This window comes from Aquabacter albus, assembly GCF_040049275.1.
GTDB lineage: Bacteria > Pseudomonadota > Alphaproteobacteria > Rhizobiales > Xanthobacteraceae > Aquabacter.
This window is the reverse complement of the sequence record NZ_JBDZDT010000004.1, coordinates 165,131-390,666: the sequence shown is the minus strand read 5'-3', so window position 1 is coordinate 390,666 and position 225,536 is coordinate 165,131. Positions and strand designations below refer to the sequence as shown.

Genomic DNA, 225,536 nt, shown 5'->3' with positions numbered 1-225,536 from the left:
ATGCGGCGCTGCTGAAGGAGTTCCCCCAGGCGAAGCCGTGGCTGGACAAGATCAAGGGCAGCCAGTGAGGCCCAATTGGAAAGACGTCATGCCAGGGCTCGACCCGGGCATCACGCGGGACGAAGAGAGATCCCCGGATCAAGTCCGGGGATGACGATCGTCGGGAAGACGTTTCCCGTTCCCCGCAAGACGGAACACTGTTGTATCCGGGTTCGAGCCTGGGTTGACGAAGCACTGGGAGGGAGCCTGTCGCGCCTGGCAAGGGCCCTGACATCCTTGCCAGTGCGACCTGCCCCCTCCCTCCCTTCCCCCGCAAGCGGGAGAGGGAATGGCGTGGCGCTCCCGCGCCTCACTCCGCCGTCCAGCCGCCGTCCACCACCAGGGACGAGCCCGTCATGAGCGCCGAGGCATCGCTCGCCAAAAAGACGACGGCGCCCATCAGATCCTCCACCTCGCCGATGCGCCCCAGCTTGATCATGTTGATCACGCTAGCGCGGAACTTCTCGTCCTCGAAGAAGGGCTTGGTCATGGGGGTCTGGATGAAGGTGGGCGCAAGCGTGTTCACCCGCACCTTGTGTGGCGCAAGCTCGATGGCCATGGCCTTCGAGAAGCCCTCCATGGCCCATTTGGACGCGCAATAGATGGAGCGGCGCGCGCTGCCCACATGGCCCATCTGGGACGAGATGTGGATGATGGAGCCGCCCTTCCCCGCCTTCACCATGCCCCGCGCGACCGTCTGGGCGACGAAATAGGCCGCGCGCACATTGATGCCCATGACGAGGTCGAAATCCTCGATCTTCACGTCGAGGAACGCGCTCGGCCGGTTGGTGCCGGCATTGTTGACGAGGATGTCGAAGGGCTCGACGGCGTCCAGCGCTGCCTGCATGCGCGGCAGGTCCGTGACGTCCAGTGAGAGCGCGCTTGCCTTGCCGCCTTCGGCGCGCAGCGCTGCGGCGGCGGCTTCCACCTCATCGAGGGTGCGGGCGGCGAGCGTCACGTCGGCGCCGGCCTGGGCGAGCGCCGCCGCCGCGCCAAGGCCGATGCCCCGGCCCGCGCCGGTGACGAGGGCGCGCTTTCCGGAAAGGTTGAAGCTTGGCGTCTTCGGCAGGTCCATGCCGCTCTCCTCTTCGCTCTTATGCGACTCGTTTTCGTTTAAGGCGCCTCCCCCTGAAAGGCCGTCATGGCCGGGCTTGTCCCGGCCATGACAGTGGCTCTCGTGGTTGCCGCCGACTGACTGCCCCGGCTCGGGCCGTGAAAAAGAAAAAGGGGCTCGCAGGCGCGAGCCCCAGGAGGTCACCCGTGATGCGAGGCCCGGCTCATTCGGCCGCGGTCGCGTAAGGGATGTTGCGCCCGCCATAGCGGCGCACGCGGATGTTGGCTTGCTCCGCATGGCCGGCGAAGCCTTCCAGCATGCACAGGCGCGAGCAATATTCCCCGATCATGGCCGAGGCCTCGTCGGTGAGCACCCGCTGGTAGGTGCAGGTCTTCAGGAATTTGCCCACCCACAGGCCGCCGGTATAGCGCGCCGACTTCAGGGTCGGGAGCGTGTGGTTGGTGCCGATCACCTTGTCGCCGAAGGAGACGTTGGTGCGCGGCCCCAGGAACAGGGCGCCGTAATTGGTCATGTTGTTGAGGAAATAGTCCGGGTCGCGGGTCATGACCTGGACATGCTCGGAGGCGATGCGGTCGGCCTCCTGCACCATCTCCTCATAGCTGTCGCAGACGATCACCTCGCCATAATCCTCCCACGCCTTGCGGGCGATCTCGGCGGTGGGAAGGATGGTGAGGAGGCGCTCCACCTCCGCCATGGTCTCCTTCGCCAGCTTCTCCGAATTGGTGAGGAGGATGGCGGGGGAGTTGGGGCCATGCTCGGCCTGGCCGAGGAGGTCGGTGGCGCAGAGCTCGCCGTCCACGCTGTCGTCGGCGATCACCAGGGTCTCGGTTGGACCGGCGAACAGGTCGATGCCCACGCGGCCGTAAAGCTGGCGCTTGGCCTCCGCCACGAAGGCGTTGCCGGGGCCCACCAGCATGTCCACCGGCTCGATGCTCTCAGTGCCGAGCGCCATGGCCCCCACCGCCTGGATGCCGCCGAGGCAGTAGATCACGTCGGCGCCGGCCAGATGCTGGGCGGCGACGATGGCGGGGGCCGGCTCGCCATGGAATGGCGGGGCGCAGGTGATGATGCGCTTTACCCCGGCCACCTTCGCCGTGATGACCGACATGTGGGCCGAGGCCAGCAACGGATACTTGCCGCCGGGCACGTAGCAGCCCACCGAGTTCACCGGGATGTTCTTGTGCCCGAGCACGATGCCGGGCAGCGTCTCCACCTCGATGTCCTTAAGGGCATTCTTCTGGTGCTGGGCGAAGTTACGAACCTGCTCCTGCGCAAAGCGGATGTCGTCCAGATCGCGCTTCTTGAGCTTGGACAGGCAGGACTCGATCTCCTGCTCGGAGAGGCGGTAATCCGCCCGGTCCCAGCCGTCGAACTTCACGGACAATTCGCGCACGGCGGCATCGCCCCGCGCCTCGATGTCGGCAAGGATGCCTTCCACCGTGGCGCGGACCTTCGCCTGGTCCTCGGCGCGCAAGGCGGCATCGCGGCCGCGCTTCAAAAACTTAGGCATCGGCGTGCCCTCCCGCTTACTTGATGGCCTGGGGATTGATGGGCGAACCCGCCGCCCCCGGCAGGTGCAAAGGCGGAGCGGTGAAGAAGAACTCATACACCTTGTCGGCGGCGCAGTCCTCCGCGAGCTCCTTCAGGTAGAAGATCTCGCCCATGGAGATGCCGATGGCGGGGATGACCACCCAGTGCCAGGGCTGGTTCGCCTCGTCGGTCTCGTTGGGGCGCACCTCGCAGCCCCAGGTGTCCGAGCAGATGGCCGCGATGTCGGTCTCGCGGATCCAGTAGGCGGTCTCGAAGGCGAAGCCGGGGGCGTTGCCGCCCGCATAGCCGCTCCAGTCCTTCTTCGCGAGGCAGCGCTCCTGGTGGCCGGTGCGCACAATGACGAAATCGCCCTTGCGGATCTCCACCTTCTGCGCGGCGGCAGTGTCCTTCAGGTCGGCAATGGTGATGGCATAGCCGTCGTCGAGGGAATCCACGCCCTTGAAGCGGGCGACATCCAGCAGCACGCCACGGCCCACCATCTTGTTGCGCACATGCTCGATGCCGAGCTTCTTCGCACCCTTCACGTCCACGAGCTTGGCGTCGTAGCCGTTGTACATCTTGTCATCGAGGAAGATGTGGCAGAGCGCATCCCACTGGGTGGAGGCCTGGCAGGGCATGTTGATGGCGTCGTCCGCATAGCGCAGATACGGCGCGGGGGTGTCCTGCACGCCGGCGGCGGCATCGGTGCCGGTGGCCAGCATGGTGTGGATGGGGTTCCAGCGGCCGCCGAACAGGCCGGACTGGATCGGCTCCTTCAGCGAGAGGCCCAGCGCGAAGGTCTTGCCCTTCTTGATGAGCTTGCCGGCATTGATCACGTCTTCCGGGGTGACGTTGTTGAGCGTGCCGATCTGGTCGTCGGCACCCCAGCGGCCCCAGTTGGAGAGCTTCTCCGCAGCTTCATAGATCGCGGCGCGGTTCACTTTCATTGGGCAGTCTCCCGGATTTTTATCGATCGATAAATACAGCATGGAGCAGGGCGCGCAAGAGGGCTTACGTGCGGTGCGCCATAGGTGCCGCTGTGCAGCATGGAAAGCTGATGGAGCGCAAACATTAGGGTCGCCGGGGGGCGTATGGTCGCTTATGAAGGAAGACTGACAGATGACATGAGGCAGGTATGACCCGCGCGGCGGAAAGCCGGAAAGCGGCGCCGGAGACCCCGGCGGAACGGACACCGCGCAAGACCGCAACGACCCAACCGGCCCACAAGCCGGCGCCCAAGCGGCGCCTTTCGGCGGCCGACCGGCGGCGCGAGATCCTTGCGAAGTCCATCGAATATTTCGCCCGCGTCGGCTTCGACGGCGGCACGCGGGAACTGGCGCGCCATCTCGGCACCACGCAGCCTTTGCTCTATCGCTACTTCCCCAACAAGGAAGCCCTGATCCAGGAGATCTACAAGGTCGTCTACCTGGACCAGTGGAAGCCGAGCTGGGACACGCTGCTCACCGACCGGACCCGGCCGCTGCGCGAGCGGCTGCAGACCTTCTACGAGGAATATACCGACGCCATCCTGAACCCCCAATGGATGCGCATCTATTTCTTCGCCGGCCTGAAGGGGGTCTCCATCAACGAGCGCTACCTGGCGCTGGTGGAGGAGCGCATCCTGTCGCGCATCGTGCGCGAGTTCCAGAGCGAATGCGGGATCGAGCCGCCGGAGGTGCTGGACCCGCACGATCTGGAAGTGGCGTGGGACCTTCAGGGCGGCATCTTCTATTACGGCGTGCGGCGCTACGTGTACCGAACCCCGGTCCATCTGGCGAAGAACGACATGATCACCCGGGTGCTCGATGTGTTCTTCGCCGGATACAAGGCGGTGCTGGAGAAGCGGCTCAGAGGTTAGACGCGGCGCTTATACACTGCCGCCTCAAGGAACAGCCGTCATGGCCGGGATTGTCCCGGCCATCCACGGGGTGCCGCTGGGTGTTGCTTAAGGGAGAGGCGTGGATGCCCGGGACAAGCCCGGGCATGACGGTGTGTAAGGCGGGCGCGGGCCTCTGAAACTGCCGCCTCCCATTCCTCACTTCTTCTGCGTCATTTCCTTCAGCACGGCATAGAGCGCCGCCGTGTCATCGGCGTCGCGGCCAGCGGCGAGCGCGGCCACATAGAAGGGCACGCTCGCGGCCATCAGCGGGGTCGGCGTGCGGATGTCTCGGGCGAACTCGGTGATGAGGGTGAGGTCCTTCATGTAGACGTCCATCTTCATGGTCGCCGGCTGGTAGCGCTCCTCGATCATCATGGGCCCGCGCACCTCGAACATACGGGAATTGCCCGCGCCGTCACGGATGGCATCGAACACCATGTTGAGGTCGAGGCCGGATTGCTCGGCCATGAGCAGCGCCTCGGCGGTGGCGAGGTTGTGGATGGTCACGAGGAGGTTCGCCACGAACTTCAGCTTGATGCCCGCGCCGAACGCGCCGACATAGCGGGTGTTGCGGGCAAAGCCGTCGAACACCGGGCGAATGCGGGTGGCGGCCGCCTCATCGCCCGAGGCATAGACCACGAGGTCGCGCACCGCCGCCTGGGCACCCGTGCCGGAAACCGGGCAGTCGAGCACCGGCACGCCCTTCGGCTCGAACAGCTTCAGTACATAGTCCTTGGCGTACATGGGCAGGGTGCCCATCTCGCACACCACCGTCCCGGAGCGGATGGAGTGGATCATCCCGCTCTCGCCGCCGCAGGCGGACTTCAGCGCATCCACGGAGGCGAGCGCGATGAGGATAACGTCGGCCTTGGCCGCCAGCTCCTTGGGCGAGGCCGCGATTTCGCCGCCCTGTTCCTTCAGCGCCTTCAGCGGCGCCTCCGCCACGTCGAAGCCGATGACCGGGAAGCCCGCCTCGCGCAGGTTGCGCGCATAGGACGAACCCATGATGCCGAGGCCGACAACGCCGACGGTGGGGCGTTCGGAAGTGCCGCTCATGATTGTCTCCTCCGCGCCCCGGGCCGTCGTGCGGCACCTTATGAAGGCGCACCTTGATTAGCTGTGGCGGGGGCTGAGCCCTCGTGAATGGGCCATAATTGACAAGCCGAGGCCGAGCAAGAATTATCGAGCGATAAACAGAAAAAATGCCGCCGTCCCACGGGGCAGTGATAAGGGTTTTGGCGCACACCGCACCCGCCCGCCGCCTGGCGGTTCACCCCCATGCCGACGACGCATCTTCGGGAAGGAATTCCGCGTGACCAAGCGCTTCAGGGAACTGGAACCGGCCGAACTCAGCCCGGCCCAGAAGGCGGTCTTCGATGCCATCGCCTCCGGCCCCCGCAAGACCGTGCCCTATATCTACCACCTGCTTCTTGGCAGCGCGGAGCTGGCGGAGAAATCGCAGGCGCTGGGCGTGTTCTGCCGCTATGGCACCGAATTCACGCCGCGCCTCTCCGAGCTTGCGATCCTGGTGGTGGCCCGGCACTGGGACGCCACCTATGAGTGGTCGGTGCATGTGCACGAAGCGCGCAGGGCCGGCCTGCCGGAGAGCGTGATCGCCGCGCTGGAGACGGACGAAGTGCCGGTGTTCGAGGATGCGGACGATGAACTCGTCTATGCCTTCGCCAGCACCTATTTCGCCAAGAACGACGTGCCCGACGACCTCTTCGCGGCGGCCGAGGCGCGCTTCGGCAAGAAGGCGGTGGTCGAGCTGGCAGGGCTGCTCGGCTATTATTCCATGCTGGCCATCTGCCTGCGCATCTACCGCGTCCCGCCGCAGGGCGAGGCGTGATCATTCACGACATCTTGCGGGGGTGCCGCCACCAGCCGTCATACCCGGGCTTGACCCGGGCATCTCTGTCCGTAAAGGCGGAGCAGGATCCCCGGTCAAGCCGGGGTGACGGCGATAGGGTCTAGGAGTTTCCATGGCGCTTGAGATCGCGTTACGCGTGAACGGCGAGGCGAGGTCGGTGACGGCGGACGAGGCCGCGCCGCTCATCCACGTGCTGCGCAATGTCCTCGGCATGAAGGCGACCCGCTTCGGCTGCGGCGCGGAGCAGTGCGGCGCCTGCATGGTGCTGATGGACGGCAAGCCCACCTATTCCTGCTCCCACCTCGCCATCGACACCGCCGGCAAGAATGTGGAGACGGCGGAATGCATCGGCACCCACCCGCTCTATGACGCGTTCCTCGCCGAGCAGGCGGGCCAGTGCGGCTATTGCCTCTCCGGCATCCTCATGTCCGCCAAGGCGCTGCTGGACAGGAGCACGTCGCCGTCGCGCGATGACATCGTCTCCGCCCTCGATCCCCATCTGTGCCGCTGCGGCGCCCATGAGCGCATCATCCGCGCCGTGGAGCGGGCCGCCGCCACCCTTCGGGGAGAGGCCGCATGATCCCCAATGCCCTTCCCCTCAGCCTCACGGACAATCCCCGGCTCAACCAGTGGGTCGCCTTCCCGGAAGTCGGGACGGTGGCGGTGCGCACCGGCAAGGTGGAGCTGGGCCAGGGCCTGCTCACGGCCCTGATGCAGATCGCCGCCGAAGAGCTGGACGTGGATATCTCCCGCATCCGCCTCACCTCCGGCGACACCGACGTCAGCCCCGACGAGGGCTACACCGCCGGCAGCCGCTCCGTGGAGCTGTCGGGCGGCGCGATCCGCCTCGTCTGCGCCGAGGTGCGCGCCCTGATCCTGGAGGCGGCGGCGGAGCAGCTCGGCTGCGACGTTGCCGACCTCGCCATGGAGGACGGCCGGGTGACGCGGGAGGGTGCACCCACCAATCTCGACTATTGGATGCTCGCTCCCCACGTGGATCTCGGCCGGCAGGCCACGGGCGCGGCGCCCGCCAAGGCCCCCACGCGCTTCCGCGTGGTGGGGTCCGACGTGCCGCGGCGCGACCTTCCGGAAAAGGTGGGTGGCGCGCCCTTCATCCAGGACCTCGCGCCGGCAGACCTGCTCCACGCCCGCGTGCTCCACCGGCCCCGCATCGGCGCGCGCCTCGTGGAGATCGATGAGGCGGCGGCGCTCAAGGCCGGCGGCGGCGTGGTGACGTTCCATCGCTCCGGCGACGTGGTGGCGGTGATCGGCGAGGACGAGGCGCAGGTTCTCGCCGCCTTCCAGCGCCTGCGTGAGCGCGCCCGCTGGGAAGGCGGCATCGACCTCGCGCCGGGTGATGCGGAGGCCATCTCGCTGCTGGACCGGCCGACCGCGCCGGACCGCGTGGTAGAGCGCGGCACCCTCGCCGGGACCGCCGCCGCGCGGCGCGTGGAGGCGACCTATTCCAAACCCTATATCGCCCACGGCTCCATCGCCCCCTCCTGCGGCCTCGCCCGCTTCGAGGATGGCCGGCTGACGGTGTGGACCCATTCCCAGGGCGTGTTCTTCCTGCGCGCCTCCATTTCCAAGGCGCTGTCCCTGGACATTCAGGCGGTGCACCTCCTCCACCACCAGGGCGCCGGCTGCTACGGCCATAACGGGGCGGACGATGCCGCCTTCGACGCGGCCTTCGTCGCCATGGCCCGGCCCGGCCGCACCGTGCGCGTGCTCTGGACCCGCGAGGACGAACTGGGCGTCGCGCCATTCGGCGCCGCCATGGTGGTGCGCGTCTCCGCCGGGCTCGATGCGGACGCGCGGCCGGTGGACTGGACCATCGACATCTGGAGCCCCACCCATGGCAGCCGCCCCGGCATGAACGGGGCGGTGCATCTGCTCACCGCCAATGCGCTGGAGCATCCGCCCGTCGATCCCCCGCCGGCCGACGTGCCGGACGGGGCCGGCGGCGGCGCCTCGCGCAACGCCTTCCTGCTCTACGACCTGCCGCACCAGAAGATGGTGCACCACTTCATCTCGGCACCACCGGTGCGAACCTCCTCCATGCGCGGCCTCGGGGCCATCACCAACGTGTTCGCGCTGGAGAGCTTCATGGACGAGCTGGCGGAGGAAGCGGGCATGGACCCGGTGGCCTACCGCCTCTCGCTCATGAGCGATCCCCGCGCCCGCGCGGTCATCGAGGCGGCGGCGGAGATGTCCGGCTGGAACGAGGAACCGCCGGAAGGCTTTGCACGCGGCTTCGCCTTCAGCCGCTACAAGAATATCGCCGCCTACATGGCCATGGTGGTGGAGCTGTCGGTGGAAGAGGAGGTTCGCGTCTCGCGCGTCTGGTGCGCGGTGGATGGCGGCCTCGTCATCAATCCGGACGGGGCGCGCAACCAGATCGAGGGCGGCGTCATCCAGGCCATCTCCTGGGCGCTCAAGGAGCAGGTGATGTTCGCGGACGGAGCGGTCTCCTCCAACACCTGGGAGACCTATCCGATCCTGCGCTTCTCCGAAGTGCCCCGCATCGAGACGCGGCTGATCGGCAATCCAAACCATCCCTCGCTCGGCATCGGCGAGGTCTCGCAGGGGCCGACGATCGCCGCCATCGGCAATGGCGTGGCCCGTGCCTTGGGAGCCCGCCTGCGCCACCTGCCGCTGACGCGCGAGCGCATCATGGCGGCGCTGCTGGAAGGCTGACGCAAAAAACCCCGCCGCCAATCAAGGCGGCGGGACTCATGCAACACGAGCCTGCTCTCAGGCGAGGCTCACTCTTCTTCCTCGAAGATCCAGAGCTCGCTCGAGGGCTGGCCCACCCCCGGCTTCTCCATCATGCCGAGGAAAGCCGGAATACGGCGCTTCTGCACCGGCGTGAGCGAGGCCACGAACGGCTTTGCGGCCGCAACGAACCGCTTCAGGTCCGCCGCGCGCGCCGCCTCGTCGTCGGCAACCACCTCGAGGATATCAAGGAAGTCCTTCGGATCGGCCTTTTCGCGATTCTGGCGGCGCCGGGCGGCATTCTTGGAGATGTCGCGGATGGCGGTCTCCAGTGCCGGCCACAGCTTCTCCTGGTCCGGGGTCAGCTCGATGACCGTCTTGAGCGCCGCGAGGCGGGCATTCAGCACGGCGCGCGCGTCGGTCTCGCTATAGTTCGAGGTCGCGGGGGCCGACGCGGCCGGCTGCGCCGGCGCGGGGGTCTGCTGGGCAAAGGTAGGCGAAGTCGCGCCAAGCATGGCGGCCACCGCCAAAGCGGGGATGAAAGGCTTCATGGGGCTACCGGATCTAGAGGAAAGCGCAATTGGTGAAACAGGCAGCTTCCTGCGCGGGATCACTGGTATCCGCCACCGGGAAGCCGGCCGTGATAGGGCGTATCCCGGCAATTCCCCCAGGGACCGCGCCAATAGCCGGCCGGGCAGCCGGTATCGTGGGTGGCGAACCCGCCGTTGGGCAGATGACCGTAATAAGGGGTATTGCGGCAGTGACCCCACGGCCCGGGCCAATAGCCGGCGGGGCAACCCTGGGCCACGGGCGTCACCAGCTCGGCAACCGGGGTCTGGGGCTGAAGCGGGAAAGCATTTGCAGAGGCAACGGAAATGGCCGCAAAGGCCACGCCTGCCACCATGGTCAAAAAGGGTCGCATGTGAAATCCCTCGATGCTGAGAGCGTGGCGACCGTAAAGCCTTCTCCTGACAGATAAAAGAACGAAAGTTCCAAAAGTGGAGGTAATATCCACCTCACCCTAGGGCGGCGGGGAAGGGCCGCCAGGGTGCGGACTTCCGCGCTGGGCCGGCGCGCCGCCTAATGCGGGGCGGCTCCTTCCTGCTTCAGGGCGTGGGCGTCGGCGAATTCCGGCAGGGAGAACAGGCGGCCCGACAGGGCCTTGAAATTGGGATACGCGGCAAGGTCCAGCCCGAACATCTGCGCGCTCATGGCATGGCCGGCGATGCAGATGTCGGCGATTCCAGGGGTCGCACCCAGCGCGAAGGGCGCGGGCGGGCGACGGGTGAAAAGGCGCTCATAGGTGCCGAGGCCCTTGCCGATCCAGTGGCCCACCCAGGTCTTGATGGCCTCCTCGTCCGCGCCGAAGGTCTCGGCGAGATGCTTGCGGATGCGCGGCACCATGAGCGGGTGTGTATCGGCCACCGTGGCCAGCGCCAGCGCCCGGGCATAGGCCCGCTCGTGGGGATCGCGCGGCATCAAAGCGGGCTCGGGATGGGTCTCCTCGAGATATTCGAGGATGGCGAGGGACTGGAACAGCACGTGCCCGTCATCCTCGATCAGCGCCGGCACGGCATGGGCGGCGTTGACCTTGTCGAAATCGGGCGTGAACTGGCGGCCCTGGAGGATGTCGATGGACATCTCCTCATAGGCCAGGCCCTTGAGGTTCAGCGCCACGCGCACCCGGAAGGACGCGATGGAGCGCCAGAAGCCGTACATGCGAAGCGTCATGTCACTCTTCCTCCCAGAAGGCCGTCATGCCCGGGCACAAAGCACCCTCCCCCGCGAGCGGGGGAGGGGCAAGAGAGCTCAGAGGCCCAGCAGCTTCTTGGCATTCCCGCCGCAGATGGCCGCCTTCGCGGCGTCGTCCAGCGCCGCGCCCATGACGTGGCCGACAGGGTCGCTGTCCGCCATGTCGTAGGGATAGTCGGTGCCCATCACCACATGATCGACACCGGCGAACTTCACGAGGGCCTCAAGCTGCTCGTTGGAGAACACCACCGTGTCGAAATACATGCGCTTCAGGTAGGTGGTCGGCGCGTGGGGGATCACCTTCACGTCCGAGCGCGCGCCCCAGGCATGGTCCATGCGGGCCCAATAGGAGCCAGCGAACCCGCCGCCGTGCACGAGCAGGATCTTCAGGTTCGGATGGCGCTCCATCACCCCGTCGAAGATCAGGTAATGAACGGCAATGGCGGTCTCGAGCGGATTGCCGATGACGTTGTTGAAGTAGAAGCGCGAGAGGCGCGAGGCTTCGGTGAAGCCGTTGGGATGCAGCAGCACCACGGCGCCCAGCTCTTCCGCCTTCGCCCAGAAGGGGGCGAATTCGGGATCGGACAATTCCTTGCCGTGCACGTTGGTGAGAACCTGCACGCCCTTGTGGCCGAGCTTCATCACATATTCCAGCTCCGCCGCAGCCATGTGGCCGTCCTGGAGCGGCACGGTGCCCAGCGCGACGAAGCGGTCGGGACGGCCGGCGACATATTCGGCGAGGCCGTCATTCACCACGCGCGCGGCCTTGCCGGCGATGTCCGCCTTGACCGTGGTGTAGCACTGGCCCGGCGTGGGCATGATGAGCTGCTTGTCGATGCCGGCGGCATCGAGGTCCGCAAGGCGCTCGTCATACTGCGTCATGCGCGAGGTGCGGTCCTTGTCCTGCTTCTGGTTCAGCGCCTTGGTCTCCGCCGTGCCGTACTTGGCGAGCGGGATGGTGGAGATGTCGAGATGGCCCTCGACCACCTTGGCCGCCGCCGGCACCGCGACATGGGAATGGATGTCGAAGGTGAGGCTCTGAGGGCGGGTCGTCTTGCCGTGACGGCGTCCGGCGGTGGGGCCGTAAGTGTTCCAAACATCAGTCATGTGAAGTGTCCTGAGGAGGTGAAAACTAAAACACGCCAAGGTGCTGGGAAATGAGGCGCTGGTCCGCGGCGGCGTCCGCGGCGGGGCCGGAGAACACCACCTGCCCGGTATTGATGATCACGATGTGATCCGCAAGATTGAGCGTCATCTTGATGTTCTGTTCGACAAGGACGATGGACAGCCCCTCCGCCTTCAGCATGGCGATGGTGCGGCCCACATCGGCGACGATCTGCGGGGCGAGGCCCTCGGAGGGCTCGTCCATCAGGAGCACGCGCGGATTGCCCATCAGCGCCCGCCCGATGGCCAGCATCTGCTGCTCGCCGCCGGAGAGGGAGCCGGCGAATTGTCCCTGCCGCTCCTTCAGCCGCGGGAAGATGTCGAACACGCGGGACAGCGACCAGGTGTTCGACTTCCCCTCGCCCCGCTGGGCCGCCACCTGAAGGTTCTCCTTCACGGTGAGCGAGCGGAAGATGCGCCGGCCCTGCGGCACCAGGCACACGCCCTTGCGGGCGATGGCCTCCGGGCTGCAATTGCTGATCTTCTCGCCATTGAGCGCGATGGAACCGCGCTTTGGCGAGAGAAAGCCCATGATGGTGCTCATGGAGGTGGTCTTGCCCGCGCCGTTGCGGCCGAGCAGTCCCAGAAGGCTTCCCTCCTTCAGCGAGAAGCTGATGCCGTGCAGGACGTGGCTGTCGCCGTAATAGGCATGCACGTCGGAGAGCTGGAGGATCTCATTCGCCAAGATAGATCTCCCTCGTGCGCGGATCGGCGACCACTTCGGCTCTGGTGCCCTCGACGATCACCTCGCCGAAATGCAGCACGGTGATCTGCTCGGCGAAAGCGAGCGCCACGTCCATGTCGTGCTCGATCATGACGATCGTCACATCCCGCGGAATGGTGGTGAGGAGCGTACTCACCGCATTGCGCTCGTCCTGCGAGAGGCCGGCGAGCGGCTCGTCCAGAAGCAGCACCTTGGGCTTCTGGGCGAGCGCCATGGCCAGCTCCAGCCGCCGCCGCTCGCCATAGGATGTCTCCGCCACGAGGCGGTTGCCGCTTTCCCCGAGGCCCACCTGGGTGAGGGCCTCCTGGGCGAGGTCGAACAGATCGGACCGGCCCTTCAGCATGCGCCAGAAGTCCCAGCGCTCCGGCCGCAGCCCGAGCAGCGACAGGACCACATTGTGCAGCAGCGTGTCCTGCGGGAAGAGCGTGAGGATCTGGTAGGTGCGCGCAAGGCCCTTGGCCACGCGGTCCTTGGTCCTCAGCTTCAGCAGTTCCTCGCCGAACAGGCGGATGGAGCCTGAGTCCGGCCGAAGGTCGCCGGTGATCTGGTTGAACAGCGTGGTCTTGCCCGCGCCGTTCGGCCCGATGATGAGGCGCCGCTCGCCGGGGGCGACGCGCATGGAGATGTCGCGGGTGACCACGAGGCCGCCGAACCGTTTCGCGAGGCCGGTGATTTCGAGAGCCGCCGTGCTCATGACGCATGCTCCGACGCGGGGGTGGCGGCGTGGCCGTGGCCATGGGCGGGAGGCGGCGCCTCCTCCGCCGGGGCGGAGGGCTTCTTCTTTCGGCTCAGGAGCTTCTGGAAGCCGGGCACGAGGCCGGTGGGCATGAACACCACGGACAGCACGAAGATGAGCCCGAGCAGCGCGTTCCAGCGCTCCACGTAAGTCGAGGCCAGGTTCTTCACCAGCGTGACGATGACGGCGCCCACCATGGGCCCGGTGAGCGTCGTGGCGCCGCCGAGGATGGTCATCAGCAGCACCTCGGCGGACTGCTGGAGCGACACCGCATAGGGGCTGACGAACTTCTGGTAGTAGACGAACAGCAGCCCGGCGATGGCGGCCCAGAAGCCGGACATCACGAACGCCGCCCACCGGATCATCCACACGTCGTGCCCCAGCATCCGCATGCGCCGGGGCTGGTCCCGGGCGCCGCGCAGCGAGGCGCCGAAGGGCGAATTCACCACCCGCCAGATGAAGTAGACCGAGACCGCGAACACGATGAGCGAGAAGTAATAGAAGCTCGTCGCGCTGTTGATGGAGATGCCGAACGGCTCCGGCCGCACCGGGAAGCGCATACCGTTGTCGCCCTGGGTGAGGCCCACCCAGCGATAGGCCATGCCCCACACGATCTGCCCCAGAGCCAGCGTGATCATGAGGAAGGACAGCCCGCTCGCCCGCAGCGCCAGCACGCCGAAGAAGGCGGCGGAGAGGGTGGCCACCGCCACGGCGCCGATGGCCGAAGTGAGCTGGTCCCAGCCGGCCACCGTGTGCAGCCAGGTGACGCCATAGGCGGCGATGCCGAAATAGGCCGCGTGGCCGAGCGAGGTCATGCCGCCATAGCCCACGAGGAGGTTGAGGCTCACCGCGAACAGGGCGTAGCAGAGGACCTGGCTCGACAGGTTGATGAAGAAGTCGCCCATCATGAAGGGGACGAACGCCAGCGCGATGAGCGCCAGGATGGAGGCGATGCCGGACCTGCTCATTGGCGCGCCCCTGCGAACAGGCCTTCGGGCATCAGAACCAGCACCGCGACCATGGGAAGGAAGAGGATGACGTAGGCGAAGTCGGGGAACAGCGCGGTGCCGAAATTGTAGATGAAGCCCACCGCGAAGCTGCCCACCAGCGCGCCCATGAGGCTGCCCACGCCGCCGAGGATGACCACCACGAGGGCAAGGGGCAGCATGTCCGCGTCGAGGCCCGGATAGGCCTGCATGATGGGCCCACCGATGGTGCCGCCGAGCCCGGCGAGGGCCGCGCCCAACATGAACACCATCATGAACAGCATGGAGACGCGGATGCCGACGCCGCGCGCCATCTCCATGTCATCCACGCCGGCGCGGATCATGGCACCGAGGCGGGTGCGCTCCATCAGCAGATAGAGCAGCACCGCCGCCACCACTGCGATGGCCAGCACCACGAGGCGATAGGTGGGGAAGGCATAGCCCATGAAGAAGATCGGCGGCCGCGCCCACTGCGGGGCCGGCACCGGCACGGGATCGCCGGTCCACACCATGAGGCAGACATCGGCGATGATGAAGGAGACGCCCAGAGTCACCAGGACCTGGCCTTGCGAGTTGCCCGCGAGCTTCCGCAGCAGGCCGCGCTCCAGGACGATGCCGAGCACACCCACGACGAGGCCGGAGAGGATCGCCGCGATCCAGAAATTCACGCCCCAGTTTATGAAGGTTGCGCCGAAATAGGCGCCCAGCATGAAGAAGGCGCCGTGGGCAAGGTTCGGCATCCGCATCAGGCCGAAGATCAGCGAGAAGCCGGAGGACAACAGGAACAGCAGGCCACCGAAGGCGACGCTGTTGAGGGTCTGGATCAGCCAGAACTGCATGGTTCAGCCCCGCTTGGCGTGGGTGGGCAGGGCGCCAGCGTCAGCCATTCCAGGCTCCGGCGCGGCAGGCTTGCGATCCAGTTTCATGTACTCTCCTTGTCGTTCCCTACCGGATCTTTTGATCTCGATTTTTATGACCTTCACATAAAGCATCTGAAAGCAGACTTCCAAATATTTCCCTTACGAGAAGTACTTATATACATTCTACATCATTTTCTGTGCGCTAACTGACAATAGGTCTACGCTCCAGAACCTTCAGGATCTGGTCCCGCGACTTACCCACGTGCCGGCGCACCACCCGCGCGGCAGCATTCCCGTTGCGCGCCTGGAGTGCATCGATGATCTCCACATGGTCCTTCAGAGGACCATCGAAGCCTCGATCCGCGATCACCGACAGGCTGACGAGGCAGAGCCTCGCATAATAATCCATGGCCCGGACCATCTCCTCCGCCATGCGCCTGTTTCCCGACAGCACCCCCAGATGGTGGTGGAAGTCGCGGTTGTAGGCGGCGAAAGCCTCCGCCGAGCTCTTGTCCGCCGTCCGGTAGCGATCGAGGCCTGCGAGTTCTTCCTCGCTCGCCACCAGCGCCACTTTTTTCACGCACGCGGCCTCCAGGACCTGCCGCAGTTCCAGAATATCCTCAGCGTCACGTACTGATATGGCACGAACTCGGTGGCCGCGCCGTGGCTCGATATCGACCAAGCCTTCCAATTCCAGCTTCTGAAGCGCGTCCCGCACCGGCGATTTGCTCACACCAAACCGTTGGGCGAGATCGGCTTCACGGATCTCCGCTCCTGGCATGATGATGCATTTGAGAATGTCGTGACGCATCATCTCGTAGATTTTGTTACGTGCCAGGGTCATTCAGATTCTGCTTTCCTGAGATATCAGGAACCGCAAACAGCAGCAGGTGTCAAGGCCGCATTCCCTTTCTGAAACTGTTGTCCGCGCGGGCTTCAGCGCCCTGCTTCGGCAACGTTCGCCGACGCCGCCAAGCGCGGCGGAACGGGCCGGAAAGCCCGATCGCCGGCTTCAAAATTGCGCCGCTCCCGCGTGCGGAAGACGGGGAAGTGGAGGAAGGCGACGCCTGCCTCCGCCTTGCGGCACCCCCGCCCCTCCGCCGCGAACGGGCCAGAGGGCGGGGATGTCATGGGTGAACGCGCCTCAGTTCTCCAGGTTCTTCGCCGGGGGATAATCGCGCGAATAGACCGGGCTCTTGAGGAACTCTTCTGGGTTGTACTTCCAGAACTGGCTGACATTGTCGTAGGTCTTGATGACCGCGTTCACGAGCCGCCCGTCCTGCTTCGCCACCTTGCGGATATAGATGTTGCCGACCGCGTTCCCGTACTTGTCGAAGGAGAGCGGGCCGCGGCAGGTGTCTTCCACCTTGTTGGTGCGCAGGGCGTTCATGAGCGCCTCCTTGTCGGCATTGCCGCCGACGCTCTTCAGTCCCGCTTCCAGCACCGCGCAGGCCACGTAGGAGGCGCCGGCATAATAGCCAGGGTCCACCTTGTAGTCGCGCCGCATGCCCTCGACGAGCCTCTTGTTGGAAGGGTTGTCGAGGGTCGCCGAATAGTAGTTCACCGACAGCAGGCCAATGGCATCATCGCCCATCTGCTGAAGCAGGCTCTCGTCGAATGCGGTCATGCCGCCCATCAGCGTGATCTTCCCCTTCAGCCCATACTCGTTGAACTGGCGGAAGAAGCGGAAGCCGTTCGACCCCGCGAAGGCCGCGAACATGCCGTCCACATTGGTTTTGATCTGGGCGATGTAGGTGCCGTAGTCGGGCACGGCCAAAGGCGGCCACAGCTTCTGGACGATCTTGCCGCCCTCCTCCTCGAACACCCGCTGGAAGCCGGCATTCTGCTCGTGGCCATAGGCGATGTCGTCGGCGATGGTGGAGCAGCGCTTGAACTTCAGGTCCTTCGCCGCATAGTCGCCCATGACATGGGCGCATTGCGAAGAGGTGGAGGCCACACGGACGAACCAGGGGTTCGTGCGGCGCTGGGTCATGTCGTCGGCCGCGGCGATGGAGATGGTGGGGGTCTTGGTCTCGCGGATATAGTCGTCGAGCGCCAGCGCCTCCTGGGTGGAGAGCGGGCCGATCATGGCGGAGATCTGGTTGCGCTCCACCAGCTCCTGCATCTTGGTGCGCGCCACCGACGGGGCGCCGCCCGTATCCACCGTGATGATCTCCACCGGCACGCCGGCGAGAATGTTGTTCCGCTCCTTCATATAGAGAGTGAGCGCCTGCTCCATCTGGATGCCGCCGGAGGCCAGAGGGCCGGTCTTCACGGTCATAAAGCCGATACGGACCGGCTTGGCTTGCGCGCGCACCACGGCAGGGGCGCCGAGCGCCGCCACGCCGACGCCGGCCCCTATACCTTTGATAACGTTTCTGCGATCCACGATCATTGCGATCTCCCTTGGTGTTTCCTCGACATACGGACGGACTTTTCCGTCTCTTCCGTCTTCCGGGCGGGGCTTCCCCGCCGGTTCCCCCACGGCTGCCGGCTGTACCGGTCAGGTCGGCCCCGCATTGGCGTTGGGGCCGGCCGCGAATGGTGCGAAGCGCCGCGCTGGCGCGGCGCCGTCCTCCCTTATTTGGAAGGGATGATGGGCAGCAGGACGTACGACTCGCGCTCCGGCGAGAAATGCAGCGTCGTGGTGCCCCCGAAGACTTCGGGCGGCCGGTCCAGCGGGTCGTTGTGCAGGAACGGCCCGCAGCCGGTCAGCTCGTTCTTGAAGTTGGAGAGCTTGCCGCCGGAACCGCCCGGCCACTCATAATCCTTGCCGCGCACCGTGAGGGCGAAGCGATAGCCCTTAGGGATGACGATGGAGGTCGGCCAGATCTCGATGTCCAGCTCCACCATCTCGCCCGGCTTCAGCGGCTGCTTCTCATCGTGCGTGTGATAGGGCCGGTAGGGCTCGGAGAGCTTGGGATCCAGCTTGCGGTGCGAGGCGCGCAGCCACCCCTGCGCCACCGGCGTATTCGGGTCGATGGCGCCCTGGAAGGTCACTTCCTTCAGGTCCGGCGTGAACACCCGCAGCACGAGGAAGAGGTCGGCATCCTTGGTGGAGGACGACACGAAGATCTTCGCGGCGATGGGGCCGGTGATCTCCGTCTCCTCGGCCACCGGCGCGGAGAGGAAGGTCAGCCCCTCGCCCATGGCGTCGAAGGACCGTTCGCTCACGTTCTTCACCGGCTCCGTATCCAGCCGGCCATTCTTGGGATGCAGCTGGAACTTGGTCCATTTGGTCCGGGCGAGCGGCCATTCATGCTCCTCCCGCTCCACGAACTTCTCGCCGGGATGGCGGACCTGCAGGAGGACGCGGGGCTGCTTGTCCCAGCCATTGTCCGCGCCTTTGAGGAAATGGTCGAAGAAGCGCAGCTGCAGCTCGCGGCCGTAGTCCGTGTAGAAATGCGTCCAGTGCTCGATGCCGTGGACTTCCAGCCACTTGTCCTTCGAGGCAGCCCGTACGAACGACTCGAAATTGCCGCGCGGATGCAGCCCCTGCCCGCCCCAGTTGGCAGCGGAGAGGAAGGGCACCTCGATATCGTCCCAGACCGGCGAGCGGTCCTTGTGATACTTGTCGTCGAGGGGATGGGAGCGGATCTCCGCGCCGAAATCGCAGCGGTTCGCCTCAAGCTCGGCCTCCGACAGCAGCTCGGGCCCGCACACGAGCTGGCCATGCGCCTTGCTGCGCCGCCCGGCCTCGCCGATGCCGTACTGCACGGTCTTCACCTGCATGTCGTACCAGTTGGCCCAGAAGGTGGACAGGATTCCACCGTGATGGGTCATGTCACGATACCAGTCGGCCGAGCCTTCCCAGATGCACATGGCCGCGAGGTGGGGCGGCTTGTGCTTGGCCACATGCCACTGGTTGGATCCAAAATAGGAAATGCCGTTGAGGCCGATCTTGCCGGTGCTCCAGGGCTGGGCGGCCGCCCACTCGATGCAGTCGTAGAAGTCCTTCTGCTCGCGCGGGCCGAAGGGATCCACATAGCCCGGCGAGGTGCCGCAGCCGCGGCTGTCCACACGCACGCAGGCATAGCCGTGGGGCACCCACTTCTCCGGGTCCACCACTTCCCACGCCTGGTAGAGATTGGAGGAGCCGGCGGTCACGTCCGGATGCTTCTGCGCCATCCGGTTCCAGGCGGAGGGATAGCCCTCCTGGAAGGACAGGCCCTTGGCATACGGCCCATAAGTGAGGAGGACGGGATAGCGGCCTTCCTCCATGGGCAGGAAAACGTCTGCCCGAATCACGAGGCCGTCGTCCATCTCGATGGGCACATCCCAGAGGACGCGCATGCCGGAGCGGGTCTCGGTGAACGCAGGGTAAGGCCGGCGGGACTTTGAGCCGGCTTCTTTCAGCCGTTCTTCCATCGTGCCCATTTTGTCTCCTCCAAGAGCTTTTGCTTCTTGTTCTTGGCGCTTGTTTATGCGCTTCTTTCCCAATCATGCTAGTGATCGGTTGATAATTAGCAAGCCAAAAACGCACGGTGCAGTGCGAAGGCAGCGAGGGAGGCGGTTCCATGAAGATCGGCTTTGCGGGAATGGGGCGCATGGGCGCGGCGATGGCGCTGCACCTTCTGGAGCTCGGGCACGACGTCACCGTCTGGAACCGCAGCACGGACAAGCTCAAGCCACTCGTGGATGCCGGCGCGAAGACCGCGCCGACCCCCGCGGCCCTCGTGCCCGGCAATGAAGTGATCATTTCCAGCCTGCTGGACGGCGACGCGCTCCACTCCGTCTATGAGGGCGATGGCGGCCTTCTCTCCACCGCGCTGAAGGGCCTGCTCGTCATCGAGATGAGCACGGTACTCTCCAAGGAAGAGGAGGCCCTGGCCGAGAAGGTGCGCGCCGCCGGCGCCGCCTTCATCGAATGCCCCGTGGGCGGCACGACAGGCCCTGCCCGCACCGGCAAGCTGCTGGGCCTCGTGGGCGGCGAGAAAGCCGATTTCGAGCGCGCCAAGCCGCTGCTCGACCAGCTGTGCCGCCGGGTGGAGCATGTGGGGCCGGTGGGTGCGGGCTCCAGCATGAAGCTCGCCATCAACCTGCCGCTGCTGGTCTATTATCAGGCCCTGGGCGAAGCCTACACGCTGTGCAGCAAGGTGGGCCTCGACACCAAGTGGCTGGTGGAATTCTTCTCCGACACCTCCGGCGGCATGAACGTGCTCAAAGCGCGCCCGGACCCCATCGCCGCCTCGCTGGCGGGTAAGGACACGGGGGCGGCCACCTTCTCCGTGGACGGCATCCGCAAGGACCTGCGCACCATGATCGCTGAGGCCCAGGAGCTGGGCGCGGAACTGCCCGTGACGGCCGCCACCCTCAAGGTCTATGACGAGGCGGCGGACAAGGGCCTGGGCAACAAGGACGGCTCCATGCTCGTGGGCTATTGGCCGAACAAGGCCAAGGGCTGAGGCTCAACCGGACCCGATGGAGAGACACGTGAGCGTATCGCTGGCGAAGGCCGATCAGATCGTCGATGCCGCCCTGGCAAAGGGGCGGGAGCTGAATTTCGAACCCCTGACCGTGGCCGTGCTGGATGCCGGCGGACACCTCGTGGCCCTGAAGCGCGAGGACCACTCCGGCATCCTCCGTCCGGACGTCGCCATCGGCAAGGCGTGGGGCGCGCTCGGCATGGGCTTCGGCTCGCGCGAACTGGGCGAGCGGGCGGTGAAGGTGCCGCATTTCATGAATGCGCTGATGGCCGCCAGCGGCGGGCGCGTCGTGCCGGTGCCAGGCGGCGTGCTCATCCTCGACGGCGGCAACGTGATCGGCTCCGTGGGCATTTCCGGCGATACGTCGGACAATGACGAGGTCTGCTGCCTCGCCGGCATCCAGGCGGCCGGCTATGTGGGCCAGACCGGCTTCCGCCCACCGCAGGGTTGATCGACCCGCGCAGAAACGAAAGCGCCCCGGAGAGCCAGGCTCTCCGGGGCGCTTTTTTGTCAGCCGGCGTCTGGAGCCGGGCTCACCAGCCGGCGCGGCAGACGCGCTCCACCCAATAGGGGCTCCACCAGCAGTTCAGGAACGTGCCGGTCGCCTCCAGGGGGCGATAGACGACGGGTGCAACCACAAGGTTCACCGGGCCGCCGCTGGAGGGGATGTCGCCATCCAGGAGCGAGGCGTTGTAGGTGAGCGTGGTGCCGTTCTGCGTCACGCTGCCCAATTCGATGATCACCTGGGTGGGCACCGGGCCGAGGATGGTGAGGGCGGCGTTCGGCGGGTCGTTCTTGAACACCTGAACCGTGGCGTTCCACAGCTTCACATACTGCTCGGTGGTCATGGTGCCGCCGATGCGCTCAGGCCGGTCCACCCGGAAGGTGGTGATGGGCGGCACGCCGGTCAGCGTCAGCGTCTTGCCGTCGAACGTCATGCCAGCCGCCTGCTGGCTGAGGATCATCTCGATGGGGCGGGAGATCTGAACCTCGGGGCGGGCGGGGGTGCCGGCCTGGGTCATGCGCGGCTGCGCGGGCGCGGAGGCGGAGGCGGCCGGAGGCGCCGCCGGGGCCGCGGGCGCCGGAGGGGTCTGCGCGAGCGCCGCGAAGCCGGAGGCGGCCAGAATGAGGCCCGCCAGAGGTGCAATCAATCTCATGGACCCGTCTTCCTTCGTGAAAAGCTTATCCAGCGGGGGCGAACCTATAGCTGATCCTGGCCACAAACCAACCGTGCCGTCGCGGCACGGCTAATATTGCCCCCCAGAGAAATTGCGGGGCGCGGGGCTCACCACCTGCGTCGCCCCGCCTCTGATCTCCATGACCGCGAGGCCACGTTCATTGGTACCATCGGCGCGGAAGCGGAATATGCCATCCACACCATTGAAGCCTGCGGGTTTTGTGAGCGAGGCGCTCGTGAGGCTGTCCGGCCCCTCGGTGAGCACCACCTTGGCCACCATCGACACCGCATCATAGGCGAGCGTCGCGGTGCGCACGGGGTCGGTGTTGTACCGGGCACGGTAGCGCTGGGAGAAGGCTTGCCAGCCAGCGGCGTCAGGCCCTGCGAACTGCGCTCCGTCCAACTGCGCGTCGGAGAACAGGCGCTGATCGTCCCACAGTCCCGTCCCCAGCGGGCGCACCCGCTTGAGATCGACGCCGGCGGCGGCGAGCGCCTGCACCACGGCGGGCACATTGTCCGCGGCATCGGGGATGAAGACGGCATCCGCCTGTGCGGCCACGCCCGCCACCCGCTGCACCGCATTCTGCAGGCGCGTCTTGTCCTGGGTGAAACGCTCGATGCCCATGACGCGCCCACCGGACGCGCTCACCGCCTGCTGGAACGCCCCCTCGGCCACCGAGCCGTAGGCATTCTCGGGGATCAGCGCCACGAAGGAGCGGCGCCCCTGGGCCGCGCTGAAGGAGACGACGCGCGAGACATCGCTCTGCGGCAGGAAGCTCAGGAGATAGACGCCCTCGGAGGCCACATTGGTGTCGGTGGAGAAGGCAATGACAGGGATGCCGCGTGCCCGCGCCACTTGCGCCACCGCGCCCACCGAATGGGAGAAGAGCGGGCCGAGGATGATGCGCGCGCCCTCCTTCACGGCCGCTTCCGCCGCCGCACGGGCGCCCTGGGAGGTGCCCCCGTCATCCTTCACGATCAGCGTGATGGCGGGCGAGCCAAGCTCCGAGAGCGCCAGCTCCGCCGCATTGCGCAGCGACTGGCCGACGGCGCCGGCATTGCCCTGCGCGCCCAAAGGCAGGATCAGCGCCACCACGGGCCCAGTTGCCAAAGGCTGCGCGGTGGGGGCGGGGGCCGCCTGGGGCGCCGGCTCGCGGCTATAGTCTCCGCCGGCGCAGGCCGCGAGGGTGGCGGTGACGGCTGACAGGCCGGCGAAGCGGAACGCACCGACCACGATCTCCCGGCGCGTCGTGACCTTCCGGGTCCTGTTCATGTCCGCCGGGAAAGGCGCGCCCTCGTCCACCCGATTCTCCTCGCCAAACGCGCAAAACTCGCCGGTTCAAGGCATATCGTCTCAAACGATGTTTGGCGAGGGCGCCGCGCAGGTGTCGCACAGGTGTGAGAGGCATTAAGGTGCGGGCATGACACGCGATCCCGACCGCCCCCGTTCCTATACCCTTGCCGGCAGCCGGCAGTTCGCCGCGCGGCCCGCGCCCGGCCTGCATGTGGTGGCAACCCCCATCGGCAACCTGTCCGACATCAGCGTGCGGGCGCTGGAGACGCTGGCGGGGGCTGACGTGATCGCGTGCGAGGACACGCGCATGACCCACCGCCTCACCGACCGCTACGGCATCGAGACCGCGCTGATCCCCTATCATGACCACAATGGCGCCAGCATGCGCCCGAAGATCCTCGCCCGCCTTGCCGCTGGGGAAGCGGTGGCCCTGGTCTCGGATGCTGGCACGCCCCTCATCTCAGACCCTGGCTACAAGCTGGTGGTGGAAGCGGCAGAGGCCGGGTTCAAGATCCACCCCATTCCCGGCCCCTCCGCCTTGCTGGCGGCCCTGGTGGCCGCGGGCCTGCCCACGGACCGCTTCCTGTTCGACGGCTTCCTGCCGCCGAAGGATGGGCAGCGCAGGAACCGCATCACCGAATTGAAGCCGTTCCCCGCGACCCTGGTGCTTTACGAGACCGGCCCGCGCCTGCCCGAAAGCCTCGCCGACCTTGCTGACATCCTCGGCCCCCGCCCCGCCGCCGTCTGCCGGGAACTCACCAAGGCATTCGAGGAGGTGCGGCGCGGCGATCTTTCCGCCCTCGCCGCGCATTATGCCGAGGCCGGCGCGCCCAAAGGCGAGATCGTACTTGTGATCGGCCCGCCCGCCGAGGAAGCCGCCGAAGACGACGACGTGGACGCCGCGCTTACCCGCGCGCTCGCCGACCATTCCCTGAAGGATGCGGTGGCCGCCGTCACCGCCCTCACCGGCCGCCCCAAGCGCGAAGTCTATGCCCGCGCCTTGGCTCTGACCCGGACCGACGCGGATGGATGAAGCCGCGGCCCGCCTCGTCCGGCAGGCGGCTCACGAGCGCGGGCTAAAGGCGGAGGCGCGGGCCGCACGTCTCCTGGAAGCGCTCGGCTTTTCCATCCTCGCCAGCCGCGTGCGCACCAAGGCGGGCGAGATCGACCTCGTGGCGCGTCTCGGCGATCTCCTCGTCTTCTGCGAGGTGAAGGTGCGCGCGGACCTCGACAGCGCCGCCTATTCCATCCTTCCCCGCCAGCAGCGGCGCATTGCGGCGGCGGCGGAAGCGTGGCTCGCGGAACATCCGGAGCTGGCAGACCTCAATGCCCGCTTCGACGCCATCCTCGTCTCCACGCGCGGTGCCGTGGAACACCTGCCCGGCGCGTTCGAGATGGAGACATAAAGCGCGATTATGCTACCTCCTTGCGCGACGGCCTCCACCCGCTACGAGCTGCCGGCACACCCCGCAAGAGAACCCTCCTCCCATGGCTGAGCAAGTGTCCTCGATAGAAGAGCGCGGCATCGGGAATGTCATAGCCCCGCCGAGATTCCTGCTGTTCGCATGCGTGCTTGTCGTCGCGAGCACGGTCGCCGTTTGGCTGTTTGGCTGGCGGCTCGGCATCATGATCGGGTTCGATATCGCGGCCTTTGTCTTCCTCGTCTCCTGCTGGGCGCTTCTCGGCAGAAAGCCCGACGACATGCGCGAGGCCGCCCGAAGGAACGACGCCAACCGGGTCTGGCTGCTGGCGCTCACCTTCCTTGTTTCGCTGGAAATCCTGGTGGTGATCGCCAATGAACTCCGGGAAACGGGAGGCGCCGACACCTCACTCATTCTCCTCATCATCCTCACGCTGGCCCTCACATGGGCATTCAGCAATGCAGTTTTCACGCTTCATTATGCTTACCTGTATTATTCCGAAGACGAAGAGGAAGACAACGATGATGTGGGCGGTCTCGATTTTCCGGAATGTGAAGAACCCGGATACTGGGATTTCATCTATTTCTCTTTTTGCCTCGGAATGACCTTCCAAACCTCGGATGTGAACGTCACAAACCCGCTCTTCCGCCGCGTGGTGACGCTGCACTGCCTGGCCGCGTTCGTGTTCAACATCGGCGTCCTCGCCTTCACCATCAATGTCCTGAGCGGATGATGGGTTCTGGGCAAGCCGCACCCGCCACTCTGGCGGGCGCCGCAGCGCGTCTATAGATAGGGGCTGATCCTCATCCAGCCGCCGCCCGGCGGTCTCCGGAGACTTTCATGGCCCTTCAGGTCGCGGTCCAGATGGACCACATCTCCCGCATCAACATTGCCGGGGATTCCACCTTCGCGCTCCTCTTGGAGGCGCAGCGGCGCGGGCACAGCCTGGTGCATTACGTGCCCGACCAGCTCGCCATGCGCGACGGCGAGATCTTCGCCACCGTGGAAGCGCTCACCGTGAAGGACGAAGCGGGCGCCCATTTTACCCTCGGCGAGAAGCGGCGGGTGCGGCTCGCCGACTATGACGTGGTGCTGCTCCGCCAGGACCCGCCCTTCGACATGGCCTATGTCACCTCGACGCACCTTCTGGAGCGCATCCATCCCAAGACTCTGGTGGTGAACGACCCCGGCCATGTGCGCAACGCGCCGGAGAAGATCTTCGTCACCCATTTCCCCGACCTGATGCCGCCGACCCTGATCTCCCGGGATCTCGGGGAGATCAAGGCCTTCCGTGCCGAGTATGGCGACGTGGTGATGAAGCCGCTCTACGGGCATGGGGGCGGCGCCGTGTTCCGCCTCACCGCCGACGACCTCAATTTCGGCTCGCTCTATGATTTCTTCGCCGCCACCTTCCGCGAGCCCTGGGTGATCCAGCGCTTCCTCCCCGAGGTGAAGCACGGCGACAAGCGCATCATTCTGGTGAATGGCGAAGCGGCCGGCGCGGTGAACCGGGTGCCCAGCGAGGGGGACCTGCGCTCCAACATGGTGCGCGGCGGGGCGGCAAAGCCCACCGACCTCACGGACCGGGAAAAGGAAATCTGCACCCGCATCGGCCCGGCTCTGCGCGAGCGGGGACTGCTCTTCGTGGGCATCGACGTGATCGACGGCAACCTCACCGAGATCAACGTCACCTCCCCCACGGGCCTGCGCGCCATCAAGCGGCTCGGCGGCCCTGATATCGCCGAACAGATCTGGGACCGGATCGAGGAGAAGCGCGGCTTTTGAACCTTAAGCGCCCAGCGCCGTTCCTGTCCGGCAGATAACGGGACCATTCATGCCGCAGCCCCTCGCCGTTTCCATCCCCCACCGCCTCGGCAAGGCGGAGGCCACGCGACGCCTCCAGACCGGCCTGTCCTCCGTGCGCTCCCGCTTCGGCGACAAGCTCTCGGTGATGGAGGAGACCTGGACCGGCGAGCACCTGGATTTCCGCGTGGCGGTCATGGGCCAGGAGGCCTCGGGCCAGATCGACGTGGCCGAGGACGCGGTCCACCTTCAGGTGGTCCTGCCCTGGCTGCTCCATGTGGTGGCGGAGAAGGCCAAGGCGCTCATCGACCGCCAGGGGCGGATCATGCTGGAGAAGAAATAGGCCTGGGGCCGCGCGACACCGCCGCCTTAATCCCCTCTCCCGCTTGCGGGGGAGGGTTAGGGAGGGGGAAAGGTGCCGGCCACAGATTCTGATACGATGTTCTGCTTGAAGGCCCCCTCCCCAGCCCTCCCTCGCAAGCGAGAGAGGGAGCCTGCCTGCGAATATCGGAGAGGCCTTCCGCTCACGCCGGCGCCAGCATGAGCGTCATGGTGTCGATGGTGAAGGTGCCGTCCTCTTCGATGTCGAAGTGCCGGCGCACCTCTTCGGACGCCTTCTCCTGCAGGGAGCGGATGGCGGCCACGTGCAGTTCCGGCGTCGCGATGCGCGTGACCCAGGACACGAATTCGAGCCGCAGCCTGCGCTCCACCACACTCTGCACTTGAAAGCCCTCCGCCTGCACCGCGCGTGTCCATTCAGCGACCGAATAATCGCGCACATGGGAGGGGTCGCGCAGCAGCTCGACGCTCTGCAGGAACGTGTCGAAGAGCGGATTGGCGGGCGCCACCACATCCATGAAGATGGCGCGCCCGCCGCGCTTCAGCACGCTGCGGGCATGGGCGAGGCCCGAGGGCAGATGGCGCCAGTGATGGGCGCTGTAGCGCGAGACCACGAAGTCGAAGCTCGCCTCCGGGAACGGCAGGTCTTCCGCGACGCCCTGCACGGGAATGATATTGCGCAGCCCCCGCCCGTCGGCCTCCTTCACCACCGCCTTCAGCATGTCGGGGGAGAGGTCATAGGCGACCACCTCCGCCACATGGGGCGCGACGGTGAAGCTCACATGCCCGCCGCCGCACCCGAGATCGAGCACACGGGCTGCGCCGCGCCCGGCGATCAGCTTCGCCAGATCCTCCAGGTCCTCGCCCTTCGCATGGACCGCGCTCGTGACATAAGCCTCGGCCTGGGGGCCGAACTGGCTCGCCACCAGATCCTGGATGGTGGCGGCGCGCGCCTGGGAACTCTGCATGGGGGCCTCCGGGGCAAAAACGCGGAACCGGTCCGCTGTCATGGATCCGGCCCCGCTCTAAGCTTACATCGCTGCGATGGCGTAGCGCAGCACAATCACGGCAAGAATAAGGGGAGAAAACCACAAAGCCTGGGTGGCGGCATACTTCAGGCTGTGCACCGGGTGGCGATGCCCTCCGTCTTTCGTTACGTCATGCGATGCTTCATTCCTGGCGAGCATGGGGTGTCTCCTTTCACCCCTTTCTTCCTCCCGCCCCGCATAATGGCGCCATCGGCATTCCGCCCGGCGTCCATAAAGGGGCCATAAGCCTCACGCGGTCTCCTTGTCCGCATCGGGGTGGTGAAACGCCAACACCAGCACCACGGATGAAAGGGCGAGAACCGCCATCAGAAGGAAGCAGTCGGCGAACGAACCGCGCAGGCCCAGCACCCAGCCCGTGAGCGCCGGCGCCAGGAAACCGGAAATGGCGAAGCCGAAATCCATGATGCCCAAAGCGGTTGCCGCCCGCGCCGGCACGATGTCCACGTTCACCGCATAATAAGCCGCATTCGCCCCCATGGAGGCGGCCACCGCCACCGTGATGCAGGCGATGGCGACACCGAGACTGGGGCCGAATGCCACCGGGATCACGGCGAGCGCGGCGATGAGCTGGGTGCCGGCGATGAGATAGGTGCGCGAGATCCGCAGCCGCCCCGTGGTCTTCAGCAGATGGTCAGACCAGCGCCCGAGCGCCCATAGCGCCACGGCGGCGGTGAGCCAGGGCAGCACGGTGAAGAGCCCCACGGTGGCGAGGTTCAGCTTGTAGACCTGCTCCAGATAGCTGGGCAGCCACGTCATGAAGAAGAACAGGAAATAGCCGAAGACGAAGAAAGCCCAATAGTTCACCACCAGCGTGCGGTTGGTGAGCAGCTTCCGGATGACCGCGCCCTCCGGCAGCTTCAGCAACGCATGGGACGGCGCCGCAGGCCCGCTTTCGCGGATATGGCTGAGCTCGGCGGCGTTCACGTGCGGCGACTGCGCCGGATCGTCCCGGAACAGGAGGAACCAGAGCGGCACCCAGACGATGGAGAGTGCGAACAGCACGCCGAAGGTCCAGCGCCAGTCCAGTGCGCCGAGAAGCTGGGTGACGATGGGCCCGCCGATGGCGAGCGCGATGGGCACCGCCACCAGCGCATTGCCGAGCGCGGTGGCCCGCTCTTCCGGGGCGAGCCAGCGACTCACCGCGCCGGTGAGGGCGGGAAAATTCGGTCCTTCCGAGACGCCCAGCAGTACCCGCGCTGCATAAAGTGCGAAAAAGCCGGTGGCCGCCGCGGTGAGGCCGATGGAGATGCTCCAGAGCACGGCGGCCAGGGTGAGGACGAGGCGGGCGCCATAGCGGTCCACCGCGAAGCCGCCCAGGAGCGTCGTCACCGCATAGCCGAGCCCGAAGGCGCCGAGGATTGTGCCGGCATCAGCCTTCGAGAGGCCGAGATCCCGCTCCATCAGCGGAATAGCGTAGGAGATGGCGGCGCGGTCCACATAGTTCACCACGGTTATGGCGAACAGCAGGAAGATCACCACCCAGCGGAACCGCGTCGCGCCCATCTGCCCCTCCCGGCTTTCCCGCCAGCCTAGAACGGCCGGACGCCGATGGGAATCACTGTTCGCCGCCTAATGTTCTTAATATGTTCTTGCTCCCCTTGCGGCACTCGGGTAGCCTTACATACTCAGGGTTGAGGGAGGCTGGCGTGATCCAGAGGGTGGCGACGGTCGCGTTCGAGGGGGTCGAGGCGCGCCCGGTGGACGTGCAGGTGCATGTCGCCCCGGGCTTGCCTGCCTTCACGATCGTCGGCCTGCCTGACAAGGCGGTGACCGAGGCGAAAGAACGGGTGCGGGCGGCGCTGATTGCCTCCGGGCTCGCGCTGCCGGCCCGGCGCATCACCATCAACCTCGCACCCGCCGATCTGCCCAAGGAAGGCTCCCATTACGATCTGCCCATCGCGCTCGGGCTCATGGCCGCCATCGGCGCCATTCCCGCCGACTGCCTCAACGGCTTCACCGTGGTGGGGGAATTGGGGCTCGACGGGTCCATCGCGGCGGTGGCGGGGGTACTGCCAGCGGCTATCGGCGCCAATGCGCGCGGCCACGGCCTCATCTGCCCCGCCGCCTGCGGGGCGGAAGCCGCCTGGGCGAGCCCGGACATGGACATCCTAGCCCCGCTCTCGCTGATCCAGCTGGCGAACCACGTCACCGGCCGGCAGGTGCTGGCGCGGCCCGACCCACGCATGCGCAAGGGGCCTGACATGCTGCCGGACCTGCGCGACGTGAAAGGCCAGGAGACCGCCAAGCGTGCATTGGAAGTCGCCGCCGCAGGAGGGCACAATCTCTTGTACGTGGGGCCTCCGGGCGCGGGAAAATCCATGCTGGCCCAGCGCCTGCCCTCCATCCTGCCGCCGCTCGCGCCGGCGGAAATGCTGGACGTCTCCATGATCGCCTCGGTGGCCGGGGCCATCGAGGACGGTGCGCTGGTGGACCGCCGCCCCTTTCGCGCGCCGCACCACTCCGCCTCCATGGCCGCCATGGTGGGCGGCGGCATGAAGGCGAAGCCGGGCGAGGTCTCCCTCGCCCATCACGGCGTGCTATTCTTGGATGAACTGCCGGAATTCTCGCCCCAGGTGCTGGATTCCCTGCGCCAGCCTTTGGAGACGGGCGAGGTGCTGATCGCCCGCGCCAACCACCGCGTCACCTATCCCGCCCGCTTCCAGCTCATCGCCGCCATGAATCCGTGCCGCTGCGGGAAGGCAGGGGAGCCGGGCTTCACCTGCAAGCGCGGGCCGCGCTGCGCCGAGGACTATCAGGCGCGCCTCTCCGGGCCCTTCCTCGACCGCATCGACATCCACCTGGAAGTGCCGGCGGTGACCGCCGCCGACCTCGTCCTTCCTGCGCCTGCGGAGGGCTCGCGGGACGTGGCGGCGCGCGTCGCCGCCGCCCGCACCCTCCAGGTGGAGCGCTATGCCGCTTTGGACCGGCCGGACGTGCGCACCAATTCCGTCGCCTCCGGCCCCTTGCTGGAAGCGGTTGCGAGCCCCGACGCCGCCGGCGCGGCCCTGCTGCGCGACGCGGCGGAGGCCATGCGCCTCTCGGCCCGCGGCTATCACCGGGTGCTGAAGGTGGCGCGCACGCTGGCGGACCTGGATGGGGCGGAGAGCGTGGGGCGCCGGCATCTGGCGGAGGCGCTGGCGTATCGGGCGTTGACGGATCGGACGCGGATGGCGGCTTGAGGGGCTGGGCTTTCGGCGCCGCGCCGGAGCGATCGAAAGGCTCCAGGCCGATGCGGTTGCCCGGCCGATGCTCCGGGCCGCATGACATTTGTGGTCCATCGATCCCAGGGACTGGGCGAACCGCGCTTTTCGGTCCAATGAAAGGCGATGCGCACCATCGGCCAACGAGTTGCCCCGTGATTCCCTGGATCCTGCTCGATACCGCGAAAGTGCCCGATGGGCTCGGCGAGCTCCGCTTGATGAAGCGGGGAGACGAATTCTCCATCATGTCCGGCGCCACGGAGCTGATGAACAGCCGCCTCAGCGGATCCGAGAAAGCGCTGGCCGCCCTCGTCTGCGAGCGGCTTGGACAGCGCCCGAAGCCGCGGCTGCTCATCGGCGGGCTTGGCATGGGCTTCACCCTGCGCGCGGCGCTCGCCGAACTCGGGGCCGATGCCGAGATCGTGGTCGCGGAACTGGTGCCGGCCGTCATCAGCTGGGCGCGCGGGCCCATGGCGGGGATTTTCGGGACCAGCCTGACCGATCCGCGCGTCAGCCTGTTCGAAGGCGATGTCGGCAGCCTGATACGCTCAGGGCAGACAGCCTATGACGCGATCCTTCTGGATGTGGACAATGGTCCCGGCGGGCTGACGCGCGCGGCCAATGACGGCCTCTACGACACGCGGGGCCTGGACGCCGCCCGCACGGCGCTGCGCCCCGGCGGCATGCTGGCCGTGTGGTCGTCGGCACCGGACCGGGATTTCACGCTCCGCCTTCGCAAAGCGGGGTTCGGCGTGGATGAGGTCAAGGTCCGCGCGAACGGAAAGGCGGGCGGGGCGCGGCATCTCATCTGGATCGCCACCAAGGCCGTCACCGGCGCCAAGGCCTCGCCGGTACGCGCCCCACGTTAGAGCGGTCACGAGGACGACCGTTAGATCAACGGTCCTGAACCATCGGCCAGCCCCGCTTTTCCCTCGGTAAAAGAAAAGCGAGCCCGCCGCACACCAGCGCCGTGAGCGCGAGATAGAGGCCGGGGGCCGCGGACCAGCCGGTGCCCTGCACCAGCAGCGTCGCCACCAGGGGCGCGGTGCCGCCGAAGATCGCCAGCGCCATGTTGTAGCCGAGCGACAAGGCGGTGCAGCGCATGGCGACGTCGTGCAGCGAGACGAACACCGCCGGCAACGTGCCGAGGAAGATCGCCACCAGGAGGGCGAGGCCGAACTGGGCGAGCGTGGCGGCGAGCAGCGTGCCGGTGGACGCCAGCGCCAGAAGGGGCACGGAGAGGGCAGCCGTCACCACCGACCCGTAAATGAGCATGGGCCTGGGGCCGACGCGGTCAGACAGATGGCCCATAACGAGCGTGGCAGTGAGGCCGGCGATGAGGCCGAGCGTGCCGATGGCGAGCGACGTGCTGTAGGCGATGCCATTCGCCGTCATGTCGCTCACGAACCAGACGAACACGATGTAATAGCCGGCCGAGGCCACCCAGTTGAGGCCGGCGGAGAGCGCCATGGGGCGCCACTGGGTGCGCAATGCGGCACGGATCGGCTGGCGCTCCAGGGCTTCGGCCGCCGCCAGTTCGGCGAAGGCCGGCGGCTCGGGCAGGCCCATGCGCATCCACAACCCGAAGAAGCCCACGAGGATCCCGCTGAGGAACGGGAGGCGCCAGCCCCACTCCTGCATCGCCTCCGGGGTGAGGGACGCCGCCACCAGCCAGCCGCAGCCGGCGCCCAGAAGCCCGCCCACCATGGCGCCGAAATTGGCGACGCTGCCATAGAGCCCGCGCCGGTGCGGCCGCGCATGCTCCACGAGGAAGATGATGGAGCCCGAAAACTCCCCTCCGGCGGAAATCCCCTGGATGAGGCGAAGGGCGGCAAGCAGGATGGGCGCGGCAATGCCGATGCTCTCATAGGTGGGCAGAAGGCCCATGAGGAAGGTGGGAAGCGCGATCAGCGCCACGGAAAGGGTCAGGAGATGGCGGCGCCCGAAGCGGTCGCCGATATGGCCGAAGATCAGGCCGCCCAGCGGCCGGGCCAAAAGGCCGAGGGCGAAGACCGCATAGCTCTCCACCAGCGAGGCCATGGGATCGCTGGAGGGGAAGAAATGGGCCGCGGTAATGGGCGCGAGATAGCCGTAGAGCGCGAAATCGTACCATTCCAGCACGTTGCCCGCGACGCCCGCCGCCAGCACGCGGCGGCGCGTCCTCGGGGCATCATTCACGGCCGTGTCCGCTTCCGCCCCGCTTACGTCCAACGCTCGCCTCCTCCGCCATCCGCCCGCGTGGGAAAGCGCGACGGGGCCTGAGGAACCAGTGCCTCAGTCCCGTCCCCGGATCCGGCAGAACGCGCCCCGATGATAGACCAAAGGCGGGTGCCCGCGATCCTGCAGCGCCACCACTTCGCCGAGATAGATTTCATGGTCGCCGCCGGGATAGCGGGCATAGACGCGGCATTCCAGATGGGCGGCCGTATCCTTCAGCAGCGGGGCGCCGGTGAGGCCGGTCTCGAAATCCACGCCCGCAAACTTGTCCAGGGAGGGCGTCGCAAAGCGCCGGCCGAGATCCTCCTGGTGCTCCGCCAGAATATTGATGACGAAGCTGTCCGCCGCCCGGAAGGCCGGAAGGCTCGGCGCCGTCAAGGCGAGGCTCCACAGGATCAAGGGCGGGTCGAGGGAGACCGAGTTGAAGGAATTGATGGTGAGCCCCATGGGCCGCCGCCCCGGACCAAGCGTCGTCACCACCACCACGCCCGTGGTGAACGAGCCCAGCACGTCGCGCAGGTGGCGCGGCAGGATGGGCGCGATGGTGTCGATGTCGGGCGGCGGGTGGCTCACGCGGAAAATCCTCGGTCAACCGGGCTTCCCGCAACATGGGGAGCGTGCCGCATAAACTCAAATTATGATGCCTAATCCACCCGATCATATCCACTAATTGCCTCTCGGTCCGGTGGTGCGGGCCCGCCTGGCGAAGCCGCCGAACGCGTCCAGCAGCCTCTCGCGCCAGGCATGGACCGCATCGGAGGGCTCCAGGGCTTCCACGGGGCTTATGCAGCGTATCCACATGAACATGCCGAAGGCGCAATAGTCCGCGTAGGCCGGGGCGTCGCCGCAGATGAAGGGCTGGTGCTGCAGCATGTGGCGCAGGGGGGTCAGCGCCTGGCACAGGTCCGCGAGCCGCTTCTCCCTATCCGCGACCACCTCTTCCAGCGCCATGCCGAAGCGCTTCTCGCGGGAGGCGCGGAAATAGTCCCGGTCCTTCTCATGCACCCGGTCGTGGATGTCGAGGACGATGATCCTGGCAATGGCCGGCATAACGGTGGTGTCGGCCCAGCCATTGATGAAGCGCGACATGGCGCGCCCCATCTCGCCGCCGAACAGCGAGGGCCGCTCGGGATAGTGCGCCTCCAGATATTCGGCGATGCGCCAGGAATCGAACACCACGTCGCCCCGGTCCACCATCACCGGAACAAGGCCCTGGCCGGAAAAGGCGATCTCCGCCTTCTCCGTGAAACGCCAGGGGATGCCCTCGGCCTCGAGCCCCTTATGGGCAAGCGCCATGCGGGCCTTCCAGCAATGGGGGCTGAAGCGCACCTCCGGGTCGGCGCCGGCGAGTTCATAGATGCGGATGGGGGCTTGAGCGGTCATGGCGGCGCCTCAGCCGAGCGAGGGGAGCTTGGCCGTCTGGCCGAACAGCAAGGCGCGGGAGTCCTCGCTCACGCTCGGCGCCGTGTTGAGGGCATCGGCGATCTCGTAAGCCTTCTTCACCGCGGGCCGCGCCCCGAGGCGCTCATACCAGCGCTTCACTGCCGGGAAGTCGTCGAGATTCTGCTTGTGCCGCTCGTGGCGGAAGATCCAGGGATAGATGGCGATGTCGGCGATGGAATAGTCGGCGCCCCCCACATGCTCGGAGACGGCGAGGCGCCGGTCGAGCACGCCGTAAAGGCGGTTCGCCTCGTTTACATAGCGCTCGGTGGCGTAGACGTGGCGCTCGGCGGCGTACTGGACAAAATGGTGCGCCTGCCCCGCCATGGGGCCAAGGCCCCCCATCTGCCAATAGAGCCATTGCAGCACCTCGAAGCGCGAGCGCGGTGCCTTGGGCAGGAGCTTGCCGGTCTTGTCGGCGAGATATTCCAGCACGGCGCCGGATTCGAACACGCCGAGCGGGCCGGCGCCATCCTCCGGGTCGTGGTCCACCATGGCGGGGATGCGGTTGTTGGGGCTCACCTTCAGGAAATCGGGCTTGAACTGCTCACCCTTGGAGATGTTCACCGGCGTGATGGTGTAGGGGAGGCCCAGCTCCTCCACGGCGATGAGGACCTTCTGGCCGTTGGGCGTCGTCCAGTAGAGCAGCTCGATCATGCCTCGCCTCCCGCAATGCGCCTCGTGCTGATGCCCTGGACAGGGCCGGCGCAGCTTGTATCCTTGACAAGGGTGTCAAATTTGACGCCGCTGTCAAGGATCAGATGGTCGATGGCCGGAGTGCGCAGGTTCGACGAGGAGGAGGTTCTGGCGAAGGCGGAAGCCGTCTTCCGGCAGAAGGGCTATGAGGCCACCTCCATGCTGGATCTCGCCTCCGCCACCGGGGTCCAGCGCGGCAGCCTCTATCACGCCTATGGCGACAAGGAAGAGCTGTTCCTGCGCACTTTCGGCCGCTACGAGGCCCGCTTCCTCACCGCCACGGCGCAGGTGCTGGAAGGGGCTGACATCCGCGCCGCGCTCACCGCTTTCTTCGACATTGCCATCGCCAACATGACCGCCGGGCCGGCACGGGGCTGCCTCACCACAAAGACCGCCGCCGAGGGCGAGCAGACCAGCGCGCGCATCCGGGCCGAGGTGCGCGGGCTGCTGGACGAGCTGGATGCGCTTTTGGCCGCCGCCTTCGCCCGTGCGGGGGCGCAGGGCGCGCTCGCCTTGCCGGCGGACGAGGCGAGCCGCATGGTCGTCACATTCACGCGAGGCCTCGCGGTGATGGAACGGGTCTATGGCGATGCCGGTGCTTTGCGCGATACTGCCCGCACCCTCATCGATCTTCTCGTTCCCACCCGCCCCTCCGTCTGAACCCCTTTCATCCGCGTTAAGAAGCAGCGCCCTCAGGGCGCCATTGGGAGGCCATATGCGTACGCAGCTCGTCACCATCCCCACCCCCACCACGCCCCTCGACGGGGCTTTCCACGAGCCGGATTCCGGCCCGGTGCGCGGCGGGGTGCTGCTGTTCCACGGCAACACCATGAACTTCTACACGGGCGCGTTGCGCTTCCTGCCCCCGGCGCTCACCGCCATGGGCTATGCCTGCTTCGCCTTCAACCGGCGCGGCCACGACATCCTCGCGCTGCGCAACAGCCGCGCCGCCGAGGGCGCCGCCTTCCAGACCACAGCCGAGGGCATCGAGGACAACACCATCGCCGCCGCCTGGATGGCGGAGCAGGGCTTCAAGGCGCCCATCATCATGGGCCATTCCAATGGCGGTTTCCTTGCCGTGAAGCATGTGCACGACCATCCCGACACGCCGGCCCTGGTGCTGCTCTCGGCCCATCGCGGCGGCTCGGGCCCGGCGGTGCTGGAGAGCCAGAAGACCGCCGGCCATCTCGCGAAGGAGCGCAGCGCCGAGGTGCTGGAAGAGGCGAAAGCCCTGGTGGCCGCCGGCAAGGGCGACCAGCTCATGCTGGTGCCCGGCTGGTGGTACGTGATCTCGGCGGCAAGCTTTGTGGACCGCATGACCACCATGCACGCCATCCTCGATCTCGCGCCCCTCATCAAGGTGCCGACGCTCTACATCAGGGGCGACGATGAATCCCCCGTGGGCTATCCGGCCGAGGTCTATGCCGAGAAGGCCGGCGGTCCCTGCGAGGCCCAGGTGCTGCCCGGCTGCGACCATTTCTACAACGGCGTCGAGGACATGGTCTGCGACCGCGTGACAGACTGGCTGAAGCGCACGCTGGGATGAGCGAGCTCTAGCTCACTCCCCCGGAACCATCCCCGGCGGGCGTGGCACGTAGCCGAAGCCACCGGTGGCCGGCGCCCTGTAGGGCGGCGGCTCGGAGTCCGGGCGCGCCGCGCGGGGGCGGACACTGGGAGCGATCTCCTGGGGCGGCGCCAGAGGCGGTGCCTGTCGCGCCTCCACAGGGCGCGTCTCCACCGGGCGTGGTTCGCTCTGGCGGGGCTCGCTCTGGCGCGGTTCGCTTTGGCGCGCGGGCGCGGAGGGTGTCGAGGCGCGGGCAGGTTCGGTGGGCGCGGGCGCTGCCGGGCGTACCGCTGCGGGTTGCACGGGGGCCGGCTGCACCGCCGGGGCGGCGGCCGTGCCGGCGGGCGGGGCTCCGGCGCCGCCAGTGTCCGTGCCGAAGCCTTGCCGCTCCTCCAGGCGCCGGGTCTCGCGCTCGATGGCCCGCATGGCGATCACCGAGGCCAAGGGCGCCGCCGTCACCCGGCGCTCGGGATTGGCGGCCGGGCCGCGCCAGGTAATGGTGCCGCCGGCCTCCGCCCCACTCGTCTCGGCGGCTTCCAGCTCGAGGCTCGTGTCCAGCAGCAGGCGCACGGGGTCGAAGCTGCCATTGAAGGTGGCCCGCACCGCCCCCGCCTGTCCCCGGGCCGGAGAAAGCCGCGCGACGCCGTTGATCATGCCGAAGGCGGTCTCCACCTGATCCAGCTTCAGCTGGCCGCGCAGCAAGGCGCGGTCGAACATCTCGGCGGTGCGCCGCTCGTCGGGCGGGGTACCGGCGGTGGTGTCCGCCAGCACAAGCTGGATGGCGCTGGGGTCGGCGCCGGGGATTTCCAGCCCCTGGACGCCGATGGTGCCCTGGCCGGACAGGCTCTGCGCCAGCAATTGCGGGCTTCGCCCGGCGCCCACGAGATCCAAGGAGAGACTGATGTGCCCGGCGGGCGGGGTGCGCGCGCCGAGCGGTGCCAGCAGCGCCGCGGCATCCACATTATCGAGGGCGATCCGGCCCTCCGCGGCTAGCGCATCCGGCCGCCGGCGCAGCGTCATGGCGCCGGTGAGGTGCCCACCCCCGATGGCGCCGGTAAGGTCGCGCACCTCGAGGCTTTGGGCCTCCGAGACCAGCCGCAGCCGGCCGTCGGTAAGCCCATAGGCGCCGGACAGCTCGATCCGCCGCGCGGTGAGGTCGAGCGCCACGCTCGCGGGGGGCGGCGCATTCAGGGCGAACCGGGCGGCGGACCAGGCGCCATTACCCACGTCCGGCCCCGTGCTGCGCGCACCCCACAGCCCCACGAGGCGGGGAAGGGACAGCGTCTCCACCCCGAGCGTGCCCGTGAGGCGCGGCTGGGGGCCTGGCTCCAGGGCAACCGAGCCCGTAACTGGCCCGCCCGCGAGAGATCCCTTCAGGTCATCGAGGCGCCAGCGGCTGTCCTCGCGCGAGAGATCGAAGGTGAGGGCGGCGGGCACCGCGCCCGCATCCATGGCCGCCACCGCCACCAGTACGCGAGAGAGGTCCGCGCTCTGCACCTCGCCCTTGATGCGCGGCGAAAGGCTGCCGTCCGCACCGAAGCGCACCGCGCCATTGCCGCTGGCAGCGCCATCCGCAAGGGCGAGCCGCCCTTCGAAGGCGGCACCGCCGCCCGGTGCCGGCTGGAGGGTCAGATCGAGCCGCCCCGCCCCCTGGCCCGGCTTGAAGCCGGGCAGGCCCACCGCTTCCAGGACGCGCGCGGCGTCGGTGGCGGAAACGGCGATCTGCACCTTCTCCGGCGTGCCCGCTTTGGTTCGGGCAACCGTAATACGGCCCGAGAGCAGGCCGAGCACGCCGTCGGCGGAAAAGCTGCCGCCGCCGCCTTCCGCCCAGGTGGCGGTGCTGGAGAGCTTGACCGGGGAGGCCACGGGCTGGAGGCGCAAAAGGGTGTCGGCGGCCTCGGCCCCCGCCACGAGGCGCGCGAGGGGAACAAGGCCATCGGCCTTCGCACCGGCAATGCTGAGGGCGAGCTGGCCCTGGATCGGATCCGACAGACGTTCGAAACGGCCGGTCCCGTCGAGCTTCAGGCCGGCAAGGTCGGTGACGGACAGGCGGGAGAGCGTCCACACGCCCGCGCTGCCCGTGGCCTGGAGGGAAAGGGTGCCCAGCGGCAGGCCGGAAAGGCGCAGGTTGCGCCCGTCCAGCGTCACGCCCCCCTCCACCACGCCCCCAGAGGCGGCAAGCGCCATGCGCGCCGCCGCGATCACCGGGTCGAGGTCGAAGCCCTCCGCATTCAGCGCAACATCGAGCCGCGCCGGCACGCCGGGGTGCAAGGCGGCGGAGCCGGTCGCCCGCGCGGCACCGAAGGAGGCCTTGATATTATCGGCGGCGAAGCGGTCGTCGCGGGTGCTGATCCGCGCCGAGAACCGCACCGGCCCATTCACCGCCGACGCATAGTCCGAGGGCGCCTTGGGGGCGGCCCAGCGCAGGAAGGTCGCCGGCTCCTCGGAGCTGAAGGCGATATCGCCCTCGAAGGCGGAACCGCCGTTCGCGCGGGCGGGCGCGCCGGAAAGGCGCACCGCGGACTGGCCCGGCAGCTTCGCCTCCGCCGTGTCGATGCGCCAGCCGGAAGGCCCGCCGGTGAAATCGAGCCGCGCGTCGCGCACCACGGTGCCGCCCACCGTGAGCTGATCGACCGCGACCCCGATGCGGGAGGCGATATCAGGCACAGGCAGGGAGGCGAAGACGCCCGCAAGCCCCGCCACGGCATCGGCCGGGGTGCGCGCGCCGGCGGTGGAGGAAAACAGCGTATCGGCATCGAGCGCCCGTGCATTCAGGACGGCATCGAGCCCGAGCGCGCGGCCGAGGGACAAACGGGCGGCGCCTCCCAGTTGGACCGGGCGCGCCTCATCGCCGATGGAGAGGTCGACGCCCTCCGCCACCAGGGCCTCGGGGCTGAGGCGGACCGTGGCGGAGAGGCGCCAGGCGGCGTCGGCCCCCTTCGTGGCGGCCGCCTGGCGCACGAGGCTGCCTTTGCCTTCAAAGCGGGGCGTCCCCCGGTCGGTGCGGTAGAGGCCGTCCAGATCCACCACGAGAGAGCGCCCGCGCGCTTCGGCGGTGAGACGCAGCCGCGCGCCCTCTTCGGCGATCTTGCCCAGGGACAAGCGCACATTGTAGCGCTGGCCGCCCGCCTCGCCCTCGCCTTCCAGGCGGAAAGGGCCGGTGAGCGAGCGCGCCTCGCCGCGCAGGTCCAGGCCCGAGACGCGCACGGTGCGGTCCGCGCCGCGGTCCACGAGGTCCAACTGCCCGCCCGCGATTGCGAGGCGCTCGACGGTGAGGCCGTAGCCGACGGCCGTGCCGGTGGGCGCGGCGACGCGCCCTGCGCTGTCCACCACCACCCGCAGATGCGGGCGTACCAGGGTGACGGCGTGGGCTTCAAGGTTGCCGCGCAGCAGAGCGCCGAGGGCGAACTCTGCCCTCAGTTCGTCCACGGTGCCGCCGGTGGACACGTTGTCCGCGCCGACCGTGACGGCACGCAGCGTCACGCGGGGCACGGGCAGCAGCTCGGCCTCGATGGGCCCCCGGATCAGCACCGGCACGCCGAGGGTGCGGCTCGCCTCGCTTTCGAAGGTCGAGCGCCACATGGTCCAGTCCACCACGAACGGCGCAGCGAATGCCGCGACGATCGCGACAATCACCGCCGTTGCGACCGTGATGAGGATGCCCTGCACCGATGGTCCTCGCTTGAGGTTGCGCGTACCGCCCCGGACCGCGTCCGGCGCGCCTGCTTCAGACGGCGACGATTTTGCCGGGATTCATGATGTTTTGAGGGTCAAACGCACGCTTCAGAGTGCGCATGGCTTCCAACGTGGCTTCGCCGTGCTCGGCGGCGAGATATTTCATCTTCCCCTGGCCGACGCCGTGCTCGCCGGTGCAGGTGCCGTCCATGGCGAGGGCCCGGTCCACCATGCGCGACATGAAGAGCTTGGCCTTCGCCATGTCGGCCGGGTCGTCCACATCCACCATCAAAGTGGTGTGGAAATTGCCGTCGCCCACATGGCCGACAATGGGGGCGAGAAGTCCCATCTCCTCGATGTCCCGCTTCGTCTCCATGACGCAGTCGGCGAGGCGGGAGAGGGGCACGCACACGTCGGTGGCCACCGCCTTCGCGCCGGGCTTCAGGGGCAGGACGGACCAATAGGCATCGTGCCGCGCCTGCCAGAGCCGGGTGCGGTCCTCGGGCTGCTCGGCCCAGGTGAAGGGGCCGCCGGAATTGTCGGCGGCGATCTCCGCGAACCGCTCCGCCTGCTCGCGGGCGCCCATGGCCGTGCCATGGAATTCCAGGAACAGATGCGGTGTCTCCGGAAGGCCGAGCTTGGCGTAGGCGTTGGAGGCGCGCACCTGCATCTCGTCCAGAAGCTCGATGCGCGCGACAGGAATGCCGGACTGGATGGTGGCGATCACCGCATTGCAGGCATCGCCAATGGTGGGAAAGGGGCAGACGCCGGCTGTGATGGCCTCGGGGATCCCGTAAAGCTTGAGCGTGATCTCGGTGATGACCCCGAGCGTGCCCTCCGCGCCGATGAACAGGCGGGTGAGGTCATAGCCGGCGGAGGTCTTGCGGGAGCGCCGGGAGGTGGTGATGAGCTCGCCATTGGGCAGCACCACCTTCAAGGCGAACACATTGTCTTTCATGGTGCCGTAGCGCACCGCATTGGTGCCCGAGGCCCTGGTGGAGACCATGCCGCCCAGTGAAGCGTCGGCGCCGGGATCGATGGGAAAGAACAACCCCTGGTCGCGCAAGTCTTCATTAAGTCTTTTACGGGTAACGCCGGGCTCGATGATGCAGTCCAGATCGTCGGCATGGATGGCGAGGATGCGGTTCATGCGGGACAGATCGAGGCAGACCCCGCCGCGCGGCGCATTCACGTGGCCTTCCAGCGATGTGCCCGTGCCATAGGGAATGACCGGCATGCCGTGGGCGCGGCAGACGGCGAGTGTCGCCTGCACGTCTTCTGTGCACTCCGCGAAAACCACCGCATCTGCCGGCTCATTGGGCAAATACGTTGTGATGTTGGCATGTTGCTCGCGCACAGCCCTGGACATCACGACCTTGTTACCCAACACCTCAAGCAGAGCGTCAAGCGCCGGCGAAAAATCGTTCGCCGGCTGGGGCTCTACCTTTGCACCCGCAACAACCATTTAAGAATCCTTTAAAAAGCCCGTGGCTCTCAGGTGCGCTCTCGGCAGCTTAATCGCTGAAGCGCCGGCCGCAAACCGCCTTACGCCCTGCCCCAATTACACCTTTTGTGCCTTATCCCTCCGCACGAGCGACATTTTTACGCCAAATGGTCAGTGACCAATGTCTTTCAGCGCGGCACACTGCGCTTTCATCGTGCATTTCTCTGAACGGCGAGGTTGCCATGTGGAACCGACCCGAGTTCGAACCCGTGTTCTTTGCGCCCTTCGTCTCATCCGCCATGGCGGTTGAACGGGAGTGGGTGGACTATAACGGCCATCTCAACATGGCCTACTACAATGTATTGTTCGACCGCGCCGTGGACGAGGCGCTGACCCTGCTCGGGCTCGGTCCGCATTATGCCGTCACGCAACGCGCCTCCTTCTTCACCGCCGAAACCCATGTCCGCTACCTGCAGGAACTCTCCCCCGGCTCGCCCGTGCGCGGAACCGTTCAGCTCGTGGACTATGACGAGAAGCGGCTGCACCTCTACCAGCACCTGCACCATGCCTCGGAAGGCTGGGTATCGGCCACTTGCGAGCAGGTGGCGCTCCATGTGGACCTCGACACCCGCCGGGTCGTGCCGTTTCCCGATGACGTGCTTGAGCGCGTGGCCGGCATGAAGTCGGTTCATGCCGCACTGCCCACGCCCGACGGGCTGGGGCGCAGCATCGGGCTCAGCGCCCGGAGCTGAGCCGCGCAAATCCAGCTGCCGGCTAAGGTGCCGTTGCCTTACGGACAAGCCTGCGCCTCATGCAGGTCAGCCATGCTGACCTACGCGTTCTGCCGCGACGCATCATGAATTATCTTGCGCTGCATCATGGATCGCATCATGCGACCCCGGATGCAGTGGAGGATGTCCTCATGAGCGCTGTAACGCTTTCTCCTTCCAAGGGTTATGCCGCCGAAGCGGCAGCGCCGAAGAAGGGTTTTCTCGGCCGTCTGTATGCCGCCATCCTCGCTGCCCAGGCGGCGCGCGCCGAGCGCGAGCTGGCTTTCTACATCCAGCGCACCGGTGACGATCCGCGCAAGTGACAGCCTGCGCAGCGTTTTCAGAAGAGCGGACGCGCGCTTGCGCCGCCGGCCGATAGGGTCAGCGTCGTCCAGCCCTCGATATTGCGCCGGCGCACCAGCTTGAGCCCCTGCGCGCGATAGGCCGCCAGCGCGGCGTTCGCGTGGGATTCCAAGAGGCCGGAGAGCACGACGCGCCCGCCGGGCGCCAGAAGCGGGCGCAACGGTTTGGCGAGCCGCTTCAAGGGCGGCAGCAGGATGTTGGCGAGGATCAGGTCGTAAGGACCTTCCCGCTGCAGGGCCGGGGCATCGACGCCGGGCGCCAGCACCATCCGCACGAAAGGCGCGCTGGCATTGGCGCGCGCATTCTCTTTCCCCGTGCGCACAGCCACCACATCGATATCACCGGCCATCACCAGGGTCCGGAAGCGCCGGGCGGCGGCGATGGCCAGAACCCCCGTGCCCGTGCCCACGTCCAGCACCCGCCGGGGCGTGCCGCGGCGGGCCTCATCCACGATGGCCGCGAGGCAGCCCTGGGTGGTGCCGTGATGCCCGGTACCGAAGGCGAGCGCCGCCTCGATCTCGATGCCGATGCCATTGGGCGGGACGCGCGCGCGGTCGTGGGAGCCGTGGACATGGAACGGCCCGACGCGCACCGGCGCCAGTCCTTCCAGCGAGGCGGCGATCCAGTCCTTCTCCTGCAGCTCCCCGAATTCCACGCGCGCGGCGAAGTCCTCGCCGGCGGCCACCACCACCAGATCGCGCAACATGTCGGGGTCGAACGCGCTGCCCGCATAGGCTTCCACCGCCCAGACGCCGTCCGGCTGCTCGAAGTTCGCCACTGCGACCTCTGCCGGATCGAAGGTCTCGGCGATCAGGTCCGCAATGCGCCGTGCGTCCCCCTCGGGCGCGGAGACGCGCATGTAGTGGGTGGCGTCATTGGGCAGCAGGCCTTCCAGCATCGCATCTAGGTCCATGGAACGGGGTGGCGGCCACGCCCGGGCGGTCCGCCCAGGCGAGGATCTCACGCCTCGAATGCGCCGACCACGCGGCCGCGCTCAAGGGTCTTGGCGGCATAGACCCTGTTGTCCGCCGCCGACAAGAGGCTGGCGACGCTTTCTCCATCCATGGGCGTGGTGGCGATGCCGATGGCCACGTCCGGCGGAGCGATGCCGTCGGGCAGTTCGCTGATGCCCTCGATCCTCTGCCGCATCATGGAGGCAACCTGGACAGCGGCCTGGTGCGGCAGGCCCGGTGCCAGCACCGCCAGGGCGTTGCCGTCGAACCGGACCACATAATCTCCGGCCCGCAGCCCTTCGCTGATGGCCTGAGCCACCAGACGAAGGACCTGCCCGGCCCGGTCCGCCTGGGACCCGCAGGCGGACGGTGGATCCACATCCACCAGCATCAGGGTCAAGGGCCGGCCCGTGGAGACGCTGACGCTCACGAGGTCCAGCGCCAGCTGGTCAAAGCGCGCCCTGTGGAACGCCCCCGTCACCGGATCGTGCCGCAGGCTCACCTCGGAGAAGCGCATGGCGGCGCGGCCGGGACGCATGGGCACGCCCTCCACATGGCGGAGATAGAAGACGAGGAGCGCCGCGTAGAAACCCGTGGCGAGCACCTTGCCGATCCAGCCGCCGAGGCCCACCGCGAGCGGCACGCCGAAAGCGAAATGCAAAGCCGGGAAGAAAAGGAGCTGGTCGAAGGTGCAGGTGATCGCCAGCGTCAGCCACGCGGACAGCCAGAGCCGGCGGCCGGACCGGCGCATGAACCATTCAAACAACCGGAAGATGAAGGCGCATTCGATGAAGAGCAGCAGCGTGCCCCACAGCATGAGCGCGCTCATCTGGTTGAGGAAGGAAATGTCTGCCGGCCGTTGGAACGGAAACCGCGCATGCTCGAAGCCGAGCAGCGCGGCGATGATGGTCAACAGGAAGCTGCCCAGCAGCAGGCCGTAGACGGGCTGGCGCGCCGCAAACAACCCTTCGCGGATGTAGACCAGCAGAAGCATGCTCATGCAGCCCGCATAGAGCACGAGCGAGCCGGGAGAGAGCCCGAGCCCGAAGGGCATGACGAAGAAGAAGGAAGAAGAAAGATAAACGGTGGTGAGATGCATCACCCCGAGGGCGCAGAACAGCCCGCCGATGCCGATGACCGTCCGGGCCCGGAACAGCGCCAGCATCAGGCCGAAATAAACCGCCATGTCGGCGAACAGCAGGAGAAAGTTGGACAAGTGCATGGGTGATGGCACAAAAATCGAGCGGCTGCGGTCCGGCAGCGGCTTTCCGCATTATAATACCGTTCTATAGCAGTTTTTTAAACGCGTCAGCCGCTGGGGAGGCTAAAGCCGCTAGGTGCCGTAGGGAAGCGGACATGACGCCCCGGCACCAAAAAATCCCCCCGGCGCCCAATCCTCACGCTTTGTCGAGGAAGCTTTCCAGTACCCGCTTCTCGCCGGCCTTCTCGAACTGGACGGTGAGCTTATTGCCGTCGATCCCGGCCACCTGTCCGTAGCCGAACTTCAGATGGAACACGCGCTGGCCCAGGGAAAAGGCCGAGGGCGCGCCGGTCGAGGCGGCGATGAGCGTTCCCTCGATGACCGGGGCGCTTCCCCCCCGGCTGAAGGACCGTCCCCGCTCCGCAAAGCCGCCGCCTGATGCCCCGCCCCGCGCGGCCTGCGCCCGCTGCCAGCCGGGCGTCGCATAGGTGGAGGAGAAGGGCTCGGCACGCGCGGCCTTGTCGAACCGGCTCTCGCCGTAGGAGCCCCCGCCATAGGAGGAGCCGCCCCAGCCGAAGCCGCCCTTCGATTCCTCCACCTGCACATGCGCATCGGGCAGTTCGTCGAGGAAGCGGCTCGGCACGGTGGAATTCCACAGGCCGTGGATTCGCCGGTTGGAGGCAAAATAGACCCGGGCGCTGAGACGAGCACGGGTGATGCCCACATAAGCGAGGCGCCGCTCCTCTTCGAGGCCGGCCTTACCCTGCTCGTCCAGGGCGCGCTGGTGGGGGAACAGGCCCTCCTCCCAGCCCGGCAGATAGACCGTGTCGAACTCCAGCCCCTTGGCGGAGTGCAGGGTCATGATCTGCACGGCGTCCTCGCCGGCGCCGTTGTCGGTGTCCATGACCAGGGAGATGTGCTCGAGAAACCCCTGCAGGTTCTCGAACTGCTCCATGGAGCGGACCAGCTCCTTGAGATTTTCAAGCCGGCCCGCCGCCTCCGCGGAGCGGTCCTTCTGCCACATCTCGGTATAGCCGCTCTCGTCCAGCACGATCTCGGCCAGCTCGGTATGGCTCATGTGGCGGGACTGCTCGCGCCAGCGGTCGAACGACTGGATGAGGCCGCGCATGGTGGCGCGCACCTTCGGCTTCAGCTCCTCGCTGTCGCCCAGGGCGCGGGCGGCCTCCTGGAGCGGAATGCCGGTGGCCCGGGCCACGTCGTGCACCTGCTTCACGGTCGCATCGCCGATGCCGCGCTTCGGCACGTTGACGATGCGCTCGAAGGCGAGATCATCCGCTGCCGAGTTGACGCACCGCAGATAGGCCAGCGCATCGCGGATTTCCGCCCGCTCATAAAACCGCGGCCCGCCGATGACCCTGTAGGGCATGCCCACCGTGACGAAGCGGTCCTCGAACTCGCGCATCTGGAACGAGGCCCGCACCAGGATGGCGATCTGCGACAAGGGATGGCCGGAGCGCTGGAACGCCTCGATCTCGTCGCCGATGGCCCGCGCCTCCTCGCCTGAATCCCAGGAGCCGGTGACGGAGACCTTCTCGCCCGCCTCGCCTTCGGAGAACAGGGTCTTACCGAGCCGGCCCTCATTGTTGGCGATAAGGTGGGAGGCAGCGGCAAGGATATGGCCCGTGGAGCGGTAATTGCGCTCCAGGCGGATCACCTTGGCGCCGGGAAAATCGCTCTCGAAGCGGAGGATGTTGTCCACTTCCGCGCCACGCCAGCCATAGATGGACTGGTCGTCGTCGCCGACGCAGCACACGTTCTTCGAGCCCTGCGCCAGGAGCCGCAACCAGAGATACTGGGCGACGTTGGTGTCCTGATACTCGTCCACCAGCAGGTATTTGAACCGGCGGTGATAATCCGCGAGCACTTCAGGATTTTCCCGGAACAGGCGGATGCCCTCCAGGAGGAGATCGCCGAAATCCACCGCGTTCAGCGCCTTCAGCCGCGCCTGATAGGCGGCATAGAGCATCTGCCCGCGCCCATTGGCGAAGGCCGAGCCCTCGCCGGGGGGCACGTTATCGGGCGAGAGGGCCCGGTTCTTCCAGCCGTCGATGGTGGAGGCCAGAAGCCGGGCGGGCCAGCGCTTGTCGTCGATATTTTCCGCCGCCAACAATTGCTTCAGCAGGCGGACCTGGTCGTCCGTGTCGAGGATGGTGAAGCCGCTTCTCAGCCCCACCAGCTCGTAATGCCGCCGCAGGATGCGCACGCCGATGGAGTGGAAGGTACCGAGCCAGGGCATGCCCTCCACGGCGTCGCCAACCATGGAATGGATGCGCTCCTTCATCTCCCGCGCGGCCTTGTTGGTGAAGGTCACCACCAGGATCTGCGAGGGGAAGGCACGGCCTTGTGAGAGGATATGGGCGACGCGGGCGGTGAGCACGCGGGTCTTGCCCGTGCCCGCCCCGGCCAGCACAAGGAGCGGCCCGTCCAGGGTCTCCACCGCCTCGCGCTGCTCGGGGTTGAGGCCGGAAAGATAGGAGCGGGAGGGCGCGCCGCCGGCGCGCGCACGCTCGGCGATGCCGCCCGGCTTGAGGGCCGGCGGGTTCGCCGCTTCGCTTGTCAGGTGTTTTCTCTGTTCCAGGGGACTAGCCAACCGCGCGTCTCGCCTCGCCGCTGATTCTCGTGCGAGAACAAAATGGCACCGGCAGGGCCGGATTGCGAGGGGCGGGAGCCCAGAAGCGGATTCTTGTGTGCAAAACGGCCCTTTGGCCTGTGCGCCTTTATGCGCTGACGGGCGGATATGTGCTGGCACGGCAGAGTTCCGATGCGTCAATCCGGCCCCACACAAGAGGGCCGGGTTGAGCCTGCCATGACGGCTTCGGGCGCCGAGAACACCCTTGGCAGGCGGCCGGCTCCGGCCTTACCAAGGCTATGAAGCGGGACGACGATCCCGCAGCCGCCCTGAAGGCGGCGGGGAGACACGGCCATGACATCATCAGACACTCTGAAAGCGGCGGTCTTCGGCCTTGGCTCCATGGGCGGCGGCATGGCCCGCTCGCTGCTGCGGGCCGGCCTCGATGTCACCGGCTTCGATCCCTCGGCGGACGCGGTCGGCCAGTTTGTGACGGACGGGGGCAAGGGCGCTCCGAGCGCGGCCAAGGCGGCGGAGGGCGCCGACATCGCCGTGAGCGTGGTGGTAAATGCCGCCCAGACGGAAAGCGTGCTGTTCGGGCCGGAAGGTGTGGCCGAGGCGCTGCCCGAGGGCGCGGTCTTCATCTCCTGCGCCACCATGGACCCGGAGAAAGCCCGTGCGCTCGCCGGCCGGCTGGAGGCCACCGGCCGGCTCTATCTCGACGCCCCCATTTCCGGCGGCGCGGCGCGGGCGGCCACCGGAGCCCTCACCGTGCTGGCCTCAGGGAGCCACGCCGCGTTCCAGAAGGCCCGGCCGGCGCTCGATGCCATGGCCGCCAAGGTCTATGAGTTGGGCGATGCGCCGGGCACGGGCGCGGCCTTCAAGATGATCAACCAGCTCCTCGCCGGCGTGCATATCGCCGCCGCCTGCGAGGCGTTCACCTTTGCGGCCAAGCAGGGGCTGGACCTTGCGAAGGTGTACGAGGTCATTACGGCCTCCGCCGGCAATTCCTGGATGTTCGAGAACCGCATGCCCCACGTGCTCGCGGGCGACTACAAGCCGCTCAGCGCCGTGGAGATCTTCGTGAAGGATCTCGGCATCATCCACGACATGGCGCGGGACGCGCGCTATCCCGTCCCGCTCGCCGCCGCCGCGCTCCAGATGTACCTCGCCGCTGCGGGGTCGGGCATGGGGCGGGACGATGATTCCTCGCTCGCGCGCATCTATGCCCAGCTCTCCGGTACATCCCTTCCGCCGCCGCAGGGATGAAATCGGCGGGCTTAGTGTCTAGATAACGCCCATGGCCTTCTCATCCGAAGAAATCGAACGCTATGCCCGGCACATCGTCCTGCGGGACGTGGGCGGACCGGGTCAGCAGAAGCTGAAAGCCGCCAGCGTGCTGGTGGTGGGCGCCGGCGGGCTCGGCGCGCCTGTGCTCCTCTACCTTGCGGCTGCGGGCGTGGGGCGGCTGGTACTGGTGGATGACGACGAGGTCTCCCTCTCCAATCTCCAGCGCCAGGTGATCCACCGCACGCCGGATATCGGCCGGCCCAAGGTGGAGAGCGCCCGCAACTTCGTTAAAGCCCTGAACCCGCACGTGGAGATGGAGCTTCACCGCACCCGCCTCGATGCCTCCAACGCCATGGCGCTGGTCTCCTCCGTGGACGTGGTGGTGGACGGCTCCGACAATTTCTCGACGCGCTATCTCGTCTCCGACGCCTGCGCCCTGGCGAAGCGCCCGCTCGTGACCGCCGCTCTGGGCACCTTCGACGCCACCCTCACCACCCTGCGCCCGCACGAAGTGGGGCCGGACGGCACGCCCAACCCCTCTTATCGCTGCCTGTTCCCCGAGCCGCCCCCGCCCGGCACCGTGGCGCCCTGCGCGGAAGCGGGCATTCTCGGCGCGCTCGCGGGCGTCGCCGGCTCGCTCGCCGCCCTGGAGGTCATCCGCGCCATTGTCGGGTTCGGCGAGGGGCTGGTGGGCAAGCTGCTGATGATCGACGCGCTCTCCATGCGCTTCGAGACGCTGAGCTATGCCTACGATCCGGAGAACCCGCTCACGGGCACGGTGCCGACCATCTCCGACCTTTCGGAGCACGCGCGGGATGCCGAGACGGCGCACTGAAGGCTACCCAGATCAAGCCGGCCATGGTGACATCTTCGTCCCCACCCCATCGCGACAAATCCCGCAGCGTGCCTTATCTAAGCCGTTCGCGTTCAAGGGTGTCCCAGATTCCATGACCTCCGCTCCGTCCTCCCTCACCGACAAGGTCCAGACGTTCGCCTTCGAGAGCGGGCTTGCCGCCGCGCGCTTCGTGGGCGGCATTTGCGCATTCGTGGAGGATGAGGGCCGCGCCACCCTGGTGGGCGAGACGTCGCAGGCGGTTACGCTGCATGACGGAGTGGTGCTGGAGACCGCGGGGGACGGAAAGCGGCTGCTCACCGCCGGCGATGACGGCACGGTGAAGCAGCTCCTCGCCACCGGCGAGGTGCGCACGCTCGCCGAGCACAAGGGCCGCTGGATCGACCATGTGGCCCTCGGCCCCGACGACAGCTTCGCCTATTCCACCGGCAAGACGGCCTATTTCATGCCGGCGAAAGGCAATGAGCGGCGCAGCCTCGATGCGCCCTCCACCGTGGGCGGGCTCGCCTTCGCGCCCAAGGGGCTGCGGCTCGGCATCGCCCATTATGGCGGCGTGACGCTGTGGTTCCCCAACGCCCTGGGCGTGAAGCCGGAGGGCTTCGCGTGGAAGGGCTCGCATCTCGGCGTCGTCTTCAGCCCGGACGCGCGCTTCGTCATCACCACCATGCAGGAGCCGGCGCTGCACGGCTGGCGGCTGGCGGACGGCAACCATATGCGCATGACCGGCTACCCCGCCCGCGTGAAGTCCTTCGCCTTCACCAGCGACGGAAAATGGCTCGCCTCCTCGGGGTCGAGCGAGGCGATCCTCTGGCCATTCCAGGCCAAGGACGGCCCCATGGGCAAGCAGCCGAGCATGATCGCTCCCTCCTCCACCGGCCGCGTGACCATGGTGGCCTGCCACCCCAAGGACCCGGTGGTGGCGGTGGGCTATGAGGACGGCATGGTGCTCATGGTGCGCATCCCCGACGCCGCCGAGATCCTGCTGCGCGCGCCGGACGGGGCGGCGGTCTCCTGCGGCGCATGGCGGGCCGATGGCGGGGCGGTGGCCTTCGGCACCGCGAAAGGCTCCGGCGGATTGTTGGCGTTCTAGGCTCCGGCCTGCGTCACACTTGGTGCGTCGCAGGGCTGTCACGGCGAAAAGCTATGGGCTAACCTGATCTTATCTCGCAGCCGCGAGAAGACCTGCCCGGCCGGATCAGGGGAGCATCCCATGAAGATCGAAGACGTGCGCCGCACAGCTTATTCCATGCCGCTGACCAACCCCGCTTATCCCCGCGGGCCGTACCGGTTCTTCGATCGCGAATTCATGATCATCACCTATCGCACCGACATCGAGGCCCTGCGCCGCGTGGTGCCGGAGCCGCTCGAAGTGTTCGAGCCGCTGGTGAAGTACGAATTCATCCGCATGCCCGACAGCACCGGCTTCGGCGACTATACCGAGACCGGACAGGTGATCCCGGTGAAGTATAACGGGGTCGAGGGCGGCTACGTCCACTCCATGTATCTCGACGACGAGGCGCCCATTGCCGGCGGCCGCGAGCTATGGGGCTTCCCGAAGAAGTATGCCCACCCGAAGATGGAAGTGGAGAAGGACGTTCTCGTCGGCCGCCTCCATTACGGCAAGACGCTCTGCGCCGAAGCCTCCATGGGCTACAAGCACATAGCGGCGGACAAGGACACGGTCATGAAGGCGCTCCTGGCACCCAACTTCATGATCAAGATCATCCCGCACGTGGACGCGACCCCGCGCATCTGCGAGCTGGTGCGCTATTATCTCGAGGACGTCCAGCTGAAGGAAGCCTGGGTCGGCCCGGGCGCGCTCGGCCTCTACCCCCACGTCATCTGCGACGTGGCCCGCCTGCCCGTGCTCGAAGTGGTCTCGGCCCTGCACCTGCGCGCCGACCTCACCCTGGGCATGGGCGAGGTGATGTTCGACTATCTCGCCGACGGCAAGTGATCCGGGATCGGCCACGAAACGAACCACCGCAGGGCGCGCCGCGTTCCGCGCATTGCATGACGCCGGCCGAGGCGCCATGCTTCGGCGGCAAACCGGTTGAGGGGAAATAATGAGCACGCTGCTAAGCGAGGTTCCCAGCGACATCCGCAATATCGTGTCCGACTATGACCGGGTTGCCCTCGTCTTCCAGGGCGGCGGGGCGCTCGGCGCGTATCAGGCGGGCGTCTACGAGGCGCTGTCCATTGCGGGCGCGGAGCCGAACTGGGTGTCCGGCGTCTCCATTGGCGCCATCAATTGCGCCATCATCGCCGGCAACACGCCGGAGAACCGGGTGCCGCGCCTGCGGGAATTCTGGAACACCATCTCGGGCCGCAAGATCTGGGCCTATACGCCCGACGGCGACCATTTCCGCACCATGCGCAACCAGATGAGCGCCTTCGCCACCATCAATCTTGGCCAGCCCGGCTTCTTCAAGCCGCGCTTCCCCAACCCCTGGCTTTTGCCCCGCGGCGCGGAGGGCGCGACCTCCTTCTACGACACCTCGCCCTTGCGCGACACGTTGCTGCGGCTCGTGGACTTCGACCTGATCAATAGCGGCCAGAAGCGCTTCTCCGTGGGCGCGGTGAACATCCGCACCGGCAATTTCGTCTATTTCGATAACACCACCCACCGCATCGGCCCCGAGCATGTGATGGCGTCGGGCGCCCTGCCGCCGGCCTTCCCCGGGGTGCGCATCGACGGCGAATATTACTGGGACGGCGGCGTGGTCTCGAACACCCCGCTCCAATGGCTGCTGGACCAGCCGGACCATCCGAGCGCGCTGGTGTTTCAGGTGGACCTGTTCTCCTCGCGCGGCGAGCTGCCGCGGGACATGCTGGACGTGGTCGAGCGGCAGAAGGACATCGGCTATTCCAGCCGCACAAGGTCCATCACCGACTTCTTCCGCCGGGTCCAGATGCTGCGCTCCAAGCACGCGGATGCGCTCCAGCGCATCCCCGAGCAGCTGCGTAGCGAGGAGGACAACCAGATCCTCTCCGAGTACGAGGCATCCGGGCCGGTGAACATCTGCCACCTGATCTATCAGGAGAAATCCTACGAGCGGGATTTCAAGGATTACGAATTCTCCGGCACCTCCATGCGGGACCATTGGCAGTCCGGCTACGAGGACACGTTGAAGACCTTGCGTCGGCCCGACTGGCTGAAGAAGCCCGCGAAGAACACCGCCATCGTGGTGCACGACATCCACCGCCTCGACGACTGACAGCTCTTAGAAACGGGTCCGGAAGGGGGCGGCGCCAGGGCTCTTGGCACCGCCCGCCTTCCGCCCTTTCCCCGTGGGGGGAAAGACGGGGCGCGCTTCAGATGACCGCGCGCAGCAGCGTGTTGGCGCCCAGCAGGGCCAGCCCCGCGAAGAAGCAGGTGCGAAAAGCCTTCTGCGAAATCTTCTGGCGCACCCGCCGGCCCAGCTCCATGCCGGCGAAGGCAGGGATGAGCGCCGCCAGCGTGCCGAGCGCCACGCTCCCCTCGGTCAAGGGCGCGCCCTTGGTGGAAAGTGCCGCCGCGAGCCCGAACGTGCCCAGCGAGAAGGCAAAGCCCATGGCCTGGACCAGATCCTCCCGCTCGAGGTGAAGGGATTGCAGATAGGGCGCCACCGGCATGACCGTGACGCCCGTGGTGCCGGTGAGGAGGCCCGATGCCACGCCCATGATCGGGGACAGATAGGGCTCCAAGGCCGGCGGCGTGCGGAAGTTCACCTGGCTGAGGCCCATTAGCCCGTAGAGAAGGAGCGTCCCGCCCAGGATGGCCGGCGCGAGATGGGAATCGAGCCCCTCGAACCACAGCCCGCCCGCCAGCGTGCCGGCGAACACCATGAGCCCCATCAGCCAGAAGCGCCGGAGAACCGGCCAAAGGCGCGGCCCGGTGACGAACTGCACCACATTGGTGACGATGGTGGGGGCAATCAGGATGGCCGCCGCGTCGGACGGCGCCATGAGGAGGCTCAGCAGCCCCATGCCGAGGGTCGGCAGGCCCATGGCCGTGACGCCCTTGACCAGCCCGGCCAGAACCAGGATCGCGGCGATGATGATGAGCGTGACAGTGTCCATGAGCGGCACGCTGGCCCACCGCCCCGCTTGCAGCAATGTGGATTATCCGGCTTCATCCTTCGTCTGAGACGAAGGATTGCCGGCCATGCGGTTCGATCTGGTGGATCTGAAGCTGTTCCTCGCCATTCTGGAGGCGGGCAGCATCACCGCGGGCGCGGCGCGGGTGAACCTGGCGCTCGCCTCGGCCAGCGCGCGGGTGCGCGGCATGGAGGAGACGGTGGGCACGCCGCTCTTGGTGCGCAGCCGCTCCGGCGCCGGCGCCACGCCGGCGGGGGAGGCGCTGGCGCACCATGCCCGCCTCGTGCTCCAGCAGACCGAGCGCATGCGCGGCGAGCTCTCCCGCTACGGCAAGGGGCTGAAGGGCCATGTGCGCATGTGGAGCAACACCGCCGCCCTCTCCACGCGCCTGCCGGGCGACCTCGCACGGTTCCTGGCGCAGCACCCCGACGTGGACGTGGACCTTGAGGAGCGGCCCAGCCGGGAGATCGCTCCCGCCTTGCGGCAGGGCCTGATCCATATGGGGGTGCTGTCCGACGTGGGCGACACGGCGGGGCTGGAGACCCGCCCCTATGGCGAGGATCGCCTCATGGCCATGACGCCGGCCGGCCACCCGCTGGCGCAGAAGGCTGGCGCCGATTTTGCTGATGTGGCCGCCTTGCCCTTCGTCGGCCTCACCTCCGGCAATGCCATCCAGCATTTGATCGAGCGGCAGGCGGCGCAGCTCGGGCTGCCGCTGAAATACCGTGTGCGGGTGAACCGGATCGAGGCGGTGGGGGAGATGGTTCAGGCCGGCGTCGGCGTCACCGTCCTGCCCGCCGCCGATGCGCACCGGGTGGCGGAGCGCATGGATGTGGCGACATTCCCGTTGCCCGATGCCTGGGCGCGGCGGACGCTGGTGGTGGCGGTGCGAAGCCGAGAGGCGCTGCCGGAATTCGCCCGGCAGGCGCTGGACGCCCTCTGCTGGGAATGGTGAGGGACGTCAGAACTCGACGTCCAGTTCCTCAAGCTCCTCCGGCTCCGCGAGCGCGCCGGCGATCCATTCCTGCATGAGCGGGTGCGACATGATGAGCGCCCGGTAGGCCTCGCAGGCAGGGTCCAGCGGCACGCTGTAGGTGGTGAAGCGCGAGCAGACCGGCGCGTACATGGCGTCCGCCAGAGTGAAGGTCTGCCCCATCAGATAGGGTCCGCCATGGGCCGCGAAGCTGCCGCGCCAGATGGCGACGATGCGGTCGATATCCGCCTGCGCGCCCGCCCACACCCGGAAGCCGGGATACTTCCCCTTGATGTTCATGGGGAGCGCCGAGCGCATGTTGGCAAAGCCGGAATGCATTTCGCCCGAGATGGAGCGGCAATGGGCGCGGGCGGCCCGATCCTGCGGGTGCAGCCCGGCGTCGGGGAACACTTCGTTGAGATAGGAGGCGATAGCCAGCGTGTCCCACACCGTCACGCCTTCATGCACGAGGCGCGGCACGAGGAAGGAAGGGGAGAGGAGCAGCAGCTCCGCCTTCGCCGCCGGATCGTCCACCGGCACCCGCTCCTCCTCGAACTCCAGGCCGACCATCTTGCACAGCAGCCAGCCGCGCAGGGACCAGGAGGAATAGTTCTTGCTGGAAATGGTCAGCGTGGTCATGGACATCACCGGTTTTTCGGAGCGGCGTCGGGCAATCTTAGCTGTTGCGTGTTGCAATGCACCACCCCCCGTTCCAATATCTCGCCAAGGGGCATGACCGAGCGGGCGCGGGAAACGGTGCAAAAACCTCGCAGCACCAAGACCTTAGCACGTTTGGGCCGGGGTTGCAGCCGGATCTCCTTTTTTAACGGGACGTCGCGGGAAGGGGCTAAAAAGGCCCCTGTGCGGACCAGCGGGCGCCTTTCGAGGGGGGAAGGATGCACGAACGACGCGGCCTCAGGACCCTAGCGATGACCATTCGGCGCTCTGCTGCCTTCAAGACCAGGCCCACCATCCGGCGCAGGACCTCATGATGTACCTCGCCTATCAGACCCAGGCCGACCTGATGGAGCCGATGCGCTTCGGTGCGCATCTGGCGCGGCGCATGCTGAACAGCCCGCTCATGGCGGCGTTCAACGGCACCGGCACGCGGCATCTCGCCGCCGCCTATGAGATGGTGGAGCGCGCCGGGCTGAGCCACGGCCGCCCGCCGTTCGAGATCAACACCACCACGGTCGGGAACCGGGAGGTGGAGGTGACCGAGGAGGCCGCCTACCGCCTGCCCTTTGGCACCCTGCTGCATTTCAAGAAGGACGTGGACGTGCCCCAGCCGCGCGTCCTCGTGGTGGCGCCCCTGTCCGGCCATTTCGCGACCCTGCTGGCGGGCACGGTGCGCACGCTGCTGCCGGACCACGATGTCTTCATCACCGACTGGCACAATGCCCGGAACGTGAGCCTGGAGCACGGTCCGTTCGCTTTCGACGATTATGTCGAGCACGTCATCAAGTTCCTGGAATGGCTGGGGCCGGGCGCGCACCTGATCGCCGTGTGCCAGCCCTGCGTCCAGGCGCTGGTGGCGGCCGCCGTCATGGCGCAGGAAGGCAACGTCGCCACGCCGCGCTCCATGACGCTGATGGCGGGGCCCATCGACTGCCGCATCAACCCCACCAAGGTGAACCAGCTCGCCCAGTCGAAGCCCATCGAATGGTTTGAGCGCAACCTCATCTCCACCGTGCCCATGGGGTTCGAGGGGAGCGGGCGGCGGGTCTATCCCGGCTTCATCCAGCTCTCGGCCTTCGTGAGCATGAATCTCAGCCGCCACATGAAGGCGCATTTCGAGCTCTACGAGAACCTCGCCAATGGCGAGGACGACAAGGCCAAGACCGCCAAGACCTTCTATGACGAGTATTTCGCGGTGCTCGACCTTGCGGCGGAATTCTACCTGGAGACCGTCCAGTACGTGTTCCAGGAATATCGCCTGCCCAAGGGTGAGCTGACCTATCGCGGCAATCCCATCGATTTCGGCGCCATCCGCCGCACCGCTTTGCTCACCGTGGAAGGCGAGCGCGACGACATCTGCTCGCTCGGCCAGACGGTGGCGGCGCAGGAGATCTGCTCCAGCCTGCGGCCGCACCGCAAGCGCCACCACATGCAGGCGGGCGTCGGCCATTACGGCGTGTTCAGCGGCAAGAAGTGGGCGGGACAAGTCTATCCGTTGGTGAAGAACCACATCCTCGCCAGCGATTGACGCCTGTCAGAGCTGAAGGGGTCGCCTCCTCAAGGCCCACCGGGACGCGATGCCAGGTCCCGCTTGATGTTGTAGAAGATGGCGGCATCCACCTTCAGCCAGCCGTTCTCGAACGGCGCATTGTTCGCCACCACGCCGCACAGAACGAGCGCAACCACCAGGGTCGCGCTGACGGTCATGACGCACAGCAGCCTCAGCTCCGCAGAGTGCATGACCGCCACGAGCAGGATCAGCATCAGCCCGAGGAAAAGGGGCAGATAGAGCTTGATAAAGCCCACATGGTTCATCGCGATGACCAGCCGGTGGGTGTGGTGGGAGAATGCCTGTCCCACCAGCTCTTCAATCCGCAAAGCGGCGCTGCCGGCAAAGGCGCCTTCGGCCCGAGGCCGGGTGGCCTGAAAGATGATGTCGTGAAGCATGCCGCGCGCTTGCTGGCTCACCGGATTGTAAGGGTCGCTCATCTGGCGCAGGAGCGGCCACTCCTTATTGACGATATGGTCCGCATAGGCTGAGACGCCTGCCTGCACCTTCCCTGCCGTGGCTGGATCCAGGGCTTCAGCGGCCGTCCAGATCCGGGACAGAACCTGTGCTTCATCGCTCACCGCCTGCAACGCGGCGGACTGGTTGCTCCACACATCCGCGCAAAGGAACGCGGCGGTCAGGCCGAAAATGGTGCCCAGAGGCCCGATGATGATGGGGGAAACACCGGCAAAGGCCGTGGGAAACCGCTTGCGGATGCTGCGGACGCCGATGATGACGAGGCAGGCATAGAAAGCCAGCATGCCTGCGAGCGCGAACACCTCCTGCAGTGGCGGAAGCGTGCGGACCCAGTTGACGAAAAGAAACATGGGATGTCACCACCATAATACCTCAATCCTCTAGGATCGGCAGGATGGATGACAAGGTTTTGTCAGTTACGTCCGCATGACAGATTGATGTCGCAAATGCCTTCTGCTGCTTTGCTTTTTGCAGCACTGCGCGGTTGACTGAGCCTGCTCTCATCCGCATGGTGCCCTCGCCCGCGCCAGCGGTGACTTTTTGTCGAGGAGCATCCCCAATCATGAGCGAATGGCCGGTTCACGCGACCATCGATGGCCCCATCGTTATGATCGGCTTCGGGTCGATCGGACGGGGCACCCTTCCCCTCATCGAGCGCCATTTCGACTTCGATCTCTCCCGCTTCGTGGTCATCGACCCCGTGGACGAGCACCGCAAGCTGCTGGACGCGCGCGGCATCCGCTACATCCAGTCCGATGTGACTGCGGAGAATTACCGCGACCTCCTCACGCCGCTGCTCACCAACGGCAAGGGCCAGGGCTTCTGCGTCAACCTCTCCGTGGACGTGTCCTCCGTGGCGGTGATGGAGCTGTGCCGCGAGCTCGGCTGCCTCTATATCGACACCGTCATCGAGCCCTGGAAGGGCTTCTATTTCGACGACAGCAAGGGCCCCGAGGCGCGCTCCAACTATGCGCTGCGCGAGGGCCTGCTGGATGCCCGCCGCCGTTCGCCGGGCGGCCCCACCGCCGTCTCCACCTGCGGCGCCAATCCGGGCATGGTGTCCTGGTTCGTGAAGCAGGCGCTGCTCAACATCGCCGCCGACACCGGCCTCGACCGGCCCGAGCCCAAGAGCCGCGAGGAATGGGCGCAGTTCGCCCGCGCCTTGGGCGTGAAGGGCATCCATATCGCCGAGCGCGACACCCAGCGTGCCCGCAACCCCAAGCCCCGCGACGTGTTCGTGAACACGTGGTCGGTGGAAGGCTTCGTCTCCGAAGGCCTCCAGCCGGCGGAACTGGGCTGGGGCACCCACGAGAAGCAGCTTCCCCCTGATGGCCGCACCCATGCCTCCGGCTGCGGCGCCGCCATCTATCTGATGCGCCCCGGCGCGGACACCCGCGTGCGGAGCTGGACGCCCACCCCCGGGCCGCAGTTCGGCTTCCTCGTGACCCATAACGAGGCCATCTCCATCTCCGACTACCTGACGGTGCGGGATGGCGACAAGGTGATCTACCGACCCACCTGCCACTACGCCTACCACCCGGCAGGCGACGCCGTGCTCTCGCTGCACGAGATGTTCGGCTCCGGCGGGCGCATGCAGAGCAGCTGGAAGATCCTGGACGAGCACGAGATCGTCGACGGCATCGACGAGCTGGGCGTGCTGATCTACGGCCACGCCAAGAATGCCTATTGGTTCGGCTCGCAGCTCTCCATCGAGGAGACTCGGGAGCTCGCGCCCTACCAGAACGCCACCGGCATGCAGGTGACCTCCGCGGTGCTCGCCGGCATGGTGTGGGCGCTGGAGAATCCGCAGGCGGGCATCGTCGAGGCGGACGAGATGGACTTCCACCGCTGCCTCCAGATCCAGACCCCCTATCTCGGCCCGGTGATCGGCACCTATACGGACTGGACGCCGCTGACCGAGCGGGTGCGGCTGTTCCCCGAGGATTTGGACCTGGAAGACCCCTGGCAGTTCAAGAACATCATCGTGCGGTGATCCACCGCCCCGAACAATTCCCTCTCCCGCTTGCGGGGGAGGGTTAGGGAGGGGGCCGAGGCCGATCCACACGGAGCAGTCCTCTCACCTCTCAGACAGCACCCTTTCCCCCTCCCCTGCCCTCCCCCGCAAGCGGGAGAGGGAGTCGCAGCGGGACGCCAAGCCCTACCCCACCCGGTCCAGCACCGTATCCAGCCAGTCGAACATCTCGCGGTTGAACAGCGAGCGGGCGCCGCCCTCGCAATGGCTGGCGGCGCCTTCGGTGGCGGTGAAGACGTGGAAGCGCTTCTCGCAGGTGAGCGCGTCGAACAGGTGCCGGGCCGTCTGGCCGACGCCATTGCCCTCCGTGGTGCAGATCATCGTGGGGCAGGCAATGTCCGGCGCGTGGCCCTCCATGGTGTAGGCCGCCGTCAGCTTCAGATACTCGAGAGGCGTCTTGCAGCCGTGGACCAGAAGGCCGCGCCGCAGCGCCCAGCCCTCTGAGACATCCGCCATGCGCTTGTTCAGCATCCGCCCCAGCCAGGCGAGGATGAGCCGGTTGCCGTTGGGAAGCTGCCGGCCGATCCAGGGCGGCAGGTGCACCCGGCCCTCGTCCAGGACCGAATACTGGCCGGGATCGGCCACGAGCGCCGCGAGGCGCGGCTCCCCGCTCGCCCCGCGCGGGGCGAGGAAACCGCCCAGGCTGACGCCCAGCATGGCGACGCGCTGCGGGTCCACCTCCGGCCGGGCGAGGATATAGTCCATCACGGGGCGCACCACCGCCTCCCAGTCCGGGCGCAGCCTCACCCCGTCCTTGATCAAAGCATGGCCCTGGCCCGGCCCGTCATAGACCAGCACGTTATAGTCCCGCGCGAGGGCTGCGGCGCCGCTATAGAAGAAGGTTTCTTCCGCTGTGCCGTCATAGCCGTTGGTGATGATGAGGGTGCGGCGCGGCCCGCCCGTGGCGTGGGGCTGGAAGAAATGGCCCCGCAGCGTCGTGCCCTCGAAGGGGATGCGCACGGTCTCGGCGGGCGTGTCCATGAGCGCCATGGCGCGGGCGAAGGCTTCCGCCTGCCGCTCATAGGCGCGCACCGCGCGGGGATCGAGTGGCGCCTCGAACAGGAAGGTGTAGGACGCGCGGAAATAATTGGAGGCGCGGAGGAAGGCGCCGCGGGCGCTCACCCGGTGGCCTGCAACCAGGCTCGCCTGCCCGCCGTCATAGATGCGCTCGGCGAGCGCGGTCCATTCCGCATACCAGCGCTCCGCATCCCGGTCCGGAATGCGGCTGGCGAGGGCAAGGCATTCGCCGATATCCGCCGCGCCATAATAGGTGAGGCCCAACGCCCGGAAGAACTGGGCGTCGAACATCTCGTCCTTGAAGAATTGGCCCACAGCCCGTCTCCTCAGCGCCACCGCGGCCATAGAAGCAGAAAGGCGGCCGGCGCGCACGCTGTCCATACGTGCATGGCAGCGCTGCATGCCGCGCACTTGCTGCAGCGCAACAAAGACTGCACTCTTCATCACCCCAGCCTATCCAAGGTCCACGATGCCGCTTTCGCTGCTTTCCCTCGCCGCTGCCGCCTTCGGCATCGGCACCACGGAATTCGTGGTGATGGGCCTGCTGCCCGACGTGGCGCGGGACCTCGGCGTGTCGATCCCATCGGCCGGGCTGCTGGTGACGGGCTACGCGCTCGGCGTGGTGGTGGGTGCGCCGCTGCTCGCCATCCTCACCGCTAAGCTGCCGCGCAAGGCGACGCTCGTGGGCCTCATGGCCCTGTTCATCGCCGGCAACATCCTGTGCGCCCTCTCGCCCTCCTATTGGCTGCTCATGGGCGCGCGCATCGTCACCGCCTTCTGCCACGCGGCCTTTTTCGGCATCGGCTCGGTGGTGGCGGCGGACCTCGTGCCGAAGAACCGGCGGGCACAGGCCATCGCCCTCATGTTCGCCGGGCTGACGCTCGCCAACGTGCTGGGCGTGCCGGCAGGCACCGCCTTCGGCCAGTGGCTTGGCTGGCGCGCCACCTTCTGGGGCGTGGCGGTCATCGGCCTCGGCGCCCTGGCGGCCCTCATCGTGCTCCTGCCCTCGCGCCTGCCCATGACGGGAAGCGGCATCCTGGCGGAGTTCAGGGTGATGGGCGATGTGCAGGTCCTGCTCGCCATGGTCATCAGCGTCCTGTGCTCGGCCAGCCTGTTCAGCGTCTTCACCTATATTTCCCCGCTGCTCGCGGCCTCGGCCGGCCTTTCGCCGGAGATCATCACCGGAGCGCTGCTTCTGTTCGGCGTCGGCCTCACCGCCGGCAACATGCTGGGCGGGCGGCTGGCGGACTGGAAGCTCATGCCCTCGCTGCTGGTGACCCTGGTGGTGCTCATCGCCGTGCTGCTCGTGTTCGTGCCGGCCAGCGGCGCCATGGTGCCGGCGCTGGCCACCCTCGGCGTCTGGGGCGTGCTCGCCTTCGCGCTGGTGCCGCTGCTGCAATTGCGCGTGGTGGACACGGCCGCTGCCGCGCCGAACCTCGCCTCCACCCTCAACCAGGGCGCCTTCAATCTCGGCAATGCGGCCGGCGCCTGGATCGGCGCCGTCGCCATCACCCACGGCATGGCCTACCAGCACCTACCGTTCGTGGGCGCGGCGCTGGCGGCCGCGGCGCTCGGCCTGAGCGCGCTCTCCGCCAGCCTCGACGGGACGGCCCGCCGCGCTGCCTTGCAGGCGGGCGAGTGAGCCGCCCGCGTTAACGTTTTGGGCACGCTGAATCGCGGCGCCCATCCTCCGCCCGCCAATCTTTACCAGTGCGCAAGGGGCTCGCCCCTAGCGTCTCCTCGTCCAAGGCCCGCGGGGGGCCGGACATGGCCGAAAGACAGCCACCCGGCCGAGGAATGGGCGATGAAGGTTCTGCTGACCCGCTTCGTGAAGGAAGAGCAAGGCTCCACCGCCTTGGAATACGGGCTTATTGCGGCGGGCCTGTCCATCGCTATCGTCACCGTGATCACCCAGATCGGCTTCACTTTGGCCCGGCTGAAGGCGGCCGGCGCCGTCGCCGGCAATTGAGCGGCGCCTGAGGCCGGCATGGGCACGATCCTCGGCGATATCCTGGTTCTGGGTCTCTTCCCCGCGGCGCTGTCCATCGCCATCGCCACGGACCTCACCCGCCGCATCATCCCCAATCTTGTCATCCTCATCCTCGTCGTGGGCTTCGGCCTCCTCGCGACGTTCGGCGCGGTGCCGGAGCTCGGTGCGCGGCTGGTGCTGGCGGGCGGCGCGCTCGCGGCCGGCTTCGCGCTGTTCGCCCATGACATCATCGGCGCCGGCGATGCCAAGCTCGCGGCAGCCTTGGCGCTGTGGCTCGATCCCGGCCAGCTTCCCTTGTTCGCCGTGGTCTGCGGGGCCCTCGGCGTCCTCCTCGTGCTCATCGCCACCTTGCGCGCCCGGCACGCCGCCGCCCTCCTGCCCAACCTGCCCTATGGCGTCGCGCTGGCGGGGGCGGGGCTCCTGCTGTTTCCCCAGTCCATGCTGATGTCGGCCCTCGCCTGAAGAGTTTCCGCTTCGCGGCGCGCGTGCTACCTCGCGACGCGAGGAGACCATGATGCCGGATAGCTTTGCCCCCGCCTCAGAGACCAGCCTGCCCATCTGGTGTGTCACGCCTTCCACCCTTGAGGGGCCTGATGTGCCCGACGCCGCCCGCGCCTTCGCCGCGGCCGCCGGCTTCAAGGGCGAGCCGGGCAAGCTCCTTCCCGTGCCGGGCGCGGGCGGCACACTGGCGGGCTTTCTGTTCGGCGTGCCGGCCAATGGCGGCGATGCCTTCGCCGCTGGCGTCCTGCCCGGCCTCCTTCCGGAAGGCACCTTCCACCTGGAAGGCAATTTCCATCCCCTCTCGGCCCTCGCCTTCGGCCTCGGCACCTACCGCTTCGACCGCTACCGCACCAAGAAGGCCAATGGCAGCGCGCAGCTCCAGCTCGGCCAAAGCGAGGACGCAGAGCATCTGGCCCGCACCGTCGCGGCCGTGACGCTGGTGCGCGACCTCGTCAACACTCCGGCCAACGACATGGGCCCGGCGGAGCTGGAAGAGGCCGCGCAGGCGCTGGCCGCCCACCATGGCGCCGCCTTCCGCACCGTGGAAGGCGAGGCGCTGATCGCGCAGAATTTCCCGCTCATCCACGCGGTGGGCCGCGCCGCCACGCGCGCGCCGCGGCTTCTCGACTTCACCTGGGGCGATCCCTCCCATCCCAAGGTGACGCTGGTGGGCAAGGGCGTGTGCTTCGATACCGGCGGGCTCGACATCAAGCCCTCCTCCGGCATGCTGCTGATGAAGAAGGACATGGGCGGCGCCGCCAATGCCCTGGGCCTCGCCCACATGGTCATGGCGCGAAAGCTGAAGGTGCGCCTGCGGGTGCTGATCCCGGCGGTGGAGAATGCCATTGCCGGCGATGCCTTCCGGCCCAGCGACATCCTCCAGAGCCGCAAGGGCGTCTCCGTGGAGATCGGCAATACGGACGCCGAGGGCCGCCTCGTGCTCGCCGACGCTTTGGCGCTGGCGGACGAGGAAGCGCCCGACCTCATGATCGACTTCGCGACGCTGACCGGCGCCGCCCGCGTGGCCCTCGGCCCGCAGCTCCCGCCCGCTTATACCGACGACGACGCCCTCGCCGCCGACCTCGCCCGCCACGCGCTGGAGCAAAACGACCCGCTCTGGCGCATGCCGCTCTGGAAGCCCTACGCCTCCATGCTGGAGTCCAAGATGGCGGACATCAACAATGCCGGCGCGGGCGGCTTCGCCGGCTCCATCACGGCGGCCCTGTTCCTCGCGCGCTTCGTGGAAGCGGCGAAATCCTGGCTGCATCTCGACATCTATGCCTGGAACCCCTCCTCCCGGCCCGGCCGTCCCGAGGGCGGCGAGGCGCAGACCATCCGCGCCCTCGACGCGCTGCTGGCGGAGCGCTACGGCGCATGACGCGAGACAAGCGCCTCACAGCCGCTCGCCCGGACCTCGCGGCCGAAAGCCTGCGCGGCATCATCGAGGCGCCGCGCTATGCACTGGGCGAGCGCCGCGTGGTGCGCGAGCCGGTGGCCCCCGTGCGCCGCGCCCCTTCGCCCGGCGCCAGCCTCGACACCGAGGCGCTGCTGGGCGAGACGGTCACCGTCTATGACGAGGACATGGAAGGCTGGGCCTGGGGCCAGCTCGATACGGACGGCTATGTGGGCTACCTGCCAGTCAACGCGCTGGCTTTGCCGGATGCGGCACCGACCCATCGCGTGAGCGTGCCGCGCACCTTCCTGTTCCCCCAGCTCGACATCAAGCTTCCGCCTCTGGCGACCTTGTCCTTCGGCGCCCGGGTCGCGGTGCGTTCCGAGCGCGACGGCTTCGCCATCACTGCCGGCGGAGCCATCTTCGCGCGGCATGTGGTGCCGCTGGAGATGAAAGAACCGGATTTCGTGACGGTGGCGGCACAGTTCCTCGGCACGCCCTACCTCTGGGGCGGGCGCTCCGCCTTCGGTTTCGACTGCTCCGGCCTTGTCCAGACGGCGCTTGCCGCGTGCGGCATCGCCGCGCCTCGGGACAGCGACATGCAGGAGGCGGCGCTGGGCGCGCCTCTCGATCCCTCGGGGCCGTTCCGGCGCGGGGATCTGCTGTTCTGGCCGGGGCATGTGGCCATCGTGGAAGCGCCGGACCTGCTGCTCCACGCCAACGCCTTCCACATGATGGTGGCGCGCGAGCCCCTGGAGCCAGCCTTGGCGCGCATCGCCGCCACAAGCCCGCTGCGGGCGGCCAAACGGCTCTGACATCAAAGCATAGACGGATCCCCAAAGAGCACGCGTCATGCCCGGGCTTGTCCCGGGCATCCACGTCCATCCCTCAAGTGCCGGCCAAGCGGAACCGCGTGGATGGCCGGGACAAGCCCGGCCACGACGGATGTGCCTGGGAGGGAAGGCGCCTCAGTTCACCCTTCCGCCAGCCGGAGCGCTTCCTCCGCCACTTCGTCCACGCACAGGCTGAGTTCGTTGCGCCGTGCGGCGATCTCCGCCATGGAGAACCACGCGGCCTCCAGCGCATCGTCCGCCGCAACGCCCTCCCCACTGACCCAGCGGCAGAGCACGGCCACGAGCACATAATGATGCAGCAGCGTGCCGTCCGCCGCCCGGTCGAGCGCATCCAGCGCCCGAAAGGCGGGGCCTGGCGCGGCGGAAACGCTCGTCTCTTCCATAAGCTCCCGTACCGCCGCCTCGGCGGCCGTCTCGCCCCATTCAATGCGCCCGCCGGGAAAGCCCCACAGGCCGGCATCGGGGGGATTGGCGCGGCGCACCAGGAGAACCCTCCCCTCCCGCACCACCACGGCGAGCGCCGCGCAGCCGGGCCGGCGGGGCGGATCTCCGCTCACGCGCTCCGCGCCTCGCCGTCACTGGCCCGGGCACCCACCACCCGGTTCCGGCCAAGGCGCTTGGCCTCATAGAGTGCGGCATCCGCGGAGGCGAGCAGCGCGTCGGGCGAATCGCCCGGCCCGGGAATGATGGAGGCGGCGCCGAAGCTCGCCGTGAGCCGCCCCATGGGCGCCTTGGGATGGTCGATGCCCAGCGCCGCCACAAGCCGGCGCACGTCCTCGGCGAACTCCACCGCGCCGGCCACATCCGTATTGGGCAGCAGGACCACGAACTCTTCCCCGCCATACCGCGCGGCGAGGTTCGGCGTTCCCGCCACCGAGGCGGCCAGCATGCGCGCGACGCTGCGCAGGGCCTCGTCGCCGGCCAGATGCCCCATGGTGTCGTTGAACAGCTTGAAGCTGTCCACGTCCGTCATCACGAGGGCGAGCGGGCGGCGCGCATCGGCGCTCTGCACCCATTCATCGGAGAATTGCACGTCGAAGGTGCGCCGGTTGGCGAGGCCCGTCAGCCCGTCCGTGCTGGCAAGCGCGGTCAAGCGGCCATTGAGATTGCGCAGCTCGGACGTGCGCTCATTGAGCCGGCGGTTCATCTCGTCGAACGCCTGCACCACCGGCTGGAATTCCTCCACATCCGCTTCGCCGATGTTCGGCGCCTCGTCGCGGCCCACCGCGAGGATGTCGCGCGCCAGCTGGTTGACCGGCCCCACGATCATCCGGTCCGCGGCATAGAGCGCAATGCAGGTGAGAAGGATGATCCCGACCAGGAGCCCGCCGAGGACGGTGAGGATCCTGCGATCGATGGCGGCCACCGCATCCGCCCGCTCGATGCCTACCAGGACGCGCACATCCGTGCCCGGCATGCGCACGAATGCGTAGTACCGTTCCACGCCGTCGAAGCCGGCCGTCTCCACGGATCCCTCGTCCGTGCCCATGATCTGGCGCACCAGCGGGTGCCCGGGATAGGAGCGACCGACCACATTGGCCAATGCGGGGTGGCGCGCCAGGATGGTACCGCCGCCATCCACCACCAGGACAGTCACCCCCGCCTGCATGCCCGCCTGTCCCGCCAGACGCGACATCCATTGCAGATCGAGCCCCACGGCGACCACGGCGACGGGATCGCCGGCCATGTTCCGCTCGGCCTCGGCGACCACCAGCACGCTCCGGGCGGTGTTCCGCGCGACGATGAAGTTGGATAAGATCGGCTGGGTGGAGCGTAGCGCATCGCGCACATAATCCCGGTCGGAGAGGTCCGCCTCCAGGAGCCCGCGCGTGCTCGCGCACCGCACCCGGCCCTGCACCGTGCCGATCCAGGCGCCCTGGATGCCGAGCACATCGCCGCTCAGGCGCCGCAGCAGCGCGTCGCAGGCGGTGGTGTCGGCCATGAGGGCGCTCGCCTGGCGGGCCAGCGTCTGGGTGATGGCGACGGCGGTGGCGATATTCTCCCGCTGCGCGAGACCCACCACCTGAGCCGTCTCATGGAGCTGGGCGATGGTTGCCTGGATCAGTTGCTCGCGCTCGGTGAAGAGGGCGATGACCCGCTCGATGAAGATCGGCACGGCGACGAGGATGATCAGCCAGGCGATGCGTCGGCGGATGCTCACCCGCCGTCGCCTGCCGCCGTCCGCGCCGGGGTGCAGCTGATCCGCCATTTCGCCCGAAGACATCCCTTGATGGCTCGCACCGGTCGGCACGCGCTCAGCTCTTCCTTCTTACGCGATCACAAGGCAAAAGGGAGCACCCTGGGCGGGAGCCGGACCCCATGGCCGGAAGCGCGGCATGAAGCTCGCCAAGCGGTAAACCGTCTCCGGTCAATATGTTAGAGGACGATTCCGTCTTGGATGGAGCCATGCATGTATCCATCCAAGACGATCGCGCAGCAAGTGGCAACCGTTTTGGAACGACGCGGAAGGAAGTGGCCGGCATGGCGCACGAAATGATGCCCGAGACGGCCGCCGGCCGTCTCCTCGAGGTGCGGCGCCTGCTCGCCGATGCCTGCCAGGACGCCGGGCGCCGGGCGGAGGAGGTGGAGCTGGTCTGCGTCTCCAAGACCTTCGGCATCGAAGACATCCGCCCGGTGATCGCCGCGGGCCAGCGGGTTTTCGGCGAAAACCGGGTGCAGGAGACGCAGCAGAAATGGCCGGTTCTGCGCGCCGAGACGGACGGCATCGCGCTCCACCTCATCGGCCCGCTCCAGTCCAACAAGGCACGCGAAGCCGTGGAGCTGTTCGACGTGATCCACACGGTGGACCGGCCGAAGATTGCCGGCGCTCTCGCCGATGAGATGGCCCGCCAGGGCCGCATGCTGCCGGTCTTCATCCAGGTCAATACCGGCGCGGAGCCGCAGAAGGCCGGCGTGCTGCCGGAGGCGGCGGACGATTTCGTCGCCGCGTGCCGCGGCACGTTCGGCCTCCACGTGGTCGGCCTCATGTGCATTCCCCCGGCCGAGGACGTGCCCGCGCCGCACTTCGCCCTTCTCGCCAAGATCGCGGCACGCAACGGATTGAAGGGCCTTTCCATGGGCATGAGCGCGGATTACGGCACCGCCATCAGTCAGGGCGCCACACATGTGCGGGTGGGCAGCGCCATCTTCGGCTCCCGCCCGCCAGCCGCGCCTTAAGACAAAGCCTTCAGAGAAGGGCTTGAAGCCGCCCCGGTTCGCGGATATACGGAGCCCCTTCCGCTTGAGGCTCCCATCGTCTAGCGGTCTAGGACGTCGCCCTCTCACGGCGAAAACAGGGGTTCGATTCCCCTTGGGAGCGCCAGCGGTTTCAATCACTTAGCTGAGATACATACAAACGCGCCACCCGAAATGGCGCGTTATCCTGGCGCGCGTCGGGTGATCTCGCCCGTCCGCCGGAGGTGCACAGTTACGCGTTGCCGCGCAGATCGGCCCCGAGGTCGGGCCAGCGGGCAGCCAGCCGCGCCTTCACGTCGGGCCGGGCGACGAATATGAAATTATTGATGTAGATGTGACCTTGCCGCACCCTGTTGTCAGCGGCGTTGATCGCATCCGGCTGCTGGTGCCGCGCCGGATCGAAAGAGGACAGGGGGCGGGCCTTGCCGTCCTCGATATACAAGCCGGTATAGCCGAGGGGCGCGAGGTAGGATTTCACCAGGGCCACCGCGCCCGGCCGGTGGCGCTCTTCGGCCTCCACCAGAAGGGTCGGATGGGACGCGCGCAGCAGCTGCTCGGCGCCCCGCAGCACCCGCGCCTCATGCCCCTCCACGTCCAGCTTGATGAACGACACCGTCTCGCGCACGGCGGCGTCGAGGCGGCGCACCGGCACCGCGATGTTCTCAGTCTCGCTGCCCCCCTCTCCCACAAGCGCACCGTCGAGGGTGCCGAGCGGGGAGAAGCCCTTGGGCACATGGAGGATCGACTGCCGCTCCTCGTCGCTGAGCGCGCAATCGAAGAGCTGCAGATCACCGCGGCCGATGGCGGCGGCAAAACGGTATTTCAGGATCCGCACCATGCGCGGATTGGGCTCGAAGGCGAGAACCCGAACATTCCGCCGCAGCAGGAAGAAGGTGAACAGGCCGTGGTTCGCGCCGATGTCGCAAGCGGTCTCGCCGGGCTGAACGAAAAGCGGCAACAGGTTGATCTCGCTGCCGGGATCTCGCGCCGCCTTGAGGTCGAACACGCGGCAGGCCAGCGCATAGAGATAGGGCAGGCGCGCCTCACCCATGGCTTTCAATGCTTCGAGCACGCCACCTCCCGATCACGCCGGTTTCACGAAAATCTGCATCGAAGCACCACCAACCGTACAGCACCCGCAAGCGGCATCTCAAGGGCGGCACACCACGCCGGGCCAGGTGGCATTCTTGTAAAATGGCTTCAATTCAAGGCGTTGGATGCCATTCCAAACTGTGCTATCCGCCTGCGGGCAGATCTGCATCAGCGCCGAGGTTGGGTTGCCGCGCCAGTTCACCGGAACATGGATCGTCACGGAAAACACCCCGAGTCCATATTCCGGCTCGTTCGCCCACCAGAGGCTCGGCAGATGGTTCCGCAGATAGGTGCGAATCTCCAGACGCGGATCATAGGGGAAGGGGTCGATCTCCGGATCGACAGTGCCCTGCCCCGGAACATTGCTGGAGGATTGCGCCCTTGCAACCTCAGGGCGCAGCGCCACCACGGCCAGTCCCAGCAGCGCCAGCAGTGCCGCAGACCGACACGCACGTCGCGCGGCTTTGGCGAGGGCATGGCATACCGCGATCATGGCCTGAATACGCTCCCTTTTTGCCGCCGCGCCCTTTGCCATCTCATCCCCGGCGGACGATCCGCATCTTGTCCCGGCCCGCGCCACATTGAGCCTCAAATCGCGGGCGCCACAAGAGCATGAAGTCCCTTAGCGCCCTTCTTCAGCCCAAGCTCATCGCGACCTATTGGGCCTATGCCGCAGGGCTGATGGTCCGCGGCATGGAGCTGGTGGGCAAGCTCGGCCTCTACATGATCTCGGCGCGCATCCTCGGGGCGCACGAGGCCGGCCTGTTCTTCCTGTGCATCACCTGGATCGGGCTCATTTCCACCGCGGCGCGGGCCGGGTTCGAGAAGGCCATCATCCGCCATATGGCGGCCGAGCTCGCGCTCGGCAAGGAAAAGCAGGCCAGGCTCGCTCTGCTCACGGGGGTCGGCTGGTCGAGCCTCGGCGGCGCGCTTGCCACCGCGGCGACGGTGCTGTTCGCGCAGGTCCTGTCCACCCATGTCTTCGGCGAGCCGGACCTCGGCGTGCCGCTAGCGGTCTCGGCGGCGGTCATCCTGCCGCAGACCCTGTGCATCGTCATCGGCCATGCCTTGTCCGGGCTTAACCGCGGCGTTGCCGCGCAATTCATCCAGAACGGGTTGTGGCCGGTGCTCACCCTCGCGGCGGTCGCCGCGGGCGTCACCTCGCTCAACGGCATGCTGCTCGCTTTGGGCGGGGCCAATCTCGCCGCCGCGCTCGCCGGGCTGTATTTGATCCTGCGCCACAAGGGGCCGCTCCATACCCCGCCGTCACGGGAGACGCTGGCAGAGGTGCTGCCGCCTTTGTGGCGCACCGCCTTCCCGCTGGGCGTGGTGGAAGTGGTGCAGGTGTCGCTCAATTCCATCCCCGTCCTCGTGCTCGGCGTGTTCGCCAGCGCGTCGGACGTGGGCGCGTTCAGCGTCGCCAGCCGGATTTCCATGCTGATCTGGGTGGTGATCATCTCCATCGGCACCATCGCCGCGCCGTCCTTTGCCGCCTTTCACCGGCGCATGGAATGGGACGCGCTGCGCGCGCTGAACCGGCGCGTGCGCGCGGTGGTTGCGCTGTGTGGTGTCCCGGTGATCGCGGCAATGATGATCTTTCCGGTGCAGCTGCTGCATCTCATCGGCCCCGGGTTCGAGGCCGCCTCCACCGCGCTCATCATCATGGGCATTGGGCAATTGGTGAACTGCCTGCTGCCCTGCCAGGACATCGTGCTCGCCATGACGGGCCACGGCAGCGTGCTGCGCTGGCTCAACACCGCCCAGCTTGTCACCTGCTGCCTGCTCGGGGCGGTGCTCATTCCGATGTTCGGCATGATGGGAGCGGCGGTGCTGACGGCCATCGTCATCGCTCAGGGCGCCATCGGCACCACATGGGCCCTGCGGCGCCTGTTGCCCCGGGCGTTCTAGCGGCGCCTGCCCCAGCTGCAAGCTGCAACACATACCGCCATGTTAAGCATTCTGTGGTTCTCTTCGGGCAGAGGTGGCAATAGACGGCTGGGCGGGCCGATGCGTGTGGACTTAACCCCGCCCGACGCTCGCCGTAAACGTCGCGAAGAACAACGTTGCGAAGAACAATGAGGTCGCGCGCCTCATTTGGCCCGGGGATGTCGATGAACGGTTCTCAAGCTGGCGAATTGGAGAGCACGGCGCCAATGGTCTGGGGTGAAAACAGGCCGACCGCCTTCACCATTCGCGACTTCCTCATCGCCACTTTCTTTCATGTCCGCGTGGTGATGCTGGCGGCATTGCTGCCGATCCTCATCGGCCTCGCCGCCGCCATGACCACCAAGACCGAGTACACCTCCAGCGGCCTGCTCATGGTGCTGGTGAACCGCGAGGTCTCGAACTCGCAGAACATCACCGATTCCGGGCCCGCCGTGCTCTCCATCGAGGGCCTGAAGACGGTGGAGTCCGAGGTCCAGATCATCGAGAGCGCGGATGTCATCCGCACCACCATTGAGGAGATCGGCCTCGAGCGCCTGTTCCCGCCGAGCCGGCTGTCGGCCATCACCGACATGCTGCGCTTCGGCCCCCCGGTCAACGCCATGGACAAGGCGATTGAGCGGTTCCGCAAGAATCTGCGGACCGCGGTTCAGGCCGGCTCCAACATCATTTTGGTGTCGTTCTCCAATGCGGACCGTGCCCTGTCCATCGAAGTGACCGACACGCTGATCAAGACCTATCTGGAGCGCCGCCGCAAAATCTTCGACAATCCCACCTCCGCCATCCTCTCGGTGGAAGTGGAGCGCTTCAAGCGCGACCTGCGCACCGTGGACCTGGAAATCCAGGCCCTGAAGGACAAGAGCGAAGTCATCGACTTTACCCAGGACGCGATCCTTGCCGCCAACCAGGTGGACAGCATCATCCAGCGCCGCCGGCAGGTGGCCGAGCGTCATGCGGCCGTGGGCGCTCAGCTCATCGAAGCCGAAAAGCAGATGCAGGCCTTGCCGCAGTCGGTGTTCGACTTCACCGAGAAAAGCGACGCCACGGCCAATGACGACACGCGCAACACCCTGACGCGCCTGCTGGTGGAGCGCGACCGCATCGCCCTGCAGTATCAGCCCAACAGCCCGCAGATGCGCGAGGTGGAGCGCAAGATCGCCACCGTCCGCCAGACCCTCTCCGAACCGGACCAGCGCCTCGCTTCCACCAATCGCAACGTGCGCAATCCCTCCATCAGCTACGTCAACAACATCATCCTCAGCCTGCGGGTGGAGGTGGACGCGCTCGCGCGCCAGACCGACGAGCTGGACCAGCAGCAGCGCGTCGCCGAAGAGCGGCTCAACGTGCTGCGCAACACCGAGACCCGCCTCGTCGAGCTGAACCGCCAGCGCGATTCCCTGAGCGACGGCTATCGCGAGTATCTGCGCCGCGCCGTCGCCGCCACCATCGAGGAGACCGCTGCCAAAGTCCGCGCCTCCAACGTGCGCGTTGTGCAGGATGCGGGCGCCGCCGTGACCAGCCGCTCCATGGCGCTGCCGTTCCTGGCGGCCGGGATTTTCGGCGGCCTGCTGTTCGGCGCCGCGGCCGGAGCCCTCGCCTCTGCGGTGCGCACCGTATTCATTCAACCGGGAGAAGGCGAACGGGCGCTGAACCTGCCCTGCCTCGCCGACTTCGCCGACGCCCCCAATCCCTTCGCCTCGCCGGCCGCAGAACAGGCCATCAGCGGCCTTGCGACCCTGCTGCTGGACACGGAACTGGACGGCAAGCCCTTGCGCACCATCCATTTCATCGCCCCGGAGCGGGAGGACGACACCGCCACGCTGTGTGCGCGTCTCGCCGAGGAGATGAGCAACCAGCGGGGCCGGCGCACCCTGCTGGTGGATCTGTGCTCCGTCACGCCAAGCCCGCTTGAGCCCGCCGACGCGGAGGTGAAGGGCGGGCTCATGATGGCACCCACGCCGGTTCCGGTCCTCTGGTCGGTGACCGATAGTGCAAAATCGCCGCTGCTGAGCGTTCGCCTGTCGCTCGCGGACAGCCGCAGGATGATGGAAGAGCTGGAAGGCATGTTCGATTCCATCATCGTGTGCTCCACGCCACAAGATGTCACGCCGGTCTTTCAGCGCCTCAACCTCTTGATGGATGCCAATATCCTGGTGATCCGCGCCGAGAACACCCGCAGCCTTTCGGCCCTCCGGCTGCGCTCGAATATTATAAAGAATGGCGGCTTCATCATTGGCTTCGTGTTCACCGGGCGCAAATATTATCTTCCTGGGTGGATTTACCGACAGATATGAACTGGAAATGATTCATTAACCATAGAGCTTTAGGTTCGCTTTACCACGTTGATTGGTTCAGCGATTCTATTTCGGCCTCCAGTTTCGACGGGCGCCCCTGCCTTTTGGCGCGCGCGGGACACGAGGCAGGGTCCTGGACCGGGTCGCCCACTAGGAGCCTGCCAGATGCCCTCCCTCGCATGCGAAGCGACATGTCACCGTCGCAGCTCGGTGCCGGGTGTGCCTTTCGGCCGAGCTTCTGGGCCGTGGGCGGCCCTTCGGCTGTCCCTGCTGCTCCTCCTCGGCGGCACCATGCTGGCCGGCTGCACGACCACGTCTTCGGGCCGCACGCCGCTGCTCACGGGGCAGGAGTTGAGCTTCACCCAGGTCAATCCCGAGGGCTTCCGCCCCTGGACCCCGAAGCCCCCGGTCTATCGGGTCGGCCCGGGCGACAAGCTGAAGGTGAAATTCTCCGTCACCCAGGAGATGGATGAGAACCTCGTGGTGTCTCCCGACGGCACCATCGGCGTGCGCGCCGTGGGCCAGATGAAGGTGGAGGGCATGACCCTCTCCGCCCTGCAGGAGACGATCCGCGCTTCCGCCCGCCGCGAGCTCACCGACCAGCGCGTGGTGGTCTCGCTGGAGGAATCCGCCTCCTCCAAGATCTATGTGGGCGGCATGGTGGCCCATCCGGGCCTGTACAAGATTTCGGAAATGCGCGTGTCCTCGCTGGAGGCGGTGATGCTTGCAGGCGGCTTCACGGACGAGGCCCGCATCGGCGAGGTGGCGCTCATCCGCCGCGATCCCTCGAACCGGCCCATGCTGAAAATCATCAACGTCCGCGACATGATCCAGACCGGCTCGGACGAAGCCGACGTGCCGCTGATGGCCGGCGACATCCTCTATATCCCGCGCAGCGATATCGCCGAGCTGAACCTGTGGATCGACCAGTTCATCAACAAGGTCGTGCCGTTCCAGCGCTCGTTCAACTACACGCTGGGTGCCTATTCCACCACATCCGCCGTGACCCCCTCCGCACTCCTTCCTTGATCGCCCTCCTCACCGGGGTGCTATATCCCAACGGGGCGGCAGCTTGCCGGACAGGTAATGGTGGAGACGATGCCAGCACAGGCGGACCCGCCGATCAGGGAAATCACCTATCTCGGCGTGCGGATCTCGTGCCTTGACGTTCCCGCGGCGGCAGCGCGCATCGCCGCGCGCGGGGCCACGGCACCCTTCGCCTATGTGGTGACACCCAATGCGCAGCATTTCGTGCGGCTCGGGCGGCTCAAGGATGCCCGCTTCGCCGATGCCTACGATCATGCCTGGCTTCGCCTGCTGGACGGCAAGACCCCGCGCGCGCTCGCCCGCCGGGTGTTCGGCCTCGACATTCCCCATGCCGCCGGCAGCGACCTGACCGCCCATCTGTTCGCGCACCACATGGCGCCGAGCGACGCCGTCACCGTGATCGGCGGCAGCGACGAGATGCGCCGGCGCCTGACGGACCAGTTCGGGCTCACGGCGGTGAAACTTTTCAACCCCTCCATGGGCTTCATCAACAAGCCGGACGAGGTGACCGCCTGCGTGGACTTCGTGCTCGCCCATCCCGCGCGCTACGTGTTCTTCGCCGTCGGGGCCCCGGCGTCGGAATATCTGGCGCGGCTGGTTGAGATGCGCGGCGGGGCGGTGGGCACCGGGCTGTGCGTCGGCTCCTCGCTGAACTTCGTCACCGGGATCGTGCAGCGCGCGCCTGAATTCTACCGCCGGCACGGGCTGGAATGGCTTCACCGCCTGCTGCTGAACCCGAAGGGGCACGGCCGGCGGGTGTTCGTGGACTCCATGCCGCTGCTGCTCATGGTGGCCGATGCCCGCCGCAACCCCGCGGCCTATGGCATGGCCGCCGCACAGCGCGGGCCGCTGGAAGGCAAGGCGGAGCCATGAGCGCGCCGGTGGCGCGCAGCTATCGCGGGGTGGTCATTTCGCGCGCCGGCCGTTTCGCCCCACCGCCCCAGACCGGCGAGAGCGAACGCCTGTCGCCGGCCATGACCTTCGTGGTGCTGCTCGGCGTGCTGCCGATGTTCGCGCAATGCTTCCACTATCTGAACGAGCTGCCGCCCCCCTATCTGCTCTCCAAGGCGTGGCCGATGCTGGCGCTGCCGCTGACGGTCTATGGCATGGCGCGCATGAAGCTGCCGGCCAAGGCCATCTACCTGGTGTTCCTTGCCTATGCGATCGGGTTCACGCCGCTGATCTCGATGATCCAGCTGGGCAACGGCTTCTTCGATGCGCTGACCACCACCATCAAGATCTGGCCGGTGACCTATTATTTCGCCCTGTCGGCGCTGCTGCTGTGGCTGTCGCCGGCGGTGCCGCGCCTCAAGGGCGCCATGCTCACGCTCGGCTACGCCACTTATGTGATCATGCTCCTGCTGTGGCTGGTGGCGCCCGCCTCCTGGTACAACAGCGACCCTTCAGGCGGAAAGCTCATGCTGTTCGAGCAGGAGCGCGGCTACCGCATCTACATGCCCATGTTCTTCGGCATGATCCTGATCTTCTACCTGACCCGCAGCTTCATGCAGAAACCGCACTGGCTGAAGGTCGCCGCGGTGGCGGTCGCGGTGGTGCTGATGCTGGTGATCTTCAAGCAGCGGGCCTCCATCGGCGCTGCGGTAGCGGTCGTGGGCTTCGGCGTCCTGGCCTCGGCGCCGCAGCGGTTGCGCCGCCTGTTCATCGGCGCCCTTTGCGTGCTGGCGCCGCTCGCCATCGGCGTGCTGGTGATGAGGGCTTCGGGCAATTTCGTGGAATCGCTGGGCGGCTCGCTGTCGGTGCGACAGCATTCCTTTGCCTTAGCCACCGATTTCCTCGGCGTGAACGTGTGGAACTGGCTGTTCGGGGTCGGTGCCACGACCCGCTTCAGCACCATCACGCTGGCGGAGATTTTCGGCAGCGCGCAGTTCTTCATCGCCGATCTCGGCTGGGTCGGCGTGGTGTTCGAATATGGCGCGGTGGGCGCGCTGCTGATCGCCGTGCTCTATGGCTGGGGCTATGTGGCGGTGAGCAAGGCCGCACAGCGCAGCCGCGACCCATTCGCGCAAGCCCTGGCCGACTATATTCTCTTCCTCATCGTGACATCCGCAGTGTATTCCCTGGTCCTGACCCCCGGCGAGCTCGGCGTCGTCATGGCGCTGGCCGTCTATCTCGACCAGAAGCGAGCGCGAGAACCGCTTTCGGACAGCAGAACGCCTACACCCGCAGGACCCATCATTTATAGACCCACCCGTAGACGGATGACGGTGACCTCCCATGCTGCGACGGCTAAAAAAACTGTTCGGTGAGCCCGCCTTCCAGGCTGCGCCCGTGACGGTCCTGATGCGCGCCTTGACCTGGGCGGTCAGCGTCCCGCTTGGGCGCCAGCCTGTGTTCGCTCTGGTAAGCGGCGGCGCGAAGCTGACGGTGCCGTCCGACTTTCGCTACACCTCGGTCTCCGCCTTCCTGCTGCGCGACGCAGTGGAGCCGGAACTGCGCTACCTTCAGAACTTCGTCCGCAAGGGCGACGTGTTCGTGGACGTGGGCGCGAATATCGGCCTGTTCACCCTCAAGGTCGCGCCTTATGCCGGCCGCGTGGTGGCGGTGGAGCCGGGCAAGGACGCCGGCGACCTCTTGGCCAAGAACATCGCCCTCAACGGCTTCGCCAATGTGAGCATCGTGCGCAAGGCGCTCTCCGATGCCCCGGGCGAGGCGGTGCTGCACCACAATCCGCTCGGCGACGACCCGCAGGCCTTCTCCCTCATCAGCGACGGCACTGATGTGGAGAGCGAGATGGTGGTGATCACCACCCTCGACCTGATGGTGCGCGACCTGAACCTGCCGCGCGTGGACTGCATCAAGATGGATGTGGAAGGCGCAGAGAGCATGGTGATCGCCGGCGGCGGCGAGACCCTGCGCACCTGGCGGCCGGACGTGATCTTCGAGATCAATTGCCCGACCCTGTACAAGTCCGGCGGCGATCCCGAAGCCTCCTGGAACGGCCTTGCCGCCCACGGCTATGCCTTCTTCCGCCTTCAGTCGGACGGCGCCCTGCGCCCGCTCGCCAGCCGGCCGACGGAATTCTGCAACGTCATCGCCCGCCACCCCCTGGGCCGGGCGCCTTAAGATCTGTTCTTCTGCGTGGGATCGCGGAGTGATCCCACGCAGAAGGGTTCCGGCTCTAAGGCACAGGCGCGGAACACTTGGCGAGGTTGAGGGCCATGCAGATGGCGGGGGCGAGATAGCGGTCGTCCGGATTGTCCGGGCCGATGTCGCCCGGCGGCTTCAGCCGGAGCGCGTAAAGCATCGCCCCTGCGCCCGGATCGCTGGTGACGGAATCCAGCATGCGCCGGGTATAATCCACCGTGAAGCGGGGGCCGCCCGAGGTTCCCGGCTCTACCTGCACCCCCAGCATCAGCGGCCCCTTCCACACCCTCCGATAGGCGCGGAACGCCTCCTGCGGGCGATAGTGCGGGCCGGCGTCATAGGACATGATCGAGACCAGATCGAGCTGCGCCGCCGTGGGCGAATTCAGCAGCGCGAGCATGACCCCCGTCCACGGGCTGCGGGGCGCGGCGGTGCGGAATTCGCCCGCGCCATAGGCCCCGACGCTCCAGCCCGCCACTCCCACCACGAACGGGCGCGGCAGCACCGCCCGCACCTGCTCCACCACCGAGATGGACATGGGATCGCCGGGGCAGCTCATGGTTTCGCCTTGCGGCGCGCATTGCCCGTCGGGGGTCTCGTAATCCACGTCCACCCCGTCCGCTCCGAGATCGCGCACGAGGCGCGCGACGGCCGGCGCGTCCAGCTTGTCCCAGGCGAAATACCCCCAGCCGCCCACGGAGATCAGCACCTTGATGTGCGGCTGGCGGGCTTTCAGCAGCGCGACCGCTTCCTTCAGGACCGTCCCGGGAAAGGGATAGAGCAGGCCCGTGCCCTTCAGGTCGAGATCACCGGCATAGGTCAGGTCCGGCTTCACGAAGCTGAGGACGATGTGGGTGAAATAGCCGGGCAGGCGGGCAAGGCTGGTGTCGGCTGCAACGGAGGTCTGCACCTCGTACCAGCTTGCATGATAGGCGAGGAACGGCCGGCCGGGCTCCGCCGCGCCTGCAGGCGTCACCCCGGCTGCGCCCGCGAGGATGGCGCACGCGGTGGCTGCGCGCGCCAGCCAGCCCCGCGCGCGCCTCAGAAGACGTCGCGCCCCGCCATGCCCTTGGTGATGGTGAGAAGCATGATCCTGATGTCGAACCATATTGACCAGTTTTCTATGTAGAAGAGATCGAGCTTAACGCCGCGCTCGGCCTTCTCCACGGTGTTGATGCCGCCGCGCATGCCGTTGATCTGCGCCCAGCCGGTGATGCCCGGCTTCATCCGATATCGTGACACATACTCGCGGATGGCCTCATAGCGGATGTCGTCGCCCACCTGCATGTTCGGCACGTGCGGGCGCGGCCCCACCACCGACATGTCGCCCTGGAGCACGTTCAGCAATTGCGGCAGCTCGTCGATGGACAGGCGCCGCAGCAGGTTGCCGACGCCGGTGATGCGCGGATTGAACTCGGTGGTGCCCAGGGAGCCGTCGTCGGTGGGATCCACCGTCATGGTGCGCAACTTGTAGACGGTGAACACCTTGTTGTTCAGCCCGACGCGCGGCTGGCGGAAGAAAATCGGCCCCGGCGAATCCAGCTTGATGGCGATGGCCGAGATCAGGAGGATGGGCGAGACCAGGATCAGGCCGATGATCGCCACCGAATAATCCTGCAGCGCCTTCATGAGGCCGAGCGAGCCCTTCAGCGGGCGCTGCTGCACCTGCAGGACCCGCTCACCGGCGATGCTGGTGACGCGGGCGAAGCGCAGGTTGAAGCCGTCCGGGTCCAATTCCACCAGCACGTCGGCGGCGACACGGTGCAATTGCTCGGCGATGGCGGTGATATTGAGCGGGTTCTCCCAGCTTTCCACGATGGTCACCACATCGACCTGATGGCTCTGGCAGAACGGCAGCAAGTCCGGCAGGCCGCCGAGCACCGGGATGCTGGCGGTGTCCGCCGCATCGGGCACGCAAGGCTTGTTGTCGAAGATGCCGAGGAAAACGAATAGGCCCTCGTCGTCATCCTCAGCGCAGCGCTGTGCAAACGCCCGGGCGCGCTCCACATCGCCCACCAGCACCACGTGGCGGCGCAGAACCTCGTGGCTGCGGACAAGCCTCATGCCGAAGCGCACGATCACCAGGCGTCCGAAGATCAAGGCGATGGCGGTCACCGCAGCCCAGCCGAGCAGACCCGGCAGGCTGGTGGTGCGGACTGGCTCTAGCGCGAAGTAGAACACCCCCACCAGTATGCCCGCCGGCACGCCGCCGACGATGAGATGGCCGATCTGGCGCAGCGAACGTCTATAGTGCTCGACCCGGTAGGCGCGCCCAAGCTGAAGTATTTGCGTGTAGACCGTCGCACCGAAGGCACACAATATGGCCACGCTGCTCCAACTTGCAAAATGCCATAATGAATATGATACCACTCCCGCGAGCAAGATCATGATGACATCGCAGAGTATAACCAGCCGATTAATCAGCCCGTGGGTCCAACGCGTCATCGCCCCCAACCCCAACACTTCAGCAAATAACGGTGCCCGTCGGGCCGCCGATGCTTCTGCGCAAGAAGGCCATCAGGGTCAAGCAGGACTTTCGATCCTGCAATTCTATTTGCTTAGCCGGCACGCGGGCTCCGGCGCGATGGCAGTTGGACCGAGGCCTGCCGCGCGTTGAGGGTTTCGTGCGCCTTGATCATGCCCGCCGCTTTCGATAGAGCATTTGTATTGAGTGCGACGGGGACCGTTAAGGGATGCTTGACTCGCTTCAGTATTTGCGAGCGATCGCAAGCATCATGGTTGTCTGCTATCACCTGAACGTTCAGCTGGAGCGAATGGGCTATAACGGGTGGTGGCCCGGCTCGCTCGCGAGCGGTGTTGATCTTTTCTTCATCATCAGCGGCTTCCTGATGCTGGTGACCACCGACCAGAAGGCTGGGTACACGCTCTCATTCTACAGAAAACGTCTTGTCCGCATTGTCCCGCTTTACTGGATCATCACCAGCCTATTTGTGTTCCTGATGATTTTTGCGCCCGCGACGGTGCAGAGCGGGCGACCGGAGACGTGGCACATCATCGCCTCCTACCTGTTCCTGCCGGCGCAGCACCCCGTTTTCCCCACCATCGAGCCGGTGGTGATTCCCGGATGGACGCTCAACTACGAAATGTTCTTCTATTTCGTATGGGGGTTCATTCTTCTCTTGCCGAACGGCCTGCGCGCTTCGGCCATCAGCGTGCTTTTTGCGGGCCTCGTCTTGCTGGGCGCGCTTTTCCCGCCATCGAACGTGATGATGACCTTCTATACGTCCACGATCATCATCGAATTCATCTTCGGCGTCATGGTGGGAGTCTGGTACATAAAGGGCCGCCCGGTCCCCACCTTCGCCGGCTGGGGCCTGCTGATCGCGGGCTTCGCGGCCATGCTCAGCCTCAATGAGGTGACGTCGCAGTCGCGGTTCCTGCTGTGGGGCATTCCCGCCGCGCTCATCGTGATCGGCGCGCTGATCCTCGAAAAGGCGGGCGCGGTGAGGAAATATCCGTTCTTCACCCTGCTCGGCGATGCATCCTATTCGATCTATATCGTCCACGGCATCGCGCTGTCGGCGGCCGGGCAGATCTGGCGCCGCCTCGGCCTCGTGGATCTCCCCGGCGGCCTTTTGCTGTTCGCCGTCTGTGCCACCGTTGCGTCAGTGGCGGCGGGCGTGGTGGTGCATTTCACCATCGAGCGCCCGCTTCTGCGCCTCATGACGCGCAAAACGCCGCGCGTCGCGGCAAGCCTCCCCTAGCCCACGGGCCAAGCACCCACATGCGAGGTGCAAACATCACCAATGCGCCTCTTGACTGCACAAGCTTAGCCAAGATCTCCTGATCCGGATCACAGCAGCTTGTCGAGCGTGATCGGCAGATCGCGCACCCGCTTTCCGGTCGCATGGTAGATCGCATTCGCTATGGCCGCCGGAACCCCGACGATGCCGATCTCGCCGAGCCCCTTGATGCCGAGCGGGTTCACCCTGTCGTCCTGCTCGTCCACGAAGATCACTTCGATGTCGTGCACGTCGGCGTTCACCGGGACATGATATTCCGCGATGTTCGCGTTCATGACGCGGCCGAACGTGTGATCGACAAGCGTCTCCTCGTGCAGCGCGGCACCGATGCCCCAGACGACGCCGCCAATCACCTGGTTGCGTCCGGTCTTGGGGTTGAGAATTCGCCCCGCGGCAACGGCGGACACGATGCGCGTGACACGGACCACGCCGAGTTGCTCATCCACCTTCACTTCAGCAAAGATCGCCGAATGCGTGTTGTGCGCATGTGAGCCGTCATTCTTGAAGCGGGTGGTCTTCTCCTGCTGGATCCGGTCCACGCCGCCGTGCCGCATGGCCTCCGCGATGGAGACCGCACGGGCCGCATCGTGCCGGCTGGCGATCGTGCCATTCGCAAGGACGACCTCCTCCGGGCCGGCGTCGGCGAGGGGCGAGTTGGGCACTGTCTTCGCTAGGCGCAGAAGCTCTTCGCGGATCGCATCGCAAGTGGTGACGATGCCGTTCGACACCGAGGCCGCGATCCAGGAGCCGCCCTCCACCGGCGACTGGGGCAGGGTCGAGTCCCCCAACTTGATGTCGATGCTTTCAAGCGGCAGGCCGAGCATGTCGGCCGCAACCTGCGTCATGATCGTGTAGGTGCCGGTGCCGATGTCCGACGTCGCGCAGGAGACCTGCGCGTGCCCGTTGGCAGTCAATGCGACGCGCACCGTGATCGGCACCTGCAGGGCTTCCCAGATGCCGGTCGCCATGCCCCATCCGACCAGCTCGCTGCCGTCGCGCATGGCGCGGGGCTCCGGGTTCCGCTTGCTCCAGCCGAACGCCTCCGCGCCCTGCCGGTAGCACTCCCGCAGGCTCTTGCTGCTGTAGGGCAGGCCGCTGTTCTGATCGTGCTCGGAATAGCTGCGCATCCGCAGCTCGAGCGGATCGATCTTGAGCGCGACCGCCAGCTCGTCCATGGCGGATTCCAGCGCATAGACCCCCGTGGTGGCGCTCGGCGCGCGCATATCGCACGAGGTGGGCAGATCGAGACGCACCAGCTTGTGTGCGTACTTCGCGCTGGCGCTCTTGTAGAGCAGGCCGGACCACGTGGTTTCGTGGCGATGGAAGTCCTCGTATTGCGACGTCACCGTGATCGCGTCGTGGGTCAGCGCCTCCAGCGTTCCATCGGCCTTCGCCCCCAGTTCGATCCGCTGGATCATGGCCGGCCGATAGCCGAGGCCATACATCTGCTGGCGGGTGAGCACGACCCGCACGGAGCGCTCCAGCGCGCGCGCCGCCAGCACGGCCAGCACCACCTGGTATTGCGGCCGCAGCCCCGAGCCGAAAGCGCCGCCGACGAACGGCGACATGACACGCACATCCGCCGGCTTCAGCCCGAAAATGCCGCACACATAGCGCTGCACGTTCTGAACGCCCTGGGTCTTGTCGTAGATGGTGAGCTTGCCGTCGCCCTCCCACATCACCGTCGAGGCGAACAGCTCCATGGGATTGTGGTGCTCCATGGGGACGGAATATTCGCCCTGGTGGCGCACCTCCGCTGCCGCGAGCGCGGCCGCCGCATCGCCTCTCGGCTTGGCCGGCTCGTCCAGGGCAAAGGCGTCGCCGCGCTTTGCATGGAAATCGGTGACGTGCGGTTCTGCCTCGTAGTCCACGCGCACGTGTGTCGCCGCAAAGCGTGCCGTCTCGGAATCCTCGGCCAGCACCAGTGCAATCGGCTGCCCGCTGAACAGGATCTTCCCGTCGTAGAGAGGGCGGAACGGCGAACCTTGCTCGGGCGCCACGTCGTCCTTGTAGGCGTCGTCGGTGTCGGCCATGGGCGGCCGGTTCTCATGGGTGAGCACGGCGATCACGCCGCCGATCTTCAGGGCTTCGCTGGCGTCGATGCGGGCGATGCGCCCCTTCGCTATGGTGGATCCGACGATGCTGGCATGGACGAGGCCGGGCGCATTGAACTCGCCGGCATATTTCGCCGCGCCCGTGACCTTGTCCCGGCCCTCGACGCGGGACGTGGGGCTGCCGATGTGCGCTGTCATGAGCTCACTCCCTTGAAACGTCAGCGGCAATTGCCGAGATGGCATAGAGCTTCGCCCGCGGCCGCCGAACACACGGCGACGCGGCCGTGTGGTCTCAGGCGACCTTCTTGTTCGACTGCGACTGCGGCGTTGCGCGTGCCGCCTGCGTCAGGGCGCGGACCATGGCGCGGCGGGCAAGCTCGATCTTGAAGGCGTTGTGCGCGAAGCCCTTGGCCTCGCGCAGCACGATGTCCGCGGCGCGCATGAAGGTGTCCGGCCTCGCGACCTGTCCGTTCAGAACCGCTTCTGCCTCCGGATTTCGCCACGGCTTGTGGGCGACGCCGCCCAGGGCGAACCGCGCCTTGCGGATGGTCTCACCGTCCATCTCAAGGCCCACCGCCACCGACACCAGCGCGAAGGCATAGGACAGACGGTCACGGATCTTCAGGTAGGTGTAGTTCTTGGAAAAGCCCTGGGCCGGCAGCTCCACTGCGGTGATGATCTCGTCCGCATTGAGGAGAGTGTCGCGCTGCGGCGTATCGCCGGGCAGGCGGTGAAAGTCCGCAAGCGGGATGACGCGCTCGCCCGCAGGGCCGGTCACATGAATCTTCGCCTCAAGCACGGCCAATGCCACGCACATGTCGGACGGGTGGGTGGCAATGCAGGCCTCGCTCGTGCCGAGGATGGCGCTGATGCGGTTGATGCCGTTGATCGCGGAGCAGCCGCTGCCGGGCGCGCGTTTGTTGCAGGGCGTCGTGGTGTCGTAGAAATAGAAGCACCGCGTGCGCTGCATGAGGTTGCCGCCGGTGGATGCCATGTTGCGCAACTGCGCCGAGGCGCCCGCCAGGATGGCGCTTCCGAGCATGGGATAGCGCTCAACCACCAGCGGATGCCAGGCGAGGTCGGAATTCGGCACCAGAGCGCCGATCCGCAGGCCGCCTTCCGCCGTCTCCTCGACCTTTGTCAGCGGCAGCCGCGTGATGTCGACCAGCCGGGTGGGGCGCTCCACATCCTCTTTCATGAGATCGAGGAGGTTGGTGCCGCCGGCGATGAATTTCGCCATGGGGTCGGACGCGATCAGCCTGATAGCGTCGGCCACATCGCTGGCCCGCGTGTATTGGAAGTTGATCATGATGCCCCCATCGCCTGCTGGATCGCCGCAACGATGTTGGGATAGGCCGCACAGCGACAGATGTTGCCGCTCATCAGCTCGCGGATTTCGTCGGGGCTTTTGGCCTTGCCTTCGGCGATCAGCCCCGCCGCCGAGAGAATCTGGCCGGGGGTACAGTAGCCGCACTGGAACGCGTCATGGTCGATGAAGGCCTGCTGCAACGGGTGCAATACGCCGTCCCTCGCGAGCCCCTCGATGGTGGTCACCACCGCGCCGTCCTTCATGACCGCGAGGGTGAGGCAGGAATTGACCCTGCGCCCATCAAGCAGAACGGTGCATGCCCCGCACTGCCCGTGGTCGCACCCTTTCTTTGTTCCGGTGAGGTCGAGGTGCTCGCGCAGCGCGTCGAGCAGGGTGGTCCACGGAGCGACGTCGAGCCGAACCTTCGTGCCGTTCACCAGCAGTTCGACTGAGAGCTTTATCGGGGGCGCAAGGGGATCGTGGGGCATGGTTGTCGTGGACGCCATTTGCATTCTCCGCAGCTCGAAGAAGGGGTGGCAGCGACACAAACTCACAGGGCTGGAAAACTGTCCGATATCCGCATTGGTATAATTCCATCCTACACGAGATTGCTCGCACTGGACAGGAACCGGCCACCCCATGCGGTGGCCACGGACCTCCTGCATAGGCCCCCTCAACCATCACGCAACGGAATGCCACGCGGCGGGCCCCGAAGCCTATGCCGTGAGATAACGCAGCAGCACCCCGGCTGCGGCGCACGCGCCCAAGGTCGGGACCATGCCCATTCTGAAGCGCAGCATGGCGATCATGGCGACGGCCGCGAGCACGGCTGCCCGCCAATCGACGGACGCGAGCACCGGCACGTCGGGACCGGCGCCGAAGAGATCGATGGTGCGAACCTCCCGGAACACCACGTGCAGCGCGAACCACACGGCGAGGTTCATGATCACGCCCACAACGGCGGCGGTGATGGCTGACAGCGCGGCCGAGATCGCCTGATTGCCGCGCAGCGCCTCCACATAGGGCGCGCCGAGAAAGATCCAGAGGAAGCACGGTGCGAACGTGACCCAGGTGGTGAGGAGCGCGCCAAGGCATCCGGCGAAAAGCGGATCGAGAATGCCGGGCGCGCGGTAGGCGGCGAGGAAGCCGACGAACTGGAGCACCATGATCAGCGGCCCGGGGGTGGTCTCGGCGAGGCCGAGCCCGTCCACCATTTCTCCCGGCGCAAGCCACCCGAAGGTGTCGACCGCAGCCTGCGCCACATAGGCGAGCACCGCATAGGCGCCGCCGAAGGTGACGACGGCCATGGTGCTGAAGAAGGCGCCCAACTGCGTCCACACGCTGGAAGAGCCGGTCAGGAGCCAGAGCAGCACCACCGGCCCGAGCCAGATGGGCAGCCACAGGGCGAGCACTCGGCCGGCCCGCGCCCAGGACGGGTCGGCATGGCCGAGTTCGCCGCGCTCGAACATCAGGTCGACCACGCCCTTGACGTCGGGCGCAGCGCCCTTTGCGGCGTGCCCGCCACTGATGAAGAGCCGGGGTGCATGGCGGCTGCCGACCCAGCCGACGAGGCCCGCCGCCAGGATGATGAGTGGGAACGGAATGCGGAAGACGTAGATGCCGATGAACGCCGCGCCGGCAATCGCCACCATGGCGCGGTTCTTCAGCGCCCGCTTTCCGATCCGCAGCACGGCTTCGACCACAACCGCCAGCACCGCCGCCTTCACGCCGAAGAACACCGCATCGATCAGCGGCACGTTCCGGTAGAGCACGTAGAGAATGCTGAGCCCCAGCATGACCACGGCGCCGGGCAGCACGAACAGCAGGCCGGCGACGAGGCCGCCCGCCGTGCGGTGCATCAGCCACCCGATATAGGTGGCAAGCTGCTGGGCCTCGGGGCCGGGCAGCAGCATGCAATAGTTCAGCGCATGCAGGAAACGCTGCTCGCCGATCCAGCGCCGCTCCTCCACCAATTCCCGGTGCATGAGCGCGATCTGGCCGGCCGGGCCGCCGAAGCTGAGCAGCCCGATCCGCGCCCAGACCTTAGTCGCCTCGGCGAAGGTGGGGGCGGCCGGGGTCTCGGTGGGAGCGTCTGTCGCCGCGGTGATGGTCATGACAGCTTCCCTCACGTCGGCTTCTGGCCGGACGGCCAGTTGTGCGTCTCCTCTGTGGCGTCCCGGCACCAGCGGTAGAAGGCGTCATAGAGCAGCATGCCCGCTTCAAGCTGTTCGAGATCATCCCGGAACATCCGGGAGAGGCCGAGCGAGGCGGCCAGGAAGCCGGAGGCCTGGGGAACGAGATCGAGCCGCGCGGTATCGGCCGCCCGGACGATGGTGGCGAGACGATCGAGCGGTTCGGACAGGAGGCCGAACTCCGCGATCATGGTGTCGAAGGTGCAGTGCGCGCCGCGATGGCTCCAGAAGACGTCATCGATGTCGAAGGCGGTCGCCTGGAAGCGCTCGGCAACCGCCGACACCTCGGCGGCAGCGACGAAGAGGAACACGGCGTCCGGATCGATGAAGCGGCGGATCAGCCAGGGACAGGCGATCCGGTCGACCTTGGGGCGGGCGCGCGTGACCCAGACGGTGCGACCGGCCTCATCCCGTGGCGGGAGCTCGCCGGTTTTGACCAAGAGCCCCCCGGCGCCGCGCCAGGCCTCGAAGCCTCCCTCGAGGGTCTCGGCCCTGATCCCTTCGTGGCGGAGCCAGGCGGCGGCGCCCTGGCTGAGCTTCAGGCCCTTCTGGCAGACCACGACCACGTCGCGCCCGGCGAACTCCGCCGCCCAGGCAGCGGCTGCCTGCGCATCGCGGCGCACCGCAGCCGGCAGAAGCCGGGGGTCGGCATCGAAATCCTCCGGCGTGCGCACATCGATAATCGCCGGCGCAGTGGGCAGGCCCACGAGGCGGGTCAGTTGAGATGTGGTGATTTCAGTGTTCGACGGCATGTGCGTCCATCCCTTTATGGGGGTTCATGGACGCGATCTTTAGGCTGCCGCCTCACGGGGTAATCGCGAATAACCCCTTAGCCTCAATTTACGCTCACCAGCTTGTGGCTTGCAAGGGTTGTAGATGCTGCTGCAGCGCAGCGCTGCTTTGCCGACTTGAGAACAACTGTCAATCAAATGTCGCCGAGGGGATGCACGCTGGAGGCGCATTAGGACGCGACAGGGGGCTGAAGCGATGTCCGATATCGACCAGATCAACACGCTTTTGGCCGCCGCCCAAAGCCTCGCGGCGCGTGCCGAGCAGGACCCGGCCCTGGCCGAGCGCCTGCTTGCGGCGCCGCATGATGTGATCTCCCAGGAGGCGGGCTGCCCCTTCCCCGATGGCATCGATATCCAGGCCGCCCGCGACGAGACCGGCGCGCTGCAGATCACGGCCTCCATCGACAGCAAGTTCGAGGGAGAACTCAACGACGCGCTTCTCGATCATGTCTCCGGTGGAAAATCCATGAATCCGGAACTCCTGAAGACCGGTGGCGACGAAAAGATGATGAAGGCGAAGATGCCGAACTATCTCGGATCCATAAAGAAGTGAAATACGGAAAGCAAAGTCGGTAAGGCTCTTCGCTTTCCTCAAGCACACTCATCTTCCCAGCGATTACCGACGACTGTATTCGCGCCCAGCGGATGCTGGACCTCGTAGACAGGCATGACAATGACGATGCTCAGTGGCATGCACGGCACCTTGGCGCGGCCTCCAAGCCACGACCGGCTCGACGAGATGCTCCGCGTCAGCAACCCGCTGAGCTGGGTCGCGCTTGTGGCATTGAGCACCGCCCTTGTGGCGGCGCTGGTGTGGAGCTGCCTCGGCACCGCGGCGGTGAAGGTCGAAGGACAGGGCATCCTGCTGTCGACCGCGGGTGTCGTCGACATCGGTGCGCCGGCGGATGGCCGGCTGGTCAACTGGCGGGTCGGGGTCGGCGATGTCGTGCGGGCCGGCGATACCATTGCCGAAGTCGCACAGCCCGAGCAATCCGAGCGGCTTCAGGCCAAGCTTCTCGAGCTCGACGGCCTGCGTGCGGAACGCCAGCAGCTGGCGAGCTTCCAGACCCACGTCACCGACATCCAGACGAAGCTGACCCTTGAGCGGAAGGAAGGATTGGAATCCCGCATCGCCAGCCTCAACAATCGCCTCGCATCGCTGCATCTCCTGCAGGACAACACCCAGATGCTGGTGGAGCGCGGCATCGCGACCCGCACGCGCATCCTGGAAGTGACGAACGAGCGCATCCGCACAGAGAACGATCTGGCCGAAGCCCGCAGCATGCTGGTGCAGCTCGCCGCAGAGACGGAAGGGCGCACGAGCCAGAACGCCCGCGAGCTTTTGAACATCGCCATGCGGATCGATGGCACCCAGCGTGAAATCGCCGTGCTGCGCAGCACCTTGACGCGCTCCACCTCCGTCGTGGCGGAGGTGGGGGGCCGGGTCATCGAAGTGATCGAGGCACCCGGCGAGATGGTCCGGGCGGGCGCCCCCCTGCTGCGGATGCTGCCGGCGCGCGACGGCGTGCAGGACAGCCTCTCGGCCCGCCTGTATGTGCCGGGCGGCGACGGCAAGCGCGTCAAGATCGGCATGGAGGTTCAATTGGTGCCGGCGACCGCGCGGCTGCAGCGCGACGGCTTCATCAATGGTCGGGTCATCCACGTGGCAGACTTGCCGACCACCCGCGAGAGCATGGTCAACACCCTCAAGAACAGCGCGCTGGTCGAAACCCTCACCAGCAAAGGCGCGCCGTATGAGATCCTGGTGGAGCTTGAGCGCGACCCGACCTCGCCGAGCGGCTTTCTGTGGTCCACCGGCCGCGGCATGTCCCTGCCGCCCGAGGGCGGGACCATCGCGGAGGCCAAGTTCGTCGTCGACCGAATCCCGCTCATCGCGCTTGTGATCCCCCGGGCGGAGACGGTTCTGGGCTGGATGCGGCTTTAGACGCCATGTCCGATTGGGCCATTCAGCCGAAAGCCGTCCCGCGCAAGCCGACACCGACGGTTCTACAGGTCGAGGCCGTCGAATGCGGCGCGGCGGCGCTGGCGATGGTGCTCGCGGCCTATGGGGCGTGGCTGCCGCTCATGGAGCTGCGGCGCCTGTGCGGCGTGACGCGCGACGGCAGCAAGGCGACGAGCATCCTGCGCGCGGCGCGCAGCCTCGGCCTTGAGGCGAAGGGGCTGCGCGTGAGCACCGACAGCCTGGCGCGCATCGCAGTGCCGGCGATCGTGTTCGTGAACATGAACCATTTCATGGTCCTAGAGGGCGTGGCCCAGGGGCGCGTGTATCTCAATGATCCGGCCGGCGGCAGGCAGTCCCTTTCGCGGGACGATTTCGACCGGATCTATTCCGGCATCGCGCTCGTCTTCCGCCCGACGCCGGACTTCCGCGCCACCGGCACGCCGCCCCGGCTGATCCAGCCGCTGCTCGAATGGCTCGCCGGCGCGCAGCCGGCCTTCGCCTTCATCATCCTGTGCGGCCTCACCCTTGTCATACCGGGGATCGTGCTGCCGAGCTTCAGCCGGATCTTCGTCGATCAATACATCGTCGAGCGGCAGGCCGACTGGTTCGAATGGCTGCTGGCCGCGCTGGTCGCCGTGGTGCTGGCGCAGACCATTCTTCAATGGGCCCGCGGCTGGTGCGAGCTTGCACTGAAGAACCGGATCTCGATCCGGGCGGCGACGGGCTTCTTCCGCCGGCTCCTGCGGGTGCCGCTGCCCTTCTTTGCCCAGCGCGCCGCCGGCAGCATCGCCAGCCGCGCCACCATCAGCGAATATCTCGCCGACAGCGCCAGCGTCGATCTCACCGGCGTCCTGATCGGTGCGGGCTCGCTGCTGTTCTTCGCCGCCATCATGATGATCTACAGCCCCGTGCTGACCTTCATCTCGGTCGGGATCGTCCTCGCCGTCACCGGCCTCAACATCCTGCTGCTCGGGCCCCTGCGCGAAGGCGAACGCCGCGCGGCGATGGAGAGCGTGAAGCTCAGCGAGCGGACCATTCAGGGCCTCGCGCAGATCGAAAGCCTGAAGGCAAGCGGAACAGAAGACGCTTTCTTCGAGCGCTGGTCGGGCCAGCAGGCGCGGGTCGCCAACCAGCAGCAGATGCTCGGCCGCGTGGAGGCGGTGCTGACCACGGTGCCGGACTTCCTGCGCATGATCGGGAGCGGGGGAACGCTGCTGGCCGGCGGCCTGCTGATCATGGAAGGGTCGGTGACCATCGGCATCCTCGTCGCCTTCCAGCAGCTCTATCTGAACTTCGAGATGATCTCCCGCGACCTGTTTGAATCCATCCTGGAGCTGCAGAAGGCGCGCGGCACCCTGGACCAGATCGAGGATGTCCTCGACCAGCCCGAGGCGAGCGAATTCTCCACGAAGGATGCCGTGTCTCCCGCGCCGCCCCAGGCCACCGCGCTGGGGCGGCTGTGGAAGCTGGAGGGGCGCATCGCCGTGCGCGACCTGACCTTCGGCTACAACATGCTCGAGCCGCCGCTGATCAAGGACTTCTCCTTCTCCGCGCCGCCCGGCAGCCGGATCGCCCTGGTGGGCGGCTCCGGCAGCGGCAAATCCACGGTCGGCAAGCTGCTGGCGGGATTGGCGGAGCCCTGGTCGGGCGACATCCTCATCGACGGGCGCCCTCTGCGCGACATTCCGCGCGAGCTGCTGCGCAACTCCATGGCCGCGGTCGATCAGGACGTCATCATCTTCGACGGCACCGTGCGCGAGAACATCGCTCTGTGGGATACGACGATGCCGGAGGAGCGCATCGCCCAGGCTGCCAAGGATGCGATGATCCACGACGACATCGTGCGCCGGCCCGGCGGCTATGGCGCACAGGTCGGCGAGCGCGGCCGCAATTTCAGCGGCGGCCAGCGCCAGCGCCTGGAGATCGCCCGCGCCTTGCTGGGAGAGCCGAGCCTCCTCATCCTCGACGAGGCCACCAGCGCGCTGGACCCGCTGGTGGAAAAGGAGGTGACGGACAATATCCGCCGCCGCGGCTGCACCTGCATCATCATCGCGCACCGGCTCAGCACCATCCGCGATTGCGACGAGATCATCGTGATGCATCGCGGCGCCATCCTGCAACGCGGCACCCACGACAGCATGATCGCCGTCGACGGCCCCTACCGGCGCCTGATCGAGAACTGAGATGGCGCTGTCGGCCGATATCATCCCCGATCAGGTGCCCGGGCACGCAGACGCGGCGGGGCCGTCCATCCTCCCTTCGGCGCTCGGCCTGGAGCGGCTCGGACACCCGCGAGGGGTCTCGGGCACGACGCCGTTCCTGCTGAACGATCCGGACCTTGCCACTTATATCGCAGTCGGCGAGGTCAATCTCTTCCTCGTCGAATTGCGCGACGGCGTTCCCGCTGGGGCACGAGCCTATCTGTGCACGCTCAAAGCCGGCCAGCTCGCATTCGGCTTCAACGCCCAGGACATGCTCGTACCCATCGGGGTGCTCGCCGTGGGCACCGTGGGCACGACCATCGTGGAGATCTCCATCGCCACCTTGCGGCGGCTGTCCGGCACGCCGGAGCAGCATGCCACGCTTGCCGGCAAGATCGATGCGTGGGTGGAGGCGGTTTCCAGCGCGAGCGCGCGTGCGCTGCGGCCCCATCCGCGCATGGATGCCATCTGCGTGCCGGGAGAGACCCTATCGGCCGGCGCGAACCAGCGCATCGGCGTCACGCGCGGGGTCGGCTGGGTGTCGGCGCAGCAGGGGCTGCCGCTCCTGCTCGACACCCAGGATCTGCCCGCTCTGGGGCGGGATCGCCCGTTCCCGCTCTGCGCCGCCACATGGGTGAGCTTCAGTGAGGATGCGCAGGTCACGTGCGAAGCAACCCGCTCCGCCCTGGAAGACGGCTCCGTCTGGTCCGGCCTCATCGTGCTGCACGACGCTTTGATCGAAGCCGTGCCGCTGACGCTCCGCCTTGCCGCCGTCGACGAGGTGAACAGGCTTCGGGCGCGCGCCGAGGCCGATGCGCAGACCGAAGAGGCCGGCACGGCCGCGCTCGCGGCCACCGCCCGTTCCAGCAATGACGATCCGTCGGGAGCGGCCAGCGCCCTGTTCAGCGCCTGCCAGGCGGTGGCGGGCGCTGCGGGGGTGCGCCTCCGTCCTCCGCCACGGCGGCCGTCCGACCAGGAGTCGTTGACCCTCGATGCGATCCTCCGCGCCAACCATCTGCGCAAGCGGCAGGTCGCGCTCGACGGCGACTGGTGGGAGTACGACGTCGGCGCCTTCCTGTTCCTGGACCCGCAGGGCAAGCCGTTCGCCATCCTGCGGCGCGGCCGGTCCTACTGGATCAAGGATCCGGCCGCGGGCTCGGCGACGCGCCTGAGCGCACAAGCCGCCCGGGGCCTGCGCGGGACGGGGTTCCTCCTCTATGAGCCTTTTCCCGACCAGCCCCTGTCACTGGGCGACATCCTGCGGCGCGCGGTGCGCAACGGGAGAGCCAACCTCCTCTCGGTCCTGGGCTTCGGGGTCGTCAGCGGCCTGCTGGCGATGATCCTTCCGGTCGCCTCCGGATACATGGTGGATACGGTCATCCCCGACAACGACGCCTTCGGGCTCGTCGAAATAAGCGTGGTGCTCGCGGCCGTTGCCGCCGTGCAGTTCGTGTCGGAACTCGCCATTCAGCGGTCCATGCTGCGGTTCATGGGCCTGTCCGGCACGCGGCTGCAGACCGCGCTGCTCGATCGTCTGCTCCGGCTGCCGGTGGGGTTCTTCCGCGATTTCACCACCGGCGATCTCATGACGCGCGTCCTGAGCGTGCAGACCATCGAGAACCAGCTCACCGGCGCGATGATCGGATCCATGCTGTCCGGCCTGTTCGCGTTCGTCTCGCTGGGACTGATGTTCTATTATTCGCCCTTGCTGGCCTTGGTCGCGCTCGGCCTGGTGCTCGCCCTCGCGGGGGCGGTCTTCATGCTCGGCCTGGTCCGGCTGCAGTATGAGCGGGACACGGTGCGCCTGCGCGGGCAGCTCTCGCACGTGCTGTACGAATCCGCGGGCGGGGTCGCGAAGATCCGCCTTGCCGCCGCCGAAGCGCGCGCCTTCAGCCGCTGGGCCTTCACCCAGGCGAACTTGGCCAAGGCCCTCAACAATTCCAGGCGGATCGACCTCATCAGCGAGACCCTGGCCGACGCCGCATCGCCCCTCATGCAGGGCATCGTGTTCGCGGTCATTGTCTATGCGGGCCTCGCCGACGAAGGCTTCGGCCTCGGATCTCTGGTGGCTTTCCTTGCGGCGTTCACCCAGGTCATGATCGGCATGATCGCGATCGCCGAAAGCGGCCAGGACATCATGGCGCTTGGGCCGGTCTTTGAATATTCCAAGCCGATCCTCACCGCGGTGCCGGAATCCCCCGTGGCTCAGATCGATCCGGGCGAGCTCAGCGGCGGCATCGAGATCAACCAGGTATCGTTCCGCTATGGCGCGGATTCCCCGCCTGTTCTGTCCGATTTTTCCTTGCAGATTGAACCGGGTGAATATGTTGCGGTGGTCGGGCCCTCGGGAAGCGGGAAGTCGACCATCCTGCGGCTCGTGCTGGGCTTCGAGAACCCGGCGAGCGGCGCCATCCTGTTCGACGGCAAGGACCAGCGCGGGCTCGATGTGCACGCCATCCGCCGCCAGATGGGCGTCGTGCTTCAGAACGAGCGCCTGTTCGCCGGTTCGCTGCTCGACAACATCCTTGGCGGCCACGTGTATCTCACCGAGGAGGATGCCTGGCGCGCGGCGGAGCAGGCCGGGCTGGCGGAGGATATCCGCGCCATGCCCATGGGCATGTACACGGTCTGCTCGGGCGGCGGCGGGCTCTCCGGCGGGCAAGTCCAGCGCACCATGATCGCGCGCGCCCTGGTCCACCGCCCGAGGATCGTGCTGTTCGATGAAGCGACCAGCGCATTGGACAACCAGACCCAGGCGATCGTGACGGAGAGCCTCGGCCGCATGCGCGCGACGCGGATCGTCATTGCCCATCGGCTCAGCACGGTCATGGGCGCGGACCGCATCGTCGTCGTCCGCGAGGGCCACGTCGTGGAAAGCGGGGCATATGACGACCTGCTCGCGCGCGGCGGCCTCTTCGCCGACCTTGCGGCGCGCCAGCTGAGCTGAAGCGGAGCGCTCGGCGGCGGGGCGGACATCAATCCCCTGACGGTCGGAACGGGAGACGGACGATGGCACTGAGAGACTTCGAGCCGTTGATCTTGGCGGCCAATCAGCTCCTGCAGGCCGCCAATGGCGACCCGGCCGTCGCGGAGCGTCTGCTGGAGGACGCGAAGGGGGAGATCGAAAGGGCCGCGGGGAAGCCGGTCCCCGAGGGGGTGGTTCTCAGCGTGCGGCAGGGCTCGGACCAGCGCTTTTATTTGTCGGTCGCGATCGATCCCGGCTTCGAAGGCGAGATCGACGACTGGGTCCTCGAAGCGGTCAGCGGCGGCACGGCCTAAGGCCGCTTGCGCGGGAGAGAGAGAGAAGAGCAAGGCATGATGCACGAGGACTGAAACGGCAGAGCCGGCCGGTCTCTACACCAGCGATTTTCTCGCCGCCGGCTGCAGGATGCGCCCGGTGGAGCCGCGCACCACCAGCTCCGGAGTGAGGACGATGCGGGTGCGGGTGTCCGCCCCGGTGGCGATCTCGTCCAGCAGCAGGCGCGCCGCTTTGCGGCCCATGTCGCGATGGCCGATGCGCACGGTGGTGAGGGCCGGCGAGACGAGGTCCACCATGGGCATGTCGTTATGGCCGATCACCGACACGTCCCTTGGGCAGGAGCGGCCGAGGCTCTGGAGCGCGTCGTAGACGCCCAGCGCCAAAAGATCGTTGGCGGCGATGATGGCGGTGAGGCCTGGCACTCGCTCCAGAAGGCGCAAGGCGGGCGCGACGCCGGCCTCGCGGATATAGGCCGCCGCCTCCTCGATATGGGGCGTGAGGCCGTGGCGGCGCATGGCGTCGGTGTAGCCGCGCTGGCGCAGATCGCCGGTGGAGAGGTGCCGGGGGCCGCCCACATGGCCGATGACCCGGTGGCCGAGGCCCACCATGTGGTCCACCGCAAGGCACATGCCCTGCGCATCGTCCGACACCACCGCCGACACCCGGCCGCGCTGCTCGAAGCGGTTCACCAGCACCACGGGAACGCCGCGCGCGAGGCAGTGGCTCACCACATTGTCCTGCCGCGTGACGGTGGCGAGGATCAGCCCGTCCACCCGGTGATTGGTGAGATTGTCCACGAACGAAGTCTGCACCGAGGAATCGTTCCCCGCGTCCGCCACCACGGGGGAATAGCCCTCCTCCGACAGCACCTCGGTGATGCCACTCAAGATGGGCGAGAAGACCGGGTTCGCGATGTCCGGCAGGATCACCCCGATCAGCCGCGACTGCCCGGTGCGCAGGCTCGCCGCCACCCGGTTCGGCCGATAGCCCATGGCGCCGGCGGCCGCGATGATCCGCTCGGCCACGTCGGAGGCCACCAGGTGCCGCGTCTTCTCGTTGAGCGCGCGCGAGACGGTGGAGGGGTGGACGCCGGTGGCGTCCGCAAGGCGCTTGAGCGTGACGGGCGGAGAAGGAGCCATTGCTGAAAGTCTGTCCCGTTCCGCCTCGCCATGTGCGCGTCGGCCGCGCCAGCCGTTGGGAACCCTGGGCCGCAATTTGGAGATTGACAAGATGCAATCGATTGTAGAGCCTGTCTGCAATCGATTGTAATAACCATATTCAGGGGAACGCTATCATGGACGCCGCCCGCCGCCCTGCGGTCGCCGCGCCGCGATCGAGCATTATCGAAACCGAGGAAGAGGTGACCGACATCGTGGTCGCCGCCATGTCGGACGCGGCCTCGCCGCGCCTGCGCACGGTCATGGAATCCCTGGTGCGCCACCTCCACGCCTTCGCCCGCGAGGTGAAGCTCACGGAGGAAGAGTACGACCTCGGCATCTCCATGCTGAACCGCATCGGCCAGGCGACGAACGACAGCCACAACGAGGGCATCCTGTTCGCCGACATCCTCGGCTTCTCCACCCTCGTCTGCCTGCTGAACAACGGCAATACGGGCGCCACCGAGACCTCCGCCGCTCTGCTTGGCCCGTTCTGGCGCATGCATTCGCCGGAGATGGCGAATGGCGGATCGCTGGTGCGCTCGCCCACCCCGGGGCCCGCGCTGTTCGTGAACTGCAAGATTGAGGACGCCGCCGGAGCGCCCATCTCAGGCGCCGAGGTGGACGTGTGGCACGCCTCCCCCGTGGGCTTCTACGAGAACCAGGACGAGAACCAAGCGGACATGAACTTGCGCGGCAAGTTCCACACGGACGCGGAAGGGCGCTTCTCCTTCCGCTCCGTGAAGCCCGCCGGCTATCCCGTGCCCACGGACGGACCTGCCGGCGACGTGCTGCGCGCGCAGAGCCGCCATCCCTACAGGCCCGCGCATCTGCACTTCCTGTGCTTCAAGGAGGGGTTCAAGACCCTCATCACCCAGGTGTTCGTGGACAATGACGAGCGGCTGGACAGCGACGTGGTGTTCGGCGTCACGCAGCACCTCGTGGGCGATTATCAGCGCCACGATGAGGGCGCGCCGCCGGCGCCTGATGTGACCGCGCCCTGGTACACGCTCGACTACACTTTCGTGATGGAGCCGGGCGTCGCCAAGCTCCCCATGCCGCCCATCAAGTGACGCGTAGAGGAACCACAGTGATGGCAGCGCTCTCAGCCGCCCCCGAGACCCTTGCGAGCGTGACGGCCCGTTGCCTGCGCCTCACCGCCAAGGCGACAGACCCGCAATCCATCGCACCCACCATCGAGCGCCAGACCCTGGCGCGGGGCGCGGCGGACGAGGTGCTTGTCGAAGTGAAGGCGGCGGCGGTGAACCCGTCGGACGTGAAGGCCGCTATCGGCATGATGCCCTATGCGGTGTTCCCCCGCACGCCGGGCCGGGACTATGCCGGCATCGTCATCGAGGGGCCGGCCGAATGGGTGGGGCGCGAGGTGTTCGGCTCCTCCGGCGACCTCGGCATCCGCCGCGACGGCACCCACGCCACGCACCTCGTGGTGGAGGCGGCAGCGCTGGTGGAGAAGCCCGCCAATATCTCCATGCAGGAGGCCGCCGGCATCGGCGTGCCCTTCATGACCGCCATCGAGGGCTTCCGCCGCGCCGGCCTGCCGAAGGCGGGTGACGTGGTGCTGATCATGGGCCTCAACGGCAAGGTGGGCCAGGCGGCGGCGCAGATCGCCACCTGGATGGGCGCCCGGGTCATCGGCGTGGTGCGGAAAGACGAGCCCTATGCGGGCTATGCCTCCGGCCCGGTGGAAGTGGTGAATGCGGGAGCCGTGGACGTCGCCCCCGAAGTGCGCCGCCTCACGGACGGCCATGGCGCGGACATCGTGTTCAACACGGTGGGCGATCCCTACTTCCAGCAGGCCCACAAGTCGCTCGCCTTGGCCGGGCGGCAGATCCTCATCGCCGCCATCGAGAAGGTGGTCGAGTTCAACATCTTCGAGTTCTATCGCGGCCGGCACACCTATGTGGGCGTGGACACTTTGGCCATGTCCTCCATCGCCGCCGGCACCGTGCTGCGCGATCTGGTGCCCGGCTTTGCCGGCGGGCACCTGCGCCCCTTCCCCATCGCCCCCCATGCGGTGTTCCCGCTGGAGGCGGCGAAGGAGGCCTATGTGGCGGTCATGGGCTCGGCCCGCGACCGCGTCATCCTGAGACCTGCGGAATAGCGCGGCCTTCAGGAGCCGCGTCACGAACGTTCGACGAAGACGAAGTGACACCAGAACCTTTCGGGAGAAACGCCAATGTTCAAACTCTTTAAGCGGGCCATTCCTGCCGCGCTCGTCCTTGCCATTGCGAGCCCCGCGCTCGCCCAGACGCCGACGCCGGTGAAGATCGGCATCGGCTTCGGCATCGGCTTCCTGCCCATGTTCGTCGCCGACGACCAGAAGCTGGTGGAGAAGCAGGCCAAGGCCGCGGGCCTCGATGTCACCGCCACCTATCAGCGCTTCTCCGGCTCCTCGGCCATGCAGGATGCGATCCTCTCCGGCTCGGTGGACATGGGCGTCTACGGCGTCGCCGCCATGCTGATTGCCTGGGACAAGGCGAAGAACACGCCCCAGCAGATCTTCGGCATTGCCGGCGTGAATTCGACCCCGCTGGTGCTGGTCACCAATAAGCCCGAAGTGAAGACGCTGGCCGACTTCGCCCCCACCGACAAGATCTCCATGCCGGCGCTGGTCTCGCCGCAGATGTATGCGCTGCAGATGATCTCGGAGAAGGTGTTCGGCCCCGGCCAGCAGGACAAGCTGAAGCCGCAGGTGGTGGCGCTGCCCCACCCTGAATCCATCAATGCCATCCTCTCCGGCTCCACCGAGGTCAAGGCCTATTTCTCCACCCCGCCCTTCACCCAGATCGCCCTCGACAGCGGCAAGGCGCACACCGTCATCACCTCTGAGGCGGCCTTCGGCGGGCGCTCCTCCTTCCTCGTGCTGGGCGCCACCAAGCGCTACATCGACGCCAACCCGAAGATGCCGGCCGTGATGGTGGCGGCGCTGAAGGAAGCTGCCGACTTCATCCGCGCCAATCCCCGCAAGGCGGCCGAGATCTACCTGAAGATCGAGCCCAACAAGGTGCTCGACGTGAACAAGGTGGAAGCCATGCTGAAGGCCATGCCGGATGATTTCGGCGTCGCGGTCTATGGCGTCAAAGCCACCGCCGACTTCATGAGCCGCATCGGCGTGCTGAAGACCGTGCCGGCGAGCTTCAAGGACGTGTTCCTGGAGCCGATCCAGCAGACCGCCAGCAACTGACCCCCGCGCGCCCCGCGCACAGGAGGACGATATGGCCATGGCCCAACGCGAGGCGCCTTTTCCCGCAAGCACCGACGCGGCCTCCGCGCCGGTGCTCACCGTCGATGGTGTGACGCTGCAGTACAAGACGCCGGACCATCTGGTGACCGCCACCTATCGGGTGGGCTTCGATATCCATCTGGGCGACCGGCTGGTGCTGCTCGGCCCGTCCGGCTGCGGCAAGTCCACCTTGCTGAAAGCCATCGCCGGCTTCCTGAAGCCGGTGGAAGGCGCGATCCATTTGAAAGGCAAGCCGGTCACCGGGCCGGGGCCGGACCGCATGATGGTGTTCCAGGAGTTCGACCAGCTCCTGCCCTGGAAGAGCGTGAAGGACAATGTGGCCTTCCCCATGCTGGAGAACGGCGTGGCGCGGAATGAGGCCAACCAGCGGGCGATGGAGGCCATCGACAAGGTGAACCTCACGAGGTTCGCCGACGTCTATCCCCACATGCTCTCCGGCGGCATGAAGCAGCGCGTCGCCATCGCCCGCGCCATGGCCATGCGCCCCGACGTGCTGCTGATGGACGAGCCCTATGCCGCGCTCGATGCCCTCACCCGCCGCAAGATGCAGGAAGAGCTGCTCCAGCTCTGGGACGATATCCGCTTCACCTTGATCTTCGTCACCCATTCCATCGAGGAGGCGGTGCTGATCGGCTCGCGCGTGGTGGTGCTCTCGCCTCATCCCGGGCAGGTGCGGGCGGAGCTGAACTGCCACCATCTCGACGTCACGCACCAGGACGGGCCTGAATTCCAGATGCTCACCCGCCGCATCTCCCGGATGCTGTTCGAAGACAAGTCCGTGGGCCATTGAGGGAGAGCTTGAGATGATCGACGCCACCATCACCAAGCTGACCGTGAAGCTCACCCCGCCCATCCGCGCGGAGGGCGAATACACGGTCACCGCGCCCGTGGGCCTCGGGGACGTGGCGAAGCCGCTCTCCGCCCTCGAACGGCTTGCCAATAACGGCGCGGTGCGGCGCGGGCTGATCCTGGTGGCGCTCGCCGTCATCTGGGAGCTCTATGCCCGCTGGCTGAACAACCCCCTCTCCTTTCCCACCTTCTCGGCCACCGTCGAGGCGCTGTGGAGCGGCATCGCCTCGGGCATCATCCCAACGCGCCTGTGGGTGACGCTCCAGACGCTGCTTATCGGCTATGCCATCGGCCTCGTGCTCGCCGCCGTCTTCACCAGCCTTGCGGTGACCACGCGGCTGGGCACGGACCTGCTCTCCACCCTCACGGCCATGTTCAATCCCCTGCCCGCCATCGCGCTGCTGCCGCTGGCGCTTCTGTGGTTCGGCCTCGGGCGGCCCTCGCTGGTGTTCGTCATCATCCATTCGGTGCTGTGGGCGGTGGCGCTCAACATGCACACGGGCTTCCTCTCGGTCTCCGAGACGCTGCGCATGGCGGGGCGCACCTTCGGGCTCGGCGGCTTCCGCTTCGTGCGCAAGATCCTGATCCCCGCGGCCTTCCCGGCCATCCTGGCGGGCCTGAAGATCGGCTGGGCGTTTGCGTGGCGCACCCTGATCGCGGCGGAGCTGGTGTTCGGTGTCTCCTCCGGCCAGGGCGGGCTTGGCTGGTACATCTTCGAGAACCGCAACACCCTCGACACCGCCAACGTGTTCGCCGGCCTGCTCACCGTGATGGCGGTGGGCCTGTTCGTGGAAGGCGTGATCTTCCGCGCCATCGAGGCGCGCACCGTGCGTCGCTGGGGCATGCAGCGCGGCTGACCGGCCGCGCCAATAACAAGATGGAGGAGAGGATGACGCTCGACATCGACCGCCGCAGCGTGCTTGCAGGGGCGGGCCTGACGCTGCTGGCCTCCGGCGCCATCGCCCAGACCCAGGCACCCGCGCCGGCACAGCAGAAGGGCCGGCCGCTGCTGATCCGCGGCGCCAGCCTCGTCACCATGGACCCGGCGCTGGGTGTCCTGAAGACCGGTGACGTGCTGGTGCGCGACGGCCGGATCGCGGATGTCGCCGCCAGGATCGAGGCGCCCGATGCGGAGGTGATCGAAGCGGCCGGCTGCATCGTCTCGCCGGGCTTCATCAACAGCCACATCCACCTCGCCCAGGCCATCCTGCGCGGGCTCGCGGGCGACGCCACGCTGGACGAATATTTCAAGACCATCGTCGCCCGCTACACCCGCCACATCCGCCCCGAGGACCTTGCCGCCAGCGACTATGCCGGCGCGCTGGAGCAGCTCTCCGGCGGCACCACCGCCCTCTTCGACTGGAGCCGCGAGGCGCTGACGCCCGCGCATGCGGACGCCATCATCGACGCGCACCAGCGCTCGGGCATCCGCTCCTTCTTCGGCTACGGCCTCACGGGCGCCGCCCAGGGCGGCACCGCCATCCGCGCGGATATCGAGCGCCTGCGCAAGGGCCCGCTCTCATCCGACGATGCCCGCGTGCGCCTCGCGGTGGCGACCCGGGGACCGGACACCTCCACCCCAGAGGAGAGCGAGGACGATTTCCGCTTCGTGCGTGCCCTCGGCCTCCTCAACCAGTTCCATGTGGGGGTGATGCTCTATTCCGCCCGCCGCCGCCGCGGCGTCGCGGACCTCGCTGCCAAGGGGCTGATCGATCCCACCACCATCCTCGTCCACGCCAACGATCTCGATCCCGACGAATACGGCATCGTCGCCACGAGCGGCGGCTCCATCGCCGTCACGCCCGAGGTGGAGATGATGATGGGCCACGGCCAGCCCGCCACCGGCCGCGCGCGCGGCGCCGGCGGCAGGCCCGGCCTCGGGGTGGATGTGGTGACGGGCGTCGGCGGCGACATGTTCAGCCAGATGCGCACCATGGTGAGCGCCCAGCGCCTCGCCGACAATCTCGCCGCCGCGCGCGACGGCAAGCCCCTCGCCAAGGTCACCCTCACGGCGCAGCAGGCGCTGGAGGCCGCGACCATAGACGGGGCGCGGCTCCTCGGCATCGAGAAGGAGGTGGGCTCGCTCACGCAGGGCAAGAAGGCCGACCTCATCATCGTGCGCGGCGACCGCCTCGCCACCGCTCCCCTCAATGATCCCATCGGCACGTTGGTGTTCCAGGCGAGCGCGGCGGATGTGGACACGGTGCTGGTGGAGGGCGAGGTGGTGAAGCGCCAGGGGCAATTGGTGGGCCGCGACCCAGCCCGCGCCGTCTCCGAGCTCCAGGCCCGCGCCAGGGATCTCTACGCCCGCGCGGCAAACCCGCCGGGCTGAGCGGAACGAGATTTTAAAGAGGCGTGGGCGGCACCCCGCCGACCCGCGCCCGCTACGGGAGGACCACATGATCAGCAGGCGCGACATGATCGGGTATCTGGCTTTAGGCGCAGGGCTCCTCGCTATGGGCGGCACGGCCCTGGCGCAGCAGCCGGCCACGCCTTTCAAGGTAGTGGCCTTCGCCGGCGCCTCCAACCTGCCCTTCTGGGTGGGACAGGAGAAGGGCTTCTTCGCCAAGGAGGGCATCGCCCCCACGCTCGAGATCACCCCCAATTCGGTGGAGATGGCGAAGAACCTGCACGGCGGGCGCTACGACATGGCGCTCACCTCGGTGGACAATATCGTCGCCTATGACGAGGGCCAGGGCGAAGCGGACCTGCCCAGCAAGGCGGACTTCGTCGCCCTGTTCGGCGTCGACAACGGCATGCTCAGCGTCATGTCCGTGCCGGAGATCAAGACCTTCGCCGAGCTGAAGGGCAAGACCCTCTCGGTGGACGCCATGACCACCGGTTTCGCATTCGTGCTGCGCGCCGTGCTCGCCAAGGAGGGCATCGGCCCCAATGATGTAACCTATGTGAAGGTGGGCGGCGGCGCCCAGCGGCTGGAAGCGCTTTTGAAGCAGGAGCAGGCGGGCACCCTGCTCAACACGCCGCTCGACCTCGTGGCCGAGGGCAAGGGCTTCAACCGCCTCGCCCGCGGCGCCGACGTGCTCGGCGCCTATCAGGGCATTGTCGGTGCCGCCCGCCGCGACACCGCCGCCAAGATGAAGACCGAGATGGAGGCCTTTATCAGGGGCTTCCACGCCTCTGTGACCTGGCTCGCCGATCCCGCCCATAAGGACGAAGCAGCCGGAATGCTGGTGGCGCGCATGAAGGGCATGGAGCGGCCCCAGGCCGAGAAGGCCTATGATCGCCTGCTGGACCCGAAGGAGGGCATCTATCGCGACCTGCGCATCAGCCGCGAGGGCCTTGAGACGGTGCTACGGCTTCGCTCCGAATACGGCCCCGGCCAGGTGAAGCTCACCGACCCGGACCGCTATGTGGACCTCAGCTATCTGAAGGCGGCCCTCGGCGGCCGCTGATCTTCTTCCCGCGTTCTGCGCCGCGGGCTCACGTCCGCGGCGTTTCACCCACGGTCTCTGTTGACAGGATCGCGCCCGCATCGGCATCACTGCCGCAGCCGCCGCCAGAGACCCGTGCGTGACGATCCGACCGATCCTCAAATTCCCCGATCCCGCCTTGCGCAGGCCTGCTGAGCCGGTGCTTGCCTTCGACCGGGCGCTGCGCGATCTGGCAGCGGACCTGCTGGAGACCATGCGCGCCGCGCCCGGCATCGGCATGACCGCACCCCATATGGGCGTTCCCGCACGGCTGGTGGTGCTGGAGCTTTCGCCGGGGGACGTGCGCCTCTACGCCAACCCGAAGATCGTCTGGGCCTCCGAAGAGACCATGCGGCACACCGAAGGCAGCGTCTCCATGCCCGGCGTGACCGAGGAGATCGAGCGCCCTGCGCGTGTCCGGGTGGCGTATCAGGATCTCGACGGCACGGCGCAGACGGAGGAGGCGGACGGCCTGCTCGCGGTGTGCCACCAGCACGAGATCGACCAGCTCGACGGCATCTTCTGGATCCAGAGATTGTCCCGCCTGAAGCGGGAGCGCGTGATCAAGCGCTACGAGAAACTTCGCACGCCATAAAGGCGTCGCCCGAACCCACAGGACCGAAACATGCGCATCGCGGTGATCGACGACTATCAGGACGCTTTCCGCACCCTCGACTGCGCGGCACGGCTGAAGGGGCAGGACGTGACGGTCTTCCAGGCGCCCGCGACCAGCGAGGCGGCCCTGGTGAAGATGCTCAAGGGTTTTGAGGCCGTGATCCTGCTGCAGCAGCGCACCGCCATGCCACGCCGCGTGCTAGAGGCTCTGCCCGATCTCAAGCTCATCAGCCAGACCGGCCGCAGCACGGGCCATATCGATGTCGCCGCATGCACGGAGGTGGGCATCGCCGTCTCTTCCGGCGGGGGCGGCGGCCCCACCGCTACGGCGGAGCTGGCCTGGGGGTTGATCCTGTCGGTGGCCCGCCACATCCCGGCCGAGGTGGCGGCCCTCAAAGCCGGGCGGTGGCAGACCACGCTGGGCACCGGCCTTTCGGGCAAGACCCTGGGCATCTACGCCTTCGGGCGCATTGGCAGCATCATGGCGAATGTTGGCAAGGCGTTCGGCATGAAGGTGGTGTGCTGGGGCCGCGCGGGCTCGCTCAGCCGGGCGAAGGAGGCGGGCTTCGACGCGGCCCACAGCCGCGAGGCCTTCTTCTCCTTGAGCGATGTCGTATCGCTCCATCTCCCGCTCAACACGGAGACGCGGGGCATCGTCACGGCGTCGGACCTCGCCTTGATGAAGCCGGACGCCATCCTCATCAATACCAGCCGGGCTCCGATCATTGAAGATGGCGCGCTGGTGGCCGCCCTGCGCCAGGGCCGGCCGGGCCGGGCGGGCATCGATGTCTATGAGGCCGAGCCGGTCCTCGGCGGGGACCATCCGCTTCTCAGCATGAGCAATGTGGTCTGCACCCCACACCTCGGCTATGTGGAGCGGGCGACCTATGAAGCCCTCTATTCCACGGCCATCGACCAGATCGAGGCCTTCGCGGCCGGCGCGCCCATCAACCTCGTCACCGCGTAAGCCCGGGCCGACAAATGGCGGCCACGCCCGCCACGCGCGAGAGAAGCGCGGCGCCAAAGCGCCCGCTTCGCCTACACCTTCTGGCCAGCCGCTAAATTGGTAATTACTACCTCCTTATTGATTTGACTCGAACCTTTGGCATCTCGCACGGAGATTTGTTTACATTTATCTTTGCCTTCCTATCCGAAGGCAGCATGCGGTGACGCCCATGGGCGAGATCCTGAACCAGCTTCTCAGCGGGAGCTTATCGTTCAAACAGCTTCTCGCGGCCACTTCGCCCGAAGCCTTGACGACATTGGCCATCGTGCTCTGCCTCATCCTTTTGGCCATTGTCGCAGCCCTCATGAGGCAGGCCACGCTGGGTGCGGCGGCTCTGCTTCTGGGCGCCGTCCTGCTGGGCCTCCAGGTGCTGGACGCCGAGGGGCGGTGGCGCGCCGTCGGCTTTGCCGGCGTCACGGCCCTCATGGTGCTGATGATCTTTCTCAGCGAGCGGAACCGGCTGATCCGGGAGATGCGGCGCGAATTCCTCGACATGGACGCGCGGTTCGACAGCTTCCTCACCGCCCTTGAGCGGCGGCATGCGCTGCTGGAGGAACGCCACCATCGGCCGCAGGAAATTTCCGCATCATCATCGGCTCCGCTGCCAATCGCCGAGCCGCCCGGATAGACGTCCGGTCCCAGGCTCTGAGAGTGGCTGTGGGCGCGGCCGAGCCGTTTACAGGCGTATCAAGCAGGCATGCCCGTAAGGGGCGGCCACGGGGACGAGGACGGCAGGGGTGCCAGCACCCCTGCCGTCTTTCGGGGCAGTCTCAGGCCGCCCGGACGGTGCCGAGGAAGCGCAGCATCTGGTCGTTGAGGCGCCGGGCCTGCTCCGTGAGGGCGCTGGAGGCGACGAGCACGAGGCCGGCGGCATCGCCGGTCTCGTCGGCGGTTCGCGCGACATCGCTGATGTTCCCGGTCACCGAATTGGTGCCCTGGGCCGCATGGTCCACATTGCGCACGATTTCGCGGGTGGCGATGCCCTGCTCCTCCACGGCGGCGGAGATGCCGGTGGCCACATCGCTCATCTTGCGGATGAGCGTGCTCACCCCTTCGATCACCCGCACCGCATGCTCGGTGGTGGACTGGATCGAGGAGATCTGGGCCTCGATCTCCTCGGTCGCCTTCGCGGTCTGGGTGGCCAGTTCCTTCACTTCGGAAGCGACCACCGCAAACCCCTTGCCGGAATCACCTGCGCGAGCCGCCTCGATGGTGGCATTGAGCGCCAGGAGGTTGGTCTGGGACGCGATGTTGGAGATGAGGCCGACGAAATCGCCGATGCGGGCCGCGGCGACCGAAAGCTCGCGGATGACCTCGCCGGTCTTGGTGGCTTCGGTGACGGCATCAGCGGACATCTGGGCCGACCGCTCCACCTGGCGGGCGATTTCGTCCACGGAGGACCCCAGTTCCTCCGCCGAGGAGGCGACCATCACCACATTGGTGGAGGCTTCATTTGCCGCCGAGGCCACGGCGGTGGACTGGGACGAAGTCCGCTCGGCGGCGGCGGCCATGCGGCTCGCCGTCTTGTGGAGCTCTTCGGAAGACGTGGAGACGCTTCCAATGATCCCGCCCACCTCGCGCTCGAAATTGTCGGCGAGTTCCCGGATGGAGCGCTTGCGCTCTTCGTCCGCCTTCAGGCGGGCTTCGGTGGCCGCATGTTCCAGCTCGGCGTTGCGCGACATCTCCTCTTTGAACACCAGCACAGCCTTGGCCATGGAGCCGATCTCGTCTGTGCGGCTCGCACCTGGCACCTCGACCGAAAGATCGCCGCCGGCAAGACCTTCCATGGCACCGGTCAGGCGGGAGATCGGGTTCGTGACCCGACGCACCACCACGCTAAGGCTGATGATGGCGACGACGATCGCGATCCCCAGCAGGACGCTATAGAACACCACCCCGTTGCGCGCCGTGGTGGCGGCTTCTGCCGCCGTGATCGCCAACGCGTCCATGGCTGAGAAAGCCACATCGCCGACGGTGTCGAGCGCGGGAATGACCTTGGCGCGCCAGTCTTCAGCGGAGACGGTGGGCGTGGCGCCGGAGGAGAGCGCGGCCACGACGCTGTCGCGCATGGTCTTGAACGGCCCGCCGAAATAGCTGTCCTGCCCCTTGGCAAACGCGGCCTTCAGGTCCGCGGGCATGTCTGTCGGCGCAACGGCTTCGCGCACCGCATTCCACGCGAACGCCCCCTTGGCGTCCTCGGTCAGGAGCGTGATTTTCTCCTCCGCCGTGAAGGGGCGGGCCTGTCGCAGGACGCCGCTCATCATGACCGCGGAATTGCCCGTGGCATTGCGGGTCGCAGCGGCCATGGAGCGAACCGCGATGAAGCGCAGAAGCGTCGGATCGAGCAGGCGGATCTGCCTGTCCACGTCCTGGGAGATCTCGTCGATGCTCGCCAGGACCTTGCCGCCATCGACCATGGCCCGCGGCGGGAAGGCGGGGTCGCGGCTGGCCATCGGCAGCTGTACGGCGGCATCGGTTTCCGCCCGCAGGCTCTTGATCGCCTGGTAGGTGCTGCGGACACGCGCGGCCAGCTCCTTCATCACGGGGGCGTCGGCTTCCGCCATGCCTTCGGTGGCTTCCTTGATGGCCTGATCGACCTTGGCTCGCCGCGCCGCCAGGCTGGCGACCAGAGCTTGCGCCTTGTCCGGTGCCGTCGCCAATACGGAGGCGCCGTCGGACCGTTCCAGGCGATAGGTGACGAGCGCATCGAACAGGTCGCGGTCGATGGCCACATAGCTGGCCGCCGCCTGCGCGTCGCGGTAGCGGCCGACGACGGACGTGAGGGAGGCGATGCACACGCCGGCAAGCATGAGCACGATCAAACTTATGAGTGAGATCAATGTTGTCTTGATAGAAAGGCGCATGATATCCCCCCGCTTAATTAGAGATGTCTAGCGTTATGTATCCAACCTTGCGTCTGCCTTGCGGCCGGGAGGTATTTTGCGCGCGCCCTCTGGACTGGCCGAAGGCGTCCCCCCGAAGGGCCGCCGAGGCCCGTTCGCGGCGCGTTCGGCCCGTATCGATCCGTGGGCTTTGATGCGCGGATGCGGATGCATACCGTAAGCGGCGCAAACGAGGCGGCCTCGGCTTGGATACACCGTGCAGGAACACCCCTTGCCGGCCGATGAGGGTTGAATCGGGCTATCCGATATAAATGGAGGGCGAGTACCGGCGTTCAGCCGCGCGTGCGCCAGTTGCTCGGCCGGAACATCAGGATGGTCGCCTTGCGCCGGGCCGTGCCGCGCGGCGCCTTGAGCGGCTTTGCGCCATCGACCTGATCCCAATCCTCGAAGGACCGCCTGGCCCTCCACACATCCAACCCGATGATGGCGTGGGCGTTACGCTCCAGGTCCCTTCCCGGTTCCCACATCCGGCGCAGGCTGTGGAAGAAGGGGGCGCGCAGATCGCTGCGGTTGTCGCCGTCTCCCTTGGCATTGGGGCGACGCTTGCCGGAGGGCCGGCCTCTTCCGCTCGGTTTCAGCGTGCTGGTGATGAGGGCGCCAGGCGGAAAGAATGTGCCGCCGCCCATGATGAAGGACAACGCATTCATGGCGACCTGAGGCGCGGTGGTTGTCGGCACGAAGCCCTGCGCCCCGAGCCTCAGCGCGCCGACCGCCTCCTCGGGCTCCGTGCGGTCCGACACGATCACCAGAGGCGTATCGGGAAAGCGCCCCGTCAGCCGGGCGATCCAATCGGAAGACTTTCGATCGGTGACCGACAGGCTGCCCAGGCCGAGGACACATAAGGCGTATCTGCGCGCCTGCGCATCATCATGGTCCAGCTCATCGGGATTGCATTGGTGCAGGGCGACGCTATGCATCTCTGCCCAACCACGAAGAAGCCTCGTGATGCCTGCGCGTCTTAAGCAAAGGGCATCGACCAAAAGCACTGAAGATAGCTCCTCGGCATTCGGTTCAGACAAGGCAACACCTGAGCGTATCAGATCCTCACCGCTCCGATGGATTGTGTCTTGCGATGCGGATTCTCTCCTGAACATCGCAAGATCACATCTGCATTCCGTACCGGAAGGAGAGTTAGTTGTAATATATGCCAACGAGAAACAATAACAATTTGACCTGACGAATGAGGGCCATAACGATTATATGTACAGTGTCAGGAATTGAGCATCGCTTTACTAATCATATAAGCGAAAGAACAGGCTCGTATGGGTGGAAAGGTGCGGAAATGCGGAAGCATTAGGCAGGCATGAAAATACCTACCCACCTTTTGAAGGGCCGAAGCCGGAGATCAAAGCCCGAGCGTTGAGGCGCCCGGCTCCGCCACCACACTGGAGGGGGAACGGCGCGTGGTTTCGGTCGGCTCGCCATGCTCGATACCGCAAAGAGCCGCCTGCGTGCGATTTGAGGCCCCGAGCTTCCGCATGATCTGGCGCACATGGACCTTCACCGTGGACTCGCACATGGAGAGCTCCCGGGCGATGTGCTTGTTGGAGTACCCCTTCTGCAGCAGCCGCAGCACCGAATTCTGCCGGACTGTCAGGCTCGCGCAATAACCACTGTCCTTGGCGGCGCGCGACTTTCGCCAATCCTCGCCCCGCGCCATGTCCTTGGCCTGCAGAAGTGCATTCGCCGGAAAATAGACCCCGCCCCCCATGATGAAGCGAAGCGCCTGGAACACTACGGATGGGGAGATCTGCGCGCAGATGAAGCCGCTGGCGCCGGCCTTCAGAACCTCGATCACCTCGCCGACATCGTCGCTGTCCGAGATGATGACCAGGGGGACACTCGGCAAAAAGTGCCGCGCCGTGTCCACCCGCTCCCGCATTTCCGGCGTACCCATCGAGGCCCCGCCGATATTGAACACAATGAGCTGCACGTCCGTGTCCGTCAGCTTATCTCCGATGCTCTCCGGCTCTATCGCCTCGAGGCGAAGATGATCTTCCCGAGCCCAATCATCCAGAAGGCTCTTAATGCTTGCACGTCTGAGCGGAAGATCGTCGATCAAGACTAAACGCAAGCAGCCATGGGACTTTTCAATGTCCGTGTCCATGATGTCCTCCGTCTCGCGACCCGTAGCCAAAGGCGGTTGTCCGACATTCGATTTTTCATCCCTGTTTCCGCTACAGAAATTTACTTGAACACCAATTTTCACATTTAAATACAGTGATAAAATGCAAGGCTAAAGCTCATCCCGCAACAAGGTATAGTGTGGTCATTTTTAATATGACAACGTAAATCTAAAGCTTCACATACACGTCACAGTTCAAAATCGTATAAATTAAAATAAAAAAGGAAAGCTCGAATTATGACAGTTCGATAATAAAATAAGCTGCTGAAATACGCCATACCCTTGAGCGAACTAAAACAACAAGCCTATCCGCTACCATTGCGCACATTTCTATCCGAATCACAACCTGAATCTGAGACCGTCATGCAGCCTTAGTTACTGACTTATAAGATATATGGGAATCTTTTCTCTTGAGATTTTCACCCCTCTATACCTCCCTGAAACTGCGGCGCAGCGCATCCTTGAAAGGTTCTATTAAATAGTCTACAAAAGTTCTTTCTTGAGTGACGATTAAGACCTCAGCCGGCATGCCCGGAAGAAGCTCGATTACACTTTTGAGCCGCTGAAGTTCAGCACGATCTACTTCGACACGTGCAAGAAAATAGGCCTGGCCTGTGCCCGGATCGACGATCCGATCGGCCGAGACCGAACTCACAACCCCGTCAATGCGCGGCAGCGCCCGCTTGGAAAATGCCGTAAGGTGCACCTGCGCCGAGAGCCCGGCATGGACCACGTCGATGTCCACCGGCGACACGCGGGCCTCGATCAGCAAGGCTTCGCCATCCGGAACGATGTCGAGGATCGCCTCGCCGGCGCGGATCACGCCGCCCAGGGTCTTGAACTTGAGATTGACGATGGTTCCACTGACCGGCGCGATCACCACCGTCCGCGCCAGGATGTCCCGGCTGGATTGCAGTTTCTCCATAACGCCCGCCAGTTCCACCCGCACCTTGTCCAGCTGCTCGGAAACCTGGTCGCCCTTCTCCGCGTCCAGCGACAGCAATTGCACTTGTGTCTCGCCGATCTGCTGCTGCGCCCGCGCGATCATGCCGAGATACTCCCCGCGACGCCCTTCGATTTCGGCTTGGGCGCGCTCGAGGGCCAGCACCTCCGATTTGCGGATGAGTTCCTTGCGCAGCAGGGTGCGCTTGCCGACAAGCTCTTCCTCGATCAGCGCCAGCTGCACCACGGAACTCGACGCCTGCGCCTCGAGCGCCTTGATCTGCTGCTGAGACTGTTCGATGCGCTGCTGGAGGATCTCGCGCCGCCGCTGCATCGAAAGGCGCCGGGATTCGAACATGGCGCGCTGGCCCTGCACGATGGACCCCAGGTCGCGATGGGTCTGAGAACCGGTGAGCTCGGACGGGAACCGGATCGACGTCGCGTCCGCCTGCTCGGCGCGCAGCCGGGCCTGCATGGCCAGCAGCGTATAATATTGGTTGAGCTGCGCGTTCAGCACGGACTCCGCCTGCAGGCTTTCCAGCACCACAAGCGGCTGTCCGGCCTCCACCTTGTCTCCGTCGCGCACCTGAAGGCCGGCGATGATGCCGCCTTCCAGGTGCTGGATGGTGCGGCGGCTGCCGTCGGGACTGATGACCCCGGGCGCGACCGCGCCCCCCGCCAGCGGCGCCGTCAGGCCCCATGCCAGGAACCCGCCGAGGAAGGTAATGATGAGGAGGAGGCCAACGGCCTTGGGGCCGCTCAGCGACGACTTCAGGGCACCGGCGTCGCTTGGGGGGAGGATACGCGGCTCGGAGGGAGGACGGTCGAGGACGGCAAGGGAGTTGGACATAGCAAGCTCCGTGATCCAGATGCGGATTGGGCGCCGGATATCAGGACGCTGCGCCGGGGGGCCGGCCGTCGCGTAGCGCAACGCGCTCCACGGCACCTGAAGCCGCGACGCGCAGCCGTTTCAGAACTTCATCCCGCGGGCCGAACACTTCCACGCGGCCTTCCTTCAGCAGCAGGATCTTGTCCGCCTGGGCGATGGTGGAGGGCCGGTGCCCGACAATGAGGAGGGTCGAACCCTTGCGCTTCATCTCTTCCAGCGCGGCCGAGAGGGCCGCCTCTCCCGCCTGGTCGAGATTTGCGTTCGGCTCGTCCAATATGATCAGCGCGGGAATGCCATAGACGGCGCGGGCAAGCCCGATGCGCTGCCGCTGCCCGCCGGACAGGCGCAGTCCCCCGTCACCCACCGCAGTGTCGTATCCGTTGGGCAGCCGCTGGATCATGTCATGGGCATGGGCGAGCTGGGCGGCCTCGACGACGGCGGCTTCGTCGCCACCATTCATGCGGGAGATGTTGTCCCGCACGGTGCCGGGAAACAGTTCGGTATCCTGCGGCAGATAGCCGAGATGCTTGCCCAGCTGATCGGGATTCCAGTGGGAGAGGTCGGACCCGTCAAGGCGCACCTCGCCGCTGGTGGGGCGCGAAACACCCACCAGGAGCCGGCACAGGGTGCTCTTGCCGCTGGCCGAGGGCCCGATGATGGCGATGGCCTCGCCCGGCTTCGCCTGGAACGACACCTGGTGGAGTACGCCCGCCCGCATGCCCGGCGGCGTGTAGCTCACCTGATCCACCGAGACGAAGCCGACGGGGGTGGGCAGGCGCAAGCGGCGGCGTTCCTCGGGTAGGGACTGGAGGCGCGCCTTGAGGCGGCTATAGGCGATGCGGGTGACGGAGAAGTTCCGCCACGTCCCCATGGCCATCTCCACCGGCGCGAGCGCGCGGCCGAGCAGGATGGAAGAGGCTATCATGGCGCCGCCGGACACCTCGCCCTTCAGCACAAGGTACGCACCAAGGCCGAGGACCGCGGACTGCATGAACAGGCGAGCGAACTTGGTCAGGCCGAGAAGGAGCCCGCTGCGCTCATTGGCCTCCTGGGCGGCCATCACGCTGACATCGTTCGCGGCGCGCCACCGTTCCGTGAGGGCCGGCAGCATCCCCATGGCCCGCACCACTTCGGCATTGCGGATGGTGGTCTCCGCCTGGAGCGTCGCGCTGATCTGGGCCTGGCTGGCCGCCGCCGTGGACGCCCGGGTGACGGCCTCGTTGGCTAGGCCGAGCACGAAGAGGATGAGCGCGGAGCACACCGCCAGCAGCCCAAGGGCCGGATGAAGGGTCCAGATCAGCACCAGAAACACGGGGGCCCAGGGCGCATCGAAGAAAACGCTGAGGGCGGGCGAGGCGATGAAGGCCTGAATCTGCGAGAGATCCCGCATGGACTGCGCACCGGACCCGTCGCCCATCAGCCGGGCACGCACAGAGTGCGCCAGGTAGACCGGCCCGAGCCTGTCCGAGAGCCATGAACTCATGCGCACCGTGATGGCGGACCGCAGGCTGTCCAGTATGCCCAGCAAAAGCAGCGCCACCGCAGCGATGATGGTCAGCATCACCAGGGTATTCACGCTCCCCGTCACCATCACCCGGTCATAGACCTGCAGCATGTATAACGGAGACGTCAACATCAGCAGATTGATCGCAAGGCTGAATAGAAAAAGCGTTCCAGCCGACTGCCGGCATTGCTCCATGGCAATGTCCAGGTCAGTGCCCCGGTTGCGATTACCGGGCCCTCTCCGATCGCGCCTCGACATGACGTGTTCCCTTCCCCATCAGCATGGATGACCCCTTGTCTTTCCTCATGCGATGAGCCCCGGATCCACGAACAGATCTTGCTGGATGAAGACATTGGCGGCAGCTGTTGCCCCCGCCACGTCGCTGGGGGTGCCCACCACCACATAGGTGGTGTGGGCTCCGCCGATGAGGCGCACCGCCAGATAGGCCGTTCCGCCGCTGGTGACGGACACCAGCGAAGGCCCCTGGGTGAGGCTGTTGATGAAGACATCCTCGCCTGTCTGGTAGCCGAGGATGAGATTGGTGCCGCCGAGCACCCGGAACGTGTCCACCCCTGCCGCTCCGCCGTCGGCCACGCCGTCGCCGTAGAACGTCTTGGAGCCGGCCCCGTTGGCCACCAGCAGATCGTCTCCGCTGCCGCCGCGGATCGTGTCGTTACCCGCGCCGCTGACGATCTTGTTGTTCGCCGTGCTGCCCTGGAGCGTGTCGCTGAAGGCGGAGCCGATGAGATTCTCGATGGTGTTGAGCTGGTCGCCCTGGGCGTCGCCGCCGGAGCCCACGCTCGCTGCCGTCGGGTTCGCGGTCAGTCCCACGCCCACCGCGCTCGCGGAGGTGGAGTAGTCAGCCGTGTCGATCCCGTCGCCGCCGACGAGCACGTCCGCACCCGCTCCGCCGCGCAGCAGGTCGTCTCCCGCCCCGCCTTCCAGGCGGTTTGCGCCGGTGCTGCCTACGAGCGTGTCGGCGAACGCCGAACCCGTCAGGCTTTCGATGCCGCTGAGCTGGTCGCCCTGGGCATCGCCGCCCACGCCGACCGTGGTGGCGGCCGCATCGATGGTCACCGAGACGCCGGAGGCCGAAGTGGAGTAGCTCGCCGTGTCGGTATCGGCGCCGCCGATGAGCACGTCCGCTCCCGCTCCGCCGCGCAGCAGGTCGTTGCCTGCCCCGCCCTCCAGCCGGTTCGCCACGGTGCTGCCCTGCAGCGTATCGCCGAAGGCGGTGCCGATAATGTTCTCGATCTGGCTGATCAGATCGCCTTGGGCATCGCCACCGGTTCCGGTGGTGGCGAGGCTGGGATCGTCACTGGCGAACAGGCCCACGGAGATCCCCGTTGCGGATGCCGAATAGTCGATCGTATCGATGCCGGCGCCGCCGATCAGGCGGTCCGCCCCGGCTCCGCCGATCAGCATGTCGTCGCCGCCTCCGCCATCAAGGCGGTTGGCGCCTGCCCCGCCGATCAGCGTGTCGGCGAAGGCCGATCCGATGACGTTCTCGATGTTGGTGAGCTGGTCGCCCGCCGCATCGCCACCCACGCCGACGGTCGTCGCCGCCGGATTGAGCGTCACCGAGACCCCGGCCGAGGAGGTCGAATACTCGGCGGTGTCGGCGCCGCCATTGCCGTTCAGGATATCGGCGCCCAGGCCGCCCATGAAGGTGTCCGCGAGCTCACCGCCCGTGAGCGTGTCGGCGAAGGCGCTGCCGATGATGCGCTCGATGAGAAGCAGCGTGTCACCTTCCGCATCGCCGCCAAGGCCGGTGCCGGCGATGGCGGGATCAGCGACGGTGGAATTGAACTGGACCGAGACGGCCGAAGCCGATGCGGAATAGTCCGCGGTGTCGAAGCCGCTCTGGCCGACCAGGACGTCCGCTCCTCCTCCGCCGGTCAGGCGGTTGTCGGCGTTGTCGCCCGCGAGCACATCATTGGCCGCCGAGCCGACGAGATTCTCGATGGAGACAAAGGTGTCGCCGGCGGCAGCGCCGGAGGCGACATTCGCCAGCAGATCTATGCCGACCGCGCCGCCGGCGGAATAATCCGCCGTGTCGTTGCCCGCGCCACCATCCATGACGTCGGCCCCGGAGTCTCCCATGAGGCGATCGTCACCATCGCCGCCGAAGACCTGGTCGTCGCCGGCTCCCGACATCAGGGTGTCGTTGCCCGCGTCACCGAACAGCTGGTCGGCGCCGTCGCCGGCATTGAGCTCGTCGTCACCGTCGCCGCCCGAGAGATAGTCGTCGCCGATCGACGCATTCAGATAGTCGGCGCCCGCTCCGCCGCGCAGCGTGTCCTCCCCGAAGCCCGCCATGAGGTCGTCGTCACCGTCGCCGCCATCGAGGACATCGTCGCCGTCGCTGCCGGTGAGCAGGTCATCGCCCATGCCGCCATAGAGCTGGTCGTTGCCGAAGCCGCCGATCATGGTGTCGTTGCCGCCGCCGCCGAAGAGCCGGTCGTTGCCGAAGCCGCCATCCATGGTGTCGTTGCCGCCCGCGACCGTGGTGTTCACGCCGTCGGGAATGCCATCGCCGTCATCGTCGTCCGGGATGCCGTTGCCGTCGACGTCGACGATGCGGTCGCCGATCAACAGGTCGTCGCCGTCATTGCCGCGCAGCACGTCGTTGCCGAGCAGGCCGATGAGCTGGTTGTTCTCCCCATTGCCCGAAAGCACGTCGTTGAAGGCGGAGCCGGTGAGGTTCTCGATGCCCGAGAGCACATCGCTCATGGCATCGCCGCCGGCGCCCCGCGTGGTCTTGGACGGGTCCAGGTTGAGGGTGATGGTGACAAGGGACGCGGACGTGGAATAGTCGGCCGTGTCGATGCCCGCTCCGCCATTCAGCGTGTCGCCGCCGGCGCCGCCACGGAGCACGTCGTTCCCGTCTCCGCCATTCAGCGTGTCGGTTCCTGCGCCGCCGTCGAGGATGTCGTCGGTCTGGGCGCCGGTCAGTATGTCGTTGCCCGCGCCGCCATCGAGATAATCGCCACCGGTCGTTCCCGCCTGCACGGAAATGGTGTCGTTCCCGTTGAGCCCCTGGATCTTGTAGCTGCCGGAGGAGGTGAGCTGGAACGAGTCCGCGTTATTGGTCAGGCTCATCACCTGGTAGGACACGGGCGTGGCGGCCAGCGCAGATGCCTGGCTCGTCGCCGCGAAGGCGCTGACCGCAGCGGTCGCCGAGCCCGAGGAAGTGCTGGTGAACGACGTCACGCTCGAGGATCCGGACACCACGCTCGATGACCCAGACACCGACGATTTGGTGATTTTGATAGATGTCGCCATTGCCCACACTCCCCTTCGCACGACCTGACGTAGCTGGCCGGTGGGCATAAGTTAGTGGGCATCGAACTCGCCAAACAACGGCACACACGGGTAGCCACCTTTTGGCTTAGGGGTAGTAAATATAAATAAACCTGACGTTCCGACCCGCCAACCATTCCGCAGAGTTCTATTTAAAAATTTTAAATTGACTTAGGCGGCTTCTTAAATCGCGCCGGGCCGAAAACAAAAAAGGAGTTCCGGCGGCCATGCCGCCGGAACTCCCGGGTTCGATCGATGCTTAAATCAGCAAGACGGATCTTGCCGATCCGCCTCAATCACGCAACCGCAGAATAACCCGTCAGGGTGATGCTGGAATAGTCGTCGGTGGTCAGCGCAACGAGGTTCACCTCGGTGGCGCCGTCATCACCAACAGCCTGCACGTCGACGTTGAAGCCAGCGAAGTTGCCCTCGATGTCCACGCAGACATCGATGTTCACTTCCGGGTCGAAATTGCTCTCGTAGGAAGTCTCGGTGTCGAAGCTGAGATCGATAGAGACCTCGAACTCCTTCACGACGTCGATTTCGAACTCGAAGCTGTCGCCGCCATGACCGCCGTGACCGTAATCGTTGGACATAACTGCCTCCATTGCATGGACATCGGCGTGTTGCCGATAATCTTAGGCTAATATCGGAGTTCCTCAGGGTCAAAGGAGCAACGGTATGACTGAACGAATGGAGTATTAGATGTTACGAAATAAATGCGACTACTCATCGTGGAAAATTCGGTATATAAGTACGTGTATACTATAGATTTGCGCGACCACGGGCGCTGCGCGGATTCGATCCGAGCCCGGACGTCGATCTCAACCGATGGCGCCTGTCGCCACCACGGTCACGGTGGAGAGCTGGTCTTCGACGGTCAGGGCCGCGACCTCCACTTCGACAAGGCTGTTATCTCCGACGGCCTCTGCGAAGACATCGAAGATGGCAACGTTCCCGTCGACCCCTCCGCCCCAGTCATCGATGGGGTCGCACCCGCACCCGGCCCAGTCCGGATCGAACCCGGAGGGCTCCGGCTGCGGATCTTCGGGGGGCGGTTGCTGAGCGGCCGAATCCGACGCGTCGGAGGATTGGGTCGGGACACCGTCGATATCCAGCGCGAAAACCTCCGTGATGGAGGTGGATTCCCATTCGATGGTATCGCCGTTCTGGCTGCTGGATTCGGACGTGTAATTGAGGCTGAAGCCGTAATCGGCGTCGCCATAGACTGCGCCATAGCTCACCGCCGTGGCAAAGACCCCGGCATCCGCCGGTCCCGAGCCCCAGGCCGAGAAGGCGGCGCTGCCATAAGCGGATTGCACGTCCTCGTTCCCCGAGACGGTGGCGGTCACATTGGCCGTGGCTAGCGTGTTCTCCCCCACCGCCGTGGCATCGCCGCCGAGCTGCAGCGCCATGCTCTCCTCTTCGGAGGATGTCGGGCCGGTCGAAACCGCCAGCGCCTGCGAAGCCGTGTCCACCGAGAGATTCTCGCCCTCAACCTGCGAGATTGAGAGACCCTGGGTGAATGTCGAGGTATGTGTCGCCGGCATAGCATTCCTCGCGATCTCGCACTGCGCTCACTGTAGCGGAGTTGGTCTAAATTTAATGCGGCATTACGCTCTATTAGACGCAGGAATACGTTTTTTACTCAAAGGTGATAGGAGGTAAGGACTTAGTTTATACTTTCAAGTGCGGTGCAAACCTCTCCTAAGGAGAGTACGGCTTTGGGATACGCGCGACCCTTCGGCGCGTATCCCACCGGGTCAGGCGAGGAAAGACATGATTTCCCCGATCGGCGGGACGTCGGACTGTGCCGCCTCCGGCGCCGCCTCTTCCCCACCCTGCAGGATCGCCCGAAGGATGGGGACCGCCTCATCATCCGAGAGCACGTCATCGGCCGACACATTGTCGAACACGGGATTGAGCAGGAAGAAATCGTCCAAGCGGAGGCTGTGCCATTCGCCATCCTTCAGGAAGGTCATGATCAGGTCCTGCGCATCGCAATCGGAGCGCTCGAGAAACAGCGTCTCTCCGTTTGCCGCCCGCAGCGCCGCCTCCGACGACCAGCCTTCCAGGCCAATCAGCCGGTCGCCTTCCCGCGTCTTGAACTGCTGCAGGGTCTGGCATCCCCCGCTCTCGGCGATATCGTAGATATCCGCCGTGCCTTCCTTTTCCTGGGGCAGGAGCGCGGTGCAGACATTGCAGGCACCCTCCCCACCGCCGCCGTCGAGGTCCATGGCTTCATCGACGCTGTAATCATCCGGCAAAGGGCCGCCCCCGACGAGGCCGGTCTGATTGCCGGAGAACATCTCATAAAGGGTTGCAGGTGACGGGCGCGGCGTTCCGCCGACATCCACCTCATGGAACATGTTCCCCGGGCTGGAGGTGAACTCGGTGCCGAGGGGGCCCGTCACCGCACCCGCATCACCCGAACGGCTAGTAGCGTTCAGCGGGGGCACATCCGCAATATCGAAGCCATCGGGCCAGTAGCCGTCATCCACGATGACCACTCCGAAATCGTCGTCATCATCGGAGCCACCCCATGGACCATCATCTCCGGGAGGGACAATGACGATGCCGCCGCCTCCCCCGCCAGGGCCCCCTGTGCCGGGGCCTCCCGTGCCGGGCTCATCTGGATCATCCGGCGTCGTTGGGTTCGGGTTGGAGAAGTTGGCGTGCTCCACCGCGGCCAACAGCATGGCGGATACGCTGGAGAGCTGATCCTGGACGGTCAGGGCCTGGATATCGGAAGTGGCAAGGGTGTCGTCCCCCTTCACCAGGTTCGAAAGGTCGAAGCTCGCGAGATTGCCGTCGACGAGAGCGGGCGCCCCGAGGATCGGCCCAAAGGCGGAGGCTTCGATCACCAACGGGCCGCAGCTCAAGGTGAAGCCCGCCACGTCCACGGCGATGAAGGTGCTGTTGCTGAAATTGGCGGCCCAGGCGGTGTCGCCATAGAAGCCCCCGCCCATCCCCGAGCTATTCACCACCACCACGAAGTCCGCCCCGGCGATATCCAATGCGGAGCCGGCATTCGCGCTCACCGCATCGCCGCAGGCCCCGAACGCCATGGCGCCGGTCTGCGCGGAGCCCGCCGCCACCGCGCCCCACGAGAAGGCCTGCATGTCGATGGAGACATCGGCAAATGCCAGGGTGTCCTTCCCGACCGCATCGGCCCATGCAGACACCCCGACGGAGAGGCCGGAATCGTGCGCTTCCTTGGCCCATGGCAAATCGGCCATCAGCCGTCCGAGGGATGCGATCGAGATCGAGCCCCCGCTAAGCTCTGCGCCGATGAGGTCCAAGCCTTTCGGCGATGTAAAAGCGAAGTCGTCAGGACCGCCTGACACGAGATTTGTTGTCATCCCGCTCCCCATTTGCATTAGCCGCTTGGATATTCTTACGGCCTCTGCCGCCTGCGCAGAACGCAGCAAAGGTCTCTCGATCTCCTGGGGAGGGACTAAGCCAAATGCGGCTCATGCAAAGGGATGGAGCCCCCGGTAGGATTACGCCACCCGCGCCGCGGGATTTCTCGCCGCCGGGCGCTGTGCCTCGCGCCGGCCGCCGATGCGCCATGTGGTTCACGGCGCCTAAGCTCTCGGATATGGTCGCGGCGCAAGAAGAAGAAGGCCGAAGACACGCCGAATGACAAGATCCGAGCCCTTCAGCAGATTTCAGCATGAAGTGTCGCCAGCTTCGAAGCCCAAGGCCTCACGGCGCGAGGCCCATTCCCTGGCTCGGGCGAAGGAACTCGTCCAGCGCGTCGTCGGCGAGCGGCACGACCGGCCGTCTTTGGTGTCGGACATTGCCTGCGCCATCGGCGCCGAGATCATCGAGGGCCTTCTCGCACCGGGTGCAGACCTCAATTCGGTCGAGTTGTCGAAGCGCTACCAGACCAGCCGCACACCGGTGCGCGAGGCCCTGATGCTGCTGGAGAAGGAGGGCATGGTGGACATCCCGCCGCGCCGCCGTCCGCGCGTGATGGCGCTGAGCCTTCCGGAGATCCGCGAAATCTACCGCGCCCGCGCCGCCCTGTTCGAATTGATCGCGGAGGACGTCGTCCGCCATGTGGATGAAGCCGGCCTGACGGGGCTCGCCGCAGCGCTGCAGGAGATGGAGGGCGCCTACCGAAAAGGGGATTCCTCCGCCTTCGTCTGGGCGAACCTCGACTTCTACGACCGCAGCTGCCAGCTCTCCCGCAACCGGACGGTCAAGCGCATGATGGATTCGCTGCTGCTGCGCACTGCATGTCTGCGCAAGCTCAGCCTGTCGCAGCCGGGCCGGATGGCGAGTTCGTTCGACGATCACACGCGGTTGCTCCGGGCCTATCGCGAGCGTGACGCGCTGCTCGCCGCCGCGCTGATCCGCTCCAACCACATGAACGCCCTGCGGGCCCTGGAGACCCACTATCGGCGCCAACAGGACATCTGAGCCGGGCGGTACACGGAATTCTTCACCCGATGCGCGCCCCGTGGAGGCCATGCCTTTCATCCTGCGGGGTTTTCCGGAAATTTTTATTGCGTGCATCCAAGCGCGTGCACCACTGGAACTCGTGGGGATCTGCATTATAGTGTCGACACTGAGGGTGTGTAGGCGAGGGAAAAGCCGCTTCTAGATATGAATATTGTATTTTTGTCGACATTATAAAATCCGCGAAATCGTCGCAAATTGGTCTGCGACCTCGCGCTATCCTTATCGCTGCCACTTAAGGTGCAGTCGAACCTGACAGTCCAACATGTAAATCCGGCTGGCGACGCCCAAGGCGCGCCTGGAGAACTGGGGATGGAACGGTGACTGAAGACCTGTTGCGGCTATCCGCCATCGATCTGGTGGAGGGCTTCCGGGAGAAGCGGTTCTCGCCGGTGGACGTCTGCCGCGCCACCTTTGCCCATATCGCCGCGGTGAACCCGACGCTCAACGCGTTCCAGCATCTGGACGAAGAGGGCGCCATGGCGCAGGCCCGCCAGTCCGAGGCGCGCTGGCAGCACGGCGCGCCGCTCGGTGTGGTGGACGGGGTGCCGACCACCATCAAGGACAATATCCTCGCCATGGGGTGGCCCACCCTTTCGGGCTCGCGCACGATCAACCCGGACCAGGAGTGGGCCGAGGACGGCCCTGGCACGGCGCGGCTGCGGGAGAGCGGCGCCGTGCTGGTGGGCAAGACCACCATGCCGGAATTCGCCTGGAAGGTGATGACCGACAGCCCCCTCTTCGGCATCACCCGCAATCCCTGGGACACCGCCGTCACCCCCGGCGGGTCGAGCGGGGGTGCGGCGGCGGCCACCGCGGGCGGCATGGGCGTGCTCGCGCTCGCCACCGATGGCGGCGGCTCCATCCGGGTGCCGGCGAGCCGCTGCGGCCTCGTGGGCTTCAAGCCGACCCATGGGCGCGTGCCGGACTACCCGCCCTCGCGCTTCGGCACCAATTCAAATGTCGGGCCCATCACCCGCACGGTGCGCGACTGCGCCGTGATGATGAACATCATCAGCCGCCCCGACGCCCGCGACTGGTACGGCCTGCCGCCGCACGAGGGCGATTACCTCGCCGAACTCGAAGGCGGGGTGAAGGGCCTGCGCATGGCCTATTCGCCCAATCTCGGTTCCGGCGTGGAGATTGACCCTGAGGTGGAGGCCGCCACCCGGCGGGCCGCCGACACGTTCCGCAGCCTCGGGGCGGTGGTGGAGGAGATCGATTTCGATCCCGCGCTCTATGCGCTCGGCAGCGGCGCCTACTTCGTCATGCGCTGCGTGATGCAGGCCACCCTCATGCGCCAGATCCCGACCCAGAGACAGGCGCTCATGGATCCGGCGCTGGTGACCACCTCCAAGGCCCATGCCTTCGGCGTGTTCGCCTATTCGGAGGCCGAGCAGCAGCGGCGCGTTTTCGGCTCGCGGCTCAACCAAATGCTCACCACCTATGACGTCCTCATCTGCCCGACCATGCAATCCCTGCCGGAGCGGGTGGAGATGGAGACGCCCAGCCCGCATCTGACCGCCGTGTTCAACGCCTCCCGCCACCCGGCGATCTCGATCCCCTGCGGCCTGTCGAAAGCCGGCCTGCCCATCGGCCTCCAGCTTATCGGGGGCCATTACCGGGACGGGCTTCTCATGCAGGCTGCCGCAGCATTCGAAGCGGAATGCGGCTTTCCCGCCCTGCCCGTCCACGGCGTTCCAACGGTCGCCGCGGCGGTCGCCTGACCCGCCGCGTCCTTCAACCCAGCGCGCGGGCATAAGGTCACCGGAAGGAAAACCAGGCGCTTATATTGCGCTCCGGCCGCGCGCCGGCCACTTTGACGCGCCGGCGCGATGCGGCTTCCAAGACGGTGTTCCATGCAACGGGATCTCGAAGGCATCATGGTCGTCTCCGTGGAACAGGCGGTAGCGGCGCCTTATGCCTCCTCGCGCCTCGCGGATGCGGGTGCGCGGGTCATCAAGGTGGAGCGGCCGGAAGGCGATTTCGCGCGCGGCTACGATTCCCTCGTGCACGGGGAAAGCGCCTATTTCGTCTGGCTGAACCGGGGCAAGGAATCCATCTGCCTCGACCTGAAGTCGGCCGGTGACATCGCCATTCTCCACGCCATGGTGGAGAAGGCCGACATCTTCATCCAGAACCTGGCGCCGGGCGCCATAGACCGCCTTGGCTTCGCCCCTGAGGCGCTGAGGGCGCAGAACCCGCGCCTCATCACCTGCTCCATCTCGGGCTATGGCGAAGAGGGGCCGTATCGCGATCTGAAGGCCTACGATCTCCTGGTCCAGGCGGAAACGGGGCTCTCCTCCATCACGGGCAATGCGGCGGGGCCGGCGCGGGTTGGCGTTTCGGTATGCGATATCTCCGCCGGCATGACGGCCTTCTCCGCCATCCTCCAGGCGCTCTACGCCCGCGAACGCACGGGTGTGGGGCGCAGCATCGCCGTGTCGCTCTATCACGCGCTGGCCGATTGGATGAACGTGCCCTACCTCCAATATGCCTATGGCGGAAAGGTGCCGCCCCGCGCCGGCCTCAGCCACCCCACCATTGCGCCCTACGGCGCCTATGCCTGCGGGGATGGAAAGGCGGTCCTCTTCTCCATCCAGAATGAGCGGGAATGGGCGGTGTTCTGCGCCGAGGTTCTGGGCGATGCGGCGCTCGCGGGCGATCCCCGCTTCTCGAGCAACAACCAGCGCGTCGCCAACCGGTCGGCGCTCGATGCCATCATCGAGCGCGTGTTCGCGGCGGCGGCGCGCGAGGCCATGGTGGAGCGGCTCGAGGCGGCGCGCATCGCCTATGGCCGGGTCAGTGGCATGGACGACCTCCTCGCCCATCCGCAGAACCGCCATGTGGAGGTGGACACGCCCACCGGCCCCGTGCGCTGCCTCGCCCCCGGCGCGCTCATGGACGGGACGGTGCCGGACTTCGGCCCCGTGCCGGCGCTGGGCGAACATACCGACCGGCTGCGCGCAGAATTTTCGCCCGCACGCGCGACGGCGTGAGGTCGCCCGGCATTCTGGCAGAGACGCACCCAGCATAACTTCGCCGCATCGTCCGGCGGACGAATATTATTGGACCGGCATCGTGAGCACGCTTGATCCTGCGCCCCGTTCGCGCCTCGGCACGGACGGTGAGTGAAGAGATCAGGGCGTTTGGTAATGCGTAATCCAGAAGCGGTGCCGACCTATGACTATATCATCGTAGGCGCCGGCTCGGCCGGATGCGTATTGGCGGACCGGCTCACCGAAAGCGGAAAGCGGCGCGTGCTGCTGCTGGAGGCGGGGGGCTCCGACGCCCGGCTCAACATCCGCATCCCGCTGTTCGTCGCGAAGATACTGAACGACCCACAAGTCACCTGGCCGTTCCGCAGCGTGCCGCAGGCGCATCTCGGCGGGCGCGACCAGCTCCTCGTGCGGGGCAAGGTGCTGGGCGGCTCGAGCTCGGTCAACGGCAACGTCTTCGTGCGCGGCGACCCGGCCGAGTATGACGACTGGGAAGCGGCCGGCTGCCAGGGCTGGGGCTATCGCGACCTCGTCCCCTATTTCAAGCGCAGCGAGCATTTCCCGGAAGGCGACCCCGACGCGCGCGGCCGCGAGGGGCCCGTCTCCGTCACCAAGCTGCGCAAGTTCGACGATCTGGCGGAAGCCTATTTGCGCTCCTGCGAGGAGATCGGCGTGCCGGGCGTGGAGGATTATAATGACGGCACCTATGCCGGCGCCTCCTACCTGCAATATTCCACCAGGCGCGGCTTCCGGTGCAGCACCGCCGTCGCCTATCTCGGCCGCGCCCGCAAGCGCCACAACCTGAAAATCGCCACCGGCGCGCGGGCGACGCGGGTGCTGATGGAGGACAAGCGGGCGGTGGGCGTCGAATATGTCCGCGACGGGATGCGCCAGACCGCCCGCGCCCGGGCGGAGGTGATCCTCTCCGCCGGCCCCATGCAGTCGCCGCAGATCCTCGAACTGTCGGGCATCGGCAATCCGGAGGTGCTGGCGCGCCACGGCATCCCGGTGGTGCACGCGCTCCCCGCCGTGGGCGAGAACCTCCACGACCACCCGAACACCCGCGTCGCCTTCGAGTGCGCAAGGCCCCTCACCATCAACGACATCCTGCGCAGCCCGGTGCGGCAGGTGCAGGAGGGGCTGAAATTCGCCGTGTTCGGCGGGGGCATGCTCTCCATCTGCTCGGCCACTGCGCAGGCCATCCTGAAGAGTGGCGTGCATCCCTCAAAGGCCGACCTCAAGCTTCAGCTTCATCCTCTCTCGGGCAAGGACCGCTATGCCCGCACGCCGGAAGCGGGCCTCGACCCCTTCTCCGGCTTCACCATCGGCATCACCGCGCTCCAGGCGCGCTCGCGCGGCGCCGTGCATATCGGCTCGCCGGACCCGCTGGCGGATCCGGAGATCGACCCGAACTATCTTTCCGACCCGGCGGACCTCGCAACGCTGCTGGCGGGCCTGCGCATCTCCCGCCGCCTCGCCGCGGCGCCCACCCTGGGCGCGCTGGTGGTGCGGGAGGTGCGGCCCGGCCCGGACCTTCAGGACGAAGCGGGGCTCGTGGACTATGTCCGCGCGACCACGCAGACCACCTGGCATTTCGTGGGCAGCTGCCGCATGGGCGCGGATCCCGACGCGGTGGTGGACAGCGAACTGCGCGTGCGCGGCGTCGAGGGGCTGCGGGTGATCGATTCCTCCATCTTCCCCACCATCCCCTCCTCCAATACCAACGCCCCCACCATCGCGACAGGCGAGAAGGGCGCCGATCTCCTCATGCGCGGCGACAACCAGCTGCGCCACTGACCCAGCCTCCCATTGCGCGGCGGCGCGCCGCAAATCTATAAAGCGAGCGCCCGTTCGAATAATCGGCCCGCAGAGGCGCGGTCTGGGAGGCCCATCCATGAGCTTTCACGCGTCCCTCGACGGGCGCACCGTGCTCGTCACCGGCGCCTCCAAGGGGCTCGGGGCCTTTTTCGCCGAGCGGCTCGCTGCGTCCGGCGGGCGGGTGGCGGTGGCGGCCCGGCACAGGGGCGACTGCGAAGAGGTCTGTGCCCGCATCCGCGCGGCGGGCGGCACCACGATGGCCATCTCCCTGGATGTCACCAGCGCCGCCTCGGTGGAGGCGGCGGTCGCCACTGTTAAGGGCGCATGGGGCCGGCTCGACGTGCTGGTCAACAATGCCGGCGTCACGGCCACGACGCCTCTCCTGGATCAGGACGAGGCCGAGTGGGACCGCATCCTCGACACCAATCTGAAGGGCGCCTTCCTCGTGGGCCAGGCGGCCGCCCGCGCCATGGCGGCGGACGGGGCGGGCGGCGCCATCGTGAACGTGGCCTCCATTCTCGGCCACCGGGTGGCCGGCCAGGTGGCCGCCTATTCAGCCTCCAAAGCAGCCTTGGTCCAGCTCACGAAATCCATGGCGCTGGAATGGGCGCGCCACAAAATCCGGGCGAATGCCCTGTGCCCCGGCTATGTGGAGACCGACCTCAACCGGGACTTCTTCGAGAGCGAGGCGGGAGCGGCCCTTGTCCGCCGCATCCCCTATCGCCGGCTCGGCCGGCTCGCCGACCTCGAAGGGCCGCTTTTGTTCCTCTGCTCCGATGCTTCCGCCTATGTCACCGGCACGTCGCTGGTGGTGGATGGCGGCCATCTCGTTTCCTCCCTCTGAGGGCAAGCCATGGACTTCTCCATCTCCCCGGCCCTCGAAGACCTCAGGGCGCGCATCGCCGCCTTCGTGGAGCGGAAGATCATCCCGCTGGAGGCCGATCCCGCTGCCTATGACGCCCATGAGAACATCCGCACTGATTTGCTGTCGCAGATGCGGGCGAAGGCCCGCGCGGAAGGCCTCTGGTGTCTCCAGCTCCGTCCCGAGACCGGCGGACTCGGCGTCGGCCGGGTGGGCATGGCGGTGTGCTACGAGGAGATGAACCGTTCCATCTTCGGGCCGGTGATCTTCAACTCCGCCGCCCCCGACGACGGCAACATGATGGTGCTGGAAAAGGTGGCGACGCCGGACCAGAAGGCGCGCTGGCTCGCCCCCATCGTGCGCGGCGAGGTGCGCTCCGCCTTCGTCATGACCGAGCCCCATCCCGGCAGTGGCTCTGACCCTTCCATGATGCTCACAAGGGCGGAGAAGCAGGCGGACGGCTCCTATAAGATCCATGGCCGCAAATGGTTCATCACTGGCGCCGAGGAGGCCGCCCATTTCATCCTCATGGCGCGCACCTCGGACGATGCCCGCAAGGGCCTCACCGCCTTCCTCTTCCATAAGGACCAGCCCGGCTGGCGCATCGTGCGGCGCATCCCCATCATGGGGCCGGAAGAGCATGGCGGGCATTGCGAGCTTGAGTTCGACGGCCTCACCATCGCGCCCGAGGACGTGCTCATGGGCGAGGGCCAGGGGCTGAAGATGACGCAGATCCGCCTCGGCCCGGCGCGCCTCACCCATTGCATGCGCTGGCTCGGCCTTGCCAAGCGCTGCGTGGAGATCGCCCGCGCGTATGCCGGCGAGCGGCACGGCTTCGGCGTCGCCCTCAGCGATCGCGAAAGCGTGCAGCTCAAGCTCGGCCAGACCGCCATGGGCATCGAGGTGGGCCGCCTCCTGGTCATGAAAGCGGCGTGGGAGCTGGATCGCGGCGGCTTTGCGCGAAAAGAAGTGTCCATGGCCAAGATCCAGGCCGCCAACACGCTCCATCAGGCGGCCGACATGGCGATCCAGATCAATGGCGCGCGCGGCTATTCCAAGGATACCGTGCTGGAATGGATCTACCGCTATGCCCGGCAGGCCCGGCTGGTGGACGGCGCGGACGAGGTGCACCAGATGGTGCTCAACCGCTTCCTCTCGGAAGAGGAGACCGCCTTCTGGCGCTGGCCGGTGGCGGCATCGTGAACGGTTTCGGCACGGCGGCACTGGACGCCTTCCTGCGCGGCGCCCTGCCGGGCCTTGAGGGCTCGGTGCGCCTGGAGGCGATCGCCGGCGGCCAGTCGAACCCCACCTTCTTCGTCACTTATGACAATCGCCGCCTTGTGCTGCGCAAGCAGCCGGCGGGGGAGCTTCTGCCCTCCGCCCATGCGGTGGACCGCGAGCACCGCATCATCAGCGCGCTGGCCGCCACCGATGTGCCGGTGCCGCCCGCTTTGCTCTTCTGCGACGACCGCAGCGTGGTGGGCACGCCCTTTTATGTGATGGAGCGGGTGGACGGGCGGGTGTTCCACGATTGCACCCTGCCCGGAGTCGCCCCCGCGGATCGCGCCGCCATGTATGCCGCCATGGCGCGGATTCTGGCGGCGCTGCACAATGTCGACGTCGCCGCGGTGGGGCTCGCCGACTACGGCCGCCCCGGCAATTATTTCGCCCGGCAGGTGAGCCGGTGGAGCCGGCAGTGGGAGCAGTCCCGCACCCGCGAGGATGCGAACATCGAGCGCCTCATCGCCTGGCTGCCGGCGAACATTCCGGCGGACGACACCACCAGCCTCGTGCATGGCGACTATCGCATCGGCAACCTCATGTTCCACCCCACCGAGCCGCGCGTGGTGGCGCTGCTGGATTGGGAACTGTCCACCCTCGGCCATCCGCTGGCGGACCTTGCCCACAGCGCCATGGCGTGGCTTTCGCAGCCGGATGAGTATGGCGGCCTGAAGGGTCTCGACATCGACACCCTGGGCATCCCCGCGCTCGAACCCTATCTCGCCATCTATGACACCGAGGCGCGCCACGGGGTGCGGATGACCAATTTCCACATGGCCTTCGCGCTGTTCCGCTGGTCCATGATCTTCGAGGGCATCGCCGCACGGGCGAAGGCCGGCACCGCCGCCTCGGACAATGCAGCGGAGACGGGCCGGCTGGCCGCCGCGTTCTCCAGACGAGCCGTGGATCTGACGTAAGACGGATTTCCGGACCGGGCTCTCCCGAGCCCGCCTGCCCATCTCATGGCTTAGCTTCCAGACAAAAGACCAAGCAGAGAGTGGGGCGATCAAACGCCTTGGAAACGTTGCGTCATCGGGACAGCTCGGCGCTGAATCCCGCTTGCTATTTATCAAGTGATCATTAAGATGCGCATTCGACAGGGCATGCGACGCACGTCAGAATGCCCGCCAATAATAAGCCGCCGTTGAGCGGCCTGAGGAGACGTCCGTGAAGCCAGCCACTTTCGCTTACGCGAAAGCGCAGTCGGTCGCGGAAGCCGTGGCGACGCTCGCCACGCACGGCGACGATGCGCGCATCATCGCAGGAGGCCAGAGCCTCGTCGCGATGCTCAATATGCGCCTTTCGGCGCCGAGCGTGTTGATCGACATCAATGACATTCCCGGTCTTTCCGACATCGCCATCGAGGGCGACAGCCTGAAGATCGGCGCGCTGGTGCGCTACACGCAGGCGCTGCGCTCGCCGCTGGTGGCCGAGCATGCGCCGCTGCTCGCGCGCGCCATCCCCCACATCGCCCATGCGGCGATCCGCAATCGCGGCACCTTGGGCGGCTCCGTCGCCTTCGCCGATCCCGCCGCCGAGATGCCCGCCTGCATCCTCGCCTTGGGCGGGAGCATCACATTGTCCGGGCCGGACGGGGACCGCGAGGTGAGCGCGGACGACCTCTTCCTCGGCCTTTATGAGACCGCGCTGGGCCCGAGCGACATGCTCACCGGCCTGCGCCTGCCGCTCCACACGAAGGAGAGCCGCGTGGGCTTCGCCGAATTCGCCCGGCGCCATGGCGACTATGCCATGGTGGGCCTCGCGGCCACCGCCAGGGCGCGGGGCGACGGGATCGCGGACGTGCGGCTCGCTTATTTCAGCGTCGGCCAGTGCGCGACGCGCGCCACCGGCGCCGAGCAGGCGCTTGCGGTCGGCGACATCGAGGGCGCCGTCGCGGCCCTTGAGACCGATCTCGACCCCACCGGCGACATCCATGCCAGCCGGGACACCAAAATGCATCTCGCCGGCGTCCTTCTCAGGCGCGTCGCGGCCCAATTGTCGGAGGCGCCGAAATGAACGGGGACTTGGAAACCGTCTTCGACGTCACCCTCACCGTGAACGGCGTCGAGCACAGCGAGAGCGTGGAAGCGCGCCGGCATCTGGCCGACTTCCTGCGGGAAGACCTGGGCCTGACGGGCACCCATATCGGCTGCGAGCACGGCGTCTGCGGCGCCTGCACCGTGCGCATGGAGGGGGAGATCGTCCGCGCCTGCCTCACCCTCACCGTCCAGTGCGACGGCAAGCGCATCGAGACCATCGAGGGCCTCTCGGACAGCGGCGAGATCGCGGATCTGCAGGAAGCGTTCCGCACCCGCAACGCGCTCCAATGCGGCTACTGTACTCCCGGCATGCTGATCGCCGCGTCCGCCCTCATGGCGGTGGAGCCGATGCCGAGCCGCGAGGAGATCCGCGACCACATCTCCGGCAATTACTGTCGCTGCACCGGCTATCAGGCCATCGTCGATGCGGTGGAGACCACCCTGCGCGCCCGCGCGGAGGCCGCCCGATGACCCGCGATGTGCCTTCTCCGCTGACCGCCCTCGACCGGCCGAATTCCTATATCGGCCGCTCCGTCCCGCGCCCCAACCTCGCGCGCCTCACCGAAGGGCGCGGGGAATATGTGAGCGACCTCGTCCTGCCGCGCATGGTCCATGTGGTCTATGTGCGCTCGCCCCATGCCCATGCGGAGATCCGCGCCATCGATGTGAGCGCGGCGAAGAAAGCCAAGGGCGTTGTGGCGGTCGTCACTGGCGCCGAGATGGCGGAGGTCTGCACCCCCTGGGTGGGCGTCCTCACCCATATGGTGGGTCTCAAGTCCGCGCCCCAGCACCCCATGGCGGTGACGCGCGCCTGCTGGCAGGGGGAGGCAGTGGTGGCGGTGATCGCCCGCACCCGCGCGCTGGCCGAGGACGCGGCGGAACTGGTGGAGATCGATTACGCGCCCCTGCCGCCCGTGACCGACATGAGCACCGCGCTCGATCCCGAGACGCCCGTAATCCATGAGAGCCTCGGCGACAATCTCGCTTTCGAGCGCAATTATACCGGCGGCGACCCGGCGGCCGCCTTTGCCGCCTCCGACCATGTGATCGAGACCGACTTCTCCTTCGGCCGCCACACCGGCGTGACGCTGGAGCCCCGCGCCATGGTGGCGGACTTCAATCCCGGCACCGGCCGCCTGACCGCCTATCTCGGCACCCAGGCGCCGCACATGATCCAGAACATCCTCTCCATCCATCTCGGCATGCCGGAGAGCGACATCCGGGTGGTGTGCAAGGATGTGGGCGGCTCCTTCGGCATCAAGGTCCACGTCTATGCCGACGAGATGGCCACCGCCACGCTGTCGAAGATGCTGAAGCGGCCCGTGAAGTTCGTCGCCGACCGGCTGGAGAGTTTTCTTACCGACATTCACGCCCGCGACCACCGGGTGAAGGGGAAGATCGGCGTCATGAAGGACGGCACGATCACCGCTTTCGAGATCGACGACCTCACCGGCATCGGCCCCTATTCGGTCTATCCCCGCACCAGCGCGGTGGAGGCGAACCAGGTGGTGAACCTCACCGGCGGCCCCTACATCTGCATGAATTACAAGGCGCGGGCGCGCGTGGTCTTCCAGAACAAGAACGTCACCTGCCAGTACCGCGCCGTCGGCCATCCCATCGCCACCGCCGTCACCGAGGGGCTGGTGGACCTCGCGGCCCAGCGCATCGGCATGGACCCGGTGGAGATCCGCCGGAAGAACCTCATCAAGGACGACGCCTATCCCTGCAATTCTGCAACGGGGCTGAAGTTCGAATCCCTCTCCCATCACGCGGCGCTCAACAAGCTGCTGGGCATGATGGATTACGAGAAGCTGCGGGCCGAGCAGGCGGAGCTGCGCAAGAAGGGGATCCATCGCGGCATCGGCTTTGCGAGCTTCATCGAGATCACCAATCCCGGCGCCGCTTTCTATGGCGTGGGCGGCGCGCGCATCTCCTCGCAGGACGGCGCCGTCGTGCGCCTCGACGCCACCGGCGCCGTGACCTGCCAAACCAGTGCCACCGAGCAGGGCCAGGGCACGGAAGCGGTCATCGCGCAGGTGGTGGCCACCTCCGTCGGCGTCAGTCTCGACCGGGTGCGCATCATCAGCGGCGACACGGACCAGACGCCCTATGGCGGCGGCACCTGGGCCTCGCGCGCGGCCGGCATCGGCGGAGAAGCCGCGTGGCAGGCGGGCAAGGCGCTGCGCGAGAACATCGTCGCGGTGGCCGCCGCCATCCTCCAGGCGGACCCCAAAAGCCTCGACGTTCGCGAGGGCGCGGTGGTGGATGCGGACACGGGCCGGGAGCGCATCGCGCTGCCGGAATTGGGCCGCATCGTCTATTTCCGACCCGACACGCTGCCCACCGGCTTCCAGGCCGAACTGATGGCGGTGCGCCATTATGTGCCGCGCGGCTATCCCTTCGCCTTCACCAACGGCATCCAGGCCTCCTACCTGGAAGTGGAGGACGGCTTCGTGAAGCTGCTCGGCCATTGGGTGGTGGAGGATTGCGGCACCATCCTCAACCCGCAGCTCGTGGACGAGCAGGTGCGCGGTGGCGTGGTGCAGGGGCTCGGCGGCGCACTGTTCGAGCATTGCGTTTACGACGCCGACGGCCAGATGCAGAACGCCAACATGGCGGACTATCTGGTGCCCATGGCCTGCGAGATGCCGGACATCCAGGTGGGCCATGTGGTCTCCCCCACCGCCGACAGCGAACTGGGCGCCAAGGGCGCGGGCGAGGCCGGCACCGCCGGCGCGCCGGGCGCTGTGATGAACGCCATCAACGATGCGCTCTCGCCCTTCGGCGTGACGCTCACCCACATGCCCTTCACGCCGGACCGCATCCTCACCGCCATGCGGGAGGCCGAGCGGCGGCAGAAACGGCAGGCCGCCGAATGATCGGCGCCTGACCAGTCGCGTACCAAAAAGCACAACAAGTACAACGGGAAGAAAGCCATGAACCCCAAGGATGTGATGACGGTTTCCCGCCGCACCCTGCTGAAGGGCGCCGCCCTCGGCACCGTTGCCGGCCTCGCCGCCCCTGCCTTCCTGCGCACCGCGCAGGCCCAGGAAGCGGCGATCAAGATCGGCTTCCCGGTGCCCATCAGCGGCCCCTATTCCACGGAGGCGCAGGACCAGGTGCGCTGCGCCGAGATCGCCATCGCCATGTTCAACGATGCCGGCGGCCTGAAGGGGCGCAAGGCTGAGCTGCTGGTGCGCGACGACAAGCTCAATCCCGGCGAGGCGGCGACCCGCGCGCTGGAGCTGATCGAGAAGGACAAGGTGAACTTCCTGTGCGGCTCGCTCTCCGCCGCGGTCCAGCTCTCGGTGAACCAGGTCGCGAAGCAGCGCGGCGTCATCTACAATTCCATCAGCCAGTCGGATTCCATCAACGAGATCTCCGACTTCTCCAAATACACCTTCCACGAGGCGCTGAACCCGCACATGACGGCGGGCGCGGTGGGCCGCTACGTGTTCCCGAAATTCGGCAAGCGCGTCGCCTACCTGATCGCCGACTACGCCTATGGCCACGAAATGGCGCGCGGCTTCCGCCGGGTGGGCAAGGAGTTCGGCGTCGAGGAAGTGCTGGAGATCAAGCACCCGCTCGGGCAGACGGATTTCTCGACCCTCTTCCCCCGCATCCAGGCCGCCAAGCCCGACGTGCTCGTCGTCTGCAATTTCGGCCGCGACCAGCTGAACACGGTGAAGCAGGCCACCGATTTCGGCCTGAAGCAGCAGATGCGGATCGCCTGCCCCGTTTTGCTGTTCTCGCAGCGGCTCGCGGGCGGCGCGGGACCGTTCGAGGGGGTCATCGGCGGCGCCAATTATTATTGGGGCCTGGAGGACAAATTCCCCTCCGCCAAGCGCCTCAACGATGCCTACCGCGCCAAGAACAAGAATGCGGTGCCCACCGATTATGGGGCGCTGGGCTTTGCGGGCATCTACGCGCTGCTGGAAGGGGTGAAGAAGGCCGGCGGCACCGATCCTGATGCGGTGATCGCGGCGCTCGAGACGCTGAAATACGACGCCTACAAAGGCGAGGAATATTTCCGCAAGTGCGACCACCAGGCGGTGCAATCGGTGCTGGTGGTGGAATCCAAGCCGCAGGCGCAGGTCAAGTCCGAGTACGACGTGTTCAACATCGTCGATACCCAGCCGGGCGAGGACAAGTTCCTGCGCAGCTGCCAGGAGCTGGGGCATAGCTGAGGCCCAAAAGCGGTGACGCGGCTCCCTCTCCCGCTTGCGGGGGAGGGGGCAGACCTCTCCTGACGCGCGGCGCTATCCGGCCTACGGCCGGCCCCCTCCCTAACCCTCCCCCGCAAGCGGGAGAGGGAATTGCGGCGGCCCCATGGGGTGGCTGGCCCACACAGAACACCGGACACGCGATCCATATGACGCTCGACCTCATCCTGCTCCAGCTCTTCACGGGCGTCGCGCTCGGCACCATCTTCATCCTGGTCGCGGTCGGCCTGTCGCTGATCTTCGGGCTGCTCACTATCGTCAACTTCGCCCACAGCCAGTTCTTCATGCTGGGCGCCTATGTGGGCGTCGCGGTGCTGGCCTATACGGGGAATTTCTGGATCGCTCTGCTGGTGGTGCCGATCGCGGTCGGGCTCATCGGCATGGTGTGCGAGCGCTTCCTGATCCGCCCGCTTTACGGGCGCGGCATCGACTATCCCCTGCTGCTGACCTTCGGGCTCGGCCTCATCATCCTGGAGCTGGTGCGCATCTTCGCCGGCACCGAAGGCATTCCCTTCAACACGCCCGAAACACTGACCGGAGCCGTGAATCTCGGCGTGTTCTTCTTCCCGAAATACCGCCTGTTCCTGATCGGCGTGACGGTCCTGATCCTCATCGCGCTCTGGTTCTTCCTGGAGAAGACGCCCTACGGCCTCATCATCCGCGCCGGCGCGCGGGACCAGGAGATCGTCCAGGTTCTGGGCGTCGATGTCTCCAAGGTCTGGCTCATCGTGTTCGGCATCGGCACTGGCCTTGCGGCGCTCGCCGGCGTGCTGGCCGCGCCCATCCGGGGCGTGTTCCCGGAGATGGGCGTGCCGGTGCTGGTGGAGGCGTTCGTGGTCACCGTGGTGGGCGGCATGGGCTCACTTTTGGGCGCCGTGATCGCGGGCCTTGCGGTGGGCATCACGGTCTCGATGACCTCGCTGTTCTATCCCGAGATGACGACGCTCTCCATGTTCCTGCTCATGGCCGTCGTCCTGGTGTTCCGCCCCCGCGGCCTGTTCGGCCGCGCCGGCGTGATGGATTGAGGACTTCCATGGCTTCCAATTCCGTTGCCGCCGCGCCCAAGGCGGGCGCTTCCCCCGGGGCCTTCCGCGCGATCGTCGAGTTCATCGCGCGCCACCGCGTCCTCGCCGCCATCGCCGTGCTCGCGGTGCTGCCCTTCCTCACGCCCTACGAGGCGCTGGCGGTCAACATCCTGGTGTTCGGCCTCTATGCCATGGGGTTCAACCTCATCTTCGGCTATGCGGGCATGCTCTCGTTCGGCCATGCGGCTCTGTTCGGGCTCGGCGCCTATGGCTGCGGCATTCCCATCGCCAAGTTCGGCATCCCCTGGTTCGCCGCTCTGCCCATGGGGATCGCTGTCGCCGGCATCGCCTCTGTCGTCATCGGCTGGTTCGCCATCCGCTCGCGCGGCATCTACTTCGCCATGATCACTCTCGCTTTGTCGCAGGTGGTCTATTACTCGACCTATCAATGGGTCTCGCTCACCGGCGGGGAGGATGGCCTGCGCGGCGTGAACGTGCCGGTGATCAACATCTTCGGCCTGCACCTCAATATGCTGAACCCGCTGGTGAAATATTATGTGCTGTTCGCCCTCGGGGCGGTGGCCATCGCCCTCTTCTCGCGCATTCTGAACTCGCCGTTCGGCGGGGTGCTCGAAGCCATCCGCGAAAACGAGAAGCGCGCCATGGCCTGCGGCTACGACGTCGCCCGCACGCGCTGGCTGGCCTTCATCCTGTCGGGCCTGTTCTCGGGCTTCGCGGGGGCGCTCTACGCCATCCATTTGTCCGTCGTACCCATCGAGACGCTGAACTATTTCAATTCCGCCGAGGTGCTGATGATCACCCTGCTGGGCGGCATGGGCACGTTCTTCGGCGCCTTCGTGGGCGCCTATGTCTACATCATGCTCCAGGACGTGGTGACGGTGGTGACGGTGCATTGGCAATTGGTCATCGGCACTCTCTTCGTGGTGCTGATCCTGTTCTTTCCGCGCGGCATCTGGGGCTCGCTGCTCAAGTGGGTGCGGCCATGAATCCGGCGGCGCATGCGGCGGCCCAGATGAAGCCCCCCACCACCCCCATCATGGCCGTGGACGGCGTGACGAAGCGCTTCGGCGGCTTCACGGCGCTCAACAATGTCACCACCAGCTTCCATGCCGGGAGCCTCACCTCCATCATCGGCCCGAACGGCGCCGGCAAGAGCACCTTCTTCAATGTGCTCTCCGGCCAGTTCCCGCCCACAATGGGCAAGGTGTTCCTCGACGGCGCGGATATCACCGGCACGCCCCAGCACCGTCTGGCGCACATGGGCATCGCCAAGTCGTTCCAGATCACCAACCTCTTCCCCAAGCTCTCGGTGCACGAGAATGTCCGCATCGCCGCCCAGGCGCTGCGCTCGCGCTTCGGCCTCTGGCAGCCGCGGGCGACCCTCAAGCTGGACGAGACCGTGGAGGCGCTGCTCCTGCGCGTCGGCCTCCAGGACCGCCGCCACGAGAGTGTGGACACTCTCGCCCACGGCCAGCAGCGGTGCCTCGAGATCGCGGTGGCGCTCGCCTGCGAACCGCGCGTGCTGCTTCTCGACGAGCCCACCGCCGGCATGAGCCCGGAAGAGGCCAAAGACATGATGGACCTCATCCTCAAGCTCAATGCGGAGCGCACGGTGATCCTGGTGGAGCACCGCATGAAGCTGGTCATGGGCATTTCCGACCGCATCGTCGTGCTGCATCACGGCACGCTCCTGGCCGAAGGCACGGCCGACGACATCCGCGGCCACGACGAGGTGCGGCGCGTCTATCTCGGACAATCGGTGTGAGCATGCTTGAGGTCGCAAATCTCAATGCCTGGTACGGGCGCAGCCACATCCTCCAGGGCATCGGCTTCTCGGTGGCCAAGGGCGAAGCCGTGTGCCTCATCGGCCGTAACGGCGCCGGCAAGACGACGACGTTGCGCTCCATCATGGGGCTGGTTCCCAAGCGCACCGGCACGGTGAAATTCAAGGGCGAGGACATCCTCCCTGCCCCCACCCACAGGCGCCTCGGCATGGGCCTCGCTTATGTGCCCGAGGACCGGCGCATCGTGCGCGGGCTCACCGTGCTCGAGAACCTGCGCCTCGGCCTCGTGGCCTCGCCCAACCGCCATAGGGAAGGCGAGATCATCGACCGCATCGCGGAAACCTTCCCGCGCCTGCGCGAGCGCCTCAACCAGGCCGGCGATACCCTCTCCGGTGGCGAGCAGCAGATGCTCGCCATCGCTCGGGCGCTTGCCGCCGACCCGCAGCTCATCATGCTGGACGAGCCTTCGGAAGGCATCATGCCGGTGCTCGTGGACGAGATGTTCGAGCTGTTCGCGCGGCTGAAGCGCGAGGGGCTCACCATCCTCATCGTCGAGCAGAATGTGGAGCGCGCGCTGGCGCTGGCGGACCGCGCCTATATCGTGGACCAGGGCGAGATCGTCCATTCCGGTGGCGCGGCCGAGCTGCTCGCGAACCCAGAGATCCAGGAGAAATACTGCGCGGTGTGAGGCGGCGCCTCCAATCATTGTCATGGCCGGGCTTGACCTGGCCATCTCCCCGGCTTCCAGGCGCGGATGGAGATGCCCGGGTTAAGCCCGGGCATGACGGCCTTATGGGAATATGCGAGCCTTACGGCGTCAGCGCCCGCCAGCCACGTCGATGAAGCTGCCGGTCACGTAGGAGGAGGCGTCGCTGAGCAGCCAGATGACGGCCTCCGCCACCTCCTCGGCGGTGCCGGCGCGGCCGAGCGGCATTTTCGAACCCAGGTCCAAGGCCCGCGTGGCGTAGCCGCCGCTGGCGTGGATCTCGGTGTCGATCAGGCCGGGCCGCACCGCATTCACCCGCACGCCGTCGGGACCCAGTTCCTTCGAGAGGCCGAGGGCCAGGGAATCGGTCGCGCCCTTCGAGCCGGCATAGTCCACATATTCCCCGGGCGAGCCGAGGCGGGCGGCGACGGAAGAGACGATGACGATGGAGCCGCCCTTCGCGTTCTTCGTGAGGTGGCGCGCCGCCTCGCGGGCGCAGAGATAGGCGCCCAGCACGTTCACCTCGAACATTCGGCGCAGGCGCTCGACGCTCATGTCCTGGAGCTTGGAGGCGGGCGCGACGATGCCGGCATTCACCACCACGCCGTCCAGCGGACCCAGCGCCTCGGTGGCCTGCGCGAACATGCGGATCACATCCGCCTCCACCGCCACGTCGCCCTGGATGGCGACGGCTTTGACGCCAGCGCGCTCGGCCTCCCTCACCACCTCGGCGGCGGCATCGGCATCGCGGACATAATTCACCGCCACCGACCAGCCGAGCCGTGCGGCCTTCAGCGCGGTGGCGCGGCCGATGCCCCGGCTGCCGCCGGTCACGAGAATCGTCTTGCCCATCTCCCAGTCCTCCATGGCGTCTTGTTTCAAGATCCATGAAGCAAGGAAGAGGCGGCGGCAATCCTCGACCGGACCGTCGCCGCCCCGATCACATCACTGCTTCTCGATGCCGGCCTTGTCGATCACCGCCGACCATTTGGCGATGTCGGACGTCAGGCGCTCCTGAAGCTCCTGGGGGGTCGACGCCTTGGCCTCGATGCCCAGCTCCAGCAGGCGCTTCTTCACCTCGGGCATGGCGACGACCTCGCGGATCGCCTTGTTGAGGATCTCGATGATCTCCTTCGACGTGCCGGCGGGGGCGAAGATGGCGTTCCAGGAGGTGACGTCGAAGCCCTTCACGCCGCTTTCGTCCACCGAGACGAGGTCGGGCAGCACTTCCGTGCGATGGTTGCCCGAGGTGGCGATGGCGCGGATCTTCTTGTCGCCCAGCATGGCCTTCGCGGAGGCATAGCTGTCGATCATCAGGTCCACGTCGTTGCGGGTCGTCGCAATGATGAGATCCGGCGTGTTCTTGTAGGGCACGATGGTGAAGTCGATGCCCGCCATGGACTTGAACAGCTCGGCGGAGAGGTTCTGGGTGGAGCCTACATTCACCGTGCCCACATTGAGCGCGCCCGCATTGGCCTTGGCGAAGGCGACCAGGTCCTGCACGGACTTGTACTTGGACGAGGCGTTGGTGAGGAACAGGAAGTCGAAATAGCCGAGCGTCGAGACGGGCTCGAAATCCTTCACCGGGTCGAAGGGCAGCTTCTTGAACAGCGGCACGGAGATGGCCGTGCCGTTGCTGAACAGCGCCAGGGTGTAGCCGTCCGTCCCGCCCTGGAGCGCGGCGCGGGCCGCGGTGATGCCGCCGGCGCCGGGCTGGTTGTCGATGATGAACTGCTGGCCGAGTTTTTCGGACAGCTTCTCGGCCACCACGCGCACGGTGATGTCGGCGATGCCGCCCGGGCCGAAGGGGATGACGATGCGCACGGTGCGCGTCGGGTAGGTGGCCTGCGCCATGGCGGGGGCCGCTGCGCCTATGGCCAGGGCGAGCGCGCAGCCTGCGAGGAACTTCTTGAAGATGGTCATTGCTTTCCTCTCTCGGATGAAGGGCGGCGCCGGTTGCGCCGGCGTCCGGGTCGGTTCAAAGGGGTACGGCTCAGGCATCTTCACCGGGCAGGTCGTCCACATAGACGAGGCCGGCGGCGGCCAGCGGCTCACGCATCTTGTACATGTCGAGGCCGAGAATGCCGGAGGCGAGCTTCGCCCGCTTCTCGCCCTCGTTCGCCTCGCGCGCGGCGGCTTTCTCCGCCACCTCGGCGGCGCGGGCGCGGGGAACGACGACCACGCCATCATCGTCCGCCACCACCACGTCGCCGGCATTCACCAGCGCGCCGGCGCAGATCACGGGCACGTTCACCGAGCCGAGCGTCGCCTTCACCGTGCCCTTGGCGGATACCGCGCGGGGCCACACGGGGAAGCCCATCTCGGTGAGGGTCTTCACGTCCCGGCAGCCGGCATCGATGACGAGGCCCACAGCGCCGCGCGCCTTGAAGGAGGTGGCGAGGAGATCGCCGAACATGCCGTCCGTATTGTCGGCGGTGCAGGCCACCACCACGATATCGCCGGGCTTGATCTGCTCGGCGGCCACATGGAGCATCCAGTTGTCGCCGGGCTGGGCGAGCACGGTGATGGCGCTGCCCGCCACCTGCGCGCCCGCATAGATGGGCCGCATATAGGTCTTCATCAGGCCGAGCCGGCCCATGGCCTCATGGACGGTGGCGACGCCGAAGGAGGCGAGCGCATCGATGATGGCCTGATCGGCCCGGCGGACGTTGCGGACGACGAGGCCGGTCATGCCAGCTCCTCCACGATCATGGGGAAGACCCGCTGATAGGCTTCGCCATAGGTCATGGCGCGCCCGGAATTGCGCCCACCCTGGACGCCGCGGTTGAGCGCGACGCGGGTGTAGTAGTCCCAGAGGTGCTTCTGCGCCGCGAGCACCTCGAACGCCTTGTGCTTGGTTTCCCACACATCGGTGATGTTGAGGATGACGTTGGGCTTGAAATCGCACTGTTCGGGCTGGTGGGGCTCGAACAGGAAGACGGGAGGCGCGGAATAAGCGCGGGTCGGGTCCGGCTTGTGGCCCGCTGCCTGGGCGATGATGCGGGCGTCCTGCGCGAAGCGGGTCGCCTCGGGGTGGTCCATATTGTAGGGGTCGGCCAGCGCGTGGGTCAGCACGAAGGCCGGCTTCTCCTCGCGATAGATGTCCACCATGCGGTCGAACATGGCGTCGGTGAGCTTCAGCGGGTAGTCGCCGGCATCGAAGAACTCGATCTCGGCGCCGAGGATGGATGCCGCCTCCTGCGCCTCCGCCTTGCGCTGCGCCTTCACCTCTTCGAGCTTCACACCCGCCGTCTTCCAGGCGAACTGGCTCTCGCCGCGCTCGCCATAGGACAGGCACACGATCTTCACCCGGTAGCCCTTCTTCGCGTGCAGCGCGATGGCACCACCGGCGCGCCAGACGAAGTCGCCGGGATGGGCGGTGACCACGAGGGCCGTCTTCTTCTCGGACATGGAAGCCTCTTTCCTGAAATGATTACTCGGCCGCCAGCGGGCGGGCAGCTGCGCTCATGGCTTTCGCCGGAATCAGCACGCTGCCGTCGAACAAAGCGCGCGCCGTGCGCAGCAGGCCGGCGCGCTCCACCACGGGCTTTTCCACCGTGCCGCCCAGCTCGATGCGCACGGTGAACTCGCCGGTGGGATGTTCCACGGAGAGCGTCTTCACCGCGCCCTCCGGCAAGACCGCCACCCTGTGCGCGGGTGAGCCGGGCAGGGTCGCCGCGGTCGCCACCGTCACCGCCGCGAACACGCCGATGGAGGCGTGGCATTCGTGGGGGATGAAGGAGCGGGTGGAGAGGTGCCCGCCCTTGGAAGGCGCGGACACCAGGATCATCTTCGGCACCACCTTGGAGGTGACGTCGCCGAGATTCATCAGCGGGCCGGCCGCGAGGCGGATCTCCTCCAGCCGCGCTTTCAGCTCGGTGTCCTTGTCCAGAGCATCGCGGCTCTCATAGCCGGTGCGGCCGACCGAGGAGGCCGCGAGCACCACGCAGGGCATGCCATTGTCGATGAGAGTCACGTCCACGCCCGCGACAGTGTCCACCACGTTGCCCGTGGGCAGGAGCGAACCGCAGACCGAGCCGGCCGCGTCGAGGAAGTCGATGGGGATGGGCGCGGAGGTGCCAGGCACGCCGTCGATGCGCGCATCGCCGTCATATTCCACGAAGCCGTCCGGGGTCTGCACGGTCAATTCGGCGATGGTGCCGGTATTGACCGTGCGCACCTTCACGCGGGTCTCGGGCCCCGCCGCCTTCACCAGTCCCCGCTCGATGGCGAAGGGTGCGACGCCGGCGAGGATGTTGCCGCAATTGGGCGTGGTATCCACCAGCGGCTTGTCCACCACCACCTGGCAGAACAGGAAGTCGATGTCGCAGCCCTCAAGCGTCGAGCGCGAGACGAGCGCCACCTTGCTGGTGAGCGGGTGGGCGCCGCCCACGCCGTCCACCTGGCGCGGGTCCGGAGAGCCCATGGCGGCGAGCAGCGCCGCGTCGCGCGCGGACGGCTCGGACGGCAGGTCCGACGCCAGGAAATAGGCGCCCTTGGACGTGCCGCCGCGCATGAGCATGCAGGGGATCGAGACCTGGCGGGCCATGGGCGCCTCCTCTCTCTTAGCTGTCGAAGCCGAACAGGCGGGCCGGATTGTCCACCAGGATCTTCCGCTGAAGCTCGGGCTCCGGCGCGAACAGCGGGACGATGTCCACGAGGTCGCCGTCGTTCGGCATCACTTTCACATTGGGGTGTGGCCAATCGGTGCCCCAGATGATGCGGTCGGGCGCGGTTTCCGCCAGTTTGCGGGCGAACGGCACCGCATCGTGGAACGGCGCGCCGGCGGAGGAGACGCGCTCCGAGCCGCACACCTTCACCCAGCATTTCTCGTCGGACGCCAGCAGGTCCACCAGGATGCGGAACGGCTCCTGGTCGAGCCCGTCGGACGCCTTCACCCGGCCCATATGGTCGATGGTGTAGGGCACCGGCAGGCGCGAGAGCATGGGGGCGTATTCGGGCAGGTCGATCGCGTCGAAATGCAGGTCGATGTGCCAGCCGAGCGGCGCCACCATGGAAACGAGGCGGTCGAACACCTTCATGTCCGGCACGCCGCCGAGATGGCGCACGAAGTTGAACCGGCAGCCGCGGAAGCCGCCTTTGTCCAGCGCCTCCAGCCCCTTCTCGTCGATGGAGCCGTCGAGGTTGGCTACAGCGCGATAGGCGCCGTTGCTCTGGGCGATGGCGTCCAGCGCCACGCGATTGTCGGTGCCGTGGACGCTGGCATTCACGATCACCGCCCGCTCCACGCCGATCTTGGCGTGCAGCGCGCGAAACATCTCCAAAGGCGCGTCGGGGGGCGTGTAGGAACGGTTCGGATCGTAGGGGTAGAGGTGCCCCGGCCCGAAGATGTGGCAATGGGTGTCGCAGGAGAGCGGCGGCAGCTTGAACTTCGGGGTACGCGTATCCGGGTCCGGCCCCGGAATGGACTTGATGGTCATGCGCGAACGGCTTTCTTTTCCGGTTCGGGAATGGGTTGGGTGGCGCCGCGCTCCTGCGCTTCGGCAACCGCACGCACGAGCGCGTCGTTGAGGCCGAGATCGGCCACCATGTCGGCGGCCTCGCGCATCTCGGCGGCGCGGCGCACGCCGTGCTGGCGCACGCGCCCCGCCATGGTCTCGGCGAGCCTGGCGAAATCGACGCCCGGGAACGTGTCTTCGAGGGAGGCGTAGACCTCAGCCTCCACATCCCACGCCTTGGCGGAGCGGGCGCAATCGATGATCAGCGCCTCGATGCCCTTGATCATGATGGAGCGGCAGAGCTTCATGGCCGAGGCGCGACCATGGGTGTCGGACACCGGGCACACATTCATGCCGAGGGCGTTCAGCATGAGCGCCGCAGCCTTCGCCCGCGGCCCGCCGGCAAGGATCGGCACATTGAGGCGCGGCGCCGGCACAGGCGCCATGACGGCGCCTTCCACATAATGCGCGCCGGAGGCTTCCACGGCCCGGGCGGCCATGCGCTTGGTCTCCGGAGAGGCTGAATTCACGTCGAAGAAGAACTGGGCGGGCTTCAGATGCGCGGCGGCCGCTTCGGCGACAGCCAGCACCGAAGACGCAGTGACGGCCGAGATGACAATGTCGGCGCCCGCGATGGCGTCGGCGGCGCTCTCCGCGATCCGGACGCCGGATGCGGCTGCCTTCTCACGCAGAGCGGGCGCGAGGCTCGGATCGTCCAGCTTGATGTCATAGGTGGCGACGGTGGGTGCACCGGCCTTCTTCAGGTCGGCGGCAAAGATGCCGCCTACCTCGCCGAAGCCGATGAGGGCGATGCTGACAGCCATGCGACGTCCTCCCGCGATCCAGGTTCTTCGTTGGACCGGACCTTGGGCGGAGTTGACTCATGAATCAAATGACATGATTTCAGAGTTTTATGAATAATATGCATATATGGGCCTGGCGTCCCCTCTCCCGCTTGCGGGGAGAGAGCCGATCCAGCTTCCCGAAAGATGCTACCCCCGTAGCCGCGCCTTGATGAGCCTGAGCATGAACTTCGCCGGGTCCGACAGCGAATGCCCGCGCCGCGTGATCACCCCCAGCGAGCGTGTGACGGACGGATTGCGCAATTGCAGCGCCACCAGCCCCGGCGTGCCGCCGATATGCATGGCGAGCTTCGGCACCACGGTGAGCCCGATGCCCTCCGCCACCATGCTGGCCGCCGTCTGCACATGCTGCACCTCGTAGCGCCAGTTCAGCGTCTCGCGCCGGCTGCCCAAGGCATCGTCGATCAGCGCACGGTTGCCGGCCTGGGGGCTGATGCGGATGAGCGGCGTGCCTTCGAGCTGCGACCAGTTCACCGAGCCGAGGCTGGCGAAAGGATGGCTCTCGCGGCAGAGCAGCACGAACGGCTCCTTGCGGATGGGCGCGATGTCGAGGTCCCAGGCATGGACGGAGACGATGCCGATGCCGAACTCCGCCTCCCCCTTCTGCACCAGGAGGGCGATCTCGGAGGCGGAATTGTCGTAGATCTTCACCGCCACGTCGGGATAGCGCTCGCGGAAGGCGGAGAGCGCCTGGGGCAGATGGTAGGCCGCGATGGTGGGCAGGCAGCCGAACGCCACCCGTTCCTGCCGCTCATGAGCCTGCCCGCGCAGGGATTGAATCTCGCTCTCCAGCTCCGCCATCAGCCGCCGCGCCTTGGGCAGGAGGTCCTGCCCGGCGGAGGTGAGCGTGATCTGCCGCGTGGTGCGCGCCAGGAGCTGGACGCCCAGATCCTCCTCCAGCTTGCGCATGCGGTGGCTGAGCGCGGTCTGGGAGAGATTGAGATGGGCCGCCGCGCGCAGGAACGAGCCGCGCTCGGCGATGGCGACGAAGGCCTCCAACCCTAGGAAATCAACCCGCATGGGGTGTCGTCGGCGCTTTGAGTGTCACGACGCGAAATAATCATCCGCCGTCCCCGCATGCAAGCTGCGGGGGGCGTGCTCATTGACATCGCCCGCCGCGCACGGCCCACTCCGGCCGAAGCAGCGATTTGGGGGACCGGATGTCGGGTGGGCGTGCAGCGGGAGTCCTCATCGGCATCATCGCGGCCATCGCCATCTGCGCCGCGCTGTCTTTGGCCGAAACGCTGCTCGTGCCCATCGCCTTCGCCTTCTTCATCATGGCCATCGTCTGGCCGCTGCAGAAGGCGCTCCAGGCCCGCCTGCCCAAGATGGTCGCGGTGCTCCTCACCCTCATCATCACCTTGGCGGTGGTGGGCTCGATCCTGTCCACCATCGTGTGGGGGCTCGGCCATGTGGGGCAGTGGATCTTCAACAATGTGGCGCGTTTCCAGGCCATCTACGTGGAGGCCGCGGACTGGCTGGAAAGCCACGGCTTCGTCATGGCCGGCCTGTTCACCGAGCATTTCGACGTGCGCTGGATGCTGCGGGCAGTGCAGGAGGTCTCCACCCGCCTGAACAGCCTCGTGGCCTTCCTCATCTTCACCTTCATCTATGTGCTGCTGGGCCTGCTGGAACTGGACGCGCTGCGCAGCCAGGTGGCCCGGCTGGAGCGGCGCGACACCAGCGCCTTCCTCCTCGCCGCCGGTGCGGATGTGGCCGCCAGGCTCCAGAAATACATGCTGGTGCGCACCCTCATGAGCGCCGCCACCGGGCTCGTCGTCTGGGCCTTCACGCTGGCTGCGGGGCTGGAGCTCGCCACCGCCTGGGGCGCCATCGCCTTCGCCATGAACTACATTCCCTTCATCGGCCCGTTCGTCGCCACCATGCTGCCCACCACCTTCGCCTTGGCGCAGTCGGGATGGGAGCTGGCGCTCGTGGTGTTCGTGTGCCTGAACGTGATCCAGTTCCTCTCGGGCAGTTATCTGGAGCCGCGCATCGCCGGCAAGGCGCTCTCCGTCTCACCTTTCATGGTGCTGTTCGCCATATTCTTCTGGAGCTTCCTGTGGGGCCTGCCGGGCGCCTTCATCGGCGTGCCCATCCTCATCGCCGCGCTGACGGTCTGCGCCCACAGCGCCTCGGCGAAATGGGTGGCGGACCTGCTCTCCGGCCGGGAAGCGCCGGAAGCGGCTGTATACTGACACGTCCACTGGAAGGAAGCAGAGCGTGCGCGTCCCTTCTTACGCCGAGCAGACCCCCACCTTCGCCTCAGGGCATTCCTCCCCGGACGACATGCTGAAGCGCAGCCTTGCGCGGATCGATGAGCGCGAACCGGAGGTGAAGGCCTTTGTCCATCTCGCGCGGGAGAGAGCTTTACGCGAGGCGGAAGAGGCGACGCGGCGCTGGCACGAAGGAAAGCCACGCTCCCCCATCGACGGCCTTGTGGTCGCCGTGAAGGACATCATCGAGACCGAGGACATGCCCACCGGCCAGGGCTCGCCCATCTGGACCGGCTTTGAGACGCGGCGCGACGCCGCCTCCGTCCAGGCGCTGCGCGAGGCGGGGGCGATCATCCTCGGCAAGACGGCCACCACCGAGTTCGCCGCCACCGAGCAGAACGCGCCGACCGCCAATCCGCATGATCCCAGGCGCACGCCGGGCGGCTCCAGCAGCGGGTCCGCGGCGGCCGTGGGCGCGGGCATGGTGCCGGTGGCGCTGGGCAGCCAGGTGGTGGGTTCCACGCTCCGCCCCGCCAGCTATTGCGGCTGCATCGGCTTCAAGCCCAGCTACGGCACGCTGAACCGCAGCGGCACCTACGACCATCTCAGCCAGAGCTGCGTCGGCCTGTTCGGCCAGACGCTGGAGGACATCTGGGCGGTGGCGCAGGCCATCGCCACACGGGTGGGCGGAGACCCCGGCGAGCGCCCGCTCACGGGACCCGAAACCCTTCCGGCGGCCCGGGCGCCGAAGCGCGTCGCAGTGCTTGAGACGGCCGGATGGGCGAAGGCGACGCCGGGCGCCGTGGAAGCCTTCGAGGCGGAACTGGCCCGCCTTGCCGCCCATGGCGTGGAAGTGGTCCACCGCACCATGGATGGCGCGGTGGAGCGCCTGGAAGAAGCTCTCTCCGGCGCCTTTCCCCTCACCACGCGGATCAATGCCTGGGAGATGCGCTGGCCTCTCGCGGGCTATGTCCGAAGCCATCCGGAGGGCGTCAGCGCCGCCATGCGCCGGCGCCTCGTCGAGGCCGAAGCCATGACACCAGCGGACTATGCCGCCGCGCTCGAAGACCGCACCCACGTCCGCGAGATTTTCGCCGACACCCTGTCGCGATTCGACGGAGCGGTGGCGCTTGCGGCCACCGGTGCCGCGCCTCTGGGGCTCGGCTATACCGGCGACCCCGTCATGAACGTGCCGGCCTCCCTTCTCGGTGTCCCAGCCATTTCGCTGCCGCTTCTTGAGGACCAGGGCCTGCCGCTCGGTCTGCAGGTGATGGGCCTTGCCGGAGAAGATGCAGCCTTGATGGGGCTCGCCGCCTGGCGCTGGACGCTGTGAGACTGACGATCGGGGGGAGAAACCCGCTCTGCAAACGACGAGTGTCGCCCCATTATACTACCTTTGATATTCATCGTCGGACAGCCGGCCTCCTTCGACCGTTCAATTGTCGACAAAGACGATCATTTATGGGCGTGCAGCACCTTGGAGGGCTTCTCCCACGCCCGGCGTCGTGTCACGCTCCAGCATGAGCTGGCACGGCTCGGGGCAGGGCGGACAATCGGACATGCGTCGCGCGGTGATCGAAAACGAGGAAGCGCGGCTGAACGCCCTGCGGGACCTCCATCTTCTCGATACGCCCCCCAGCGAGAGCTTCGACCGCATCACCCGGCTCGCCAGCCGCCTCTTCAACTCTACCGTCTCCGCCGTTTCGCTCACCGATAGCGACCGGCAATGGTTCAAGTCCCGGGTGGGGGTCGAACTTGCGGAAATCCCGCGCTCGGAGGCCCCCTGCGCCTATGCGTTGACGAGCGACGAAGTGTTCGTCGTGTCCGACATGCGCGAGGATCCTCGCTTCAAGGACGGAATCCTGGCCCAGGCGGGGATCCGCTTCTATGCCGGCGCGCCCTTGATCACGCGCGAAGGCTATGGGCTCGGCACCCTGTGCGTGATCGACGACAAGCCGCGCGATTTCACGCGGGAAGACCGCGAAGCGCTCGCCGACCTCGCGGCCATGGTGATGTCGCAGGTCGAACTCCAGAACGCCCTCGGCTGCATCGATTCCACCAGCGGACAGGCGAACGAGAACCAGCTGTTCCAGGACCTGGAGGACCTCGCCAAGCGCGCGCCCGGCGAGACGCGCACCGCCCTTCTGGTGGAGTTCGCCTCCCTTTCGCAGGTGAACCACGGCCAGCGCGTGCTGGGCGCCACCTACACGGCCTTCATCCGCCAGGGAACCGAACGCATTCGCTGCCTGCTGGGTGACTTGCGGGTCTACCATGTCGGCCCCGCACGCTGCGTGGTCGTGCTTGGCGAGGTCGGGCCGGAGGAGTGGCGCAAGATCGTGGACGACCTCGTCAAGGGATTGCGGATCACCATCACCTGCGCCGCCATCCCTTTGACGCCCCAGCCGGTGTTCGGCGTCTATGCCTTCCAGGTCGATGCCGTCGCCCCCCGCGACGTGCTGCGCCGGCTCTTCAATGCCGCGGACGATGCCCGCGGCAGCGGCGAGCAGGCCGCCACCTACAATGTGGGGCAGGACCTCGCGCACCAGCGCCGGTTCCAGCTGCTGAACGAGATCGGGCCGGCGCTGGAACACCCCGACGAACTCCGGCTGGTCTATCAGCCGCGCGTCGAGCTTCGCCAGGGCCGCTGCGTCGGGGCCGAGGCCCTGCTGCGCTGGCGCCACCCGACGCTGGGCGACGTGCCCCCGGCGGAATTCATCCCCCTGGTGGACGACACGGCCTTCACCGGGCCCGTGACCGACTGGGTGCTCGATAACGCCATCCGGCAGCGCGCGCTCTGGAGCAAAGCCGCCAACCTCCGCCGGGTCTCCATCAATGTCTCCGCGCGGAACCTGGAGGACGCGCACTTCACGGAGCGGCTCGCCGCGGTCCTGGAGCGCCACGGCGTGACGCCCGGCGCCATCGAGCTGGAATTCACCGAGAGCGTCATGCTGACACGCAGCACGCGCATCCTGAACGAGGTTGCGGCCCTGCGGGAGCTGGGGGTCGTCATGTCCATTGACGATTTCGGCACCGGCTATAGCTGCCTGTCCTATTTGCAGCGCCTGCCCATCGACCTCATCAAGATCGACCGCTCCTTCGTCTCGCAGCTCGTCACCAACACCTATGACCAGAAGCTGGTGCGCGCGCTCATCACCATGGCTCACGACCTCGGCTACGATGTGGTCGCGGAAGGGGTCGAGACCCGGGAAACCTACGACATCCTGGTCTATTGGGGCTGCGATGAGGCCCAGGGCTATTTCATCTCCCATCCCCTGCCGCCCGGCGAGATGCAGCCGTGGGTATACCCGCAAAAAGTCGCGCCCTCTCAGGCCTCATAGGCGCAGCGGAAACCGACATAGACCGCATAGAAGTCGGCGGCTTTCCACTACATGGAGGCGGCCCGCGTCTGGTCCGCCCCGTACCACCAGGAACCGCCCGCCGTCAGGGCTTCCCCGCCGCGCCGGTCGGCAAGCCATTCCCAGACATTCCCGCCCATGTCGTATAGGCCGTTGACGCCTTGCCGCGTCACGCCCGCCGGGGCGTGCCTGGGCCACGCATCGCCCGTGGACAAGTTCATGCCGGCGGGGTCGTCCCCCACGGGAAAGGCATAGGTGCGCCCGCGCTCATAGCCACTGGGCGGGGTCTCGCGCATCTCCGTATAGGCCGCCTGCCGCCACTCGGCGGCGGTGGGCAGACGCCCGCCCACGAAGGCGCAATAGTCCCGCGCTTCCACCCAGGTGACATGGACCGCCGGATCGCCCGGCGCGCCGGGCGTGCCCGAGGGTGCGAGATAGGTCCAACCGGGCTGACGGACCCAGCCGCCCTCGAACTCGAAGCCCCCGCCCGATTCCTCCGCCGTGGTGCGCTGGCCGCGCGCGGCAAGGAAGCGGCCGAAAGCGGCGATGGTCACCTCGGTCCGGTCGATGGCCAAGGGGCCGAGCACCACGCGGTCCTGCGCCTGCCCGAACGCGGTGGGAACGAAGCCCATCACCCCCGCCATTGCCAATGCCAAGCGCATGACCGCCTCCTCCCGATGCCGCCTTCAGCTCAGGCGCTGCCGGAGCTGCCCCTGGGAGCGGCGGATGAGCCCCTGATACATCTGCGCCTTGCCAGGATACCAGGGCACGCTGGCGATGCGGTCGAAGCCGGGAAGGCCCTCCATGTGCCGAACCATGCGCTGGCGCATCTGCGCATCCGGCAGGGGACCGCGCAGGGCGCCCACATTCTCCGCCGCGTGGGCCGGGTCCGAGGTGGCCGCCAGCGTGCAGGTGACGGCGGGGTGCGAGATCACCCATTTCAGGAAGAATTCCGCCCATGTCTGTGCGCCGAACTCCCTGGCGAAATCCGGCAGCGGCCGGCCTTGCACCACCTGGAACAGGCGCGCCTTCTCGAACGGCATGTTGGTGAACACCGCAATCCCCTTGTCCCGCGCAGTCGGCAGGATGCGCTGCTCGGCGGCGCGGTTGAAGATGGAATAGTTCACCTGGACGATGTCGAGATTCCCCGCCTCCACGAGCTGCGCCAGGGGCTCGTGATAGGGATTCTCGAAATGGGAAACGGCGGTGTAGCGGATGAGCCCTTCCTTCTTCCAGGCGCGCAGGTAAGGCAGCATCAGATCCACGTTCACGAGGCTGTGGACGTGCATGACGTCGATGGTCTCCTTCCAAATCGCCCGCTGGGAGAGTTCGAGGCTGCGCCGCGCATGGCTCTCATCGCCGAGATATTCGCCCGTCGCCCAGACCTTGTTGGCGATGAACATGCGCTCCGTGATGCCGAGCGCGGCGCCGAGCTGGCCGACGCTGTATTGCGCGGAACCATAGAGCGGGGACGTGTCCACCACCCGCGCGCCGGCATCGAAATAGGTCTTCATGACATCGCGCAGATTGTCCCGCTTCGCGCCCGGCAGCAGGTCGAAGACGATGAAGGTGCCGAGCCCCAGCGCCGGGATCGCCTCGTTGCTGGAGGGAATGGTGCGCGTGATGACCGGCTGGGACGAAGCGCCGCCGGACGGGGCTGCGGGCGCATTCGTCTGCGCCTGCGCAATGCCGGCGGCGAGCGGCGCCGCGGCCATGGCGGTGGCGAGCGCGCCGACCGCCGATGCCCCGAGGAAGCTGCGGCGGTCCGTGGTGAATTCGGGCTTTGGGGCGTCCATGGTTCATCTCCGCGTCTCGGCTGGATGCCGTGCCCTCTGAGATGCGCCCGGCGGCGGCAACCGTCGCGCCGGATCCTGCTCACGATGATCTGATCCTGACGTTACGACATGCACCTTGCCATTTGTCCGCCTGCCGGTAGGTGCAAGGGAGGGGCGCGAAAGGATGACGGCATGGCGCAGGCGCTCACCGAAGGGGCGATCGGCGGACGGCTCAGCACGCCGGCGGACGGCCGCAGGCGGCGCGACTGGACCGGCGGCAGCTTCGAGACCGCGCACCGTCCCCTGACGGCGCTGGTGGAAGGCGAGATCCAGTCCTCCCGCCACCTCGTCATGGTGACCCTGCGGGGCGGCGCCGATCGCCATGAGATCTGGGCCGATGGCGGGCACCATTATGACGGCCCCGACCGCCCGGGCTCCGCCTCCTTCCTCCCCGCCGGCGCCGAGCGGCGGCTGCGGCTGCACAATGTGGCGTGGCGCTGGGCGGCGCTTGCGCTCCTGCCGGATGAGACGGTGGCGCTTGAGACGATCCGGCCGGTGAGCGGCGTGGAGGACCGTTTCCTGTTCGGTCTTCTCTCCGAGCTGGAGCGGCTCGATGTGCTCGATGGCGGGCTCGACGCCACCTATTGCGACACAATGGGGCTCGCCGTGTCCCATTACGTCGCGCGCCGGTTCGGGGCGGCGCCGGCTGAGGCGGGTACGCCGCCGCCCTTGCCCGCATGGCGGCTGCGCCGTGTCACCGATTATGTGGATGCGCGGCTCGCAGATCCGATCCGCGTGGCCGAGCTGGCCCAGTGCGCGGACCTCTCCGCCGGCCATTTCCACCGCGCCTTCCGCGCCACCACGGGGCAGACGCCCCTCGCCTTCATCCAGCACCGGCGCGTGGACGCAGCCATGCAACTGCTGGCGAAAGGGGAAACCTCCATCATGGACATCGCCTTGGAGGTGGGTTTCATCAGCCCCGCCCATTTCGCGCGCGTGTTCCGCGCGCTCACGGGGCAGACGCCGTCGGAATTCCGCAGGCGCCACGCGGTCGACTAGGCTGGATCGACATTCAGAGCCGACCCCGCCGCTTTCTCCCTCCCCCCTTGCGGGGGAGGGGGTTACGGTGCTGCTGAATGTCGATCGGTCCTAGGCGCTGGCAAAGAAAAAGGGGCGGCCTTCCGGCCGCCCCCTTGTTGCTTCCCTGCACTCCCGCTCAGGCGGCCGCGCGGCTCGGCACCGTGGCCTCGATGAGGCCGCTGATGTTCGGCAGCTCCTCGACCTTCGCGATCAGCGCGATCAGCCGCGCCACACCGTCCTGGCCGATGACCGGATCGCCCAGCATGTGGACCTTCCGGTTCATCTCTTCCTCGGTCATGGGGTTGGCGATGGAGCCGCGCGGGTGGTCCACCTGAGAGGTCAGCACTGCACCGCCGGCCGTCTTGACCTCCAGCGCGCAGGACACGCCGCGCGGCAGGCTCTCGTCCGGCGTCACCACCAGCATCTCGGAGAGGCGCAGCACGTCCGGGTTCTTCAGCTTGTCGTTCTGGTACTGGGGCGGCAGCGCCCCGCCTTCCAGCAGCGCGATGGCCACCGAATAAGGCAGGCTCACCTGCGCCTCATGATAGGTCGCGGGATGGGTGTTGAGGTGATAGTGCGCCCAGGCCGGGTGCCGGCGCATGGACATCGAGGTGATGGCCGAGACCGGCTCCTTAAGCTGGGCGCGCACCGCCAGCGCCGTGTCGATGGCGTTGTGGATGGGCCGGGCGCAGCTATAGGGCTTGTACTCGATGTCGATGGGGAATTCGGTGCCGAGGCCCTTGGTCAGGGCGCCCACATCGAACTCGTCGGTGAAGACTTTGCAGAAGCCGCGCTCGCCCTCAAAGATGGTGGCAGCGCCGGTATAGCCGAGCTTGGCCATCTGCGCGGCGGTGACGCCGTTGCGGGCAGCGGGGCCGGGATTGAAGCGCTTCTGCATGGAGGGGCCGTACATCTCCATGAGGCCGGAGGCCTGCGCGCCGGCAAGGCCGAGGGCCGAGACGGTCTGTTCCTTGTTGAGCTTCATCAGCCGGGCGGCGGCGATGGTGGCGCCGAACACGCCGCAGGTGGGCGTGGTGTGGAAGCCGCGATTGCGCAGGGAAAAGTTCGTCGCATTGCTGGCGCGGGCCATCATCTCGCAGCCGGCGACCACAGCCGCGAGGAATTCCGCGCCGCTCGACTTCTCACGCTCGGCAGCGGCGAGAGCCGCAGAGACCACCGGCGGGGAGAAATGATAGAGCGCCAGGATGTCCACGTCGTCCAGCTCGATGGAGTGGGACGCGATGGCGTTGGCGAAAGCGCCGTGGACCGCCGGCACCTTGCCGCCATGACCGATAATGGTGTTCTCGGCCTTGCCGCCGATCTCTTCGGCAAAGCGCGCGGCGATCTTCGCGCTGTCGGTGCGGCTGCCGCCGAGGGCGACGCCGAGATAGTCGCGCACCAGGGTCTTCGCGTCGGCGAGAGCCTTGGCCGGAATATCGCTGACCTTCAGGTTGACGAAGTGATCCGCAAGGGTCTCGGCTGCTGTCTCAGTCATGGGGCGCTCCGTTTCTTGATTTCAGTAAATGGGTGGGCGGCGTCACGCGCGCTCAGTGGTCGTGGCCAGCGGCGCCGTTGCCCTCGGGCACGAAGACGTAGCCTTCCATGATGCGGCGGGCGGTGCGCCCGAGGGTGGCCCGGTGGACGATGTAGCCGTCGGGCGTCTTCTCGATCTGCGTCTCGGTCTCGATCACGCCGGCCGGGTGGCCGATGCGCACGGTGCCCGCATCGCGGGTCTGCATGCGGCTCGCCTCGTGCACCAGGGTTCCGGGCAGGCGGGCCGCAACGCCCGTGCACACCGTACTGGTGCCGGCATAGGTCTTGTGGGTCTGCTGCATGAACATGAGGCGGGAGACGAGGTCTACCTCGTCCTCGTGCACGTCCCCACCATTGATCTCGTTCCGGTAGGAGGCCGGCGGGGAGACGATGCCGAGGATGGGAACGGCGGGGGAATCCTCCCGCGAGCGGGCGGCGTCCTTGATCATGCCCATGCGCTGGGCCGCGACGCCGCGGATCTTCTCCAGGCGGTCGCGCAGGCCCTTGTCCGCGTCCAGCTCGGAAGGCGTCTCGGTGCCCGTGAGGCCAATGTCGCGCGCGCGGATGAAGACGTGGGCGTTGCCGATATCCACCAGCGAGGCGTCGATGGCGCCGACGCCGGGCACGTCCAGCCGGTCCACCGCATGGCCCGTGGGCAGGAGGCCGCCTGTGGCGCCGCCGGCGGTGTCGGAGAAGTTGATGAGGATCTTCGCGCCCGTGCCCGGCACGCCCGGAACCGTGTAGGAGCCCTGCTCCACCGGTCGGCCATTCTCCACCGGCACCTCGATGGTGAGCACCCGGTTGAGGTTGGTGTTGAACACGCGGACCTGGGTCATCGGCTCCTGCGGGATCACATAGCCCTCATAGATGCCGAAGGCGCCCACGGCGGAAGAGATGTTGCCGCACAGGCTGAGCCAGTCGATCTCGGGGTGGGTGATCTCCACCTGGCCGAACGTGTAGGTGAGGTGGGTGTTGGCGGCCCGGGGCTCGCCCATGCGGGGCGGGCCGATGATGGCGAGCTTGCTGGTGAGCGGGTCGGCCCCGCCGAGCCCGTCGATCTGGCGTTTGTCGGGCGAGCCGAAGACGGAGAGGATGGTGCGCGTGCGCTCGGCCTCGTCGGCGGGCAGGTCCCCTTCCTTCAGGAACACGGCCTTGCTGGTGCCGCCCCGCATGATCACGCATCTGAGCTGACGGGTCATTCTTGGTCCTCCCAAGGACTTCCGTATCTTGGTCTAACGTCGAATGTCAACAATTGGAGGCGAAGAAATGCACGCCGCCGGCCAGCGCCGGCGGGTGGCCGGGACTTACGCCTTCTGGAGCTTCGTGCGGCGCTTGGGGGCCGGTGCCTTGCTTGCGGCTACATCGGCCTGGACCGTGTCGGCCGGGGGCGCGTCGCCTTGGCTCGGATCACCCTGGATCGAGAGCAGAGCGTGCCGCAAATGGTTGCGCATGGCGCGCTCGGCGGCGTCAGGATCGCGCGCTTTCATGGCCGCGACCACCTCCTGGTGCTCCTTCAAAGCCTCCTGCGCCCGCCCCTTCCGCGAGGAGGAGCGGTAACGATAGACCCGGAGGAGGTAATAGAGATCGTCGCAGAGCATCTGGATCAGCTTGCCGCTGCGGCTGCCCTGGATGATGCGGAAGTGGAAGTCGTAGTCGCCCGGCCGCTGGTAATAGCTGTCGCCGGCCTTCAGGGCGCCGGTCTTGGCGTGACCCTCCAGCAGGCGCTCCAATTCCTCGATCTCGGCCGCGGTCATGCGCTCCGTGGCCAGCCGGCAGGCCATGCCTTCCAGGGCTTCGCGCACATACAGCAGGTCGGAAAGGTCGGACGGGTGCAGCGCGGCGACGCGGGCGCCCACATGCGGCACCCGCTCCACCAGCTTCTTGCCTTCGAGCCGGCGGATGGCCTCGCGCACCGGGCCGCGGCTGATGCCGAAGGACTTCGCCAGCGCCACCTCGTCGAGCTTGGTCTCGGGCGGGTAGTCGCCTTTGATGATGGCCTCTTCAAGCCACTCGAACGCACGATCTGCCAGGGTCCTGCCACCGAACAGCGGGGGTTCCACCAAGCTCCTCCAACCACAACGAGAATCTTTGTGCCCGAGCCCGAATCAACACAGCGAATCCGGGCCGACGGAAAGTTTCTCTAGGATAGCATGCGGGCGCCCCGGATGGCATTGGCTTCCGGAGCGCCGTTCCGGCTCAGTCGGATCGGGCGTTCGAGGCCTTGGCGATGGCGCCCCAGCGGTCCAGCTCCGAGACGAGGAAGGTCTGGAACGCGGCGGGCGAAGACATGAGCATGGGCTCCATCCCGGCGTTGAGGAGCTGCTCCTTCACCTTGGGTGTGTTCACCGCCTTGACCAGGCCTTCATAAAGCTTCTGCACGACGTCCGGCGGGGTCTTGGCGGGCGCCATGATGCCGAACCAGTTCACTGCGATCAGCTTGGGCAGGCCCGCATCCGCGGTGGTGGGCACATCGGGCAGGATGGGCGAGCGCTGGTCGGCGGTCACCGCGAGCGCGCGCAGCTTGCCTTCCTTCACCAGAGGAAGGAGGCCGGCAATGTCGACGATGATCGCATCCACATGGCCGCCCACGGTATCGACGATGGCCGGTCCCGCGCCCTTATAGGGCACGTGCAGGACATCGGCGCCCGAGGTGGTCTTGAACAGTTCGATGGCGAGGTGCGGAAGGCCGCCATTGCCCGAGGAGGACACGGTAAGCTGGCGCTTCTTGCCCAGCGCCACCAGTTCCTGGAGCGTCTTGGCCTCGACCTTGGGATTGATCGCCACCAGCTCCGGCGTCATGGCCACGGTGGTGATGCCGACGAAATCCTTGAGCGTGTCATAGGGGATGTTGGGGTAGGTGAAGGGGCTGATGGCGAGCGGGCTCGCGCTGCCCAAAGTGATCGTGTAGCCGTCCGGCGCGGACCGCGCGACGAATTCGGTGCCGATGGTGGCATTGGCGCCCGGGCGGTTGTCCACCACCACCGGCACGCCCATGACCTCGCTGAAGGCGGGTGCGATGATGCGCGCCACCACGTCGTTCGAGCCGCCCGGCGGGAAGCCGACCACCAGCTTGATGGGCTGCGAGGGGAATGGCGCGGCGTCCGCCTTGGTCGCAACAAGACCGAAACCGGCAAGCAATGCCGCCGCGCAGACAAAACCGCGGCGCGTCAATGGCCCAAGCATCGTTTCCTCCCCATGCCGTCGTTTGGCCCCGTGAAGGGGCTCCTTCCCCATACCATGGGGCATAGGTGTATAATGTCAACAGTAAGATGTGCGGCGCAATATCAGTCGAGCCGCACGGCGATGCCCTCAAGCTCCGGGGAGACGGCGGGGAAGCGCTCCATCACCTGGGGGTCGTGGCCGGGGATGATCTTGTCCTCGCTCCCGGCGAGGCGCCGCATGGCGCGGTAGCCGTCCAGCGTCTTGCCCACGTTGAACACGAGGCGGAAGGGGTTGTTGCGCTGGAAGTTCTCGTAATAGTGGCTGGCATCGGACGCGAGGATGAACCAGCCGCCCCGCGTGCGGACGCGCACGAACTGGAGACCCGCCGTATGGCCGCCGGCGGGATGGACGGTCACGCCATCCGCGATCTCGTCCATGCCCTCGTGAAATTCGATCCGCCCCGTATAATTGAGCCGCAGCGCGCCCACCATGTGGTCGAACTCATAGGCTCGGCCGCAGCAGGCATGGCGCATGTAGCGGCCGGTAGCGAAGGCCATCTCGGCATCCTGGAGGTGGAACTGGGCAGCGGGGAACTTGTCGAGATTGCCCGCATGGTCGTTGTGGAGATGGGTGAGGATCACGTCGCTCACCTCTTCCGGCTGGATGCCGATGTCCCGCAGCGTCTCCACCGGGCAGCGCAGGAAGGTGCGGCCGCGCCGCTCCCCCACCGCTTTGTCGAAGCCGGTATCCACGACGATGGTTCGGTTGCCCTTGCGCAAGGCCCAGATGAAATAGTCCATGCCCATGGGGCCGTCATGCGGGTCCGCGTCCAGGAAGGTGGCGGCGCGGGTGGAGGCCCGCGTGGCATAACGGATGGCGTAGACTTCGTAGATGTCGTCCATGCGGCTCCTCCCGAGGCCCCGGCGCCCTTGCCCGGCGCGGCGGTTTGCCTGTGAAGGACTGGAGATGACATTACACGCGTCTATCGTCAAATGTTGACATTTGGCTGCGACCTCTGCTTGTTTCAGGGCGAAGAGGGTGCACGGCGGATGCCGGAGCGCCGTGCGTGGAGACCCGACGATGCCGTATCTTGTCGCAACCGATTCCAGCCCCAAGGCACCGGGCCATCGGTTCCGCGACCTGCTCGCCCGGCCGGGCATCCTCCAGATGCCCGGGGCGCATAACGGCATGGCCGCGCTCCAGGCGCGGCAGGCCGGGTTCGAGGCGCTCTACCTCTCCGGCGCTGCCATGACCGCCTCCATGGGCCTGCCGGACCTCGGCATCATCACCGTGGACGAGGTGTCCTTCTTCATCCGCCAGCTGGTCCGCTCGGCGGACCTGCCGGTGCTGGTGGATGGGGACACGGGCTATGGCGAAGCGCTCAACGTGATGCACATGGTGCGCGTGTTCGAGGATGCGGGCGCCGCCGCCGTGCAGATCGAGGACCAGCTCCTGCCCAAGAAGTGCGGCCACCTCAACGACAAGAAGCTGGCCGACGCCCACGATTTCGCGGCCAAGGTCGCCGCCGCCGCCAAGGCCCGCCGCCACCTCTACATCATCGCCCGCACGGATGCGGCGGCGAGCGAGGGCATCGAGGGCGCGGTGGCACGGGCGAACCTCTATCTCCAGGCCGGTGCCGATGCCATCTTCCCCGAAGCGCTGACCGACGCGGGCATGTTCCGGGAATTCGCCCACCGCATGCCCGGGGTGCCGTTACTCGCCAACATGACCGAGTTCGGCCGCACGCCCTTCTTCACCGCGGAAGAATTCGAGGCCATGGGCTACAAGATGGTGATCTGGCCGGTCTCCTCGCTGCGCGTGGCGGCGAAGGCGCAGGAAGTGCTCTACGCCACTCTGAAGAAGGACGGCGGCACGCAGAACATGCTGGACCGCATGCAGACCCGCGCCGAGCTTTACCGCACCATCGGCTATGAGGATTACGAGGCGCTGGACGAGAGCATCGTGCGCACCATCGTTCCCGAGGGCATGCCGCAGAAGTCCCCGGAGCTCAGCCCTCACAAGTGAGGCGGGGGCCTTCGTCAGTCGAGCGCGAAGCGGCCGGTGGCGAAGTCGAGCTTCACCGTGAGCGTGCCTTCATTCACCAGCCAGGGACGCACGCGGTAGCTGCGAGCGCCGCTCTTGTGCATGGGGTCGGCTGCGGCGATGGCCTCGGCCTCCGCCATCGATGAGGCCCGCACAACCACCATGCCCTCACCGTCCCAGTGCTGCTCGTCGTCGGTCCAATGGGGGCCGGCGGCGAACATGGTGCCGTTCTTCTCCAGCGACTCCTGATAGTCGAGATGGCTCTTAAGGTTTGCCATCACCGGGCCCATGCCGTTCGTCGGCGTGGTGAAGACCACGTAGAGCTGCTTCGCCAGGAAGCCGCGCTCCCGGCTGATGTCCGCCACTTCCTTCGCCGTCACAACGGGCGTGCTCATGGTTTCCTCCTTGGTTTGGCCAAGCGGTGGAACGAGGAGGCGCCGGCCAACGCCGGCAAGGGAGAAGGGGTGAAGCCTCAGGCCGCTTCCAGGCCCATCATGGCGCGGCGCAGCTCTTCGGGGTCGATGCGCTCCACGCTGCGGTCGATGGTGCGGATGATGCGGCCGTGGGAGAGCACATAGGCGCGCGAGGCAAGGTCCACCGCCTGGAAGAAGCTCTGCTCCGCCATGAGGATGGTCAGGTTCTGCTTCTCCTGGAGCCCGCGCACCGCCTCGAACACCTGCGCCACCACGATGGGCGCCAAGCCCACCGACGGCTCGTCGATGATGACGAGGCGCGGCGAGGTCATGAGCGCGCGGGCGATGGCGAGGAGCTGCTGCTGGCCACCGCTCATGGTGGAGGCCCGCTGTGCGCGGCGCTCCAGCAGAAGCGGGAAGGTAGAATAGCAGAATTCGAGATTGCGCTTGAGATGCTCGCGCGCACGCGGGCAGCTTCCCGCCAGCGTCAGGTTCTCTTCCACCGTGAGGTTCGGCACGAGGCGCCGGCCTTCCGGCACCAAAGCGATGCCCTCATTGACGATGCGGTGCGGCGGCAGCTTCGCAAGGTCGATGGTGCGCCCGTCCCATTCCAGCAGGATGCGGCCGGAAGTGGGCTTCACGAAGCCGCAAATGGCGTTGAGCAGCGTGCTCTTGCCGTTACCGTTGGTGCCCAGCAGCGCGACGAACTCGCTCTCCTTCAGCTCCACCGACACGTCGTGGAGGACGGAGACGGCGCCATAGCCGGCATTGAGGTTTTCAATGACGAGCCTGTTCACCGAAATACACCTTCTGAACCAGGGGGTCGTTGGCCACCGTTTCGGGCAGGCCGTCGGCGATCAGCTTGCCCGTCTCCAGGCAGATGATGCGGTGGGAGAAGCGCATCACGGCATGCATGATGTGCTCGATCATGATCACCGCCACGCCGCTCTCATTGAGCCGCTCCAGGATGGTGAGCACGTCGTCGATTTCGCGGTCGGAGAGGCCGGCCATGGCCTCGTCGGCGATGAGCACCTTGGGCCGGCCCACCAGCGCCCGCGCCAGCTCCAGCTTGCGCAATTCGAGCTGGGTGAGCCCGCCGGCCTCGTGCTGGGCACGGCCCGCAAGCCCCACCGAGGCCAGCACCTCCATGGCGCGCCCATGGGGGTCGGCCACGTCGTGCAGGTGATCCAGCGGCACCAAAAGGTTTTCCAGCACCGTCATGCCCGTGAAGGGTTTTGGGATCTGGAAGCTGCGCGCAAGGCCCATGCGGGCGCGCTGGTGGGGCGCGAGGTTCGTCACCTTGCGGCCGAGGAACCAGACCTCGCCTGATGTGGGCGTCAGGGTGCCGGTCAGGCAATTGATGAGAGTGGTCTTGCCGGAGCCGTTGGGGCCGATAACGCCGAGCCGCTCGCCCGGCTGAAGCGAGACCGTCACAGGGCCGAGGGCCTTCAGCGAGCCGAAAACCTTCTCGACGCCTTCCACATGGAGGATGGGCTCGCTCATTTCCGCGCCCCTTTCCGGTCGAGAAGGCCGAGGATGCCGTCCGGTGCCACGGCGACGAAGCCGATCAGCACCACGCCCACCAGAAGGATGTTCAGCTCGGAGGAAATGGTGATGGTGGCCGCCTGCTGCACCGAGCCCAGGAGGATGGCGCCGATGATGGGGCCGGGCCAGGATTTCTTGCCGCCGATGAGCGGCATGGCGATGGCGTTCAGCGCCAAGGCAAGGCCGAACACCGTCTCCGGCTCGATGAAGGAGGCGTAGAACACCAAAGGCGCGCCGGTCATGGCGAGGATCGCCCCCGAAATGGCGCAGGCGGAGAGCTTCAGCTTGAAGGTGGGAACGCCCGCGCACTCCGCCGCATCCTCGGAGGCGCGCAGCGCCCGGAAGCCGCGGCCCACCCAGGAAATCTCGATCCAGCGCGCCACCACCACCGAGAGGATGGCAACGCCCAGCATCACCAGGAACATGAACTGGATCTGTCCCCCGGACCAGGACGGCGCCTCGGGCGCCATGAGCGCCATGCCGCTGGCGCCGCCGAGATATTCGAGATTGAGCACGAGGGTGTGCGCCATCACCACGAGGGCGATGGTGGCGATGGCGAAATAGACGCCCTGCACCCGCAGCGTCATGTAGCCCATGAGCAGGCCGAGCACCGCGCCCACCGCCGCCGCCGCCGGCAGGCAGAGGAAGACGGAAGCGTCGAAAGCCTTCAGCAGCACGGCGCCCGTATAGGCCCCCGCACCATAGAAGGCGGTGGCGCCGAAATTGATGTAGCCGGCATAGCCGCCGAGCACGTTCCACCCCGTGGACAGCGCCACATACTGGATGATGATGTAGGCGGCGAAGAAGACGTAAGGGTTCTCCACCGTCTGCGTCAGTGCATAGCCGCCCGCCATCACGGCGATGGCGCCCAGCGCGAACGCGATGTTGCGCAGGCCGGTGGCGCGCGACCGGGCGCGCGAGGCAGGCGCCACGGCGGGCATGAGGGAGGTGTCGGGGGTCATCGGCGGGCTCCGAACAGCCCTTCGGGCCTCAGCGCCAGGGTGGCGAGCAGGATGGAGAAGGCGACGGCGGGGGCCCAGGAGGGGCTCGCGAACGCCGAGACGAGGGATTCCGACACGCCGATGAGGATGCCCGCGGCGATGGTGCCGGGAAGCGAGCCCATGCCGGCCAGCACCACCACGGCGAAGGCGCGGCCGATCATGAGGCGCCCGCCGAACGGGTCCACGGGGCCGATGATGATGAGGGCGGCGCCCGCCACCACGGCGGTTGCGGCGGCGATGCCGAAGGCGTGGCGCTTGATCCAGCGGGGATCGATGCCGCTCACCGACAGCGCCCGCTCGTCATGGGCCACGGCGCGGATGGCGATGCCCGAATGGGTGTAGCGCAGATAGAGCCAGAGGATGAGCACCATGACCGGCGCGAGCATGGCCGGCACCAGCAGGCGATAGGGCAGCGAGAGCAGACCGATATTCAGGCTCTGGCCCACATAGGCCACGGAGACCGATTGCTGGTTGGTGCCGAACTTGATCAGCAGCGCCGTCTCCACCACCAGCGACACGCCGAAGAACAAGGTCAGCGCGTTCATCGTGTCGGCCGAGCCGCGCCGCTCGAACAGGCGGGCATAGAATTCGTAGAAGGCGAGGCCCGCCACATAGAAGGGCACGAGGGCGATCACCGCCACGAGCAGCGGGTCGAGGCCATAGGCATTGCCCACCGCCACCACATAGGCGCCTGCGATGACAAAGGCCGGGTGGGCGATGTTCGGGATGTGCAGCAACCCGAACGTCACCGCGAGCCCGAGCGCCAGCGCGGCATAGATGCTGCCGAGCATGACGCCGGTGCCGATGGCGTTCACGAACTGGTCAAGAAACACAGTCGGCGCTCCTAAGGAGGGTGAAGCGCCGGCCTGTCAGGCCGGCGCGCATGTGTCAGGCGGAACGATCAGGCGCCGCGAGCCTTCATGAAGGGCTGGATGAGATCGCCCGACTTGAGCGCCGGCGGATTGAGGATCACCTGCCGACCGGCCTGAAGGAACTGGTCCACATCATTGCCCTTCACGCCCTGGAACTGGGTCATGAGCACGCGCCGCTCGGTCCAGTCGCCCAGATCGTTGAAGGTGGCGGTGCCCACGCGGGTGCGGACCGGGTTGGCGTGGAGCCAGGTGGCCATGGCCGCGCTCTCGGTGGAGCCGGAACCGTCCACGGCGGCGGCGATCATCTCGCCGGCCACGTAATAGGAGGGCGGAATGTAGAAGCCCAGCGCGTCCAGCTTCTCCGGCACCGCGATGGCGCGGTAGCGGGTGAGGAAGCTGTTCACCGCCGCATTGGTCATGGTGGGCTCGGGCACGAACAGGTTGAAGTTCACGATGCCGTTGAGCGCGGCGCCGAGCGCCTGGAGGTTGGCCGCATATTGCGGGCCCACCATGCCGCCGCCGAACAGCTTCACGCTGTCCCCGATGCCCACTTCCGACAGGCCGCGGATGAGCGCGGTGGAGTCCGGCGGATAGGAGCAGATGAACACCGCGTCCGGCGTGGTGGCGCGCAGGTTACGCAGGATGGCGGAGAAGTCGCTGTTGTTGGGCGGGTAGCTCTGCTCGAACACCAGCTCCAGGCCCATCTCCTGGATGGCCGCCTTGCCGCCGGCGGCGGAGACCTTGGCAAATTCCACATCGGCGTTGAGGACGGCGATGCGCTTGCAGCCGGAGGCCTTGGCGATGTCGAAGAAGCCGCGCGCCCAGTTCACCTTTCCGTCCGGCCCCCAGGGGCAGGCCTGGAAGAAGCGCTCGCTCTTCACGCCGTCATTGCTCGCCAGCGTGAACATGCCCGCCATGAAGCGGTTGCGCTGCTTGATGAAGGGCATGACCGGCGCCGAGAGCACCGCGCCATAGGGCGAAAGGAGGATGTCGACCTTGTCGATGTCCACGAGCTTGGAGTAGATGCTCGGGATCTGCGCCACGGAGCTCTGGTCGTCATAGGTGACGAGCTCCACCTGGCGACCCAGCAGGCCGCCCTTGGCGTTGACGTCGTCGCGCCAGATCTGGAGGCCGACGAGGCCGGCCTTGGTGGCCGAAAGCGGCCCCGTCATGGAGAAGCTGCCGCCGATGCGGATCGGGCGGCTTTGCGCGCGCCCGGAGGTCCAGATCGCCGGAGCGGCGACGGCGAGGCTGGCGAGACCGGCAAGCTTGCCGAACTTTCTGCGAGAAACGTCCATTGTTTCCTCCCCAATTGGCCTGATCGAGGCGCTCTCTTTCGCGCCGTTTTTGTCTCTTGAGCGTGCGCTCAGAGCGCTACGGTCGGATAGTCGCGCCCGTTCCAGTGCTGGAGCTTTGCGGCGAACTCCCGCTGAAACGCCAGCGGGCCACTTCTCTGCATATATTCCTCGTCATACAGAGCGATGAAGATGGTGAGCGACAGGAAAAAGTGCGCCCCCATCTCGAACAGGGCGACGTAATCGTGGTTGATCAGCGCCTCACGCTCGGCGTCCGTGAGGCCGGTCACCGTGGTCCGCTCGACATCATTGAGCTTGGGGCCGATGGACTGCTCCCAGGTCGCCACGAACGAGCGCGGGTCTTCCTTGTAGCGGGCGAGGTATTCGGGATTCCCATCGACCGTGTAGAGGAATTTGTTCACATAATACTTGCTCATGCGTTTCCCCCCTCCGGATACCAGGTCATGTACATCTCGCGCGTGTGGAACAGGTCGAGGCTGTCCACATAGTCGGCGGTGCCGCCGCCGGCGATACCCATCATCAGGATCAGGTCCATGAAGCCGGCGGTGGCGTTTCCGCTCTTGGCCATGCTCTCATGGGTGACGTTCTCGAGGATGGCGTCGATATTGCCCGTGGACAGCCATTCGATGGCATTCGCATCGAACTCCGGATCCGGGCCGTGCTCGCCGAACTGGCGCGGTCCGCCCAGCTCCAGGGAGAGATGGCCCGAGCCGATGGCAGCGATGCGCTTGTCGCTCGGATATGCGTCGATCACCTCGCGGATGGCCCGGCCGAGGTCCCAGAACCGCTTCGGCGAGGGCAGCGGGGGGGCGAAGATGTTGGTGTAGATGGGCACCACCGGCAGATCGGCCTGGGGCCGGGTGGTGATGATGGGGCAGATGATGGAATGGTCGATCTTCAGCTCGTGGCTGAAGGAGAAGTCGAAGCCCCGGTCCATCAGGCCCTCATGCATGAAGCGCGAAAGCTCCTCGTGGCCTTCCAGCACATACTTGGGAATGCCGAACTCGCGCTCCTCATTATAGAAGGTCGCGTCGTAGCGGGGCGCCTTGCCAATGAGGAAGGTCGGATAATTGTCCAGGAAGAACTGGTGGAAGTGGTCAGCACCCACCATCACCAGGATATCCGGATTGGCCTTCGTCAGAGTCTCGCGATAGGCCTCCACCTTGCGCTTCCACTCCGCTGCCTGGGGCATCTGCTGCTCCGGCGGCATGGTGGTGGCCTTCAGGTAGAAAGGATGGTGGGTGGTGGCCAGAACCGCCGCCAGTTTCGCCATAAATGCCTCCCCAATCTGCTCGTGCCGTTCAGGCGGTCTTTTCGAGCGCGCCCGCCGCGCTCTTCTCGGGCCAGCTTTCCTTATCCCGCGCCAGCGCCCGCCGGATCATCGCGCCGTCCTCGTCCACCGTGGGCGCAGCCTTCACGGCCGCCGCCCGCTGGCGGTCGAAGCTGAAGGCCGGCCGCACGGAGAAGGCGGCGCCCTCGGACCGCTCCTCCACCGGCACGATCATGCCGAGATGGGCAACCTGCGGGTCGTCCACCACCTCCGGAATGGAGTTGATGGGCGCGTAGGGCACGTCGAACGCGGCGAAGCGCTCCACCCAGTCCTTCCGGTCGTGCTGGCCGAACACGGCGTTTAGCTCGTCGGAGAGTTCCAGATAATTGTCAATGCGCTTCTGGCGGATCGCGAAGCGCGGGTCGCTGGCAAGGTGGGTTGCACCCGTGGCTTCCACCAGCGCGTCCCAGAACTTGTCGAGCGAGGAGAGGTGGAAGGCGAACAGCTTCTCGTCCTTGCAGCGCACGATGTAGGCCTGGGCGAGGCGCGGCCGGTCGACGCCGGTGGGCAGCTCGCCAAGGGCGAAGTAGCCCATGAAGGGCTCGACGGCGAAGTGCATCATGGCCTCCAGCATGGAGACCTCGATGAGCTTGCCCTTGCCCGTCCGCCCGCGCTCCACCAGGGCACCGGTGATGCCCAGCGAGGCATAGATGCCGGTGATGGCGTCCGCCAGCGCGGGGCCGATGAAGCGCGGCTGCTCGGGGTCGATGGCGACGCCGAGGAAGCCGCTCACCGCCTGGGCGACGGAATCATAGACAGGCCGCTTGGCATAGGGCCCGTCCTGGCCGAAGCCGGAGATGGAGCAATAGACGAGGCCCGGATTGATGGCCTTGAGCGTCTCATAGTCCGCGCCGAAGCGCGCGGCGGCGCCGGGACGGAAATTCTGGATATAGACGTCGGCCTGCCGGATGAGGTCGTAGAAGACCTGCTTGTCCTCATCGCCTTTCAGGTCGAGGCAGATGGAGCGCTTGTTGCGGTTGTAGGCCTGGAAATGGGCGCTGTAGAAGCCGGACTTGAAGCTCCTGTAGGGATCGCCGTTTCCGGTGCTCTCCACCTTGATGACATCAGCCCCGAGGTCGGCCAGCATCATGCCGGCGCAGGGGCCGGTGATGAAGGTGCCCTGCTCGACGATGCGGACGCCGTTCAAAACCCCGAACATGCGCTGATCCTCAATTCTCGTTGGCCACGAAGCCCTCGGGGGCCGGGCCGTCATAGGAGATGGCCGACGCGGCGGCGTGGGACATCAGGAAGCCGATGGGGTGCGTCTGCTCTTCCAGCAGGTGGCCGATGAGCCCGGCGGTGCGGGCCAGCAGTGGCACGCCGCGCAGCGCCAGGAGCGGGTAGCCGGCATCCAGCAGCACGCAGGGGATGGCGCTGGAAATGTTCATCACCAGCGGCCGGTTGATCAGCTCCGGCAGCAGCCGCTCGACAGCGAGGGCTACCTCGCAATGCCGGCCGAACAGGCCGAGCTCCCGGGCAATATCCAGCAGCCGCACCGCGCGCGGGTCGAAGCCCTTGTGCAGCGGGTGGCCATAGCCGGGAATGGCGCGCTTGGCGGCGCGATACTCGCGCACGATCTTGCTGACCGCCTCATCAAGGCTGCTGCCCGACTTTTCCTGCTCGGCCAGGATCTCGGCGAAGAGGGTGCCTGCGGTCGCGGCGGCGCCCAGGATGACCGAGCCGCAGCCGAGAAGGCCGGCGGCGACGGCCCCCTGCAAGGCTTCCGGCGCGGAGGCGAGCGTCATGCGCGCCGCCTGGACGCTCGGCACGAGCCCGTGCTCGGCGATGGCCACCAAAGTCGCGTCCAGCATGCGGCGCTGCGCCTCGGAGGGGAGCGTGCCGGTGATGAGGAGCCAAGTGTGATCGGTGAAGGAGATGCGGCCGATGAGATCGTTCACGAGGTTGTGGCCGCGAACGACGATGGTCTCGGGATTGGAGCCCGAAATGCCGGTGGTCGGGGAGGTATCGGCGCCGATCTTCAAGTCAGTTCTCCCGGCGGCCGGAACGAAGGCCGCGCCATCCATTTCCGAGGATCGCCGGGGGAGATGCCTCCTCAGATGATCACAGAAATTTCGTACAGCGAATTTTTGTTCGCATAGGCTGCGGTTTCGGCTCGCCCTTGTCAAGCCGCCACGCATCTTGTCGTTTGTTGCATTGCAATATCCTGCCGCTATCGAGGAGAGGCTCGGCCGGCACGTCCCCTTGAGAATTGGGCTTTTATCGAAACAAAATTCGCTGTACGAATATTTTATGATGGCGCGCGGCGGCGGCGATCATCCCCTGGGCGATGATGGGGCAAAGGCCGTGGACTTTGGCAGAAGAAACAGGAATGGCGGCGGGGCCCATGGTTGAAAGCGTGTCCCCCTCCGATGCGGAGGAAAAGAGCACCCGCGGTCAGGCGGAATTCGTGGAAGCGCTGGCGCGCGGCCTCGCGGTGCTGGAGACCTTCGACGAGGTGCATTCCGAGATGTCCCTCACCGACGTGGCCCGGCGCGCGGGGCTGCGGCCCGCCACCGCCCGGCGCAGCCTGCACACGCTCGAAGCGCTCGGCTATGTGCGCCACGTCAACAAGCGCTATGTGCTGGCCGCCCGCGTGCTGACCCTCGGGGCCTCCTATCTACGCGCGTCACATGTGGACGAAGCGCTCATGCCCGAGTTGCGGCGTCTCGTGGCCGAATTCGGCGACGCCTCCTCCGTGGCGGTGCTGGACGGGCCCAACATCCTCTACGTGGCCCATTGCTCCGAGCAGCGCTCATCACGCCCTGTGGCGGCCATCGGCGCCACCTATCCCGGCTATGCCACCTCCATGGGCCGCCTGCTGCTCTCCCGCATGCCGCAGGAGGCCATCGACATGTATCTGGCCCAGCTCAAGCCGGTGAAGCTCACCGAGCACACGGAGACCGACATCGGCAGGCTGCGCCAGATCCTCTCAGAGGTGCGCCAGCTCGGCTATTCGGTGGTGGTGGACCAGCTCGATTACGGCGTCACCGCTCTGGCCGTCCCCATCAAGGATCAGTCGGGCCGCGTGGTGGCCGCCATCAACAGCTCCGGCTATTCCGGCAAGCTCACCGCCGAGCGGCTGGTGGACGAGCGGCTGGCGGAACTGCAGCTCTCGGCGGCGCGCATCACCCAGGTCTTCACGCGCTATCCCGCCTTGCTCCACTCCATCCGGCCGGCAGGCTGAACGCCTACTGGTCCGAATCCAGCGTGTCGTGCACCGGCGCCCAGAACAGCATCCGCGAGCGAGCGAAGGCGACGCTGCGCTGGAGCGCGATGCCCATGACCGCCAGGATCACCAGGGCTGCCAGCGAGCCGGCAATGTCGAGCGCCGCATTGCGGCTGAGGATGAGCACGCCGAGGCCGGAATTGCCCCCCACGAACTCGCCCACCACCGCGCCGAGAATGGAATAGACCGCCGCCATCTCGAGCCCCGCGAAAATGTAGGGCAGCGCGCTCGGGAACTTCACGAGGCGGAAGGTGGTCCAGCGCTTCGCCTTCAGGCTCGACATGAGCTCGATGCGGTCCCGCTCCACGCTGGACAGGCCGGCGGCGGTGTTGATGAGCAGTGGGAAGAAGGTGAGCAGCACGCCCAGCAGGATCTTGCTCTCGATGCCGAAGCCGAACCACACCACGAACAAGGGCGCGAGCGCCACCTTCGGCACGCTCTGCAGGCCGATGACATAGGGCAGCGCAAGGCGCCGCACGCCCTTGAACTCCACCACCAGCGTGCCGGCCAGGATGCCGAAGGCGCTGCCGAGGACGAACGAGGCCAGCGCCTCGGTCAGGGTGGTGGCGATGTTGATGTAATATTGTGAGGGCGACAGGAAGGGCGGCGCGAAGCCCCGCACCAGGGACATGAAGATCTGCGAGGGCCGCGGCAGCACATAGTCCGGCACCGCGAAATAGGTGAGCCCGCCTTCCAGCGCCAGCACCAGCACAATGAAGGACAGGATGCCCAGATGGCGGTCGATGAGCCGGCCGATGGAGAAGGCCCGTGCCTCGTGCGGCTCGGCTGAAGCGTCCGTTTCAATCGACATGGGGGCGGTCCTTTGCGCCGATGCCGAACAGCCCGCGAATGTGCCGCACCGTGTCGGCGAAGACGGGGTCGGACATGGTGTCGAGGTCGCGCGGGCGGGGCAGGTCCACGCTGATCTCCTCGACGATCTTGCCCGGGCGCGGGCTCATGACAAGCACGCGGTCGGCGAGAAAGACCGCCTCGGGGATGGAATGGGTGATGAGGAAGATGGTCTTCCCGCTCTCCCGCCAGATGCGCTGGAGTTCGAGATTCATGGTGTCGCGCGTCATGGCGTCGAGCGCGCCGAACGGCTCGTCCATGAGCAGGATGGAGGGGTCGTGCAGCAGCGCGCGGGTGATGGAGCAGCGCTGCTGCATGCCGCCGGAAAGCTCCCCCGGATAGGAGCCCGCAAACTGTTCGAGCCCCACCATGCGCAGCAGTTCGTGGGCGCGGGCAGTTGCCGCCCCGCGATCGAGGCCGAGCACCTGGGCGGGAAGAAGAGTGTTCTGCAGCACCGTGCGCCAGGGCAGAAGCACGGGAGCCTGAAACACCAAACCCAGGCGATTGGCCGCGTCGCGAGGCGGCTTACCGCGCACGGCGACCGTTCCCACAGAGTGGGAAACGATGCCGGCGAGGATCTTCAGCAACGTGGACTTGCCGCAACCGGAGGGCCCCACGATGCAGACGAACTCGCCGTCCCGCACCGTGAAGCTGATGTCGTCCAGCGCCAGGACCGAACCCTCGCGCTTGGATTTGTAGGTCTTGGTGAGGCCCTTGACCTCGATGGTGGGGGCAGCGCCACCGGCGGATGCCGGAGGCACCGGAGAGACATGAGCCTGCCGAGCGACCGGCCCGCCGCCGCTTCCGAAGTCTTCAGCGACGCGCGCGGATGCGTCTCGTGCGTTCATGTGTCCGGTTCCCCTTCTTCTTGGCACCGTTACTCAGAAGCAGACGTTCGGCGACATGCACGAATGCTGCCAGCCGAGAGACCGTGTTCAGGCGACGGCGCGGACCGTGTTGCGCAGGATACCCACGCCCTCCACTTCCGCCTCGACCACATCGCCGTCCACCAGCCAAAGCTGCGGCGTCATGCCGAGCGCGACGCCGGCCGGCGTGCCCGTGGCGACGATATCGCCGGCCTCCAGGGTCAGCCCCTGCGACAGCACCGAGACGATGGTGGCGCAGTTGAACAGGAGGTCGGACGTGCTGGAATCCTGCCGCGTCACGCCATTGACCCGGAGCGTCACGCGCCGGCCGGACGGGTCGCCGAAATCATCCGCCGTGACGATCCAGGGGCCGATGGGGCAATAGGTGTCGAGCCCCTTGCCCTTGAACCACTGATGGTGGCGCTTCTGGAGGTCGCGCGCGGTCACGTCGTTGAGAACGGTGTAGCCGAACACCGCGGACATGGCCTCGTCCACCGAGATGTCGCGGCACGTCTTCCCGATCACCAGCGCCAGCTCCACCTCATAGTCGAGCTGCTCGGTGAGCTTCGTGTCGAGGCGGATGTCCGCCTCGTGGCCGATGACGGATGTGGGCGGCTTGGAGAAGAATTCCGGCACGGTCGGGAAGACCAGCGGCACGCCGCGGGCGCGGGCGCCCTCCTCGATATGGGCCTTGTAGTTGCGGCCCACGCAGAAGACGTTCTTGTTCGGCCGCGGAATGGGCGAGAGCAAGGTGGCGGCGGAGAGCGGAGACCAGAGGTCCGCTTCCCCCGCCGCCTTCTTCGCCAGTTCCCCCAGGGCGGCGAGCGCCGCCGCCCCGCCGGCGATGACCCCTTCCATGGAGGCCGGGATACGGCTTGCGCCGAACTTTCCGGCCGCCGCTTCCACGTTCAGCACGCGGTCGCCTTCGACAACACCCAGCGAAGGTACGCCCGACTGGGCAAAGGTGACGAGACGCATCAGATCACTCCTTCACCGTCGTGAAGGCGGCGGGGATGTGGAATTCCAGGAAGCCGGCGGAGGTGATGCCGTCCGCGCAGCGCAGGCTGTGGATGTCGCCGGCCCGGAACACGGTGGCGTCGCCCGGCTTCACGACCACTTCCTTGCCGTCCACCACGAACTTGATGGCGCCTTCCAGCAGCACGAACATGCTCTCGGCGTCGGGGTGGTGGTGCAAAGCGGTGACGGTGTCGCGCTCATACTCCACGATCATGGCGTGGCCGCGCTGCGACTTGGAGGCTTCCTTGCTGACGATGTAGAAGCGCTTCTTCTTCTGCTCTGGCACCTCGACCAAGGGCAGTTCCTTGCGCGGCCGGACGGCGACGCCGCCGGTGAAGCCGGCAAGTTCCGTGGTCGCGCCCTTCGGCGGCGCCAGCACGCGCAGCACTTGGCTCTCGCCATCGAATACGTTGGCGACCGCGAACGCGGTCTTCTCCTCGATCACCGCCGCCGTCTGGAGCGCGAGATCATGGGCCGTGCCGTCCACGGTGAGGCGCGCAGCGCCGCGCACCACGAACAGATAGCAGTCCGATCCTGCCGGAGCGGTCTCCTCAAACGACGCGCCGGCCGCTAAAGTCAGGATCTCCGCTTCCATCCAGCGGGTTTGTCCCCCGGTCACAGAGGCGCGAACCACCCCAGGAACCACGCTCTCTCCCGGCAATTCGGTCAGCGTAACCACCCGTGCCATGCCAATCTCCCTTGCCAGCCAGAAAACACTGCCTGAACCACAAGCCGGCCTTCAAATTGTGCATGCCTTGAGTTAGATGTCAAAACGGACGTTTGAATTAGCAGTGGACATGAATCCTCCAGCTCCCGCCCCCACCCAGAGCCAGGTGCACGATCCCAACGAGACGCGCCTGCGATTGCTGGACACCGCCGAACAGCTGTTCGCGGAGCATGGCTTCAATGGCGTCTCCATGCGCACCATCACCGGCAATGCGGGGGTCAACCTCGCTGCCGCGCACTATCATTTCCGCAGCAAGGAGGGGCTCTACCGGGCCGTCTTCGAGCGGCGCGTCCACCCCATGAACGAGGAGCGCGAGCAGCTTCTCCAGGCGTGCCTCGATGAGGAGGCGCGCACCGGCGCCCTCGATCCCGCCGCCGTTCTCGACGCCTTCATCGGGCCGGCCATAAGGGTGAGCACCTCGCCGGGCGCGGAGAATTTCCGCCGCCTGTCGGGCCGCGCCTCGGCGGATCCCTCGCCCGAGGTCCGGCGGGTGGTCTATGAGCTGTACGACGTGGTGGCCGCCCGCTTCGTGGATCTTCTGGCGCGCGCCTGCCCCCACCTCACCCGCGAGGACCTGTTCTGGCGGCTCGCCTGCGCCTATGGGGCCATGATGTATGTGCGCGCCGACAGCGGGCGCCTGCAGCAGCTCCTGGGCGATGAGTTCACCATGTCGGACAGTGCCGCCGCCATGCAGCATCTCATTCCCGTGCTCAGCGCCGGGTTTGCGCTCCCATCCCTCTCGAAGCCTTCGGGCAAGAAGAGAAAGAAATGAAATTCCGCGACCTTTTCGGCCCCGGCCGTTCCACCGTCCATTCCACCGGGGTCATGGCCGCGACCTCCCACCCGCTTGCCACCGCCACCGCGCTCGACGTGCTGCGTGAGGGTGGAAATGCGGTGGATGCGGGCATCGCGGCCTGCGCCGTGCTGGCGGTGGTGGAGCCGCAGATGACCGGCATCGGCGGGGACTGCTTCTGCCTTCTGGCGAAGAACGGCACGGCGCCGGTGCTCGCCTATAACGGCTCGGGCCGCGCGCCGGCCGGCGCCACGCTCGCCCGCTATCGCGAGGCGGGCATCTCCGCCATCGACCCCATGGGGCCGCATGCGGTGACCATTCCCGGCGCCATCGAAGCCTGGCACCGGCTCGTCACCGACCACGGCACCATCCCCTTCGGCACGCTTCTGGAGCCCGCCGCGCGGTTCGCTTCCGAAGGCCATCCGCTGCACGAGCGCATCATCTTCGACATCAAATCCTTCATGCCGAAGGTCAAGCGCGCGGAGGGCTTCGCCGCCCTCATCCTCGATGATGGGAAGCTGCCGCAACCGGGACGGCTCTACACGAACCGCGCCTTGGGCCAGACCCTGCGCGAGATCGCGAAGGGCGGTCCGGACGCCTTCTATCGCGGCGCCATCGCCGAGCATCTCGCGGCCTTCCTCTCGGCCAAGGGCGGCTTCCAGACGCCGGCCGACTTCGCCGCCCACAAGGGCAACTACGTCGAGCCGGTCGCCGCCGACTATCGCGGCTTGACGGTCTATCAGTGCCCGCCCAACGGCCAGGGCATCATCACCCTCCTGCTGCTGCGCATCCTCTCCCATCTTGATGTGGCGGCGGACGCGCCCGACAGCCCGGAGCGTTTCCACAAGCTCATGGAGGCCGCACGCATCGCCTTTTCCGTGCGCGATTGCTGGCTGGCCGACCCCGAGCATTATCCCGTGCCGTGGGAGCACTTCCTGGATGACGCCTTCACCAAGGCGGCGGCGGAGAGCATCCGCCCGGACAGCGTGGTCGACGTGAGCGAGCCGGTGGACCTGCCGGAGCACAAGGACACGGTCTATCTCACCGTGGTGGACCGCGACCGCACCGCCTTCTCGCTGATCAACTCCATCTTCGAGCCTTTCGGCAGCGCGCTCTACGAGCCGGAAACCGGCATCCTGCTCCAGAACCGGGGGCGCTCCTTCACGCTGAAGGACGGCCACCCCAATTCCATCGCGCCGGGCAAAAGGCCCATGCACACCATCATCCCCGGCATGGTGCTGAAGGGCGACAAGGTGCTCTATTCCTACGGCGTCATGGGCGGCCATTTCCAGCCTGTGGGGCACGCCACGCTGCTCTCCAACCTCATCGATTACGGCATGGACATGCAGCAGGCGGCGGATGCCCCACGCTGCTTCCCGCAGGACGGCAAGGTGATGGTGGAGCACACCGTTCCGGAGGCGACCCGCGCCCGCCTCGCCGAGATCGGCCACCCGGTGGAATTGCGCGCCGACCCCATCGGCGGCGCCCAGGCCATCCGCATCGATCCCGAGACCAATGTGCTCTCGGGCTGCTCAGACCCCCGCAAGGACGGCTGCGCGCTCGGCTTCTAAGCCTGTTTTTTGAAGGAAATCATCATGTCCCGGCTGACGGTCAATGTATTCCCCGCGGGTTTCATCTGGCCGCTCTGGGCGGGGCGCGCGAAGGGCTTCTTCGCCGCCCAGGGGGTGGAGCTGGAGCTCATCTTCACCCCCAATTCCATTCAGCAGATGGTGGGACTGATCGACGGCGCGTTCGACATCGCCATGACCGCCATCGACAATGTCATCGCCTATATGGAAGGCCAGGGCGAGGTCGAGACGAAGGCGGTGCCCGACATCGTCTCGGTGATGGGATCGAGCAGCGGTTTCCTGTCCCTCATGGCTGCGCCCCACATCAAGACCATGGCGGACTTCAAGGGGAAGACGCTGGCGGTGGACGCCATGACCACCGGCTATTCCTTCACGCTCCGCCGCATGCTGGAGGTGAGCGGCCTGAAGCGGAACGAGTACACCCTGGTGGCCGTGGGCGGCATGAGGGAACGCTACGAGGCGCTGCTGCGCGGCGAGCAGGCGGGCACGCTCTCCGTGCCGCCCTTCACGGTGATGGCGAAGGCCAAGGGCTATAACGAGGTGGCAACGCCCCTCTCCCTCTTCTCCCATTTCCAGGGCGGCGTCGCCGCCGTGCGCCGGGAGTGGGCAGCGGCCCATGGAGATGAGATCGTCGGCTTCATCCGGGGCAACATCGCCTCGCTCGCCTGGCTCTACGACCCGGCGAACAAGCAGGAGGCGCTGGATCTCTTCCAGGCCAACATGCCGGGCGCCTCGCGGGACGCGGCCGAGCAATCCTATGCGGTGCTGCTCCACCCGGTGACGGGCTTCCCAAGGGATGCACGGATCGACATGGAAGGTGTCAGGACGGTGATGGAGATCCGCAGCGAATTCGGCGCGCCGCGCAGGACCTTCACCGACGCCGAGCTTTATTACGACCCGACCTATTACGACCGGGCCATTGCCGGAGTTTGAGACTGCGCTCGGTTGGTTTCAGTTCCACCCGCGGTCATGGCCGGGACAAGCCCGGCCATGACGGTGGTTCATGTGAGCGTGACAGCTCTCACAGCGGCGGCTTCAGGGTCTTCAGCCACGCCGCGATCTCGGTGTCGCCGTCAGGAACCTTCAGGCTCCGCGCCCATTCGCGCAGCTCCGGCTCGCGGATCTGGTTGACGCTCTCGATCAGCTCATTGGTGTAGAACTTCATCGGGTCGACCTTGCCCTTGATGCCGAGGATGTCGACGAGGTTCTCCCAGGCGGACTGCGGGAACTCGCACCATTTGTCGCTTACCGTGCTCTTGCGCTCGATGAGCGGGATGCGGACCTTGATGACCTCTACCGCATCCTGGATCGCCTTTTCGCGCGAGACGCCGGCAGGGACGGCCTCCGGGTGCATGTAATAGCTCACCTTCACCGCCGCCTCGGGGTTCTCCGTCATCACGATGACCGAGCGGATCAGCCCCTTCACGATCTCCTTCGCCGTGTCCTTATGCGTGTCGTACCAGGCGGTGGGGAACACGTAGGCATAAGCGGTGGCGGCGTCCTTGATGCTGTCAGGCACGCCCAGGATGCGCAGCTTCACACCGAGGCGCTGGAGCTGCGCCACGTCCACATCCGCATTGGTGAGCGCATCGATGCGGCCCGAAGAGAGTGCGATGGCGGCCTGCTGCCCGTCGCCCACAGCGACGAACTGCACCTCGTCGGGCGAGACCCCGGCGTGGCGGAGCGCGAACTTCATGAAGCCGATGCCGCCATAGGACAAGGTGGGCACGCCGATCTTCTTGCCCTTCAGGTCCGCATAGCTCTTGATGGCGCTGTCGGGCAGCACCGAGGTGCGGTGGAGGATGCCGCGCAGGTAGACGCAGGGAATGATGGCCGGGAGGACGCGCCCCTCGGCAGCGGAATTCAGCAGGATGTCCTGCGTGCCGGTGGAGAGGTTGAGCTTACCGGCCAGCATGAGCTGGAGGTTTTCGGACGCGCCCTGTGTGCCCACCGCCTCGATGCTGAGGTTTCCATAGAGGCCCAGCGGCCCACCGATCCAGGCGTTGGAGAAGCCGGGATTAAAGCTGCGGGAGGAGAGTCCGGAGACGATTTCTGCGGCCTCCGCGGTGAGGCCGGATGCGAGCATCGCAACGGCGGCGATGAGAAGGGTGAAAGTCTTCAGGCTTGCGGCAAGGATCGATCGCATGTTCGCGCTCCAGGGCTACGCCATCAGCGCACCCTTCAAGTTCTGCCTCTGGTCTTGGACGGATTCACGATCGGATCTGGATGCGATCGGACCCAGCCTCACGGCGCTCTGCGGCCCCGTTGAACCGAGGCTCGCCGAAATGAAATTGGAAGTCAAACGTCCGTTTGACTTTTCTCGGAACGTGCCCCAGCCTGCTCTCAAGGCCCCGGAGCCGTGAGGGAAAGTCGCAGAGGGCTGGCAACCAGAGCTGGGAGCATTGCATGCCGCTGTTTCGACCTGTCCTCGCCCGTTTCGCTGGCCTTCTCGCCATCGCGCTGACGTCAGGAGTCCCCGCATTTGCGCAGACCGCCGATCCGGTCATCGGCGTCTCTTCGCGCAGCTTCAATCCCGGCTTTTCCAACATGTGGATCGGCACGACGATGGGGCTGTTCGGGAAGGACCTGACGCCGAAATCCATCGGCACGCAGGGCGCGGCGGAAAACCTCCAACTGATGCTCTCCGGCCAGATCACCATCAGCACGGGCACACAGGACATCATCCTCGCCTCCGCTGCCGAGGGCCGGAAGCTTCCCGCCATCATCCCGTGCGTCTACCTGCGCGGCGTGCTCCACCGCATCTCCGTGACGCCCGACAGCCCCATCAAGAGCTATGCCGAGCTGAAGGGGAAGAAGATTGGCGTGCCGACCCTCGCTTATGGCGGCGTCGGCTATCTGAAGTTCGCCTTGAAGCACGCCGGCATCAGCGCCGGCGATGTCACGCTGCTGCCGGTTGGGGACGGTCAGCAGGCGGCGGCCGCGCTCACCTCGGGGCGCATCGATGCCCTGCTCAATGCGGACGTGGACGTGGTGCGGCTGAAGACGCTGGGCATCAATGTGCGCGTGCTGGAGCCGCCCGCAAACATGAAGAATGCGGCCACCGCCTATGTCTTCGCCTTCGCCAAGCCCTGGTATGAGGGACACAAGAAGGAGGTGGCCGAGCTGCTGAAGGGCATGATCCGCTCCATCATCGTGATGACGGAGAATCCCGAGGCGGCGGTGAAGGTGAGCTACTACATGCACCCGGAGGCCATTCCCTCCGGCATCTCGCGCGAGCAGGCGATCTCGGACGCCGTCACCATCATCAACACCCGCGCGCCGCTCATCGCCCGCGACGCTGCCGCCAACGACAAATGGTGCTCCTTCTCGAAGGAGAACTGGACCGATTTCGTGGAAATCCTCGGCCTCGAAGGCAAGGTCGACCCCATGGACTTCTACACCGGCGAGATGATCGATGCGGTCAACACCATCGACGAGCCGGCCCTGCGCAAATGGGCCAAAGCCCTGAAGGTGCCGGAGGGCGATGCCGAGATCGCCAAGTGGCTCGCGGCCCTGCAGCCGCCGCTGTGATGCGGCAGGGGCGCCGCCCCGGCGGCGCCCTACCCCGCCTTGATACGCTCTTTCACGATCACTGCCGGCGGCTGGCGGACCAGTTCCACGAAGGCGTCCTCGGCCTGGGAGCGGTAGCGGTCCGCATGGCGCAGGATGAAGAAGGGCCGCGATGAGAAATCGAGGGGGATGAGGGAGAGCGTGCCCGCCTCGATGCCGGCCTGCGCCACCAGCTCCGAGATGACCGTCGCCCCCGCGCCCGCCGCCACCGCGCTGAGCACCGCCTCGTTGGAGGGGAATTCCAGCGCCACTTCGAGCCGGACAGGATCGACCCCATAGGCGCGGCAACGGTCCTCGAAGATCTGGCGCGTGCCCGAGCCCCGCTCGCGCAGCACCCAGGGCGTCTCGCCGAGTTCGGCCGCGGCGATCCCCGCGCGGCCCGCCCAGGGATGGCCCGCACCCACCACCAGCACCAGCCGGTCGCCGGGCACCGCGATCTTCACCAGCAGCGCCTCGCCCACATCGCCCTCCACGCAGGCGATGTCCGCCTGACCTTCCAGCACGGCGGCGACGCATTGCGTGGTGTTGGCGATGGTGACCGAGAGCGCGATGGTCGGGTAGCGCGCGCGATAGCCCGCCAGGCGCGGGCCGAGCCAGTAATTGGCGATGGTCTGGCTGGCATGGATGGCGAGGCTGCCCCGCTTCAGGCCCGAAATGTCATTCAGCACCGCCTCGGCGCGGGAAACCCGCTCGACGATGGCCTGCGCCTCCGCCAGGAACACCCGCCCCGCCTCGGTCAGCTCGATGCGGCGGCCAATGCGGTTGAACAGATGCGTGCCGCAGCTCGCCTCCAGCGCGGCGACGGAAGCGCTCACCGCAGGCTGGGTCATGTTCAGCCGCTCCGCCGCCCGGGTCATGTGAAGCTGGGCAGCGACTTCGATGAAGACGCGCAATTGCTCGAAGGTCATCTCATCCCCTGCCGGCCCGCGGCTACGGGTGGTCCGCCTCCGTTCTACAGGCAACCGGCGTGCAATTGAAGGGATTAGAGCAGCGCGATCAGCACCAGGGCGATGCCGGAGGCGAAGATTGTCGCCACGCCGCCCAGCGCCAGCGGCTTGAGGCCCTTCGCGCGAAGCTTGCGCAGGTCGCTGTCGAGGCCGATGGCCGAGAGCGCCACCGCGAGCAGGAAAGTGGTGACCGGGGCGGCGATATCCTTCGTTCCCGCGGGAAGCACACCGAGGCTGTTCACCGCGATCACCGCGATGAAGGCGAAGACGAACCAGGGCACCGGCGCCGAGGCCCTGGACGCCGCGTCCGCGCGCCGGCGCGTCGCGAACCAGGCCAGCGTCAGGACGAGGGGCGCCAGCAGCATGACGCGGGTGAGCTTGGCGATGGTGCCCACCTCGCCTGCCAGTTGCCCACCCTGGAACGAGGCTGCCACCACCTGCGCCACCTCATGGATGGAGGCGCCGGTCCACAGGCCGTAGTCGTGCGCGTCCAGGCCGGTGAGCGGCAGCAGCAGCGGATAGACGAACATGGCGATGGAGCCGAACAGGGTCACGCAGGCCATGGCATAGGCCACGTCCTCGTCCGACCCACGCGTCACCGTATTGGTGGCGACGATGGCCGAGGCCCCGCAAATGGCCGTACCCGCGGCGATCAGTTCGGACAGCTCCCGCCCGACCCCCATGAGCACGCCCAGCCAGCGCGTGACGAGGAAGGTGGCCACAAGGGTCACCGCGACGGCGGCGAAACCCTCGGCCCCCACTCCCGCCACCTGGCCGAACGTGACCTGGAGGCCCAGCAATATGATGGCGAAGCGCAGGATCGGGCGCGCGGCGAATTTAAAGCCCGCCTTTGTCGCATTCGGCAGGGGGACCACCGCCCGAAGGGCCATGCCCATGAACACGCCGAGCACCAGCGGGCTCACCATGGTGAGGCCCGTGGCGGCGCGCAGGAGATAGGCAAGCACCGTGACGCCCGCCGCAAGGGCCAGCCCTGGAATGAGCGCCCATAGCGTCCGCAGGCCGGATGCCTGTTCCGGCGCATCAATCCTTGGCTTCTGGACCACATCCATGTCGGGGAGAAAACCTTCAGCGCACGAGTCGCATCGAGGAAAGCAGCCGACTATGCAGAAGCCCATCAAATTCTAATTATGACTTTGATCTGCCAATCTTATTGAAGAATTTCGATGTCGTTTGTCGGATTACCGCCGGCCCCCACGCGCCGCGGCTGTGTCCTCGGGCGACGGAAAAGCACGGACCAACTGTCCACGGCCCGGACAGATGTATTTGCCGCCGACAGCATGCTGTCCTCGCCAGGCAGCGCCACGGCGCGCGCAATGACCGGCATAGTTCTTGCGACCTCACAGCAACCGCCGCACGCACCTAAGACCGGCGGACCTGAGAGTGAAACGCCCATAAGGAGTTGACTGTGCCGATCATCGATTTTCGCATTCGGCCGCCCTTCAAGACGTTCCGCAACATGGTGATGTATGCGAGCGGCGACCGGCGCGACCGTTTCACCCGGCAGCTCGGCTTTGAGCCCGCGCCTTCCGCGAGCGCGGAATCCGTCGAGCTGATGATCGGCGAGATGGACGCCGCCGGCGTCGACATGGGCGTCATCGTGGGCCGCAATTCCGGGCCGCTCGGCTCGGTGGAGAACGACGTGGTGCTGGAATTCACCGGCGCCCATCCCGGCCGCTTCATCCCCGTCGCGTCCATCGATGTCACGAACCGCAAGACCGCCATCGCGCAGATCGATGCCGCAGTGAAGGCGGGCTTCAAGGCCATCAACATCGAGCCCGGCGCCTATGCCAACCCGCTCCACACCGACGACCGGCGGCTCTATCCCATCTACGCCTATTGCGAGGACCACAACCTGCCGGTCATCATGATGACCGGCGGCAATGCGGGCCCCGACATCAGCTACACCATGCCCGCGACCCTCGACCGGGTGCTGACCGACTTCCCGACGCTGCGCATCGTCTCCTCCCACGGCAACTGGCCCTGGGTGGCGGAGATCCTCCACGTCGCCTTCCGTCGGCCGAACCTCTATCTGTCGCCGGACATGTATCTCGTGAACATGCCGGGCATGGACGACTATGTGAAAGCCGCAAACGGCTTCCTGTCGGACCGCTTCATCTACGCTTCTTCTTATCCGTATTGCCCCATCAAGGACTACAAGGAATGGTTCATGACGCTGAACATCAGCGACGCGAACCGGGAAAAGGTGATGTACCGCAACGCCGCCCGCTTCCTCGGCCTGGACGGCCAATAGGCAGCGGCTCAGCAAAAACAAAACGAGAGGGAGGAACACAACCATGAGCATCAGCAAGCGCGCCTTCCTGGCCCTGGCCCTGGGCACTGCCCTGGCGGCCCCGGCCATGGCGCAGGACGCGAAGTTTCCCAGCAAGGCCATCGAGATCATCGTGCCCTTCGCGGCCGGCGGCTCCACCGATCTCGGCATGCGCGTGATCGCCCCGGCGCTGGAAGCCAAATGGGGCGTGCCGGTGCGCATCGTGAACAAGCCGGGCGGCAACACCGTGCCGGCGGTGAACGACGTGATGAACGCGCCCCCGGACGGCTACACCATGCTGGCGGACGGCCCGCCCCAGAGCTCCATGCTGGATACGGCGGTGAAGAACCTGCCGTTCAAGGTCACGGACCGCACCTTCGTCGCCATCACCGCCTACACGCCCATGAAGTTCGTGGTGCCGGTGGATTCGCCCTACAAGACCCTGGCGGACGCCGCGGCCGCCGCGAAGGCCGATCCCGGCACGTTCACCTGGACCTCGCTCGGCGGCGCCGGTGCGCAGGACATGGCCAACCGCCAGTTCTTCAAGGCCATCGGCGTGGACGTCACGAAGACCCGCCCGCTGCAGCTGAAGGGCGGCTCCGAGGCCATCACCATGACCGCCGGCGGCCACGTGAAGATGGGCGTGGGCTCCTATTCCTCCATTGCCGCGCCGCTCCAGTCCAACAAGCTGCGCGTGCTCGCGGTGGCCGCGCCGGAGCGCTGGCCGAACCTGCCCGACACGCCGACCACCAAGGAAGCGGGCTATCCCTCCATCGAGACGCTGTACTGGATCGGCCTCTCCGGCCCGCCCAAGCTGCCGGCCAGCATCGTCACGGCCTATGACAAGGCGCTTCAGGAGATCTGCGCGGACCCGAAGGTGGCCGAGGGGCTACTGCGCGTAGGCCTGCTGCCGCTCTATGCCAATGCCGAGGGCATGATCAAGCGGGTCGAGAAGGAGCGGGCGGAGACCCAGGAGCTCTGGTCGAAGTGAAAAATCGGGGAGCGGTCCACACCGCTCCCCTGCCTCTCTCGGGAGAGACGCACCCCGCGTGGGCGGGGCGCGGCGCGTCTCAATCCTCCCGGCGCCAGTAGCGCGTGTAGAGGTTCGCCATGTCTACGGCGCCGGATGGCAGCTTCAGGCGCTCCCAATCGAGGCTGTCCAGGGTCACCGGCCGGGAGAATTCCACCACGGCGTAGATATCGCCCGCAATGCCGCCTCCCACGGACTTGAGCAGGCGGAACTGCAGCACGCCCTTCACGTCATGCAGGAAGGCGCCGACCATGTCGGCCAGCTTGTCCACGTGCTTGGCCTCGACACCCCGCATCCGGATCACCGCCAGCCGCAAAGGCGTGCCCTTTGCGCCCGTGCGCACGCCGCCGGGATAGATCTGGTCTCCATCGATGCGCAGCCAGCCGCGCACGAGCTGGACGATGCGCTTCGACCAGGGGGAGAAGTTCGCCCCTGCAATGGCGCGATACGCCTCGCTCTGCATCACGTCCCTGGAGGCGAGGTCGTAAAAGGCCATGTAGCGCGGCCAGCCCTCCAGGCACACATAGCGTTCGGCGGTGTGGAAGCCTTCGATGGCGGCCCGCTCGGGCACATGCTCGAGGTCGTACCAGGCGTGAAGCTCGTCCTCCTCATTGGCCGGCGGATCGAGGAAAGCCATCAGAAACCCGTTGGAGGATGGCTGGCCCTTGGGCACTCCCGACTTCTTGCTCATCTTCGACACTCTCGCGTTGTCTGGGCTGCATGCGCAGTTCCCCATTTCCGCAAGCGCCATGCCAGAAGGCAATGCCCCCGCAGAAACATCGCTCTGTCCACCATGAACACACGCGACGTCTCGACGTGTGCGCCGGGAGGACATGTAGGGCGCTCAAAGCCTCCCTTCGCGTCTGGTGCGGCCATTGCACCGGGCAAGCGGCCAGAACCAAGATTGAGGAAGGAAACGCCATGACCGAGCTGTCCGAGGGCATGCGCCCCATCCCGCCCGACACGCGCGCCGGCTTCGCACTGGTGGCCTGGGCCGATATGGCGCCGGAGGAGGAGCCGCGCTTCAACGAATGGTACAATCGCGAGCACATGCGCGACCGCGTGCTGCGCTTCCCCTCGGTCCTGCGCGGGCGGCGCTACGGCGCAGTGGAAGGCGGCCCGAAATACCTCGCCATCTACGACGCCGCCGATGCCGGGGTCTTCTCGCACCCGGACTATGTCTCGCTGGTCACCGCGCCGGACCCGCTGAGCCATCACTTCATCATGCGGTTCAAGAACGCCCATCGCACCATTTCGCGCATCGCGTTCGCCTTCGGCGAAGGCGAGGGGGCGGCGCTCGCCCTGTGGGCCTTGCCGCCCGAAGGCGAGGGGCCGGACGGCGCCGCCTTGCGCGCAGTGGCGGAGAAGGCGCTGGGAGCAGCGGGCGTCGTCGGCGCGCGGCTGCTCGTGCACGATGAGGATGCCACCGCCGCCTCCACCCGCGATCACGTGCGCCAGGGCAACAAGGTGCTCCATCGCACGCTGATTCTGGAAGCCATGGACCTCGACCACCTTCATGCGGCGGCTTCCCGTCTCGATGTGACAGTGGGTGCCGCGCACCACGTGTCCTTCCGCCTCCTTTATCGCGTCTCAAAATGAGCGGAGGCTTTGCCGAGGCGCCGAAGGGACTCCGCGTCCGCCGATTGTTGCCTTAAGCTCTCCTGTGCGGAGCATGGCGCATGAACGACAAGCAACTCGAATACTTTGTGCGCATCGCCGAGCTGGGCAGCTTCCGCAAGGCGTCCGAGGCCCTGTGCATCGCCCAGCCTGCCCTCACCCGGCAGATCCAGAAGCTGGAGGAGGAACTGGGCGTCGCGCTGTTCACGCGCGGCAGCCGGGGCATCGCCACCACCTCCCCCGGCACGCTGCTTCTGGAACGGGCGCGCTTCATCCGCCGCCAGACCGAGCAGGCGGTGGCGGACGTGATGGCGGAAGGGACGGTGCCGAGCGGCGTGGTGGGCTTCGGCGCGCCGCCCTCCATCGCCGAAATCCTGTTCTGCGGCCTCTCCAAGACCTATCTCGACCTCTACCCGCAGGTGAGGCTCGCTTTCTTCGAGGGGGTGGGGCACCTGCGCTCCTGGCTGCTCTCCGGCGACATCGACATCGCCATTCTGCCCAATACGCGCGGCATAGCGGACCGGCATGTGGGCCTCGACAATCTGGTGCGCGAGCCGGTCTATCTGGTGGGGCAGGCGGGCGAGTTCGCGCCGGGCTCCACCTGCACCTGGCGCGACCTCGTCCCGCTGCCGCTGATCCTCGCCGCGCCGCCCAGCACGGTGCGCGGCTGGCTCGATGCGAACCTCGCCCATAGCGGCGAGAAGATCCGCGTGGGCGTGGAGACGGAAAGCCTCCAGGTGCAGAAGAAGCTGGTCAAAGCGGGGCTCGGCTATGCGGTCTTGCCCCACAGCGCGGTGCACCGCGACTTCGAGGCCGGCACGCTTACGCTCTGCCAGGTGGAAGGCTGGCTCATGGACCGGGTGCTCGCCTGGCGCACGGACCGTCCGCTGACGCCGGCAGTGCAGAAGATGATCGACGCCACCCGTGCGGAGATGGCCCGGCTCCAGAAGGAAGGCATGTTCGGCGGGGTGCCTTCCCCGGCCTCGGCCAAACCCCGCCGGGCGCGGCGCTAGAGTCAAATCCACCTGCAGCGTCATGGCCAGACTTGATCCGGCCATCTCTTGCAGGACCAGGCGTGCCAGGACCCCCGGGAGATCCCCGGATCAAGCCCGAGGATGACGGCCACATAAGCGTGATGCCACACCGGCATCACGCACATAGCACTAAAGTATTGGATGGCATCGCATCCATCCCATACGCTTTCTCTGTCGCCACGGGCTTAAAGCCCAAACAAAAAGAACGGCGCCAGGGAGAAAACGCATGGCTCTGGAGACGGCACGTCTCGCGGAACCCCTTGCTATACCCAAAGGTAAGAGCAAGGATATGGGCAGCAACGCTGCCATCCAGATATCGCATCTGGACAAGATCTTCCTCACCGTGCGCAACGAGCGCGTGCATGCGCTCTCCGATATCTCGCTCTCCGTGGCGGAGAAGGAGTTCGTCACCATCGTCGGCCCCTCAGGCTGCGGGAAGTCGACGCTGCTGAAGATCATGGCGGGCCTGATCCCCGCTTCCTCAGGCACGCTGCGCGTGGTGGGTCAGCCCGTGCTGAAGCCGCGCCGGGACATCGGCATCGTGTTCCAGAACCCCATCCTCCTGCCCTGGCGCACGGTGCTGGAAAACGTCCTCCTGCCCGCCGAGGTGCAAGGGCTGCCGGCCGCCGCCACCAAGGCGCGGGCGCGCGATCTCCTCAAGATGGTCGGCCTCGCCGACTTCGAGAACAAATATCCCGGCGAGCTGTCCGGCGGCATGCAGCAGCGCGCCGCCATAAGCCGGGCTTTGGTGTGCGACCCCGCCATCCTGCTCATGGACGAGCCGTTCGGCGCGCTCGACGCCATGACCCGCGAGCAGATGAACCTCGACCTCCAGCGCATCTGGCGCGAGAGCGGCAAGACCATCGTGCTCATCACCCATTCCATTCCCGAGGCGGTGTTCCTGGGCGACCGCGTGGTGGTGATGACCCCGCGCCCCGGCCGCATCGCGTGCGTCATCGACGTGCCACTGAAGCGCCCGCGCTCGCTGGAAGCTATGGGCGACCCGGCCTTCGGCCGCACGTCCAGCGACATCCGCCGGCTGCTCTACAGCCTGAACGACGCCACGCTTGTCGCCGAAGGCGGAGGACTGGGATGACCATCGAGGCTCACACCGGCCCGCTCGACATCGACGCGCCCCGTCCCATCTCCGGCTTCCATCTTCTGCTGCGCACCCGGCCCGAGCTGGTTCTGGCGCCCACCATCCTCGTGGTGCTGCTGCTCGCCTGGCAATACGGCGTGGTGTGGCTGGACGTGCCCACCTACATCCTGCCCCCACCCAGCGACGTGGTGGCCGCGCTCTGGAAGGGGCTCGATGCCGGCATCTTCGCCCGCGGCGGCTACTGGCTGCACACCGGCGTCACCCTGTGGGAGGTGCTGCTGGGCTTCGTGATCGGCAGCGCGGCGGGGCTCATCCTCGGCACCATCATCTCGCAGGTCCGCATCATCGAGGCGACCTTCAGCCTTTATCTCGTCGCCATCCAGAGCCTGCCCAAGATCGCGCTCGCGCCCATCATCGTGCTATGGTTCGGCTTCGGGCTCACCTCCAAGGTGGTGATCATCTGCCTGCTCACCTTCTTCCCGCTGCTGGTAAATTCCATGGCGGGCTTCCGGGCGGTGGAGCCGGAGCGCATCGAGCTGATGCGCGCCATCGGCGCCAATCCCTGGCAGATGTTCTGGAAAGTGCGACTGCCGAGCGCCCTGCCCTACATCTTCGCCGGCCTCGACATGGCCGCCGTGTTCGCCGTGGTCGGCGCGGTGGTGGGCGAGTTCGTGGGCGCCCAGCGCGGCCTCGGCGTGCTGATCCTCTCCATGAACGCCTCCATGGACACGGCCGGCACCTTCTCGGTCTTCATCATCCTGTCCCTCATCGGAATCCTGCTCCACGGCATCCTGCGCATGGTGGAGCGGCGCGTCCTGTTCTGGTCCGGGCCGGGGCAAGGCGCGCACGGCTCCGGAAGCTGAAAGCACACAAGAAGAAGGGGAGAAACGCATGCTGTCCCGCCGCACCTTCAACACGCTGCTCGGCGCCGCCGGCGCGGGCCTTTTGTGCCCCACCATCTCCTTTGCCCAGAACAAGGCGGTGGTGCGCCTTGGCAATGCCTCCGGCATCATCGACCCGCAGCTGGTGTTCATGACCGTGGGCCAGAACCCCAAGGTGAATTACTACGCCAAGGAAGGGGTGGAGATGGACATCATGAACATGTCCGGCGCCGGCCAGACCCTGCAGGCGGTGGCCAGCGGCAATTGCGAGACCTCCGCGGTCTCGCCCGTGGCCTTCCTCAACGCCTATGCCAAGAACCCGCGCCTCGACGTGATCTTCACCTATTGCTGGCTGCGCGAGCCCCACTGGTCGGTGGCGGTGAAGCCGGACAGCCCGATCAAGAGCCTGGCCGAGCTGAAGGGCAAGAAGGTGGGCATCCGCAACCAGGGCGACACCGGCTATTTCGGCGCCCGCGCCATGTTCCAGGAACTGAAGATCGACCCGGACAGCGACATCGAATGGGTGTCCGTGGGCGAAGGCGGGCCGGCGGGGGATGCGGTCTATCGCGGGCGTGTGGATGCCATGGCCTTCTGGGACGGCTCGTTCGCCCGCATCGCGCTCGCCGGCTTCCCGCTGCGCCAATTGCCCAATACCGAGGGCATGAAGAAGCTGTTCGGCAATTCCTACGGCGTGCAGAAATCCACGCTGCAGAAGAACCGCGACACGACCGTGCGCTTCTTCCGCGCCATGGCGAAATCCACCGTGTTCGCCTACGCGAACCTCGACAATGCCATCCTGCTCCATTGGGAAGTCTATCCCGAGAGCAAGCCCAAGGGCCGCACCGACGAGCAGGCCATGGAGGAGGCGCGCGCCATCGTGCGCTCGCGCGCCGACAAATGGATGCCCCAGCCCTGGCAGGCGGACCAGCGCTTCGGCGCGGAATCCCTGGAGCAATGGAAGGCGCAGGTCGCCTTCGCTGGCCTTGAGGACCAGGTGAAGGACGTCTCCGGCGTCTCCACCAACGATCTGCTGGATGAGATCAACGCCTTCGACAAGGCCGCGGTGATCGCCGAGGCGAAGGCGCTGAAGCTGTGACCTTCGGTGGCGGCGGCTCCGTCCATCCCCTCCCCCCTTGCGGGGGAGGGCTAGGGAGGGGGGTGACACCCTCTCCGCTCGGCCGCCGCGCGGTGGTCCAGGCGGCACCCTTATCACCCCCCTCCCCGACCCTCCCCCGCAAGGGGGGAGGGGGAGATAGCGGCAGAGGTGCCTCGCGGCACGACGGCGCAGGCTAAGCTGCCGCCGGACGCCGGTTATTTGCCGCGCGCAAGATGACGGACCGATTATGACCCGCACTCCTCTCTTCCTCTCCGAAACCGATGTCCGCGACCTCGTCACCGTCGAGGACGCCATCGACGCGCTCGACGGCTGCTTCGGCGCTCCGGCGGCCGAGATCAACATCGTGCCGCGCCAGCGCGCCCCGCTGCCGGGCGGCATGTTCCAGATCATGGCGGCGACCTATGCGCCCAAAGGCGTGTTCGGGCTGAAGGCCTATTGCGGCTCGCCGCAGGGCACCTTCTACAACGTCCTGCTCTATTCCTACGAGGACAGGCGCCTCCTCGCGCTCATCGAAGCGAACCTGCTCAGCCAGCTGCGCACGGGCGCCGCGAGTGGCCTCGCCACCCGCCTCATGGCGCGGGAGGATGCCCATGTGCTGGGCGTCGTCGGCACCGGCAAGCAGGCCTTCTGGCAGGTCGCCGCCATCGCCGCCGTGCGCCCCTTAAGCGAGATCCGCGTCTTCGGCCGCGACCAGCACCGGCGCGATGCCTTCGCCCGGATTGTGGGGGAGCGCTTCGGCGTTTCCACCCTCTCCTGCGAAAGCGCGGAGAGCTGCATTCGGGGGGCGGATCTCATCGCCACCATCACCAAGGCGAAGGAGCCGGTATGCTTCTCCGAATGGGTGGCGGACGGCGCCCATGTGAACGTGGCCGGCGCCAATGCGGCGGACCGGCGGGAGGTGGACGGCGCCCTCGTCACCCGCGCCGCTTTGCTCGCCACCGACGACATCCCCCAGGCCCACATGGAGGCAGCCGAGTTCCGCGACCTCGCGCAGGCCGGAAAGCTCGACTGGTCGCAGGTGCGCACCTTGTCGGACCTCATGCAGGCGCGCCCAAGCCGCGCGCCGCAGGACGTCACCCTGTTCAAATCCCTCGGCGTCGCCATCGAGGACGTGGCGCTCGCGGAGGTCGTCTATGCCCGCGCTTTGGCCAAAGGCCGGGGCGGCGCCATCGAAAGCGGCATGGCCGCGGAACTCTCGGGAGGAGCACCATGAGCAATAAGAGCGAAGTACGCGACGGCATGCGCATCGACTGGGACGTGCCGATTACCATGGATGACGGCGTGGTGCTGCGCGCCGACATCTTCCGCCCCTTGGGCGAGGCGAAGGTGCCCGCCATCCTCACCTACGGCCCCTATGGCAAGGGCCTCGCCTTCCAGGATGGATACAAGACGGCCTGGGAGATCATGGCGCGGGACTATCCCGACGCGCTGGAAGGCTCGTCCAATAAGTACCAGTCCTGGGAAGTGCCGGACCCGGAGAAATGGGTGCCCGATGGATACGCCTGCGTGCGCATCGACAGCCGCGGCGCGGGGCGCTCGGAAGGCTTCCTCTCGGTGCACAGCCCGCGCGAGACCAAGGACCTCTACGACTGCATCGAATGGCTGGCGGAGCAGCCCTGGTGCACCGGCAAGGTGGGGATGAACGGCATCTCCTATTTCGCCGCCAACCAATGGCGCATCGCCGCCAAGCAGCCGCCGCACCTCGCCGCCATCTGCGTGTGGGAAGGCTTCGCCGACAATTACCGCGACGCCACCCACCATGGCGGCATCCTCTCCGTGTTCCGCAGGAACTGGCAGGACATGCAGGTGAAGACCGTGCAGCACGGCCTGGGCGAGCGCGGGCCGAAGAGCCGGGTGACGGGCGAACTGGTCTGCGGGCCGGAGACCATCCCCGAGGAAGTGCTGGCGAAGACCCGCGCCGACATGCCCGGCGACCTGCTGCGCAACCATCTGGATGGTGAGTATTATCACGCCCTCGGCGGCGACCTCACCAAGATCAATATTCCTCTGCTCTCCGCCGGCAATTGGGGCGGCCAGGGGCTGCATCTGCGCGGCAATGTGGAGGGCTTCCTCCAGGCCGCCTCCGAGCACAAATGGCTGGAAATCCACGGCGGCGCCCACTGGGCCGAGTTCTACACGGACTATGGCGTGGACATCCAGAAGCGCTTCCTCGGCCACTTCCTGAAAGGCGAGGAGACCGGCTGGGAGAAGCAGCCGAAGGTGCAGATCCAGATCCGCCGGCCGGGCCAGATCAAGTTCCCAGTGCGCTATGAGCATGAATGGCCGCTGGCCCGCACCCAGTGGACCAAATTCTACCTCGACGCCGCGTCCAAATCCCTCGACACGAAGAAGCCCCGGGCGCTCGCCGCGCTCGACTATGAGGCCATGGGCGAGGGCGTCACGTTCCTGACCCCACCGCTCGAACAGGACATGGAGATCACCGGCCCCTCGGCCGCCAAGCTGTTCCTCTCCTCCAAGACCCGGGACGCCGACGTTTTCCTGGTGCTGCGCGTGTTCGACCCCGAGGGTGAGGAAGTGGTGTTCTACGGCGCGCTCGATCCGCACACGCCGGTGGGCCAGGGCTGGCTGCGCGCGTCGCACCGCAAGCTGGACGCGAACAAGAGCCACCCCTACCGGCCCTACCATCCCCATGACGAGGTCTGGCCGCTCACCCCCGGCGAGAAGGTTGAGCTGGACGTGGAGATCTGGCCCACCTGCATCGTGGTGCCAAAGGGCTACCGCATCGGCCTCACCGTGCGGGGCCGGGATTATGAATGGGACGGCGTCGCGGCGACCCTCTCCAACATGAAGAACCCCATGAAGGGCTGCGGCCCCTTCGTCCATGACGACCCGCAGGACCGCCCCATGGAGGTGTTCGGCGGCACCAACACGCTCCATTTCGCCCCGAGCGAGGAGCCCTATCTGCTGCTCCCGGTCATTCCGGGCTGAGGACAGCCGCCGCGCCATTCCCTCTCCCGCTTGCGGGGGGGGTCAAGGAGGGGGCACGGCGCAGCCAGACGCGTTAGCCAAGCACGGCACCCGGCCTTCCCCCTCCCCCGCAAGCGGGAGAGGGGGCGCAGCGCGCCTTCTGAGCGAAGGAACGACCCGAACCACGATCAGCACACCAACAAGAACATCAGAGGGAGGAACATCGCGTGCCCATCTCCAATGCCTTCAAGGCCCTCGCGCTGCTGGCGCTGGGCTTCGCCTGCGGCCCCGCCGTCGCGGCCGATTTCCCGACCCGCGCCATCACCGTCATCAACCCCTATGCGCCGGGCGGCCCCAGCGACCTCGCCATCCGCACCATCTCCGACCGCTTCTCCCAAGCGCTCGGCCAGCCCATCGTCGTGGAGAACGTGCCGGGCGCCGGCGGCATGATCGGAGCGGCCAAGGCGGCCCGCGCGGCGCCGGACGGCTATACGCTGCTCATCCACCAGAACGGGCTCGTGATCGCCCCCGTGCTCTATCCGAAGCAGGCCATCGACGTTGAGAAGGAGCTCACGGCGGTGGGGATGGTGAACACCTCCTATTCCTTCCTGGTGGGCAACACCAAGATCCCCGCGAAAACCCTGCCCGAGCTGATCGCGTGGATGAAGGGGCCCGGCAAGCCGGCGAAGTTCGCCCATCCCGGCATCGGCACGCTGGCCCATCTCCAGGCCATCCTGTTCGCCCGCGAGATCGGCGCCGAGGTGACCCTGATCGGCTATAAGGGCGGCGGCCAGGCCATGAGCGACATCGTGGGCGGGCATGCGGATCTCGTCTGGGCCGCGCCCACCACTTCAGCGGAATTGATCTTGACGGGGAAGATCCAGGGCTACGGCTTTGGCGCGCCCCAGCGCTATCCCCGCCTGCCGAACATCCCCACCATGGGCCAGGAGGGCTATCCGAGCCTCGACATCGCCTTCTGGCAGGCACTGCTCGCCCCCGCCGGCACACCCCAGCCCATCATCGACAAGCTCAACGCAGCTTTGCGGGAGACCCTGGCCGACGAGAAGGTGAAGGCCGCCTACGTGGAGCGCGGCGTGGAAGCCTTCCCGCCGGACCAGCTCTCGCCCCAGGCCGCAAATGCCTTCATCGCCAAGGAGGCGAAGAAATGGAGCGCCTTCGTCAAGGAGGCCAACATCCAGCCCGAGGCCAACTGACATCCGCTATCGCATTGGGAGGAGGACGCCCCATGGACGAGGACAATATCCGCATCGAGGGCACGTGCAGCCCCGATTTCGCCGGCGTGAAGGCCGCCTTCGAGCAGAATTTCCGCCGCCGGGGGGAATTGGGCGCCGCCGTGTGCGTCTACAAGGACGGGCACAAGGTGGTGGACCTGTGGGGCGGCTACAAGGATGCCGAGAAGACCGATCCCTGGCGCTCGGACACCATCGTCATCATGAACTCGGTGGCGAAAAGCATGAGCGCCATCTGCACCCACATGCTCATCGACCGGGGGCTCGTGGATTTCGATGCGCCGGTGGCCACCTACTGGCCGGAGTTCGCGCAAGCCGGCAAGGAGAAGGTGCTGGTGCGCCATGTGCTCTCGCACACGGACGGCGTGATCTTCTGCGACGCCGCCCCGCCCGGCTCGTGGTTCGACTGGAAGACCCATATCCATGCTTTGGAGGTGCAGGAGCCGGCCTGGGAGCCGGGCACGAACGGCGCCTACAATTCCATCAATATCGGCTTCCTCCTGGGCGAGATCGTCCGCCGGGTGACGGGCAAGAGCGTCGGCACCTTCCTGCGTGAGGAACTCTCCGGCCCGCTGAAGGCGGACTATCAGATCGGCCTCAGGCCCAACGAGATCGCCCGCGTCTCGGACATGCACAAGAACCCGAAGAACGGCTTCTTCAAGATTTCCTCGGACCCCACCACCCCGCTCGGCCGCGCCTTCAGGTCCGCGCCGCAAATGGGCTATTTCCAGAACTGCCGGGAGATCCGCGAGATCGAGGTGCCCTCCTTCGGCGGCCACGGCAATGCGCGCGCCGTGGCGCGCATCTATGCCGCGCTCGCCGGCAATGGCGAGGTGGACGGCGTGCGCATCCTCTCGCCCGAGGCCGTGGAGCGGGCGTCGCAGCTCGTCTGGGAGGGCGACTGCATCATGACCCAGCGCCGGCTGCGCATGGGCTACGGCTTCATGCACAACGAGCCGGAGACGGCGCCCATGGGCGTCAACATGAAGGCGTTCGGCCATACGGGGACGGGCGGCGCGTTCGCATGGTGCGACCGCGAGCGGAACATGGCCTTCGCCTATTGCCCGAACTTCCAGCGCGAGGGACCGGGCATCGGCCCGCGCGGTGCGTCCGTGGCGGTGGCGGCCGGCGGCGGCAGGCCACCGAGCTGGCTGGACTGACCGGCGTCCCCAGAACCACCGTCATGGCCGGGCTTGTCCCGGCCATCCACGTGGCTCCGCTAGGCGCCACTTAAGGGAGAGGCGTGGATACCCGGGACAAGCCCGGGCATGACGGAGTCACGGGATGGAGACCCAGTACAAGTCTTCCCGATACCCCCAGCCCCGCCTTCCACGTCGCTTTCATGACGTGATCCATCGCAAGGACGTCCTCCCCCATCCGCATCAGGATGCGCGCCGGTCAGGACGGAGTGTCCGGCGATGTCCATGCATGTGGGAACCGGAGCGGATGGGGCGCATCTTCCGATGCCCGTCTTCGCCGGGACATCGTCCCGGAACGACCCCGGGCCGGCGGAGAAGCTGCGGGTCAGCCACGTCAGCTATCATTACGGCAAGGTGCGCGCGCTCGAAGACGTGAGCCTGCCCATCTACCGCAACAGGACCACCGCGCTCATCGGCCCTTCGGGCTGCGGAAAATCCACGCTGCTGCGCGTCCTGAACCGGATGTACGAGCTTTATCCGGATCAGCGGGTCGAAGGCGAAGTCCTCATGGATGGCGAGAACATCCTGGCGCGGTCGGTGGACCCCATCACGGTGCGCGCGCGTATCGGCATGGTCACCCAGAAGCCGACTCCCTTTCCCATGTCCATCTTCGATAATGTCGCCCTCGGCATGCGGCTCAATGAGGAGCTCAAGCCCGCCGACCTGAAGATCCGCGTGGAGGACACCCTGCGCCGGGCCACGCTGTGGGACGAGGTGAAGGACATCCTCTCCCAGAGCGGCCTCAGCCTCTCGGGCGGCCAGCAGCAGCGCCTGTGCATCGCCCGCACCATCGCGGTGAGGCCGGAGGTCATTCTCCTGGACGAACCCTGCTCCGCCCTCGATCCGCTCTCCACCGCCAGGATCGAGGAAACCATGGAAACGCTCAAGGCGGAGCAAACACTGGTGATCGTCACGCACAATCTTCAGCAGGCCGCGCGGGTCTCCGACTTCACCGGCTTCATGTATCTTGGTCGGCTGGTGGAGTTCGGCCCCCACCGAGACGCTGTTCAACCGCCCGCAGGACGAGCGGACATTGCGCTACATAACGGGCCGGTTCGGATAGGCGGAGTTCGCTTTGGTCACAACGAACCCCCTCCCTAGCCCTCCCCCGCAAGCGGGAGAGGGAATCGTGCAGCAGCAGCCGCTCACTCCGGCCGGAATTTGGTCTCCGGCTTCAGCCCTTCCTTCTGCTGGGCGAGGCTGATGCGGCCGTTCTCCAGATAGTCGCCGGCCACCGCGCGGGCGGCCGCTTGGTCCCAGTACGGCAGCCAGTCGCCCAGCGTGTAGCCGAACCAAGGCGCCTGCGGACGGAGCGCGGGCAGGCCCAGCTCCTCCCAGATCCCCTTTGCCCGCTCCATGAATTCCTTCTTCGGCAGGGCCAGAGGCGGCATGGGCGACTTCATGGTGGCGTCGATAAGGAGGGTGGAATCCTCCTCCCCATTACTCTCGCGCTTGGGGCCGTGGCCCTGGCCGCGATGGGCCAGCGTCTGCACGTCGTCTATGGGGTTCGCGCGGTAGGCCATGGCCCAGAGGAGGGCGTCGGCATTGTCCGCCTCGATGTCGTCATTCACCGCGATGCAGATCTTCCCGCAATCGCCCTTGAAGTAGGCCGCGCCATAGAGCGCGCGCCACACCTCGGTGCGCGGCGCGTCCCGCTCCATGGTGATGATGGTCACGCGCAGGAGGCCGGTCAGCGGCTCGTGCAGCGCCACCTTCTTCACCGTGCGGATGGAGAGGGTGTCGCGCAGATGGGTGAGGAACAGAGGCTCGTAGGCGACGCGCTTGATCACGCTGGATTCGGAGGGCGCCACCTGGCTGATGTAAGACGGGATCACCGCCGACTTGCGGTGCGTGATCGCCGTGATGCGCATCGGCATGTTGTATTCTTCGAGCGCCACGTGCCCGTGGGATTCGCCGAAGGGCGCCTCCGGCTCCACCCGCGTCGTGTCGATATAGCCCTCGATCACCACCTCGGCTTCCGCCGGCACGAGGAGGTCCACGGTGCGGGCGCGCACAACATTGATGGGCGCCCCGGCGAGGCCGCCCGCCACCGTGAATTCATCGACGCCGATGGGCAGCTTCTGCGGGCCCATGAAGGCCACGTAAGGCGGGCAGCCCAGCACGATGGCGCAAGGCATCTCCTTGTCGCCGCGCTTCTGGTGGGCCTGATAGTGCTGGTAGCCGCCGGCCCCGCCCACGCGGGTCGCCATGCGCACCACGAGCCGGTCCGGCGCCTTCAGCGCGGCCCGGTAGGTGCCCATGTTCTGGATCCCCGTGATGGGATCTTTGGTGATGACGTTGGTGGCGGAGAGCGTCGGCGTGGAATCGAAGCCGGGGGTGGAGACCGGGATGGGCAGGCGGTCGAGGCCGTTGCCCTCGCCCTTCACCGCATCACCCTCGTGGATCACCTCATGGCAGGGCGCGTCATTGACGAGGCGCGGCTCGATGGGGTTGGCGATGGCGTGGTCCCACTTCGCCTGGATCTCCTCCACCGGGCAGCCCATGCCGACGGAATAGACCGCGCGGTTCGCCGCCATGCCACCCACGAGCACGGGAATGTCGTAGGCGCGGCCCTTGCCGTCGACGATATTGGTGAAGAGGAACGCCTTGCGGTCCTTCTCGTCCATGCCGCCCACGAACTGCCATCGCACCAGCGGGTGCATCTCGCTGTCCTTGTCGATCTTCCGGTCGACGGTGACGAGCAGGTCCTGGGCACGCAGGGCGTCGAGATGGTCGTGCAGATCGTTATAGGGACGCGCGGACGCAGTCATGGAAACCTCTCCCATGGGAAGCAAAGCGATGAGAGAGCCGCCCGCCGGGGGCGGCTCCAGGGGCTGGCTCAGGTGGCGAGGCCGCCGAGCTTGGCGTCGAGGATGAACTTGGCCGGGGCAGGCGCGGTCTTGAACGCCTGACCGTCCTCGGCCATGTCGTCGAGCACGGTCTTGAAGCCGGCGAGATCGATCTTTCCGGTCTTGGAATAGAACTGCTGCTTCACGAAGTAATCGTCATAGACGGGCTCGAGGATCGCCGTGTCGCGCTTGGTGTAGACGCCGAGGATGCGGATGGCTTCCGCCCGGTTCGCGGGGTCCCAGAGCCAGGAATACGCCTTCTGGAGGGCGCGGGACGAACGCATGCCGTTCTCGTCCGCGCCGGCCCAGCTCTTCTTCACGATATAGAAGACCGTGGGATAGGCGCGCATGTCCTCGAACGAGGCGAGCGGGGTGAGGCCCTGCTTGATGGCGAACTCGGCGCTCGGCTGGAACAGCACGGCGGCGCCGATGCCGCCCTTCTCCAGCGCCGCGGCCTTTGCCGGCGAGGTGCCGGCGATGATGAAGCTGTAGTCGCCCTTCTTGAGGCCCTTCGCCTCCAGAAGGCGGGTGGTGAGCCAGCTCTCGCTGTTCCGGAGGCCCGACAGGCCGATCTGCCGGCCCTTGAGCTGCTCGATGCTGGTGACACCGCGCGAGCCCACCAGAACCCAGTCGGCCTTGTTGGCGGGAGCGCTCATGGCGGCGATCTCGCTCGCCCCCTGCTCCACCGCCGAGACGAAAGTCTCCGGCTGCGTGGTGGCGAGCTGGTACTCGCCCGAGATCGCCATCTGCACGGAGGAGGCCGAGCCCTGCATCACGAGCAGCTTCGCGTCGAAGCCCTCATCCTTGTACATGCCCTTCTCGGCGGCGATGAACTGGACCCAGTGCATGGCGTTGCCCAGCACCACGCTCACATTGAGCGGCTGGGCGGCGCGAACCAGGCCCGGCTTTGCCACGGCGGCGGCCGCGGCCGTGAGCGCCAAGAATGTCCGGCGTGTCAGCTTGGTCATTGATGTTTCCTCCCGATCGAAGCGTGGCACTTGTGGTCGTGGCACTTATTCAGCGAGGACGGCCTGGATCTTGGACCGGACCTCTTCCTGGACGGCCTTCTCCGCGTTGCGCGGCAGCTTGACGTCGTAGGCGATCTTGGCGGGGCGCCGCAGCACGACGATGCGGTCGCCGATCTGCAGGGCCTCGTTGATGGAATGGGTGATGAACACCGCCGTCTTGCCGTTCTCGCGCACGAGGCGGGCGAACTCCTCGCGCAGCCGGTTTCCGGTCATCTCGTCGAGCGCGGAGAAGGGCTCGTCGCAGAGCAGGATGCCGGCATTGGTGGCAAAGGCGCGGGCGATGGACACGCGCTGGCGCATGCCGCCCGAGAGCGCGTGAGGATAGTCGTGCTCATGCCCGGCGAGGCCGAGCTGGGTGAGCCACCGCTGGGCGGTGGCGTGCCGCTCCGCTTTTGGGATGTCCAGCATTTCGAGGCCGAGCTCGACATTCTGGATCGCCGTGCGCCAGGGCAGGAGGCGGTCGTTCTGGAACACGATGGCGATCTTGCCGCGGAACCAGCCGAACTCGGTGAAGGGATTGTGGCCCGACACCTCCACCTTGCCCTCGCTCGGCTCCAGGAGGCCGGCGATCATGTTGAACATGGTGGACTTGCCGCAGCCGGTCTTGCCGAGGATGGCGACGAGCTCGCCGGGGCGGATCTCCAGATTGAGGTCGTCCACCGCCTTGAAGACGTCGCTGCCACCCTGGCGGCCGAAGATCTTCGAGACATGCTCGAAGCGGATTTCGGCGTTCTTCTGCGCGGCGGGCGAAAGGGTTGCGTCCATGGCGTTCATAGCGAGCGCTCCGAAATGGCGCGGTAGCGGAAGGCGAAGGTTTCGATGAGGGTCAGCACGTGCTGGACGATGAGCACGAAGAAGACGAGCTGTAGCGTCCAGGCCAGCGCGCCGGCCATGTCGAAGATCTGCTGCTGCTGGAGCAGCTGGTAGCCGACGCCGCCGGTGGCGCCCACCAGCTCGGCCACCACGACGACACGCGAGGCGTTGCCGAGATTGACCTTCCAGGCGGTCAGGATCTCCGGGAGGATGGCGGGCATGATCATCACCCGGAACAGCTTCGCCCGCGAGGGACGGAAGCTCATCACCATCTCGGTCAGGTCCTTGGACATGGCCCGCAGCGCGCCCAGCACCTGGAAGGTGAAGGCCGGCAGCGTGGTGAGCACCATGATGAAGAAGATGCGGAATTCGACGCCGTGGAACCAGATGATGGCGAACACCACCCAGGACAAAGCGGGGATGCCCTGGAAGAAGGTGAGGATGGGCGAGAGGAAGCCGTCCACCGCCTTCGAGCGCGCCATCGCCAGCGCCATGGCGCAGCCGATGATGAAGGCGCCGGCGAGGCCCGCCAGGATGCGCAGCACGGTGGCGAGCACGTCGACGAGCTGCGACCAGTGGATCAGGATGTCCAGGCAGCGCCAGAACACGTCCACCAGCGAGGGGAACAGGTAGGGCGGGAAGAACAGCGACGCGATCTGCCAAAGCGCCGCCATCAGGACGAAGGGCGCCGCCGTCCGCGCGAAGCCGCCCACGAAGGCCGCTCCCGGAATGGACGGGGGCCCCCCCGCGATGGTTCGGTCGGTCACTGCTTTGCTCCCTCGTAAATGGTGGCGTTCGACGGATAGTCGGGCAGGAAGCCGATGCTGCGGCCCGCCTCGTACACCGCCTTGATCTCCCGCTTGCTGCTCGAGGCCCAGCGGACATTGAGGCCGAGGCGGTCATTGGCCTTCACGAGATCGGAGATGGCCTTCTGGTCATCCGGCGTGCCCTTGGGCGCGATCAGCTTCGCGGCCTCCTCGGGATGGGCGACGATCCAGTCGGCGGCTTCCTTGTAGGCGGCATAGAGCTTGGGGATGAGCGGCTTGTTCTTCTCGGCCCAGTCGGTGTGCGCGGCGACCCCGAGATAGGGGATGTCGTCGGTGCCGGTGAACTTCTGCCAGCTCTCCTTGATCTTGAGATCAAGCGACCGCATGGAGGGCTTCTTCGCCATCAGCGACGTATAGGCCGGCTCCCAGAGCTGGACGCCGCTCGCGCGGTCCGCCAGCGCATAGCCCACGAGGCCGGGCGTCGCGGTGTTCACCACCGCGATCTTGGAGGTGTCCACCCCCTGCTGGCGGGCGAACCAGTCGAACATCACCCAGTTGGTGGTGCCCTTGGCCGCCGCGAGATCCTTGCCCTCCAGGTCCTTCAGGGTCTTGATCTCGGGGCGGGAGGTGACCACCGCGCCCCAGAAGTCGAACAGGTTGAACAGGTAGGTCACCTTCACGCCGCGCAGGTCGGCAAGGCCCACCGTGAGGAGCGCGGCGCTGCCGCCCACCTGGTATTCGCCGGAATTGAACTGCGCCGTGTAGGCGTCGGGCGTGCGCTCATCGAAGGTGATGGCGAGGCCGTTCTTCTCGTCCAGCTTCTGCGCCTTGATGATGGGCGGCAGGAAGGCGCCGAGAGAAGGCGCGCCGAACACGACGATGGAGATCTTGTCGAGGGTCTGGGCGAACGATGACGTAACGGCAGTCGCCGCGAACAACGTGGCAAGGCCGAACGTGGAAAGCTTGTTCATCTTCTTCCTCCGGACTTTTGTTGTTGGCTCAGGCGAATTTCACGCGGGACAGGAACGCGATCAACGCATCGGCGAAGGCGTCCTTCGCTTCCACGGCACTGAGGTGGGCGGCATCGAGGGTGACGAGGTCGGCACCGGCGATGGCATCCACGATCTCCGCGCCGCGGGCCGGCGGGGTCGAGGGATCATGGGCGCCGACAATGACGCGGACCGGGCACGTGATGGTCCCGAGATCGGGAAGAAGATCGGTGGCGGCGAGCAGTTCGCAGCTCGCGGCGTATCCGGCCGGCGCGGTCGCGCCGATGACGCAGCCCACCTCCGCCACCCGCTCGGGCTGCGCATCGCGGAAGCTCTGCGTGAACCAGCGCTGCAAGGTCGGCTCGATGAACTGGCCGAGGCCGCCCTCCCGCGCGCTCGCGGCGCGGTCGAGCCACATCTGGGCCGGCGGGAAGCTCGCCGCCGTGTTGGCCAGCACGAGGCCGGCAATGCGCTCGCTTGCATGGGCGCCGAGCCACATGCCGGTGAGGCCACCCAGGGACAGGCCGCAGAGCACCGCCCGCTGGACGCCGAGGGCATCCATCACCGCCAGCGCGTCCTGCCCCAGCTGCGCCAGGGAATAGGGTCCGGCGGGGGTGTCCGAGCGGCCGTGGCCGCGCGTGTCGTAGCGCACGATGTGGGCGTGGGGCGCGAGGCGCTCGGCCACCTCGTCCCAGGTGGAGAGGTCCGCCGCCAGGGAATTGCTGAAGACGAGCGCGGGCTTGCCTTCGGTGCCCGAGACCTTCACCGCGAGCCGCACCCCGGGGGCGACCTCGATGTGCCGGATGTCGTTTGTGGCGGCGTCCATGAGATTACTCCGCTGCCCCGAGGGCCTGGCCGGTCTCGAATTCCTTCCGCAGCGCCGTGAAGAAGCGCCCGATCAGGTGCTTCGACACGCTGCCGAGGATGCGCTGGCCGACGCCGGCCACGAGGCCGCCCACTTCGCCCACGCCCTCATAGGCGAGCAGGCATCCGCCGGCCTCCTGCGGGATGATCTCGAACTTCGCCGAGCCATTGCCGTGGCCCAGCGAACCCGCGCCCGACACGCTGATGTGGCAGGTGCGCGGGGGCTGCTTGTCGGAGAGCGCGATCTCGCCTTCGAACGAGCCGCCCACCGCCGCGACGCGCAGCTGCATGTCGACCTTGTAGGCGTCGGGGCCGGTCTCGGTCATGGCCTTGCAGCCGGGGATGCAGCGGGTGAGCACGGCGGGATCGTTGAGCGCCGTCCACAGGCTCTCCACGTCGGTCTGGATGGTCTCGCTTCCGGCGATATCGAGCTTCATGGGGTCAGCTCCTCACAGGTCCAGAAGGCGCTGGGCGAGCCCGCCATTGATGGAGGCGCGCTCTGCGTCGGTGAAATTCGTCTCGGCGACGATCTTGGCGGGCACGAGATCGCCGATGGGGAACGGCATGTCCGAGCCCATCATGATGCGGTCCGCGCCGACGATGTCGGCGAGATAGCGCAGCGTGCGGGTGTCCTGGACGATGGTGTCGTAATAGAGCGTGGCGAGCGCCGCGTCGGGGTCGCCCAGCTTCTTGTCGAGGCCGTAATTCGTCCGCAGGCGGCCGATCACGTAAGGCAGCGCGGCGCCGCCGATGCCCGCCACAATCTTCGCGCGGGAGAAACGGGTGACGTGGCCGGAATAGATCAGGCGCGCGAAGGCGATCATCATGTCGGTGACGCGGCCCACCGCATTCGCCATGCCGTAATCGTGCACGCGGTCATCGCCGCTCTCGAACACGGGGTGGATGGCGACGCTCATGCCGAGCTCGTCCGCCGCCTCCCAGAAGGGGATCAGGCTCGGATCGTCGAGGACGCCGCCCTTGCCGTTGGGCTGGGTGCCGATCATGGTGCCCTTGAAGCCCTGGCCATGAGCCTCACGCAGCACTTCCGCCGCGCGGGCGCCGTCCTGCAGCGGCACGAGGCAGAGCGGGATGAGACGCGGCTCGGCCTTGGACGTGGCGAGCATGTGCTCGTTATAGAGCCGCGCCCAGGCAATGCCCTCTTCCACCGGCAGATCGTTGCCGAAAATGTCCAGCCAGCCGCCGACGATCTGCCGGTCGATCTTGTTCTCGTCCATCCATTTCAGGCGCGCAGGCAGATCGCTGAGGCCCTTCGACACCGGACGGGTCGGCTTGCCGCCGGAGAAGGCGAAGCCACCTTCTTCCGTGATGCGCACGGACGGGAACTTGCCGGCCTGCGACTTGATCGCATCGACCAGGGTCGGCGGAACGAGATGGGCGTGGGCGTCGATGATCATGCGCTTTGCTTCTCTTGGTTCAACTTGGCGCGCGCGGCCGCGACCGCGTCGCTGATGGCGTAGATGCGGATGGGGAGCTTGTCGAAGGTGATGCCGAGATCGGCCACCGCATCGTTGATGGCGCCGGAGACGGCCGCCGGCGCGCCGAGATAGCCGCTCTCGCCGGAGCCCTTCTGACCGAAGACCGTGAAGGGCGAGGGCGTCACGTGATGGACGATCTCCACCTCCGGCACCTCGTGGGAAGATGGCAGGAGATAGTCCATGAAGCTCTGGGTGAGCATCTGGCCTTCGTCGTCATAGACGAACTCTTCCAGCAGCGTCGCGCCGATGCCGTGGGCGATGCCGCCCAGCGTCATGCCCTTCACGATGTGCGGGTTGATCACCGTGCCGCAATCGTGGCCGATCACGTAGCGGCGGATCTCCGGCTTGCCGATGTCCGGGTCGAGCGCCACCAGCACGCAATGGAACTCGAACGAGTGGCAGGGATACATCTGCACCCGGCCGTTCTCGGGCAGCTTGGTGCCGGTGGGCACCTGCATCACGTGGGTGACTTCCAGCCCCGGCTCGGTGTCGGGGGGCAGGAGGTGGAACTGGCGGTGGGCGAGATTGACGAGGTCCGCCCACTCGATGCGCTTGCCGCCCGCCACATCGATCACCGCGCCGGTGTCGTAGGTGGCATCCTCAGGGGCGACGCCAAGTTGGTGGGCGCCAATCTTGATGAACTTCGCCTTCAGCTTCTCCGCCGCGTGGAAGCACGCGCCGCCGAGCATGATGGCCATGCGGCTGCCCACGGGCGAGTTGGAGGGCAGGCTCGCCAGCGTGTCCGGGCGCACCACGCGGATGCGGTCCGGATCGATCTGGAGCACTTCCGCCACCACCGTCGCGGCGAGGGTCTCGTGGCCCTGGCCGGAGGAGGTGGTGTGGATGGTCACCGTGACGAAGCCCGGCCCATCCACATTGATGCGGGCGGAATCCATCCAGGTAGTGGTGGTGTTCTTCTCGTTGAGCAGGGGCTCGAACGAGGAATTGCCGCCCGACGGCTCCAGGCAGGCGGCGATGCCGATGCCCGCCAGCATTCCGGAGGCACGCAGCCGGTCCCGCTCCGCCTTCAGGGCGTCGTAGTCCACATGGGCCATCACCTTGTCGGCCACGGTGTGGTAGTCGCCGCTGTCGTAATGGGTGCCCGAGGGGATGAGGTAGGGGAACTCCTCCTTGCGGATGAAGTTGCGCCGACGCACTTCCACCGGGTCGAGCCCGCAGGCCTGCGCCACCTTGTTGATGGCGGTCTCGATGGCATAATTGGTCGGCGACTGGCCGAAGCCCCGCACCGCCTCCTGCACCGCCTTGTTGGTGGTCACCGACTGGGCGCGGTAGGCGACGCTCTCGATCTTGTACGGCCCGACAATGGCGCCGATGGGCTTGCCGAGCTGGAACGGCGCGCGGCCCGCATAGGCGCCCGCATTGTCCAGCGCCCGCATCTTCATGGACTTGACGATGCCTTCATCATTGAAGGCGATGTCCACGTCGAAGATGCGCTCCGGCCCATGGGCATCGCCCGAGCGCATGTTCTCCAGCCGGTCCTCCAGCAACCTGACGGGCCGGTTGAGGCGGCGGGAGAGGTAGGAGACGAGCACGGTGTGCTTGATGCCGCGCTTCACGCCATAGGAGCCGCCCACATCCACATCCTGGTGGACGCGCACCGAATTGGTGGGGATGCGCAGGGCCCGGGAGATCTGGTCGGAATATTTGGGCATCTGGATGGACGCCCAGACATCCAGCATTTCGCGCCACGGGTCCCAGGAGGCCGTCACGCCGAACGTCTCGATGGGCACCGTGGAATTGCGGCCCCAGGTGACGCGGAAGGAGAGATGACGCGGGCTCTCGGCGAAGTGCTTGTCCACCTCGCCCCACACGAACTGCTTGTCCAGCAGCACGTTGGAGCCATGCGCGGGATGCACCGGCGGGCTCGACGGGTCGAGCGCTTCCTCCGCCTTGGTCAGGTAAGGAAGGACCTCGTACTCCACGCGCACCTTCTCGGCGGCGTCCTCGGCCAAAGCGCGGGTGTCGGCCACCACGGCGGCGATCCATTCGCCGGCATAGCGGGTGTGGCCCACCGCCAGCGGATAGCGCTTCACGTTCGGCGTCTCGAGGCCGTTCATGAGCTGGTCGACGCCGCCGGCAAGCTCCTCGCCGGTGAGCACATAGTGCACGCCGGGCATGGCGAGCGCGGCCGCGCCGTCGATGGAGATGATGCGCGCGGCGGGGTAGCGCGAGGGCACCAGCGCTACGTGCAGCATGCCTTCCACCACCACATCCGCCACATAGCGGCCATGGCCGGCGACGAAGCGGCGGTCCTCACGGACCCGGCGGTTGGAGGAGACGAAGCGGAATTGTGACGGCTTGGCGCTCATGGCTTGCCCCCGTGCGGCATGTCGGCGGCGGCAGCTTCGAGGATGCCTTCCTCGGGCGCATCATGGCCGGCTTCGGGATCGATGCGGGGTGCGCCGATGTGCGGCGCCGGGATGCCGCGCGGCGTGTTGGCCTTGCGCAGGCGATCGGCGGCGAACTCCACGGCCTCGATAATCTGGCCGTAGCCGGTACAGCGGCAGATATTGCCGGAGATGGCCTCGACGATGTCCTCGCGGGTCGGGCTGTCCTCGCGTTCCAGCAGGGCGTGAGCCGAGAGGATCATGCCCGGCGTGCAGAAGCCGCACTGCATGCCGTGGGTCTCGCAGAACGCGTCCTGGATGACCGACAATTCACCGGGCGCAGGCGCGAGGCCCTCAATGGTGGTGATCTCGTAGCCGTCCGCCTGGCAGGCGAACATCAGGCAGGAGCGCACCGGCGCGCCGTCCACCAGCACGGTGCAGGCGCCGCACACGCCGTGCTCGCAGCCGGCATGGGCGCCGGTGAGCTTGAAGTCTTCGCGCAGGGTGTCGAGCAGCGTCTTGCGCTCCTCCACATCCGCCACGCGCAGCGTCTGGTTGACGCGAAGTTCGACCTTCATCGGCCGCTTCCCTTCACTTGAGCATCGGCCAGCGCATCACTCACCGCCCGCGCGCCGAGCACGGAGGCGACGCGGCGGCGATAATCGGCGCTGGCATGGAGGTCGCTGGTGGCCTCCAGGACCGAGGTGGCCTCGCGGACGGCATCCGCGACCGCGGCGGCATCGAGCTGTGTGCCGACAAGCCGGGAGACATCGAGCTTCACGGGCCGGTCGCCCACGCCGCCGATGCCGAGGGCCAGCTTCACGCAGCGCCCCTCTTCATCGATCGCCACCTGGGCGGCGGCGGAGACGAAGGCGAAGTCGGACTTGCGGGCGCTGATCTCGTGGAAGGCGACGCCCACCCGCGCATCGTCCCACACTGGGAAGCGCACAGCGGTAAGAATGCCGGTGGGTGGCACGGAGGTGAGCATAGGGCCGATGAAGAAATCGTCCGCCGGCATGGGCATGGGGCCACCCTCGTCCTCGATCACCATCTCCGCCTCCAGGGTGACGGCGACGAGCGGGATCTCGGCGGAGGGGTCCGCATTGGCGCACGAGCCGCCCACGGTGCCGCGATTGCGAGTCGGGGGATGGCCCACCCACGGAAGCGCGGCGGCGAGCAGCGGCAGGTCGCTGGCCACGAGGGCCGAGCGCTCCGCCAGCACCTGGCGGGTGGTGGCGCCGATCACCAACGCATCCTCCTCGCGGGCGATGCCGGAGAGGCCGGGAAGGCGGGAAATGTCCACCAATGTCGTCGGCCGCGCGAGGCGCATGGCCAGCATGGGCACGAGGGTCTGCCCGCCGGCGATGATGCGCGCATCCTCGTCCGCCGCGAGGGCGGCGCACGCTTCGCTCAGCGTCGCTGGCCGGACATAACGAAAGGGGGCCGGTTTCATCGCGAGTTCCTGAAGGGGAGCGGCGGCCCCTGCACGGGCCGCCGCGCGGTCAGCCGAGCAGGAGGCCGGCGGCCGCGGGAGAGAGGACCGAGACGGTCTGGGAGGCGAGGAGGGGGCCGTTCACCTCGGAGGCGGTCTTCACGGTCTTCCAGTCGGGATCGGCGCCGAACGCGGCCCATCCCGCCGCGCGGGAGGTCTCGTCCTTGAAGCGGGTGATGTAGGTCATCTTGCCGTCTTCCTCGGGGGCCGTGAAGACGCCGACGAGCTCGATTCCATGCTTGGGCAGGCGGGGCACCACTTCCTTCAGGAAGCGCTGGCGCATGGCGTCCGCGCGCCCCTCCGCCGCCTGATAGATCCGGATCTCATACAGCATGGAACGCTCCCGGTTGGGCGACGTCGAGCGCCGCCATCATTGATTAGGACGATACAAGTTCAAAACGCGCCGAGTCAATCATTGAGATAAAGCAATTCTGTAATTTGACTTATATATTATGATGCAATGCAAAGGATTCATGCTGCATCGCACCTAAAATGAGCCATTATTGAGCGATTTTTGCCTCTCAACTGACGCCTTCGGTGAACAAACCACGCCATTTCGCCGAGCCATATTGCATCAATTTGCAGATTGAACTATTCGCTTAGTCATTAGCCAGGTGAATCAATGACCGACTGGGTCCCATCGCTCTCTACCCAACGCGGGCCGCGCTACGTGGCCATCGTCGACCAGCTCGAGGAGGACATCGCCTCCGGGCGGGTGAAGCCGGGCACGCGCCTTCTCCCCCAGCGCGACATGGCCGAGCGGCTGGGCATTAGTGTCGGCACGGTCTCCAAGGCCTATGCGGAGGCCGAGCAGCGCGGGCTCATCTCGGGCGAGGTCGGGCGCGGCACCTTCGTCCTGCGCCGTAAGGCGGCATCGCGCGGCGATGAGCGCAATGGCGGCCATTCCATCAATCTCGCCTTGAACGTCCCGCCCTCCACCGGCGAGGCGGACGTGATCGCGGCGACCCTGGCGGAGATCGTCGCGGACGGGGAGATGGAGGGCCTGCTCGGCTACCTGCCGCACCAGGGCCGGCGCGACCATCGCGAGGCCATCGCCTCCTGGCTCGCCATCCACGGCATGGCGGCGGACCCGGACCGCCTGTTCATCACCCACGGCGCCCAGCACGCCTTGTCCATCGCGCTCGGCATGGTGGCCGCGCCGGGCGATCCCGTACTGACCGAGACATTGACCTATTCGGGCATGCTCGCCCTCTCCGCCCAGCACGGCTACCGCCTGCATGGCGTCGCCATGGATGCGGAAGGGCTGCGGCCCGAGGCGCTCGACCGCGCCTTCCGCGAGACCGGCGCGCGAGTGCTCTATTGCATGCCGACGCTCCAGACGCCCACCGGCGCCCTGATGCCCCAGGAGCGCCGGCTCGCCATCGCCGACATCCTGCGCGAGCACAATGCGTATCTGCTTGAGGACGACGCCTACGCCTTCCTCCTCCCCGTGCCGCTGCGCCCCCTCTCCGCCCTCGTGCCTGAGCGCTCCTTCTATGCGGTGAGCCTCGCGAAATGCCTCGCGCCGGGCCTGCGCATCGGCGCCATGATCGCGCCGGACAGTTTCCGCGACCGCTGCATCAACGGCCTGCGCGCCACCGGCTGGATGGCAGTGCCCACCATGGCGGAGACGGTCTCGCGGCTGATCCAGAATGGCGGGCTCGCGCGGCAAGTCATGCTGAAGCGCGAGAAGGCCGCCCAGCGCGACGAGGTGGTGCGGCGCGTGCTGAAGGACTGGCTGCCCGTGCGCAACGGCCCGCCCTGCTTCCATGTGTGGCTGGCTCTGCCCATGGGCCGGACGCTCACCGCGCTCATAGCCCAGGCGGCGCAGGCCGGCATCACCCTCGCCCCGCCCGGCGCGCTGCATCCCCACGACCCGACGAGCCGTGGCGTGCGCCTGTGCCTCGGCGCGGCGGCGAGCGAAGCCGAGCTGGAGCGGGCCCTGGTGGAATTGCGCTCCATCCTGGAGCGCGCCGAAGCCATCTCGTTCGTCTGATGCACACCGACACGCTGAAAGACTACGCCCTGGCGCTCTATGGCGGCGAGGGCGTCTCCGCCGCCTGCCTTACGCTCCAGGAGCGCACCGGGCTCGACGTGAACATTCTCCTCTTCGCCGCCTGGATGGGCGCCGCTCGCGGGCGTGCCCTCGGTGCGGAGGAGGTGGCGCAGGCCCAATCCCTTATCTCCGACTGGCACAAGGAGATCGTGCGCCCGCTGCGCGCCGTGCGCCGCCGCCTGAAGACCGGCCCCCTCCCCGCCCCTTCCGAGGCCACCGGGATGTTGCGTGTCAGGCTCCAGGCCCTGGAGATCTCCGCGGAGATCATCGAACTGGAGGAACTGGGCGCCCTTGGCCTGCACCTCGGATCACAATCCGGCACGGGGACGCCGCAGGACATGGCGGCCCTCGGCATGCTAGCCGTTGTGGAAGCGGCCGCCGGCCGCGCGCCTGAGACCGAAGAGAAAGACGCCGTGGAGATAATCGCCCGCGCCGCCGCCGAGACCGCCTTATGAGGCGCCTCATCATCGCCATCACCGGTGCGTCCGGCGCCATCTACGGCATCCGCGCCCTCCAGCTCCTGAAGGACGTGGAGGATGTGGAGACCCATCTCATCCTCACCCCCTCGGGCCTTCGGACCATCACCGAGGAGACCGACCACAGGCCGGAAGAGGTGCGCGCGCTCGCGGACGAGGTCTATAACCCCAAGGATATCGGCGCGGCGCTTTCCTCCGGCTCCTTCATCACCGCCGGCATGCTGGTGGCGCCCTGCTCCATCAAGACGCTGAGCGGCATCGCCCATTGCTACAATGACGAGCTGACCGTGCGCGCCGCCGACGTGTGCCTGAAGGAGCGGCGCCGCGTGGTGCTGCTGCTGCGCGAGACGCCGTTCCATGCCGGCCATATCGCGCTGATGGCGCAGGCGACGCAGAACGGCGCCATCATCATGCCGCCCGTGCCGGCCTTCTATCACCGCCCGGAGACCCTGGACGACGTGGTCAACCAGACGGTGGCCCGTGCGCTCGACCTGTTCGACATCCGCCTCAAGATGACCAAGCGCTGGAAGGACGAGACGGGGGCCGACTGAAGGGCCGTGCTCCCCGGGCTTGGGCGCGAGGCCTCCCTCTCCCGATCGCGGGGAAAGGGTTAGGCTGCATCGACATTCAATAATGATGGGCGCTTTCCGCCCTTGGCACCCGTCATGCCCGGGCTTGGCCCGGGCATCCACACCTCTCCTTTGAGTGCGCACCTGGCGGAGCCCCGTGGATGGCCGGGACAAGCCCGGCCATGACGCTCACTGATCAGGCCAAAGGCACCATCAGATGGCGACGATGGTGCGCCCGCGCACCTGACCTTTGAGGATGTCGTCCGCCAGCGCCGGCAGGTCCTCCAGCTTCACCTCATTGGTGACACGGTCGAAATCCTGCGGCTTGAGGAGCTGCGCGACACGCGCCCATGCTTCCGTGCGGGTCGCCGTGGGGCAGTTCACCGAATCCACCCCCAGCAGCGCGACATTCCGCAGGATGAAGGGGAAGACGGTGGCCGGAAGCTCCGTGCTGCCCGCAAGTCCGCAGGCCGCGACCGCACCACCATAGACCGTGGAGGCGATGACATTGGCGAGGATGGGCCCGCCCACCGTGTCCACGGCGCCGCTCCAGCGCTCGCTCTGCAGCGGCTTTCCGGGTGCCTCGTAGGTTTGCCGGTCGATGATCTCTGCGGCGCCCAGGGACCGCAGATAATCCTCTTCGCTCCGCCGCCCGGTGAGAGCGCTGACCTTGTAGCCGAGACGGGCAAGCAGCGTCACGGCCACGCTGCCGACGCCGCCGGCCGCACCCGTCACCAGCACCTCGCCGCCGGCCTTGATGCCGTAGCGCTCCAGCGCGTTCACGCAGAGCATGGCGGTGAGGCCCGCCGTGCCCAGCGTCATGGCGTGGCGCGCGGAGAGGCCCTCCGGCAGCTTCACAAGCCATTCGCTCTTCACCCGCGCCCGCTCGGCGAACCCGCCCGACCAGTTCTCGCCCACGCCCCAGCCGGTGAGCACCACCTTGTCGCCGGGCTTGAAGGCGGGGTTGGCGCTCGTCCGCACCGTGCCGGCGAAGTCGATGCCGGGCACCATGGGGAGCGCGCGCAGGATGCGGCCGAGCCCCTTCAGCGCCAGCCCGTCCTTATAATTGAAGGAGGAATATTCCACGTCGACGGTCACGTCGGCCTCCGGCAGGTCGGCCTGCGTGATGGTCTCCAGGGCGATGGACTGCCCGCCATCCGTCTTCCTGGCCATGATGGCGCGAAACGTTTCGCTGCTCATGTTTTGTTCCTCGTTCGAGTGGACACAGGCGTCCCTCCCCGATCCTTCGTCTCAGAAGCCCAATCTCAAAGCAACCTATTTGTTTTACAAATCGCTCAATGTCGCTGCGACGGGTTATCGAGGGACAAAGTTCCCGCGCGGCCAGCAGGAACCCAGCGCAACCTTTGCCGTTCTCTGCTAGGATCATGCGAGGGAGGCGATCATGGGCATTATCTGGACCATCATCATCGGGTTCCTGGCTGGCATCGTGGCCAAGTTCCTCTATTCCGGCCCCAATGAGCCGAAAGGTTTCGTGCTCACCACCGTGCTCGGCATCGTGGGCGCACTGGTTGCGACCTATCTCGGCCAGGCCATCGGCTGGTACCAGGCCGGCCAGGGGGCGGGCTTCATCGGCGCCATCGTCGGTGCCATCATCATCCTGATCGCCTGGGGCCAGCTCGCACGCCGCGCGTAAGCCCCGCCTGACGTCACGGCCGGGGCTCGTCCCGGCCGTTTTGCCGTTTGTGGCAAGGCCGGCGGCGGGGAAGACCGCCCGGGGCACGCATATGTGCCCTTGCCTGGCGGATGAGCCACGCGCCATCCTGGCAGCCGCCCATTCCGCCGGGAGCGGTCTTCATGACAGTCTTGTTCGATGCCGACGCGGTTGAGGCCGCCCTCGACTATCCGCGTCTCGTGGAAGCGCTGCGCGCCGCATTCCGTGACGAAGGCGAGCCGATGCCGGTGCGGCAATCCTACGAGGTGGGTACGCAGGCGGCACCGGGGCATCTGCTCACCATGCCGGCCTGGAAGCGGGGCGAGGCGGTGGGCACCAAGCTCGTCACCATCTTCCCGGCCAATGCGGCGCGGGGCCTCGGCTCGGTCTCCTCGCTCTACGTGCTGTTCGACGGCGAGACCGGCACGGCCCGGGCCATCCTGCCGGGGGACGCCCTCACCAACAGGCGCACCGGCGCCGCCTCGGCGCTCGCCTCCACCTACCTGTCGCGGCCGGAGAGCCGGACGCTGCTGGTCATCGGCAACGGCCATGTGGCCTTCCACGCAGCGCAGGCCCATTGCACCGTGCGGCCCATAACCCGCGTGCTGGTTCATGGGCGATCCCCCGAGAAGGCCGAGGCCTTTGCCGTGAAGCTGCGCAGCGGGAGTGTCGAGGCGCTGCCCGTCACCGACATCGCTGCGGCAGCCGCGGAGGCGGACATCATCACCTGCGGCACCACCTCCACCGTCCCGCTCATCACGGGCGCGCACGTGCGGCCCGGCACCCATGTGGACCTCATCGGCGCCTTCACGCCCGACATGCGCGAGAGCGACGATGCGCTGGTGGCGAAAAGCGCGGTCTATGTGGACACGCGGGCCGGCGCGCTGGCGGAAGCGGGAGACCTCACCCAGGCCACCCACGCGGGCGCCTGGTCGGCCAATCTCCTGCGCGGCGACCTCCACGATCTTTGCTCCGGCCGCGTGCCGGGGCGCACCTCGCCGGAGGAGATCACCCTGTTCAAGTCGGTGGGCGCCGCCATCGAGGACCTGACGGCGGCCATGATGGTGATGAAAGCGGGGCCGGCTTAGAGGCCCCGGGAGAGCATCTCCCGCGCCCGCTCCAGATCCTCCGGCGTGTCCACGCCGAGGGGCACCTCGGCTACCTCCATGGCGTCGATGCGCATGCCCGCCTCCAGCGCGCGAAGCTGCTCCAGCTTCTCGCGCCGTTCCAGCGGCGAAGGCGGCAGGGCGACGAAGCGCTCCAGCGCCGCGCGGCGCCAGGCGTACAGGCCAATATGGTGGTACAGCGGCCCCTCGCCCCAGGGCGCGGTGGCGCGGGTGAAATAGAGCGCCCGGAACCGCCCACCGCCGAGGGGCGTGCCCACCATTTTCACCACGCTGGAGGAGGTCTTCTCCTCCTCCCGTGTGATCACCGCCACGGGCGTTCCGATGGCGACGTCCGGGTCCTGAAGCGGGATGCAGGTGGCGCGGATGGTGTCGGGCGCCACGGTGGGCAGGTCGCCCTGCACGTTGATCACCGCATCGAAGTGTCGGTCGGGGTCGAGCGTCGTCAGCGCCTCGAAGATGCGGTCGGAGCCGGAGGGATGGTCCGGCCGGGTCATCACCGCCTCGCCGCCCGCCGCACGCACCGCCTCCGCGATGGCCGGCGTGTCGGTAGCCACGAACACCGGCGCCACGTCCGCCTCCATGGCGCGGCGCCAGACTGCGACGATCATGGGCTCGCCATGGATGTCGAGCAGCGGCTTGTCCGGTAGGCGGGTCGCCGCCATGCGGGCGGGAATGAGGATGACGGGCTTCATGCTGCGCCCGAAAGCTGCGCCTTGCTGAGCTTATCCAGCGCGACGAGGTCGCGCATCATGGGCTCGAATTCCTTCAGGGGCACCATGTTCGGCCCGTCGGAGGGGGCATGGTCCGGGTCCGGATGGGTCTCGATGAACAGGCCCGCGACCCCCACCGCCACCGCCGCGCGCGACAGCACCGGCACGAACTCCCGCTGGCCGCCGGAGGACGCGCCCTGCCCGCCCGGCTGCTGCACCGAATGGGTGGCATCGAAGATGATCGGCGCCCCGGTGCGCGCCATGATGGGCAGGCCCCGGAAATCGGTGACGAGGGTGTTATAGCCGAACGAGGTTCCCCGGTCCGTGAGCAGCACGTTGGGGTTTCCCGCCCCCACGAGCTTCGCCACCACATTCTCCATGTCCCAGGGGGCGAGGAACTGGCCCTTCTTCACGTTCACCACGCGCCCGGTGGCGGCGGCGGCGAGCAGCAGGTCCGTCTGGCGGCAGAGGAAAGCCGGGATCTGGAGGATGTCCACCACCTCGCCCACGGGCGCGCACTGGGCGATGTCGTGCACATCGGTGAGCACGGGCAGGCCCAGCGTCTCGCGGATCTCCGCGAAGATGGGCAGCGACTTCTCCAGCCCCAGCCCCCGATGCGCCGAGGCGCTGGTGCGGTTCGCCTTGTCGAAGGAGGTCTTGTAGATCAGCCCGAACCCGAGCCGCCCGGCGATCTCCTTCAGCGCGGAGGCCACCTCCAGCGCATGGGCCCGGCTCTCGAGCTGGCACGGGCCGGCGATGACGGCGATAGGCAAATCGTTGCCGAAGCGGACGGGGCCGACGGAGACGGTCGGATTGGGGGAAAGGGTCACGGTTTGGGCCTTTGTTGCGCCCGAGGCGTCATATGGGAGCATGCGATTTTCGCATATTTCACGCACCCGTACGCGCCGCCCGCCACAAGGGCAAGTCCCACCCGCGTCACTCTCAGGACCGGGCTCCGCCCGGACCTGAGAGGTGTTCGGACGGTGAAATCCCTGGCTACTTCACCGCCTCCAGCACCGCCACCACATCCCCCGTCCGCACGGTCCGGCCCGGCAGGATGCGCAATTCGCGCACCCGGCCCGCCGCGTGGGCGGTGATGGAAATCTCCATCTTCATGGATTCGATGATGGCGATGGTGTCGCCAGGCGCTACCATCGCATCCTCCGCCACCATCACCTTCCACACATTGCCCGGCACATTGGCCGAGACCCCAAAGCAGCCATCCGGGATCTCCCCATCGGCGCCGGCGAACACGCCTTCATCCACGGTGAAGCTGTCCAGCCCTTCCGCCTTCCAGCGCGCCCGCTCCGCCTCGAAGGCAGCCTGCTGGCTTCTCTTGAAGGCGGAAATGTCCGCTGCATCACGGGCAAGGCCGGACGCATAGTCGGCATAGGAGAAGCGCGTCTCCTCGATGCGCACGGGATAGGCGCCGTGCGGGAAGGCGGCGCGGGCCTCGGTCAGTTCCTTGTGGTCGACGGGGAAGAAGCGCACCTGATCGAAGAAGCGCAGGAGCCAGGGCGTGCTGGGCCTGAAGACGGGCGTGGTCCGCCACGTGTTCCAGACCTGGATGGTGCGCCCGAACAGCTGATAGCCGCCCGGCCCTTCCATGCCGTAGATGCACATATAGGCGCCGCCGATGCCGACCGCGTTCTCCGGCGTCCAGGTGCGGGCGGGATTGTACTTGGTGGTGACGAGGCGGTGGCGCGGGTCCACCGGGGTCGCCACCGGCGCGCCGAGATAGACATCGCCGAGACCGAGCACGAGATAGCTCGCGTCAAACACCACATCGCGCACCGCCTGCTCGTCCGCCAAGCCGTTGATGCGGCGGATGAACTCGATATTGGACGGGCACCAGGGCGCGTTGGGACGCACCAGCTCCTGATATTTGCGCATGGCAAGCTGCGCATCTTCGTCGTTCCAGGAGAGCGGCAGGTGCACGATGCGGCTCGGTACCACCACGTCCTCGGCAGCGGGGAGCGACCGCTCGATCTCGTCCAGAAGGCCCAGCAGCCGGGCGCGGGGAAGCTGCTCCCCATCATAATGGAGCTGGAGCGAGCGGATGCCGGGGGTTAGGTCGATGAGGCCAGGCAGCTTCGCCTGCGCTACCGCCTCGGCGAGGAGATGGGCGCGCAGGCGCAGCGCGATGTCCAGCTTCATGTCGCCGAACTCCACCAGGAGATTGTCGTCCCCCTGGCGGCGATAGACCACCTCCACCGGCCCGTCCGACCTTCGGGAGAGGATGGGGGAGGCGGCGTCCGGCACCGTCTTCACGGACGGCCCGGCCACGGCGTCGCCCGGCCGCGCCACCGGGTGGAAGCGGACCTTATCGCCGGGCTTCAGCTGGCCCATCTTCCATTGCTCGTCCCGAACGATCACCGCCGGGCAGACGAAGCCGCCCAGGCTCGGACCATCCGGGCCGAGGATGATGGGCATGTCGCCGGTAAAATCGATGGCGCCCACCGCATAGGCATTGTCGTGGAGGTTGGAGGGGTGGAGCCCCGCCTCCCCGCCATCCGTGCGCGCCCAGCGGGGCGTCGGGCCCATGAGGCGCACGCCGGTTCGGGCGCTGTTGAAATGGACTTCATAGGTGGCGGAGAACAGGTCCGCGATGTCGGCGTCCTGGAAGAAGTCCGGCGCGCCATGGGGGCCGTAGAGGACGCCGATCTCCCAGTCCCGCGTCAGATCGGCGGCAGGCGCCCCCACCTGTCGCGGCAAAGGCGGGCGCTTTTCCGGCGGCGTGAGATGGAGCGTGTCGCCGCCTTTCAGCGTACCGGTGGCATGGCCGCCGAACAGGCCGAGCGCGAACGTGGCGCGTGAACCCAGCACCACGGGCGCTTCGAACCCGCCGCCCACCGCCAGATAGGTGCGCTGGCCGGGGCCGGAAATGGCACCGATGCTCAGCACCTGCCCCGCTTTCACCTCAAAGCCCGCATCGTGCGGCGCCGGCGCGCCGTCGAGGGTCGCTGGCATATGGGCACCGGCCAGCGCCACTGTCGCGTCCGCATGGAAGCGCAGGGTCGGGCCGTTGACGGTCAGCTCCAGGGCTGGGATCGTCTCTTTATTGCCCACCAGCGCATTGGCGCGGGCGAAGGAGCGGGCATCCATGGGGCCGGACGGCGGCACGCCCACGTGCCAGAGGTTCAGCCGGCCCGGCAGTTCCTGGAGGCTCGACTGGGCACCAGGGCTCAGCACTTCCACGCTCTGCGGGTGGAAGGCGAAATCCTTCAGCGCCGTGGTCGCGACCTTGCCGGAGGCGAGCAGGTCCGAGCCCGCAATGGCGTTGAGATAGGCAAGGTTCGTCTCGATGCCGCAGATGGAGGTCTCCGCCAGCGCGGCCTTCAGCGCCGCGATGGCAGCGGGGCGGTCGGCGCCGGAGACGATCACCTTAGCGATCATGGGGTCATAATAGGGGGTGACCTCGGTACCGGTCTCCACCCAGGTGTCCACGCGGGCGTCCGGGGCGAAGCGGACCTGGGTGAGGAGGCCGGCGCTCGGCTGGAAATTGGCGTGGGGGATTTCCGCATAGACCCGCGCCTCCATGGCGGCGCCCTTGGGGACCAGCGGGGTTTCGGGGATCACGTCCTCGCCCGCCGCCTGGCGGATCATCCATTCCACGAGGTCGATGCCGAACACCGCCTCGGTCACGGGGTGCTCCACCTGGAGGCGGGTATTGACCTCCAGGAAATAGAAATCCTCCCGCGCCGGGTCGTAGATGAACTCCACCGTGCCGGCGGAGGCGTAGGAGACGCTCTCTCCCAGCCGCACCGCCGCCGCATGAAGCCGGCTACGGGTGGTTTCCGAGAGGAGCGGCGCGGGGGTTTCCTCGATGACCTTCTGATTGCGCCGCTGGAGCGAGCAGTCGCGTTCACCGAGCGCCACCACCCTCCCCTTGCCGTCACCGAAGATCTGCACCTCCACGTGCCGGGCGTCGGCCACGAAGCGCTCCAGATAGACGCGCGCATCGCCGAACGAGGCGCGGGCGGTGCGCTGGACACGCTCGAATGTGTCCTGAAGCTCAGCCGGCGAAGCACATAGCTGCATGCCGATGCCGCCGCCCCCCGCCGTGCTCTTGAGCATGACGGGATAGGACACCGCCTCGGCCGCTTCCAATGCCGCCTCGGCGCTGGAAAGAAGGCCCGTGCCGGGCAGCAGCGGCACGCCACTCGCTTCAGCAATCTCGCGCGCAGTGTGCTTCAGGCCGAAGGCGGTGAGGTGCTCCGGACGCGGGCCGATAAAGACGATACCCGCTTCCGCCAAAGCAGCGGCGAACTTCACATTCTCCGACAGGAAGCCGTAGCCGGGATGCACCGCCTCGGCTCCGGTCGCGATGCAGGCGGCGACCACCGCCTCCACGTTCAGATAGCTCTCCGCTGCCGGCGCGGGGCCAAGGCGCACCGCCTCGTCGGCCTCGAGGACTGGCAAGGTGAAGCGGTCGGCGTCGGAATAGACGGCGACGGATGAGATATTAAGCCGACGAAGTGTACGCGTGACACGGCGCGCGATCTCGCCGCGATTGGCGATCAGGACCTTCTTGAACATGGCTCAGCCCTCGCTGCTTGCGGGGGCGTCGGCCGCGAAGATGAGGACGCGGATGGGGGTGGGATTGAACCCGTTGCAGGGATTGTTGATCTGCGGGCAGTTGGAGATGACGCACAGCACGTCCATCTCCGCCCGCAATTCCACATAGTCCCCCGGCTTCGACACGCCATCGACGATGGCGAGCGCGCCCGAGGGCTCTACCGGCACGTTCATGAAGAAGTTGATGTTGGGCACCACGTCCCGCTTCGACATGCCGTGCTTTGCCACCTCGATGACGAAATTCTCCCGGCAGGCGTGCTGGTACTTCACATGGTGGCCGAACCGCGCCGTATTGCTCTCGCAGGAACAAGCGCCCGCCGACGTGTCGTGCCGGCCGCAGCTATCGGCGGTCACCGTCGCCATCAGCCGGCCCTCGCTGGAGATGAGCCGGGTGCCGGATGTCACATAGGCCGAGCCCTGGACGCGCAGCGTGTCCTGGGAGGAATAGCGCTCGGAGAAGTCGGCGGCATTGTAGAACAGGGTGTCCACCGCCTGCTGGCCTTCCAGGTCGATGATGCGGATGGACTGGCCGCGCTTGACGATGCCGGACCAGGGCGCCTCGGCCGGGATGTCGTGCACCTGAAGGGCGGAAGCGGCGTCGCGCACACGCGTGGCGGAGAAGGCTTTGGTCATGGTGTCCTCCCCTCAGCGCGCGAGATTGTCGAAGCCGCGGGCGGCCTCGCGGGTGGCGGTGCGGCAGAAATCGTCGAAGGCCGGCTCAGGCGCCCAGAAGCGGATCGCCTCCACATTGCCCGCAGCGTAGGCCGGGCTCGGATCAAGCGGGTGGGGGCAGTTTGAGAGCACGACCAGCATGTCCATCTCGGCCCGCAGGTCCACGAAGTCCCCGGCGGCGCGCGGCGTGTCCCGCCACACGAAGCCGCCCTTTGCGGCGGTCCGCACCGGGGCGAAGAAGGTGATGGCCGGCGGGATGTCCCTTTTGTCGAGGCCGAGCTTTGAGACCGCGAGCACGAAATTGTCCCGCGTGTTGCGCAGGGGCGCTTCGCCATAGCGCTTGCGGTTGGAGGCAGCGGTGGAGCCGCCCACGAGCGCATCATGCATGCCGATCGTGTCCTCGATGAGGGAGAACATGACGCGGCCCATGTCGGAGAAGATCACCCGGCCTTTGGCGAGCGCGGCGGTCCACTGGATCTTCACCGTGTCCGCATAGTTCAGCCGCTCGGACGTGTCGGCGGCGTTCCAGGCGATCAGGGAGACGGCGGCGGGCGCATCCATCAGCGCGATGCGCAGCGCCTCGCCGGCCAGAAGCCGCGTGGACCAGTACCAGCCGGCCGGGATCACCTCCCGCTTCAGCGGGCCGGGGGGCAGCAGCACGCTGCCGCGCGCGGTGGGCGCCGGCATCACGCGGGGCGCCTGTCCCTGGCCGGCGGCCTTCAACTCCTCATAGCGGCGCTTGTTTTCCTTAATGCGCGCCAGCTTTTCACTGTCCACGGTCATGGAGGTCTCTCCTCAAGCGGGGAGGTGCGCCAGGTCGTCCTGGCCGGTGTCCACGGGAGAGATCGGGTCGTCCCGATCGGGAATGGGCTGAGGCGTCTGGCCGGCAATGCGGCGCGGCCAGACCTCGATGTCATGGGCGATGGTGGCGCCGTATCGCGTGCGGTCATCGCCGTTGCGCCGGCGCTCGAAGGCGATGACGCGGGTCGCCAGAGTGAAGGCCTCGCGCAGATCATGGGTGACCATGACCACGCTCATCTCGCAGCTGTTCCACAGCGTCTTCATAAGCACGTGGATGTCGGCCCGGATGCCGGGATCGAGCGCGCCGAACGGCTCGTCCAGCAACAGGATCTTCGGCTTGCGCATGATGGCCTGGGCCAGCGCAAGGCGCTGCTGCATGCCGCCGGAGAGGGCGGCGGGATATTTGTCCTCCGCGCCCGCCAGCCCCACCTCGGCGATCAGCGCCCGCGCCTCCTCCTCCGCCTGCCGCCGGGCGGCGCCGAACAGGCGGCCAAGGAAGGGCGCCTTGGGCAATTCGGCGGCGAGCAGCACGTTGCCCAGCACGGTGAGGTGCGGGAACACGGAATAGCGCTGGAACACCACGCCCCGGTCCGCGCCGGGCTCGGGGGCGAGCGGCTTGCCGTCCACGAGGATCTGCCCGCGCGTCGGCTTCTCCTCGGAGAGCAGCATGCGCAGGAAGGTGGTCTTGCCGCAGCCGGAGGGACCCACCAGAGCGACGAAGGAGCGGGGCGCGAAATCGAGGGAGATGTTCTCCAGCACGATCTGCTCGTCATATTCCTTCCAGAGGTGCTCGACGCGGATGCTCGTCATCGCGCGCCCCCGAACCAGGGGAAGGCCTTATCCCGCAGCCTGGCGAGGCCGAAATCCATGGCCACCGAGAGCAGAGTGATCCAGGCGACGTAAGGCAGGATCACGTCCATGGCGAGATAGCGGCGCACCAGGAAGATGCGATAGCCGAGCCCGGAATCCGAGGCGATGGCCTCCGCCGCGATGAGGAACAGGAAGGCCGGCCCCAGAGACAGACGCAGCGCATCGATGAGGCGCGGCAGGATCTGCGGCAGCACCACGCGCAGCGCGATCTGCCAGGTGGAGGCGCCCAGCGTCTCCGCCTTGATGATCTGCTCTTTTGGCAGTTCCTGCACCCGCATCGCGAGGTCGCGGGTGAGGAAGGGCGAGACGCCGATGACGATGAGGGCGATCTTCGATGCCTCGCCCAATCCCATGACGATGAAGAGGATGGGCAGCAGCGCCAAAGGCGGCACCATGGAGATGATGGCGACGAACGGCGCCAGGAAGGAATTGAGGAGCGGGAGCAGCCCGATGAGCATGCCCAGCACCAGCGCGATGGCCGTGGAGAGGGCGAGCGCGATGATCAGGCGTTCCAGGCTCGCCAGGGTGTCGGCCCACAGCATGTAATTGCCGGTGCGCTCGTCGGCGACGAAGGCGACCCGGCCGATGGTCTCGGCCAGGGTCGAGAGGCTGGGCAGCAGCTTGTCCGCCGGGTTCTCGGCCAGGCGTTCCGCCGAGCCGAGAACATAGGCGATCACCACGAGGACGAACGGAAGCATCGCGAGCAGAAGGCTCGTGCCCCGGTCCGGCCGACGGTTGATGAGGCGCATGGCGGCTTCCCCGAACTGCTTGCTTTAAGCCGTCAGAGCTTGCCGTCGGCGGCGGCGGACATGAAGGTGCCGGTGAAGCGGAACTTCACGTTCTTCGCATCCCCCAGCACCTTGCCGTCCGCCAATTCGATGCCCACCGCGTCGGCGGACTTGGCGTTGTCGCCCAGCAGCTTCTTGGCGAACAGGAACTTGCGCACCCGGTCCATGGTGGTGCCCACTTCCGGCGAGGTCACGAAGGCCACCGCGTCGGGGGCTTTGGCGAACAGCTTGGTGGCGGCGAGCTGGCTATCGAAGCCGGCAAGGTCGGTGCCGGAAGCCTTGCCCATGGCGGCGCGGGCGGCGGCGCCCTTCTCGCCGGGGTCGGTCATGATGGCCATGGTCTCGTACCAGATGCCCGCCAGTGCCTTGCCGAAATCGGGATTGTCCTTGAGCGTCCCGGTGTTGGCGACCATGAGATCCATGATCTCGCCGGGGATCTTGGAGCTGTCGAAGACGTTCTTCGCGCTCTTCTCCTGGAGGATTTCCGAGACCAGCGGGTTCCAGGTGACCACCGCCGTGACCGCCTTGGTCTTGTAGGCCGCCACCATGTCGGCGTCCGAGGTGTTCACCACCTTCACGTCCCGCTCGGAGAGCTTGATGCTCTCAAGGGCGCGGGCGAGGAGATAGTGGGAGACCGAGAACTCCACCAGATTGACCTTCTGGCCCTTGATGGCCGAAAGCTCGGTCTTGTTCTTCAGGATCACGGCGTCATTGCCGTTGGAGAAGTCGCCGACGATGACGGCGGTGGTGTCCACGCCGCCCGCGGCGGGCACGGAGAGGGCATCCATATTGGTCACGGTCAGGGCATCGAAAGCGCCGGCCGTGTACTGGTTGATGCTCTCCACATAGTCGTTGAACTGGGTGACCTCGATCTTCAGGCCATACTTGTCGGCCCACTTCTTCACGATGCCGGTATCGTTGGCATAGCCCCACGGCATCCAGCCCACATAGATGGACCAGGCGACCTTGAAGTCCTTCTTCGGCGCCGCCAGCGCCGGAGAGATGCCGGCCATGAGGGCTGCGGCGCAGGCGATGCCCAGAAATTTCGAGAAACGAGAGCGCATATTCTGAATTCCCCTTCGTTGTTGCGTCACAGGTGTCGCGTCAAAACGATGAGGAATTGGCGAGACTCCAGTGCCGCCAATTCCTTGGCCACCGAGGTCTCCCGGGCTTTTGTCCCGCCGTGCGCCCGGCCGGATGTCTCCCGGACCGGCGGCAGCTCTCGGACCAGCGCATCGCAAGGATGCCGGAACCCTAGCCACCAACTCTGATCAGGATTTTGCAAAGCCCGTGCCAGACGAGAATCGTTGAAAGGCAACGATGTCCGGATTGTGCGGTGCCGCACGAATGGGCGAAAAGCGGGTGTTGAGATGTAATTTTAGGCAGATTTTGGCGATGATGTGCGCAATGCATACATGGCGCTTTGCCCGCCCCCGCGTCACCCCAAGCACCACGTCCTGAGGGAGATGGCCGGGTCAAGCCCGGCCATGACGATGAAAGGAAAGCGCGTCATCCTCGGACTTGATCCGGGGATCTCCCGTCATCCTTGGTGCACCAGCCTAGGCCGCCGCCTTGAGCCCGACGTCCGGGAGCGCGGGCCGGGTCTTCAGCGCGGCGGCCATGAGTGCCTCCACCTCGGCCTTCTCGGCCTCTGGCAAAGCGAGGCGCGGGGGACGGGTGCGCCAGGTGCCGCGGCCCATGATGTGCTCGCACAACTTGATGCACTGGACGAGGTCCGGGCGTGCATCGAGATGGAGCAAAGGCATGAACCATTCATAGAGCTTCATCGCCTCGGCATAGCGGCCCTGGCGGGCGAGGCGGAACAGGGTCTCGCCCTCGCGAGGGAAGGCGTTGGACATGCCGGAGACCCAGCCCACCGCCCCCATGGCGATGCTCTCCACCACCACGTCGTCGAGGCCCGCGAACATCACGAAGCGGTCGCCCACCTTGTTGCGCAGGTCCACGAAGCGGCGGGTGTCGCCCGAGCTTTCCTTGAAGCAGACGATGGTGTCGCAATCGGTCAGCGTCGCGAGGATGTCGGGGGTGACGTCGTTCTTGTAGATGGGCGGGTTGTTGTAGACCATCACCGGCAGGTCGGTGGCCTTGGCCACGTCGCGGAAGTGCTGCGCGGTCTCATGCGGCTTGGAGGAATAGACCAAAGCCGGCATGACCATGACGCCGTCCACGCCCACGCGCGCGGCTTCCTTGGCGGTCTCGGCGGCGAAGGCCGTGGTGAATTCGGCGATGCCGCAGATGACCGGCACGCGTCCGGCGGCCGCCGACTTCGCGGCCTCCATGAGCGAGATCTTCTCGGGCGTGGAGAGCGAGCAGTTCTCGCCCACCGTGCCGCAGATGATGAGGCCGGAGACGCCGTCGCGGATCAGGGCTTCCATGACGGAGGCGGTCGCTTCCACATCCACCGAATAGTCCTCGCGGAACTGGGTGGTGACGGCCGGGAACACGCCTTCCCAGGAAATCTTCGGCTGCATTTTGGCTTTGTCCTTTGAGAAAAGCCGGCGGGGATCGCCCGCCGGCGCGGGGGATCAGAGCGTGGCGCCGACCTTGCGCAGCTCGGTGAGGATGGGGGCCTTGGGCACCCAGATCTTGTCGTACTCGGCGATGATGGTCTTGGTCTCCGCGTCGCCGACCTTCGCCTCCTTCATGGCGATGCCCGTGCCCTTGAACTTCTCGATGAGGACCGGCTCGTTCACCACCGTCTCCTCGATCTGGGCGTCGAGGGCGGCCTTGGTGGCCTTGGTGATGAGCGCCTTGTCCTCGGCGGACAGGCCCTGCCACACGCGGCCCGAGACCAGGGCGACGCAGGGCATGAAGATGGCGTTCATCCTGAGGAGCGTCTTCGAGACCTTGTCGAAACGCTGGTTCCAGGAGAAGTCGAGGTCCGCCTCCAGCCCATCCACCTGGCCGTTGCTCATGGCGTCGAACACCTGGGGGGTGGGGATGGGCGTCGGGGCGGCGCCGAGCAGCTGGTAGAAGTCGCGATAGGCCGGCGTCGTGTTGATGCGCAGCTTCATGCCCTTCAGATCGCCAATGCCCTCGATGGGCTTGGCCGTGAAGACCACGCGCATGGTGGTGATGCCCCAGGCGAGGCCCACCGTGCCGGTCTCGCGCGGCAACAGGTCGAACAGGCTCATGGCCACGGGGGTCTTCACGAGCTTCGCCACTTTGGCGGTGGAATCCACGATCCAGGGCGCGTTGATGGCGGCGATGGCGGGCACGCGCGAGCCGAGCTCGGCGGTCATGATCCAGCCCATGTCCAGCGCGCCGGTCTGCATCTGCTGGAGCATGGCCGCCTCGTTGCCGAGCTGGCCCGAGGGGAAGACGGTGACGGAGAGCCGGCCATTGGTCTCCTTCTTCAGCGTCTCGCCCATCTTGATGGCCGCCTCGTTCCAGGGATGGCCGGGCGGGGTGATGATGCCGAGGCGGAAATCCTTCGCCGCCTGGGCGCGCGCGATGGTGGGGGCGGCGAGCGGCAAGGTCGCGCCTGCCGCCGCGGC

Annotated in this window: 207 protein-coding genes, 1 tRNA gene, 1 pseudogene and 1 riboswitch (2 of these 210 running past the window's edge); of the genes and pseudogenes, 99 read left to right on the top strand and 110 right to left on the bottom strand. The window is 66.8% G+C overall.

Translation table 11 applies throughout. From position 1 onward, the window contains the following. Window positions 1-68, top strand: partial view of a TRAP transporter substrate-binding protein gene (locus ABLE91_RS11540; RefSeq protein ID WP_348930961.1) — the 3' end only. The gene continues 925 nt to the left of window position 1, outside the view; 68 of the gene's 993 nt are visible here — the last part of the coding sequence; its start codon lies off the left edge, out of view; its stop codon occupies window positions 66-68. Between the two features lie 281 nt (window positions 69-349). On the opposite strand, the gene ABLE91_RS11535 is transcribed toward ABLE91_RS11540, so the two are convergent. The 3 genes from ABLE91_RS11535 to ABLE91_RS11525 all read right to left on the bottom strand — a co-directional run bounded on the left by ABLE91_RS11535 (window position 350) and on the right by ABLE91_RS11525 (window position 3,591). Further along, window positions 350-1,114 (bottom strand): SDR family NAD(P)-dependent oxidoreductase, encoded by a 765-nt coding sequence (locus ABLE91_RS11535; protein WP_348930960.1) that lies wholly within the window; start codon window positions 1,112-1,114, stop codon window positions 350-352. 202 nt (window positions 1,115-1,316) lie between these two features. Further along, window positions 1,317-2,624: a histidinol dehydrogenase gene (gene hisD / locus ABLE91_RS11530; RefSeq protein ID WP_348930959.1), complete on the bottom strand. Its 1,308-nt coding sequence runs from the start codon at window positions 2,622-2,624 to the stop codon at window positions 1,317-1,319. A gap of 16 nt (window positions 2,625-2,640) precedes the next feature. Beyond that, window positions 2,641-3,591, bottom strand: coding sequence for a cyclase family protein (locus ABLE91_RS11525; protein WP_348930958.1), 951 nt, complete (start codon window positions 3,589-3,591; stop codon window positions 2,641-2,643). A 188-nt stretch (window positions 3,592-3,779) separates the two neighbouring features. Here ABLE91_RS11525 and ABLE91_RS11520 point away from each other — a divergent pair, with 188 nt between their 5' ends. Further along, window positions 3,780-4,502: a TetR/AcrR family transcriptional regulator gene (locus ABLE91_RS11520; RefSeq protein ID WP_348930957.1), complete on the top strand. Its 723-nt coding sequence runs from the start codon at window positions 3,780-3,782 to the stop codon at window positions 4,500-4,502. 177 nt (window positions 4,503-4,679) lie between these two features. On the opposite strand, the gene ABLE91_RS11515 is transcribed toward ABLE91_RS11520, so the two are convergent. Next, entirely contained in the window at window positions 4,680-5,579 is a 900-nt protein-coding gene (locus ABLE91_RS11515; protein WP_348930956.1) for an NAD(P)-dependent oxidoreductase, read from the bottom strand. 256 nt (window positions 5,580-5,835) lie between these two features. Here ABLE91_RS11515 and ABLE91_RS11510 point away from each other — a divergent pair, with 256 nt between their 5' ends. The 3 genes from ABLE91_RS11510 (at window position 5,836) to ABLE91_RS11500 (ending at window position 9,090) form a co-directional block, all read left to right on the top strand. Beyond that, window positions 5,836-6,372 (top strand): carboxymuconolactone decarboxylase family protein, encoded by a 537-nt coding sequence (locus tag ABLE91_RS11510; protein ID WP_348930955.1) that lies wholly within the window; start codon window positions 5,836-5,838, stop codon window positions 6,370-6,372. A gap of 133 nt (window positions 6,373-6,505) precedes the next feature. Further along, entirely contained in the window at window positions 6,506-6,973 is a 468-nt protein-coding gene (locus tag ABLE91_RS11505) for a (2Fe-2S)-binding protein (protein WP_348930954.1), read from the top strand. Beyond that, the gene (locus tag ABLE91_RS11500) at window positions 6,970-9,090 is read left to right on the top strand and encodes a xanthine dehydrogenase family protein molybdopterin-binding subunit (protein WP_348930953.1); all 2,121 of its coding nucleotides are present in this window, start codon (window positions 6,970-6,972) and stop codon (window positions 9,088-9,090) included. The genes ABLE91_RS11505 and ABLE91_RS11500 overlap by 4 nt, the downstream gene beginning before the upstream one ends. 68 nt (window positions 9,091-9,158) lie before the next feature. Here the strand turns inward: ABLE91_RS11500 and ABLE91_RS11495 are convergent, their stop codons facing one another. The 11 genes from ABLE91_RS11495 to ABLE91_RS11445 all read right to left on the bottom strand — a co-directional run bounded on the left by ABLE91_RS11495 (window position 9,159) and on the right by ABLE91_RS11445 (window position 19,707). Then, the gene (locus ABLE91_RS11495) at window positions 9,159-9,659 is read right to left on the bottom strand and encodes a Spy/CpxP family protein refolding chaperone (RefSeq protein ID WP_348930952.1); all 501 of its coding nucleotides are present in this window, start codon (window positions 9,657-9,659) and stop codon (window positions 9,159-9,161) included. A 59-nt stretch (window positions 9,660-9,718) separates the two neighbouring features. Continuing rightward, on the bottom strand, window positions 9,719-10,030 hold the full coding sequence (locus tag ABLE91_RS11490; RefSeq protein WP_348930951.1) for a GCG_CRPN prefix-to-repeats domain-containing protein: 312 nt from the start codon (window positions 10,028-10,030) through the stop codon (window positions 9,719-9,721). A gap of 158 nt (window positions 10,031-10,188) precedes the next feature. Next, window positions 10,189-10,839, bottom strand: coding sequence for a maleylacetoacetate isomerase (gene maiA, locus ABLE91_RS11485; RefSeq protein ID WP_348930950.1), 651 nt, complete (start codon window positions 10,837-10,839; stop codon window positions 10,189-10,191). A gap of 78 nt (window positions 10,840-10,917) precedes the next feature. Continuing rightward, window positions 10,918-11,967, bottom strand: coding sequence for an amidohydrolase family protein (locus tag ABLE91_RS11480; protein WP_348930949.1), 1,050 nt, complete (start codon window positions 11,965-11,967; stop codon window positions 10,918-10,920). A 25-nt stretch (window positions 11,968-11,992) separates the two neighbouring features. Next, window positions 11,993-12,709 (bottom strand): ABC transporter ATP-binding protein, encoded by a 717-nt coding sequence (locus tag ABLE91_RS11475; protein WP_348930948.1) that lies wholly within the window; start codon window positions 12,707-12,709, stop codon window positions 11,993-11,995. Then, complete coding sequence (locus ABLE91_RS11470; RefSeq protein WP_348930947.1) at window positions 12,699-13,442, bottom strand: ABC transporter ATP-binding protein; 744 nt, start codon at window positions 13,440-13,442, stop codon at window positions 12,699-12,701. Before ABLE91_RS11470 ends, ABLE91_RS11475 begins: the two co-directional genes overlap by 11 nt. Next, window positions 13,439-14,452, bottom strand: a complete 1,014-nt coding sequence (locus ABLE91_RS11465) for a branched-chain amino acid ABC transporter permease (RefSeq protein WP_348930946.1) — start codon at window positions 14,450-14,452, stop codon at window positions 13,439-13,441. Before ABLE91_RS11465 ends, ABLE91_RS11470 begins: the two co-directional genes overlap by 4 nt. Continuing rightward, window positions 14,449-15,309: a branched-chain amino acid ABC transporter permease gene (locus ABLE91_RS11460; RefSeq protein ID WP_348930945.1), complete on the bottom strand. Its 861-nt coding sequence runs from the start codon at window positions 15,307-15,309 to the stop codon at window positions 14,449-14,451. Before ABLE91_RS11460 ends, ABLE91_RS11465 begins: the two co-directional genes overlap by 4 nt. A 223-nt stretch (window positions 15,310-15,532) precedes the next feature. Then, window positions 15,533-16,174 (bottom strand): GntR family transcriptional regulator, encoded by a 642-nt coding sequence (locus ABLE91_RS11455; RefSeq protein ID WP_348930944.1) that lies wholly within the window; start codon window positions 16,172-16,174, stop codon window positions 15,533-15,535. Window positions 16,175-16,474: 300 nt separating this feature from the next. Beyond that, window positions 16,475-17,725, bottom strand: coding sequence for an ABC transporter substrate-binding protein (locus ABLE91_RS11450; protein ID WP_348930943.1), 1,251 nt, complete (start codon window positions 17,723-17,725; stop codon window positions 16,475-16,477). A 185-nt stretch (window positions 17,726-17,910) separates the two neighbouring features. Then, entirely contained in the window at window positions 17,911-19,707 is a 1,797-nt protein-coding gene (locus tag ABLE91_RS11445) for a CocE/NonD family hydrolase (RefSeq protein WP_348930942.1), read from the bottom strand. Window positions 19,708-19,847: 140 nt separating this feature from the next. On the opposite strand from ABLE91_RS11445, the gene ABLE91_RS11440 reads away from it, so the two are divergent. Both ABLE91_RS11440 and ABLE91_RS11435 read left to right on the top strand, forming a co-directional pair. Next, window positions 19,848-20,735, top strand: coding sequence for an NAD(P)-dependent oxidoreductase (locus tag ABLE91_RS11440; RefSeq protein WP_348930941.1), 888 nt, complete (start codon window positions 19,848-19,850; stop codon window positions 20,733-20,735). Window positions 20,736-20,763: 28 nt separating this feature from the next. Continuing rightward, a complete protein-coding gene (locus tag ABLE91_RS11435) occupies window positions 20,764-21,207 on the top strand; it encodes a GlcG/HbpS family heme-binding protein (RefSeq protein ID WP_348930940.1) in 444 nt (147 codons plus the stop codon). An 82-nt stretch (window positions 21,208-21,289) separates the two neighbouring features. Here ABLE91_RS11435 and ABLE91_RS11430 read toward each other — a convergent pair whose 3' ends face one another. Both ABLE91_RS11430 and ABLE91_RS11425 read right to left on the bottom strand, forming a co-directional pair. Then, complete coding sequence (locus ABLE91_RS11430) at window positions 21,290-21,913, bottom strand: hypothetical protein (RefSeq protein WP_348930939.1); 624 nt, start codon at window positions 21,911-21,913, stop codon at window positions 21,290-21,292. 90 nt (window positions 21,914-22,003) lie between these two features. Further along, on the bottom strand, window positions 22,004-23,236 hold the full coding sequence (locus tag ABLE91_RS11425) for a penicillin-binding protein activator (protein WP_348930938.1): 1,233 nt from the start codon (window positions 23,234-23,236) through the stop codon (window positions 22,004-22,006). A 118-nt stretch (window positions 23,237-23,354) separates the two neighbouring features. Here ABLE91_RS11425 and rsmI point away from each other — a divergent pair, with 118 nt between their 5' ends. The 5 genes from rsmI (at window position 23,355) to ABLE91_RS11400 (ending at window position 26,794) form a co-directional block, all read left to right on the top strand. Then, the gene (rsmI, locus tag ABLE91_RS11420; protein WP_348930937.1) at window positions 23,355-24,260 is read left to right on the top strand and encodes a 16S rRNA (cytidine(1402)-2'-O)-methyltransferase; all 906 of its coding nucleotides are present in this window, start codon (window positions 23,355-23,357) and stop codon (window positions 24,258-24,260) included. Next, the gene (locus tag ABLE91_RS11415) at window positions 24,253-24,633 is read left to right on the top strand and encodes a YraN family protein (RefSeq protein WP_348930936.1); all 381 of its coding nucleotides are present in this window, start codon (window positions 24,253-24,255) and stop codon (window positions 24,631-24,633) included. Before rsmI ends, ABLE91_RS11415 begins: the two co-directional genes overlap by 8 nt. Window positions 24,634-24,715: 82 nt before the next feature. Further along, window positions 24,716-25,381, top strand: coding sequence for a DUF1345 domain-containing protein (locus ABLE91_RS11410; protein ID WP_348930935.1), 666 nt, complete (start codon window positions 24,716-24,718; stop codon window positions 25,379-25,381). 107 nt (window positions 25,382-25,488) lie between these two features. Beyond that, the gene (gene gshB, locus ABLE91_RS11405; RefSeq protein ID WP_348930934.1) at window positions 25,489-26,433 is read left to right on the top strand and encodes a glutathione synthase; all 945 of its coding nucleotides are present in this window, start codon (window positions 25,489-25,491) and stop codon (window positions 26,431-26,433) included. 49 nt (window positions 26,434-26,482) lie between these two features. After that, window positions 26,483-26,794: a polyhydroxyalkanoic acid system family protein gene (locus ABLE91_RS11400; RefSeq protein WP_348930933.1), complete on the top strand. Its 312-nt coding sequence runs from the start codon at window positions 26,483-26,485 to the stop codon at window positions 26,792-26,794. 181 nt (window positions 26,795-26,975) lie between these two features. Here the strand turns inward: ABLE91_RS11400 and ABLE91_RS11395 are convergent, their stop codons facing one another. The 3 genes from ABLE91_RS11395 to ABLE91_RS11385 all read right to left on the bottom strand — a co-directional run bounded on the left by ABLE91_RS11395 (window position 26,976) and on the right by ABLE91_RS11385 (window position 29,342). Next, window positions 26,976-27,758, bottom strand: a complete 783-nt coding sequence (locus ABLE91_RS11395; RefSeq protein WP_348930932.1) for a class I SAM-dependent methyltransferase — start codon at window positions 27,756-27,758, stop codon at window positions 26,976-26,978. A 63-nt stretch (window positions 27,759-27,821) separates the two neighbouring features. After that, window positions 27,822-27,977 carry a hypothetical protein gene (locus tag ABLE91_RS11390; RefSeq protein WP_348930931.1) on the bottom strand — a complete coding sequence of 52 codons (156 nt, stop codon included), beginning with the start codon at window positions 27,975-27,977 and terminating at the stop codon, window positions 27,822-27,824. A 90-nt stretch (window positions 27,978-28,067) separates the two neighbouring features. Then, the gene (locus ABLE91_RS11385; protein ID WP_348930930.1) at window positions 28,068-29,342 is read right to left on the bottom strand and encodes an MFS transporter; all 1,275 of its coding nucleotides are present in this window, start codon (window positions 29,340-29,342) and stop codon (window positions 28,068-28,070) included. Window positions 29,343-29,485: 143 nt separating this feature from the next. On the opposite strand from ABLE91_RS11385, the gene ABLE91_RS11380 reads away from it, so the two are divergent. Next, on the top strand, window positions 29,486-31,018 hold the full coding sequence (locus ABLE91_RS11380) for a YifB family Mg chelatase-like AAA ATPase (RefSeq protein WP_348930929.1): 1,533 nt from the start codon (window positions 29,486-29,488) through the stop codon (window positions 31,016-31,018). Between the two features lie 176 nt (window positions 31,019-31,194). Next, window positions 31,195-31,908 carry a polyamine aminopropyltransferase gene (locus ABLE91_RS11375; RefSeq protein ID WP_348930928.1) on the top strand — a complete coding sequence of 238 codons (714 nt, stop codon included), beginning with the start codon at window positions 31,195-31,197 and terminating at the stop codon, window positions 31,906-31,908. Between the two features lie 25 nt (window positions 31,909-31,933). Here the strand turns inward: ABLE91_RS11375 and ABLE91_RS11370 are convergent, their stop codons facing one another. From ABLE91_RS11370 to ABLE91_RS11355, 4 genes are all read right to left on the bottom strand, one after another. Next, window positions 31,934-33,217 carry an MFS transporter gene (locus tag ABLE91_RS11370; RefSeq protein WP_348930927.1) on the bottom strand — a complete coding sequence of 428 codons (1,284 nt, stop codon included), beginning with the start codon at window positions 33,215-33,217 and terminating at the stop codon, window positions 31,934-31,936. A 96-nt stretch (window positions 33,218-33,313) separates the two neighbouring features. Further along, window positions 33,314-33,829 (bottom strand): flavin reductase family protein, encoded by a 516-nt coding sequence (locus tag ABLE91_RS11365; protein ID WP_348930926.1) that lies wholly within the window; start codon window positions 33,827-33,829, stop codon window positions 33,314-33,316. 93 nt (window positions 33,830-33,922) lie between these two features. Then, on the bottom strand, window positions 33,923-34,639 hold the full coding sequence (locus ABLE91_RS11360) for a glutathione S-transferase family protein (protein WP_348930925.1): 717 nt from the start codon (window positions 34,637-34,639) through the stop codon (window positions 33,923-33,925). 9 nt (window positions 34,640-34,648) lie between these two features. Further along, on the bottom strand, window positions 34,649-35,353 hold the full coding sequence (locus tag ABLE91_RS11355) for a glutathione S-transferase N-terminal domain-containing protein (RefSeq protein WP_348930924.1): 705 nt from the start codon (window positions 35,351-35,353) through the stop codon (window positions 34,649-34,651). 111 nt (window positions 35,354-35,464) lie between these two features. Between ABLE91_RS11355 and ABLE91_RS11350 the strand changes: the two genes are divergently transcribed. Together ABLE91_RS11350 and ABLE91_RS11345 are read left to right on the top strand one after the other, a co-directional pair. Further along, window positions 35,465-36,052, top strand: coding sequence for a TetR/AcrR family transcriptional regulator (locus ABLE91_RS11350; RefSeq protein ID WP_348930923.1), 588 nt, complete (start codon window positions 35,465-35,467; stop codon window positions 36,050-36,052). A gap of 55 nt (window positions 36,053-36,107) precedes the next feature. Beyond that, window positions 36,108-36,938 carry an alpha/beta hydrolase gene (locus ABLE91_RS11345; RefSeq protein ID WP_348930922.1) on the top strand — a complete coding sequence of 277 codons (831 nt, stop codon included), beginning with the start codon at window positions 36,108-36,110 and terminating at the stop codon, window positions 36,936-36,938. 12 nt (window positions 36,939-36,950) lie between these two features. On the opposite strand, the gene ABLE91_RS11340 is transcribed toward ABLE91_RS11345, so the two are convergent. After that, the gene (locus tag ABLE91_RS11340) at window positions 36,951-40,625 is read right to left on the bottom strand and encodes an AsmA family protein (RefSeq protein WP_348930921.1); all 3,675 of its coding nucleotides are present in this window, start codon (window positions 40,623-40,625) and stop codon (window positions 36,951-36,953) included. A 58-nt stretch (window positions 40,626-40,683) separates the two neighbouring features. After that, window positions 40,684-42,096, bottom strand: a complete 1,413-nt coding sequence (locus ABLE91_RS11335) for an FAD-binding oxidoreductase (protein ID WP_348930920.1) — start codon at window positions 42,094-42,096, stop codon at window positions 40,684-40,686. Between the two features lie 221 nt (window positions 42,097-42,317). On the opposite strand from ABLE91_RS11335, the gene ABLE91_RS11330 reads away from it, so the two are divergent. Together ABLE91_RS11330 and ABLE91_RS11325 are read left to right on the top strand one after the other, a co-directional pair. Beyond that, window positions 42,318-42,827 (top strand): thioesterase family protein, encoded by a 510-nt coding sequence (locus tag ABLE91_RS11330; protein WP_348930919.1) that lies wholly within the window; start codon window positions 42,318-42,320, stop codon window positions 42,825-42,827. A 59-nt stretch (window positions 42,828-42,886) separates the two neighbouring features. Next, a complete protein-coding gene (locus ABLE91_RS11325) occupies window positions 42,887-43,168 on the top strand; it encodes a hypothetical protein (protein ID WP_348930918.1) in 282 nt (93 codons plus the stop codon). A gap of 17 nt (window positions 43,169-43,185) precedes the next feature. Here the strand turns inward: ABLE91_RS11325 and ABLE91_RS11320 are convergent, their stop codons facing one another. The 3 genes from ABLE91_RS11320 to ABLE91_RS11310 all read right to left on the bottom strand — a co-directional run bounded on the left by ABLE91_RS11320 (window position 43,186) and on the right by ABLE91_RS11310 (window position 47,961). Next, window positions 43,186-44,106: a 50S ribosomal protein L11 methyltransferase gene (locus tag ABLE91_RS11320; protein ID WP_348931205.1), complete on the bottom strand. Its 921-nt coding sequence runs from the start codon at window positions 44,104-44,106 to the stop codon at window positions 43,186-43,188. 62 nt (window positions 44,107-44,168) lie between these two features. Next, window positions 44,169-45,377, bottom strand: coding sequence for a GGDEF domain-containing protein (locus tag ABLE91_RS11315; RefSeq protein ID WP_348930917.1), 1,209 nt, complete (start codon window positions 45,375-45,377; stop codon window positions 44,169-44,171). Window positions 45,378-45,558: 181 nt separating this feature from the next. Beyond that, window positions 45,559-47,961: an ATP-dependent helicase gene (locus tag ABLE91_RS11310; RefSeq protein WP_348931204.1), complete on the bottom strand. Its 2,403-nt coding sequence runs from the start codon at window positions 47,959-47,961 to the stop codon at window positions 45,559-45,561. Window positions 47,962-48,306: 345 nt separating this feature from the next. On the opposite strand from ABLE91_RS11310, the gene ltnD reads away from it, so the two are divergent. The 5 genes from ltnD to ABLE91_RS11285 all read left to right on the top strand — a co-directional run bounded on the left by ltnD (window position 48,307) and on the right by ABLE91_RS11285 (window position 53,313). Further along, window positions 48,307-49,221 carry an L-threonate dehydrogenase gene (ltnD, locus tag ABLE91_RS11305; protein WP_348930916.1) on the top strand — a complete coding sequence of 305 codons (915 nt, stop codon included), beginning with the start codon at window positions 48,307-48,309 and terminating at the stop codon, window positions 49,219-49,221. 31 nt (window positions 49,222-49,252) lie between these two features. After that, the gene (gene moeB / locus ABLE91_RS11300; protein WP_348930915.1) at window positions 49,253-50,077 is read left to right on the top strand and encodes a molybdopterin-synthase adenylyltransferase MoeB; all 825 of its coding nucleotides are present in this window, start codon (window positions 49,253-49,255) and stop codon (window positions 50,075-50,077) included. Window positions 50,078-50,189: 112 nt separating this feature from the next. Then, complete coding sequence (locus ABLE91_RS11295; protein ID WP_348930914.1) at window positions 50,190-51,185, top strand: WD40 repeat domain-containing protein; 996 nt, start codon at window positions 50,190-50,192, stop codon at window positions 51,183-51,185. Between the two features lie 120 nt (window positions 51,186-51,305). Then, window positions 51,306-52,052: an acetoacetate decarboxylase gene (locus ABLE91_RS11290; protein WP_348930913.1), complete on the top strand. Its 747-nt coding sequence runs from the start codon at window positions 51,306-51,308 to the stop codon at window positions 52,050-52,052. 109 nt (window positions 52,053-52,161) lie between these two features. After that, on the top strand, window positions 52,162-53,313 hold the full coding sequence (locus ABLE91_RS11285) for a patatin-like phospholipase family protein (protein ID WP_348930912.1): 1,152 nt from the start codon (window positions 52,162-52,164) through the stop codon (window positions 53,311-53,313). Between the two features lie 97 nt (window positions 53,314-53,410). Here the strand turns inward: ABLE91_RS11285 and ABLE91_RS11280 are convergent, their stop codons facing one another. After that, window positions 53,411-54,157 carry a sulfite exporter TauE/SafE family protein gene (locus ABLE91_RS11280; protein ID WP_348931203.1) on the bottom strand — a complete coding sequence of 249 codons (747 nt, stop codon included), beginning with the start codon at window positions 54,155-54,157 and terminating at the stop codon, window positions 53,411-53,413. An 85-nt stretch (window positions 54,158-54,242) separates the two neighbouring features. On the opposite strand from ABLE91_RS11280, the gene ABLE91_RS11275 reads away from it, so the two are divergent. After that, a complete protein-coding gene (locus tag ABLE91_RS11275) occupies window positions 54,243-55,130 on the top strand; it encodes a LysR family transcriptional regulator (protein WP_348930911.1) in 888 nt (295 codons plus the stop codon). Between the two features lie 6 nt (window positions 55,131-55,136). Here ABLE91_RS11275 and ABLE91_RS11270 read toward each other — a convergent pair whose 3' ends face one another. Beyond that, window positions 55,137-55,793, bottom strand: coding sequence for a glutathione S-transferase family protein (locus ABLE91_RS11270; RefSeq protein ID WP_348930910.1), 657 nt, complete (start codon window positions 55,791-55,793; stop codon window positions 55,137-55,139). A 343-nt stretch (window positions 55,794-56,136) separates the two neighbouring features. Here ABLE91_RS11270 and ABLE91_RS11265 point away from each other — a divergent pair, with 343 nt between their 5' ends. Continuing rightward, window positions 56,137-57,354: a polyhydroxyalkanoate depolymerase gene (locus ABLE91_RS11265; protein ID WP_348930909.1), complete on the top strand. Its 1,218-nt coding sequence runs from the start codon at window positions 56,137-56,139 to the stop codon at window positions 57,352-57,354. A gap of 29 nt (window positions 57,355-57,383) precedes the next feature. Here the strand turns inward: ABLE91_RS11265 and ABLE91_RS11260 are convergent, their stop codons facing one another. Continuing rightward, entirely contained in the window at window positions 57,384-58,202 is an 819-nt protein-coding gene (locus ABLE91_RS11260; RefSeq protein ID WP_348930908.1) for a bestrophin-like domain, read from the bottom strand. 212 nt (window positions 58,203-58,414) lie between these two features. On the opposite strand from ABLE91_RS11260, the gene ABLE91_RS11255 reads away from it, so the two are divergent. Continuing rightward, window positions 58,415-59,845 (top strand): homospermidine synthase, encoded by a 1,431-nt coding sequence (locus ABLE91_RS11255; protein ID WP_348930907.1) that lies wholly within the window; start codon window positions 58,415-58,417, stop codon window positions 59,843-59,845. A 165-nt stretch (window positions 59,846-60,010) separates the two neighbouring features. Here ABLE91_RS11255 and ABLE91_RS11250 read toward each other — a convergent pair whose 3' ends face one another. Further along, the gene (locus ABLE91_RS11250; RefSeq protein WP_348930906.1) at window positions 60,011-61,216 is read right to left on the bottom strand and encodes an alpha/beta hydrolase family protein; all 1,206 of its coding nucleotides are present in this window, start codon (window positions 61,214-61,216) and stop codon (window positions 60,011-60,013) included. A 154-nt stretch (window positions 61,217-61,370) separates the two neighbouring features. Here ABLE91_RS11250 and ABLE91_RS11245 point away from each other — a divergent pair, with 154 nt between their 5' ends. From ABLE91_RS11245 to ABLE91_RS11225, 5 genes are all read left to right on the top strand, one after another. Next, window positions 61,371-62,543 carry an MFS transporter gene (locus tag ABLE91_RS11245; RefSeq protein ID WP_348930905.1) on the top strand — a complete coding sequence of 391 codons (1,173 nt, stop codon included), beginning with the start codon at window positions 61,371-61,373 and terminating at the stop codon, window positions 62,541-62,543. 162 nt (window positions 62,544-62,705) lie between these two features. After that, window positions 62,706-62,870 (top strand): Flp family type IVb pilin, encoded by a 165-nt coding sequence (locus tag ABLE91_RS11240; protein ID WP_348930904.1) that lies wholly within the window; start codon window positions 62,706-62,708, stop codon window positions 62,868-62,870. A gap of 18 nt (window positions 62,871-62,888) precedes the next feature. Next, window positions 62,889-63,353 (top strand): prepilin peptidase, encoded by a 465-nt coding sequence (locus ABLE91_RS11235; RefSeq protein WP_348930903.1) that lies wholly within the window; start codon window positions 62,889-62,891, stop codon window positions 63,351-63,353. Window positions 63,354-63,405: 52 nt separating this feature from the next. Beyond that, complete coding sequence (locus ABLE91_RS11230; protein ID WP_348930902.1) at window positions 63,406-64,770, top strand: leucyl aminopeptidase family protein; 1,365 nt, start codon at window positions 63,406-63,408, stop codon at window positions 64,768-64,770. Continuing rightward, window positions 64,767-65,600, top strand: coding sequence for a C40 family peptidase (locus ABLE91_RS11225; RefSeq protein WP_348930901.1), 834 nt, complete (start codon window positions 64,767-64,769; stop codon window positions 65,598-65,600). Before ABLE91_RS11230 ends, ABLE91_RS11225 begins: the two co-directional genes overlap by 4 nt. Before the next feature lie 158 nt (window positions 65,601-65,758). Here the strand turns inward: ABLE91_RS11225 and ABLE91_RS11220 are convergent, their stop codons facing one another. Then, the gene (locus ABLE91_RS11220) at window positions 65,759-66,196 is read right to left on the bottom strand and encodes an NUDIX hydrolase (RefSeq protein WP_348930900.1); all 438 of its coding nucleotides are present in this window, start codon (window positions 66,194-66,196) and stop codon (window positions 65,759-65,761) included. Then, window positions 66,193-67,800: a sensor domain-containing diguanylate cyclase gene (locus tag ABLE91_RS11215; protein ID WP_348930899.1), complete on the bottom strand. Its 1,608-nt coding sequence runs from the start codon at window positions 67,798-67,800 to the stop codon at window positions 66,193-66,195. The genes ABLE91_RS11220 and ABLE91_RS11215 overlap by 4 nt, the downstream gene beginning before the upstream one ends. A gap of 320 nt (window positions 67,801-68,120) precedes the next feature. Here ABLE91_RS11215 and ABLE91_RS11210 point away from each other — a divergent pair, with 320 nt between their 5' ends. Together ABLE91_RS11210 and ABLE91_RS11205 are read left to right on the top strand one after the other, a co-directional pair. Then, window positions 68,121-68,816 carry a YggS family pyridoxal phosphate-dependent enzyme gene (locus ABLE91_RS11210; protein WP_510181933.1) on the top strand — a complete coding sequence of 232 codons (696 nt, stop codon included), beginning with the start codon at window positions 68,121-68,123 and terminating at the stop codon, window positions 68,814-68,816. Window positions 68,817-68,885: 69 nt separating this feature from the next. Beyond that, window positions 68,886-68,961: transfer RNA gene (locus tag ABLE91_RS11205), tRNA-Glu, on the top strand. 105 nt (window positions 68,962-69,066) lie between these two features. Here ABLE91_RS11205 and ABLE91_RS11200 read toward each other — a convergent pair. Then, window positions 69,067-69,906 (bottom strand): FkbM family methyltransferase, encoded by an 840-nt coding sequence (locus ABLE91_RS11200; RefSeq protein ID WP_348930898.1) that lies wholly within the window; start codon window positions 69,904-69,906, stop codon window positions 69,067-69,069. A gap of 78 nt (window positions 69,907-69,984) precedes the next feature. Continuing rightward, a complete protein-coding gene (locus tag ABLE91_RS11195) occupies window positions 69,985-70,461 on the bottom strand; it encodes a hypothetical protein (protein ID WP_348930897.1) in 477 nt (158 codons plus the stop codon). Between the two features lie 77 nt (window positions 70,462-70,538). Here ABLE91_RS11195 and ABLE91_RS11190 point away from each other — a divergent pair, with 77 nt between their 5' ends. The 6 genes from ABLE91_RS11190 (at window position 70,539) to ABLE91_RS11165 (ending at window position 78,295) form a co-directional block, all read left to right on the top strand. Next, on the top strand, window positions 70,539-71,834 hold the full coding sequence (locus tag ABLE91_RS11190) for a lipopolysaccharide biosynthesis protein (RefSeq protein WP_348930896.1): 1,296 nt from the start codon (window positions 70,539-70,541) through the stop codon (window positions 71,832-71,834). Window positions 71,835-72,079: 245 nt separating this feature from the next. Then, the gene (locus tag ABLE91_RS11185) at window positions 72,080-74,164 is read left to right on the top strand and encodes an exopolysaccharide transport family protein (RefSeq protein ID WP_348930895.1); all 2,085 of its coding nucleotides are present in this window, start codon (window positions 72,080-72,082) and stop codon (window positions 74,162-74,164) included. Window positions 74,165-74,374: 210 nt separating this feature from the next. Next, complete coding sequence (locus ABLE91_RS11180; protein ID WP_348930894.1) at window positions 74,375-75,193, top strand: polysaccharide biosynthesis/export family protein; 819 nt, start codon at window positions 74,375-74,377, stop codon at window positions 75,191-75,193. Between the two features lie 69 nt (window positions 75,194-75,262). Then, window positions 75,263-76,084, top strand: coding sequence for a WecB/TagA/CpsF family glycosyltransferase (locus ABLE91_RS11175; protein ID WP_348930893.1), 822 nt, complete (start codon window positions 75,263-75,265; stop codon window positions 76,082-76,084). Beyond that, window positions 76,081-77,478, top strand: a complete 1,398-nt coding sequence (locus tag ABLE91_RS11170; RefSeq protein WP_348930892.1) for a hypothetical protein — start codon at window positions 76,081-76,083, stop codon at window positions 77,476-77,478. Before ABLE91_RS11175 ends, ABLE91_RS11170 begins: the two co-directional genes overlap by 4 nt. Next, window positions 77,447-78,295: an FkbM family methyltransferase gene (locus ABLE91_RS11165; protein WP_348930891.1), complete on the top strand. Its 849-nt coding sequence runs from the start codon at window positions 77,447-77,449 to the stop codon at window positions 78,293-78,295. The genes ABLE91_RS11170 and ABLE91_RS11165 overlap by 32 nt, the downstream gene beginning before the upstream one ends. A 55-nt stretch (window positions 78,296-78,350) precedes the next feature. Here the strand turns inward: ABLE91_RS11165 and ABLE91_RS11160 are convergent, their stop codons facing one another. Beyond that, window positions 78,351-79,292: a glycosyl hydrolase family 18 protein gene (locus ABLE91_RS11160; protein ID WP_348930890.1), complete on the bottom strand. Its 942-nt coding sequence runs from the start codon at window positions 79,290-79,292 to the stop codon at window positions 78,351-78,353. 65 nt (window positions 79,293-79,357) lie between these two features. Further along, the gene (locus ABLE91_RS11155) at window positions 79,358-80,704 is read right to left on the bottom strand and encodes an exopolysaccharide biosynthesis polyprenyl glycosylphosphotransferase (RefSeq protein WP_348930889.1); all 1,347 of its coding nucleotides are present in this window, start codon (window positions 80,702-80,704) and stop codon (window positions 79,358-79,360) included. Window positions 80,705-81,009: 305 nt separating this feature from the next. Here ABLE91_RS11155 and ABLE91_RS11150 point away from each other — a divergent pair, with 305 nt between their 5' ends. Beyond that, complete coding sequence (locus ABLE91_RS11150; RefSeq protein WP_348930888.1) at window positions 81,010-82,041, top strand: acyltransferase family protein; 1,032 nt, start codon at window positions 81,010-81,012, stop codon at window positions 82,039-82,041. An 89-nt stretch (window positions 82,042-82,130) separates the two neighbouring features. Here ABLE91_RS11150 and ABLE91_RS11145 read toward each other — a convergent pair whose 3' ends face one another. The 5 genes from ABLE91_RS11145 to ABLE91_RS11125 form a co-directional block, all read right to left on the bottom strand. Further along, window positions 82,131-84,332: a xanthine dehydrogenase family protein molybdopterin-binding subunit gene (locus tag ABLE91_RS11145; RefSeq protein ID WP_348930887.1), complete on the bottom strand. Its 2,202-nt coding sequence runs from the start codon at window positions 84,330-84,332 to the stop codon at window positions 82,131-82,133. Window positions 84,333-84,426: 94 nt separating this feature from the next. Continuing rightward, window positions 84,427-85,443: an FAD binding domain-containing protein gene (locus ABLE91_RS11140; protein WP_348930886.1), complete on the bottom strand. Its 1,017-nt coding sequence runs from the start codon at window positions 85,441-85,443 to the stop codon at window positions 84,427-84,429. Next, the gene (locus ABLE91_RS11135) at window positions 85,440-85,931 is read right to left on the bottom strand and encodes a (2Fe-2S)-binding protein (protein WP_510181938.1); all 492 of its coding nucleotides are present in this window, start codon (window positions 85,929-85,931) and stop codon (window positions 85,440-85,442) included. Before ABLE91_RS11135 ends, ABLE91_RS11140 begins: the two co-directional genes overlap by 4 nt. Window positions 85,932-86,159: 228 nt before the next feature. Continuing rightward, window positions 86,160-87,557: a chromate efflux transporter gene (gene chrA, locus ABLE91_RS11130; protein ID WP_348930884.1), complete on the bottom strand. Its 1,398-nt coding sequence runs from the start codon at window positions 87,555-87,557 to the stop codon at window positions 86,160-86,162. Between the two features lie 11 nt (window positions 87,558-87,568). Then, window positions 87,569-88,387, bottom strand: coding sequence for a chromate resistance protein ChrB domain-containing protein (locus ABLE91_RS11125; RefSeq protein ID WP_348930883.1), 819 nt, complete (start codon window positions 88,385-88,387; stop codon window positions 87,569-87,571). A 235-nt stretch (window positions 88,388-88,622) separates the two neighbouring features. On the opposite strand from ABLE91_RS11125, the gene ABLE91_RS11120 reads away from it, so the two are divergent. The 5 genes from ABLE91_RS11120 (at window position 88,623) to ABLE91_RS11100 (ending at window position 95,869) form a co-directional block, all read left to right on the top strand. Next, window positions 88,623-88,979 carry a hypothetical protein gene (locus ABLE91_RS11120; RefSeq protein WP_348930882.1) on the top strand — a complete coding sequence of 119 codons (357 nt, stop codon included), beginning with the start codon at window positions 88,623-88,625 and terminating at the stop codon, window positions 88,977-88,979. A 120-nt stretch (window positions 88,980-89,099) separates the two neighbouring features. After that, on the top strand, window positions 89,100-90,371 hold the full coding sequence (locus tag ABLE91_RS11115; protein WP_348930881.1) for an NHLP bacteriocin system secretion protein: 1,272 nt from the start codon (window positions 89,100-89,102) through the stop codon (window positions 90,369-90,371). 5 nt (window positions 90,372-90,376) lie between these two features. Beyond that, window positions 90,377-92,572, top strand: a complete 2,196-nt coding sequence (locus ABLE91_RS11110) for an NHLP family bacteriocin export ABC transporter peptidase/permease/ATPase subunit (RefSeq protein ID WP_348930880.1) — start codon at window positions 90,377-90,379, stop codon at window positions 92,570-92,572. Between the two features lies 1 nt (window position 92,573). Beyond that, complete coding sequence (locus tag ABLE91_RS11105; protein ID WP_348930879.1) at window positions 92,574-95,537, top strand: NHLP bacteriocin export ABC transporter permease/ATPase subunit; 2,964 nt, start codon at window positions 92,574-92,576, stop codon at window positions 95,535-95,537. A 62-nt stretch (window positions 95,538-95,599) separates the two neighbouring features. Next, window positions 95,600-95,869, top strand: a complete 270-nt coding sequence (locus ABLE91_RS11100; protein WP_348930878.1) for a hypothetical protein — start codon at window positions 95,600-95,602, stop codon at window positions 95,867-95,869. Window positions 95,870-95,944: 75 nt separating this feature from the next. Here the strand turns inward: ABLE91_RS11100 and ABLE91_RS11095 are convergent, their stop codons facing one another. Then, window positions 95,945-96,988: a LacI family DNA-binding transcriptional regulator gene (locus ABLE91_RS11095; RefSeq protein WP_348930877.1), complete on the bottom strand. Its 1,044-nt coding sequence runs from the start codon at window positions 96,986-96,988 to the stop codon at window positions 95,945-95,947. Window positions 96,989-97,143: 155 nt separating this feature from the next. Between ABLE91_RS11095 and ABLE91_RS11090 the strand changes: the two genes are divergently transcribed. The 10 genes from ABLE91_RS11090 to ABLE91_RS11045 all read left to right on the top strand — a co-directional run bounded on the left by ABLE91_RS11090 (window position 97,144) and on the right by ABLE91_RS11045 (window position 106,800). After that, window positions 97,144-98,079 (top strand): dioxygenase family protein, encoded by a 936-nt coding sequence (locus ABLE91_RS11090; protein WP_348930876.1) that lies wholly within the window; start codon window positions 97,144-97,146, stop codon window positions 98,077-98,079. Between the two features lie 20 nt (window positions 98,080-98,099). Beyond that, window positions 98,100-99,128: a quinone oxidoreductase family protein gene (locus tag ABLE91_RS11085; RefSeq protein ID WP_348930875.1), complete on the top strand. Its 1,029-nt coding sequence runs from the start codon at window positions 98,100-98,102 to the stop codon at window positions 99,126-99,128. 75 nt (window positions 99,129-99,203) lie between these two features. Further along, window positions 99,204-100,211, top strand: a complete 1,008-nt coding sequence (locus ABLE91_RS11080) for an ABC transporter substrate-binding protein (RefSeq protein ID WP_348930874.1) — start codon at window positions 99,204-99,206, stop codon at window positions 100,209-100,211. A 31-nt stretch (window positions 100,212-100,242) separates the two neighbouring features. Continuing rightward, window positions 100,243-101,061: an ABC transporter ATP-binding protein gene (locus ABLE91_RS11075; RefSeq protein ID WP_348930873.1), complete on the top strand. Its 819-nt coding sequence runs from the start codon at window positions 100,243-100,245 to the stop codon at window positions 101,059-101,061. 13 nt (window positions 101,062-101,074) lie between these two features. Then, the gene (locus tag ABLE91_RS11070) at window positions 101,075-101,977 is read left to right on the top strand and encodes an ABC transporter permease (protein ID WP_348930872.1); all 903 of its coding nucleotides are present in this window, start codon (window positions 101,075-101,077) and stop codon (window positions 101,975-101,977) included. A 32-nt stretch (window positions 101,978-102,009) separates the two neighbouring features. Continuing rightward, complete coding sequence (locus tag ABLE91_RS11065; protein WP_348930871.1) at window positions 102,010-103,452, top strand: amidohydrolase family protein; 1,443 nt, start codon at window positions 102,010-102,012, stop codon at window positions 103,450-103,452. A 67-nt stretch (window positions 103,453-103,519) separates the two neighbouring features. After that, window positions 103,520-104,533 carry an ABC transporter substrate-binding protein gene (locus tag ABLE91_RS11060; protein WP_348930870.1) on the top strand — a complete coding sequence of 338 codons (1,014 nt, stop codon included), beginning with the start codon at window positions 103,520-103,522 and terminating at the stop codon, window positions 104,531-104,533. Between the two features lie 118 nt (window positions 104,534-104,651). Then, a complete protein-coding gene (locus ABLE91_RS11055) occupies window positions 104,652-105,146 on the top strand; it encodes a peptide deformylase (RefSeq protein WP_348930869.1) in 495 nt (164 codons plus the stop codon). A gap of 30 nt (window positions 105,147-105,176) precedes the next feature. Next, window positions 105,177-106,133 (top strand): D-2-hydroxyacid dehydrogenase family protein, encoded by a 957-nt coding sequence (locus tag ABLE91_RS11050; protein WP_348930868.1) that lies wholly within the window; start codon window positions 105,177-105,179, stop codon window positions 106,131-106,133. Between the two features lie 208 nt (window positions 106,134-106,341). After that, window positions 106,342-106,800 carry a hypothetical protein gene (locus ABLE91_RS11045; protein ID WP_348930867.1) on the top strand — a complete coding sequence of 153 codons (459 nt, stop codon included), beginning with the start codon at window positions 106,342-106,344 and terminating at the stop codon, window positions 106,798-106,800. 142 nt (window positions 106,801-106,942) lie between these two features. Here ABLE91_RS11045 and ABLE91_RS11040 read toward each other — a convergent pair whose 3' ends face one another. From ABLE91_RS11040 to ABLE91_RS11015, 6 genes are all read right to left on the bottom strand, one after another. Beyond that, a complete protein-coding gene (locus ABLE91_RS11040) occupies window positions 106,943-108,982 on the bottom strand; it encodes a methyl-accepting chemotaxis protein (RefSeq protein ID WP_348931201.1) in 2,040 nt (679 codons plus the stop codon). A 365-nt stretch (window positions 108,983-109,347) separates the two neighbouring features. After that, entirely contained in the window at window positions 109,348-110,061 is a 714-nt protein-coding gene (locus ABLE91_RS11035; protein ID WP_348930866.1) for a response regulator, read from the bottom strand. A 359-nt stretch (window positions 110,062-110,420) separates the two neighbouring features. Further along, a complete protein-coding gene (locus ABLE91_RS11030) occupies window positions 110,421-111,182 on the bottom strand; it encodes a LuxR C-terminal-related transcriptional regulator (protein WP_348930865.1) in 762 nt (253 codons plus the stop codon). Between the two features lie 445 nt (window positions 111,183-111,627). Continuing rightward, the gene (locus tag ABLE91_RS11025; RefSeq protein ID WP_348930864.1) at window positions 111,628-112,992 is read right to left on the bottom strand and encodes an HlyD family type I secretion periplasmic adaptor subunit; all 1,365 of its coding nucleotides are present in this window, start codon (window positions 112,990-112,992) and stop codon (window positions 111,628-111,630) included. A 40-nt stretch (window positions 112,993-113,032) separates the two neighbouring features. Next, entirely contained in the window at window positions 113,033-114,730 is a 1,698-nt protein-coding gene (locus ABLE91_RS11020; RefSeq protein WP_348931200.1) for a type I secretion system permease/ATPase, read from the bottom strand. A 108-nt stretch (window positions 114,731-114,838) separates the two neighbouring features. Beyond that, window positions 114,839-117,652: a beta strand repeat-containing protein gene (locus ABLE91_RS11015; protein ID WP_348930863.1), complete on the bottom strand. Its 2,814-nt coding sequence runs from the start codon at window positions 117,650-117,652 to the stop codon at window positions 114,839-114,841. Window positions 117,653-117,656: 4 nt separating this feature from the next. On the opposite strand from ABLE91_RS11015, the gene ABLE91_RS11010 reads away from it, so the two are divergent. Continuing rightward, window positions 117,657-117,848 (top strand): hypothetical protein, encoded by a 192-nt coding sequence (locus tag ABLE91_RS11010; RefSeq protein WP_348930862.1) that lies wholly within the window; start codon window positions 117,657-117,659, stop codon window positions 117,846-117,848. A gap of 286 nt (window positions 117,849-118,134) precedes the next feature. Here the strand turns inward: ABLE91_RS11010 and ABLE91_RS11005 are convergent, their stop codons facing one another. The 3 genes from ABLE91_RS11005 to ABLE91_RS10995 form a co-directional block, all read right to left on the bottom strand. Next, window positions 118,135-118,434 (bottom strand): hypothetical protein, encoded by a 300-nt coding sequence (locus tag ABLE91_RS11005; RefSeq protein ID WP_348930861.1) that lies wholly within the window; start codon window positions 118,432-118,434, stop codon window positions 118,135-118,137. A gap of 228 nt (window positions 118,435-118,662) precedes the next feature. Next, complete coding sequence (locus ABLE91_RS11000; protein ID WP_348930860.1) at window positions 118,663-119,388, bottom strand: hypothetical protein; 726 nt, start codon at window positions 119,386-119,388, stop codon at window positions 118,663-118,665. A gap of 213 nt (window positions 119,389-119,601) precedes the next feature. Further along, entirely contained in the window at window positions 119,602-121,077 is a 1,476-nt protein-coding gene (locus tag ABLE91_RS10995; protein WP_348930859.1) for a hypothetical protein, read from the bottom strand. A gap of 442 nt (window positions 121,078-121,519) precedes the next feature. On the opposite strand from ABLE91_RS10995, the gene ABLE91_RS10990 reads away from it, so the two are divergent. The 15 genes from ABLE91_RS10990 to ABLE91_RS10920 all read left to right on the top strand — a co-directional run bounded on the left by ABLE91_RS10990 (window position 121,520) and on the right by ABLE91_RS10920 (window position 139,045). Then, complete coding sequence (locus ABLE91_RS10990; protein ID WP_348930858.1) at window positions 121,520-122,266, top strand: GntR family transcriptional regulator; 747 nt, start codon at window positions 121,520-121,522, stop codon at window positions 122,264-122,266. A 359-nt stretch (window positions 122,267-122,625) separates the two neighbouring features. Beyond that, a complete protein-coding gene (locus ABLE91_RS10985; protein ID WP_348930857.1) occupies window positions 122,626-124,032 on the top strand; it encodes an amidase in 1,407 nt (468 codons plus the stop codon). A 132-nt stretch (window positions 124,033-124,164) separates the two neighbouring features. Further along, window positions 124,165-125,304 carry a CaiB/BaiF CoA transferase family protein gene (locus ABLE91_RS10980; RefSeq protein ID WP_348930856.1) on the top strand — a complete coding sequence of 380 codons (1,140 nt, stop codon included), beginning with the start codon at window positions 124,165-124,167 and terminating at the stop codon, window positions 125,302-125,304. Window positions 125,305-125,460: 156 nt separating this feature from the next. Beyond that, window positions 125,461-127,101 carry a GMC family oxidoreductase gene (locus tag ABLE91_RS10975; RefSeq protein ID WP_348930855.1) on the top strand — a complete coding sequence of 547 codons (1,641 nt, stop codon included), beginning with the start codon at window positions 125,461-125,463 and terminating at the stop codon, window positions 127,099-127,101. Window positions 127,102-127,198: 97 nt separating this feature from the next. Continuing rightward, entirely contained in the window at window positions 127,199-127,966 is a 768-nt protein-coding gene (locus ABLE91_RS10970; protein WP_348930854.1) for an SDR family NAD(P)-dependent oxidoreductase, read from the top strand. A gap of 9 nt (window positions 127,967-127,975) precedes the next feature. Further along, a complete protein-coding gene (locus ABLE91_RS10965) occupies window positions 127,976-129,187 on the top strand; it encodes an acyl-CoA dehydrogenase family protein (protein ID WP_348930853.1) in 1,212 nt (403 codons plus the stop codon). Then, entirely contained in the window at window positions 129,184-130,182 is a 999-nt protein-coding gene (locus ABLE91_RS10960; RefSeq protein WP_348930852.1) for a phosphotransferase family protein, read from the top strand. Before ABLE91_RS10965 ends, ABLE91_RS10960 begins: the two co-directional genes overlap by 4 nt. A gap of 250 nt (window positions 130,183-130,432) precedes the next feature. Beyond that, the gene (locus ABLE91_RS10955) at window positions 130,433-131,281 is read left to right on the top strand and encodes an FAD binding domain-containing protein (protein WP_348930851.1); all 849 of its coding nucleotides are present in this window, start codon (window positions 130,433-130,435) and stop codon (window positions 131,279-131,281) included. Next, entirely contained in the window at window positions 131,278-131,775 is a 498-nt protein-coding gene (locus ABLE91_RS10950; RefSeq protein ID WP_348930850.1) for a (2Fe-2S)-binding protein, read from the top strand. The genes ABLE91_RS10955 and ABLE91_RS10950 overlap by 4 nt, the downstream gene beginning before the upstream one ends. Then, on the top strand, window positions 131,772-134,183 hold the full coding sequence (locus ABLE91_RS10945) for a xanthine dehydrogenase family protein molybdopterin-binding subunit (RefSeq protein ID WP_348930849.1): 2,412 nt from the start codon (window positions 131,772-131,774) through the stop codon (window positions 134,181-134,183). Before ABLE91_RS10950 ends, ABLE91_RS10945 begins: the two co-directional genes overlap by 4 nt. A 57-nt stretch (window positions 134,184-134,240) precedes the next feature. Next, a complete protein-coding gene (locus tag ABLE91_RS10940) occupies window positions 134,241-135,491 on the top strand; it encodes an ABC transporter substrate-binding protein (RefSeq protein ID WP_348930848.1) in 1,251 nt (416 codons plus the stop codon). A 185-nt stretch (window positions 135,492-135,676) separates the two neighbouring features. Continuing rightward, the gene (locus tag ABLE91_RS10935; RefSeq protein WP_348930847.1) at window positions 135,677-136,552 is read left to right on the top strand and encodes a branched-chain amino acid ABC transporter permease; all 876 of its coding nucleotides are present in this window, start codon (window positions 135,677-135,679) and stop codon (window positions 136,550-136,552) included. A gap of 8 nt (window positions 136,553-136,560) precedes the next feature. Next, complete coding sequence (locus ABLE91_RS10930) at window positions 136,561-137,559, top strand: branched-chain amino acid ABC transporter permease (protein WP_348930846.1); 999 nt, start codon at window positions 136,561-136,563, stop codon at window positions 137,557-137,559. Further along, complete coding sequence (locus ABLE91_RS10925) at window positions 137,556-138,338, top strand: ABC transporter ATP-binding protein (RefSeq protein ID WP_348930845.1); 783 nt, start codon at window positions 137,556-137,558, stop codon at window positions 138,336-138,338. Before ABLE91_RS10930 ends, ABLE91_RS10925 begins: the two co-directional genes overlap by 4 nt. 2 nt (window positions 138,339-138,340) lie before the next feature. Further along, complete coding sequence (locus tag ABLE91_RS10920) at window positions 138,341-139,045, top strand: ABC transporter ATP-binding protein (RefSeq protein ID WP_348930844.1); 705 nt, start codon at window positions 138,341-138,343, stop codon at window positions 139,043-139,045. 129 nt (window positions 139,046-139,174) lie between these two features. On the opposite strand, the gene ABLE91_RS10915 is transcribed toward ABLE91_RS10920, so the two are convergent. From ABLE91_RS10915 to ABLE91_RS10880, 8 genes are all read right to left on the bottom strand, one after another. Then, window positions 139,175-139,915 (bottom strand): SDR family oxidoreductase, encoded by a 741-nt coding sequence (locus ABLE91_RS10915; RefSeq protein ID WP_348930843.1) that lies wholly within the window; start codon window positions 139,913-139,915, stop codon window positions 139,175-139,177. Between the two features lie 93 nt (window positions 139,916-140,008). Continuing rightward, entirely contained in the window at window positions 140,009-140,986 is a 978-nt protein-coding gene (locus ABLE91_RS10910) for a Bug family tripartite tricarboxylate transporter substrate binding protein (RefSeq protein ID WP_348930842.1), read from the bottom strand. A gap of 70 nt (window positions 140,987-141,056) precedes the next feature. Next, window positions 141,057-141,755, bottom strand: coding sequence for a 4-carboxy-4-hydroxy-2-oxoadipate aldolase/oxaloacetate decarboxylase (locus ABLE91_RS10905; protein WP_348930841.1), 699 nt, complete (start codon window positions 141,753-141,755; stop codon window positions 141,057-141,059). Next, window positions 141,752-142,474, bottom strand: a complete 723-nt coding sequence (locus ABLE91_RS10900; RefSeq protein WP_348930840.1) for a PIG-L deacetylase family protein — start codon at window positions 142,472-142,474, stop codon at window positions 141,752-141,754. The genes ABLE91_RS10905 and ABLE91_RS10900 overlap by 4 nt, the downstream gene beginning before the upstream one ends. A gap of 22 nt (window positions 142,475-142,496) precedes the next feature. Beyond that, the gene (locus ABLE91_RS10895) at window positions 142,497-143,612 is read right to left on the bottom strand and encodes a 4-oxalomesaconate tautomerase (RefSeq protein ID WP_348930839.1); all 1,116 of its coding nucleotides are present in this window, start codon (window positions 143,610-143,612) and stop codon (window positions 142,497-142,499) included. Window positions 143,613-143,628: 16 nt separating this feature from the next. Further along, complete coding sequence (locus ABLE91_RS10890; RefSeq protein ID WP_348930838.1) at window positions 143,629-144,504, bottom strand: amidohydrolase family protein; 876 nt, start codon at window positions 144,502-144,504, stop codon at window positions 143,629-143,631. Then, on the bottom strand, window positions 144,501-145,346 hold the full coding sequence (locus tag ABLE91_RS10885) for an NAD(P)-dependent oxidoreductase (protein ID WP_348930837.1): 846 nt from the start codon (window positions 145,344-145,346) through the stop codon (window positions 144,501-144,503). The genes ABLE91_RS10890 and ABLE91_RS10885 overlap by 4 nt, the downstream gene beginning before the upstream one ends. 168 nt (window positions 145,347-145,514) lie before the next feature. After that, entirely contained in the window at window positions 145,515-146,405 is an 891-nt protein-coding gene (locus ABLE91_RS10880; RefSeq protein WP_348930836.1) for a LysR family transcriptional regulator, read from the bottom strand. A 140-nt stretch (window positions 146,406-146,545) separates the two neighbouring features. Between ABLE91_RS10880 and ABLE91_RS10875 the strand changes: the two genes are divergently transcribed. The 3 genes from ABLE91_RS10875 to ABLE91_RS10865 all read left to right on the top strand — a co-directional run bounded on the left by ABLE91_RS10875 (window position 146,546) and on the right by ABLE91_RS10865 (window position 150,939). Beyond that, window positions 146,546-147,583: an AI-2E family transporter gene (locus ABLE91_RS10875; RefSeq protein ID WP_348930835.1), complete on the top strand. Its 1,038-nt coding sequence runs from the start codon at window positions 146,546-146,548 to the stop codon at window positions 147,581-147,583. Window positions 147,584-147,608: 25 nt separating this feature from the next. Continuing rightward, complete coding sequence (locus ABLE91_RS10870) at window positions 147,609-148,934, top strand: amidase (RefSeq protein WP_348930834.1); 1,326 nt, start codon at window positions 147,609-147,611, stop codon at window positions 148,932-148,934. A 226-nt stretch (window positions 148,935-149,160) separates the two neighbouring features. After that, window positions 149,161-150,939 carry a sensor domain-containing phosphodiesterase gene (locus ABLE91_RS10865; RefSeq protein ID WP_348930833.1) on the top strand — a complete coding sequence of 593 codons (1,779 nt, stop codon included), beginning with the start codon at window positions 149,161-149,163 and terminating at the stop codon, window positions 150,937-150,939. Window positions 150,940-150,986: 47 nt separating this feature from the next. On the opposite strand, the gene ABLE91_RS10860 is transcribed toward ABLE91_RS10865, so the two are convergent. Both ABLE91_RS10860 and ABLE91_RS10855 read right to left on the bottom strand, forming a co-directional pair. Then, window positions 150,987-151,619: a formylglycine-generating enzyme family protein gene (locus ABLE91_RS10860; RefSeq protein WP_348930832.1), complete on the bottom strand. Its 633-nt coding sequence runs from the start codon at window positions 151,617-151,619 to the stop codon at window positions 150,987-150,989. A gap of 24 nt (window positions 151,620-151,643) precedes the next feature. Then, the gene (locus ABLE91_RS10855) at window positions 151,644-152,753 is read right to left on the bottom strand and encodes an aldo/keto reductase (RefSeq protein ID WP_348930831.1); all 1,110 of its coding nucleotides are present in this window, start codon (window positions 152,751-152,753) and stop codon (window positions 151,644-151,646) included. 171 nt (window positions 152,754-152,924) lie between these two features. Here ABLE91_RS10855 and ABLE91_RS10850 point away from each other — a divergent pair, with 171 nt between their 5' ends. Next, window positions 152,925-153,791 (top strand): helix-turn-helix domain-containing protein, encoded by an 867-nt coding sequence (locus ABLE91_RS10850; RefSeq protein ID WP_348930830.1) that lies wholly within the window; start codon window positions 152,925-152,927, stop codon window positions 153,789-153,791. Between the two features lie 157 nt (window positions 153,792-153,948). Here ABLE91_RS10850 and ABLE91_RS10845 read toward each other — a convergent pair whose 3' ends face one another. The 5 genes from ABLE91_RS10845 to ABLE91_RS10825 form a co-directional block, all read right to left on the bottom strand. Next, complete coding sequence (locus tag ABLE91_RS10845) at window positions 153,949-155,307, bottom strand: MmgE/PrpD family protein (RefSeq protein ID WP_348930829.1); 1,359 nt, start codon at window positions 155,305-155,307, stop codon at window positions 153,949-153,951. Between the two features lie 52 nt (window positions 155,308-155,359). Next, window positions 155,360-156,544, bottom strand: a complete 1,185-nt coding sequence (locus tag ABLE91_RS10840; protein ID WP_348930828.1) for a 2-methylaconitate cis-trans isomerase PrpF family protein — start codon at window positions 156,542-156,544, stop codon at window positions 155,360-155,362. 105 nt (window positions 156,545-156,649) lie between these two features. Then, entirely contained in the window at window positions 156,650-157,405 is a 756-nt protein-coding gene (locus tag ABLE91_RS10835) for a GntR family transcriptional regulator (RefSeq protein WP_348930827.1), read from the bottom strand. 136 nt (window positions 157,406-157,541) lie between these two features. Continuing rightward, window positions 157,542-158,528 carry a Bug family tripartite tricarboxylate transporter substrate binding protein gene (locus ABLE91_RS10830; protein ID WP_348930826.1) on the bottom strand — a complete coding sequence of 329 codons (987 nt, stop codon included), beginning with the start codon at window positions 158,526-158,528 and terminating at the stop codon, window positions 157,542-157,544. A 101-nt stretch (window positions 158,529-158,629) separates the two neighbouring features. Continuing rightward, window positions 158,630-159,409, bottom strand: coding sequence for an N-acyl homoserine lactonase family protein (locus ABLE91_RS10825; RefSeq protein WP_348930825.1), 780 nt, complete (start codon window positions 159,407-159,409; stop codon window positions 158,630-158,632). Between the two features lie 178 nt (window positions 159,410-159,587). Here ABLE91_RS10825 and prpB point away from each other — a divergent pair, with 178 nt between their 5' ends. Continuing rightward, window positions 159,588-160,532, top strand: coding sequence for a methylisocitrate lyase (prpB, locus tag ABLE91_RS10820; RefSeq protein ID WP_348930824.1), 945 nt, complete (start codon window positions 159,588-159,590; stop codon window positions 160,530-160,532). 14 nt (window positions 160,533-160,546) lie between these two features. On the opposite strand, the gene ABLE91_RS10815 is transcribed toward prpB, so the two are convergent. The 10 genes from ABLE91_RS10815 to ABLE91_RS10770 form a co-directional block, all read right to left on the bottom strand. Then, a complete protein-coding gene (locus tag ABLE91_RS10815; protein WP_348930823.1) occupies window positions 160,547-160,945 on the bottom strand; it encodes a YciI family protein in 399 nt (132 codons plus the stop codon). Window positions 160,946-161,022: 77 nt separating this feature from the next. Further along, the gene (locus ABLE91_RS10810; RefSeq protein ID WP_348930822.1) at window positions 161,023-161,760 is read right to left on the bottom strand and encodes an ABC transporter ATP-binding protein; all 738 of its coding nucleotides are present in this window, start codon (window positions 161,758-161,760) and stop codon (window positions 161,023-161,025) included. Next, complete coding sequence (locus ABLE91_RS10805; RefSeq protein WP_348930821.1) at window positions 161,741-162,466, bottom strand: ABC transporter ATP-binding protein; 726 nt, start codon at window positions 162,464-162,466, stop codon at window positions 161,741-161,743. The genes ABLE91_RS10810 and ABLE91_RS10805 overlap by 20 nt, the downstream gene beginning before the upstream one ends. Next, on the bottom strand, window positions 162,463-163,470 hold the full coding sequence (locus ABLE91_RS10800) for a branched-chain amino acid ABC transporter permease (RefSeq protein WP_348930820.1): 1,008 nt from the start codon (window positions 163,468-163,470) through the stop codon (window positions 162,463-162,465). The genes ABLE91_RS10805 and ABLE91_RS10800 overlap by 4 nt, the downstream gene beginning before the upstream one ends. After that, window positions 163,467-164,342 carry a branched-chain amino acid ABC transporter permease gene (locus ABLE91_RS10795; protein WP_348930819.1) on the bottom strand — a complete coding sequence of 292 codons (876 nt, stop codon included), beginning with the start codon at window positions 164,340-164,342 and terminating at the stop codon, window positions 163,467-163,469. The genes ABLE91_RS10800 and ABLE91_RS10795 overlap by 4 nt, the downstream gene beginning before the upstream one ends. 68 nt (window positions 164,343-164,410) lie before the next feature. Then, a complete protein-coding gene (locus tag ABLE91_RS10790) occupies window positions 164,411-165,679 on the bottom strand; it encodes an amino acid ABC transporter substrate-binding protein (protein ID WP_348930818.1) in 1,269 nt (422 codons plus the stop codon). Window positions 165,680-165,747: 68 nt separating this feature from the next. Continuing rightward, complete coding sequence (locus tag ABLE91_RS10785; RefSeq protein WP_348930817.1) at window positions 165,748-166,113, bottom strand: hypothetical protein; 366 nt, start codon at window positions 166,111-166,113, stop codon at window positions 165,748-165,750. After that, window positions 166,110-166,970, bottom strand: coding sequence for a DODA-type extradiol aromatic ring-opening family dioxygenase (locus ABLE91_RS10780; RefSeq protein WP_348930816.1), 861 nt, complete (start codon window positions 166,968-166,970; stop codon window positions 166,110-166,112). Before ABLE91_RS10780 ends, ABLE91_RS10785 begins: the two co-directional genes overlap by 4 nt. Window positions 166,971-166,998: 28 nt before the next feature. Continuing rightward, window positions 166,999-168,186 carry a CaiB/BaiF CoA transferase family protein gene (locus ABLE91_RS10775; RefSeq protein ID WP_348930815.1) on the bottom strand — a complete coding sequence of 396 codons (1,188 nt, stop codon included), beginning with the start codon at window positions 168,184-168,186 and terminating at the stop codon, window positions 166,999-167,001. Between the two features lie 10 nt (window positions 168,187-168,196). Next, window positions 168,197-169,009, bottom strand: a complete 813-nt coding sequence (locus ABLE91_RS10770; protein ID WP_348930814.1) for a citryl-CoA lyase — start codon at window positions 169,007-169,009, stop codon at window positions 168,197-168,199. Window positions 169,010-169,371: 362 nt separating this feature from the next. Between ABLE91_RS10770 and ABLE91_RS10765 the strand changes: the two genes are divergently transcribed. Then, the gene (locus ABLE91_RS10765) at window positions 169,372-170,211 is read left to right on the top strand and encodes an IclR family transcriptional regulator domain-containing protein (protein ID WP_348930813.1); all 840 of its coding nucleotides are present in this window, start codon (window positions 169,372-169,374) and stop codon (window positions 170,209-170,211) included. A gap of 4 nt (window positions 170,212-170,215) precedes the next feature. Here ABLE91_RS10765 and ABLE91_RS10760 read toward each other — a convergent pair whose 3' ends face one another. The 4 genes from ABLE91_RS10760 to ABLE91_RS10745 all read right to left on the bottom strand — a co-directional run bounded on the left by ABLE91_RS10760 (window position 170,216) and on the right by ABLE91_RS10745 (window position 173,673). Further along, window positions 170,216-171,064 (bottom strand): ABC transporter permease, encoded by an 849-nt coding sequence (locus ABLE91_RS10760; RefSeq protein WP_348930812.1) that lies wholly within the window; start codon window positions 171,062-171,064, stop codon window positions 170,216-170,218. Continuing rightward, complete coding sequence (locus tag ABLE91_RS10755) at window positions 171,054-171,950, bottom strand: ABC transporter ATP-binding protein (RefSeq protein WP_348930811.1); 897 nt, start codon at window positions 171,948-171,950, stop codon at window positions 171,054-171,056. The genes ABLE91_RS10760 and ABLE91_RS10755 overlap by 11 nt, the downstream gene beginning before the upstream one ends. 87 nt (window positions 171,951-172,037) lie before the next feature. Next, window positions 172,038-172,946: a fumarylacetoacetate hydrolase family protein gene (locus tag ABLE91_RS10750; RefSeq protein ID WP_348930810.1), complete on the bottom strand. Its 909-nt coding sequence runs from the start codon at window positions 172,944-172,946 to the stop codon at window positions 172,038-172,040. Window positions 172,947-172,950: 4 nt separating this feature from the next. After that, entirely contained in the window at window positions 172,951-173,673 is a 723-nt protein-coding gene (locus ABLE91_RS10745; protein WP_348930809.1) for a cupin domain-containing protein, read from the bottom strand. 109 nt (window positions 173,674-173,782) lie between these two features. On the opposite strand from ABLE91_RS10745, the gene ABLE91_RS10740 reads away from it, so the two are divergent. The 3 genes from ABLE91_RS10740 to ABLE91_RS10730 are packed head-to-tail and all read left to right on the top strand — an operon-like array spanning window position 173,783 to window position 177,027. After that, entirely contained in the window at window positions 173,783-174,484 is a 702-nt protein-coding gene (locus tag ABLE91_RS10740; protein ID WP_348930808.1) for a TetR/AcrR family transcriptional regulator, read from the top strand. After that, window positions 174,481-176,076 (top strand): gamma-glutamyltransferase, encoded by a 1,596-nt coding sequence (gene ggt, locus ABLE91_RS10735; RefSeq protein ID WP_348930807.1) that lies wholly within the window; start codon window positions 174,481-174,483, stop codon window positions 176,074-176,076. The genes ABLE91_RS10740 and ggt overlap by 4 nt, the downstream gene beginning before the upstream one ends. Window positions 176,077-176,100: 24 nt before the next feature. Continuing rightward, the gene (locus tag ABLE91_RS10730; RefSeq protein ID WP_348930806.1) at window positions 176,101-177,027 is read left to right on the top strand and encodes an ABC transporter substrate-binding protein; all 927 of its coding nucleotides are present in this window, start codon (window positions 176,101-176,103) and stop codon (window positions 177,025-177,027) included. Window positions 177,028-177,115: 88 nt separating this feature from the next. Here the strand turns inward: ABLE91_RS10730 and ABLE91_RS10725 are convergent, their stop codons facing one another. Beyond that, window positions 177,116-178,240: an ABC transporter substrate-binding protein gene (locus ABLE91_RS10725; RefSeq protein WP_348930805.1), complete on the bottom strand. Its 1,125-nt coding sequence runs from the start codon at window positions 178,238-178,240 to the stop codon at window positions 177,116-177,118. Here ABLE91_RS10725 and ABLE91_RS10720 point away from each other — a divergent pair. Together ABLE91_RS10720 and ABLE91_RS10715 are read left to right on the top strand one after the other, a co-directional pair. Beyond that, window positions 178,239-178,457, top strand: a complete 219-nt coding sequence (locus ABLE91_RS10720; protein ID WP_348930804.1) for a hypothetical protein — start codon at window positions 178,239-178,241, stop codon at window positions 178,455-178,457. The genes ABLE91_RS10725 and ABLE91_RS10720 overlap by 2 nt on opposite strands. A gap of 43 nt (window positions 178,458-178,500) precedes the next feature. After that, window positions 178,501-179,625, top strand: a complete 1,125-nt coding sequence (locus tag ABLE91_RS10715) for an ABC transporter substrate-binding protein (protein ID WP_348930803.1) — start codon at window positions 178,501-178,503, stop codon at window positions 179,623-179,625. Window positions 179,626-179,654: 29 nt separating this feature from the next. Here the strand turns inward: ABLE91_RS10715 and ABLE91_RS10710 are convergent, their stop codons facing one another. Both ABLE91_RS10710 and ABLE91_RS10705 read right to left on the bottom strand, forming a co-directional pair. Then, window positions 179,655-180,572 (bottom strand): LysR substrate-binding domain-containing protein, encoded by a 918-nt coding sequence (locus ABLE91_RS10710; protein WP_348930802.1) that lies wholly within the window; start codon window positions 180,570-180,572, stop codon window positions 179,655-179,657. A 74-nt stretch (window positions 180,573-180,646) separates the two neighbouring features. Continuing rightward, on the bottom strand, window positions 180,647-181,681 hold the full coding sequence (locus tag ABLE91_RS10705) for a YeiH family protein (protein WP_348930801.1): 1,035 nt from the start codon (window positions 181,679-181,681) through the stop codon (window positions 180,647-180,649). Between the two features lie 356 nt (window positions 181,682-182,037). On the opposite strand from ABLE91_RS10705, the gene ABLE91_RS10700 reads away from it, so the two are divergent. After that, a complete protein-coding gene (locus ABLE91_RS10700) occupies window positions 182,038-182,883 on the top strand; it encodes an amidohydrolase family protein (RefSeq protein ID WP_348930800.1) in 846 nt (281 codons plus the stop codon). A 43-nt stretch (window positions 182,884-182,926) separates the two neighbouring features. Then, window positions 182,927-183,892 (top strand): tripartite tricarboxylate transporter substrate binding protein, encoded by a 966-nt coding sequence (locus tag ABLE91_RS10695; RefSeq protein WP_348930799.1) that lies wholly within the window; start codon window positions 182,927-182,929, stop codon window positions 183,890-183,892. 79 nt (window positions 183,893-183,971) lie between these two features. Here the strand turns inward: ABLE91_RS10695 and ABLE91_RS10690 are convergent, their stop codons facing one another. Beyond that, window positions 183,972-184,622: a hypothetical protein gene (locus ABLE91_RS10690; RefSeq protein WP_348930798.1), complete on the bottom strand. Its 651-nt coding sequence runs from the start codon at window positions 184,620-184,622 to the stop codon at window positions 183,972-183,974. Between the two features lie 230 nt (window positions 184,623-184,852). Between ABLE91_RS10690 and ABLE91_RS10685 the strand changes: the two genes are divergently transcribed. The 10 genes and pseudogenes from ABLE91_RS10685 to pstB all read left to right on the top strand — a co-directional run bounded on the left by ABLE91_RS10685 (window position 184,853) and on the right by pstB (window position 196,119). Beyond that, complete coding sequence (locus tag ABLE91_RS10685) at window positions 184,853-185,530, top strand: hypothetical protein (RefSeq protein WP_348930797.1); 678 nt, start codon at window positions 184,853-184,855, stop codon at window positions 185,528-185,530. An 80-nt stretch (window positions 185,531-185,610) separates the two neighbouring features. Continuing rightward, window positions 185,611-186,561, top strand: coding sequence for a LysR family transcriptional regulator (locus ABLE91_RS10680; RefSeq protein ID WP_348930796.1), 951 nt, complete (start codon window positions 185,611-185,613; stop codon window positions 186,559-186,561). 310 nt (window positions 186,562-186,871) lie between these two features. Continuing rightward, window positions 186,872-187,678: an ABC transporter ATP-binding protein gene (locus tag ABLE91_RS10675; protein ID WP_348930795.1), complete on the top strand. Its 807-nt coding sequence runs from the start codon at window positions 186,872-186,874 to the stop codon at window positions 187,676-187,678. Continuing rightward, window positions 187,675-188,544 (top strand): ABC transporter permease, encoded by an 870-nt coding sequence (locus tag ABLE91_RS10670; protein WP_348930794.1) that lies wholly within the window; start codon window positions 187,675-187,677, stop codon window positions 188,542-188,544. Before ABLE91_RS10675 ends, ABLE91_RS10670 begins: the two co-directional genes overlap by 4 nt. Before the next feature lie 28 nt (window positions 188,545-188,572). Further along, entirely contained in the window at window positions 188,573-189,658 is a 1,086-nt protein-coding gene (locus tag ABLE91_RS10665; RefSeq protein ID WP_348930793.1) for an ABC transporter substrate-binding protein, read from the top strand. Between the two features lie 247 nt (window positions 189,659-189,905). Then, window positions 189,906-190,892 (top strand): ornithine cyclodeaminase family protein, encoded by a 987-nt coding sequence (locus tag ABLE91_RS10660; protein WP_348930792.1) that lies wholly within the window; start codon window positions 189,906-189,908, stop codon window positions 190,890-190,892. After that, window positions 190,889-192,628: a CocE/NonD family hydrolase gene (locus ABLE91_RS10655; protein WP_348930791.1), complete on the top strand. Its 1,740-nt coding sequence runs from the start codon at window positions 190,889-190,891 to the stop codon at window positions 192,626-192,628. The genes ABLE91_RS10660 and ABLE91_RS10655 overlap by 4 nt, the downstream gene beginning before the upstream one ends. 206 nt (window positions 192,629-192,834) lie before the next feature. Next, window positions 192,835-193,821 carry a Bug family tripartite tricarboxylate transporter substrate binding protein gene (locus ABLE91_RS10650; RefSeq protein ID WP_348930790.1) on the top strand — a complete coding sequence of 329 codons (987 nt, stop codon included), beginning with the start codon at window positions 192,835-192,837 and terminating at the stop codon, window positions 193,819-193,821. Between the two features lie 32 nt (window positions 193,822-193,853). Next, the gene (locus tag ABLE91_RS10645) at window positions 193,854-195,017 is read left to right on the top strand and encodes a serine hydrolase domain-containing protein (RefSeq protein ID WP_348930789.1); all 1,164 of its coding nucleotides are present in this window, start codon (window positions 193,854-193,856) and stop codon (window positions 195,015-195,017) included. Window positions 195,018-195,320: 303 nt separating this feature from the next. After that, a pseudogene (pstB, locus tag ABLE91_RS10640) lies at window positions 195,321-196,119 on the top strand (phosphate ABC transporter ATP-binding protein PstB). 82 nt (window positions 196,120-196,201) lie between these two features. Here the strand turns inward: pstB and ABLE91_RS10635 are convergent. From ABLE91_RS10635 to ABLE91_RS10580, 12 genes are all read right to left on the bottom strand, one after another. Further along, on the bottom strand, window positions 196,202-197,827 hold the full coding sequence (locus ABLE91_RS10635) for a UbiD family decarboxylase (RefSeq protein WP_348930788.1): 1,626 nt from the start codon (window positions 197,825-197,827) through the stop codon (window positions 196,202-196,204). 68 nt (window positions 197,828-197,895) lie between these two features. Beyond that, a complete protein-coding gene (locus ABLE91_RS10630; RefSeq protein WP_348930787.1) occupies window positions 197,896-198,873 on the bottom strand; it encodes an ABC transporter substrate-binding protein in 978 nt (325 codons plus the stop codon). A 45-nt stretch (window positions 198,874-198,918) separates the two neighbouring features. Further along, complete coding sequence (locus ABLE91_RS10625; RefSeq protein WP_348930786.1) at window positions 198,919-199,707, bottom strand: ABC transporter ATP-binding protein; 789 nt, start codon at window positions 199,705-199,707, stop codon at window positions 198,919-198,921. Continuing rightward, window positions 199,704-200,513, bottom strand: a complete 810-nt coding sequence (locus ABLE91_RS10620; protein ID WP_348930785.1) for an ABC transporter permease — start codon at window positions 200,511-200,513, stop codon at window positions 199,704-199,706. The genes ABLE91_RS10625 and ABLE91_RS10620 overlap by 4 nt, the downstream gene beginning before the upstream one ends. Further along, a complete protein-coding gene (locus tag ABLE91_RS10615; RefSeq protein ID WP_348930784.1) occupies window positions 200,510-201,484 on the bottom strand; it encodes an ABC transporter substrate-binding protein in 975 nt (324 codons plus the stop codon). Before ABLE91_RS10615 ends, ABLE91_RS10620 begins: the two co-directional genes overlap by 4 nt. A 28-nt stretch (window positions 201,485-201,512) precedes the next feature. Next, window positions 201,513-202,328, bottom strand: coding sequence for a 3-oxoadipate enol-lactonase (gene pcaD, locus ABLE91_RS10610; RefSeq protein WP_348930783.1), 816 nt, complete (start codon window positions 202,326-202,328; stop codon window positions 201,513-201,515). 4 nt (window positions 202,329-202,332) lie between these two features. Next, window positions 202,333-202,803 (bottom strand): SRPBCC family protein, encoded by a 471-nt coding sequence (locus tag ABLE91_RS10605; protein WP_348930782.1) that lies wholly within the window; start codon window positions 202,801-202,803, stop codon window positions 202,333-202,335. Between the two features lie 12 nt (window positions 202,804-202,815). Continuing rightward, a complete protein-coding gene (locus ABLE91_RS10600) occupies window positions 202,816-203,781 on the bottom strand; it encodes an amidohydrolase family protein (protein WP_348930781.1) in 966 nt (321 codons plus the stop codon). After that, window positions 203,778-206,192 (bottom strand): xanthine dehydrogenase family protein molybdopterin-binding subunit, encoded by a 2,415-nt coding sequence (locus tag ABLE91_RS10595; protein ID WP_348930780.1) that lies wholly within the window; start codon window positions 206,190-206,192, stop codon window positions 203,778-203,780. Before ABLE91_RS10595 ends, ABLE91_RS10600 begins: the two co-directional genes overlap by 4 nt. Further along, complete coding sequence (locus ABLE91_RS10590) at window positions 206,189-206,788, bottom strand: (2Fe-2S)-binding protein (protein ID WP_348930779.1); 600 nt, start codon at window positions 206,786-206,788, stop codon at window positions 206,189-206,191. Before ABLE91_RS10590 ends, ABLE91_RS10595 begins: the two co-directional genes overlap by 4 nt. After that, the gene (locus ABLE91_RS10585; RefSeq protein ID WP_348930778.1) at window positions 206,785-207,663 is read right to left on the bottom strand and encodes an FAD binding domain-containing protein; all 879 of its coding nucleotides are present in this window, start codon (window positions 207,661-207,663) and stop codon (window positions 206,785-206,787) included. The genes ABLE91_RS10590 and ABLE91_RS10585 overlap by 4 nt, the downstream gene beginning before the upstream one ends. 49 nt (window positions 207,664-207,712) lie before the next feature. Then, entirely contained in the window at window positions 207,713-208,036 is a 324-nt protein-coding gene (locus ABLE91_RS10580) for an NIPSNAP family protein (protein WP_348930777.1), read from the bottom strand. A 288-nt stretch (window positions 208,037-208,324) separates the two neighbouring features. Between ABLE91_RS10580 and ABLE91_RS10575 the strand changes: the two genes are divergently transcribed. From ABLE91_RS10575 to ABLE91_RS10565, 3 genes are read left to right on the top strand one after another with little or no spacing between them, the layout of a single operon-like run. Then, window positions 208,325-209,698 (top strand): aminotransferase-like domain-containing protein, encoded by a 1,374-nt coding sequence (locus ABLE91_RS10575; RefSeq protein ID WP_348930776.1) that lies wholly within the window; start codon window positions 208,325-208,327, stop codon window positions 209,696-209,698. After that, window positions 209,698-210,213 (top strand): TIGR02444 family protein, encoded by a 516-nt coding sequence (locus ABLE91_RS10570; protein WP_348930775.1) that lies wholly within the window; start codon window positions 209,698-209,700, stop codon window positions 210,211-210,213. The genes ABLE91_RS10575 and ABLE91_RS10570 overlap by 1 nt, the downstream gene beginning before the upstream one ends. Beyond that, window positions 210,210-210,785 carry a UbiX family flavin prenyltransferase gene (locus ABLE91_RS10565; RefSeq protein WP_348930774.1) on the top strand — a complete coding sequence of 192 codons (576 nt, stop codon included), beginning with the start codon at window positions 210,210-210,212 and terminating at the stop codon, window positions 210,783-210,785. Before ABLE91_RS10570 ends, ABLE91_RS10565 begins: the two co-directional genes overlap by 4 nt. A gap of 231 nt (window positions 210,786-211,016) precedes the next feature. On the opposite strand, the gene acuI is transcribed toward ABLE91_RS10565, so the two are convergent. Beyond that, window positions 211,017-212,003 (bottom strand): acrylyl-CoA reductase (NADPH), encoded by a 987-nt coding sequence (gene acuI / locus ABLE91_RS10560; RefSeq protein ID WP_348930773.1) that lies wholly within the window; start codon window positions 212,001-212,003, stop codon window positions 211,017-211,019. A 202-nt stretch (window positions 212,004-212,205) separates the two neighbouring features. On the opposite strand from acuI, the gene ABLE91_RS10555 reads away from it, so the two are divergent. Both ABLE91_RS10555 and lhpI read left to right on the top strand, forming a co-directional pair. Next, complete coding sequence (locus tag ABLE91_RS10555; RefSeq protein ID WP_348930772.1) at window positions 212,206-212,457, top strand: GlsB/YeaQ/YmgE family stress response membrane protein; 252 nt, start codon at window positions 212,206-212,208, stop codon at window positions 212,455-212,457. A gap of 161 nt (window positions 212,458-212,618) precedes the next feature. Then, window positions 212,619-213,563, top strand: a complete 945-nt coding sequence (gene lhpI / locus ABLE91_RS10550) for a bifunctional Delta(1)-pyrroline-2-carboxylate/Delta(1)-piperideine-2-carboxylate reductase (protein WP_348930771.1) — start codon at window positions 212,619-212,621, stop codon at window positions 213,561-213,563. On the opposite strand, the gene ABLE91_RS10545 is transcribed toward lhpI, so the two are convergent. From ABLE91_RS10545 to ABLE91_RS10500, 10 genes are all read right to left on the bottom strand, one after another. After that, window positions 213,560-214,294, bottom strand: coding sequence for a 3-deoxy-manno-octulosonate cytidylyltransferase (locus tag ABLE91_RS10545; RefSeq protein ID WP_348930770.1), 735 nt, complete (start codon window positions 214,292-214,294; stop codon window positions 213,560-213,562). The genes lhpI and ABLE91_RS10545 overlap by 4 nt on opposite strands. Next, window positions 214,291-215,184, bottom strand: coding sequence for a 3-deoxy-8-phosphooctulonate synthase (gene kdsA, locus ABLE91_RS10540; protein WP_348930769.1), 894 nt, complete (start codon window positions 215,182-215,184; stop codon window positions 214,291-214,293). Before kdsA ends, ABLE91_RS10545 begins: the two co-directional genes overlap by 4 nt. A 124-nt stretch (window positions 215,185-215,308) precedes the next feature. Next, a complete protein-coding gene (gene uca, locus ABLE91_RS10535) occupies window positions 215,309-218,851 on the bottom strand; it encodes an urea carboxylase (RefSeq protein WP_348930768.1) in 3,543 nt (1,180 codons plus the stop codon). Window positions 218,852-218,854: 3 nt separating this feature from the next. Continuing rightward, entirely contained in the window at window positions 218,855-219,523 is a 669-nt protein-coding gene (locus ABLE91_RS10530) for an urea amidolyase associated protein UAAP2 (RefSeq protein WP_348930767.1), read from the bottom strand. Window positions 219,524-219,535: 12 nt separating this feature from the next. Further along, the gene (locus ABLE91_RS10525; protein ID WP_348930766.1) at window positions 219,536-220,345 is read right to left on the bottom strand and encodes an urea amidolyase associated protein UAAP1; all 810 of its coding nucleotides are present in this window, start codon (window positions 220,343-220,345) and stop codon (window positions 219,536-219,538) included. A gap of 12 nt (window positions 220,346-220,357) precedes the next feature. Further along, the gene (locus ABLE91_RS10520) at window positions 220,358-221,173 is read right to left on the bottom strand and encodes an ABC transporter ATP-binding protein (RefSeq protein WP_348930765.1); all 816 of its coding nucleotides are present in this window, start codon (window positions 221,171-221,173) and stop codon (window positions 220,358-220,360) included. Continuing rightward, on the bottom strand, window positions 221,170-221,982 hold the full coding sequence (locus ABLE91_RS10515) for an ABC transporter permease (protein ID WP_348930764.1): 813 nt from the start codon (window positions 221,980-221,982) through the stop codon (window positions 221,170-221,172). The genes ABLE91_RS10520 and ABLE91_RS10515 overlap by 4 nt, the downstream gene beginning before the upstream one ends. A gap of 32 nt (window positions 221,983-222,014) precedes the next feature. Beyond that, the gene (locus tag ABLE91_RS10510) at window positions 222,015-223,085 is read right to left on the bottom strand and encodes a putative urea ABC transporter substrate-binding protein (RefSeq protein WP_348930763.1); all 1,071 of its coding nucleotides are present in this window, start codon (window positions 223,083-223,085) and stop codon (window positions 222,015-222,017) included. Between the two features lie 96 nt (window positions 223,086-223,181). Then, window positions 223,182-223,290: riboswitch (guanidine-I (ykkC/yxkD leader) on the bottom strand. Window positions 223,291-223,580: 290 nt separating this feature from the next. After that, window positions 223,581-224,510 (bottom strand): dihydrodipicolinate synthase family protein, encoded by a 930-nt coding sequence (locus ABLE91_RS10505; RefSeq protein ID WP_348930762.1) that lies wholly within the window; start codon window positions 224,508-224,510, stop codon window positions 223,581-223,583. A 54-nt stretch (window positions 224,511-224,564) separates the two neighbouring features. Next, on the bottom strand, window positions 224,565-225,536 hold the 3' portion of the coding sequence (locus tag ABLE91_RS10500) for a TRAP transporter substrate-binding protein (RefSeq protein WP_348930761.1). Its footprint extends 30 nt past the window's final position; 972 of the gene's 1,002 nt are visible here — the last part of the coding sequence; its start codon lies beyond the right edge, outside the window — the gene reads right to left on this strand; its stop codon occupies window positions 224,565-224,567.

Excerpts from the sequence above, each read along its gene's own strand:
- ABLE91_RS10785 (WP_348930817.1), bottom strand. The coding sequence starts at position 166,113 with ATGAGCAAGTATTATGTGAACAAATTCCTCTACACGGTCGATGGGAAT.
- ABLE91_RS10695 (WP_348930799.1), top strand. The coding sequence starts at position 182,927 with ATGAGCATCAGCAAGCGCGCCTTCCTGGCCCTGGCCCTGGGCACTGCC.
- gshB (WP_348930934.1), top strand. The coding sequence starts at position 25,489 with ATGGCCCTTCAGGTCGCGGTCCAGATGGACCACATCTCCCGCATCAAC.
- ABLE91_RS10980 (WP_348930856.1), top strand. The coding sequence starts at position 124,165 with ATGCAACGGGATCTCGAAGGCATCATGGTCGTCTCCGTGGAACAGGCG.
- ABLE91_RS11075 (WP_348930873.1), top strand. The coding sequence starts at position 100,243 with ATGGCCATGGCCCAACGCGAGGCGCCTTTTCCCGCAAGCACCGACGCG.
- ABLE91_RS11060 (WP_348930870.1), top strand. The coding sequence starts at position 103,520 with ATGATCAGCAGGCGCGACATGATCGGGTATCTGGCTTTAGGCGCAGGG.
- ABLE91_RS10625 (WP_348930786.1), bottom strand. The coding sequence starts at position 199,707 with ATGAACGCCATGGACGCAACCCTTTCGCCCGCCGCGCAGAAGAACGCC.
- uca (WP_348930768.1), bottom strand. The coding sequence starts at position 218,851 with ATGTTCAAGAAGGTCCTGATCGCCAATCGCGGCGAGATCGCGCGCCGT.
- ABLE91_RS11440 (WP_348930941.1), top strand. The coding sequence starts at position 19,848 with ATGAAGATCGGCTTTGCGGGAATGGGGCGCATGGGCGCGGCGATGGCG.
- ABLE91_RS11090 (WP_348930876.1), top strand. The coding sequence starts at position 97,144 with ATGGACGCCGCCCGCCGCCCTGCGGTCGCCGCGCCGCGATCGAGCATT.
- ABLE91_RS11120 (WP_348930882.1), top strand. The coding sequence starts at position 88,623 with ATGTCCGATATCGACCAGATCAACACGCTTTTGGCCGCCGCCCAAAGC.
- ABLE91_RS11170 (WP_348930892.1), top strand. The coding sequence starts at position 76,081 with ATGAGCGCGCCGGTGGCGCGCAGCTATCGCGGGGTGGTCATTTCGCGC.
- ABLE91_RS11430 (WP_348930939.1), bottom strand. The coding sequence starts at position 21,913 with ATGAGATTGATTGCACCTCTGGCGGGCCTCATTCTGGCCGCCTCCGGC.
- ABLE91_RS10885 (WP_348930837.1), bottom strand. The coding sequence starts at position 145,346 with ATGGCTGTCAGCATCGCCCTCATCGGCTTCGGCGAGGTAGGCGGCATC.
- ABLE91_RS10725 (WP_348930805.1), bottom strand. The coding sequence starts at position 178,240 with ATGCGATCGATCCTTGCCGCAAGCCTGAAGACTTTCACCCTTCTCATC.
- ABLE91_RS11210 (WP_510181933.1), top strand. The coding sequence starts at position 68,121 with ATGGCGCACGAAATGATGCCCGAGACGGCCGCCGGCCGTCTCCTCGAG.
- ABLE91_RS10635 (WP_348930788.1), bottom strand. The coding sequence starts at position 197,827 with ATGACTGCGTCCGCGCGTCCCTATAACGATCTGCACGACCATCTCGAC.
- ABLE91_RS11520 (WP_348930957.1), top strand. The coding sequence starts at position 3,780 with ATGACCCGCGCGGCGGAAAGCCGGAAAGCGGCGCCGGAGACCCCGGCG.
- ABLE91_RS11175 (WP_348930893.1), top strand. The coding sequence starts at position 75,263 with ATGCCAGCACAGGCGGACCCGCCGATCAGGGAAATCACCTATCTCGGC.
- ABLE91_RS11470 (WP_348930947.1), bottom strand. The coding sequence starts at position 13,442 with ATGAGCACGGCGGCTCTCGAAATCACCGGCCTCGCGAAACGGTTCGGC.
- ABLE91_RS10995 (WP_348930859.1), bottom strand. The coding sequence starts at position 121,077 with ATGGCCGATTTGCCATGGGCCAAGGAAGCGCACGATTCCGGCCTCTCC.
- ABLE91_RS11115 (WP_348930881.1), top strand. The coding sequence starts at position 89,100 with ATGACGATGCTCAGTGGCATGCACGGCACCTTGGCGCGGCCTCCAAGC.
- ABLE91_RS10705 (WP_348930801.1), bottom strand. The coding sequence starts at position 181,681 with ATGGATGTGGTCCAGAAGCCAAGGATTGATGCGCCGGAACAGGCATCC.
- ABLE91_RS11030 (WP_348930865.1), bottom strand. The coding sequence starts at position 111,182 with ATGGACACGGACATTGAAAAGTCCCATGGCTGCTTGCGTTTAGTCTTG.
- ABLE91_RS10580 (WP_348930777.1), bottom strand. The coding sequence starts at position 208,036 with ATGCTGTATGAGATCCGGATCTATCAGGCGGCGGAGGGGCGCGCGGAC.
- ABLE91_RS10935 (WP_348930847.1), top strand. The coding sequence starts at position 135,677 with ATGACGCTCGACCTCATCCTGCTCCAGCTCTTCACGGGCGTCGCGCTC.
- hisD (WP_348930959.1), bottom strand. The coding sequence starts at position 2,624 with ATGCCTAAGTTTTTGAAGCGCGGCCGCGATGCCGCCTTGCGCGCCGAG.
- ABLE91_RS11095 (WP_348930877.1), bottom strand. The coding sequence starts at position 96,988 with ATGGCTCCTTCTCCGCCCGTCACGCTCAAGCGCCTTGCGGACGCCACC.
- ABLE91_RS11500 (WP_348930953.1), top strand. The coding sequence starts at position 6,970 with ATGATCCCCAATGCCCTTCCCCTCAGCCTCACGGACAATCCCCGGCTC.
- ABLE91_RS11020 (WP_348931200.1), bottom strand. The coding sequence starts at position 114,730 with ATGGAGCAATGCCGGCAGTCGGCTGGAACGCTTTTTCTATTCAGCCTT.
- ABLE91_RS10940 (WP_348930848.1), top strand. The coding sequence starts at position 134,241 with ATGAACCCCAAGGATGTGATGACGGTTTCCCGCCGCACCCTGCTGAAG.
- ABLE91_RS10710 (WP_348930802.1), bottom strand. The coding sequence starts at position 180,572 with ATGACCTTCGAGCAATTGCGCGTCTTCATCGAAGTCGCTGCCCAGCTT.
- ABLE91_RS11350 (WP_348930923.1), top strand. The coding sequence starts at position 35,465 with ATGGCCGGAGTGCGCAGGTTCGACGAGGAGGAGGTTCTGGCGAAGGCG.
- ABLE91_RS10585 (WP_348930778.1), bottom strand. The coding sequence starts at position 207,663 with ATGAAACCGGCCCCCTTTCGTTATGTCCGGCCAGCGACGCTGAGCGAA.
- ABLE91_RS11185 (WP_348930895.1), top strand. The coding sequence starts at position 72,080 with ATGGTCTGGGGTGAAAACAGGCCGACCGCCTTCACCATTCGCGACTTC.
- ABLE91_RS11050 (WP_348930868.1), top strand. The coding sequence starts at position 105,177 with ATGCGCATCGCGGTGATCGACGACTATCAGGACGCTTTCCGCACCCTC.
- ABLE91_RS10900 (WP_348930840.1), bottom strand. The coding sequence starts at position 142,474 with ATGTCCGAGAAGAAGACGGCCCTCGTGGTCACCGCCCATCCCGGCGAC.
- ABLE91_RS11080 (WP_348930874.1), top strand. The coding sequence starts at position 99,204 with ATGTTCAAACTCTTTAAGCGGGCCATTCCTGCCGCGCTCGTCCTTGCC.
- ABLE91_RS10675 (WP_348930795.1), top strand. The coding sequence starts at position 186,872 with ATGGGCAGCAACGCTGCCATCCAGATATCGCATCTGGACAAGATCTTC.
- ABLE91_RS11360 (WP_348930925.1), bottom strand. The coding sequence starts at position 34,639 with ATGACCGCTCAAGCCCCCATCCGCATCTATGAACTCGCCGGCGCCGAC.
- ABLE91_RS11415 (WP_348930936.1), top strand. The coding sequence starts at position 24,253 with ATGGATGAAGCCGCGGCCCGCCTCGTCCGGCAGGCGGCTCACGAGCGC.
- ABLE91_RS11065 (WP_348930871.1), top strand. The coding sequence starts at position 102,010 with ATGACGCTCGACATCGACCGCCGCAGCGTGCTTGCAGGGGCGGGCCTG.
- ABLE91_RS11195 (WP_348930897.1), bottom strand. The coding sequence starts at position 70,461 with ATGGCAAAGGGCGCGGCGGCAAAAAGGGAGCGTATTCAGGCCATGATC.
- ABLE91_RS10890 (WP_348930838.1), bottom strand. The coding sequence starts at position 144,504 with ATGACCATCAAGTCCATTCCGGGGCCGGACCCGGATACGCGTACCCCG.
- ABLE91_RS11385 (WP_348930930.1), bottom strand. The coding sequence starts at position 29,342 with ATGGGCGCGACGCGGTTCCGCTGGGTGGTGATCTTCCTGCTGTTCGCC.
- ABLE91_RS11390 (WP_348930931.1), bottom strand. The coding sequence starts at position 27,977 with ATGCTCGCCAGGAATGAAGCATCGCATGACGTAACGAAAGACGGAGGG.
- ABLE91_RS10790 (WP_348930818.1), bottom strand. The coding sequence starts at position 165,679 with ATGGACGTTTCTCGCAGAAAGTTCGGCAAGCTTGCCGGTCTCGCCAGC.
- ABLE91_RS10655 (WP_348930791.1), top strand. The coding sequence starts at position 190,889 with ATGAGCAATAAGAGCGAAGTACGCGACGGCATGCGCATCGACTGGGAC.
- ABLE91_RS11330 (WP_348930919.1), top strand. The coding sequence starts at position 42,318 with ATGTGGAACCGACCCGAGTTCGAACCCGTGTTCTTTGCGCCCTTCGTC.
- ABLE91_RS11270 (WP_348930910.1), bottom strand. The coding sequence starts at position 55,793 with ATGTCCATGACCACGCTGACCATTTCCAGCAAGAACTATTCCTCCTGG.
- ABLE91_RS11110 (WP_348930880.1), top strand. The coding sequence starts at position 90,377 with ATGTCCGATTGGGCCATTCAGCCGAAAGCCGTCCCGCGCAAGCCGACA.
- ABLE91_RS11145 (WP_348930887.1), bottom strand. The coding sequence starts at position 84,332 with ATGACAGCGCACATCGGCAGCCCCACGTCCCGCGTCGAGGGCCGGGAC.
- ABLE91_RS10945 (WP_348930849.1), top strand. The coding sequence starts at position 131,772 with ATGACCCGCGATGTGCCTTCTCCGCTGACCGCCCTCGACCGGCCGAAT.
- ABLE91_RS10780 (WP_348930816.1), bottom strand. The coding sequence starts at position 166,970 with ATGGCGAAACTGGCGGCGGTTCTGGCCACCACCCACCATCCTTTCTAC.
- ABLE91_RS11085 (WP_348930875.1), top strand. The coding sequence starts at position 98,100 with ATGGCAGCGCTCTCAGCCGCCCCCGAGACCCTTGCGAGCGTGACGGCC.
- kdsA (WP_348930769.1), bottom strand. The coding sequence starts at position 215,184 with ATGCTCCCATATGACGCCTCGGGCGCAACAAAGGCCCAAACCGTGACC.
- ABLE91_RS10615 (WP_348930784.1), bottom strand. The coding sequence starts at position 201,484 with ATGAACAAGCTTTCCACGTTCGGCCTTGCCACGTTGTTCGCGGCGACT.
- ABLE91_RS10775 (WP_348930815.1), bottom strand. The coding sequence starts at position 168,186 with ATGTTCGGGGTTTTGAACGGCGTCCGCATCGTCGAGCAGGGCACCTTC.
- ABLE91_RS10730 (WP_348930806.1), top strand. The coding sequence starts at position 176,101 with ATGTCCCGGCTGACGGTCAATGTATTCCCCGCGGGTTTCATCTGGCCG.
- ABLE91_RS11190 (WP_348930896.1), top strand. The coding sequence starts at position 70,539 with ATGAAGTCCCTTAGCGCCCTTCTTCAGCCCAAGCTCATCGCGACCTAT.
- ABLE91_RS11005 (WP_348930861.1), bottom strand. The coding sequence starts at position 118,434 with ATGTCCAACGATTACGGTCACGGCGGTCATGGCGGCGACAGCTTCGAG.
- ABLE91_RS11230 (WP_348930902.1), top strand. The coding sequence starts at position 63,406 with ATGCCGGATAGCTTTGCCCCCGCCTCAGAGACCAGCCTGCCCATCTGG.
- ABLE91_RS10925 (WP_348930845.1), top strand. The coding sequence starts at position 137,556 with ATGAATCCGGCGGCGCATGCGGCGGCCCAGATGAAGCCCCCCACCACC.
- ABLE91_RS11495 (WP_348930952.1), bottom strand. The coding sequence starts at position 9,659 with ATGAAGCCTTTCATCCCCGCTTTGGCGGTGGCCGCCATGCTTGGCGCG.
- ABLE91_RS11245 (WP_348930905.1), top strand. The coding sequence starts at position 61,371 with ATGCCGCTTTCGCTGCTTTCCCTCGCCGCTGCCGCCTTCGGCATCGGC.
- ABLE91_RS11140 (WP_348930886.1), bottom strand. The coding sequence starts at position 85,443 with ATGATCAACTTCCAATACACGCGGGCCAGCGATGTGGCCGACGCTATC.
- ABLE91_RS10860 (WP_348930832.1), bottom strand. The coding sequence starts at position 151,619 with ATGCGCTTGGCATTGGCAATGGCGGGGGTGATGGGCTTCGTTCCCACC.
- ABLE91_RS11325 (WP_348930918.1), top strand. The coding sequence starts at position 42,887 with ATGCAGGTCAGCCATGCTGACCTACGCGTTCTGCCGCGACGCATCATG.
- ABLE91_RS11235 (WP_348930903.1), top strand. The coding sequence starts at position 62,889 with ATGGGCACGATCCTCGGCGATATCCTGGTTCTGGGTCTCTTCCCCGCG.
- ABLE91_RS10530 (WP_348930767.1), bottom strand. The coding sequence starts at position 219,523 with ATGACCAAAGCCTTCTCCGCCACGCGTGTGCGCGACGCCGCTTCCGCC.
- ABLE91_RS10520 (WP_348930765.1), bottom strand. The coding sequence starts at position 221,173 with ATGACGAGCATCCGCGTCGAGCACCTCTGGAAGGAATATGACGAGCAG.
- ABLE91_RS11025 (WP_348930864.1), bottom strand. The coding sequence starts at position 112,992 with ATGTCCAACTCCCTTGCCGTCCTCGACCGTCCTCCCTCCGAGCCGCGT.
- ABLE91_RS11480 (WP_348930949.1), bottom strand. The coding sequence starts at position 11,967 with ATGACTGATGTTTGGAACACTTACGGCCCCACCGCCGGACGCCGTCAC.
- ABLE91_RS10505 (WP_348930762.1), bottom strand. The coding sequence starts at position 224,510 with ATGCAGCCGAAGATTTCCTGGGAAGGCGTGTTCCCGGCCGTCACCACC.
- ABLE91_RS11125 (WP_348930883.1), bottom strand. The coding sequence starts at position 88,387 with ATGCCGTCGAACACTGAAATCACCACATCTCAACTGACCCGCCTCGTG.
- ABLE91_RS11320 (WP_348931205.1), bottom strand. The coding sequence starts at position 44,106 with ATGCTGGAAGGCCTGCTGCCCAATGACGCCACCCACTACATGCGCGTC.
- ABLE91_RS10865 (WP_348930833.1), top strand. The coding sequence starts at position 149,161 with ATGCGTCGCGCGGTGATCGAAAACGAGGAAGCGCGGCTGAACGCCCTG.
- ABLE91_RS11505 (WP_348930954.1), top strand. The coding sequence starts at position 6,506 with ATGGCGCTTGAGATCGCGTTACGCGTGAACGGCGAGGCGAGGTCGGTG.
- acuI (WP_348930773.1), bottom strand. The coding sequence starts at position 212,003 with ATGAGCAGCGAAACGTTTCGCGCCATCATGGCCAGGAAGACGGATGGC.
- ABLE91_RS11455 (WP_348930944.1), bottom strand. The coding sequence starts at position 16,174 with ATGACCCTGGCACGTAACAAAATCTACGAGATGATGCGTCACGACATT.
- ABLE91_RS10760 (WP_348930812.1), bottom strand. The coding sequence starts at position 171,064 with ATGTCGATTGAAACGGACGCTTCAGCCGAGCCGCACGAGGCACGGGCC.
- ABLE91_RS10895 (WP_348930839.1), bottom strand. The coding sequence starts at position 143,612 with ATGGCCCGCCAGGTCTCGATCCCCTGCATGCTCATGCGCGGCGGCACG.
- ABLE91_RS10645 (WP_348930789.1), top strand. The coding sequence starts at position 193,854 with ATGGACGAGGACAATATCCGCATCGAGGGCACGTGCAGCCCCGATTTC.
- ABLE91_RS10630 (WP_348930787.1), bottom strand. The coding sequence starts at position 198,873 with ATGACCAAGCTGACACGCCGGACATTCTTGGCGCTCACGGCCGCGGCC.
- ABLE91_RS11000 (WP_348930860.1), bottom strand. The coding sequence starts at position 119,388 with ATGCCGGCGACACATACCTCGACATTCACCCAGGGTCTCTCAATCTCG.
- ABLE91_RS10880 (WP_348930836.1), bottom strand. The coding sequence starts at position 146,405 with ATGCGGGTTGATTTCCTAGGGTTGGAGGCCTTCGTCGCCATCGCCGAG.
- ABLE91_RS10570 (WP_348930775.1), top strand. The coding sequence starts at position 209,698 with ATGCACACCGACACGCTGAAAGACTACGCCCTGGCGCTCTATGGCGGC.
- ABLE91_RS11165 (WP_348930891.1), top strand. The coding sequence starts at position 77,447 with ATGCTGCGACGGCTAAAAAAACTGTTCGGTGAGCCCGCCTTCCAGGCT.
- ABLE91_RS10750 (WP_348930810.1), bottom strand. The coding sequence starts at position 172,946 with ATGCGTCTCGTCACCTTTGCCCAGTCGGGCGTACCTTCGCTGGGTGTT.
- ABLE91_RS10850 (WP_348930830.1), top strand. The coding sequence starts at position 152,925 with ATGGCGCAGGCGCTCACCGAAGGGGCGATCGGCGGACGGCTCAGCACG.
- ABLE91_RS11265 (WP_348930909.1), top strand. The coding sequence starts at position 56,137 with ATGATGTACCTCGCCTATCAGACCCAGGCCGACCTGATGGAGCCGATG.
- ABLE91_RS10745 (WP_348930809.1), bottom strand. The coding sequence starts at position 173,673 with ATGGCACGGGTGGTTACGCTGACCGAATTGCCGGGAGAGAGCGTGGTT.
- ABLE91_RS10605 (WP_348930782.1), bottom strand. The coding sequence starts at position 202,803 with ATGAAGCTCGATATCGCCGGAAGCGAGACCATCCAGACCGACGTGGAG.
- ABLE91_RS10805 (WP_348930821.1), bottom strand. The coding sequence starts at position 162,466 with ATGAGCGAGCCCATCCTCCATGTGGAAGGCGTCGAGAAGGTTTTCGGC.
- ABLE91_RS11535 (WP_348930960.1), bottom strand. The coding sequence starts at position 1,114 with ATGGACCTGCCGAAGACGCCAAGCTTCAACCTTTCCGGAAAGCGCGCC.
- ABLE91_RS10755 (WP_348930811.1), bottom strand. The coding sequence starts at position 171,950 with ATGAACGCACGAGACGCATCCGCGCGCGTCGCTGAAGACTTCGGAAGC.
- ABLE91_RS11465 (WP_348930946.1), bottom strand. The coding sequence starts at position 14,452 with ATGAGCAGGTCCGGCATCGCCTCCATCCTGGCGCTCATCGCGCTGGCG.
- prpB (WP_348930824.1), top strand. The coding sequence starts at position 159,588 with ATGCCGTATCTTGTCGCAACCGATTCCAGCCCCAAGGCACCGGGCCAT.
- ABLE91_RS11240 (WP_348930904.1), top strand. The coding sequence starts at position 62,706 with ATGAAGGTTCTGCTGACCCGCTTCGTGAAGGAAGAGCAAGGCTCCACC.
- ABLE91_RS10575 (WP_348930776.1), top strand. The coding sequence starts at position 208,325 with ATGACCGACTGGGTCCCATCGCTCTCTACCCAACGCGGGCCGCGCTAC.
- ABLE91_RS11400 (WP_348930933.1), top strand. The coding sequence starts at position 26,483 with ATGCCGCAGCCCCTCGCCGTTTCCATCCCCCACCGCCTCGGCAAGGCG.
- ABLE91_RS11345 (WP_348930922.1), top strand. The coding sequence starts at position 36,108 with ATGCGTACGCAGCTCGTCACCATCCCCACCCCCACCACGCCCCTCGAC.
- ABLE91_RS10525 (WP_348930766.1), bottom strand. The coding sequence starts at position 220,345 with ATGACCGTGGACAGTGAAAAGCTGGCGCGCATTAAGGAAAACAAGCGC.
- ABLE91_RS11410 (WP_348930935.1), top strand. The coding sequence starts at position 24,716 with ATGGCTGAGCAAGTGTCCTCGATAGAAGAGCGCGGCATCGGGAATGTC.
- ABLE91_RS11155 (WP_348930889.1), bottom strand. The coding sequence starts at position 80,704 with ATGATCTTGCTCGCGGGAGTGGTATCATATTCATTATGGCATTTTGCA.
- ABLE91_RS11335 (WP_348930920.1), bottom strand. The coding sequence starts at position 42,096 with ATGGTTGTTGCGGGTGCAAAGGTAGAGCCCCAGCCGGCGAACGATTTT.
- lhpI (WP_348930771.1), top strand. The coding sequence starts at position 212,619 with ATGACAGTCTTGTTCGATGCCGACGCGGTTGAGGCCGCCCTCGACTAT.
- maiA (WP_348930950.1), bottom strand. The coding sequence starts at position 10,839 with ATGACGCTTCGCATGTACGGCTTCTGGCGCTCCATCGCGTCCTTCCGG.
- moeB (WP_348930915.1), top strand. The coding sequence starts at position 49,253 with ATGGCCTTCTCATCCGAAGAAATCGAACGCTATGCCCGGCACATCGTC.
- ABLE91_RS10685 (WP_348930797.1), top strand. The coding sequence starts at position 184,853 with ATGACCGAGCTGTCCGAGGGCATGCGCCCCATCCCGCCCGACACGCGC.
- ABLE91_RS10840 (WP_348930828.1), bottom strand. The coding sequence starts at position 156,544 with ATGACCCGTCAGCTCAGATGCGTGATCATGCGGGGCGGCACCAGCAAG.
- ABLE91_RS10660 (WP_348930792.1), top strand. The coding sequence starts at position 189,906 with ATGACCCGCACTCCTCTCTTCCTCTCCGAAACCGATGTCCGCGACCTC.
- ABLE91_RS11070 (WP_348930872.1), top strand. The coding sequence starts at position 101,075 with ATGATCGACGCCACCATCACCAAGCTGACCGTGAAGCTCACCCCGCCC.
- ABLE91_RS10690 (WP_348930798.1), bottom strand. The coding sequence starts at position 184,622 with ATGAGCAAGAAGTCGGGAGTGCCCAAGGGCCAGCCATCCTCCAACGGG.
- ABLE91_RS10855 (WP_348930831.1), bottom strand. The coding sequence starts at position 152,753 with ATGGACGCCCCAAAGCCCGAATTCACCACGGACCGCCGCAGCTTCCTC.
- ABLE91_RS11515 (WP_348930956.1), bottom strand. The coding sequence starts at position 5,579 with ATGAGCGGCACTTCCGAACGCCCCACCGTCGGCGTTGTCGGCCTCGGC.
- ABLE91_RS11260 (WP_348930908.1), bottom strand. The coding sequence starts at position 58,202 with ATGTTTCTTTTCGTCAACTGGGTCCGCACGCTTCCGCCACTGCAGGAG.
- ABLE91_RS10815 (WP_348930823.1), bottom strand. The coding sequence starts at position 160,945 with ATGAGCACGCCCGTTGTGACGGCGAAGGAAGTGGCGGACATCAGCCGG.
- ABLE91_RS10565 (WP_348930774.1), top strand. The coding sequence starts at position 210,210 with ATGAGGCGCCTCATCATCGCCATCACCGGTGCGTCCGGCGCCATCTAC.
- ABLE91_RS10670 (WP_348930794.1), top strand. The coding sequence starts at position 187,675 with ATGACCATCGAGGCTCACACCGGCCCGCTCGACATCGACGCGCCCCGT.
- ABLE91_RS11255 (WP_348930907.1), top strand. The coding sequence starts at position 58,415 with ATGAGCGAATGGCCGGTTCACGCGACCATCGATGGCCCCATCGTTATG.
- ABLE91_RS10930 (WP_348930846.1), top strand. The coding sequence starts at position 136,561 with ATGGCTTCCAATTCCGTTGCCGCCGCGCCCAAGGCGGGCGCTTCCCCC.
- ABLE91_RS10915 (WP_348930843.1), bottom strand. The coding sequence starts at position 139,915 with ATGGGCAAGACGATTCTCGTGACCGGCGGCAGCCGGGGCATCGGCCGC.
- ABLE91_RS10950 (WP_348930850.1), top strand. The coding sequence starts at position 131,278 with ATGAACGGGGACTTGGAAACCGTCTTCGACGTCACCCTCACCGTGAAC.
- pcaD (WP_348930783.1), bottom strand. The coding sequence starts at position 202,328 with ATGGACGCCGCCACAAACGACATCCGGCACATCGAGGTCGCCCCCGGG.
- ABLE91_RS10905 (WP_348930841.1), bottom strand. The coding sequence starts at position 141,755 with ATGACCGGCCTCGTCGTCCGCAACGTCCGCCGGGCCGATCAGGCCATC.
- ABLE91_RS10595 (WP_348930780.1), bottom strand. The coding sequence starts at position 206,192 with ATGAGCGCCAAGCCGTCACAATTCCGCTTCGTCTCCTCCAACCGCCGG.
- ABLE91_RS11100 (WP_348930878.1), top strand. The coding sequence starts at position 95,600 with ATGGCACTGAGAGACTTCGAGCCGTTGATCTTGGCGGCCAATCAGCTC.
- ABLE91_RS10825 (WP_348930825.1), bottom strand. The coding sequence starts at position 159,409 with ATGGACGACATCTACGAAGTCTACGCCATCCGTTATGCCACGCGGGCC.
- ABLE91_RS10830 (WP_348930826.1), bottom strand. The coding sequence starts at position 158,528 with ATGCTTGGGCCATTGACGCGCCGCGGTTTTGTCTGCGCGGCGGCATTG.
- ABLE91_RS11450 (WP_348930943.1), bottom strand. The coding sequence starts at position 17,725 with ATGATCGTGGATCGCAGAAACGTTATCAAAGGTATAGGGGCCGGCGTC.
- ABLE91_RS10680 (WP_348930796.1), top strand. The coding sequence starts at position 185,611 with ATGAACGACAAGCAACTCGAATACTTTGTGCGCATCGCCGAGCTGGGC.
- ABLE91_RS10800 (WP_348930820.1), bottom strand. The coding sequence starts at position 163,470 with ATGACCCCCGACACCTCCCTCATGCCCGCCGTGGCGCCTGCCTCGCGC.
- ABLE91_RS11225 (WP_348930901.1), top strand. The coding sequence starts at position 64,767 with ATGACGCGAGACAAGCGCCTCACAGCCGCTCGCCCGGACCTCGCGGCC.
- ABLE91_RS11285 (WP_348930912.1), top strand. The coding sequence starts at position 52,162 with ATGAGCACGCTGCTAAGCGAGGTTCCCAGCGACATCCGCAATATCGTG.
- ABLE91_RS11445 (WP_348930942.1), bottom strand. The coding sequence starts at position 19,707 with ATGGGCACGATGGAAGAACGGCTGAAAGAAGCCGGCTCAAAGTCCCGC.
- ABLE91_RS11525 (WP_348930958.1), bottom strand. The coding sequence starts at position 3,591 with ATGAAAGTGAACCGCGCCGCGATCTATGAAGCTGCGGAGAAGCTCTCC.
- ABLE91_RS11460 (WP_348930945.1), bottom strand. The coding sequence starts at position 15,309 with ATGCAGTTCTGGCTGATCCAGACCCTCAACAGCGTCGCCTTCGGTGGC.
- ABLE91_RS11135 (WP_510181938.1), bottom strand. The coding sequence starts at position 85,931 with ATGCCCCACGATCCCCTTGCGCCCCCGATAAAGCTCTCAGTCGAACTG.
- rsmI (WP_348930937.1), top strand. The coding sequence starts at position 23,355 with ATGACACGCGATCCCGACCGCCCCCGTTCCTATACCCTTGCCGGCAGC.
- ABLE91_RS10740 (WP_348930808.1), top strand. The coding sequence starts at position 173,783 with ATGAATCCTCCAGCTCCCGCCCCCACCCAGAGCCAGGTGCACGATCCC.
- ABLE91_RS10545 (WP_348930770.1), bottom strand. The coding sequence starts at position 214,294 with ATGAAGCCCGTCATCCTCATTCCCGCCCGCATGGCGGCGACCCGCCTA.
- ABLE91_RS10720 (WP_348930804.1), top strand. The coding sequence starts at position 178,239 with ATGTTCGCGCTCCAGGGCTACGCCATCAGCGCACCCTTCAAGTTCTGC.
- ABLE91_RS10510 (WP_348930763.1), bottom strand. The coding sequence starts at position 223,085 with ATGCGCTCTCGTTTCTCGAAATTTCTGGGCATCGCCTGCGCCGCAGCC.
- ABLE91_RS10970 (WP_348930854.1), top strand. The coding sequence starts at position 127,199 with ATGAGCTTTCACGCGTCCCTCGACGGGCGCACCGTGCTCGTCACCGGC.
- ABLE91_RS11295 (WP_348930914.1), top strand. The coding sequence starts at position 50,190 with ATGACCTCCGCTCCGTCCTCCCTCACCGACAAGGTCCAGACGTTCGCC.
- chrA (WP_348930884.1), bottom strand. The coding sequence starts at position 87,557 with ATGACCATCACCGCGGCGACAGACGCTCCCACCGAGACCCCGGCCGCC.
- ABLE91_RS11490 (WP_348930951.1), bottom strand. The coding sequence starts at position 10,030 with ATGCGACCCTTTTTGACCATGGTGGCAGGCGTGGCCTTTGCGGCCATT.
- ABLE91_RS10600 (WP_348930781.1), bottom strand. The coding sequence starts at position 203,781 with ATGATCATCGACGCCCACGCCCATCTCGTTCCGCCGACCCTGGTCGAT.
- ABLE91_RS11040 (WP_348931201.1), bottom strand. The coding sequence starts at position 108,982 with ATGCTTGCCGGCGTGTGCATCGCCTCCCTCACGTCCGTCGTCGGCCGC.
- ABLE91_RS10845 (WP_348930829.1), bottom strand. The coding sequence starts at position 155,307 with ATGACTGAGACAGCAGCCGAGACCCTTGCGGATCACTTCGTCAACCTG.
- ltnD (WP_348930916.1), top strand. The coding sequence starts at position 48,307 with ATGACATCATCAGACACTCTGAAAGCGGCGGTCTTCGGCCTTGGCTCC.
- ABLE91_RS10920 (WP_348930844.1), top strand. The coding sequence starts at position 138,341 with ATGCTTGAGGTCGCAAATCTCAATGCCTGGTACGGGCGCAGCCACATC.
- ABLE91_RS11150 (WP_348930888.1), top strand. The coding sequence starts at position 81,010 with ATGCTTGACTCGCTTCAGTATTTGCGAGCGATCGCAAGCATCATGGTT.
- ggt (WP_348930807.1), top strand. The coding sequence starts at position 174,481 with ATGAAATTCCGCGACCTTTTCGGCCCCGGCCGTTCCACCGTCCATTCC.
- ABLE91_RS10765 (WP_348930813.1), top strand. The coding sequence starts at position 169,372 with ATGGTTGAAAGCGTGTCCCCCTCCGATGCGGAGGAAAAGAGCACCCGC.
- ABLE91_RS10515 (WP_348930764.1), bottom strand. The coding sequence starts at position 221,982 with ATGCGCCTCATCAACCGTCGGCCGGACCGGGGCACGAGCCTTCTGCTC.
- ABLE91_RS10875 (WP_348930835.1), top strand. The coding sequence starts at position 146,546 with ATGTCGGGTGGGCGTGCAGCGGGAGTCCTCATCGGCATCATCGCGGCC.
- ABLE91_RS10910 (WP_348930842.1), bottom strand. The coding sequence starts at position 140,986 with ATGACCATCTTCAAGAAGTTCCTCGCAGGCTGCGCGCTCGCCCTGGCC.
- ABLE91_RS10715 (WP_348930803.1), top strand. The coding sequence starts at position 178,501 with ATGCCGCTGTTTCGACCTGTCCTCGCCCGTTTCGCTGGCCTTCTCGCC.
- ABLE91_RS10975 (WP_348930855.1), top strand. The coding sequence starts at position 125,461 with ATGCGTAATCCAGAAGCGGTGCCGACCTATGACTATATCATCGTAGGC.
- ABLE91_RS11290 (WP_348930913.1), top strand. The coding sequence starts at position 51,306 with ATGAAGATCGAAGACGTGCGCCGCACAGCTTATTCCATGCCGCTGACC.
- ABLE91_RS10555 (WP_348930772.1), top strand. The coding sequence starts at position 212,206 with ATGGGCATTATCTGGACCATCATCATCGGGTTCCTGGCTGGCATCGTG.
- ABLE91_RS11280 (WP_348931203.1), bottom strand. The coding sequence starts at position 54,157 with ATGGACACTGTCACGCTCATCATCATCGCCGCGATCCTGGTTCTGGCC.
- ABLE91_RS11355 (WP_348930924.1), bottom strand. The coding sequence starts at position 35,353 with ATGATCGAGCTGCTCTACTGGACGACGCCCAACGGCCAGAAGGTCCTC.
- ABLE91_RS10965 (WP_348930853.1), top strand. The coding sequence starts at position 127,976 with ATGGACTTCTCCATCTCCCCGGCCCTCGAAGACCTCAGGGCGCGCATC.
- ABLE91_RS11395 (WP_348930932.1), bottom strand. The coding sequence starts at position 27,758 with ATGCAGAGTTCCCAGGCGCGCGCCGCCACCATCCAGGATCTGGTGGCG.
- ABLE91_RS11045 (WP_348930867.1), top strand. The coding sequence starts at position 106,342 with ATGGGCGAGATCCTGAACCAGCTTCTCAGCGGGAGCTTATCGTTCAAA.
- ABLE91_RS10665 (WP_348930793.1), top strand. The coding sequence starts at position 188,573 with ATGCTGTCCCGCCGCACCTTCAACACGCTGCTCGGCGCCGCCGGCGCG.
- ABLE91_RS10590 (WP_348930779.1), bottom strand. The coding sequence starts at position 206,788 with ATGAAGGTCGAACTTCGCGTCAACCAGACGCTGCGCGTGGCGGATGTG.
- ABLE91_RS11105 (WP_348930879.1), top strand. The coding sequence starts at position 92,574 with ATGGCGCTGTCGGCCGATATCATCCCCGATCAGGTGCCCGGGCACGCA.
- ABLE91_RS11275 (WP_348930911.1), top strand. The coding sequence starts at position 54,243 with ATGCGGTTCGATCTGGTGGATCTGAAGCTGTTCCTCGCCATTCTGGAG.